The 229,817-nt window shown below is 56.2% G+C and carries 223 protein-coding genes and 3 tRNA genes (1 of these 226 running past the window's edge); 78 read left to right on the forward strand and 148 right to left on the reverse strand.

Translation table 11 applies throughout. From position 1 onward, the window contains the following. Positions 1-429 precede the first annotated feature (429 nt). Positions 430-514: transfer RNA gene (locus MWU61_RS09540), tRNA-Leu, on the reverse strand. 180 nt (positions 515-694) lie between these two features. Here MWU61_RS09540 and MWU61_RS09545 point away from each other — a divergent pair. After that, entirely contained in the window at positions 695-1,159 is a 465-nt protein-coding gene (locus tag MWU61_RS09545; RefSeq protein ID WP_247128136.1) for a Hint domain-containing protein, read from the forward strand. 72 nt (positions 1,160-1,231) lie between these two features. Here MWU61_RS09545 and MWU61_RS09550 read toward each other — a convergent pair whose 3' ends face one another. After that, positions 1,232-3,085, reverse strand: coding sequence for an NAD(P)H-hydrate dehydratase (locus MWU61_RS09550; protein ID WP_247128137.1), 1,854 nt, complete (start codon positions 3,083-3,085; stop codon positions 1,232-1,234). 173 nt (positions 3,086-3,258) lie between these two features. On the opposite strand from MWU61_RS09550, the gene MWU61_RS09555 reads away from it, so the two are divergent. Then, positions 3,259-3,597 carry a P-II family nitrogen regulator gene (locus tag MWU61_RS09555; RefSeq protein ID WP_247128138.1) on the forward strand — a complete coding sequence of 113 codons (339 nt, stop codon included), beginning with the start codon at positions 3,259-3,261 and terminating at the stop codon, positions 3,595-3,597. Positions 3,598-3,669: 72 nt separating this feature from the next. Further along, positions 3,670-5,076 (forward strand): type I glutamate--ammonia ligase, encoded by a 1,407-nt coding sequence (glnA, locus tag MWU61_RS09560; protein ID WP_247128139.1) that lies wholly within the window; start codon positions 3,670-3,672, stop codon positions 5,074-5,076. A gap of 133 nt (positions 5,077-5,209) precedes the next feature. Here the strand turns inward: glnA and MWU61_RS09565 are convergent, their stop codons facing one another. The 3 genes from MWU61_RS09565 to MWU61_RS09575 all read right to left on the reverse strand — a co-directional run bounded on the left by MWU61_RS09565 (position 5,210) and on the right by MWU61_RS09575 (position 7,863). Then, complete coding sequence (locus tag MWU61_RS09565; protein ID WP_247128140.1) at positions 5,210-5,779, reverse strand: hypothetical protein; 570 nt, start codon at positions 5,777-5,779, stop codon at positions 5,210-5,212. A 93-nt stretch (positions 5,780-5,872) separates the two neighbouring features. Beyond that, positions 5,873-7,075 carry a threonine ammonia-lyase gene (locus MWU61_RS09570; RefSeq protein WP_247128141.1) on the reverse strand — a complete coding sequence of 401 codons (1,203 nt, stop codon included), beginning with the start codon at positions 7,073-7,075 and terminating at the stop codon, positions 5,873-5,875. A 62-nt stretch (positions 7,076-7,137) separates the two neighbouring features. Further along, entirely contained in the window at positions 7,138-7,863 is a 726-nt protein-coding gene (locus MWU61_RS09575) for a DUF3445 domain-containing protein (RefSeq protein ID WP_247128142.1), read from the reverse strand. Between the two features lie 147 nt (positions 7,864-8,010). Between MWU61_RS09575 and MWU61_RS09580 the strand changes: the two genes are divergently transcribed. Next, positions 8,011-9,213: a bifunctional alpha/beta hydrolase/OsmC family protein gene (locus MWU61_RS09580; protein ID WP_247128143.1), complete on the forward strand. Its 1,203-nt coding sequence runs from the start codon at positions 8,011-8,013 to the stop codon at positions 9,211-9,213. A gap of 160 nt (positions 9,214-9,373) precedes the next feature. Here MWU61_RS09580 and MWU61_RS09585 read toward each other — a convergent pair whose 3' ends face one another. Both MWU61_RS09585 and MWU61_RS09590 read right to left on the reverse strand, forming a co-directional pair. Continuing rightward, positions 9,374-9,979: a biotin transporter BioY gene (locus MWU61_RS09585; protein WP_247128144.1), complete on the reverse strand. Its 606-nt coding sequence runs from the start codon at positions 9,977-9,979 to the stop codon at positions 9,374-9,376. 81 nt (positions 9,980-10,060) lie between these two features. Next, positions 10,061-10,474, reverse strand: coding sequence for a DUF6314 family protein (locus MWU61_RS09590; protein WP_247128145.1), 414 nt, complete (start codon positions 10,472-10,474; stop codon positions 10,061-10,063). Between the two features lie 105 nt (positions 10,475-10,579). Between MWU61_RS09590 and purB the strand changes: the two genes are divergently transcribed. Beyond that, positions 10,580-11,881 (forward strand): adenylosuccinate lyase, encoded by a 1,302-nt coding sequence (purB, locus tag MWU61_RS09595; protein WP_247128146.1) that lies wholly within the window; start codon positions 10,580-10,582, stop codon positions 11,879-11,881. A gap of 77 nt (positions 11,882-11,958) precedes the next feature. Next, the gene (locus tag MWU61_RS09600) at positions 11,959-12,132 is read left to right on the forward strand and encodes an adenylosuccinate lyase (protein WP_247128147.1); all 174 of its coding nucleotides are present in this window, start codon (positions 11,959-11,961) and stop codon (positions 12,130-12,132) included. Positions 12,133-12,217: 85 nt separating this feature from the next. Here the strand turns inward: MWU61_RS09600 and MWU61_RS09605 are convergent, their stop codons facing one another. Both MWU61_RS09605 and MWU61_RS09610 read right to left on the reverse strand, forming a co-directional pair. Then, entirely contained in the window at positions 12,218-12,871 is a 654-nt protein-coding gene (locus MWU61_RS09605; RefSeq protein WP_247128148.1) for an acyl-homoserine-lactone synthase, read from the reverse strand. A 142-nt stretch (positions 12,872-13,013) separates the two neighbouring features. Beyond that, positions 13,014-13,625 (reverse strand): autoinducer binding domain-containing protein, encoded by a 612-nt coding sequence (locus MWU61_RS09610; protein WP_247128149.1) that lies wholly within the window; start codon positions 13,623-13,625, stop codon positions 13,014-13,016. A 137-nt stretch (positions 13,626-13,762) separates the two neighbouring features. Here MWU61_RS09610 and MWU61_RS09615 point away from each other — a divergent pair, with 137 nt between their 5' ends. Genes MWU61_RS09615 through MWU61_RS09635 form a run of 6 tightly spaced genes read left to right on the forward strand, consistent with a single transcriptional unit; the run spans position 13,763 to position 17,583 of the window. Next, positions 13,763-14,257 (forward strand): autoinducer binding domain-containing protein, encoded by a 495-nt coding sequence (locus tag MWU61_RS09615; RefSeq protein WP_247128150.1) that lies wholly within the window; start codon positions 13,763-13,765, stop codon positions 14,255-14,257. A 43-nt stretch (positions 14,258-14,300) separates the two neighbouring features. Further along, the gene (locus MWU61_RS09620; protein ID WP_247128151.1) at positions 14,301-15,359 is read left to right on the forward strand and encodes a FliG C-terminal domain-containing protein; all 1,059 of its coding nucleotides are present in this window, start codon (positions 14,301-14,303) and stop codon (positions 15,357-15,359) included. Between the two features lie 57 nt (positions 15,360-15,416). Further along, complete coding sequence (locus MWU61_RS19760) at positions 15,417-15,764, forward strand: SH3-like domain-containing protein (RefSeq protein WP_281502068.1); 348 nt, start codon at positions 15,417-15,419, stop codon at positions 15,762-15,764. Beyond that, positions 15,757-16,050 carry an SH3-like domain-containing protein gene (locus MWU61_RS19765; protein WP_348645578.1) on the forward strand — a complete coding sequence of 98 codons (294 nt, stop codon included), beginning with the start codon at positions 15,757-15,759 and terminating at the stop codon, positions 16,048-16,050. The genes MWU61_RS19760 and MWU61_RS19765 overlap by 8 nt, the downstream gene beginning before the upstream one ends. Continuing rightward, on the forward strand, positions 16,040-16,684 hold the full coding sequence (nthA, locus tag MWU61_RS09630) for a nitrile hydratase subunit alpha (RefSeq protein ID WP_247128152.1): 645 nt from the start codon (positions 16,040-16,042) through the stop codon (positions 16,682-16,684). The genes MWU61_RS19765 and nthA overlap by 11 nt, the downstream gene beginning before the upstream one ends. Before the next feature lie 5 nt (positions 16,685-16,689). Further along, positions 16,690-17,583: a lauroyl acyltransferase gene (locus tag MWU61_RS09635; protein ID WP_247128153.1), complete on the forward strand. Its 894-nt coding sequence runs from the start codon at positions 16,690-16,692 to the stop codon at positions 17,581-17,583. Here the strand turns inward: MWU61_RS09635 and MWU61_RS09640 are convergent. After that, entirely contained in the window at positions 17,576-18,280 is a 705-nt protein-coding gene (locus tag MWU61_RS09640; RefSeq protein WP_247128154.1) for a DUF1223 domain-containing protein, read from the reverse strand. The two genes, MWU61_RS09635 and MWU61_RS09640, sit on opposite strands and share 8 nt — an antisense overlap. A gap of 233 nt (positions 18,281-18,513) precedes the next feature. On the opposite strand from MWU61_RS09640, the gene acnA reads away from it, so the two are divergent. Further along, positions 18,514-21,204: an aconitate hydratase AcnA gene (gene acnA / locus MWU61_RS09645; RefSeq protein WP_247128155.1), complete on the forward strand. Its 2,691-nt coding sequence runs from the start codon at positions 18,514-18,516 to the stop codon at positions 21,202-21,204. Positions 21,205-21,395: 191 nt separating this feature from the next. Here the strand turns inward: acnA and MWU61_RS09650 are convergent, their stop codons facing one another. From MWU61_RS09650 to yajC, 8 genes are read right to left on the reverse strand one after another with little or no spacing between them, the layout of a single operon-like run. Beyond that, complete coding sequence (locus tag MWU61_RS09650) at positions 21,396-21,935, reverse strand: DsbE family thiol:disulfide interchange protein (protein ID WP_247128156.1); 540 nt, start codon at positions 21,933-21,935, stop codon at positions 21,396-21,398. After that, positions 21,928-22,074, reverse strand: a complete 147-nt coding sequence (gene ccmD / locus MWU61_RS09655; protein WP_247128157.1) for a heme exporter protein CcmD — start codon at positions 22,072-22,074, stop codon at positions 21,928-21,930. Before ccmD ends, MWU61_RS09650 begins: the two co-directional genes overlap by 8 nt. Then, positions 22,071-22,799, reverse strand: coding sequence for a heme ABC transporter permease (locus tag MWU61_RS09660; protein WP_247128416.1), 729 nt, complete (start codon positions 22,797-22,799; stop codon positions 22,071-22,073). The genes ccmD and MWU61_RS09660 overlap by 4 nt, the downstream gene beginning before the upstream one ends. Before the next feature lie 33 nt (positions 22,800-22,832). Further along, positions 22,833-23,489 carry a heme exporter protein CcmB gene (ccmB, locus tag MWU61_RS09665; protein ID WP_247128158.1) on the reverse strand — a complete coding sequence of 219 codons (657 nt, stop codon included), beginning with the start codon at positions 23,487-23,489 and terminating at the stop codon, positions 22,833-22,835. A gap of 10 nt (positions 23,490-23,499) precedes the next feature. Then, a complete protein-coding gene (ccmA, locus tag MWU61_RS09670; protein WP_247128159.1) occupies positions 23,500-24,117 on the reverse strand; it encodes a heme ABC exporter ATP-binding protein CcmA in 618 nt (205 codons plus the stop codon). Continuing rightward, positions 24,117-24,470, reverse strand: coding sequence for an Mth938-like domain-containing protein (locus MWU61_RS09675; RefSeq protein ID WP_247128160.1), 354 nt, complete (start codon positions 24,468-24,470; stop codon positions 24,117-24,119). The genes ccmA and MWU61_RS09675 overlap by 1 nt, the downstream gene beginning before the upstream one ends. A gap of 12 nt (positions 24,471-24,482) precedes the next feature. Beyond that, complete coding sequence (secD, locus tag MWU61_RS09680; protein WP_247128161.1) at positions 24,483-27,116, reverse strand: protein translocase subunit SecD; 2,634 nt, start codon at positions 27,114-27,116, stop codon at positions 24,483-24,485. A gap of 51 nt (positions 27,117-27,167) precedes the next feature. Continuing rightward, positions 27,168-27,449 carry a preprotein translocase subunit YajC gene (gene yajC, locus MWU61_RS09685; RefSeq protein WP_247128162.1) on the reverse strand — a complete coding sequence of 94 codons (282 nt, stop codon included), beginning with the start codon at positions 27,447-27,449 and terminating at the stop codon, positions 27,168-27,170. Positions 27,450-27,661: 212 nt separating this feature from the next. Here yajC and serS point away from each other — a divergent pair, with 212 nt between their 5' ends. Next, entirely contained in the window at positions 27,662-28,951 is a 1,290-nt protein-coding gene (gene serS / locus MWU61_RS09690) for a serine--tRNA ligase (protein ID WP_247128163.1), read from the forward strand. Here serS and MWU61_RS09695 read toward each other — a convergent pair. After that, entirely contained in the window at positions 28,948-30,138 is a 1,191-nt protein-coding gene (locus tag MWU61_RS09695) for a DUF2235 domain-containing protein (protein ID WP_247128164.1), read from the reverse strand. The two genes, serS and MWU61_RS09695, sit on opposite strands and share 4 nt — an antisense overlap. A 108-nt stretch (positions 30,139-30,246) precedes the next feature. Between MWU61_RS09695 and MWU61_RS09700 the strand changes: the two genes are divergently transcribed. Then, complete coding sequence (locus MWU61_RS09700; RefSeq protein WP_247128165.1) at positions 30,247-30,969, forward strand: tryptophan-rich sensory protein; 723 nt, start codon at positions 30,247-30,249, stop codon at positions 30,967-30,969. Here the strand turns inward: MWU61_RS09700 and der are convergent. The 3 genes from der to MWU61_RS09715 are packed head-to-tail and all read right to left on the reverse strand — an operon-like array spanning position 30,914 to position 34,432. Then, positions 30,914-32,392 carry a ribosome biogenesis GTPase Der gene (gene der / locus MWU61_RS09705; protein ID WP_247128166.1) on the reverse strand — a complete coding sequence of 493 codons (1,479 nt, stop codon included), beginning with the start codon at positions 32,390-32,392 and terminating at the stop codon, positions 30,914-30,916. The two genes, MWU61_RS09700 and der, sit on opposite strands and share 56 nt — an antisense overlap. Positions 32,393-32,428: 36 nt before the next feature. Beyond that, entirely contained in the window at positions 32,429-33,727 is a 1,299-nt protein-coding gene (locus MWU61_RS09710; protein ID WP_247128167.1) for a PQQ-like beta-propeller repeat protein, read from the reverse strand. A 42-nt stretch (positions 33,728-33,769) separates the two neighbouring features. Continuing rightward, positions 33,770-34,432: a hypothetical protein gene (locus MWU61_RS09715; RefSeq protein WP_247128168.1), complete on the reverse strand. Its 663-nt coding sequence runs from the start codon at positions 34,430-34,432 to the stop codon at positions 33,770-33,772. 291 nt (positions 34,433-34,723) lie between these two features. On the opposite strand from MWU61_RS09715, the gene MWU61_RS09720 reads away from it, so the two are divergent. After that, entirely contained in the window at positions 34,724-35,974 is a 1,251-nt protein-coding gene (locus tag MWU61_RS09720; protein WP_247128169.1) for an efflux RND transporter periplasmic adaptor subunit, read from the forward strand. After that, positions 35,971-39,714 (forward strand): efflux RND transporter permease subunit, encoded by a 3,744-nt coding sequence (locus MWU61_RS09725; RefSeq protein WP_247128170.1) that lies wholly within the window; start codon positions 35,971-35,973, stop codon positions 39,712-39,714. The genes MWU61_RS09720 and MWU61_RS09725 overlap by 4 nt, the downstream gene beginning before the upstream one ends. Positions 39,715-39,749: 35 nt before the next feature. Here the strand turns inward: MWU61_RS09725 and MWU61_RS09730 are convergent, their stop codons facing one another. The 3 genes from MWU61_RS09730 to MWU61_RS09740 are packed head-to-tail and all read right to left on the reverse strand — an operon-like array spanning position 39,750 to position 43,511. Beyond that, positions 39,750-40,349: an exopolysaccharide biosynthesis protein gene (locus MWU61_RS09730; RefSeq protein WP_247128171.1), complete on the reverse strand. Its 600-nt coding sequence runs from the start codon at positions 40,347-40,349 to the stop codon at positions 39,750-39,752. 24 nt (positions 40,350-40,373) lie between these two features. Next, positions 40,374-42,197: an ABC transporter ATP-binding protein/permease gene (locus MWU61_RS09735; RefSeq protein ID WP_247128172.1), complete on the reverse strand. Its 1,824-nt coding sequence runs from the start codon at positions 42,195-42,197 to the stop codon at positions 40,374-40,376. A 57-nt stretch (positions 42,198-42,254) separates the two neighbouring features. Continuing rightward, positions 42,255-43,511, reverse strand: coding sequence for a LysM peptidoglycan-binding domain-containing protein (locus MWU61_RS09740; protein WP_247128173.1), 1,257 nt, complete (start codon positions 43,509-43,511; stop codon positions 42,255-42,257). Between the two features lie 111 nt (positions 43,512-43,622). On the opposite strand from MWU61_RS09740, the gene MWU61_RS09745 reads away from it, so the two are divergent. Next, positions 43,623-44,183, forward strand: coding sequence for a TIGR00730 family Rossman fold protein (locus tag MWU61_RS09745; RefSeq protein WP_247128174.1), 561 nt, complete (start codon positions 43,623-43,625; stop codon positions 44,181-44,183). Positions 44,184-44,225: 42 nt separating this feature from the next. Here the strand turns inward: MWU61_RS09745 and MWU61_RS09750 are convergent, their stop codons facing one another. The 6 genes from MWU61_RS09750 to MWU61_RS09775 all read right to left on the reverse strand — a co-directional run bounded on the left by MWU61_RS09750 (position 44,226) and on the right by MWU61_RS09775 (position 50,832). Next, positions 44,226-44,405, reverse strand: coding sequence for a hypothetical protein (locus MWU61_RS09750; RefSeq protein WP_247128175.1), 180 nt, complete (start codon positions 44,403-44,405; stop codon positions 44,226-44,228). Positions 44,406-44,519: 114 nt separating this feature from the next. Further along, a complete protein-coding gene (locus MWU61_RS09755) occupies positions 44,520-45,119 on the reverse strand; it encodes a superoxide dismutase (protein ID WP_247128176.1) in 600 nt (199 codons plus the stop codon). 90 nt (positions 45,120-45,209) lie between these two features. Continuing rightward, on the reverse strand, positions 45,210-45,776 hold the full coding sequence (locus MWU61_RS09760; protein ID WP_247128177.1) for a sarcosine oxidase subunit gamma family protein: 567 nt from the start codon (positions 45,774-45,776) through the stop codon (positions 45,210-45,212). Next, on the reverse strand, positions 45,769-48,774 hold the full coding sequence (locus MWU61_RS09765) for a sarcosine oxidase subunit alpha family protein (protein ID WP_247128178.1): 3,006 nt from the start codon (positions 48,772-48,774) through the stop codon (positions 45,769-45,771). The genes MWU61_RS09760 and MWU61_RS09765 overlap by 8 nt, the downstream gene beginning before the upstream one ends. Then, a complete protein-coding gene (locus tag MWU61_RS09770) occupies positions 48,771-49,100 on the reverse strand; it encodes a sarcosine oxidase subunit delta (RefSeq protein ID WP_247128179.1) in 330 nt (109 codons plus the stop codon). Before MWU61_RS09770 ends, MWU61_RS09765 begins: the two co-directional genes overlap by 4 nt. A gap of 487 nt (positions 49,101-49,587) precedes the next feature. Then, positions 49,588-50,832, reverse strand: coding sequence for a sarcosine oxidase subunit beta family protein (locus MWU61_RS09775; RefSeq protein WP_247128180.1), 1,245 nt, complete (start codon positions 50,830-50,832; stop codon positions 49,588-49,590). A gap of 205 nt (positions 50,833-51,037) precedes the next feature. On the opposite strand from MWU61_RS09775, the gene ccmI reads away from it, so the two are divergent. From ccmI to MWU61_RS09790, 3 genes are read left to right on the forward strand one after another with little or no spacing between them, the layout of a single operon-like run. Next, positions 51,038-52,231 (forward strand): c-type cytochrome biogenesis protein CcmI, encoded by a 1,194-nt coding sequence (gene ccmI, locus MWU61_RS09780; protein WP_247128181.1) that lies wholly within the window; start codon positions 51,038-51,040, stop codon positions 52,229-52,231. Next, a complete protein-coding gene (ruvX, locus tag MWU61_RS09785) occupies positions 52,228-52,704 on the forward strand; it encodes a Holliday junction resolvase RuvX (RefSeq protein ID WP_247128182.1) in 477 nt (158 codons plus the stop codon). Before ccmI ends, ruvX begins: the two co-directional genes overlap by 4 nt. Further along, positions 52,701-52,934 (forward strand): DUF1289 domain-containing protein, encoded by a 234-nt coding sequence (locus tag MWU61_RS09790; RefSeq protein WP_247128183.1) that lies wholly within the window; start codon positions 52,701-52,703, stop codon positions 52,932-52,934. Before ruvX ends, MWU61_RS09790 begins: the two co-directional genes overlap by 4 nt. Here MWU61_RS09790 and MWU61_RS09795 read toward each other — a convergent pair. The 3 genes from MWU61_RS09795 to MWU61_RS09805 form a co-directional block, all read right to left on the reverse strand. Then, complete coding sequence (locus tag MWU61_RS09795) at positions 52,931-54,007, reverse strand: ABC transporter ATP-binding protein (RefSeq protein ID WP_247128184.1); 1,077 nt, start codon at positions 54,005-54,007, stop codon at positions 52,931-52,933. The genes MWU61_RS09790 and MWU61_RS09795 overlap by 4 nt on opposite strands. Positions 54,008-54,074: 67 nt before the next feature. Further along, positions 54,075-55,193, reverse strand: a complete 1,119-nt coding sequence (locus MWU61_RS09800) for a hypothetical protein (RefSeq protein ID WP_247128185.1) — start codon at positions 55,191-55,193, stop codon at positions 54,075-54,077. 1 nt (position 55,194) lies between these two features. Then, entirely contained in the window at positions 55,195-55,974 is a 780-nt protein-coding gene (locus MWU61_RS09805) for an SDR family oxidoreductase (protein WP_247128186.1), read from the reverse strand. 151 nt (positions 55,975-56,125) lie between these two features. On the opposite strand from MWU61_RS09805, the gene MWU61_RS09810 reads away from it, so the two are divergent. Beyond that, complete coding sequence (locus MWU61_RS09810; protein ID WP_247128187.1) at positions 56,126-57,130, forward strand: Hint domain-containing protein; 1,005 nt, start codon at positions 56,126-56,128, stop codon at positions 57,128-57,130. A gap of 3 nt (positions 57,131-57,133) precedes the next feature. Here the strand turns inward: MWU61_RS09810 and MWU61_RS09815 are convergent, their stop codons facing one another. The 3 genes from MWU61_RS09815 to MWU61_RS09825 form a co-directional block, all read right to left on the reverse strand. Further along, positions 57,134-57,670, reverse strand: a complete 537-nt coding sequence (locus tag MWU61_RS09815; RefSeq protein WP_247128188.1) for a hypothetical protein — start codon at positions 57,668-57,670, stop codon at positions 57,134-57,136. A gap of 54 nt (positions 57,671-57,724) precedes the next feature. Next, the gene (locus MWU61_RS09820; protein ID WP_247128189.1) at positions 57,725-58,543 is read right to left on the reverse strand and encodes a hypothetical protein; all 819 of its coding nucleotides are present in this window, start codon (positions 58,541-58,543) and stop codon (positions 57,725-57,727) included. A gap of 292 nt (positions 58,544-58,835) precedes the next feature. Beyond that, entirely contained in the window at positions 58,836-59,357 is a 522-nt protein-coding gene (locus tag MWU61_RS09825) for a hypothetical protein (protein ID WP_247128190.1), read from the reverse strand. Positions 59,358-59,658: 301 nt separating this feature from the next. Between MWU61_RS09825 and MWU61_RS09830 the strand changes: the two genes are divergently transcribed. The 5 genes from MWU61_RS09830 to MWU61_RS09850 all read left to right on the forward strand — a co-directional run bounded on the left by MWU61_RS09830 (position 59,659) and on the right by MWU61_RS09850 (position 64,246). Continuing rightward, complete coding sequence (locus MWU61_RS09830; RefSeq protein WP_247128191.1) at positions 59,659-61,254, forward strand: peptide chain release factor 3; 1,596 nt, start codon at positions 59,659-59,661, stop codon at positions 61,252-61,254. Next, the gene (locus tag MWU61_RS09835) at positions 61,254-61,721 is read left to right on the forward strand and encodes a hypothetical protein (protein WP_247128192.1); all 468 of its coding nucleotides are present in this window, start codon (positions 61,254-61,256) and stop codon (positions 61,719-61,721) included. Before MWU61_RS09830 ends, MWU61_RS09835 begins: the two co-directional genes overlap by 1 nt. Further along, on the forward strand, positions 61,718-62,341 hold the full coding sequence (locus MWU61_RS09840; RefSeq protein WP_247128193.1) for a hypothetical protein: 624 nt from the start codon (positions 61,718-61,720) through the stop codon (positions 62,339-62,341). Before MWU61_RS09835 ends, MWU61_RS09840 begins: the two co-directional genes overlap by 4 nt. A 119-nt stretch (positions 62,342-62,460) precedes the next feature. Then, positions 62,461-63,966 (forward strand): DEAD/DEAH box helicase, encoded by a 1,506-nt coding sequence (locus MWU61_RS09845; RefSeq protein ID WP_247128194.1) that lies wholly within the window; start codon positions 62,461-62,463, stop codon positions 63,964-63,966. A 52-nt stretch (positions 63,967-64,018) separates the two neighbouring features. Then, positions 64,019-64,246, forward strand: a complete 228-nt coding sequence (locus MWU61_RS09850) for a DUF2798 domain-containing protein (protein WP_247128195.1) — start codon at positions 64,019-64,021, stop codon at positions 64,244-64,246. Between the two features lie 98 nt (positions 64,247-64,344). Here MWU61_RS09850 and MWU61_RS09855 read toward each other — a convergent pair whose 3' ends face one another. From MWU61_RS09855 to MWU61_RS10025, 35 genes are all read right to left on the reverse strand, one after another. Beyond that, positions 64,345-66,018 carry a ribonuclease J gene (locus MWU61_RS09855; RefSeq protein WP_247128196.1) on the reverse strand — a complete coding sequence of 558 codons (1,674 nt, stop codon included), beginning with the start codon at positions 66,016-66,018 and terminating at the stop codon, positions 64,345-64,347. Beyond that, positions 66,015-66,788: a type III pantothenate kinase gene (locus tag MWU61_RS09860; RefSeq protein WP_247128197.1), complete on the reverse strand. Its 774-nt coding sequence runs from the start codon at positions 66,786-66,788 to the stop codon at positions 66,015-66,017. Before MWU61_RS09860 ends, MWU61_RS09855 begins: the two co-directional genes overlap by 4 nt. 11 nt (positions 66,789-66,799) lie before the next feature. Beyond that, the gene (locus tag MWU61_RS09865; protein ID WP_247128198.1) at positions 66,800-67,570 is read right to left on the reverse strand and encodes a biotin--[acetyl-CoA-carboxylase] ligase; all 771 of its coding nucleotides are present in this window, start codon (positions 67,568-67,570) and stop codon (positions 66,800-66,802) included. Continuing rightward, the gene (nuoN, locus tag MWU61_RS09870) at positions 67,560-68,999 is read right to left on the reverse strand and encodes an NADH-quinone oxidoreductase subunit NuoN (RefSeq protein WP_247128199.1); all 1,440 of its coding nucleotides are present in this window, start codon (positions 68,997-68,999) and stop codon (positions 67,560-67,562) included. Before nuoN ends, MWU61_RS09865 begins: the two co-directional genes overlap by 11 nt. 11 nt (positions 69,000-69,010) lie before the next feature. Beyond that, the gene (locus tag MWU61_RS09875; protein ID WP_247128200.1) at positions 69,011-70,558 is read right to left on the reverse strand and encodes an NADH-quinone oxidoreductase subunit M; all 1,548 of its coding nucleotides are present in this window, start codon (positions 70,556-70,558) and stop codon (positions 69,011-69,013) included. Beyond that, the gene (nuoL, locus tag MWU61_RS09880) at positions 70,558-72,765 is read right to left on the reverse strand and encodes an NADH-quinone oxidoreductase subunit L (protein ID WP_247128201.1); all 2,208 of its coding nucleotides are present in this window, start codon (positions 72,763-72,765) and stop codon (positions 70,558-70,560) included. The genes MWU61_RS09875 and nuoL overlap by 1 nt, the downstream gene beginning before the upstream one ends. Before the next feature lie 4 nt (positions 72,766-72,769). Then, complete coding sequence (gene nuoK, locus MWU61_RS09885; protein ID WP_247128202.1) at positions 72,770-73,075, reverse strand: NADH-quinone oxidoreductase subunit NuoK; 306 nt, start codon at positions 73,073-73,075, stop codon at positions 72,770-72,772. A 449-nt stretch (positions 73,076-73,524) separates the two neighbouring features. Further along, positions 73,525-73,851 (reverse strand): hypothetical protein, encoded by a 327-nt coding sequence (locus MWU61_RS09890; protein ID WP_247128203.1) that lies wholly within the window; start codon positions 73,849-73,851, stop codon positions 73,525-73,527. Between the two features lie 281 nt (positions 73,852-74,132). Next, positions 74,133-74,738, reverse strand: coding sequence for an NADH-quinone oxidoreductase subunit J (locus tag MWU61_RS09895; RefSeq protein ID WP_247128204.1), 606 nt, complete (start codon positions 74,736-74,738; stop codon positions 74,133-74,135). Next, complete coding sequence (locus MWU61_RS09900; RefSeq protein ID WP_247128205.1) at positions 74,735-75,130, reverse strand: carboxymuconolactone decarboxylase family protein; 396 nt, start codon at positions 75,128-75,130, stop codon at positions 74,735-74,737. The genes MWU61_RS09895 and MWU61_RS09900 overlap by 4 nt, the downstream gene beginning before the upstream one ends. Beyond that, on the reverse strand, positions 75,127-75,513 hold the full coding sequence (locus MWU61_RS09905; RefSeq protein ID WP_247128206.1) for a carboxymuconolactone decarboxylase family protein: 387 nt from the start codon (positions 75,511-75,513) through the stop codon (positions 75,127-75,129). Before MWU61_RS09905 ends, MWU61_RS09900 begins: the two co-directional genes overlap by 4 nt. Continuing rightward, positions 75,510-75,935 carry a DUF4259 domain-containing protein gene (locus tag MWU61_RS09910; protein WP_247128207.1) on the reverse strand — a complete coding sequence of 142 codons (426 nt, stop codon included), beginning with the start codon at positions 75,933-75,935 and terminating at the stop codon, positions 75,510-75,512. The genes MWU61_RS09905 and MWU61_RS09910 overlap by 4 nt, the downstream gene beginning before the upstream one ends. Positions 75,936-75,956: 21 nt before the next feature. Next, positions 75,957-76,451 carry an NADH-quinone oxidoreductase subunit NuoI gene (gene nuoI, locus MWU61_RS09915; RefSeq protein ID WP_247128208.1) on the reverse strand — a complete coding sequence of 165 codons (495 nt, stop codon included), beginning with the start codon at positions 76,449-76,451 and terminating at the stop codon, positions 75,957-75,959. After that, complete coding sequence (locus MWU61_RS09920; RefSeq protein WP_247128209.1) at positions 76,448-76,669, reverse strand: hypothetical protein; 222 nt, start codon at positions 76,667-76,669, stop codon at positions 76,448-76,450. Before MWU61_RS09920 ends, nuoI begins: the two co-directional genes overlap by 4 nt. A 1-nt stretch (position 76,670) precedes the next feature. Next, positions 76,671-77,711 (reverse strand): NADH-quinone oxidoreductase subunit NuoH, encoded by a 1,041-nt coding sequence (gene nuoH / locus MWU61_RS09925; protein WP_247128210.1) that lies wholly within the window; start codon positions 77,709-77,711, stop codon positions 76,671-76,673. A 9-nt stretch (positions 77,712-77,720) separates the two neighbouring features. Further along, the gene (locus tag MWU61_RS09930) at positions 77,721-78,092 is read right to left on the reverse strand and encodes a hypothetical protein (protein ID WP_247128417.1); all 372 of its coding nucleotides are present in this window, start codon (positions 78,090-78,092) and stop codon (positions 77,721-77,723) included. 18 nt (positions 78,093-78,110) lie between these two features. Further along, positions 78,111-80,129, reverse strand: coding sequence for an NADH-quinone oxidoreductase subunit NuoG (nuoG, locus tag MWU61_RS09935; RefSeq protein WP_247128211.1), 2,019 nt, complete (start codon positions 80,127-80,129; stop codon positions 78,111-78,113). 137 nt (positions 80,130-80,266) lie between these two features. After that, positions 80,267-80,674, reverse strand: a complete 408-nt coding sequence (locus MWU61_RS09940) for a DUF5333 domain-containing protein (RefSeq protein WP_247128212.1) — start codon at positions 80,672-80,674, stop codon at positions 80,267-80,269. Between the two features lie 111 nt (positions 80,675-80,785). Continuing rightward, positions 80,786-81,019 carry a hypothetical protein gene (locus MWU61_RS09945; protein WP_247128213.1) on the reverse strand — a complete coding sequence of 78 codons (234 nt, stop codon included), beginning with the start codon at positions 81,017-81,019 and terminating at the stop codon, positions 80,786-80,788. Continuing rightward, complete coding sequence (locus MWU61_RS09950) at positions 81,016-81,483, reverse strand: DUF3291 domain-containing protein (protein WP_247128214.1); 468 nt, start codon at positions 81,481-81,483, stop codon at positions 81,016-81,018. The genes MWU61_RS09945 and MWU61_RS09950 overlap by 4 nt, the downstream gene beginning before the upstream one ends. Further along, complete coding sequence (locus tag MWU61_RS09955; protein ID WP_247128215.1) at positions 81,480-81,800, reverse strand: hypothetical protein; 321 nt, start codon at positions 81,798-81,800, stop codon at positions 81,480-81,482. The genes MWU61_RS09950 and MWU61_RS09955 overlap by 4 nt, the downstream gene beginning before the upstream one ends. A 10-nt stretch (positions 81,801-81,810) precedes the next feature. Next, positions 81,811-82,203: a hypothetical protein gene (locus MWU61_RS09960; protein ID WP_247128216.1), complete on the reverse strand. Its 393-nt coding sequence runs from the start codon at positions 82,201-82,203 to the stop codon at positions 81,811-81,813. A 115-nt stretch (positions 82,204-82,318) separates the two neighbouring features. After that, positions 82,319-82,738, reverse strand: coding sequence for a hypothetical protein (locus MWU61_RS09965; protein WP_247128217.1), 420 nt, complete (start codon positions 82,736-82,738; stop codon positions 82,319-82,321). 58 nt (positions 82,739-82,796) lie between these two features. Next, positions 82,797-83,201: a hypothetical protein gene (locus MWU61_RS09970; RefSeq protein WP_247128218.1), complete on the reverse strand. Its 405-nt coding sequence runs from the start codon at positions 83,199-83,201 to the stop codon at positions 82,797-82,799. After that, the gene (gene nuoF / locus MWU61_RS09975; protein ID WP_247128219.1) at positions 83,201-84,487 is read right to left on the reverse strand and encodes an NADH-quinone oxidoreductase subunit NuoF; all 1,287 of its coding nucleotides are present in this window, start codon (positions 84,485-84,487) and stop codon (positions 83,201-83,203) included. Before nuoF ends, MWU61_RS09970 begins: the two co-directional genes overlap by 1 nt. A gap of 6 nt (positions 84,488-84,493) precedes the next feature. After that, complete coding sequence (locus MWU61_RS09980) at positions 84,494-84,718, reverse strand: DUF5337 domain-containing protein (protein WP_247128220.1); 225 nt, start codon at positions 84,716-84,718, stop codon at positions 84,494-84,496. Between the two features lie 12 nt (positions 84,719-84,730). After that, positions 84,731-85,639 carry a hypothetical protein gene (locus tag MWU61_RS09985; protein ID WP_247128221.1) on the reverse strand — a complete coding sequence of 303 codons (909 nt, stop codon included), beginning with the start codon at positions 85,637-85,639 and terminating at the stop codon, positions 84,731-84,733. A gap of 161 nt (positions 85,640-85,800) precedes the next feature. Continuing rightward, positions 85,801-87,015 carry an NADH-quinone oxidoreductase subunit E gene (locus MWU61_RS09990; RefSeq protein ID WP_247128222.1) on the reverse strand — a complete coding sequence of 405 codons (1,215 nt, stop codon included), beginning with the start codon at positions 87,013-87,015 and terminating at the stop codon, positions 85,801-85,803. 53 nt (positions 87,016-87,068) lie between these two features. Beyond that, positions 87,069-87,365 (reverse strand): hypothetical protein, encoded by a 297-nt coding sequence (locus MWU61_RS09995; RefSeq protein WP_247128223.1) that lies wholly within the window; start codon positions 87,363-87,365, stop codon positions 87,069-87,071. 20 nt (positions 87,366-87,385) lie between these two features. Continuing rightward, positions 87,386-88,624 (reverse strand): NADH-quinone oxidoreductase subunit D, encoded by a 1,239-nt coding sequence (locus MWU61_RS10000; RefSeq protein WP_247128224.1) that lies wholly within the window; start codon positions 88,622-88,624, stop codon positions 87,386-87,388. After that, positions 88,621-89,505, reverse strand: a complete 885-nt coding sequence (locus MWU61_RS10005) for a sulfotransferase (RefSeq protein WP_247128225.1) — start codon at positions 89,503-89,505, stop codon at positions 88,621-88,623. Before MWU61_RS10005 ends, MWU61_RS10000 begins: the two co-directional genes overlap by 4 nt. A gap of 6 nt (positions 89,506-89,511) precedes the next feature. Further along, positions 89,512-90,126: an NADH-quinone oxidoreductase subunit C gene (locus MWU61_RS10010; RefSeq protein WP_247128226.1), complete on the reverse strand. Its 615-nt coding sequence runs from the start codon at positions 90,124-90,126 to the stop codon at positions 89,512-89,514. A 4-nt stretch (positions 90,127-90,130) separates the two neighbouring features. Then, the gene (locus MWU61_RS10015) at positions 90,131-90,664 is read right to left on the reverse strand and encodes an NADH-quinone oxidoreductase subunit B (protein ID WP_247128227.1); all 534 of its coding nucleotides are present in this window, start codon (positions 90,662-90,664) and stop codon (positions 90,131-90,133) included. Between the two features lie 226 nt (positions 90,665-90,890). Continuing rightward, complete coding sequence (locus MWU61_RS10020) at positions 90,891-91,202, reverse strand: hypothetical protein (RefSeq protein ID WP_247128228.1); 312 nt, start codon at positions 91,200-91,202, stop codon at positions 90,891-90,893. A gap of 223 nt (positions 91,203-91,425) precedes the next feature. Further along, positions 91,426-91,791, reverse strand: a complete 366-nt coding sequence (locus tag MWU61_RS10025; RefSeq protein ID WP_247128229.1) for an NADH-quinone oxidoreductase subunit A — start codon at positions 91,789-91,791, stop codon at positions 91,426-91,428. Positions 91,792-91,983: 192 nt separating this feature from the next. Between MWU61_RS10025 and MWU61_RS10030 the strand changes: the two genes are divergently transcribed. Continuing rightward, a complete protein-coding gene (locus MWU61_RS10030; protein ID WP_247128230.1) occupies positions 91,984-92,823 on the forward strand; it encodes an aminoglycoside phosphotransferase family protein in 840 nt (279 codons plus the stop codon). Here MWU61_RS10030 and MWU61_RS10035 read toward each other — a convergent pair. The 11 genes from MWU61_RS10035 to MWU61_RS10085 form a co-directional block, all read right to left on the reverse strand. Continuing rightward, complete coding sequence (locus MWU61_RS10035) at positions 92,820-93,596, reverse strand: crotonase/enoyl-CoA hydratase family protein (RefSeq protein ID WP_247128231.1); 777 nt, start codon at positions 93,594-93,596, stop codon at positions 92,820-92,822. The genes MWU61_RS10030 and MWU61_RS10035 overlap by 4 nt on opposite strands. 3 nt (positions 93,597-93,599) lie before the next feature. After that, on the reverse strand, positions 93,600-94,457 hold the full coding sequence (locus MWU61_RS10040) for a hydroxymethylglutaryl-CoA lyase (protein ID WP_247128232.1): 858 nt from the start codon (positions 94,455-94,457) through the stop codon (positions 93,600-93,602). An 84-nt stretch (positions 94,458-94,541) separates the two neighbouring features. After that, positions 94,542-95,204, reverse strand: a complete 663-nt coding sequence (locus MWU61_RS10045; protein WP_247128233.1) for a glutathione S-transferase family protein — start codon at positions 95,202-95,204, stop codon at positions 94,542-94,544. Further along, entirely contained in the window at positions 95,201-97,147 is a 1,947-nt protein-coding gene (locus tag MWU61_RS10050) for an acetyl/propionyl/methylcrotonyl-CoA carboxylase subunit alpha (protein WP_247128234.1), read from the reverse strand. The genes MWU61_RS10045 and MWU61_RS10050 overlap by 4 nt, the downstream gene beginning before the upstream one ends. Positions 97,148-97,162: 15 nt before the next feature. Continuing rightward, the gene (locus MWU61_RS10055) at positions 97,163-97,825 is read right to left on the reverse strand and encodes a hypothetical protein (protein ID WP_247128235.1); all 663 of its coding nucleotides are present in this window, start codon (positions 97,823-97,825) and stop codon (positions 97,163-97,165) included. A gap of 18 nt (positions 97,826-97,843) precedes the next feature. Further along, complete coding sequence (locus MWU61_RS10060) at positions 97,844-99,403, reverse strand: carboxyl transferase domain-containing protein (RefSeq protein WP_247128236.1); 1,560 nt, start codon at positions 99,401-99,403, stop codon at positions 97,844-97,846. Then, on the reverse strand, positions 99,400-99,876 hold the full coding sequence (locus MWU61_RS10065; protein ID WP_247128237.1) for a lysozyme inhibitor LprI family protein: 477 nt from the start codon (positions 99,874-99,876) through the stop codon (positions 99,400-99,402). Before MWU61_RS10065 ends, MWU61_RS10060 begins: the two co-directional genes overlap by 4 nt. Continuing rightward, the gene (locus tag MWU61_RS10070) at positions 99,876-100,382 is read right to left on the reverse strand and encodes a lysozyme inhibitor LprI family protein (RefSeq protein WP_247128238.1); all 507 of its coding nucleotides are present in this window, start codon (positions 100,380-100,382) and stop codon (positions 99,876-99,878) included. Before MWU61_RS10070 ends, MWU61_RS10065 begins: the two co-directional genes overlap by 1 nt. After that, positions 100,379-100,678 carry a hypothetical protein gene (locus MWU61_RS10075; RefSeq protein WP_247128239.1) on the reverse strand — a complete coding sequence of 100 codons (300 nt, stop codon included), beginning with the start codon at positions 100,676-100,678 and terminating at the stop codon, positions 100,379-100,381. The genes MWU61_RS10070 and MWU61_RS10075 overlap by 4 nt, the downstream gene beginning before the upstream one ends. Positions 100,679-100,680: 2 nt before the next feature. After that, positions 100,681-101,178 (reverse strand): lysozyme inhibitor LprI family protein, encoded by a 498-nt coding sequence (locus tag MWU61_RS10080; RefSeq protein WP_247128240.1) that lies wholly within the window; start codon positions 101,176-101,178, stop codon positions 100,681-100,683. Then, a complete protein-coding gene (locus tag MWU61_RS10085; RefSeq protein WP_247128241.1) occupies positions 101,175-102,338 on the reverse strand; it encodes an isovaleryl-CoA dehydrogenase in 1,164 nt (387 codons plus the stop codon). Before MWU61_RS10085 ends, MWU61_RS10080 begins: the two co-directional genes overlap by 4 nt. Positions 102,339-102,461: 123 nt before the next feature. Here MWU61_RS10085 and MWU61_RS10090 point away from each other — a divergent pair, with 123 nt between their 5' ends. Further along, positions 102,462-102,911, forward strand: coding sequence for a CreA family protein (locus tag MWU61_RS10090; RefSeq protein ID WP_247128242.1), 450 nt, complete (start codon positions 102,462-102,464; stop codon positions 102,909-102,911). On the opposite strand, the gene MWU61_RS10095 is transcribed toward MWU61_RS10090, so the two are convergent. The 3 genes from MWU61_RS10095 to MWU61_RS10105 form a co-directional block, all read right to left on the reverse strand. Next, positions 102,793-104,091 carry a DegT/DnrJ/EryC1/StrS family aminotransferase gene (locus MWU61_RS10095; protein WP_247128243.1) on the reverse strand — a complete coding sequence of 433 codons (1,299 nt, stop codon included), beginning with the start codon at positions 104,089-104,091 and terminating at the stop codon, positions 102,793-102,795. The two genes, MWU61_RS10090 and MWU61_RS10095, sit on opposite strands and share 119 nt — an antisense overlap. A gap of 624 nt (positions 104,092-104,715) precedes the next feature. After that, on the reverse strand, positions 104,716-105,231 hold the full coding sequence (locus tag MWU61_RS10100; protein WP_247128244.1) for a sulfotransferase: 516 nt from the start codon (positions 105,229-105,231) through the stop codon (positions 104,716-104,718). 228 nt (positions 105,232-105,459) lie between these two features. Continuing rightward, on the reverse strand, positions 105,460-106,119 hold the full coding sequence (locus MWU61_RS10105) for an HAD hydrolase-like protein (protein ID WP_247128245.1): 660 nt from the start codon (positions 106,117-106,119) through the stop codon (positions 105,460-105,462). 117 nt (positions 106,120-106,236) lie between these two features. Between MWU61_RS10105 and glmU the strand changes: the two genes are divergently transcribed. Genes glmU through MWU61_RS10120 form a run of 3 tightly spaced genes read left to right on the forward strand, consistent with a single transcriptional unit; the run spans position 106,237 to position 110,099 of the window. After that, on the forward strand, positions 106,237-107,589 hold the full coding sequence (gene glmU, locus MWU61_RS10110) for a bifunctional UDP-N-acetylglucosamine diphosphorylase/glucosamine-1-phosphate N-acetyltransferase GlmU (RefSeq protein ID WP_247128246.1): 1,353 nt from the start codon (positions 106,237-106,239) through the stop codon (positions 107,587-107,589). Between the two features lie 3 nt (positions 107,590-107,592). Further along, positions 107,593-109,416, forward strand: coding sequence for a glutamine--fructose-6-phosphate transaminase (isomerizing) (gene glmS / locus MWU61_RS10115; protein ID WP_247128247.1), 1,824 nt, complete (start codon positions 107,593-107,595; stop codon positions 109,414-109,416). Continuing rightward, positions 109,413-110,099 (forward strand): DNA alkylation repair protein, encoded by a 687-nt coding sequence (locus MWU61_RS10120; RefSeq protein WP_247128248.1) that lies wholly within the window; start codon positions 109,413-109,415, stop codon positions 110,097-110,099. The genes glmS and MWU61_RS10120 overlap by 4 nt, the downstream gene beginning before the upstream one ends. A gap of 14 nt (positions 110,100-110,113) precedes the next feature. On the opposite strand, the gene MWU61_RS10125 is transcribed toward MWU61_RS10120, so the two are convergent. Beyond that, positions 110,114-110,614 carry a D-galactarate dehydratase gene (locus MWU61_RS10125; protein ID WP_247128249.1) on the reverse strand — a complete coding sequence of 167 codons (501 nt, stop codon included), beginning with the start codon at positions 110,612-110,614 and terminating at the stop codon, positions 110,114-110,116. An 85-nt stretch (positions 110,615-110,699) separates the two neighbouring features. On the opposite strand from MWU61_RS10125, the gene moaA reads away from it, so the two are divergent. Then, positions 110,700-111,704 (forward strand): GTP 3',8-cyclase MoaA, encoded by a 1,005-nt coding sequence (gene moaA, locus MWU61_RS10130; RefSeq protein WP_247128250.1) that lies wholly within the window; start codon positions 110,700-110,702, stop codon positions 111,702-111,704. 22 nt (positions 111,705-111,726) lie between these two features. Here the strand turns inward: moaA and MWU61_RS10135 are convergent, their stop codons facing one another. The 5 genes from MWU61_RS10135 to MWU61_RS10155 form a co-directional block, all read right to left on the reverse strand. Next, the gene (locus tag MWU61_RS10135; protein WP_247128251.1) at positions 111,727-112,158 is read right to left on the reverse strand and encodes a hypothetical protein; all 432 of its coding nucleotides are present in this window, start codon (positions 112,156-112,158) and stop codon (positions 111,727-111,729) included. A gap of 113 nt (positions 112,159-112,271) precedes the next feature. Then, positions 112,272-113,435, reverse strand: coding sequence for a M20 aminoacylase family protein (locus tag MWU61_RS10140; RefSeq protein WP_247128252.1), 1,164 nt, complete (start codon positions 113,433-113,435; stop codon positions 112,272-112,274). 102 nt (positions 113,436-113,537) lie between these two features. After that, positions 113,538-114,818 carry a DUF3422 domain-containing protein gene (locus tag MWU61_RS10145; RefSeq protein ID WP_247128253.1) on the reverse strand — a complete coding sequence of 427 codons (1,281 nt, stop codon included), beginning with the start codon at positions 114,816-114,818 and terminating at the stop codon, positions 113,538-113,540. A 126-nt stretch (positions 114,819-114,944) separates the two neighbouring features. Then, complete coding sequence (locus MWU61_RS10150; RefSeq protein WP_247128254.1) at positions 114,945-116,117, reverse strand: type III PLP-dependent enzyme; 1,173 nt, start codon at positions 116,115-116,117, stop codon at positions 114,945-114,947. A 266-nt stretch (positions 116,118-116,383) separates the two neighbouring features. Beyond that, entirely contained in the window at positions 116,384-117,499 is a 1,116-nt protein-coding gene (locus tag MWU61_RS10155) for a TauD/TfdA family dioxygenase (RefSeq protein WP_247128255.1), read from the reverse strand. Between the two features lie 236 nt (positions 117,500-117,735). Between MWU61_RS10155 and MWU61_RS10160 the strand changes: the two genes are divergently transcribed. After that, positions 117,736-118,317: a pseudouridine synthase gene (locus tag MWU61_RS10160; RefSeq protein WP_247128256.1), complete on the forward strand. Its 582-nt coding sequence runs from the start codon at positions 117,736-117,738 to the stop codon at positions 118,315-118,317. A gap of 2 nt (positions 118,318-118,319) precedes the next feature. Here MWU61_RS10160 and MWU61_RS10165 read toward each other — a convergent pair whose 3' ends face one another. From MWU61_RS10165 to MWU61_RS10175, 3 genes are all read right to left on the reverse strand, one after another. Beyond that, complete coding sequence (locus MWU61_RS10165; RefSeq protein ID WP_247128257.1) at positions 118,320-118,970, reverse strand: hypothetical protein; 651 nt, start codon at positions 118,968-118,970, stop codon at positions 118,320-118,322. 167 nt (positions 118,971-119,137) lie between these two features. Next, positions 119,138-119,725: a hypothetical protein gene (locus MWU61_RS10170; protein WP_247128258.1), complete on the reverse strand. Its 588-nt coding sequence runs from the start codon at positions 119,723-119,725 to the stop codon at positions 119,138-119,140. Positions 119,726-120,062: 337 nt separating this feature from the next. After that, a complete protein-coding gene (locus MWU61_RS10175; RefSeq protein ID WP_247128259.1) occupies positions 120,063-120,626 on the reverse strand; it encodes a flavodoxin family protein in 564 nt (187 codons plus the stop codon). On the opposite strand from MWU61_RS10175, the gene MWU61_RS10180 reads away from it, so the two are divergent. Continuing rightward, positions 120,607-121,107: a helix-turn-helix domain-containing protein gene (locus MWU61_RS10180; RefSeq protein ID WP_247128260.1), complete on the forward strand. Its 501-nt coding sequence runs from the start codon at positions 120,607-120,609 to the stop codon at positions 121,105-121,107. The two genes, MWU61_RS10175 and MWU61_RS10180, sit on opposite strands and share 20 nt — an antisense overlap. A gap of 36 nt (positions 121,108-121,143) precedes the next feature. Here the strand turns inward: MWU61_RS10180 and MWU61_RS10185 are convergent, their stop codons facing one another. From MWU61_RS10185 to MWU61_RS10195, 3 genes are all read right to left on the reverse strand, one after another. Beyond that, the gene (locus MWU61_RS10185; RefSeq protein WP_247128261.1) at positions 121,144-122,577 is read right to left on the reverse strand and encodes an NAD(P)(+) transhydrogenase (Re/Si-specific) subunit beta; all 1,434 of its coding nucleotides are present in this window, start codon (positions 122,575-122,577) and stop codon (positions 121,144-121,146) included. A gap of 12 nt (positions 122,578-122,589) precedes the next feature. Further along, positions 122,590-124,164, reverse strand: coding sequence for a Re/Si-specific NAD(P)(+) transhydrogenase subunit alpha (locus MWU61_RS10190; RefSeq protein ID WP_247128262.1), 1,575 nt, complete (start codon positions 124,162-124,164; stop codon positions 122,590-122,592). Positions 124,165-124,263: 99 nt separating this feature from the next. Next, positions 124,264-124,713, reverse strand: coding sequence for an isoprenylcysteine carboxylmethyltransferase family protein (locus MWU61_RS10195; protein WP_247128263.1), 450 nt, complete (start codon positions 124,711-124,713; stop codon positions 124,264-124,266). Positions 124,714-124,775: 62 nt separating this feature from the next. Between MWU61_RS10195 and MWU61_RS10200 the strand changes: the two genes are divergently transcribed. The 3 genes from MWU61_RS10200 to MWU61_RS10210 all read left to right on the forward strand — a co-directional run bounded on the left by MWU61_RS10200 (position 124,776) and on the right by MWU61_RS10210 (position 127,148). Further along, positions 124,776-125,534, forward strand: coding sequence for an SDR family oxidoreductase (locus MWU61_RS10200; RefSeq protein ID WP_247128264.1), 759 nt, complete (start codon positions 124,776-124,778; stop codon positions 125,532-125,534). Between the two features lie 22 nt (positions 125,535-125,556). Continuing rightward, positions 125,557-126,570: an ACR3 family arsenite efflux transporter gene (gene arsB / locus MWU61_RS10205; RefSeq protein WP_247128265.1), complete on the forward strand. Its 1,014-nt coding sequence runs from the start codon at positions 125,557-125,559 to the stop codon at positions 126,568-126,570. Between the two features lie 83 nt (positions 126,571-126,653). Beyond that, complete coding sequence (locus MWU61_RS10210; RefSeq protein ID WP_247128266.1) at positions 126,654-127,148, forward strand: ClbS/DfsB family four-helix bundle protein; 495 nt, start codon at positions 126,654-126,656, stop codon at positions 127,146-127,148. 4 nt (positions 127,149-127,152) lie between these two features. Here MWU61_RS10210 and MWU61_RS10215 read toward each other — a convergent pair whose 3' ends face one another. The 5 genes from MWU61_RS10215 to MWU61_RS10235 form a co-directional block, all read right to left on the reverse strand. Next, positions 127,153-128,322, reverse strand: a complete 1,170-nt coding sequence (locus tag MWU61_RS10215; RefSeq protein ID WP_247128267.1) for an HlyD family efflux transporter periplasmic adaptor subunit — start codon at positions 128,320-128,322, stop codon at positions 127,153-127,155. Positions 128,323-128,325: 3 nt separating this feature from the next. Continuing rightward, positions 128,326-130,662 carry an ATP-binding cassette domain-containing protein gene (locus MWU61_RS10220; RefSeq protein ID WP_247128268.1) on the reverse strand — a complete coding sequence of 779 codons (2,337 nt, stop codon included), beginning with the start codon at positions 130,660-130,662 and terminating at the stop codon, positions 128,326-128,328. Next, the gene (locus tag MWU61_RS10225) at positions 130,659-131,957 is read right to left on the reverse strand and encodes a TolC family protein (protein ID WP_247128269.1); all 1,299 of its coding nucleotides are present in this window, start codon (positions 131,955-131,957) and stop codon (positions 130,659-130,661) included. Before MWU61_RS10225 ends, MWU61_RS10220 begins: the two co-directional genes overlap by 4 nt. 157 nt (positions 131,958-132,114) lie before the next feature. Beyond that, the gene (locus MWU61_RS10230; protein ID WP_247128270.1) at positions 132,115-134,844 is read right to left on the reverse strand and encodes a hypothetical protein; all 2,730 of its coding nucleotides are present in this window, start codon (positions 134,842-134,844) and stop codon (positions 132,115-132,117) included. 161 nt (positions 134,845-135,005) lie between these two features. Beyond that, positions 135,006-135,872, reverse strand: coding sequence for a YihY/virulence factor BrkB family protein (locus MWU61_RS10235; protein WP_247128271.1), 867 nt, complete (start codon positions 135,870-135,872; stop codon positions 135,006-135,008). A 223-nt stretch (positions 135,873-136,095) separates the two neighbouring features. Between MWU61_RS10235 and MWU61_RS10240 the strand changes: the two genes are divergently transcribed. From MWU61_RS10240 to MWU61_RS10260, 5 genes are all read left to right on the forward strand, one after another. Beyond that, a complete protein-coding gene (locus tag MWU61_RS10240) occupies positions 136,096-136,710 on the forward strand; it encodes a sugar transporter (protein ID WP_247128418.1) in 615 nt (204 codons plus the stop codon). Positions 136,711-136,777: 67 nt separating this feature from the next. Next, positions 136,778-137,395: a paraquat-inducible protein A gene (locus MWU61_RS10245; RefSeq protein WP_247128272.1), complete on the forward strand. Its 618-nt coding sequence runs from the start codon at positions 136,778-136,780 to the stop codon at positions 137,393-137,395. Beyond that, positions 137,365-138,000, forward strand: coding sequence for a paraquat-inducible protein A (locus tag MWU61_RS10250; RefSeq protein ID WP_247128273.1), 636 nt, complete (start codon positions 137,365-137,367; stop codon positions 137,998-138,000). The genes MWU61_RS10245 and MWU61_RS10250 overlap by 31 nt, the downstream gene beginning before the upstream one ends. Next, the gene (locus MWU61_RS10255; RefSeq protein WP_247128274.1) at positions 137,997-140,453 is read left to right on the forward strand and encodes an MlaD family protein; all 2,457 of its coding nucleotides are present in this window, start codon (positions 137,997-137,999) and stop codon (positions 140,451-140,453) included. Before MWU61_RS10250 ends, MWU61_RS10255 begins: the two co-directional genes overlap by 4 nt. A 1-nt stretch (position 140,454) precedes the next feature. Beyond that, positions 140,455-141,015 carry an ABC-type transport auxiliary lipoprotein family protein gene (locus tag MWU61_RS10260; protein WP_247128275.1) on the forward strand — a complete coding sequence of 187 codons (561 nt, stop codon included), beginning with the start codon at positions 140,455-140,457 and terminating at the stop codon, positions 141,013-141,015. Between the two features lies 1 nt (position 141,016). On the opposite strand, the gene MWU61_RS10265 is transcribed toward MWU61_RS10260, so the two are convergent. The 3 genes from MWU61_RS10265 to ugpC all read right to left on the reverse strand — a co-directional run bounded on the left by MWU61_RS10265 (position 141,017) and on the right by ugpC (position 144,422). Continuing rightward, on the reverse strand, positions 141,017-142,153 hold the full coding sequence (locus tag MWU61_RS10265; protein WP_247128276.1) for a Gfo/Idh/MocA family oxidoreductase: 1,137 nt from the start codon (positions 142,151-142,153) through the stop codon (positions 141,017-141,019). Between the two features lie 12 nt (positions 142,154-142,165). Beyond that, complete coding sequence (locus MWU61_RS10270; protein WP_247128277.1) at positions 142,166-143,218, reverse strand: sugar phosphate isomerase/epimerase; 1,053 nt, start codon at positions 143,216-143,218, stop codon at positions 142,166-142,168. Between the two features lie 142 nt (positions 143,219-143,360). Continuing rightward, positions 143,361-144,422: a sn-glycerol-3-phosphate ABC transporter ATP-binding protein UgpC gene (gene ugpC, locus MWU61_RS10275; RefSeq protein WP_247128278.1), complete on the reverse strand. Its 1,062-nt coding sequence runs from the start codon at positions 144,420-144,422 to the stop codon at positions 143,361-143,363. 247 nt (positions 144,423-144,669) lie between these two features. On the opposite strand from ugpC, the gene MWU61_RS10280 reads away from it, so the two are divergent. The 4 genes from MWU61_RS10280 to MWU61_RS10295 all read left to right on the forward strand — a co-directional run bounded on the left by MWU61_RS10280 (position 144,670) and on the right by MWU61_RS10295 (position 149,011). Next, a complete protein-coding gene (locus tag MWU61_RS10280; RefSeq protein ID WP_247128279.1) occupies positions 144,670-145,932 on the forward strand; it encodes an ABC transporter substrate-binding protein in 1,263 nt (420 codons plus the stop codon). A gap of 131 nt (positions 145,933-146,063) precedes the next feature. After that, positions 146,064-146,993, forward strand: a complete 930-nt coding sequence (locus MWU61_RS10285) for a sugar ABC transporter permease (RefSeq protein WP_247128280.1) — start codon at positions 146,064-146,066, stop codon at positions 146,991-146,993. Between the two features lies 1 nt (position 146,994). Next, entirely contained in the window at positions 146,995-147,843 is an 849-nt protein-coding gene (locus MWU61_RS10290) for a carbohydrate ABC transporter permease (RefSeq protein ID WP_247128281.1), read from the forward strand. 199 nt (positions 147,844-148,042) lie between these two features. Continuing rightward, entirely contained in the window at positions 148,043-149,011 is a 969-nt protein-coding gene (locus MWU61_RS10295; RefSeq protein WP_247128282.1) for a rhodanese-like domain-containing protein, read from the forward strand. 134 nt (positions 149,012-149,145) lie between these two features. Here MWU61_RS10295 and MWU61_RS10300 read toward each other — a convergent pair whose 3' ends face one another. Both MWU61_RS10300 and MWU61_RS10305 read right to left on the reverse strand, forming a co-directional pair. Continuing rightward, positions 149,146-150,234 (reverse strand): Gfo/Idh/MocA family oxidoreductase, encoded by a 1,089-nt coding sequence (locus tag MWU61_RS10300; RefSeq protein WP_247128419.1) that lies wholly within the window; start codon positions 150,232-150,234, stop codon positions 149,146-149,148. A gap of 11 nt (positions 150,235-150,245) precedes the next feature. Further along, positions 150,246-150,953: a GntR family transcriptional regulator gene (locus MWU61_RS10305; RefSeq protein ID WP_247128283.1), complete on the reverse strand. Its 708-nt coding sequence runs from the start codon at positions 150,951-150,953 to the stop codon at positions 150,246-150,248. A gap of 102 nt (positions 150,954-151,055) precedes the next feature. On the opposite strand from MWU61_RS10305, the gene MWU61_RS10310 reads away from it, so the two are divergent. Genes MWU61_RS10310 through MWU61_RS10320 form a run of 3 tightly spaced genes read left to right on the forward strand, consistent with a single transcriptional unit; the run spans position 151,056 to position 153,606 of the window. After that, complete coding sequence (locus MWU61_RS10310) at positions 151,056-152,213, forward strand: LLM class flavin-dependent oxidoreductase (protein ID WP_247128284.1); 1,158 nt, start codon at positions 151,056-151,058, stop codon at positions 152,211-152,213. Continuing rightward, on the forward strand, positions 152,210-153,100 hold the full coding sequence (locus MWU61_RS10315; RefSeq protein ID WP_247128285.1) for an aldo/keto reductase: 891 nt from the start codon (positions 152,210-152,212) through the stop codon (positions 153,098-153,100). Before MWU61_RS10310 ends, MWU61_RS10315 begins: the two co-directional genes overlap by 4 nt. After that, positions 153,100-153,606 (forward strand): flavin reductase family protein, encoded by a 507-nt coding sequence (locus tag MWU61_RS10320; RefSeq protein WP_247128286.1) that lies wholly within the window; start codon positions 153,100-153,102, stop codon positions 153,604-153,606. Before MWU61_RS10315 ends, MWU61_RS10320 begins: the two co-directional genes overlap by 1 nt. Positions 153,607-153,692: 86 nt before the next feature. Here the strand turns inward: MWU61_RS10320 and MWU61_RS10325 are convergent, their stop codons facing one another. Then, entirely contained in the window at positions 153,693-154,889 is a 1,197-nt protein-coding gene (locus MWU61_RS10325; RefSeq protein WP_247128287.1) for a DUF4147 domain-containing protein, read from the reverse strand. A gap of 135 nt (positions 154,890-155,024) precedes the next feature. Between MWU61_RS10325 and MWU61_RS10330 the strand changes: the two genes are divergently transcribed. The 4 genes from MWU61_RS10330 (at position 155,025) to MWU61_RS10345 (ending at position 164,458) form a co-directional block, all read left to right on the forward strand. Beyond that, positions 155,025-155,696, forward strand: a complete 672-nt coding sequence (locus MWU61_RS10330; protein ID WP_247128288.1) for a hypothetical protein — start codon at positions 155,025-155,027, stop codon at positions 155,694-155,696. Between the two features lie 72 nt (positions 155,697-155,768). Next, positions 155,769-157,640, forward strand: a complete 1,872-nt coding sequence (locus tag MWU61_RS10335) for a DNA polymerase Y family protein (protein ID WP_348645579.1) — start codon at positions 155,769-155,771, stop codon at positions 157,638-157,640. Positions 157,641-157,904: 264 nt separating this feature from the next. Next, the gene (locus MWU61_RS10340) at positions 157,905-161,195 is read left to right on the forward strand and encodes an error-prone DNA polymerase (RefSeq protein ID WP_247128289.1); all 3,291 of its coding nucleotides are present in this window, start codon (positions 157,905-157,907) and stop codon (positions 161,193-161,195) included. A gap of 62 nt (positions 161,196-161,257) precedes the next feature. Beyond that, positions 161,258-164,458 (forward strand): reductive dehalogenase domain-containing protein, encoded by a 3,201-nt coding sequence (locus MWU61_RS10345; protein WP_247128290.1) that lies wholly within the window; start codon positions 161,258-161,260, stop codon positions 164,456-164,458. A 380-nt stretch (positions 164,459-164,838) separates the two neighbouring features. Here MWU61_RS10345 and MWU61_RS10350 read toward each other — a convergent pair whose 3' ends face one another. Both MWU61_RS10350 and MWU61_RS10355 read right to left on the reverse strand, forming a co-directional pair. Further along, the gene (locus tag MWU61_RS10350) at positions 164,839-166,722 is read right to left on the reverse strand and encodes a cation:proton antiporter (protein ID WP_247128291.1); all 1,884 of its coding nucleotides are present in this window, start codon (positions 166,720-166,722) and stop codon (positions 164,839-164,841) included. A 187-nt stretch (positions 166,723-166,909) separates the two neighbouring features. Further along, positions 166,910-168,253: a WecB/TagA/CpsF family glycosyltransferase gene (locus MWU61_RS10355; protein WP_247128292.1), complete on the reverse strand. Its 1,344-nt coding sequence runs from the start codon at positions 168,251-168,253 to the stop codon at positions 166,910-166,912. A 491-nt stretch (positions 168,254-168,744) separates the two neighbouring features. Between MWU61_RS10355 and MWU61_RS10360 the strand changes: the two genes are divergently transcribed. Both MWU61_RS10360 and MWU61_RS10365 read left to right on the forward strand, forming a co-directional pair. Beyond that, complete coding sequence (locus MWU61_RS10360; RefSeq protein WP_247128293.1) at positions 168,745-170,181, forward strand: hypothetical protein; 1,437 nt, start codon at positions 168,745-168,747, stop codon at positions 170,179-170,181. A gap of 4 nt (positions 170,182-170,185) precedes the next feature. After that, positions 170,186-171,481: an O-antigen ligase domain-containing protein gene (locus tag MWU61_RS10365; RefSeq protein WP_247128294.1), complete on the forward strand. Its 1,296-nt coding sequence runs from the start codon at positions 170,186-170,188 to the stop codon at positions 171,479-171,481. A gap of 3 nt (positions 171,482-171,484) precedes the next feature. On the opposite strand, the gene MWU61_RS10370 is transcribed toward MWU61_RS10365, so the two are convergent. The 4 genes from MWU61_RS10370 to MWU61_RS10385 are packed head-to-tail and all read right to left on the reverse strand — an operon-like array spanning position 171,485 to position 175,603. Next, on the reverse strand, positions 171,485-172,480 hold the full coding sequence (locus MWU61_RS10370) for a glycosyltransferase family 4 protein (RefSeq protein ID WP_247128295.1): 996 nt from the start codon (positions 172,478-172,480) through the stop codon (positions 171,485-171,487). Next, positions 172,477-173,445: a glycosyltransferase family 2 protein gene (locus tag MWU61_RS10375; RefSeq protein ID WP_247128296.1), complete on the reverse strand. Its 969-nt coding sequence runs from the start codon at positions 173,443-173,445 to the stop codon at positions 172,477-172,479. Before MWU61_RS10375 ends, MWU61_RS10370 begins: the two co-directional genes overlap by 4 nt. 14 nt (positions 173,446-173,459) lie before the next feature. Beyond that, positions 173,460-174,383, reverse strand: coding sequence for a glycosyltransferase family A protein (locus MWU61_RS10380; RefSeq protein ID WP_247128297.1), 924 nt, complete (start codon positions 174,381-174,383; stop codon positions 173,460-173,462). Positions 174,384-174,385: 2 nt separating this feature from the next. Further along, positions 174,386-175,603 (reverse strand): oligosaccharide flippase family protein, encoded by a 1,218-nt coding sequence (locus tag MWU61_RS10385; RefSeq protein WP_247128298.1) that lies wholly within the window; start codon positions 175,601-175,603, stop codon positions 174,386-174,388. A 192-nt stretch (positions 175,604-175,795) separates the two neighbouring features. Here MWU61_RS10385 and MWU61_RS10390 point away from each other — a divergent pair, with 192 nt between their 5' ends. Beyond that, positions 175,796-177,019, forward strand: a complete 1,224-nt coding sequence (locus MWU61_RS10390) for a polysaccharide biosynthesis/export family protein (protein WP_247128299.1) — start codon at positions 175,796-175,798, stop codon at positions 177,017-177,019. 194 nt (positions 177,020-177,213) lie between these two features. Here the strand turns inward: MWU61_RS10390 and MWU61_RS10395 are convergent. Further along, positions 177,214-177,303, reverse strand: a tRNA-Ser gene (locus MWU61_RS10395). Positions 177,304-177,531: 228 nt separating this feature from the next. Between MWU61_RS10395 and MWU61_RS10400 the strand changes: the two genes are divergently transcribed. The 7 genes from MWU61_RS10400 (at position 177,532) to MWU61_RS10430 (ending at position 183,987) form a co-directional block, all read left to right on the forward strand. After that, positions 177,532-178,407 carry an SPOR domain-containing protein gene (locus MWU61_RS10400; RefSeq protein ID WP_247128300.1) on the forward strand — a complete coding sequence of 292 codons (876 nt, stop codon included), beginning with the start codon at positions 177,532-177,534 and terminating at the stop codon, positions 178,405-178,407. Positions 178,408-178,478: 71 nt separating this feature from the next. Further along, a complete protein-coding gene (locus tag MWU61_RS10405; protein ID WP_247128421.1) occupies positions 178,479-179,630 on the forward strand; it encodes a D-alanyl-D-alanine carboxypeptidase family protein in 1,152 nt (383 codons plus the stop codon). 3 nt (positions 179,631-179,633) lie between these two features. Next, the gene (tmk, locus tag MWU61_RS10410) at positions 179,634-180,254 is read left to right on the forward strand and encodes a dTMP kinase (RefSeq protein ID WP_247128301.1); all 621 of its coding nucleotides are present in this window, start codon (positions 179,634-179,636) and stop codon (positions 180,252-180,254) included. Beyond that, positions 180,251-181,375, forward strand: a complete 1,125-nt coding sequence (locus MWU61_RS10415; RefSeq protein WP_247128302.1) for a DNA polymerase III subunit delta' — start codon at positions 180,251-180,253, stop codon at positions 181,373-181,375. Before tmk ends, MWU61_RS10415 begins: the two co-directional genes overlap by 4 nt. 9 nt (positions 181,376-181,384) lie before the next feature. Then, positions 181,385-182,173: a TatD family hydrolase gene (locus MWU61_RS10420; RefSeq protein WP_247128303.1), complete on the forward strand. Its 789-nt coding sequence runs from the start codon at positions 181,385-181,387 to the stop codon at positions 182,171-182,173. Next, positions 182,170-182,985 carry an MBL fold metallo-hydrolase gene (locus MWU61_RS10425; RefSeq protein ID WP_247128304.1) on the forward strand — a complete coding sequence of 272 codons (816 nt, stop codon included), beginning with the start codon at positions 182,170-182,172 and terminating at the stop codon, positions 182,983-182,985. The genes MWU61_RS10420 and MWU61_RS10425 overlap by 4 nt, the downstream gene beginning before the upstream one ends. Positions 182,986-183,057: 72 nt before the next feature. Next, complete coding sequence (locus tag MWU61_RS10430; RefSeq protein ID WP_247128305.1) at positions 183,058-183,987, forward strand: AEC family transporter; 930 nt, start codon at positions 183,058-183,060, stop codon at positions 183,985-183,987. A gap of 98 nt (positions 183,988-184,085) precedes the next feature. Here the strand turns inward: MWU61_RS10430 and MWU61_RS10435 are convergent, their stop codons facing one another. From MWU61_RS10435 to MWU61_RS10470, 8 genes are all read right to left on the reverse strand, one after another. Beyond that, entirely contained in the window at positions 184,086-184,982 is an 897-nt protein-coding gene (locus MWU61_RS10435) for an ABC transporter permease (RefSeq protein WP_247128306.1), read from the reverse strand. A gap of 6 nt (positions 184,983-184,988) precedes the next feature. Continuing rightward, a complete protein-coding gene (locus tag MWU61_RS10440; protein WP_247128307.1) occupies positions 184,989-186,596 on the reverse strand; it encodes an ABC transporter permease in 1,608 nt (535 codons plus the stop codon). Between the two features lies 1 nt (position 186,597). Beyond that, positions 186,598-186,888, reverse strand: coding sequence for a DUF1330 domain-containing protein (locus MWU61_RS10445; RefSeq protein ID WP_247128308.1), 291 nt, complete (start codon positions 186,886-186,888; stop codon positions 186,598-186,600). 62 nt (positions 186,889-186,950) lie between these two features. Beyond that, positions 186,951-188,057, reverse strand: coding sequence for an extracellular solute-binding protein (locus MWU61_RS10450; RefSeq protein ID WP_247128309.1), 1,107 nt, complete (start codon positions 188,055-188,057; stop codon positions 186,951-186,953). 72 nt (positions 188,058-188,129) lie between these two features. Continuing rightward, positions 188,130-189,230, reverse strand: coding sequence for an ABC transporter ATP-binding protein (locus MWU61_RS10455; RefSeq protein WP_247128310.1), 1,101 nt, complete (start codon positions 189,228-189,230; stop codon positions 188,130-188,132). Positions 189,231-189,410: 180 nt separating this feature from the next. Continuing rightward, on the reverse strand, positions 189,411-191,273 hold the full coding sequence (locus MWU61_RS10460; RefSeq protein ID WP_247128311.1) for a Hint domain-containing protein: 1,863 nt from the start codon (positions 191,271-191,273) through the stop codon (positions 189,411-189,413). A 159-nt stretch (positions 191,274-191,432) separates the two neighbouring features. Beyond that, positions 191,433-191,783, reverse strand: a complete 351-nt coding sequence (locus MWU61_RS10465) for a hypothetical protein (protein WP_247128312.1) — start codon at positions 191,781-191,783, stop codon at positions 191,433-191,435. 29 nt (positions 191,784-191,812) lie between these two features. Then, positions 191,813-192,868 (reverse strand): HD domain-containing phosphohydrolase, encoded by a 1,056-nt coding sequence (locus MWU61_RS10470; protein WP_247128313.1) that lies wholly within the window; start codon positions 192,866-192,868, stop codon positions 191,813-191,815. Positions 192,869-193,155: 287 nt separating this feature from the next. Between MWU61_RS10470 and MWU61_RS10475 the strand changes: the two genes are divergently transcribed. Continuing rightward, positions 193,156-194,337 (forward strand): lytic murein transglycosylase, encoded by a 1,182-nt coding sequence (locus MWU61_RS10475; RefSeq protein ID WP_247128422.1) that lies wholly within the window; start codon positions 193,156-193,158, stop codon positions 194,335-194,337. A 24-nt stretch (positions 194,338-194,361) separates the two neighbouring features. Here the strand turns inward: MWU61_RS10475 and MWU61_RS10480 are convergent. Continuing rightward, positions 194,362-194,448 (reverse strand) — tRNA-Leu (locus MWU61_RS10480). A gap of 66 nt (positions 194,449-194,514) precedes the next feature. Beyond that, a complete protein-coding gene (locus MWU61_RS10485) occupies positions 194,515-195,000 on the reverse strand; it encodes a DUF2306 domain-containing protein (protein WP_247128314.1) in 486 nt (161 codons plus the stop codon). Between the two features lie 122 nt (positions 195,001-195,122). Between MWU61_RS10485 and MWU61_RS19865 the strand changes: the two genes are divergently transcribed. Then, positions 195,123-195,893 carry a LytTR family DNA-binding domain-containing protein gene (locus MWU61_RS19865; protein ID WP_247128315.1) on the forward strand — a complete coding sequence of 257 codons (771 nt, stop codon included), beginning with the start codon at positions 195,123-195,125 and terminating at the stop codon, positions 195,891-195,893. Beyond that, positions 195,886-196,536: a lipoyl(octanoyl) transferase LipB gene (lipB, locus tag MWU61_RS10495; protein ID WP_247128316.1), complete on the forward strand. Its 651-nt coding sequence runs from the start codon at positions 195,886-195,888 to the stop codon at positions 196,534-196,536. The genes MWU61_RS19865 and lipB overlap by 8 nt, the downstream gene beginning before the upstream one ends. Positions 196,537-196,556: 20 nt before the next feature. Here lipB and MWU61_RS10500 read toward each other — a convergent pair whose 3' ends face one another. Together MWU61_RS10500 and ctaD are read right to left on the reverse strand one after the other, a co-directional pair. Continuing rightward, complete coding sequence (locus MWU61_RS10500; protein WP_247128317.1) at positions 196,557-197,150, reverse strand: hypothetical protein; 594 nt, start codon at positions 197,148-197,150, stop codon at positions 196,557-196,559. 142 nt (positions 197,151-197,292) lie between these two features. After that, entirely contained in the window at positions 197,293-198,966 is a 1,674-nt protein-coding gene (ctaD, locus tag MWU61_RS10505; RefSeq protein ID WP_247128318.1) for a cytochrome c oxidase subunit I, read from the reverse strand. Between the two features lie 278 nt (positions 198,967-199,244). Here ctaD and MWU61_RS10510 point away from each other — a divergent pair, with 278 nt between their 5' ends. Beyond that, positions 199,245-201,047, forward strand: coding sequence for a P-loop NTPase fold protein (locus MWU61_RS10510; protein WP_247128319.1), 1,803 nt, complete (start codon positions 199,245-199,247; stop codon positions 201,045-201,047). On the opposite strand, the gene MWU61_RS10515 is transcribed toward MWU61_RS10510, so the two are convergent. The 3 genes from MWU61_RS10515 to MWU61_RS10525 all read right to left on the reverse strand — a co-directional run bounded on the left by MWU61_RS10515 (position 201,044) and on the right by MWU61_RS10525 (position 204,097). Continuing rightward, complete coding sequence (locus MWU61_RS10515; RefSeq protein WP_247128320.1) at positions 201,044-202,264, reverse strand: amino acid permease; 1,221 nt, start codon at positions 202,262-202,264, stop codon at positions 201,044-201,046. The genes MWU61_RS10510 and MWU61_RS10515 overlap by 4 nt on opposite strands. A gap of 113 nt (positions 202,265-202,377) precedes the next feature. Beyond that, on the reverse strand, positions 202,378-203,409 hold the full coding sequence (locus tag MWU61_RS10520) for an NADP-dependent oxidoreductase (protein WP_247128321.1): 1,032 nt from the start codon (positions 203,407-203,409) through the stop codon (positions 202,378-202,380). Between the two features lie 94 nt (positions 203,410-203,503). After that, the gene (locus MWU61_RS10525; RefSeq protein ID WP_247128322.1) at positions 203,504-204,097 is read right to left on the reverse strand and encodes an NAD(P)H-dependent oxidoreductase; all 594 of its coding nucleotides are present in this window, start codon (positions 204,095-204,097) and stop codon (positions 203,504-203,506) included. Between the two features lie 100 nt (positions 204,098-204,197). On the opposite strand from MWU61_RS10525, the gene MWU61_RS10530 reads away from it, so the two are divergent. Together MWU61_RS10530 and MWU61_RS10535 are read left to right on the forward strand one after the other, a co-directional pair. Continuing rightward, positions 204,198-204,779, forward strand: a complete 582-nt coding sequence (locus MWU61_RS10530; RefSeq protein WP_247128323.1) for a TetR/AcrR family transcriptional regulator — start codon at positions 204,198-204,200, stop codon at positions 204,777-204,779. Between the two features lie 70 nt (positions 204,780-204,849). Continuing rightward, on the forward strand, positions 204,850-205,344 hold the full coding sequence (locus MWU61_RS10535; protein ID WP_247128324.1) for a DUF2244 domain-containing protein: 495 nt from the start codon (positions 204,850-204,852) through the stop codon (positions 205,342-205,344). Here the strand turns inward: MWU61_RS10535 and purU are convergent. Then, positions 205,341-206,225, reverse strand: coding sequence for a formyltetrahydrofolate deformylase (purU, locus tag MWU61_RS10540; RefSeq protein WP_247128325.1), 885 nt, complete (start codon positions 206,223-206,225; stop codon positions 205,341-205,343). The two genes, MWU61_RS10535 and purU, sit on opposite strands and share 4 nt — an antisense overlap. Positions 206,226-206,254: 29 nt before the next feature. On the opposite strand from purU, the gene MWU61_RS10545 reads away from it, so the two are divergent. Then, a complete protein-coding gene (locus tag MWU61_RS10545) occupies positions 206,255-206,437 on the forward strand; it encodes a hypothetical protein (protein ID WP_247128326.1) in 183 nt (60 codons plus the stop codon). On the opposite strand, the gene MWU61_RS10550 is transcribed toward MWU61_RS10545, so the two are convergent. Further along, positions 206,434-206,979, reverse strand: a complete 546-nt coding sequence (locus MWU61_RS10550; protein ID WP_247128327.1) for a winged helix-turn-helix transcriptional regulator — start codon at positions 206,977-206,979, stop codon at positions 206,434-206,436. The genes MWU61_RS10545 and MWU61_RS10550 overlap by 4 nt on opposite strands. Positions 206,980-207,018: 39 nt before the next feature. Between MWU61_RS10550 and MWU61_RS10555 the strand changes: the two genes are divergently transcribed. Beyond that, positions 207,019-207,393 (forward strand): VOC family protein, encoded by a 375-nt coding sequence (locus MWU61_RS10555; RefSeq protein WP_247128328.1) that lies wholly within the window; start codon positions 207,019-207,021, stop codon positions 207,391-207,393. Between the two features lie 89 nt (positions 207,394-207,482). On the opposite strand, the gene MWU61_RS10560 is transcribed toward MWU61_RS10555, so the two are convergent. Continuing rightward, positions 207,483-207,944, reverse strand: a complete 462-nt coding sequence (locus tag MWU61_RS10560; protein ID WP_247128329.1) for a GatB/YqeY domain-containing protein — start codon at positions 207,942-207,944, stop codon at positions 207,483-207,485. 196 nt (positions 207,945-208,140) lie between these two features. Here MWU61_RS10560 and carA point away from each other — a divergent pair, with 196 nt between their 5' ends. Both carA and MWU61_RS10570 read left to right on the forward strand, forming a co-directional pair. Then, positions 208,141-209,301 carry a glutamine-hydrolyzing carbamoyl-phosphate synthase small subunit gene (gene carA / locus MWU61_RS10565; protein WP_247128330.1) on the forward strand — a complete coding sequence of 387 codons (1,161 nt, stop codon included), beginning with the start codon at positions 208,141-208,143 and terminating at the stop codon, positions 209,299-209,301. An 81-nt stretch (positions 209,302-209,382) separates the two neighbouring features. Further along, positions 209,383-211,161 carry a glycosyltransferase family 2 protein gene (locus tag MWU61_RS10570; protein WP_247128331.1) on the forward strand — a complete coding sequence of 593 codons (1,779 nt, stop codon included), beginning with the start codon at positions 209,383-209,385 and terminating at the stop codon, positions 211,159-211,161. On the opposite strand, the gene MWU61_RS10575 is transcribed toward MWU61_RS10570, so the two are convergent. Next, a complete protein-coding gene (locus MWU61_RS10575) occupies positions 211,124-211,768 on the reverse strand; it encodes a GntR family transcriptional regulator (protein WP_247128332.1) in 645 nt (214 codons plus the stop codon). The two genes, MWU61_RS10570 and MWU61_RS10575, sit on opposite strands and share 38 nt — an antisense overlap. A 136-nt stretch (positions 211,769-211,904) precedes the next feature. Here MWU61_RS10575 and MWU61_RS10580 point away from each other — a divergent pair, with 136 nt between their 5' ends. Further along, positions 211,905-213,098 (forward strand): UbiH/UbiF family hydroxylase, encoded by a 1,194-nt coding sequence (locus tag MWU61_RS10580; protein WP_247128333.1) that lies wholly within the window; start codon positions 211,905-211,907, stop codon positions 213,096-213,098. 9 nt (positions 213,099-213,107) lie between these two features. Here MWU61_RS10580 and MWU61_RS10585 read toward each other — a convergent pair whose 3' ends face one another. The 3 genes from MWU61_RS10585 to MWU61_RS10595 form a co-directional block, all read right to left on the reverse strand. Beyond that, complete coding sequence (locus tag MWU61_RS10585) at positions 213,108-214,238, reverse strand: aminotransferase class V-fold PLP-dependent enzyme (RefSeq protein ID WP_247128334.1); 1,131 nt, start codon at positions 214,236-214,238, stop codon at positions 213,108-213,110. Positions 214,239-214,359: 121 nt separating this feature from the next. Continuing rightward, positions 214,360-214,812, reverse strand: coding sequence for an Lrp/AsnC family transcriptional regulator (locus MWU61_RS10590; protein WP_247128335.1), 453 nt, complete (start codon positions 214,810-214,812; stop codon positions 214,360-214,362). After that, the gene (locus MWU61_RS10595) at positions 214,809-215,264 is read right to left on the reverse strand and encodes an Lrp/AsnC family transcriptional regulator (protein ID WP_247128336.1); all 456 of its coding nucleotides are present in this window, start codon (positions 215,262-215,264) and stop codon (positions 214,809-214,811) included. The genes MWU61_RS10590 and MWU61_RS10595 overlap by 4 nt, the downstream gene beginning before the upstream one ends. A gap of 131 nt (positions 215,265-215,395) precedes the next feature. On the opposite strand from MWU61_RS10595, the gene ilvC reads away from it, so the two are divergent. Continuing rightward, positions 215,396-216,418 carry a ketol-acid reductoisomerase gene (ilvC, locus tag MWU61_RS10600; protein ID WP_247128337.1) on the forward strand — a complete coding sequence of 341 codons (1,023 nt, stop codon included), beginning with the start codon at positions 215,396-215,398 and terminating at the stop codon, positions 216,416-216,418. Positions 216,419-216,490: 72 nt separating this feature from the next. Here the strand turns inward: ilvC and MWU61_RS10605 are convergent, their stop codons facing one another. Both MWU61_RS10605 and phhA read right to left on the reverse strand, forming a co-directional pair. Next, positions 216,491-216,826, reverse strand: coding sequence for a 4a-hydroxytetrahydrobiopterin dehydratase (locus MWU61_RS10605; protein WP_247128338.1), 336 nt, complete (start codon positions 216,824-216,826; stop codon positions 216,491-216,493). Next, positions 216,819-217,613, reverse strand: coding sequence for a phenylalanine 4-monooxygenase (gene phhA, locus MWU61_RS10610; RefSeq protein ID WP_247128339.1), 795 nt, complete (start codon positions 217,611-217,613; stop codon positions 216,819-216,821). The genes MWU61_RS10605 and phhA overlap by 8 nt, the downstream gene beginning before the upstream one ends. Before the next feature lie 118 nt (positions 217,614-217,731). On the opposite strand from phhA, the gene MWU61_RS10615 reads away from it, so the two are divergent. Continuing rightward, positions 217,732-218,190, forward strand: a complete 459-nt coding sequence (locus tag MWU61_RS10615) for an Lrp/AsnC family transcriptional regulator (protein WP_247128340.1) — start codon at positions 217,732-217,734, stop codon at positions 218,188-218,190. Positions 218,191-218,229: 39 nt separating this feature from the next. On the opposite strand, the gene MWU61_RS10620 is transcribed toward MWU61_RS10615, so the two are convergent. Continuing rightward, a complete protein-coding gene (locus MWU61_RS10620) occupies positions 218,230-219,291 on the reverse strand; it encodes a hypothetical protein (protein WP_247128341.1) in 1,062 nt (353 codons plus the stop codon). Between the two features lie 164 nt (positions 219,292-219,455). Here MWU61_RS10620 and MWU61_RS10625 point away from each other — a divergent pair, with 164 nt between their 5' ends. After that, entirely contained in the window at positions 219,456-220,352 is an 897-nt protein-coding gene (locus MWU61_RS10625; protein ID WP_247128342.1) for a DMT family transporter, read from the forward strand. Positions 220,353-220,410: 58 nt separating this feature from the next. Here the strand turns inward: MWU61_RS10625 and glmM are convergent, their stop codons facing one another. The 7 genes from glmM to MWU61_RS10660 all read right to left on the reverse strand — a co-directional run. After that, positions 220,411-221,757 (reverse strand): phosphoglucosamine mutase, encoded by a 1,347-nt coding sequence (gene glmM, locus MWU61_RS10630; RefSeq protein ID WP_247128343.1) that lies wholly within the window; start codon positions 221,755-221,757, stop codon positions 220,411-220,413. Beyond that, positions 221,750-222,763: a dihydropteroate synthase gene (folP, locus tag MWU61_RS10635; protein WP_247128344.1), complete on the reverse strand. Its 1,014-nt coding sequence runs from the start codon at positions 222,761-222,763 to the stop codon at positions 221,750-221,752. The genes glmM and folP overlap by 8 nt, the downstream gene beginning before the upstream one ends. Continuing rightward, the gene (locus MWU61_RS10640) at positions 222,760-223,674 is read right to left on the reverse strand and encodes a dihydroneopterin aldolase (RefSeq protein ID WP_247128345.1); all 915 of its coding nucleotides are present in this window, start codon (positions 223,672-223,674) and stop codon (positions 222,760-222,762) included. Before MWU61_RS10640 ends, folP begins: the two co-directional genes overlap by 4 nt. Positions 223,675-223,772: 98 nt before the next feature. Continuing rightward, on the reverse strand, positions 223,773-224,447 hold the full coding sequence (locus MWU61_RS10645; RefSeq protein ID WP_247128346.1) for a cell wall hydrolase: 675 nt from the start codon (positions 224,445-224,447) through the stop codon (positions 223,773-223,775). A gap of 176 nt (positions 224,448-224,623) precedes the next feature. Beyond that, positions 224,624-227,164, reverse strand: a complete 2,541-nt coding sequence (locus MWU61_RS10650; protein WP_247128423.1) for a putative PEP-binding protein — start codon at positions 227,162-227,164, stop codon at positions 224,624-224,626. Between the two features lie 88 nt (positions 227,165-227,252). Continuing rightward, the gene (gene glyS, locus MWU61_RS10655; RefSeq protein ID WP_247128347.1) at positions 227,253-229,505 is read right to left on the reverse strand and encodes a glycine--tRNA ligase subunit beta; all 2,253 of its coding nucleotides are present in this window, start codon (positions 229,503-229,505) and stop codon (positions 227,253-227,255) included. After that, positions 229,505-229,817 carry the 3' portion of a DUF6446 family protein gene (locus MWU61_RS10660; protein ID WP_247128348.1) on the reverse strand. 182 nt of this gene lie beyond the right edge of the window, so the window shows 313 of its 495 coding nt (coding positions 183-495); the start codon falls outside the window, past its right edge; the stop codon is at positions 229,505-229,507. The genes glyS and MWU61_RS10660 overlap by 1 nt, the downstream gene beginning before the upstream one ends.

Below are 229,817 nucleotides of genomic sequence, written 5' to 3' on the forward strand. Positions count from 1 at the left end.
CCACCTGCTTACGCGTTAGCCCACTGGTCAATGCAATCCGCACCGCATCTTGGCGAAATTCGTCCGTACGTTTCAGTCCCATAGTTCATCTCCTTTGTTGCAGTAAATGCTATCAAAGGAGCGGCATCAAACCGCGACAGGTCCATCTTTGTTCAGAATCAGGTGTTCTTCGTGCGCAGCCCAATCCAAGGCCGCGCGCTTAGTGTCAAATGTCTGAGATTTCCTGATGCCCTTACGTGCAACGTATGCTTTCCACCGACCAGTTTTAGTCTTTGTTATGCTCGCCAAGTTTACAACCCGATTGCAGTTTCGTTGTAACCAGAGTCGCAAAATACACTACAAATTGCACGCTGCATTTATTTACAACCCTGTAAAGCACTGCTTTTAAAGGAAAACTTTGCACATTTTGAGAGTTCGAAAAAGGGGTGATGGTGCGGGTGAAGGGACTCGAACCCCCACGCCTCGCGGCGCCAGAACCTAAATCTGGTGCGTCTACCAATTCCGCCACACCCGCAATGATCAAACGGGGCAGGTTTTCGGGCCTGCCCCGCTAGGTTGGGCGCTGTCTAGCAAAGGTCGCAGGGGGATGCGAGCAGAAAAATCATCTAAAAATGAACCCTGACTTAACGCAATGTCGCCACATTTGGCCAACAAACCTGATTTCAACAAAACGAACGAACTCGGGGACACGATAATGCACACTGAAATGACTGTTGAGACGGAACGCCAAGACGCTAAAACAGCCGTTCACACCGGTATTTGCGCAGGCACTTCTATCATGACTTTGGACGGCGAAATGCCGGTTGAGCATCTTTCAGTCGGCGATCGTGTTATCACCCGTGACAGCGGCATGAGCGTTGTGAAAAACATCACAATGAAGAAAGCCCAAATGCAGCCGATCCGCATCAAGGCAGGGTCTTTGGGCCATACGCGCCCTGACCGCGACATGATGGTAACGGCCGGCGCCAAGCTTCATATCCGCGACTGGCGTGCAGAGGCCCTGTTCGGGACATCATCTGCAAGCGTCGCCGCAGAGCGTCTGGTTGACGGTGAATTTCTGGCCGCAGCCGGTGCCCGCGAAATGACCGTGTACCACATCGAATTCGACCGCGAACACATCATCTACGCTGATGGCGTTGAGATGATCGCGGGCGCATAACCCCACGACCACAAGACATCGAACAGGTTACTCGAGAGAAAGGCGCGTCCCCCAACGCGTCTTTTTTCGTGTCTAAACGCCCAATTCGCGGAAAACGGTCGGAAGCTGCTCTGGCAAATCCTCTGCAATTAACCCCGGTCCGAATTGCCGCGCGCAGCGGGCATGTAGCCAAGCCCCTATTTGTGCCGCAGCCAATGGCGGAAATCCTCGGGCCATCAATCCGGTGATAAACCCTGCCAAAACATCACCCGACCCCGCTGTCGCCAGCCAAGGGGCCGCATCGTCGTAAACAGATGCAACGACGATGCAGCGTCCATTCGGATCGGCAATGACCGTGTCTGGCCCTTTGAACAAGACGACGCACCCTGCCCGTTTTGCCGCATCACGTGTGGCATCGACCTTGGAATACGCAGGGCCACGGTCTTTTTGCAAAGCCTCCTGAAACGCCATTACCGCAGGTATACGATTCGTTACCGTCGTGGCATCAGGTCGCTTTTCCCGCCAAGTTAGTTTCTCTGCCAAATCCGGGAAAAGCCGCTTAAATTCACCTGCATGTGGGGTCAGCACGCATTGATCGTGAAGCAGCGCAAACAATTCCGGCTCTTGCGCCAAAAGCGTCAACGCATCAGCATCTAACACCACCCGCTTTTTGGCTGAGGGGTTGAGAGCCGCAGCAATCACGGCCACTTCCCCCGCACCTGTACCGAAGCCGGGGCCGACACATAGGCTGTTGATTCGATCATCAGCCAATATCTCTAACAACCCGTCCGCGTCCTTTACCTTGCGGGTCATCACCGCATCCAAGGCAATCTCATTTTCCAGCAGCGCCGCAGGCGGACACCCCAGCGTTACAGCGCCCGCCCCAATGCGCAATGCGCCTCGTGCCGCCAATCGGGCTGCACCGCCGCGGCCAACACCACCTGACAAAACCAGAGCATGACCGAAACTATATTTGTGGGCGTCGCCTTGCCGCGCTTTCGTCAACAACCGCGTATCGAACATCGTGTAATTCAGGCGAAGATCCGGAACGATAGGTTTCAATCGCGTCAATTCCGTACGGATGGGCCGCACAGCGCCCATTGGACCACGGGCGGTTTGAATGAAAGCAGGTTTGTCAGGCAACGTCTTTTGAAAACAGCGCCAGTTTGCCAACCCAATATCCACGACCTTCACCTTGCCGCACAGTGCCGGACCATGGCCGATGAAGTGCCCAACCTTCGGACAATCAAAAGTAACGGTCAAAGCTGCAAACCGTACCATACCGTTGGCATATGCCCCATCGCTGCGCCCCAACAACACGCCGCTGTCCAAACACAGCCCCGAAGGCGCATCAATCGCGACTGTTTTGGGCGCAAAGTCATCGCCATTCCGTCCGGCCATATGGCTTAGAACATCAAAAGCCGCGCCTTCAACAGGGCGTGACGCGCCCGTCCCGAACAAGGCATCAACATAGACGTCCGCATCCGGCACGGCGCGAAATGCGCGTTCAGACAAGGGTTGCACGTCGCCCAACGCAGACCAACGGTCATAATTGACCCGCGCATCTGGCGGCAACCTTTCAGCACCCCCGTAATAAAACACATCAACGTCCCACCCGATCGCATGCAATAACCGGGCGACAACAAACCCATCGCCGCCGTTGTTGCCCGGGCCACATAGCACCACGGCACGTCGCTTTATCTCTTCTTTTGGTCCTAAATATCTCGGGGGTCGCCTTTGTTGCGCCATTGGTCCGAGTGACAATGGCGACGGGGCTGGCCCCCACGCTGTGCCCGCCGCAGGCGCAAGCTGTGGCCATTCAGCAAAAACCGCATCAACAACACCCTGCCCGGCCCGTTCCATCAGCTCCAGCCCAGTGACCTCACCACTGTCGATCGCAGCCTGCTCATTGGCGCGCATTTGGGCTGCAGTTAAGAGTTCGGTCATTTATCTGGCACCTTATGTTTACAAACCGCACATTATGGCGTCTATGTGATTAAAAATTAGGCACACCTAGTTTTTTGGAGGATGGATATGACGCAAACTTGGCGCGTCAATTGTTCCTCCGCAACAGAAATGATCTGAGCGTCACTGAATATATCAAGGGGAGTCGCGGGCCTATGAAAAAGATCGAAGCCATTATTAAGCCATTCAAACTCGACGAAGTGAAAGAAGCTTTGCAAGACGTAGGCGTCCAAGGCCTGAGCGTCGTCGAAGTCAAAGGTTTCGGCCGCCAGAAAGGCCACACCGAATTGTACCGTGGCGCGGAATACGTTGTCGATTTCCTCCCGAAAGTGAAAATCGAGATCGTTTTGGCTGATGATCAAGTCGATGCGGCTGTTGAAGCTATCATCGGTGCTGCGAAGACAGACAAAATCGGCGACGGTAAGATCTTTGTCTCCCCTGTTGAGCAAGCGATCCGTATCCGTACAGGCGAATCCGGCGACGACGCACTTTAAGGCGCGGCACACTTCGCCGCCCTACCGACCAACACACACCTAACACACGACACGAAACAAAAGGACATATCGATGGACAACAAAGCTGTTCTCAAAATGATCAAGGACGAAGGCGTTGAATACGTCGACGTGCGCTTCACAGACCCGCGCGGCAAGCTGCAGCACGTGACTGTGGTCTCTGATCTGGTTGACGAAGACTTCCTCGAAGAAGGCTTCATGTTTGACGGGTCTTCCATCGCGGGTTGGAAATCCATCGATCAGTCCGACATGAAACTGATGCCACAAGCTGAAAGCGTCTACCTTGACCCTTTCTATGCTGAGAAAACACTTTGCATTCACTGTAACGTTGTTGAGCCGGACACTGGCGAAAGCTACACACGTGACCCACGCGGCACTGCTGCAAAAGCAGAAGCTTACCTGATTTCTTCCGGTATCGGCGATCAAGCATTCTTTGGCCCAGAAGCTGAATTCTTCGTCTTTGACGACGTGCGCTTCCAAGTGTCCATGAACAAAGTGTCCTACCAAGTTGATGCGCTTGACGGTGCATGGAACACAGACACAGAATATGAGATGGGCAACACTGGCCACCGTCCGGGCGTTAAGGGTGGTTACTTCCCAGTGAACCCAATCGACGACGCACAAGACATGCGCGGCGAGATGCTTTCTACAATGAAGCGCATGGGTATGAAGGTCGACAAGCACCACCACGAAGTGGCGTCTTGTCAGCACGAACTGGGCCTGATCTTTGGTACGCTGACGCACCAAGCTGACGAAATCCAGAAGTACAAATACGTTGTGCACAACGTCGCCCAAGCCTACGGCAAATCCGCGACATTCATGCCAAAGCCAATCGCTGGCGATAACGGCACAGGTATGCACGTGAACATGTCCATCTGGAAAGATGGCAAGCCATTGTTCGCAGGCGACAAATACGCTGATCTGTCACAGGAAGCCCTGTACTTCATCGGCGGTATCTTGAAGCACGCGAAATCCCTGAACGCGATCACAAACCCATCCACAAACTCTTACAAGCGTTTGATCCCGGGTTTTGAAGCACCTGTTCTGCGCGCCTACTCTGCGTCTAACCGGTCCGGTTGTGTCCGTATTCCTTGGGCCGAATCCCCCAAGGCAAAACGCGTCGAAGCACGTTTCCCTGATCCAGCAGCCAACCCATACCTGTGCTTCGCAGCACTGATGATGGCTGGCCTTGACGGCATCAAAAACAAAATCGACCCAGGTGCGGCATCTGACAAAGATCTCTACGATCTGCCACCAGAAGAACTGGCTGAAATCCCAACTGTTTGTGGATCCCTGCGCGAAGCGCTGGAAGCTCTCGAAGCAGACCACGATTACCTGATCGCTGGTGACGTATTCACCAAAGACCAGCTGGAAGGCTACATGGACCTGAAATGGGAAGAAGTGTACGCATACGAGCACACACCACACCCAATGGAATACAAGCTGTACTACTCCTGCTAATTTGGCAGTGGCTTGAAGTTAAGAAGGGCGTCCCGACTGGGGCGCCCTTTTTTAGTGACTTTTTTGCATTCACTTTCTTTTCGCCTAACGGCTCAAAAGGCCAATCGTAATAAGTCCCCGTCAGGTCCATGCATTAATGGTGCTGCGTCACACAGTCTTCGAAAAATTTGGAGCCGAGAATTGTTTCCGCGCTCAAATGCGGAATGTCTGCATCAATGAAACAATCTAACGCAGCCACATTTTCAAATCCTGAGTTCTCGAAGCTTGATTTCAAGGCAAATGCCAAAGCGTTGACGTGATTGCTTAGTGTCGTCGCCTCATCGGGGGAAAGGCGAGCATACTCTCGTAGGATCGCAAACTTATAGGCAGCTGACCTTACCGTGTCATTTTCCGGCAAAACCGCGAGCGCGCTCATTAGTATCCCGCCTTTGCCCATAACGGAAGGCTCAGAGAGGACACTTGATTTAAACAAGACATAGTAGATGTAGTCGGCTTGTGCCAACGTCCCGATCGAAAACCTAGCCCGGGATGATATCTCATTGTAACGCAAAAAGATCGTCCCAAGTCGGTCGCAAGGCTCTACGTCATTGAGTGCGGACTTTGGGAAGTCCAGCATCTCTTCAGCCGTCTTGCAATCAGCAAGCGCAATCGTTGGAGCGAACAATACTGTAGCAAGTGCAAAAGCAATTCTTCCGAATACCATGGAAAACCCTTCTCGTTATTGTACCAAATAATGCCTAATCTTGAAAGAATAGTACTCGAGAGTTCGAGCACTCCGCCACTGCAAATACTCCACCTAAACAACCCGCACTTGCAGTCCCGCCCCTTCCAACACCCCCAATATCTCATCCACATGGAACTGGTCCCGCGCTTCGATCACCACCTCTAGCTCCGCCTGTTTCAACGACACCGATTGCATCATGCGTTGGTGGATCACTTCGATCACGTTGGCCCCTGCGTCGCCGATGATCTGTGAAATCTTGGACAGTTGCCCCGGCGTGTCTGCGATTTCGAACACCAGTCGTGTGATCCGTCCGTCCCGCATCAGCCCTCGCACGATCAGCGTGGACAGCACGCGGCTGTCGATGTTGCCCCCGCAGATCAGCAGCCCGACCTTCTTGCCCGCGAATTTGTCGAGGTTGTTTTTAATCACCGCAAGGCCCGCGCCCGCCGCCCCTTCGGCGACCAGTTTTTCCACCGACAGCAGGTCAAACACCGCCTGTTCGATCTCGACCTCGGTTGCTGCATCCACGCGGTCCACCAGATCGCGGATCACGGCGAGGTTTGCCTCCGCAGGTGCTTTCACTGCGATCCCTTCGGCCAATGTCGCCCCGCCAAAATGTGTGCTGGATTGATCAAAGTTCGCCTTTGCCGCATCAAACAGATGCGCCTGCGCCCCGATTACTTCAATCTGTGGTTTCAACCCCTTCGCCGCCGTGGCCATACCTGCAATCAACCCGCCGCCACCAATAGGCACGACGATGCAATCCAGATCAGGTTCCTGTGCGAGCATTTCGAGCGCCACGGTGCCCTGCCCCGACACGACCTCTGGATCATCAAATGGATGCACAAAGGTCATCCCTTTTTCCTCTGCCATATCCAGCGTGAACTGCACGGAATCGTCAAAGCCTACGCCGTGGATCACGACCTCGGCTCCCATGTCTTTGGTCCGTTTCACTTTGTTAAACGGTGTCCCTTCGGGCATCACGATCACCGCAGGAATGCCCAGACGGTTGGCGTGATAGGCCAACCCTTGCGCGTGGTTCCCCGCCGAACAGGCAATCACGCCCGCCTTTTTCGCCGCGTCCGACAGCGTCAGCAATTTCGCCAATGCCCCCCGCGCCTTGAACGCGTTCGTGTGCTGGAGGTTTTCAAGCTTGAGGTACAGATCAATGCCCAGATGCTGCGACAGCCGCGTGGCCTTGACCAAAGGCGTTTCAATCGTCGCAGGTTTGATCGCCGCGTGAACGGCTTGGATGTGGGAAAGCGTGACGACCATTTCGGGCTCCTTCAACTGATGGTCCAGGGGTAGAACAGCCGCCGCGCCCCGTCCATCACGTTTCACGCAAGGGCGATGACCGTGTGGATCGCAAAGACCACGGCGCGGGTCTGCGGGAGCCGGAACAACGTCTGACGTTCGCTGCGTTCATAAAGACTTTGTGCTGTGCCGACAGGGCGCGGGTTGCCTTCCGTCCGTGGTTGATACAGCGCCGGATCGTCGTACCGCAGCAGGTTAGCGCGCCAGAGCGGTCGCCCGACCTGGATCCCGTCAAACAGCCGCTGCACACGTTTCGCAAGGGTCGCATCGTATTCTGGTACCGGATCATGGATCGCGGTCAGCGGTTTGCCGATCTTCTGCGCCAGCGTCCAAGACGCGGGAAAACACAGCAGTGCGGCGGTCATTCCGTGCACTTCACCCATGGGCTGATGGATCACCAGATCCTCTTGCAGGACCTGCGACAACACCTGCAAGGGCGCACCGGACGTGTCGACATGCCGCCCGTCCGGACAGATGACTTTTGTTGCCGAGACATCGAATCCTGCGCGGTGTTTCAGCAGCTTCAAAACCTCGACCAGCAGTTCAGCCGCCGCGTCGTCGGCTTCCGGCAATTGGCGCAGGACGTCCATAGACCGTTCCGCGCGTATTGTCTGTTTCAATGCGATCTGTTCCGCATAGGACTGGTCGGTTGTAATCCAATCCGTCCCCGTAACGGTCTGTATCCCCGGCAGGCGCGCAGCCGCCGCTTGGCGTTGGTTTTCAGGGATTTGGCCAAGGATCATCGTCATGGAAACTATCTATCCAAGACAGACACAAACGTCACCATTGCGTGACAAGCCCACGCAAAGATTGCGCCGCCCGCCTCCAAACGCCACCTATGACCCAACGCAGAACGATGACCCGGCAACGGGGCCCAAGAAACGGGAAGGACACATATGACATCCGAAAAATTCACCTTCGCCGGCCACGCAGGCCATATGCTGGCCGCGCGGCTCGATATGCCAAATGGAACGCCACGGGCTGTGGCGCTTTTCGCGCATTGCTTCACCTGCTCCAAAGAAATCGTGGCCGCGCGTCGTTTGGCAAGCGGGCTTGCCGATAACGGCATCGCTGTGCTGCGGTTCGATTTCACAGGGCTCGGCCATTCCGAAGGCGCGTTCGAGACCACGACGTTCAGCTCTAACGTCGCGGACCTGCGTGCCGCCGCCGCCGAACTGGATCGCCGCGGGCTGACGCCAACGCTGCTGATCGGGCATTCATTGGGCGGTGCCGCTGTCCTGCGTGCAGCACCCGACATGCCGTCTATCAAAGGCGTCGTGACCATCGGTGCTCCTGCCGATCCGGGTCATGTCACCCACAACTTCGGGGCCGCCTTGGCAAGCATTGCAGAACACGGCGTGGCCGAAGTGCAGCTTGGCGGGCGTCCACTGAATATCGGACAGGGTTTTGTCGATGATGTGGCTGCCGCAAACCTGCAACCTGCCTTGGCCAAATTAAACGCCGCCCTGCTGGTGCTTCATGCCCCGCGCGACCACGTTGTAGGCATCGAAAACGCAGGCGAGATTTTCCTTGGTGCTAAACACCCCAAAAGCTTCGTGACACTCGACGATGCCGATCACCTGCTCAGCAAACCCGCAGACGCGGCCTACGCGGTTGATGTCATTACGACGTGGTCACGCCGCTACCTGCCCGCTCCGGTCGGAACACAGGCTGCCAAAGCGCCAGAAGGCACTTTACGCGTCACCGAAACCAGCCCCGATAGTTTCGCGCAGACCATCCAAGTCGGCGATCACACGATGATCGCGGACGAACCGGTCAAAGTCGGCGGCACGAACACTGGACCGACGCCCTACGGTCTGGTCTCTGCGGGGCTAGGTGCGTGCACATCGATGACAATACGGATGTATGCGCGACGCAAAGGCTGGCCGGTAGATGGTATCTCAGTCGATGTCGACCACGGCAAATGCCACGCAAGCGACAGCAAAGCGGGCGACAAGATCGACTGTTTCACTCGGACGATCCACCTCACCGGTGATCTGGACGAAGAACAAAAGGCCCGCCTGTTGGAGATCGCAGATAAATGTCCGGTCCACAAAACCTTGGAACGCACCAATGAAGTGGTCACAAAACTGGGTTAATCCGCTTCTTTTGGCCTCAAATATCCCTGCCGGAGGCATGCAGAACCCTACAATGCCCACTGGCCCACGTTATTCCCGTGTCCAGTCGCAACAAGCACCAGAATAAAAATAAGGCGCAGCCACCGGCTGCGCCTTTCAATTGTTTCAAACCAAGGTTTGATTAGGTGCGTGCGTTGCCGATCAGCTTCCACAGCGCTGGCACGATCAATGCCGCCAGTGCCAATTTCAGCGCGTCACCGATCAGGAATGGTGTGATACCCCATGCCAGTGTCTGCTCCCAACCGGATGCGAACTGGTGCAGCCACAGCAGGCCGGGGATGTAAATCAGCGCAGAGCCCACGAGCATCGCCAGACCCATCGTCACAACGTTACGGTCCCAGCCTTTGCGTGCCGCAACACCCAGCGCCAGTGCCGCCAGCATGTACCCAACAAGGTAACCGCCAGTGCCGCCCATCATGTAAACAAGGCCTGCTTTTTCAGCGGAAGAACCGGCAAACACGTCCAGACCCATCGCGCCAAGTGCGAGGTAACCTGCAATCGTCAGCGCGCCCAAACGTGCGCCATAGCCTGCGCCGATTGTCAGAACTGCGAATGTTGTCAGTGTCACAGGCACAGGATTGCCCGGAATGAAGAACTGCATCTTTGCGGTCAGAGCCAGCACAGCCACACCAAGGATCACCATGATCGCTTGTTTGGCGCGGCGCATTGCGCCTTCGTTATTGGCAAATGTGTCGATGAGAACTTTGTCGTTGAGTGCGAATGCCATCAGGCTTTCCCCCGCTTTGTTATACGTTGCGGAACTTATTGCCCGAGCGATGCTGCACTTGCAAGATGTTTGCGTCGAAACCTATCGGCTGTAATGCGACACAGATGTGTAATCTTTGCGCGGTCCGCGCACCGACCACGTCGCTGTCCACGCGGGCCAATCACGGAAATCGTAGGTCACATCGTATAAGTCTGCGCCGCACAGATGTGTCGTCCCCGGCACCGTTCCTTCTGGAATGAAGCTGTGAAAATCAGCGCCATCCGCGAAGCGCACGACCACGCGTGCCTCTTCGAACGTCCAAAGGTAGGCGCGCGTCGCTTCCATCACTGGTCCGCTTTGTAATTTCAGGCGCCCCGTTTCTTCGTATCGTAACGCGTCATCTTGCCCCGCAAGCGTCGCCAGCCCCTGCAAAGTGCCATCCATGCCGCCGTGCCGATCCGTGATCGTGCGGTCTAACTGCCAATCGCCTGCGAAATCAGCCGCTTTTAACATCATCGTCGCTGCCCTTGTTCTTCTGACCTAACGGCACTTGAGCCTTAGGTCGCAGCCCTTTATGACGCGCGGATACGCTGTTGCCCATTCACAAAAGGCCATGATCCCATGATCCCACGTTACTCTCGCCCCGAAATGACTGCCATTTGGGAGCCAGCCACCAAGTTCCGCATCTGGTACGAGATCGAGGCCCACGCCTGTGACGCCCAAGCTGCCATTGGCGTGATCCCGCAGGAAAACGCGGACGCGGTCTGGAAAGCCAAGGATGTAGAGTTCGACGTGGCCGCGATTGACGCGATTGAAGCGGTGACCAAACACGACGTCATCGCGTTTTTGACGCACCTCGCTGATATCGTCGGCAATGACGAAGCCCGCTTTGTGCACCAAGGCATGACATCGTCCGACGTTCTGGACACCACATTCAACGTCCAGTTGGTGCGCGCATCCGACATTCTGATCAAGGACATGGAACGTGTTCTCGCGGCGCTGAAGGACCGTGCGATCGAGCATAAAGAAACCGTTCGCATCGGTCGGTCCCACGGTATCCACGCTGAACCAACCACAATGGGTCTGACATTCGCGCGGTTCTACGCCGAAATGGATCGTGGCCTTGCCCGTCTGAAACTGGCCCGCGAAGAAATCGCGACCGGTGCTGTGTCTGGTGCGGTTGGTACATTCGCGAACATTGATCCAAGCGTCGAAGAGCACGTTTGCGAAAAGATGGGCCTGAAACCTGAGCCGATTTCAACACAGGTGATCCCACGCGACCGTCACGCGATGTTCTTTGCCACGTTGGGTGTGATTGCGTCCTCGATGGAAAACATCGCGACCGAAATCCGCCACATGCAGCGTACCGAAGTGCTCGAGGCCGAAGAGTTCTTCTCTAAGGGTCAAAAAGGGTCTTCCGCGATGCCGCACAAGCGTAACCCTGTGCTGACGGAAAACCTGACTGGTCTCGCGCGTCTGGTGCGAATGTCTGTCACCCCTGCCCTTGAGAACGTCACGCTGTGGCACGAACGCGATATTTCGCATTCCTCAGTGGAACGCGCAATTGGTCCGGACACAACGATCACGCTGAACTTTGCGCTGAACCGTCTGGCAGGCATGATCGAAAAGCTGGTGATCTACCCAGACAACATGCTGGCCAACATGAACAAATTCCGTGGCCTCGTGATGTCGCAGCGGGTTCTGCTGGCACTGACGCAAGCTGGTGTCAGCCGTGAAGATAGCTACAAACTGGTGCAGCGCAACGCGATGAAAGTTTGGGAAGAAGGCAAAGATTTCCAAACAGAATTGCTTGGTGATGCCGACGTTCTTGCGGCCCTGTCAGAAGACGAGATCAAAGAAAAATTCGACCTTGGCTACCATACCAAACACGTAGACACGATCTTCAAACGGGTCTTTGGCTAAGCGGTAGGCGAAACGTCAACGTGACTTTTATGGATTTGCTGCTAAGTTTCCCCTACGGAAACAAATAGGAGTGAACGATGAAGATCAAATTGACTATCGCCGCCCTTTTCATTGCCATCTCGCCTGTGGCGGCCTTCGCTGAAGGGTGCCACGGGTCCCATGCGATGGACCAGCAAGCGGCAATATCATGCGCTGAAGGAATGGTTTTTGACGCGGACGCAAACACCTGCGTCGCTGAAACAACAAGCTAAACAGATAAACGGGAGGCAGCAGATTGCCTCCCGTTTCTTTTTTTATACCGCGCACACGACCGAAAACTCGTTAAACTTAACACCCTTACACCTTAGACGGCGCGTGTAGCGGCTGCGGCTGGGGACGGTGCGTGGCTTTCGGCACAAAGGCGGTCTGACGTGCTGCTGACATGCCCAGAACGGCGTAGCGGCGGCCATCGCCATCGTTGAGATACGTGTCGCCCATACGTTCCGCATCATAGCCAAGCTGACGCAGTGCGCGCATCATCGCCAAGGTGGACAGACACATCAGTTTGGTCGCGCCTTTTTCGTTGGCCAGATCAATCAGCCCATCCACGATCATACGCAAACACGTGCTGCGTTCGGCATGTGTCCGGACGCTATCGCACATCACAAGACGGGTACATTCCCACATGTCCGCGTCGACAATATCGCGCCCCATGATGTTGGCTGGAATATCGATCAATTTCCCCTGGACGGCGTCACGCAGCATGTATGTATGCGTGCCCCATTGTGACGTTGTTGGCATCACCCGCGCCCCACCGATCACCTTGCCATCCTTCAATACAAGCGAATAGCTCGCCTGTGGGTTGTCGTATTGATCCATCTCATGTGATTCGTCATGGGGGATATCCCACCCAAGATTATCGACGAAGAACTTCTTGCGCAGTGCAAGAAATTCAAAAAAAGCAGCACCGTGTTGGTGCATGTCCGCGAGTTTAAAAGTAATATTTTCCATGGTTCCCTCTCCACTTTAGAGAGTCAACGCATAGCATTTTAGGAAAGTTTATAAATAATTTTATAGTTAATAGGCCTTAACAGCCATTACTATTAACCAGTTAGAAACATTCCCAGTTTTCAAAAATCAACTAAATTTGGAACTAAATTAGTCCGAACTGACTGGCCAAAGCTGCGGCCTGAGGCCCCGTTTTGGCATCCAGTTTCAGCTTAGCGTTCTTCAACCTCTGCTTGATGGCACCTTCGCTGACGCCCAATTCATGTGCGATCTGCTTAATCCGTTCGCCGTTTTTAATCATTTGAAGCACTTCAAGTTCGGCGCGGGTCAGGTTTGACGGAGGTGCTGTTTCCTCATGACGTCGTTGGATAAATGCGTTCAGAAGCCGGATTTCGAGGTCCGTAAATTCGCGATCATTTCGTGCAAACGACCCGAAGGATCGTAAACCTTTTTGAACTTTGTCCGTGACCGATACAGTGGCCCCGTATCGCAGCCCAAATGTCTGTGCTTGGGCAAGCACCTTACGCGGGTCTTCTAGTTCAATTTCGCTCCAGCGAATCGCCGCTGCTGAACTGCTGTAGACCCATCTAATAACCGGATCGAACAGCATAAACCGCTGCATTGTGTAGTGTTCGACCCATGGTGGCGGGAAAGCATTTTGTTCTTCGAGCGGAAAAGCAAAACCGATACGCAACGCAATATGGAACCCTGCGGGCGCAAGCTGGTTGAGGTCATCAGAACTAAGGAGCCGTTCCATCAATTATCCTATTGAGCCGAACCCTCAAAAAGCACTAACACAAACACGACATCTCGGGTAACATGCGCCACACAGGTAGGTTTGGGCCTGTATATACTGAAACGTCATACAGGCAACTATAAAGCGAGTGCGATATTATGGCTGGACAGGCTGAAATAAAAGCGAAATTAGCAGAGCTGAAGGTCTTGTCGCCTTCTGGCTACGCTTTGGCCTTGCACATCCGTTATACGACTCCGACTTTCTTGTTCCAGACCTACGAAAAGAAGTGGTTGGATCACTATTCGCAGAACGGTTACGTCATGACCGACCCGGCTGTGCATTGGGGGTTTGAAAACCGTGGGTCCCGCACGTGGGCCGAATTGGCTGACTTGGATGTGGCAGGCGTTTTCAAAGCAGCCGCAGACCACGGCCTGAAATACGGGATCGCATGCGCCGTTGGCGAAGACGCAAGCCCAAGCATCTGCGCGTTTGCCCGTCCCGACCGTGAATTTACGAAGGCCGAGACTGATGAAATCATGGGCCATCTGCACGAAATGCATGCGCTGACAGACAATCTACAGGCGCTTTCGCCTGAAACAGCGGCTGCGCTGAAAGAGATGTCGATTCTTTATACACACCCTGCAAATGACTGATTGTCTTTACACTTTGTTTAGGACGAAGTGAGACAACAAGGCCATGCAACAGCTTGGCCAATTATCCTCCGCATCCCCCACTCCGCCCGCTGGCCTCACGCGTCGGCGCAAGGCTGCATTGATCGTTCAAATGCTTTTCCGCGATGGGAACGGGATTCCCCTGACCCGTATGCCGGAAAAACTGCAAGCGGCTTTGGCGCACGAACTTGGCGCTATTCGGCTTGTCGACAAATCGACGGTCGAACAGGTCGCGGTGGAATTTCTCGAAGAACTGGATTCAATCGGTCTTGTCGCACCCGGCAGCACGCTGCAAGCGCTTGATGCGCTTGGTGACCAGATCAGCCCTGATCTGGCCGAACGGTTGCGCGCAGAAATCATTGCTGCCCAAAATGGTGATCCATGGCCAATGGTGACGGCCCTGTCAGAAGACGATCTTGTCACGTTGATGGAAGCCGAAAGCACGCATATTGGCGCAATTGTTCTATCCAAACTGCCGGTCGCAAAGGCCGCTGAAGTTTTGGGAAAACTGCCTGGTGAACGCGCGCGGCGGATCAGTTTTGGTATGTCCCAAACATCGTCCGTTTCCCCCGATGCCGTTCTGAAGATTGGCAAGGCGTTGATGCGCGATCATTGTGAAAAATCGACGATTGCGTTCAATCGTGGGCCGGATGCACGCCTTGGTGCGATCTTGAACACCAGCCCTGCCGCCACCCGCGAAGACGTGCTGACGTCGTTGAATGGCGATGATCCCAAGTTTGCAGATGATGTCCGCAAGAACATTTTCACATTTGCAGACATCGCGACACGGATCAAAGGAACCGATATCCCTGTCTGTATTCGCGCCGTTGATGCGGACGAACTGAATGTCGCCATTTCGGCAGCACTTGCCGGGTCCGACGACGAAGCCGCGGGGGCCGAATACATTCTGGCGAACATGTCCCAAAGGATGGCCGGATCAATTCGCGAAGCGGTTGACGAAATGGGCCATGTGAAACGCAAAACTGGCGAAGCGGCGATGAATGTCGTCACGACCGCGATCCGTACGTTGGCCGAAGACGGCGGGATTACCTATCAATCTACGGACGATGAAGACGACGAATAGACCCTGACGCGGGATCGGTGATGGACAGTCTGCGCCATCCTCAGGTATCGTCACCAAATGACAAATAAGACACCACAAATCGGCAGACGTTGGCACGACATGGGCGGCGATGCCGCTGGTCCCGTTCCGGATGCGTCGCATGACTTCGCAATCTGGGAAAAGCGCGTTGATGCGTTGATGGTCTTGTGTTCCACCAAGGGGCATTTCACGGTGGACGGCCTGCGCCGAGTCCTTGAAGACATGCCCGCCGAAAGCTTTGATCAGATGACGTATTATGAGCGTTGGATCATGTCGATTAATCAGAACTTGATCGAAGGCGGTGTTTATACGACAGCAGAACTTGCGCAAAAGATGACCGAAGTTGCATCGCGTGGCGCTACCTACGGGGACGCAGCAAGTGAATAGTTTCAGCCACCACGAACACGTGCGGGTGAAGACAGACGTCCCACCTGGTCACGTCCGCACACCCTATTATCTGCGCGGCAAAAGTGGCGTCGTTGAACGCACACTCGGGCCATTTGCAAACCCCGAAGACCTTGCCTACGGGATCGCGGCGCAATCGGGCCAATTGTTGCGCGTGCGTTTTGACATGGCCGAGGTTTGGGGCGACGCTGCCGAAAACCCGACAGACATTCTTGAAGCGGAAATCTACGCACATTGGCTCGAAAGGATCACTGACGATGCCACATGATCATCACGACCATGACCACCTATCGCCTTCAGGCCATCCTTATCGCCCTGATCAGGACACGACGCTGACCTACTGGCAACAGATGGAAATCGCGATCCGTGAGATATTGATCGACAAGGGTGTGACAACACCCGCAGAGATTGCCACACAAATCGAAGCGATGGATGCGCGTAGTCCGGCAGACGGCGCGGCCGTTGTTGCCCGCGCGTGGGTCGACCCCGCCTTTCGTGAAAGGCTGCTTGTGGATGGGTCGAAAGCCGCGAGCGAGATGGGCTTCGATATCGGGCCGATGAAATTGATCGCCGTGGAGAACACGGCTGACGTCCACAATATCGTCGTTTGCACGCTATGTTCGTGCTACCCGCGCAACCTGCTCGGCCTTCCGCCGGATTGGTATAAATCGCGGGCATACCGGTCCCGCACCGTCCGCGAGCCGCGCTCTGTCTTGGCCGAATTCGGCGTGACCTTGCCGGATGATGTGACAGTTCGAGTCCACGATAGCACCGCAGATATGCGCTATGTCGTGATCCCTGCCCGCCCTGCTGGCACAGACGACTTGTCTGAGGCAGCGCTTGCCGCGCTTGTCACACGTGACAGCATGATCGGCACAGGTATCGCGCGGAGCCCGCGTTAATCCCGATGGCAGACCGCGCCCCTTCCCATGCCGATTGGCTGACAGATCGCGTGTTGCGCGGCCTGTTGGGCACGGTCATGCAATTGCCCTATGAAAAGCGCGTCCGCGCTATGGGTCGTATCATGGCGAACGGGATTGGGCCGCTCACCAGCTACCGCACCCGCGCTGAAACGAACCTTGCGAAAATCTACCCTGATCAGTCACCTGCAGACCGTCGGGCGATGGCCACCGCCGTTTGCGACAACTTTGGCCGCACGCTGATTGAAAACTATTCTTGGCGTGAATTCGGGCAGCGGCTGTCGGACACGGTTCCGGTCGGCGAAGGTCTCGAAACACTGGAACAGGCCCGCGCATCCAAAACGCCTGTCATCTTTGTCACGGGCCATATCGGCAACCATGAAGCGCCGCGTCACGTGCTGACACAAACCGGCCTAACCATCGGCGGTCTTTACCGTCCAATGGCAAATCCCTATTTCAACGCCCACTACGCCAAAACCATGTCGTCATGGGGCGGGCCTGTTTTTGCGCAGGGTCGCCAAGGCACAATTGGCTTTGCCAAACATCTGAAATCGGGTGGCATGGCGACGCTATTGTTCGACGTGGCCAACAGCGGCGGCATCAACCTGCCGTTTCTGGGGCATCCTGCGCGCACTGCTACATCTGCCGCTGACCTTGCCTTGCGGCTGGGGGCAATCGTGATTCCCTATTTCGGTATTCGTAAAGACGACGGCCTGAGCTTTGACATTCATGTCGAAGCGCCTATCGCGCCGGACACGCCAGAAGTCATGATGACGGAAATGACCAAACGACTGGAAGCACGGGTTACTGCGACCCCCGCGCAATGGTTCTGGGTTCACCGACGTTGGAAGCAGCCTAAGGGTAAGCCTGCGGCTAGTTAATCAGTTTGGCTGCACCTGCGACCGGACCGTTTGTGCCACGTTGCACGATAACTGCGACTTGATCAGCGTCGGTCACATCGGCTTCGAAACTGATCGGTTCCACGCCGTCCCACTGTCCAAGAACAGTGATCGACTGCACGACGTTGGAATACTGGATTGTTTTCCCAGCGTTTTCACCACGTTGAATGTCAATCGACTGGACCGGCAAAATCTGCGCCAGTTGCACAACATAGCCATCTGGAGCCGGAGCATCGTCCATCTGGGCCGTAATGCTGAGCGTGTCTTCGGTCCACGTCAGATCCACATCAACAGGCTGGTCTTCGATCCGGCGTGCGGCGATTAGATCAGCCACATCCATGCCACGCGCGCCGATAACGATGTCCTGCCCTGCAATCACGAACTGCGGCGTATAGATCGTCGTTTCACCTGCTGCACGGGCATAATCCTGTTGGCGCTGGGTGTATGCAGGATCGGCGAATTCATCGACCCAACCAATGTAATCCCAGTAATCAACATGTAACGCCAATGCGATAACGTCGTCACGTGCGGCCAATTCGGTCAGCATCTCATCTGCTGGCGGACAAGAGGAGCAGCCTTGCGACGTATAAAGTTCAACCACAACAGGCGACATATCGGCCAAAGCCGGTGCTGCAAAGCAGGTCGTCATCAAGGCGGCAGTCCGCAAAAGGTTGCGCATAGGGATTCTCTTCTTTTGGCTACGGACACACATCTAAGGATTAACTGGCACACAGGCCAATCAACCAATCGCGAGCAACATGTCATACTTGCCATTGGCGACCCGAATGCCACGGTTTTTACAACCGTGGCGCGTCATTGTGTGCAACGGTATACAAATTAACCCTTGATCCTCCGCACCCCTTGGTGCAAAAGCCAATCAAGCCAAATCTTCCTCATTTGAAAGGGACAGCCATGACTGTAACCGTTGGCACAGATACAGCCAAAACCCGTAAAACCCTGACCGTTGGTGGCAAGTCCATCGACTATTATTCTATCGAAGCTGCAGAAGCCGCAGGCCTTGGCGATTTTTCCAAGCTGCCAGCCGCGTTGAAAGTGGTCCTTGAAAACCTGCTGCGTTTCGAAGACGGCGGTTTCTCTGTATCAACAGACGATATCAAGGCGTTTTCTGATTGGGCTGTCAAAGGCGGCAAGAACCCGATTGAAATCGCGTACCGCCCTGCCCGCGTTCTGATGCAGGATTTCACCGGCGTTCCAGCTGTTGTTGACCTTGCAGCGATGCGCGACGGCATTGTGGCACTTGGTGGCGACGCCCAGCAGATCAACCCGCTGAACCCTGTTGATCTGGTCATTGACCACTCTGTAATGATCGACGAATTCGGCAACCCACGTGCGTTCCAGATGAACGTGGACCGCGAATATGAACGGAACCTCGAACGCTACACATTCCTGAAATGGGGTCAGAAAGCGTTTAACAACTTCCGCGTTGTTCCTCCGGGCACAGGTATTTGCCACCAGGTGAACCTTGAATACCTCGCGCAAACGGTTTGGACAGACACTGACCAAAACGGCGTTGAAGTGGCTTACCCTGACACGCTCGTCGGGACTGACTCCCACACAACAATGGTCAACGGTTTGGCCGTTCTGGGTTGGGGCGTTGGCGGTATCGAAGCTGAAGCTGCGATGCTTGGTCAGCCCGTTTCTATGCTGATCCCAGAAGTTGTTGGCTTTGAGCTGACAGGCGAAATGGTTGAAGGCACAACAGGCACCGACCTTGTGCTGAAAGTCGTCGAAATGCTCCGCGAAATGGGCGTTGTCGGCAAATTCGTTGAATTCTACGGCGAAGGTCTGGACCGTCTGCCATTGGCAGACCGTGCGACAATCGCAAACATGGCACCAGAATACGGTGCGACATGTGGCTTCTTCCCAATTGATGGCGAAACACTGCGTTACCTGCGGAACACTGGCCGCGACGAAGACCGGATCGCGTTGGTCGAAGCCTACGCAAAAGCCAACGGTTTCTGGCGCGATGCGGACTACGCACCAGTCTACACAGCAACATTGTCGCTTGATATGGGCACAATTGTTCCTGCGATTTCAGGTCCAAAGCGTCCGCAAGATTACGTGGCACTGACTGGCGCGAAATCTGCATTCGCCAAAGAAATGGAAGAGACCTTCAAACGTCCAATGGGCAAAGAAGTGGCTGTTGCTGGCGAAGACTACACAATGGAATCAGGCAAAGTTGTCATCGCTTCCATCACGTCCTGCACCAACACATCCAACCCATACGTCATGATCGGCGCGGGCCTTGTTGCACGCAAAGCGGCGGCACTGGGTCTGGACCGGAAACCTTGGGTCAAGACATCGCTCGCACCTGGTTCGCAGGTTGTGTCCGAATACCTTGAAGCAGCTGGCCTGCAAGAAGATCTCGACAAAATCGGGTTCAACTTGGTTGGCTACGGTTGCACGACATGTATCGGTAACTCTGGCCCGATCCAGAAAGAACTGTCCGACGCCATTGCCGAAGGGGATCTGGTCGCGACATCTGTTCTGTCCGGTAACCGGAACTTCGAAGGCCGGATTTCACCAGACGTACGCGCGAACTATCTCGCGTCCCCGCCTCTGGTCGTCGCATACGCCTTGGCTGGCACCATGGACATCAACCTGTCCACTGATGCCATCGGTCAGGACAAAGACGGCAACGACGTCTTCCTGAAAGACATCTGGCCAACCAACCAAGAGATCAACGATCTGGTTGAACAGACAGTGACCCGCGAAGCGTTTATCAAGAAATACGCTGACGTCTTCAAAGGCGACGAAAAATGGCAGGCCGTTCAGACACCGGATTCTGAAACATACGACTGGCCAGCTGCGTCAACCTACATCCAAAACCCGCCTTACTTCCAAGGCATGTCCAAGGATCCAGGCAAAATCAGCAACCTGTCCGGCGCGAAAGTTATGGCGATCTTGGGTGACATGGTCACAACCGACCACATCTCTCCTGCTGGGTCTTTCAAGGACACAACACCTGCGGGTCAGTACCTGATCGAACGTCAGGTGCCTGTGCGTGAATTCAACTCCTACGGCTCACGTCGCGGGAACCACGAGGTCATGATGCGCGGCACCTTCGCCAACATCCGCATCAAGAACGAAATGCTCGATGGTGTTGAAGGCGGCTACACAAAAGGTCCAGATGGCAACCAAGCAGCGATCTTCGACGCGGCAATGGCGCATCAAGAAGCAGGCACGCCGCTGGTTGTCTTCGCAGGCGAACAATACGGCGCTGGCTCTTCACGTGACTGGGCAGCCAAAGGCACAGCGCTTCTGGGCGTCAAAGCGGTTATCGCTGAAAATTTTGAGCGTATCCACCGGTCCAACCTCGTTGGCATGGGTGTCATTCCGTTCGAATTCACCGGCGGCGACACACGTAAATCACTTGGCCTGACAGGTGACGAAACAGTTGCGATCTCTGGTCTCGACACAATCGAGCCTTTGCAAAACGTACCGGCGACCATCACGATGGGCGACGGCACTGTGAAAGAGATCACAGTCAAATGCCGCATCGATACAGCGGTCGAGATTGAATACATCGAAAACGGCGGTGTGCTGCACTACGTACTACGGAACCTCGCCAAAGCGGCCTAAACCCCGCTCTCTCGAAAAACGAAAAGGCCCGCGTCTGACGCGGGCCTTTTGCTTCTTTGGGGTCTTCTAAATCCCCGCCGGAGGCATCCAACAGATCGTCACACAACACAATCGACTGCGGACCGCACCACTGCGAACCGCGCGTTATAATCATGAAATCCTCAGCCCCGCTGAGGTCATTCAGGTCAAACCTATTCGGCCAGCGCGGCGTCTAGCGCAGGCAAGAACTGCTGTTCAACAACCGACCCGACCAGTGGCCCGACGTGCCGATGCAGGACAGTCCCATCGCCCCCGATGATGAACGTCTCGGGCGGTGCTGTGACGCCCCAGTCAATCGCGGACCGACCACGCGGGTCAAACCCCGTCGCAAAGAACGGGTTACCATCGTCTTCCAAATATTCAGTCGCTTGGTCCTGCAAATCGCGGAAATTTATGCCAGCGACGCGGTAGCCTGCGGCATCGAGTTCCAGCAAATACGGATGTTCAGCACGGCAAGGCGGGCACCAACTGGCCCAGAAATTCACGATTGTAACTTCGCCTGATTGCAGATCGTTTACCGTCAACAATGGCTCGCCGTTGATTGCCTCGGTCGGCAATGCGGGCGCCGGTTGCCCGACAAATTGTGACGGCAATTGACCCGGGTTTTCGCGGAACATCCCGCTGAGAAACAACCCTGCCAGCCCTGCAAAAATCACAGGCGGCAGAACGAGCATCGGTGACACTTTAGCCATTCTTTTCAATCCGTTCCAACGCCGCCTTCACGCGGCGGCCTTGCCATATAGATAGGCCGATCAAGCCCCCTAACAAGCCCAGCGAAATCCCGTAGGACATCAAAATCTCGAACGCATACGCACCCAAATCCGGCATCATGCTCTCCTAGCCCGCGCTTCTAGCGCTTTGATCCGGCGCAACCGCACCTCCATGCGCGTCCGCAGCAAAACCAAGGCCACAAACAGCAACCCGAAGCCGATCATCGTGATCACCAGCGGTTGCCAAAACACGTCCGACACGTTCTCTTCTTTATCCAGCGACAGCGACGCGCCTTGGTGCAAACCTTGGCTCCAGAATTGCGCGGCATAGCGCGACAGGATCGCGAAAATTGACCCGACAAGGCACAGGATCGATGTCAGATCTGCCGCCGTGTCCGAATCCTCGATCGCGGACCACAGTGCCATGTAGCCGAGGTAGAACAGAAACAGGATCAGGAATGACGTTAGTCGCGGATCCCATTCCCAATATGTCCCCCAAATCGGTGATCCCCACAGTGCACCTGTCACCAAGGCGATCAGCGTCATCGTGATCCCGACAGGTGCCGCTGCCTTCGCTGCTAGTGCCGACACGTGATGCCGCCGCACGATCCAGATCAGCGACGCCACCAGCATCATCAACCACGCGTTAATCGCCATCAGCGCTGCGGGGACATGCAAATAGATAATCTTGACCGTCGATCCCTGACGGAAATCATCGGGCGTGAAAAAGAACCCCCAGATCAATCCAACCGCCAGACAGAGCGCTGCCGCCCCTGCCACCCACGGCAGCACAGGTCGCGTCCAATCCATGAACTTCTTTGGATTTGCGTATTCCCACAATGACATCAGTACCATCAACTCCCTAGGCCATGGGCCTGTCTAACGCAGATTAACCCGCAATGCAGCAGCCGTGGCGAAGGGTAGCACTGCAATTGACCCTAATGTGATTACGCCGAGCAACATCAGCGGCGTTGTCGCCGCCATCCCGTCCGCCCCGCGTCTGACCGCATCCGCCCCCATGATCAGCGTCGGGACATAAAGCGGCAAAACCAGCAGTGATAGCAACAGGCCACCGCGTCGCAGTCCCACGGTCAGCGCCGCCCCAAAAGTGCCGATCATCGACAGACCCGGCGTGCCGATCAACAGCGAAATCACGAGGAACCAGTAGGCATCTGTCGGCAGGTGCAACAGAAACCCTAATACGGGCGCTGCAAAGCAAAGTGGCAGTCCGGTGGTGATCCAATGCGCCAGCGCCTTGATCAGGCTGACACCTTCCAAAGGCAGTGGTGATGTGGCGAGCAGCGCTAGCGACCCGTCTTCAAAATCCAGCGCAAAAATTCGGTCGAGCGATAGAAGTGCCGCCAACAGTGCCGCGACCCATAGAATGCCGGGGGCAATTTTGCTCAGCAGCCCCGCCTCTGGTCCGACCCCAAATGGCACGAGCACCACCACGATCAGAAAAAACGCGAGCCCAAGGCCAAAACCACCGCCTGCCCGAATTGCCAGTCGCAGGTCTCGCATCAGAAGCGCGATCACAAGCCCGACCTCATAAGAACGCCTCGTCCGACGCCCCGTCGTTGTCGGTCTCAACGGCTTTGAACGGTGTCAGGTCCAGTTCCGGCAGGTCCAGCCCAAGGTCGATATGGGTTGCAATCACAGCCGCCCCGCCTTTCGCCAAATGCTGTTCAGCCAAGAATTTCGCGAACATCTTGACGGAAAACCCGTCCAGCGACACCGTTGGTTCGTCCAACAGCAAAACGGGTCGCCCGACCACGGCCAAACGCGACAGGCCCAAGCGGCGCTTTTGCCCCGCCGATAATGTCCCCGCGATCCGGTCTTTCAGGTCTGCGATTTCAAAGTGGTCGAAGGCTGCGTCGTCCAACTTTCCGCCATGCACTTCAGCCCAGAACGCGAGGTTTTCGCGGACAGTCAGCGCATCTTTCACGCCGTCGGCGTGGCTTGCGTAGGCCGTTGTTTCGGGTTCCGCGATCACGTCGCCTTTCAGCGCAGGTTGCAGGCCCGCGATCGTCCGCAGTAGCGTTGTCTTCCCGATACCGTTCGGCCCGCGCAGCACCAGTGCCTCGCCCGCCTTCACCGCAAATCCCACGTTTGCAAGCACAGCGACACCGCCGCGCGTACAAGTCAGTTCACGGACCTCCACCATTATACCGGAATAAGGGCCACCGCGATGCGGCGCCCTTCGGACAACAAGACGTTATAGGTCCGGCAGGCGGCCGGTGATGCCATCGCTTCGACACCCAATCCAGCCTCTTCCAATGCGTCGCGGAAGTCGGTCGGCAAATGCGCAATTTCCGACCCTGTCCCGACGAACACCACATCGATGTCGTCCTTGCGGGTCAGGATCGTTTCTACGTCGTCGTATCCGCCCCACGGGGCCACGCCACCAGAGAACGCACAGATTGCTCCTTCAAACATCTGTCCGCCGATCCGAAAGAAACCCGGCCCGTAGCTATCGACCGGTTTGCTATCATCGTACTGGATTTCGTTCAGGCGCATCTGTGATCCCCCTTAAGCGTCGATGTTGGCGTATTGATTGCCGACGGTTGGCGCCTTCTTGGACCAATCCCGCTTAACGCCAAGCATCAACAGGGCTGCGGTCGCCACGAACACGGATGAATACGTCCCGATAAACACGCCCCACATCATCGCAAAGACGAAGCCACGGATTACGTCACCGCCAAGGATGAACAACGCAAGAAGCGCCAGCATCGTGGTGACGGAGGTCATCAAGGTCCGGCTGAGTGTTTCGTTGATCGAGATGTTCAGCACCTCTTTCAGCGGCTTTTGTTTGTACTTGCGCAGGTTTTCCCGCACGCGGTCAAACACGATGACCGTATCGTTGATCGAATAGCCGACAATGGTCAGAAGCGCCGCGATAATGGCCAAATCGAACTTGATCTGCAATTCCGAGAAAATCCCGATGGTCAGCACCACATCGTGGACAAGTGCCAGAACAGCACCCACCGCGAACTGCCATTCGAACCGCAGCCAAATGTAGAGCAGGATCGCGCCCACAGCCATCGCCACGGCGATGAAGGCTGTCTTGATCAATTCGCCAGACACCTTTGGACCAACGGATTCGACCGACGGGAATGTCACAGTGCTATCAATCGCCAGCAACGCACCTTTGACCGCATCAATGGTTGCGACCGCGACACTTTCCTGACCGTCTTGGGCTTGGATGCGGATCATTGCGACGTTCTGATCATCGGCAAAGTTTGGATCGAAGACTTCGGTAATCGACACATCGCCAAGGTCCAGCGGCGCAATCGCTGCACGGTATTCACCGACGTCGATTGTTTGCTCTGATTGGGTCCGGATGGATGTCCCGCCTTGGAAATCAATGCCGTAGTTCAGACCCTGATACATGAAGGAACCAAAGGCCACGACAACCAGAACCGCCGACATCCCCAGCCACAATTTGGCACGGCTGAAGAAGTCAAATGCTGTGTTGTCCTTGACCAACCTCAAGAAGCCCTTGATCGGCAAGACCTTCGGTTTCTTACGGCCATACCAGATCACGATGATCGCGCGGGTCACAAAGATCGCGGTGAAAACGGATGTGATAATACCCAGCCCCAAGGTGATCGCAAAGCCCCGCACAGGACCGGACCCTGCAAGGAAAAGGATCAACGCCGTGATGAAGGTCGTGACGTTCGCATCCAGAATGGAAGACAGCGCCTTTTCATAGCCCAGCTCAATCGCGCGGGCCGATCCTTTGGCGGTTTTCATTTCTTCTTTGATCCGCTCAAAGATGATGACGTTCGCATCCACCGCCATACCGATGGTCAACACGATCCCCGCGATACCCGGCAAGGTCAGCGTGGCACCAATCATCGACAACAGGCCGAAGATCAGGCCGACGTTGATGATCAAAGCGACGTTCGCAAAGATGCCGAACAACCCGTAGGACAGCGCCATGTAGATCAGAATGCCCAAGCCCGCGATGATACAGGCGATTTTACCTGCATCGATACTGTCTTGGCCCAATTCTGGCCCGATGGTCCGTTCTTCAAGGAACGTCAGTTCTGCAGGCAATGCCCCTGCCCGCAAAAGCACAGCAAGATTTGTGGATTCGGCGACGCTAAAGTCACCTGTAATGATGCCGGACCCGCCTGGAATGTGGCTTTGGATCGTTGGGGCGCTGATCACTTCGTTATCCAAAACAATCGCAAAAGGCGCGCCAATGTTTTCTAGCGTATAATCACCGAATTTACGGGCACCCGTTGGGTTGAACCGGAAATTCACGGCAGGACGGCTGTTTTGGTCGAACGCAGGCTGCGCGTCGGTGAGTTCCTCACCGGTCACCACAGGTGTCCGTTCGAGGATGTAATACACACCCGGTTCATCCAAAGACGGCACGATTTCGTTACCGGAACCCGGTGCTTCGCCGGGATCGCTGACACGGCCCACGACAGGCTGGAATGTTAGTTGCGCAGTCGTGCCGATCAGGTCTTTGACTTCTTCAGCGGAGCCGATGCCCGGAACTTGGATCAGGATACGGGATGCCCCCTGACGTTGGATTGTCGGTTCGCGTGTGCCTACTTCGTCAATCCGGCGGCGAATAATCTCAAGCGATTGCAGGATCGTGCGTTCGTCTACGGCCTGTTTTTCGGCCTCGGACAGGGTTACGGTGAAGATATTGCCGTTGGCCACAACTTCGATGTTGCTGGCACCCGCACCTGTCAGGCTGACAATTGGCTGGGCCAACCCGCGGACCAGTTCCAAAGCACGCGCAACACCCGTTTCTTCGGAGATCGAGAACCGCAGCACATCTTCGGGTGCATCCAGATCGCGTTGGACAAAACCAATCGCGTCACGTTCAGCAACCAACGTGTCGCGGACTTCTGGCCACATGCCATCGATCACGGACGCGTAAACCTGTTCCACCTGCACTTCGGCTAGCAGATGGGCACCGCCCCGCAGATCAAGGCCAAGATTAACTAGACCGGACGGCAGGAAATCAGGCCAAAGGCCGTAATCGGCCTCTAGCGTTTCGTTTGTTTGACCACCGTCGATCAAGACCGCCGCATCATTGTGCTTTTCCACGTTCGTGTAAAAGCCGTTGGGCAAAGCCAGCAAAAGGCCAACCGCGCAGGTCAGCCAGATCATGGTTTGCTTGAATGCAGAAATCTGGAGCATGTCAGGTGGCCTCCCCGGCCAAACGTATCGTCGTCGGTCGTATAGTCAGGCTTATTTGGCTGGTTCGGTCTTGTTCACAACAGTCGCGATTGTGGACCGTACAACGCGGACGTTCACGCCTTGTGCGATTTCAACTTCAACTTCGTTGCTGTCGTCTTTGACCTTCGTCACTTTGCCCATCACGCCACCTTGGGTGATCACCTGATCGCCACGGCGCAATGCAGATACCATTGCCTGATGTTCCTTCAGCTTCTTTTGCTGTGGACGGATCAAAAGGAAGTACATGATCCCGAAAATGAGAAGCAATGGAACGAGTGATTCAATACCCTGCATGGAGGTCCCCAGTCTGTTGAGCCGCCGCAGCGGTCGTCTGTTTATCTGTTGTCCGGACACACATTGCCCGAAGTCGCGGCACATTAGGTTGGGGGGCTAGGAATGGCAACGCGGATCGCTTGGTTTTCTTAACGCTTTTCACGGTTCACAGGCCCCTTTGTTTGAGGCATATGGGGGCACGATTTCAAATCTTCCAGACAAGGACAGAACAAATGCATGATATCCGCATGATCCGTGACAATCCCGCCGCTTTTGATGCGGCCCTGTCTCGCCGTGGAGATGCGCCTTTGTCGTCCGAAATTCTGGCGATCGATACAGCACGCCGCGAGAAAATTCAGGCCGCTGAAACGGCGCAAGCTGACGCGAACAAAGCCGCCAAAGAAGTCGGTGCAGCCAAGGGACGCGGCGACGAGGATGAATTCCAGCGTCTACGTGCGCTTGTGTCTGAAAAGAAGGCACAGATCGCCACGCTGAACGACGAAGCCAAAGCCGAAGACCAGCGGTTGACTGACCTTTTGGCGACGATCCCGAACCTGCCGTATGACGATGTGCCCGAAGGCGCAGACGAAGACGACAACGTCGAAGTCAAGAAATGGGGCGAACCGCGCGAGATGAGCTTTGCGAAGGAACACTTTGAAATTCCAGCAGCAATACCGGGTCTTGATTTCGCCACAGCAGGCAAATTGTCCGGTTCTCGCTTTGTAAACATGAAAGGCGCTGTCGCACGTGTTCACCGCGCCTTGGGTCAATTCATGATCGACGTCCATGTCGAAGAAAACGGGTTGGAAGAGATTTCAACGCCGGTTCTGGTCCGTGACGAAGCCATGTATGGCACCGACAAACTGCCGAAATTTGGTGACGATAGCTACCAGACGACAAATGGCTGGTGGTTGATTCCGACGTCCGAAGTGACCCTGACATATTCCGTCGCTGGTGACGTGCTGGAAGCCGCCGACCTGCCCCGCCGCATGACCGCCCACACGTTGTGCTTCCGGTCTGAAGCTGGTTCAGCGGGCCGCGATACGTCCGGAATGTTGCGTCAGCACCAGTTCGAAAAAGTCGAGATGGTGACAGTTTGCCACCCCGACACATCCGACGACGAACAAAAACGGATGCTGCGCTGCGCCGAGGATATCCTTGAACGCCTCGAAGTTCCGTATCGCACGGTTCTGCTGTGCACAGGCGACATGGGCTTTGGCGCGCGTCGCACCTACGACATTGAAGCATGGTTGCCCGGTCAGAACACCTACCGCGAGATATCAAGTGTTTCTACCACAGGTGATTTCCAAGCACGGCGCATGAATGCACGGTTCAAGCCCGAAGGTGGCGGCAAGCCGGAATTTGTCCATACGTTGAACGGCTCTGGCCTTGCAGTTGGGCGTGCGTTGATTGCGGTGCTCGAAAACGGACAGCAGGAAGACGGTTCAATCAAACTGCCAACTGCCCTGCATCCGTACCTGCGTGGCAAAACGGCAATCACAGCCGACGGCACGCTCATTTAATCAGGTGGTAGCAGCGGGTCCTTTCCAAGGGTTCGCTGCACCGCGTCCATGACCTTTGCCAATGTGCTGGGCCGATAATTGGCGTCACAGGCAATCCGCGCCTTCGTCACCTCAGCCACTGTTATCGGGTCTGAAGGTCCTGCCCTGTCTTGGGACAAGAATCCTAGCATACCGCTGAGCATGCCGGCTTTCTTGCTCATCACGGATTCACGCACGTTATAGCCTGCGGCGATTTTTTCGATCACCTCGGTCCGCATATCCAATCCGGCAGTCCGCGCACCTTCCGCGATCCAACCAAAACTGGCGGCCGCCAAACCACCCTTTGCAACGCCGCCGCCAATCGTTCCGTGATCGCCCGGAAACCACTCCTGACGATACGGCCAATCGCCGACGGTTGCGGGATCCAGCGTCACGTGATCCTCGCCAGCCAACGCAAGTTTGTTCAAACGGTCGAGATTATCCCACAGCGATGGCGGGAACGTCCGGCGGCGTTCGTCAATGGCCACCGCATGGCGGGCAGACGCGACGCTGCGCGACAGATCGGTATCGTGGAACTGGTATTTCTTGTTGAACAGCTTTGCCGCCGCCAAAAATCCCGGGACGCCTAACGCGCCCACTGTGTCCCAGACCCCCAAATAGGCAAGGTTCAGTTTCACACAAAGCCCTGCTTTGGTTTGCACGCGCCAGTTAAACTCGGCTTCGCTGGTGGCGGTGTAGGGCGAAAAATCACGGCGGAATAGGAAACTTTCCGGATCATCGGGCTTAGTTTCAGGATCGCGCGACCGGTATCGCGCCAACGCTTCTGGTATCCGTCCGACCGCATCGCGCGGCGGAATGCCACAAGACCGGATCATCCCCGCCAGCGAACGCGCTGTATATGCACCCCGTGAAAAGCCGAAGATGTACACTTCGTCCCCGGGTTCATAGCAGAAGACCAAGGCGCGATAGACCTCTTCGATATTCTCGGTCAGCCCCCAACCAAGCGCCCCGCCACCGAATTTATCCAGCGTTTTTGCGATCTTATTGCCGCCACGCCCCGACCCCACACCGATCTGATAGATTACATGTTGGGTCATTCCATCTTCGGCCGTGAGCCGCACCGCCTGCGCCATACGCACCACGTTCGTGGGATGTGGCGCATCATGCGTGTTCCACGTGCCGTCACAAAAAATCGCAATCCGTTTCATGATACGCTCCCTCTGGTTGCGTCAACGATCTGCGATTACCCTAAGGTCAACAAGTCCGAATTTCCTGACTTTAAGTGAACCAAACAGCGGGCCGAGAGTATCTAGGGTATGATATATGCAATCCTGACAGTCCTATTCACCGCGAGCTTCGTGATCTCGCCTGCTTTCACAACCTTCACAGGGTTTGAATCCAACCAACTGCCGATCCCGCAGATCGACCCACCGATCCAGCCTGCCGGTTATGCATTCAGCATCTGGGGCCTGATTTACGCGTGGTTGGTTGTGTCGGCCGTTTTTGGCGTCTGGAAACGCAGCGATGATCCCGCGTGGGACAAGGCACGCCCCTATCTGATCGCGTCGCTGGTCATCGGGACGCCGTGGTTATTTGTGGCGACGCAGAGCGCGATTTTGGCGACGGTGATGATTATCGCGATGGCGGTCACAGCCATCATGGCCTTGCTGCGTGCCCCCGCGTTTGACCAGTGGTGGTTCCGCGTGCCTGTGGGCCTCTATGCGGGTTGGCTGACAGCGGCGAGCTTTGTGTCCATTGGCAGCACCATGGCCGGTTATGGTGTTGTGTTCGGCAGCCTTGGCTGGGCGTACATCGGCATTATCGGTGCGTTGGTCGTGGGTCTGACAGTTTACAGCCAACGCCCCGCGCCAGAATACCTACTGACCATCGTTTGGGCGCTGGTCGGGATCATCGTTGCCAACCAAGGTGGTGAACAAACTGTGCTGTGGTTGGCCCAAGGCGGGATCGCCGCCTTGGTGATCGTTATGATTTGGAGCGGCCTTTCCGCTCGGTCGTCCCGGGCGTCGCCATATGCTTAGACAGGCGTGACGGCTGGTAGGACTTTTTGTCCTTATACGGGTTCTTGTCGCCCTGATCACGCAGGTACAGCCGGATCGGCGTACCGGGCATGTCGAAATCATTCCGCAGCCCGTTGACCAGATACCGACGATAGCTTTCGGGCACGAGGTCAGGGAACGACGACATGACCACAAATGCAGGCGGACGTGTCTTCACCTGTGTCGCATAACGCATCTTGATGCGGCGACCACCTGGTGCGGGCGGCGGGTGCTGTTCGAGCATACCGGTCAGCCAGCGGTTCAACTGCGCGGTGGTCGCACGGCGGTTCCAGACCTCATGCGCACGCATGATCGCCTGCTGGAGACGATCAAGCCCTTTGCCCGTCTTCGCAGAGACCGTCACCAATGGTGCGCCCTTCAACTGCGGCAGGAGGCGTGCGAATTCTTCTTTCAGCTCTTTGAGCTTCTCTTGCTTGTTCGCTTCGATGTCCCACTTGTTGACAGCGATCACAACGGCGCGGCCTTCGCGTTCAGCCAAATCGGCAATCCGCAAATCCTGTTGTTCAAATGGGATGTCGGCGTCGAGCAAAACCACAACGACCTCGGCAAATTTCACGGCGCGCAGCCCGTCAGAGACAGACAGCTTTTCGATCTTCTCTTGGACTTTCGCCTTTTTGCGCATCCCAGCGGTGTCAAAAATCCGCATCGGGACGCCGTCCCAGTCCTGCTGGACGGAAATCGCGTCGCGCGTGATACCCGCTTCGGGACCAGTCAGCAGACGTTCTTCACCGATGATTTGGTTGATCAGCGTTGATTTACCCGCGTTCGGACGACCGACAACGGCAATTTGTAATGGCTTTTCACGGGTTGGGATGCGGACTTCGTCATCGTCGTCGTCAGACACATCCACGTCAACATCCGGCGCATCAGCAGCGGCCCGTTCGGCGTTCGCATCATGGATCGGACGCAGCACGTCCATCAGTTCGCCCATGCCTTCACCGTGTTCGGCAGACATCCGGATCGGTTCGCCCAGACCTAGCGAATAGGCCTCGAGGATCGTCGCGTCAGCGGCTTTGCCTTCGCCCTTGTTCGCGGCCAGAATAACGTTGGCGTTTTTCTTGCGCAGGATTTCAGCGAAAACCATATCGGCAGGCAAAACCCCTGCCCGTGCGTCGATCATGAAAAGACACACATCGGCCATTTCAACAGCGCGTTCGGTCAGGCGACGCATACGTCCCTGAAGGCTGTCATCGGTCGCATCTTCCAATCCGGCAGAATCAATCACCGTGAATTTGAGGTCGGCAATCCGCCCAGCCCCTTCACGCAAATCACGCGTTACCCCGGGTTGGTCATCGACCAAAGCCAGTTTTTTCCCAACCAAGCGGTTGAAAAGAGTGGATTTCCCGACATTGGGACGGCCCACGATCGCGAGGGTAAAGCTCATTTCATTTCTCCTAGCCGGAGCGGCAACAGATGTCGCTTACCGGAAAGCGTGCAATTGCCCTGTTTTCGAGACGACGTAAAGGGTCTGTCCTGCAACAACTGGGTTTGACGCAGCACCACCTTCAAGCGGGATGGCACCGACAAGCGCGCCAGACACCGGATCAAACTGCCGGATCACGCCGTCAGACGACGCAACGATCAGACGACCGCCCGCCAGAACGGGGCCGTAATGCGCCACAACTTCGTTGGAACTGCCGAAGGTGCCAGCCTCTAGCAATCCGGGCAGTTGGACCTTCCAGACGGGTGTCCCGTCGCTGTCGTTCAAACGGACAAGTTCGTTCAGGTCGTTGACCGCAAAGACCGCATTGCCAACAGGCCAGACAGGGCTGACTGCGCCTTCTTGGGCTGTCCAAATCCGGTCGCCGTTGGACACGTCCAGTTTCACGATCTGACCCGCAAAGTTACCGACGTAAACGTCATTGCCTTTGATCACAGGATCACCCGCAATATCGCTGATCGTTGCCGCAGCACTGCCCGTCCGCGCGCCGCTGACCACAGTTGACCACCGACGCAGACCGCCTTCGGGGAATGTCGCAACAACTTCGCCAGATGGGAACGGGAACACGGCGATGCCGCTATCAACCGCAACGCCTGCGCCGCCACCAAAGACGCCAAGCGCCGGTGTCGCCGAAAGCTGCCAACGGATGCGGCCGCTGTCCACTTCCAACGCCCAGCCAGTCCCGTCGCGTCCTACGATATAGGCCAGATCACCAAAGACGGTCGGTGCAGATACGCCGGGTGCGTCAAGGTCTTGCGTCCAGACTTCGCCACCAGTTGCAGCGTCCAGCATCACAACTTCGCCAAAGCCCGTGGTCACAAACACACGGCCTGCCGCAATCGCTACACCACCGCCAGACGCATCGCGCGCCCCGTCACTGCCCGGTGTCAGGTTCACAGACCAAAGCCGCGTCCCGCTGGTCGCGGTCGCTGTCACATTTGCACGCGCATCAAGCGTGTAGATCACACCGTTAGAGACAACGGGGTCCGCTGTAATACGGGCACGCCGGCTGTCGCCTTCGCCGATGGAAGTCGCGAAGACCTGACGCGGTGTGCCTGACAATGCGGGATGGCTGAGCTGATGCGAAGCGTTACCATTGCGATGTGTCCAAGACGCATTCGCGACTTGGCCCGGCAATGAAATCGGCAAAGCCTGATTGACGATGTTCTGCTGCGGGCGAATGTCGAAACGTTCACCCGGAAGGATCACGTCTGTCTCACCACAGCCTACCAGAACTGCAAAGGCGCACACCGCGCTAAATCGGAAATACCCTGTCACGACGATTGCCCCTTCGCGATCTTATTCTTAATCAACAGCAGCTTATTCAGCGGCGGCTGGTTCTAATTCTTCGCCAAGCGCCACCATCAAGGTTTGCGCACGATCACGCAAGCCCCGAGACACTGCCGCGTCTTCCAAAATCGCACGTAATCCATTGACCGCAGCGTCAGTGTCGCCCGCGGCGACATCCATCATCGCGATTTGCTCCAGCGCGAGCAAACGATACGGCATACCGGGTGTTGCGAGGGATTGCAGCATTTGGCGACGCGCTGCTGGATCTTCGCCTTCGATCGCAATCGTGGCGGATTTAAACGTCGCTACATCGCGGTAAGCCTGTGGGATCACGTCGCTTGCCGCCAATGCATCAAGTGTGGCCTTAGCCGCAACCAGATCGCCCGAACTTTGCTGCGCCGCAGCCGTTAGCAATCCTGTGACGGCTTCTGCTGGTCCATCTGTCGTGACAGCAGCCAATGCTGTTGCCCGTTCAGCGACATCATCATTTGCAAGCGCTGCGATCAGCGCATCACCTGCCGCTTGTGCAGTGGCGCGATCTTGCGCTTTTGTCCATTCAGAATAAGCAGCCCCGCCAACCAAAACGAGGATCAGCGCAATCGCGATCCACCCGTATTTTTTGACGTATCCAAACAACTGGTCGTTACGGACTTCTTCCGAAACTTCGTTGATAAAACTATCGGTATCGCTCACGGTATCCCCCTCAGTGCGCCGCATCTTTGCGCGGGCGCAAACTGCCTTGTGCGGGGTACATATCGCGAAGGCTGGCGGATTGCCAAGGCCCCACAGCCCCATCGGCGAATTTGTGACGACACAAAGGGTTGCGGCGGCGCAGAAAACAACCTTGCGGCAACCTGCCAAACACCCTAAAACTGAACTAATTAGTTTAGTGCTCTTTTATGAAACCAAAACGCCCCTACTTACGTAGAGTTAATTAGATATGGCAATACACACAGTTGCGTCCAAAATTACGAAAGCCCGACCATGAAGATCATTCCATTCATCACCGCAATTCTGGTGGCGGGCATCCTTGGATTGCTCATCCTTGAACGGGACCGTGTCATCGCATTTGCCCAAGGGCCGGCAACTGAAACAACTCAGGTCGTGGAGACCGCGCAGGAAGCGACCGAGGAAGAACCGGTCGCAGATGCGCCCCGCGATCAAATTGTCCGTGTTGTGGCCTTAGCGTCTGAAGCCCAGAACATTGACAGCGCCGTGATTTTGCGTGGCCGGACCGAAGCCGCACGGCAGGTCAACGTGGCTGCCGAAACATCCGGTCTTGTAGTATCCGAACCCCTAAATAAAGGCGGCTACGTCAACATGGGCGACGTTTTGTGCGAACTTGATCCGGGCACACGCAGCGCCAGTCTTGCCGAAGCAGAAGCCCGCCTCGCAGAGGCACGTGGTCGTGTTCCCGAAGCACAAGCATCAATCGCCGAAGCAGAGGCACGCGTGCGCGAGGCCAACCTGAACGTCGAAAATGCACGCCGTTTGAATGAACGCGGAGTCAGTTCAGAAACCCAACTGATCAGCGCCGAAGCCGCAGCAGAAGCCGCGACCGCAGGCCTGCAACGCGCCCAATCCGGTATCGCATCTGCGCAAGCGGGTATCGAAGCGGCCCAAGCGGGTGTCGCGTCCGCAGAGGCCGAAATTGATCGATTGACGATTGTGGCCCCGTTCAGCGGGTTGTTGGAAACCGATACCGCAGAGCTTGGCACATTGATGCAGCCCGGTGCCGCCTGCGCGACTATCGTGCAACTTGATCCGATCAAACTGGTGGGATTTGTCCCCGAAATTGACGTGACCAAAGTCACCGTTGGTGCGCGCGCCGGCGCGAAGATCGCGACAGGCGCTGATGTTGCGGGTGAGGTGACGTTCCTGTCCCGCTCTGCCGATGAAACGACCCGCACGTTCCGCGTCGAGGTCGAAGTGCCCAATACAGACAATGCCATCAGCGCCGGCCAAACCGTCGAAATCGTGGTGGCTTCGGACGGGCGTCAGGCGCATCTTGTGCCGCAGTCATCCTTAACTTTGAACGATGACGGTGCCCTTGGTGTCCGGACCATCGCCGAAGACAACAAGGCGCTGTTTATGCCCGTGACCTTGCTGCGTGATACAGCCGAAGGCGTCTGGGTCACCGACCTGCCTAACACTGTGAACATCATCACCGTCGGTCAAGAATTTGTCATCGACGGCGTGACCGTCGACCCCACTTTTGCGGAGGTTGAAGGATGAACGGATTAGTCGATTGGGCTGCATCCCGCGCCCGCATGGTTCTTGCCTTCATTGCCCTCTCGCTTTTGGCGGGGGGTTTTGCGTATGTGGGCCTGCCCAAAGAAGGTGAACCCGACATTGAGATCCCTGCGATCTTTGTCTCCGTCCCTTTCCCCGGCATTTCGGCAGCAGATTCGGAAACGCTGCTGGTCAAACCGATGGAAACCGAACTGTCCGATCTGGATGGATTGAAATCCATGTCCGGCACTGCCTCTGAAGGCTACGCAGGTGTCGCACTTGAATTTGAATTCGGCTGGGACAAGACCAAGGTCTTGGCAGACATCCGCGACGCGATGAACAAAGCGGAAAGCGCTTTTCCAACTGGTGCTGACAACTATTCAATCAACGAAATCAATTTCTCTGAATTCCCGATTGTCATCGTGAACCTGACAGGCGACGTCCCTGAACGGACTCTGCTGAGGGTCGCAAAGGACTTGCAGGACCGTCTTGAAAGCATGGACGGCGTGTTAGAAGCCGGGCTTGCTGGCCAGCGCGACGAGATGTTGGAAGTCGTGATCGACCCGCTGCGTCTCGAAGCTTACAACGTCACAGCAGGCGAATTAATCAAAGTGGTATCCAACAACAACCTGCTGATCGCGGCGGGTGAAGTTGAAACGGCCCAAGGCACGTTTGCGGTCAAAATCCCGTCGTCGTTTGATGACCCGCAGGATGTTTACAACCTGCCCGTCAAGACGAATGGCGACCGCGTGATTACGCTTGGTGATCTGGCGCTGATCCGTCTGACCTTTGAAGACCGCGCAGGCACCGCCCGCTTTAACGGCGTGAACACAGTTGCCTTGCAGGTTGTAAAACGCAAAGGGTTTAACCTGATCGACACGGCGGCGGAAGTCGCCGTGGTTGTTGAAGAAGAACGCGCAAGCTGGACTCCTGAACTGCAAGCGGCCATCGACGTCGGCACATCAAACGATCAGTCGCGCGCAGTCGCGTCCATGGTCAGCCAGTTGGAAGGGTCGGTTCTGACCGCCATTGCGTTGGTGATGATCGTGGTTCTGGCGGCTTTGGGTACCCGCCCTGCTATGCTTGTTGGCTTCGCGATCCCAACCTCTTTCCTTTTGTGCTTCGCCCTTTTGGCCGTGATGGGGATCACCATTTCCAACATCGTTATGTTCGGTCTGATCTTGGCCGTAGGGATGCTTGTCGATGGGGCGATCGTTGTTGTGGAATACGCAGATAAACGGATGCGTGATGGTGCTGGCCCGATGGACGCCTACACAGAGGCCGCAAAGCGGATGTTCTGGCCCATCGTTTCATCCACTGCGACCACGCTTTGTGCCTTCCTGCCAATGCTGTTCTGGCCGGGTGTGCCGGGACAGTTCATGGGCATGCTGCCCGTCACACTGATCTTCGTTCTGTGTGCGTCCCTTGTCGTGGCGCTGATCTACCTGCCCGTGATGGGCGGCGTTACAGGCCGGATGAGCCGCATGTTCGGCTGGGCGTCTGATTGGATGCGTGCGCATCTATGGTGGGTCGTGCGTGCAGCCCTTGTGCCTGTCGCAATGATGGTCACTTTTACCGGCGCAATGTTGACATTGAACCCCGCGTATTTGTCAGGCGAGGCTGTGCAAACCTCAGGCTTTTTCGCGTCCTTACCGGGCATGTTACTGTTCATCCTTGGCGCGATCCTAACATCCATCACGCTCGGTTCTGCCACGATCACGCGCAAACAACGGATGATTAAGGCTGGCTATCGCCGGTCGCTGTTCGGGCGTTTCATCCATTTCATCGCGGGCAATCCGATCATGCCGATTGTGGCTGTGGGGGCCGTTGGTTTCTTTGTCATGTCCACATTCACGTACTTTGGGGCCAACAATAATGGCGTTGAATTCTTTGTGGAATCCGAACCGGAACAGGCCATCGTCTACGTCCGTGCACGGGGCAACCTGTCGCTCGAGGAAAAAGACCACCTCGTCCAACAAGCGGAAGCCGTTGTTCTTGGCCACCCCGGTGTGCTGAACGCGTTTTCATTTGCGGGCGAAGGCGGACTGAATTCCAACACAGGTGGTGCTGAAGGCCCGCGTGACACGATTGGCCAAATCCAGCTGGAAACGATCCCGTGGGAAGACCGCGCTGACCGCCCTGATCTGGACGGGGATATCGTGCTGGCAGAACTGCAGGAAGAATTGAACCTGATCCCCGGCATCCAAACCGAAATTCTGGCCCAAGCCCGTGGCCCTGCTGCAGGCAAGCCAGTGCACCTGCGGATCAAAGGCGAAAACCTTGACGACCTGAAAACCGCCACGGCCCTTGCCCGTGCGCAGTTTGAAGGAACACCGGGTCTGACCCAGATCGAAGACACACTCCCCCTGCCCGGCATCGACTGGCAGATCGACGTGGATGTCGAAAAAGCAGGCCGTTACGGGGCTGATGTGGCGTCGGTTGGTGCGATGGTGCAGATGGTTACGCGGGGTATCCTGCTTGATACGATGCGCGTGGATAGCTCGGATGAGGAAATCGAAATCCGCGTCCGTCTTCCTGAAAACGACCGCGTTTTGTCCACGCTTGATAGCTTGCGCGTGCGGACTAATGCGGGACTTGTACCGCTGTCAAACTTCATCACACGGACGCCTGTCGCGAAGCTGGCGCAAATCGACCGTGTGGATCAGAAACGGTATTTTGACCTGAAAGCAGGCGTTGCAACTGATCTTGCGCAAATGACAGATACGGACACTGGCGAAAACCTTGCCGTACTCACTGAAACCGAAACGGCGACAGATGGTACGGTGCAGATCAATGCATCAACATATGAAATCGTGTCAGTCGCTGACGGCGTAAACCGCCAAGACGTGATCGCCTATAGCGGTGAAGGAAACGCCACGGCAACGCCTATCACCGCGAACGAACGGATCGCGGGGCTAACCGAATGGCTGGACACCAATCCCCTGCCCGCGGGCGTCGATTGGGAATGGACCGGCGACCAAGAAGACCAAGCCGAATCCGGTGCGTTCCTTATGAACGCTTTCATGGGTGCGCTGGGTCTGATGTTCATCATTCTGCTCGCGCAGTTCAATTCGATCTATAACTCGATCCTCGTGCTATTGGCCGTGGTCATGTCCACTGCTGGCACGTTGATCGGGATGTTGGTCATGGATCAGGCGTTTTCGATCATCATGACTGGTACGGGGATCGTCGCCTTGGCGGGGATCGTCGTGAACAACAACATCATCCTGATCGACACCTATCAGGAATACAGCCAATACATGCCGCGATCAGAGGCGATCACACGCACCGCCGAAGATCGTATTCGTCCGGTTTTGCTGACCACCATCACTACGATGGCAGGGTTGGCACCGATGATGTTTGGGCTCAGCCTCGACTTCATGAACGGCGGCTATTCGGTCGATAGTCCGACGGCGTTGTGGTGGAAACAGCTGGCAACGGCCGTGGTCTTTGGCCTTGGAATTGCAACCATCCTGACGCTGGTCTTCACGCCGTCCATGTTGGCGTTGCGGGTCTGGGCCACGACCTACGCGCTGTGGTTCGCACGCCTATTGGCGCGTCTGTCGATGGGCCGTGGCAGCAGCTACGCACGTGACTGGGCACTGCGCCGCGAGGCAAAGCGCATCAAAGCGCCAGAGGTCATCTGGACCGAAGATGAAGACGTCGTTGCGCCGGAACAAGAACCTGAAATGCCGGACGAAAAGCCGAACGTTGTGTTGGCGCCGGTTCAAGCCGCTGAATGAATAATTCAAATGGGCCGCATCACGCGGCCCTTTTGCTATCCAAAGATGCTGGAATATACGAAGAACGGCATCGACAAAGCCCCGCCAACCAAGGGCAACCCGAACAGCACAAACAGCCCATCGCGGCCGATAACGCCCAGCATTGTCAGGGCGATCCCCGCACCTGCGATGCTTGATGAAAACGGTACGAATTCGAGCACGGGCAGAAAGACACCCGCAACGGCACAGATCCCGAACAAGACGTGCTGCCCCGCCCTGCCTACGACTCCGCGTAGGCGCGCCCGACGGAACTTGTCAAAGAAAGTACCAAACCGGTGCAACGTCGACTGCAGCTTTGCGACGCGATCTGCGGTCACCGTTCTCCTCATTAGAAAATCTGGCAACCAAACGGTCTGGGTCCCAATGGCGGCCTGCCCCGCAATCACAAAAATCAGCATACCGAACACAGTCGATGCAAAAGGCACCCCGCTAAGCGGTGACGCAAGCACAAGCGCCGACATCAGCAGCACAGTCGAAAACGCGGTGCGCCCGAACGTTGATATGACGTCCCCGAAGGTCGCGTCACCATTGTGCGTCACTTCGTCAAGTTGGGACGCGATGTCGTCGATTGGATGTGCGGCGGCGTCATTTGCCATGGAATGCCTCTAATGAAGTCTGCTTTATGCAGGAACTTCTTCATCGGCCTGTCGGTTCCAAAGATGTGCATAACGGCCATCGGTCGCCAGCAATGCATCATGTGTGCCCCGTTCAACAATCACGCCGTTTTCCAGCACGACAATCTGATCCGCATCCGCAATCGTCGACAGGCGGTGGGCAATCGTCACAACCGTGCGCCCGTGCGACATGGCCTTCAGTTCAGCCTGAATTTCCATTTCGGTTTCCGTATCAAGCGCGGACGTGGCTTCATCCAACAAAAGGATCGGCGGGTTCTTAAGCAACGTTCGCGCAATCCCGACACGTTGCTTTTCACCGCCCGACAGCTTCAGTCCCCGTTCGCCGACAGTCGTCTCGTAACCATCGGGCAACGACATGATGAAATCGTGAATCTTCGCAGCCTTCGCAGCCGCAATGATTTCGTCCTCGGATGCGTCTGGCCGCCCGTATGCGATGTTGTAATGCACGGTGTCGTTGAACAGGACGGTATCCTGCGGGACCACGCCAATCTGCGCGTGCAGACTGGTCTGCGTCACATCGCGCACGTCTTGCCCGTCAATTTTGAAGGCGCCTGCGTTGACGTCGTAAAAACGGAACAGCAAACGGCCGATGGTGGACTTGCCTGATCCGGACGACCCGACAATCGCAATCGTCTGGCCCGGCTCGACGTCGAGGCTGACGCTTTTCAGGATCGGGCGTTCAGCGTCGTACCCGAATTCGACCGCATCAAGACTGATCGCCCCACCCGTCACAACCAATGGCTTGGCGTCGGGTTTGTCATTTACCTCGGCTGGCTGTTCGAGCAGGTCAAACATGTCGCCCATGTCGATCAAAGCTTGGCGAATTTCGCGATACACAGTGCCGAGGAAGTTCAGCGGCATCGTAATCTGGATCATGTAGGCGTTCACCAGCACGAAATCACCGACCGTCAGCGTCCCGTTTTCAACCCCGATCGCGGCCATCACCATCACGCCAACAAGGCCGCCGGTGATGATCAACGACTGACCAAAGTTCAAAAACGCGAGCGTGTAGTTCGTTTTCACTGCTGCTTCGGCGTATTTGCGCATCGCGCTGTCATAACGCGCCGCTTCCCACTGTTCCGCGCCAAAATATTTGACGGTTTCAAAGTTCAACAGGCTGTCGATGGCTTTTTGGTTCGCATCCGTGTCCTGGTCATTCATCACCTTGCGAATTTTGACGCGCCATTCGGTGACGGCAAAGGTGAACCAGACGTACAGACCAATCGTGACGACCACGACCACCAGATACCACACATCGAACGTCACAAACAAAACGCCCGCAATCATCAGCAGTTGCAACACCAGCGGCCCGACAGAGAACAGCAGGAAACGCAGCAGGAATTCGACGCCCTTCACACCGCGTTCGATAATCCGGCTCAACCCGCCGGTTTTGCGGGTGATGTGGTACCGCATGGAGAGACGGTGGATATGTGTAAATGTTTCCAGCGCCAATTGACGCAACGCCCGTTGACCGACACGTGTGAAAATCACGTCGCGCAACTGCTGAAAACCAACGCTCAAGAGCCGCGACAGACCGTAAGCCAACGTCAGCCCGACTGCGCCCAATCCCAAATAGGTGGCGACACCGGGGTCTTCAGGGGCCATGACATCCACGGCTTGGCTGAAAAACTGCGGGGTGAGAACGGCAATGATCTGCGAGGCGAACAATGCCACCATCGCAGCCACGACGCGGACCTTCACTTCGGTGTTTCCAGCTGGCCAAAGATACGGGACAACCCGTTTGATAACGTTCCAACCTTGAATCTTGGCGTTATTCAAGTTGGCATCTGTCTTCGTCAATTGGCGCATAAGCTGGTCTCCGAATAGCTACCAAGACTTAACAGGCAGGGCGGGAATGACCAGTGCTTACTCAGCGCTTTCGGGAATGCGGAACACTTGTCCGGGATAAATAAGATCAGGATCGCGGATCAGGTCGCGGTTGGCTTCAAACACCGACACATAAAGGATCCCGTCGCCCCATTGTTCTTCGGCAATCGCCCACAGCGTGGCCCCCGGCTGCACCGTTTTCACCGCAATATCGAAACCGTCGGCTGATGTTTCCTCGGCCAAGATTGCGGCGACCGCTGCCGGTTCTTCTTTCTTGAACGGTGTTTCAATCCGAGACTGCACAACACCGTCGGCGTCCACTTCGTCCACCCGCAATGTGTAGATGCCTGTGTCGACCTCAGGCAAATCCGTCCGCCAATCACCTTCAACCGAAATACGCGACACCGTGACGGGCTGGTTATCCAGATAGATGCGGACAAACCCACCTGCAGACGCACCGCGCCCAGCCAGCAAAACTTCGCCTTCGGGATCATATGTGATCGTGTCGAGGGCGATGTTTTCCGTCAGGTTTGGTTGATCCGGCGCCGCCCCCACATCGGATGGCAGAACCCGCACACCTTCTGCGTCGGCGATCAGTGTTGGCGGTGCTATGATCACACCTCGCGGTTCCTCCGCCCCCGCAGAAATCGCAGGGGCCACCCCAGCGTCCGGTGTCACACCTGCGACAACCGTAGATCCGATTGCGATTTGATCGTTTGTCGAAGACGCAATTTCAGGGGCCGTGTCCGATGTATCATTTTGATCCAACGTGGCGACTTGATCCGCAGCAACAACCGTATTCTCTTCGGACACACCAGCTGCAACCGCGATTTCAGCGGGCGGCACGATGATGCTTTCCGCCGACGGCGTCGCGGCACCGTCTGGATCAGCGACAAGCCGTAGACGGCGGGGTTGATCGGATGCGGCGATCAGCAGCACCGCACCAAATGCGCCGTCAGCGCCTGCTGTCACTGTCTCAACCACGTCGTTGCCAAGCATGATCACGACAACTTGGTTCGGCTCTGCCTGCCCCGCCACGACGGCGGTATCGTCTGGACTGCGGAAGAACGTGTCGATGGTTGGAGCCATCACGATGGCGGGGTCCAATGTGGCAGCCGTTTCCGGCGCGGCGTCAGTCGGCGCGGTCGCGTCCGGTTCGGCGACAATAGCTGCAGCCTGCGGTTCATTTCCGGATGGCCGCACGGGTGGCGCAAACCAGACGGCAGCCGCCCCGATAGCACCTGCGGCAACGACGCCGCCTGCGATTGCAAATGCGTTTGATGATCCAGCAGCCAAGTCTTTGTTCCTTTTCACCCCAAACGCCCCCCATGACGTCTGATTGGTTGAGAGAGCCTAGCAACAGAGTTATGACCGGTCAAAGGCCCTGAGATGACGAAAGCTTGAATTATGACATCGAACTCACATTCCGTCTGCGTTTACTGCGGCTCTCGCGACGGCGCGGACACCGCATATGCAACTGCGGCGGAAGACACGGGCGCAATGCTCGCGGCAAACGATTGGCGGCTGGTTTACGGTGCAGGTGACGTCGGGCTGATGGGGCGCGTGGCCAATGCAACGCAGGCATCCGGTGGACGGACGTTCGGGGTGATCCCGACGCATCTGCTGGATTGGGAAGTCGGCAAGCGCGATCTGGACACGTTCATCATCACTGAAACGATGCACGAACGCAAAAAGGTGATGTTCATGAACTGCGACGCGGTTGTGGTGCTACCGGGCGGTGCGGGATCGCTGGACGAATTTTTTGAAGCGCTGACATGGCGGCAGCTCGGGTTGCACGAAAAACCGATCTACTTGTTGAATATCAACGGGTTCTGGAACCCGCTCAAGGCGTTGTTGGACAATGTCGTGGGTCAGGGGTTTGCGGAAAGCAGTATCCTCGACTTCGTGTCCATCGTTGATGATGTGCCGCGGTTGGAAAACCAACTAAAGACTGCGTTCCTCGGCTAACACAAAAGGCTGGCGCGCAATGGTGCGGCCAGCCTTTCGATCCTATTTGTCTTTATCGACATCTTCGCTCGGATTGATCCGTTCCGGACCACGGCGCGTCGCAGAGACACCTGTCGCACCCGTGTGATCATTGTCTGCGTTGCCATGGGCACCCGCGACATTGCCTTTTTCTTCAGCATCAACATCGGCACGTGTGATTGGCGATTTCTGTGTATCGGACATATCAGGCTCCTTTATTCATTAGCGTTGCATGAACAACGGCCCTGCCCGCATTCCGTTCCACAAAAAAACCCGCCGCATCGCTGCGACGGGTTCTAATTGTCACTGTGGATCAGATCACATGCGGGATGCGACGTTTTCCCAGTTCACGAGGTTATCGAGGAAGTTTGTCAGGTACTTCGGACGCGCATTGCGGAAGTCGATGTAGTAGGAATGTTCCCACACATCACAGCCCAAAAGCGCCGTCTGGTTGAAGCAAAGCGGGTTCACACCGTTTTCTGTCTTTGTGATTTTCAGGCCGCCGTCTGCGTCCTTTACCAACCACGCCCAGCCAGAGCCGAACTGACCAGCACCAGCCGCAGAGAACTGGGATTTGAATTCGTCAACGGACCCGAAGCTGCCTTTGATCGCGGCTTCCAGTTCGGATGGCATCGCGGATTTACCCGGCCCCATCATTTCCCAGAACTGGTTGTGGTTCCAAAGCTGGGAGATGTTGTTGAAGATGCCGTTTTGCGCAACTGCGTTCGCGTCGTATGTGCCTTTGATGATCTCTTCGAGAGATTTGTCAGCCCATTCTGTGCCTTCAATCGCCTTGTTACCGTTGGTGACATAAGCGTTGTGGTGCAGGTCGTGGTGATACTCGAGCGTCTCTTTGGACATGCCAAGGTCAGCCAAAGCGTCGTGAGCGTAAGGAAGATCAGGAAGTTCGAAAGCCATATTGGAGCCTCATTAAGCTAGATTTTCGTTACCCCGTAACAAAGCGCAAAACGGCGCGGCGTCAACCCGTCGCACCGTAATCGGCCAAACTTAGCGTAGATAACCGACGGGTCCCGCCGCTGCGGATGCTGCAAGTAGGTCAAACGCATAATCCGCGACCGATCTGAAACAGATGACGTGGATCGTGGTTTCGTCAGCCTTCCAGAAAGCCGCAGCAACCTGCCCCAGCCGCGAACGACGGAAATCACCAATCGCGAAAGTGTCGGGGTGCATGTCCACCGGTGCGAGTTTTGCAATCACTTCGTCGGCGTAAGTGCCCGACACCACGATCCGCGCGCGTGCGTCGGATACGTTGGAGGCCAGAAAATGCTTTCCGGCCATGGCTGTGTTCAGCGTTTCCAGCCCTTGTTCAACATGCAGATACGGCACCAGCAACAACGCCTCATCCGGTGACATCCAGCCGAAACCGTTGGCACCCTTGACGGCCATCTGACCCATTGCAGGTGCGTCTGATCCTGTCACCGACTTGCAGGCCTTGATCAATGCCTTGTCCGCCAGATCACCACGGATGGAGATCATCCCCTGCAGGCCCGCATCCTTGACCGTCACGGCCCCATCGGCCCTACGGCCATTCAAAGCGCTGATTGCATTAGACATCCTGCTTTTCCCCCGCTTTGTCATAGAAGACCTGATCGACGATTTTAGCTGCGATCGGTTCACCCCCGATATTGGTGAACTTGATGGTCTCACCCATCCGGTCCGGCCCTTTGTACACCAAGCCCATCGCGATACCGCGTTTCAGCGTGGGCGAATAGTAGGTCGATGTGACACGCCCTTCGGTGTTTTGCTGGCCATTTTCATTGGTGCCTTCTGCAATCGCGTAGGCCCCATCCGGCAACACAGACTCGTCGAGCGTTTCCAATCCAACCAGTTTCCACCGGTTCGGATCAGCCATGTGCGACCGCTGCTGCGCGCGCTTCCCAAGGTAGTCGGTTTTCTTTTTCGACAACGCCCATTGCAGGTTCAGATCCTGCGGGATCACCGTCCCGTCGGTTTCATCCCCGATCATGATAAAGCCTTTTTCGGCCCGCATGATGTGCAACGCCTCTGTCCCGTAAGGCATGACATTGAATTCAGCACCGGCATCTAGCAACGCATCCCAGAACGCGCGACCCAGCCCCGCATCGACCGCAATCTCATAGGACAATTCCCCTGAGAAACTAATGCGATAGATGCGAACCTTAAAGTCACCCAGCGTGCCGTCTTTCCATTGCATAAACGGCAGTGCGTCTTTGGACACGTCCATGCCGCCGAGCTTTTCGAGGACCTTCCGCGCGTTTGGACCTACAACAGCGACTTGCGCCAATTGCTCGGTCACGTTGGACACATAGACCTGCCAGTCCCACCATTCGCACTGCAGCCAGTCTTCCATCCACGCGTGAATGCGTTCGGCCCCGCCCGTCGTAGTGTGGCACAGCCATGTCTGTTCATCGATCCGCGCGACCACGCCGTCATCCGACAGGAACCCGTTTTCAGTACACATCAGACCGTAGCGACATTTGCCCACAGGCAGCGACGACATCAGGTTCGTGTACATCATATCAAGGAATTTGCCGGCATCTGGACCACTGACAACCAGCTTTCCAAGCGTGGATGCGTCCAACAGGCCAAGGCTTTCGCGTGTTTGCGTGACTTCGCGGTTCACCGCGTCATGCACAGTTTCGCCGTCCCGCACATAGGCGTAGGGACGTTGCCATTGGCCGACCGGCTCAAAATCCGCGCCATTTTCGGCGTGCCAATCATACATCGGTGTTTTGCGGATTGGTTGGAACAGGTCGTCCCGCGCGACACCTGCGATAGATCCCATCGAAATCGGCGTATATGGCGGGCGGAACGTGGTCGTGCCGACATCGGGGATATCGCTATTCAGCGCTTTAGAAAGCACGGCGAGACCGTTGATATTGCTCAACTTCCCTTGATCCGTCGCCATGCCAAGCGTCGTGTAACGCTTTGCGTGTTCGACGCTTTCGAACCCTTCTTGTGCCGCCAACTGCACATCTGAGACCTTCACATCGTTCTGGAAATCCAACCACGCTTTTGACCGCAATGCATGGCTCGCGCCCTGTGGCATCAACCAAACAGGCAAGATCGGTTCTTGCGCTTCGTCGTAGCCTTCAGGTGCTTGGCCTGCGCGCCCCTCAGCGCCCGCCGCCATCGCAGCAGCGCGTCCTGCGGCAAAGCCATCAGCCAGCACCTCTGCCGTGAACAAATGTCCGTTTGCTACGCCTGCCGGTGTCACAAAACCTGAACCATTTCCATCGGTTGGCGGGCGATCTGCATCTGGACGGAACATCGCGTTGTCCACGTCCCATGTCAGTTTACCGCCGCAGTGTGACCACAGATGCACAACTGGCGACCAACCGCCGGACATCGCCACGCAATCGCAGTCGATCTCTTCCAGCACGGCGCCTTCCCCCGCCTGACCGCAAATCGCGACGCCGGTGACGCGCTTGCCGCCTTTGACCTTTGCAATGCCCTTGCCTGTCTCGACGCGGATGCCTGCGTCGCGTGCCGCACGGGCCAATGGGCCATCAGCGTCGGGTCGCGCGTCGATGATCGCGGGCACATCGAGACCTGCGCCTTTCAGCACGAGCGCTGTCCGATATGCGTCGTCGTTGTTCGTCACAATGACAGTGCGATCCCCGATGGAGACGCCAAAGTTCACGACGTAATCGCGCACTGCCCCCGCAAGAAGAACGCCCGGTAAGTCATTACCTGCAAACGACAAAGGCCGCTCAATCGCGCCGGTCGCCGTGACAACCTGCTTGGCCCGCACCCGCCACAAACGATGCCGCGGTGCATCGGTGCCGCCTTCGTTCAGATGCTCATATCCAAGAATATAGCCGTGATCGTAGACGCCCGCGCCCATACAATTCAGGCGCATCGTGACGTTTGGCATCGCGGACAATTCAGCCACGATCTGGTCAATCCAAGCCGTTGCAGCCATACCTTCGATCTGCGGTTCGTCCACTGCAGCGCGTCCGCCCCAAGCGGCGGTTTGTTCCATCACCAGCACCCGCGCGCCTTTGCGCGCGGCAGCTAAGGCACTGGAAAGGCCAGCAATTCCGCCACCGATAACCATGACGTCTGCATGGGCGTGGACGTGTTCGTAGGTGTCGCCATCCTTGCCAATGGGCGCTTTGCCCAGACCCGCTGATTTGCGGATGATCGGTTCATAAACGTGCTTCCAGAAGGGACGCGGGTAGATGAACATTTTGTAGTAGAAACCAGCTGGTAAGAAGCGCGACAGTTTGGTGTTGATCGCGCCCAGGTCGAATTCCAGAGACGGCCAATGGTTCTGCGATTGTGCCTTCAAACCTTCAAACAACAGCGTCGTTGTGGCGCGTTGGTTGGGTTCAAAATGCGCTCCGTCGCCCATATTCATCAACGCGTTCGGCTCTTCAGCGCCCGATGCCACGATACCGCGTGGACGGTGATACTTGAACGACCGACCTACCAGCATTTGGTCATTGGCCAGCAAGGCAGAGGCGAGCGTGTCTCCTTCGAATCCCTTTAAGTGCTTGCCGTTAAACGTAAAAGACAGCGCCTTGGATGTATCAACAAGGCGGCCAGCAATTGCCAGACGTGTGCTCATGATAAGTCTCCCCATGACCACCCGGGTCGTTTCGCTGTGATCGCGGCGCGGATGTCAGCCGGTGGTTCCGTGGTTTGGGCGGAATAGGTGCCGAACACTTCGAGCGTTGCTGTGCAGCGTGCGGCCAAAAACCATTTGCCGCAGCCGTAGACATGCCGCCAGCGTTCGAAATGCACGCCTTTGGGGTTCTGGCGCACGAACAGGTAGCCTTCGAAATCTTCGTCGGACGATTCTGGTCCGTAGCGTTTCAAATGCGCTTCGCCGCCGCCGTGCAGATCTGTTTCATCGGCATCAACGCTGCAATATGGGCAATGCAAAGTCAGCATGGCGAGACCTCAAGATGTGGGGTGTGATTTGCGTGCACAATGCGTGCACAAGGCGTGCACCGCGTGGTCGCGCGAAAAAGAGCGGATGCGTAATTGCATCCGCCCTTCAGAGGTAAGGTGACGTGAGTGGTCGTAGGGCGAACCCTAGTCTGGGGCTTGTGCGATCTGCGATTGGGGCGCGGAGGCACGGTCACCATGGGGTGGTCGGATCGTGTTTTCGACAAACGCGTAGCCAACCAATCCAACAATAGACAGAGCGATGATGAAAAGGCTGTTGGTACGGCCTTTGCTAGGTCGATTCTTGGGTGTGCTAAAATCAACCATGACGTGCGCTCCTCTATCTGAGAAACACTTTGCGCTGTATTCACTGTCGTAATCAACTGCGTATTCGCAAAACGCGTATTGCGGCACCTTTCAGCCGATCGATTATAAAAACGTGCGCGGCGCGCTGCCGAGATAGCCACATTTCGGTTGGATTGCATGCGCATCAGTGAGCCACCCCTGCTGCGACAGATTCATCAATGAATTTGCCTTCACGGAAACGGTACATGGAAAATTCGTCGGTCAGCGGCGATGCGCCCTTTGCCATCAATTCCGCCATGGCCCAGCCGGACCCCGGAATCGCCTTGAACCCACCAGTCCCCCAGCCGCAGTTCACAAAGATACCGTCAACAGGCGTCGCGGACAGGATCGGCGACCGATCCCCTGTCACGTCTACGATTCCGCCCCACTGCCGCAGCATTTTGAGCCTTGAGATCATCGGGAAGGTTTCGACAAGCGCCCGCACCGTTTCTTCGATGTGATGGAATGATCCGCGCTGGGTGTAGTTGTTGTAGCCGTCCGTGCCGCCACCAATCACCATTTCGCCTTTGTCGGATTGTGACAGGTAGCCGTGCACGGTGTTGGCCATGATCACGACGTCCATACAGGGTTTAATCGGCTCGGATACCAACGCCTGCAGCGCTACCGATTCGATGGGCAGACGGAACCCTGCCTTTTCAGCCAGAACCGATGCGTGGCCAGCCACCACCATGCCAAGTTTGTTGCAGCCAATGTCGCCTTGCGTCGTTTCGACGCCGGTGACTTTGCCGTTTTCACGTTTGACGCCTGTGACTTCGCATTGCTGGATGATGTCCATGCCCATGTCGGAACAGGCCCGTGCGTAGCCCCATGCCACCGCGTCGTGCCGCGCTGTGCCGCCGCGTGCCTGCCATAGCCCACCCAGAACCGGATAACGTGGACCGTCGATATTGATGATCGGGCAAAGTTCTTTGACGCGCTCCGGACCGATCCATTCGGTTGTGACGCCTTGCAGCGAATTGGCGTGGGCTGTGCGCTGGTAGCCGCGAATTTCGTGCTGAGTTTGCGCCAGCATGATCACGCCGCGCGGGCTGAACATGATGTTGTAGTTCAGGTCCTGAGACAGCCCTTCGTAAAGGCTGCGCGCCTTTTCGTAGATCGCGGCTGATGGGTCTTGCAGGTAATTGGACCGGATGATGGTCGTGTTTCGTCCTGTGTTGCCGCCGCCAAGCCAACCTTTTTCGATGATCGCCACATTGGTGATGCCGAAGTTCTTACCAAGGTAATAGGCCGTCGCCAGACCATGCCCGCCGGCGCCCACGATGATCACATCGTAATGCTTTTTCGGCGGACGCTTTGCCCACGCCCGATCCCAGCCAGTGTGTTGGCGCATCGCTTCGCGCGCGATAGCAAAAGCAGAATAGCGTTTCATCGGTGCAGCCTCATTCTGAACAGCGGTCTTTAAAGTGTTAGTGGGACTTTGGCCGAAACAAAAGGATACTCCACGCGGCAATTCGACGTCATTTTACGACATCGCTTTTGTTACTGTGTACATGCTGTTGGAACCGTGATGTCGCAGCCCCTTTTCGTGCCGCCTTTGGGACGTTAGGTAGGGTGAAATTGAAGGGCCGAATATCATGCTGTTTTGGATCATCTGCTTTGTGCTGACATGTGGGGTTGGTGTGATTGTCATCACGCCGCTGGTCCGCCCCCCCAAAGAGACCGTGGAAGACCCGCAGGTCGCGTTGTACAAGGCGCAACTGGAAGAAGTTGACCGCGACGTCGCCCGCGAAGTGATCGCACCTGAAGACGCAGAACGGGCCAAAACCGAAATTGCGCGGCGGTTGATTGCGGCGTCAGGCGAGGATCACACGACCTCGATCAGCCGGTTTGGCAAGCCCGCCGCTATTGGGACAGGTATCGTTCTGCTGGCGCTATCCGGTGGCATCTACTGGCAGTTAGGCGCACCGGGATATCCTGATCTGCCGTTGAAGACCCGCATTGCGAACGGCGATGAATTCCGCGCGAACCGACCAAGTCAGGCCGAAGCAGAGGCGAACGCCCCTGCCCTGGAGACCCCTGATTTCCCTGCTGAATACGTCGAATCGATTGATAAACTGCGCGAATTGGTGCCGCTGCGCCCTGATGAAGTTCAGGGCTGGGAACTGCTTGCCTATCACGAAAGCCAAATGCGGAATTATCCGGCGGCTGCGACAGCGCAAGGTCAGGTGATCGCGCTGAAGGGTGATGCTGCCACTGTTGATGAATTGACCGTCTTGGCCGATTTACTGGCGGCTGCCGCGGATGGATATGTTTCGCCGCAGACCGAAACGATTGCGCGGCGTATCCTGCAGCTTGATCCGAACAATATCGCGGGCCGCTATTATCTTGGTGCGATGTATGACCAAACGGACCGCCCGGATCGCGCGTTGCAGCTGTGGCGTAGCATTCTGGATCGTGGTGCAGCCGAGACCTTCCACCTTGCGCTTGCGCGTCGCTTTGTGGGCGATGCGGCGGTGCGCGCCGGTACGGACTACACCCCGCCGCCCGCGACCGAAGTGGCCCTTGAAGACGTGATTGGCAACGAAGACCTGTCCGAGGACGACCAATCCGAGATGATCGCGGGCATGGTCAGCCGCCTTGCGGACCGATTGGCGACACAGGGCGGTCCTGTCGACCAATGGGCCCGCCTGATCGTGGCTTACGGTGTGTTGGGGCAAATGGACGATGCGCGCGACATCCTCGCAGAAGCCCGCGATGTATTCGGGGCATCCGATGAAGCGATGGGGCTGTTGGATCAAGCCGCGACGCGCGCAGGAGTTGCCGAATGATTTGCGAAACCTCAGAAGATTTCTTGGCCGCTTTGCCCGATTTCGGCGCGGTTGCGGGGCTGGACCTTGGGACTGTCACGATCGGTGTCGCAGTGTCGGACGGCATGCGTCAGGTCGGCACCCCGCTTGAGACGATCCGGCGCAAGAAATTCGGGCTAGACGCTGCGAAATTACTCGAGATTTGCGCCAAGCGGGACATCAAAGGTCTTGTTCTTGGCCTGCCGATGAACATGGACGGATCGGAAGGTCCGCGCTGTCAGGCGACCCGCGCATTCGCCCGCAATCTTGAGAAATTGACTGACCTCCCAATCGCTTACTGGGACGAACGCCTATCGACTGTTGAAGCCGAACGCGTGTTGATCGCCGCAGATACATCACGCAAACGCCGCGCGGACGTTATTGATCATGTGGCCGCCGGATTCATCCTGCAGGGGTTGTTAGACCGCCTGTCCTACATGAAGAGATCAACATGAGCGACGAGATCTGGAAACGCGCCGAAATCGACAGCCCTTGCGTGAAGGTCTGTGTGATTCACCCCGAAACACGGCTGTGCACGGGATGTTTGCGGTCGATTGATGAGATTGGCGCATGGTCTGGCATGACACCTGAGGCGCGTAAGCTTGTGATGGATGCCCTGCCTGATCGTGCTGGTCTGATCACGAAGCGGCGTGGTGGACGTGCAGCAAGGCTTGCCCGCGATTAAGCGTGTGGGAAGACAAAACAGCGGTCGCGGCGGATCATGATCCACAACGGTGTGCCTGCTTTTGGTAGAAACACGGATGGCACGCGCGCCTTGAGCACCGACCCGTCGTAGTCCATCACGAATTCCACCAGACTATCGGCCCCCATAAATCGCGCACGGCGGACGATGCCGCGTGCTGGTGTGCCTTCGGACGGCGTTGGGTTGGGCCCGCGTCCGCCGCGATCAAAGTCGATTTTCAGGTGTTGCGGGCGAATGACGATGTCCACTTTGGTGCCGTCGACAAAGCCCGGTGCCAAGAATTGCCCGAACGGTGTATCCGTCAGCGCCCCTTGAACTTTGCTTGGGATCACGTTGATATCGCTGAAGAAAGCTGCAGCTTCGCGATCTGCGGGTGCGTTGTAGATATTGTAAGGTGCGCCGCGTTGCACGACAACGCCGCCCCGCATCAGGGCGATTTCATCGGCCATGCGCATCGCTTCACCCGGTTCGTGCGTGACCAGTAGAACGGCGGTGCCTTCTTCTTTCAGAACCTCAAGCGTTTCGTCGCGGATGTCATCGCGCAGGCGGTCATCGAGGCCGGAAAACGGTTCGTCCATCAACATGACACGCGGGCTTGGCGCGAGCGCGCGGGCGAGTGCGATACGTTGTTGTTCGCCGCCCGACAGTTCGTGCGGATAGGCATCGGCGTGGCGGGACATCCCGACTTTGGCGAGCAATTGGGTCACGCGATCAGCCACTTCTGCCTTGGGGGCGCGCAATCCAAAAGCGACGTTTTGCGTCACGCTAAGGTGTGGGAAAAGCGCGAAGTCTTGGAACATCAGCCCGATTGACCGCCCTTCTGGCGGGATCGACATGGTGCCATCGCAGACCAGCTGACCATCGACGTAGATGCTGCCGCTATCTTGGGTTTCGACGCCCGCGATCATCCGCAACGTCGTCGATTTACCGCAGCCGGACGGCCCCAGCAAACAGGTGACCTGCCCCGGCATCACGCTGAGCGACACATCGTTCACGACCGCACGTCCTGCAAACGCCTTGCGCAGGTTCCGGATTTCAAGACGCGGGGTGGTCATGTGGGGCTAATCCCTAGTGAAACGATTGGTCTTTGCGTCCCTAACAATAGGCGTTCGCGGGGGCAAGTCAGGTGAGCGCAAAAGGTAGGCTGGCGCGAATGCGACCGTTCACCTGTAAATGGATACGGTGGGCACCGGGATATAAGGAGAATGTCGTCGCGTTATCCTTAAATGTGTGCTTCTTCTTGAGCGTCGCAGGCGCATTTGCTTTGAGGTCTAACACCTTGAACTTGGATACTTTTGGCGCGGTCGTTCCGTTTGATTTCACGAAATCTATCACGTAGTCGACGATGATTGGCGCGTCTGTATTGCTCGACAGTGTTGTCGTAATGTCCAAGGCCTCACCACGTGCCACCGTGTCAGACGAAATTGCGAAATTGATCACGTCAACTTCTGCATCGGGTGCGTAACCCAGATGCGCCATTGCCCCGGGGTGCCCCGCCTTGATCAAGCCACGCAGGGCATGCTTGGCCATCCAGTTCAGTTCTGCCGTGTTTTGTGCGCCGGTATCGCGCCAGTCAGACAATTGATCCAGAACGACATCCGGTTCCTTTTTGGTGATATCATTCAGATGGTTAGCGACCGATCTTGTCACGTATCGTGTGGGGTCGTTGTGCAACTTATCGAGCAGCGGCAACGTCTGGTCCTGCGTTACCCCAATGCTTTGCCCCCAAGGCAGCTTTGGCCGCGTGCCTTCGCTCACAAGTCGGCGCACGTGGTAATTCGGATCAACGGCCCAGTCCTGCATGCGCTCTAACACCGCAGCTTCGTGGGTGTTGAGAAAGGCGCGGATCGAGAATTCCATCGAGAAGCGCTTTGTGATGTCTTCCAGCAGATCCAAAGAGGTTGGAAGATGATCATCAAGCCCATGATTTTCAACATAAACACCCAAGGGTGCGTAGATGAAATGGCCGAAGTCATCGTCGGTTTTGTCTGTGCTTAACGGCGGTGGCATTCCGGCTTGGATCGCGTCAGCCGCCGCCTGATAATCAGAGGGCAGATGATCGGCGAGCACCTCTGCGATCCATGCGATCCGCGCTTTTAATTCCAACGGCGCGAGGCCAGCCATGACCTGATCAACAAACGGCTGCGCTTTGAACACGCCCGCGTCGGCAAAACCGTTCGCCAGACGCGTGACCGTGTCCGTGTTGAACAAGTCGTCCTTTAGGCTGTACCCCGCTGCCATCTTACAGCGTCGCGTTCACGGCGCCGCCATCCAGCAGGATGTTCTGGCCGACCATAAAGCCCGCATGCTGCGAACACATGAACGCGCACGTCGCGCCGAATTCGGCGGATGTGCCGTAACGACGGACCGGAATTGTTGCTTCGCGTTGCGCCTGTGCCGTGGCGAGGTCGATGCCTTGCGCCTTCATCACGCCTTCATCAAGGCTGGCCGCGCGGTCTGTCGCGTGGATACCCGGCAGCAGGTTGTTGATCGTAACACCGTGTTCGGCGACCTGCCGTGATGTGCCAGCTACAAAGCCGGTCAGTCCTGCGCGGGCTGTGTTGGATAAGCCAAGCTGCGGAATCGGCGATTTGACGGAAACCGAGGTGATGTTGACGATCCGTCCCCACCCCTTTGCGATCATGCCCGGCAAGGCCGCCTGCATCAGTGCAATCGGCGTCAGCATGTTCGCGTCGGCCGCTGCGATGAAATCATCGCGGTTCCAATCGGACCACAGGCCCGGAGGTGGACCACCTGCGTTTGTGACCAGAATGTCGATGTCGCCTGCGGCTTCCAAAACGGCTGCGCGGCCTTCTTCGGTTGTGACGTCAGCGGCGACGGTCACAACGTCAACACCATGTTCCGACCGGATCGCGTCAGCCGTTGCTTCCAGTGCGTCAGCCCCACGCGCGTTCACCACAAGGTTCACCCCTGCGGCGGCGAGCGCTTCTGCGCAACCACGCCCCAAGCCCTTTGACGATGCGCATACCAATGCACGTTTCCCAGAAATTCCTAGTTCCATGTGAAGTCTCCCAATCTGCTTGATGAATGGCTAACACCGTCGCACCCGTCCAGCAATGCCGCGAATGTGTTCCGGTCGCGTTGACCTTATCCTGCTGCGCACGTAATCTATCGATTAAAGTTTGAGTAACCCATCTTCCCGAGCATCCTGAATGTCCCAATCGACTAACCCACTGACAAAACAAACGATTATCGTTTATCGGGCGGCTGATCTGTTGGTGACAGAGGGCGTTGCCGAAGGCGACACGCTTTCGTTTGCAGATGAATTGGTTATGGACGACACCTATCAGCTGCACAGGTCAGCGCGGCGCGGTCGTTTGACGATGGCCGTCAACGAAGATGGCCCCGGTTTTTTGCTGATGGAAGACAGCCAATTCGGGACCTCGGGCAACCAAGTCATTCTGGATTCCTGTATCACCGTTATGGCCCCCGACGGCACAACCTTTGAGGGGTTGATCTTCGTCGAAATCGAAGCGGATGGCGTCGAGGATATCTACTTCTTGCCGCTTGCCAACATTCAGACCGATACGGATTACCGTTTGGTTGGTATTGACCGCCAATCAGCCGTGACCCGTTTTGCCGAAGTCGCTTGTGTGTCCTTCACGCGGGGCACGCACATTACGATGGCGTCCGGCAGACAGACCCCGATTGAAGACCTGAAGGCCGGCGACAAGGTTTTAACCCGTGACGATGGCCCGCAAGAGATCCAGTGGATCAGCCAGACCACATTGCGTGCCATTGGCCGCTACGCCCCTGTCGTGATCAAGAAGGGCGTTTTGCACAACGAAAACGATCTGATTGTCAGCCCTGACCATCGGCTGTTTGTGTATCAACGTCAGGATCGTTTGGGCGCTGGTCGGTCAGAGGTGCTGGTGAAGGTCCGTCATTTGATCAACGGCGAAACCGTATACCAAAAAGACGATGGTTTTGTGGACTATTTCCAGCTGTTGTTCGAAAATCACCAGATCATTTACGCCGAAGGGATCGCGGCGGAATCCCTGCTGATTGATCCCAGAACACGGGCTGCTTTACCGGAAGGCGTGAACCCGTCTGGCGCTGGTCACGCGCATCGCCCGCATCTGGATTACGAAGTGCAGGAAGGTTTGCTGTCGCAACCGGATGCCGTTGAATTATTGCGCAAGGCGTCCTCGGATTAACGGTTAAGGCACCCGCCCCGCTTGAAAACTGCCCGACAATGGCGCGTTGCGACCCAGTTGCTGTGCAATGCCGGTGATGCGACCTGCGATGGCGCTTTGGTTGCCTTCTAAAACTTCACCGGTCATTTGCCCCGAAATAAGATAGCTATCGGTTCCGGAGCGTAGTGATCCTGACAACTGGCTGGACATCAGCAGGGCTGTGTCAGTGTCGTTTAGACTGCCCCCGCTCAGGAACAATTGCCCTGTGACCGCCGCCCCCGAAGCCGTTTCAAAACCTGATGCAAAGCCAGTGACCGGCTCTGCCCCCCTATCAAAATCGACGTCGAGCGACATGGTGCCGGTTAAGTTCACGGCAGTAGATAAGACGGGCACAAAGGCCAGCGTCGTTGGGCCCCGATAAGAGGCGGTCCCAGTGGGCGTCGGATCAGGTTCGGGTGCAATGACCTTCGGCAGTTCGTCGATCGGATCAACATCCGAATTGCCACCGCCGCCGCTGCAGGCTGTTAAGAGAAGGACGAGAGGAAGTGTCAGATACCGCATACCTCTTGGTCGGGTATTTTGGTTAACAAATCCTTACGTTGTGACGACGCACCATCAAACCGTCACCGTCGCATGTTCCAAGAACGCCTGCATTGTTCCCAGTTGACGGAAGTGAAGCCGAGTCGCTTCGGCCTCTTGTTCGTCCGAGATGCCAATATGCCCATTTTCAGTGCGTGCCTCAATCGGCCACCCAAGCACGCGGTGCATATCCAGCGCGATATAAGTCATGTCGCCATAGGGCCGTTTCGGATCAACGGTTGGTCCCGCGATGTCCCCCGCTTCGAACGCGCTGAACATATCGTCTTCGTCCGGCCATTCCCATTGAGCCGCCTTGGCAAGCGCGATGTCAGCGTCCGTGACGGTCATCGTCATATCAGGCGTGATCGCAAAAAGCGTGTCGGCATTGTCCAGTCCGCGTTTGGTGCGCGCAAGCCCATCTGCATCCATATTGGACAATGGATATGTCCCCGGTTGCAGCTCTGCCTTGTCCATGAAGATCGACAAGGCCGGTCGCAAAGCCACCATGAAGTGCGCGATCGCGATGTCGTCCGCGTCACCGATCAAGGTCCGGATCAGGTCAGGCGCTTTGCCCCCTGTAAAGCTTTGCGATGGCACGCATTGCGGCGCACCGGATTCCATGCCGTTCCAATCCAGTCGCATCCGGCGGATCATTACGATATGGTCGTCCGTCAATTGAGATGCGAGCGGGTATAAAAGGTCTGAGGACGGTGAAAACAGCGTGTCTTGTGCAGCATCGCATGGCGATGATTTTGGGCCTGCCATGGCCGCGCGGGTGACGGCATCGATTTGGTCGGAATCGCCGCTACGAACAGCTTTGAACGCCTGTAAAAAGAAACGGAGTTTTGTGAACATCTGATACCTCGTTAGATTACTGCCCATCAGCATTTCGGAATCGTACGGCAGTGGCAAGCGTGATCGCATCGCCACGCGTCGTTTCCACGCCTGTTGGGGCTGAAAATGCGATGGAAGGAATGCGACACATTGCGGGCGGGGTAAATACTGGCGCGACAGCAAGTGGATGTGGATTTTTTATTGGAGATGTCAGTTTCGCGGACGAAGCGCTAATTCGTTGCACTTCCGCCAATGTCTGGTTTCGACTCTGCCTTCCAAACCAAGACGCACGAGTGCGCGTCTAAGAAATGCTCTACAGCTTGCCTTTGATCAACGACAGATTGCACTGTGTCGCGTAACCCATTGCGCGCTTTATTCCGGGCAAAAGAGCCGCCCCATTCATCGCATAGCTTATCTCAATCAAACCAGCGTTTCCGTATGCCGTTTGGACTTTAGTGCGTGCTTCTGAGTCATCCACACGGTTCAAGACAACAGCGTCTGCAAGCCGCGCAACAGCCGCGATTTCACTTGGGAACTCAGCATAGTCTTTCGTTAGCAAAGCGCTAATGGTTTTTGCTGGAATGCCAGAAGCCTTTGCCAAGTTTACTTCTGCCTCAACACAAGTCCCGCAGTCAGCCGCAACCGCGCCGCGTATTCGGGCAACGTGAAACGCAAGGGCTGGGACATTTTTGTTGGGATCGAGAAAACCGAAAATTTTCCCATAACGAGACATCAATGCAAAGTCAGTTTGAGCAATCTGATGAGCATAATCGAGGTTTACGCCGATGCGTTTTTCAGCCCTGTTTACAAGATAGCCTGCAATAGATTTCAGCATACTGACCCTCCCCAAATCTCGTAAAAGGATTACTCAACCAAGTGGAAAAGGGAAGGCCTCGGAACACATAGCGGTCATGCGTTTGCGACATACATTGAACCATTTTCCATAGCGGGAAAGCTGGCATTAGTGCGACGTGCAGCATCGGTCCGTTTGGGCTCGAACCGGACATCCACGCTCCCATTACAATATGCTCCCGCCTTCTTAGTGACCGCTAAGTGTAATGGTCCCCCGTCAAGCGCCCCAATGCACCGCCGCTTTGCCAATTGCCCTTTCCGCGCCTGCCGCGTAAACGCTTCCCATGACAAATCGCCCGACCTTACCGCCTGAAATTGCCCGCCGCCGGACCTTTGCGATTATCTCGCATCCGGATGCTGGTAAAACGACGCTGACAGAGAAATTCCTGCTGTATGGTGGCGCGATCCAGATGGCGGGTCAGGTACGTGCGAAAGGCGAAGCACGCCGGACGCGGTCCGACTTTATGCAGATGGAAAAGGACCGCGGAATTTCCGTGTCCGCATCTGCGATGTCGTTTGATTTTGAAAAATACCGCTTCAATCTGGTGGATACGCCCGGTCACTCTGATTTCTCGGAAGATACCTACCGGACGCTGACGGCCGTTGATGCTGCCGTGATGGTGATTGATGGTGCGAAGGGCGTGGAAAGTCAGACCCAGAAGCTGTTCGAAGTGTGCCGTCTGCGCGATCTGCCGATCCTGACCTTCTGTAACAAGATGGACCGCGAAAGCCGCGATACATTTGAGATCATTGACGAAATTCAAGAGAACCTCGCCATCGATGTGACCCCTGCGTCATGGCCGATTGGTGTGGGTCGTGAATTTATCGGGTGTTATGACATCCTGCGCGACAAGCTCGAATTGATGGACCGCGCTGACCGGAACAAGGTTGCGGAAAGCGTGCAAGTGAACGGGTTGGATGACCCGAAGCTGGCCGAGCTCGTCCCTGCTGATTTGCTCGAAAAATTCCTCGAAGAGATCGAGATGGCGAAGGAATTACTGCCGCCGCTTGATCCGCAGGCGCTGCTTGACGGGACGATGACGCCGATCTGGTTCGGCTCTGCGATGAATTCCTTTGGTGTAAAAGAACTCATGGACGGGATCGCGAACTACGGTCCCGAACCGCAAGTGCAGACCGCGACCCCGCGCAACGTGTCGCCGGAGGAAAAGAAGGTTACTGGCTTTGTTTTCAAGGTACAGGCGAACATGGATCCGAAACACCGCGACCGCGTGGCGTTTGTTCGGCTTGCCTCTGGGCATTTCACCCGCGGGATGAAGTTGACGCATGTGCGGTCCAAGAAACAGATGGCGGTGACGAACCCTGTGATGTTCCTTGCGGCTGATCGTGAACTCGCCGAAGAGGCTTATGCGGGCGATATCCTAGGTATTCCGAACCACGGCCAATTGCGCATCGGTGATACGCTGACCGAAGGCGAAGCGATCCGCGTGTCAAATATCCCATCGTTTGCACCGGAATTGCTGCAGACCTGCCGTGCCGGTGATCCGATGAAGGCGAAACACCTTGAAAAAGCCCTGATGCAGTTTGCTGAAGAAGGTGCCGCGAAGGTGTTTAAGCCGACGTTCGGGTCCGGTTTTATCGTGGGTGTTGTTGGGGCGTTGCAGTTCGAAGTGCTCGCCAGCCGCATTGAGATGGAATACGGCCTGCCCGTGCGGTTCGAAGGGTCGCAGTTCACATCAGCTCGTTGGGTATTGGGTGACAAGGATGCCGTTGAGAAGTTCGCGGATGCCAACAAGCAGCATATTGCGACGGACAACGACGGCGACACCGTATTCCTGACGCGCCTGCAATGGGACATTGACCGCGTGGCAAGGGATTATCCGGACGTGGAATTGTCGGCGACGAAGGAAATGATGGTTTAATGCGCGATTGGCTTGCGAGACGACTAGGTCTTTTCGCAAGCAAGCGTGACGCCACTTCACCACCTATCAAGACGAAAAAACATGACAATACAACGCCGGTTGGCAAGGCGCGCGCAACGCGTGTCGCTGTCTACTTGGACCATAAAAAACATGCCGAAGACCCGTCAACGTACTTGATTGATATGCACCGCGACTATTGCGGGCATGGCCTGTTTTTTACAGATGGAAGATACGTGCTGGCAGAGTCGCGTTTAGATGGCTGGCCTACGCATGTGCTGAGATCATGGACAGATCGCGACGCGTTCATTGATTGGTTAGCCGCCAGAACTGATGCCGAGATGTCGGGCGAAATGGGCGGGCTTTTTGGCAGTCCGCCCAGCTTATACATCAACAACCAACGTCTCAGCCGTTCACGCATTGATGCGCTGTTAAAGCGTCACAATACAGCGCAAGGCGGCTCGGCATGACACACCTTCAAAACCGCGTCCTTCCCACTGGCGACATTACGGCGATCCCTGCCCGTGGCACGTTGACCGGCAATCGCGGGATTATTCACCGTGATGACAAGACGCTGGGCACGTCGCGGTGGTCGCATCACGCTTGGATTTGTTGCACGCTGGATTGGCAGGGTCGCCGCCGTCCGGTCATGACCGGCCGGAATTGGACCGAGTTGTTTTTCCTCGACGAAGCGGTGGCATTTGCCGCCGGGCACCGCCCATGTGGGTATTGTCGGCGGGCGGCTTATCAAGATTATGTCGCAGCATGGACGACGGCAACGGGGCATCGGCCAAGCGCCAAAGAGATGGACAAGGTGCTGCATGCTGCACGTGTCCGGCGAGATCGCAGCCAAGTTCGCTATGACGCCATACTTTCCGCGCTGCCGGACGGTGTAATGATCTGGCACGACGCGGGCCCTGCGTTGATCTGGGAACGGGGCCTGCATCCCTATGCACCCGACGGATACGGTCCAGCCATTGATACCGATTCTGAAACAACTGTTTCCGTTTTGACACCAAAACCCACCGTCACTGTGCTGCAAGCGGGTTATATCCCACAAATCCACCCCTCAATCCTAACAAATCACTGATTTCCTTGACCTAGACAGAGGTTGCGCATAGGAAACGCGTGTCCAACGCACTGACAATCCGGTCAGGCGGGCCGCGCTATCTTGCGGTCACTACAGCCGCAACATTTCGAAAGGCGCCTATGACAAAATTCTCTGACCTGAACCTGAGCGATAAGGTTCTCAAAGCCGTTGCAGAGACGGGCTATGATACCCCTACCCCTATTCAAGCAGGCGCGATTGTGCCCGCATTGGAAGGCCGCGACGTTTTGGGCATCGCCCAGACAGGGACAGGCAAAACTGCCGCATTTACACTGCCAATGATCACCCTTTTGGGCCGTGGTCGGGCACGGGCGCGGATGCCGCGTTCGCTTGTTCTGGCCCCCACACGGGAATTGGCCGCACAGGTTGCGGAGAACTTTGACGCATATGCCAAGTACACAAAGCTGTCCAAAGCCCTGCTTATCGGCGGGACGTCTTTTAAAGACCAAGACAAGCTGATCGACAAAGGCGTCGACGTGCTGATCGCGACACCTGGTCGTTTGCTTGACCATTTAGAGCGCGGCAAACTGATTCTGACCGACGTAAAGGTCATGGTAATTGATGAAGCCGACCGGATGCTCGACATGGGCTTCATTCCGGACATCGAAGAAATCTTCAAGCGGACGCCGTTCACCCGTCAGACCTTGTTCTTCTCGGCCACGATGGCCCCTGAGATTGAGCGGATCACCAACACGTTCCTGTCGAACCCGGCCAAAGTCGAAGTCGCCCGTGCGGCCACGACAAACACCAACATCAAGCAAGGTGTTGTGATGTTCAAAGGGTCCGACAAGCGCAAGGAACCTTCCGAGAAGCGTGCTTTGCTGCGCAAGTTAATCGATATGGAAGGCGATGCCTGTACCAACGCGATCATCTTCTGTAACCGCAAGTCTGACGTCGATATCGTTTCTAAGTCACTGAATAAATACGGCTATAACGCCGCCCCTATTCACGGCGATCTGGACCAAAGCCACCGGACGCGGACGCTGGAACAGTTCCGCGACAATGAACTGAAGATCCTTGTCGCTTCTGATGTGGCCGCCCGTGGTCTCGACATCCCAGCTGTGACGCATGTGTTTAATTTTGATGTGCCGTCACACGCCGAAGACTACGTTCACCGGATCGGCAGGACGGGTCGTGCAGGCCGTAAAGGCACCGCGATCATGATCTGCGTCGGGCGTGACGATAAAAACTTTGCCGACGTCGAGGCGCTCGTCAAAGAAGAAATCCCGCGCATTGAAAACCCGATGGCAAAAGCCGCTGCCGACGCCCCTTCCGAGGATGCGCCGAAAGCTGAAAAGCCAAAACGGACACGGACACGTGGCCGTAAATCGGACGACAAACCTGCGGCTACGGATGCAGCTGCTGAAGCGCCGGACCAAAAACCGCAGGCAGCCAAAGACGAAAAGCCGCGCGAAGCCAAACCACGTCAAGACAAACAACGTGATGAAAAGCCGCGGCATGACGACAAACCACGCGACACGAACAATCGCGGACGTGGTGGTCGGGGTGGTCAGAACAACCGTCACAACGACAACAAAGTTGTCGGGCTTGGTGACGACACCCCAGCGTTCATCGCCCTTAGCTTTGCGGATCGCGCAAAAGCCTAAAGTCATCAGGCGGGCACTGCGCCCGCCTTTTTTGTCTCAATAGAGCAGCATCATGTTTCCACCTCGCGCCACACCGATCTTGTTTGGTCTGATCCTCAGCGGCATGATGACCTTCTTCGTCACATTGATCGCGACGTGGCGGGCCATCGGGGTCGCCGAAGGATTTGTGGGGCTCTGGATGGGATCATGGATCGCCAGCTGGATTGTGGCGTTCCCGCTGGTTCTGGTACTTGGCCCTGTCACACGCAAAATCGTGGCAAAGCTGGTCCGCCCTTCATAAGAAAAGGGCGCCCCGGTCATGTGACACGGAACGCCCTATTTCTTTTGGTCAAAAATACCTCCGCCGGAGGCATCCGCACTTTCAGCGCAGCGCGGTCCTCAGCTTAGGCGCGACACGATCACCATAACTTCTGGTTTCTTGCCGATCTCGCCTTGCGCAGTGCGCCGTGCGATGGATTTCAACTCTTTTTCGAGCTTCACATCATCACGCAATGTTTTGGCGTTCGCACGGTTGATGAACTGCGACAGGTCTTGTTCGATCACATCGACCAAAGCTGCACCTGACCCACCAACTTCTGACAGACCATTCAGTTCGACCCAAGGATCGCCGAGCGGTTCGTCGTTTTCGTCAATGATCAGCGTGATAACTACGTGGCCATTCAACGCCATCCGGATCCGGTCGCGTACGATGCCGTCGAACTGGCCGATCTTGGCCGCCCCATCAAGGTAAGTCCGCCCCGTTTCGATGTATTCAGCCACCGTCGGCGCATTGCCGGACAAGTCCAGCATCATCCCGTTCACCGCGACAATGCCCGTGCGCCCATGTTTGTTCGCCAGTTTGACGTGTTCGCGCAGGTGACGGTGTTCGCCGTGCATCGGGATCACCATCTGCGGCTTCACGATGTCATGTAGCGCCAAGATGTCAGGCTTATTCGCGTGACCGGAGACGTGGTATTTGCCGCCCGCGTCGTCGATCACGTCCACGCCCAGTTCGGACAGTTGGTTCATGATGCGGATCACGCCGCGTTCATTGCCGGGGATCGTTTTGGACGAGAACAGGAATGTGTCGCCTTCTTTCAGCTTGATCCCCATATAGTTGCCGTTGGCCAGCTGTGCTGATGCGGCGCGGCGTTCGCCCTGCGATCCTGTAACCAGTAGCATGACGTTTTCACGTGGCATTTGCAGTGCATCTTCGGGGCTAACCACGGGTGGGAAACCGGTCAGGATGCCCACTTCGGTTGCGGCTTCCACCATGCGGCGCATCGCACGGCCCAGTAGAACGACGGACCGATCAGCTTCTACCGCTGCCAGAGCGAGCGTTTTCAAACGTGCAATGTTGGACGCGAATGTCGTCGCTACAACCATGCCGGATGCTTCTTTCATCATCTCGGCAATCGCTGGTCCAATGGTCATTTCAGACCGGCCCGGTGCGTCGGAAAAAACGTTCGTGGAATCGCAGACCAGCGCTTTGACGCCGTCTTTGGACACGTCGGCCCAGAGGTCTGGATCAAACGGATCGCCGACACCCGGTGTCAGGTCGATTTTGAAATCGCCCGAATGCAGGATGCGCCCGTCGGGGCTGTCGATGAGCAGGCCTGCGCTTTCGGGGATCGAGTGCGAAATCGGCAGGTAGGAAACCGATAGTGGGCCACATTGTATGACTTCAGGGTAGACGCCAACGACGTTCACAGCCCCTTCGGGTTGCCCGTTCTCGACCATTTTGCGCTTCGCGATATTGGCCGTGAAGGGCCGCGCGTAGACTGGTGCGCCCAACTGGTCCCAATAGTGCCCGATGGCCCCTACATGGTCTTCGTGTGCGTGGGTGATGAAGATGCCGTCGATCTGTGCGCGGCGTTCTTTCAGCCAAGCGATATCCGGCAGGATCAGGTCCACACCTGGTGTGCCGTCCATGTCTGGGAACGTAACCCCCAGATCAACAACGATCAGCCGTTCTTTGCCTGGTTTGCCGTAGCCGTAGACATATGCGTTCATGCCGATCTCACCGGCCCCACCGAGGGGCAGATAGATCAAGCGGTCAGAGCCTTTGCTCATGTTATTTCCTTATTAAAGCGATGAATCACGATTAGTCCGTGCATCGTCAAATCTTCTTCGAAGGCGTCGAATAGCGCCTCAGCTTGCTGGAACAACGGGGCCAGACCGCCGGTCGCAATGACCCGCATCGGCACGCCGCGTTCGGCCTTGATCCGTGCGCATATCTCACGCACCAGACCGATGTAACCCCAAAAGACGCCGGACTGCATACAGGCCACCGTGTTGGTACCCACAACAGATTGCGGCTTGGAGATATCGACATGAGGTAGGGCTGCGGCGGCGTTGTGCAATGCCTCGAGCGACAGGTTCACACCCGGGGCAATCACCCCGCCCACATATGCACCATCTGACGCCACAACGTCGAAAGTTGTGGCGGTTCCGAAATCGACGACGATCAGGTCGCCACCGAATTTGTCGAACGCCCCCGCAGTGTTGACCAAACGGTCCGGACCGACGGTTGTGCCTTCATCGACGCGCGCCTCTTGCGGCAATGCGCAATCGGATTTGCCCACCACCATGGGGCGGCAATTGAAATAGCGGTCCGATAGAACACGCAGGTTAAACACGACGCGTGGTACTGTTGAGCTGACGATCACTTCGTCGATTTCAACGTCGATCTTTTGAAAGTTCATCAAGGTAGACAGCCAGACGTAATATTGGTCCGCCGTCCGCTGCCATTCGGTCGACGTCCGCCAAGTCGCGATAAAGCTGTCCCCGTCCCAGATCGAGAAGACCGTATTCGTGTTACCGCAGTCGATGGCCAAAAGCATGGGTCGTCTCCCTAGAAAAAGATATCTGCCGCCGCGATTTTGCGCCGTTCTTTTGATGTCTTCAGGATGAGGTAGCCGTTTTCGTCCAAGGTCTCAAACGTGCCGGTGATTTCTTCGTTGGGCAGCCGTGCTGTGATGACTTCGCCCAGTTTTGTTGCCCGCGCGAGCCATGCTTCGCGGATCGGTCCGAACCCCAATTGGATCAGCTGGGTTTCGTAGCGAGCGTAGATCGGTGCAATGATATTAAGAAAATCTTCTGCCCCGACCGCGATCCCGAATTCGCCAACAACGCTGACGGGCCGCAGTGCGCGTGCTTCAACCTTCGAGACATGCGGTGCGCCTGCTAGGTTCACCCCAATACCCACCGCAATCCCAACGATGGCGTTCTTTTGGCTGATGCTTTCGAGCAGGATGCCCGCGACTTTGCCACCGTTCAGTAGCACGTCGTTCGGCCATTTCAGCGCAAAACTATCAGGGCGGCCTGTCACGACGACAAGCGCGTCATAGAGCGCCAACGCCGCCACAAAGGACCGTAGTGCTGACAATGTTGAAGGTGTGGGATCCTGAACCGCAAGCGTTCCGGCAAAGTTACCAGCGGGCATATCCCATGCCCGACCCCGCCTGCCCCGCGCACCTGTTTGGTGATGCGCAAGGAACCATGTTTTTTGGGTCAGCGCTGGAAATTGCCTTTGGGCTTCATCCAACGTGCTATCGACTTCGTTTAAGACGATCCGGCCGTAGGTTTGCGGCCAATCTGGTGTTGTCGTGACCTTAGTTGACAAGCGTTGCTGCCGCAGCCGCTGCGGATGGTTCAATTCCGAACAGATTGAACACACCAAAGATCATCGCAGCAGCAGACGCCATTAAGAAAGTCCACAGGACCGGAGACATTTTGCTGTCGAGCGCGGTTTCATTCTCTTCACCGAAGTACATGAAGTACACGATGCGGATGTAGTAGAACGCACCAATCACGGACGCCACAACACCAGCCACGGCCAACCAGCCAAGGCCCGCGTCATAGGCAGCGCGCAGCACGTAGAACTTACCAAAGAAACCAACCATTGGTGGCACACCCGCGAGCGAGAACATGAGGATCAGCATTGCCAAAGCGCGCAAAGGCTGGCCCTTGGAATACATTTTCAAGCTGTTGATATCCGTCACAACTTGGCCGTCACGTTCCATCGACAGGATGAACGCGAATGTGCCGATGTTCATGGTGACATAGATCGCCATGTAGATCAGCATCGCTTGCACGCCGAATGCCGTACCAGCCGCCAAGCCCATCAGCGCAAAGCCCATGTGCGCGATGGATGAATAGGCCATCAGGCGTTTGATGTTGGTTTGGCCGATGGCCGCGATTGCGCCAAGGAACATGGACACAACGGACAAGAACGCCACAATCTGCTGCCAGTCACCGACGATACCGCCGAATGCGTCATGAACAACACGTGCGAACAATGCCATTGCGGCGACCTTTGGGGCCGTTGCGAAGAACGCGGTCACAGGTGTTGGTGAGCCTTCGTAGACGTCTGGTGTCCACATGTGGAATGGTGCGGCAGATACTTTGAACGCGAAACCCGCGATCAGGAACACGATGCCAAACAGCAGGCCCAAAGATGGATCGTCTGCGGTGGCTTCGATGATGCCAGAGAACAATGTCGTACCCGCGTAGCCGTATGTCAGGGATGCGCCGTAGAGCAGCAAACCGGACGACAGCGCGCCGAGGACGAAATATTTCAGACCAGCTTCTGTCGATTTCACACTATCGCGGCGCAAGGATGCGACCACGTAAAGCGCCAAGGACTGCAGTTCGAGCCCCATGTATAGCGCCATCAGATCGCCTGCGGACACCATGACCATCATGCCGACTACTGCCAAAGCGACCAGAAGCGGATATTCGAATTTCAGCAGGTCACGCTGCTGCATGTAGCCTTCGGACATCAGCAGGATCGCGGCTGCGGACAGCAGGATCACAACCTTGGAGAACCGCGCGAAGCCGTCGTCGATGAACATGCCACCAAACGCTTCTTGCGTCCCTGCCCCGTTGATCATCAACCAAACGGACAGCAGCACGAAAACGCCCGACGTCGTCCACGTCAACAAAGAGGCCATGCCGTCTTTGCTGGTGTAGACCGCGATCAGAAGGGCCGCCATCGCGTAAAGCGCCAGCAGAACTTCGGGGAGGACAATGGAAAGGTCAGCGGAAATCATAATGTCTGTCCTTAATGTGCCGCAGCAGCGGTTTGGTCAGCAGCGCTGAACGCCGCCGTTGCAGTGTCGTATTGATCAACAAGTGCCGCAACACTTGGACCGATGATGTCGAGAACCAGCGCCGGATAGACACCCAGAAGCAGGGTCATCACGATCAGCGGTGCCATGATCCACTTTTCACGGGCGGTCATGTCGGTGATTGTCTTCAGGCTTTCCTTGATCAGGTCGCCCATAACAACGCGGCGGTACAGCCACAGCGCATAGGCCGCAGACAAGATTACACCGGTTGTCGCGAACACTGCGATCCATGTGTTCACTTGGAAGATGCCCATCAGAACGAGGAATTCACCGATGAAGCCCGATGTGCCCGGCAGGCCAACGTTGGCCATTGTGAAGAACATGAAGATCAGTGCATAGGCCGGCATCCGGTTCACCAGACCGCCGTAAGCGTCGATTTCGCGCGTGTGCATCCGGTCGTAGATCACACCAACCGCGAGGAAGAGCGCACCCGAGATAAAGCCGTGGCTGATCATCTGGAAGATCGCGCCGTCGATACCCTGCTGGTTCACCGCGAAGATACCCATCGTCACGTAACCCATGTGGGCGACGGATGAATAAGCGATCAGTTTCTTCATGTCTTCTTGGACCAAAGCCACAAGCGACGTGTAGATGATCGCGATTGCTGACAGCCACAGAACAAGTGGGCCCATGACCTCTGACCCGATTGGGAACATCGGCAGCGAGAAACGCAAGAAACCGTAGCCACCCATTTTCAACAGGATCGCCGCAAGAACCACAGACCCAGCCGTTGGGGCCTGAACGTGTGCGTCTGGCAACCATGTGTGGACTGGCCACATTGGCATTTTCACAGCGAAGGATGCGAAGAACGCGAGCCACATCAGGGTTTGCATGCCACCGACGACGTGGATGCCGAGAACAGAGAACCCTTCGGACCCGAATGTGTGTGTCATCAGCGTCGGGATGTCTGTTGTGCCCGCATCGGTGAACATTGCCACCATTGCGACCAGCATCAAAACAGAGCCGAGGAAGGTGTAGAGGAAGAACTTAAAGGATGCGTAGATCCGGTTCGCCCCGCCCCAGATACCGATGATCAGGAACATCGGTATCAGGCCTGCTTCGAAGAAGAGGTAGAACAACACGAGGTCCAGCGCCATGAACACACCAAGCATCAGTGTTTCAAGGAACAGGAATGCGATCATGTATTCTTTGATACGGTGTTCGACGTTCCAGCAGGACGCGATCACCAGTGGCATCAGGAATGTGGTGAGCATGACGAACAGAACCGAAATCCCGTCGACGCCCATTTTGTATTGCAGACCAAGCAGCCAGTCACGTTCTTCCACCATCTGGAAGTCTGTGTTGGATGGATCGAACTGACCGATGATGAACAAGGATACGATGAAGGTTGCGATCGTCGTCGCCAAAGCCACCCATTTTGCGTTCTTTTGCGCAGCCGCGTCGTTGCCGCGTAGGAAAAGCGCAAGGATCGCCGCCCCGACAAGCGGGATGAATGTTGTGAGTGAAAGAAGGTTGCCCATTAGCCAGCCCCCCCAAACAAAGTCACATATGTGAGAAGCACAGTAATCCCCAGAACCATCGCGAATGCGTAAGTGAACATGTAGCCGGACTGCGCTTTATTCACGAGCCGTGTGAAGAACGGGACGATACCCATGGCCAAGCCGTTGATCCCGCCGTCGATTGTGTTGGTATCACCCTGCTTCCACAGGAAGCGGCCAATGGCGGTTGCCGGACGCACGAACACCACGTCGTAGAGTTCGTCGAAGTACCATTTGTTCAGCAGGAAGTTATACAGCGGCGCCTGTTGCTCTGCCAGTTTGGCAGGCAGGTCCGGACGACGGATGTACATTTGGAACGCCAGCGCGAAACCGGCAAGCATTGCAAAGAACGGTGACAGCTTTACCCAAACCGGAACGCTGTGCGCTTCGTGTAGGACGTGGTTGTCAGGGTGCTTAAAGATCGCGCCCTGCCCCGGTGTTGCTGGCCATGCCGTTCCGTGATCGTCACCATGGGCATCGTGTGCACCAGCCGCATCTTCACCGTGCTCTGCAGCTGCAGTGCCGTCGGCCATGTGCTCTGCATGGGTCTCATCAGTGTGATCAGCGTGATCGTCGGTTTCTTCGCCAGCTGCATAAGCAGGTGCAACAAGGGTGAAACCAAGGGCTGCGTGATCTTCTTCGTACTTCGTTTCAAGCACGCCAAAGAACTGGCCTACGTATTTGTCAGACTTGAAAAAGTCCTTGTAGAAATACATGCCCGAGAAGATCGCGCCGATGGCCAAGACCGCCAGAGGGATCAACATCACGTTCGGGCTCTCATGCGCGTGTTCATGCGTATGCTTGTCACCGCGCGGTGTGCCGTAGAACGTCAGGAACATCAGGCGCCAGCTGTAGAAGCTGGTCATCAACGCAGCCACAACCAACATCCAGAACGCATAGCCGTTACCAGCAGCATAAGCGGATTCGATGATCGCATCTTTGGACACAAAGCCCGCGAAGCCGACAGGGAAACCAATGTAAAGCAATGGGATACCGACACCGGTGATCGCCAATGTCCCGATCATCATCGCCCAGAACGTTTTCGGCAGTTTGTGACGCAGGCCACCGTAGTTCCGCATGTCTTGTTCGTGGTGCATCCCGTGGATCACGGAACCCGCACCCAAGAACAACATCGCTTTAAAGAACGCATGTGTCAGCAGGTGGAACATTGCGACGGAATAGACACCAACGCCAGCCGCTACGAACATGTAGCCCAGCTGGGAACATGTGGAATAGGCGATGACGCGCTTGATGTCGTTCTGGACCAGACCAACAGTGGCCGCGAAGAATGCAGTCGACGCACCAAGGAAGACGATGAAGTTCTTCGCTTCAGGTGCAAATTCGTAAAGTGGAGACATCCGGCAAACGAGGAAGACACCAGCCGTCACCATGGTCGCGGCGTGGATCAATGCGGACACAGGTGTCGGGCCTTCCATCGCGTCTGGCAACCATGTGTGCAGGAACAACTGCGCCGATTTACCCATCGCACCGATGAACAACAGGATCGCCAGCAGGTTCGCTGCGTTCCACTCCAACCCGATGAAACCAAGTGTGGTTTCAGCCAATTGGGGTGTTTGGGCGAAGATGTCGTCGAAGCGGATCGAGTCGGTCATCATATAGAGACCGAAAATACCAAGCGCGAAACCGAAGTCACCGACGCGGTTGACCACAAAGGCCTTCATCGCGGCGATGTTTGCGGATGGTTTTTTGTAGTAGAAGCCGATCAACAGGTAAGACGCGACGCCGACCCCTTCCCAGCCAAAGAACATTTGGACAAGGTTGTCAGAGGTCACGAGCATCAACATAGCGAAAGTAAAGAACGACAGATACGCGAAGAAACGCGCCTTGTAGTTTTCGCCTTCGCCGAAGTTTTCGTCGTGGGCCATGTAGCCAAAGGAATACAGGTGCACCAAGGCGGACACTGTGTTGATCACGATCAACATGATCGCAGTCAAACGGTCCATCCGGATCGCCCAGTCTGTGCTGAGTGTGCCGGATTCGATCCACCGCAGGATCTGGATATGCTCTGTCACGCCATCGAATGTGAAGAAAACGATCCAAGACAGGAACGCGGCCAGCATCAACAGACCTGTCGTCAGATACTGCGCTGCCTTTTCACCGATGATCTTCCAGCCGAAGCCCGCAATCAAGGCACCCACAAGCGGGGCGAAGAGGATGATGGTTTCCATATTATTAACCCTTCATCACGTTGACGTCTTCGACGTCGATAGTGCCGCGGTTGCGGAAGAAACAGACAAGAATGGCGAGACCAATCGCAGCTTCGGCAGCGGCGACCGTCAAAACGAACAGGGTGAAGACCTGACCGGTGAGATCACCAAGGTAGCTGGAAAAGGCGACAAGATTAATGTTCACCGCGAGCAGCATCAATTCGATGCTCATCAACAAAATGATGACGTTCTTACGGTTCAGGAAAAGTCCGAAAATCCCGATCACAAACAGGGCCGCAGCCACCGCGAGATAATGTTCAAGTCCGATCATGCTTTGCATCCCCTTCGGGGTGGCGATCCCCGGTTCGGCACCCGTGCGCGGGCGCGGTATTTTCCAAGACGTCATAGTCAGTTTGGGGGGGTAGGTTCAAGCCCTAGGACCGCGCAAACTGCCATTCAAGGGCCTCTATCGCGGCATTAATTCTCGATGGCGTCAAAAAAAGGGAATATCGCGCCGTAAGTTACTGAAAGGTTTATTTCTGAACCGCGTCGGAATGGATAGGTATCGCTGCAAAACAGCAGCTTTTGTGGGGATTTTCTATCGGGCTTTGCCAAGGGATCCGCCGCGCCTATTTGACCGGTCGAGCAGACGTAGAAAACAAAAAAGGGGCCCGAGGACCCCTTTCTCCTAACCTTAAAGATCGACGTTTGGACAAACCCACGTTGGGGCGCGGCACGACATCTATCGATGCCATCGCAGTCAAACGTTGGTCGCAGCGCTTAGTTTGCGCAGGCGTATGCAGCGATTTTATCTTCGGCGGAGCCGCGGATAATTTCGACCATTTCAGGATCTGAAACAGGGTTTTCGTTCAACGAATCAAGTGTCGGACCTGATGCAACAAGACCGATCCGGTATGGGTCGCAGCTGACCTGATGCTCTGTGTAAGTGTTTGCCCCGTCGGCGTTACGGCGCGTGACGGCGCCCGCTTCACTGGATACTTCCAGCACAGTGTATGTCACACCTGTTTCGCCTTCGACTGTCAGGTCTTGCGCGCCTGCAGCCGTCGCACAGACTGCAATTGTGGCAGCAATAAGTACATTTTTCATCGTTATCGTCCTTGTTCAGGTTCTAGGTCTTACATTTCTTGTCGGCTTGGGAACGTCGACACAAACCCACACCATTCTACTTTACCGTTTAGTATCAACCGTATAGCGCAAACTACGCTTATGATTTAACCAAGCCAGTTGCGCAGAATAGACCCGAAATAATTGTCATAATTAAGGAAAAGCGGGCGTTGATGAAAAATCTGACCCCAAAACGCAAACGGGGCAGCAGCAGCTGCCCCGTCGTATAGTCGAAAGTGTAGTGGCCGAAGACCAGAGGGCGATTAAAGCCCCTGCCCCGGTTTCACATCTTTCAGTTCCATCGCTTTTGCCGGATCGCGGTACATCTGTTCCAGAACATTCTGGCGCTTGATGTCCACACGGTGACGCAGTGTCAGAACAATCGCCCCGATCATCGCAACCAGCAGGATCAAACCAGCCAGTTGGAACAGCATGAAGTATTTGTCGTAGATCAGCAGACCAAGCGCTGCGGTGTTTTCAACGTCGGAGACTGGTGCAGCTGCACGAAGTTCCGCCCCGTCAGAGAAGCCCCAAACGCCAAGTGCGATCATCAGCTGCATGACCAAGACCAAACCGATCAGCAACGCGAGCGGCATGTATTTGGTCATTTCCGCCTTCAATTCAGCAAAATCAACGTCCAGCATCATGACGACGAACAAGAACAACACCGCGACCGCGCCGACGTAGACGATGATCAGCAGCATCGCCACAAATTCGGCGCCCAGCATGACGAAAAGACCCGCCGATGACAGGAAGGCGAGGATCAACCACAGGACCGAATGAACCGGATTGCGGCTAACCACGGTCAACAGCCCACCGACAAGCGCGGAGATGGCAAAGAGATAGAAAGTAAACGCGAAAACTGTCATGCGTCCTGATCCTTGTCTAAAACGTCAGTGGCCAATTCCATGGCCTTTGTCATTGCAGGCACACCACCGAACATGGCGGCTGTGGCAATCGTTTCTGCGATTTCCTGCTTTGTGGCCCCTGCTTCGACAGCGTGGCGCACGGTCAATTTTATCTGCGGTTCTGCGGTTGCCCCAGCGATGGTCAGCCCATGCAAGGTCAGCAGCAGTTTCGTTTTTGCATCCAGCCCGTCAGGCGAGATACCTTTGCCCATGAATGCTTCCATCATGTCTTTTGGCATGGTCGGAAACATATCCTCGAAACCCTTTGGGATAAAGGATTCAAGATCAGGGTTCATGGATTTGGCCATTTCTTGGCCCATCTTCATCATGGCTTCGAACGGGTTATCGGTCATGCCGCATCCTCCGTCTCAAAGACTTCGATGGCCGCGTTCATCGCGTTGATCATTGCCGGAAAGCCGCCGTAAAGCGTCATCTGGTAGATGATTTCGCAGACTTCTTCGCGGGTGGCCCCGACAGCGCGGGCGCTGCGGATGTTGACCTGCAATTGCGGTTTTGTCTGTCCACCAAGCGCGGTCAACGCTGCAATGGTGGCCAACAAACGTGTCTTTTCGTCGACGCCGTCGCGTGCGTAGAACGTGCCATAAGCCACATTCACAACCATCTTGGACAGACCAGGCACAAGCGCATCATAACGCGCCGCAAGTGCGTCTTCCATGCCGGGGTTTACGGCCTCAGAAAGAGCTTTGCCTGCTGCATAGGTGTCTGTTTGGGTCATACGATATCCCCCAAACGCGTCAGCAAATCGGCTGTGTTGCTTTGGAAGGCTTCGGCATCTTCGGGGGATGCATCTTCCCACAGTTCGGCGAGTTCGGATGTTTCCGACGCCAGTACCTTTGGGATCGCAGCCACAGCGTAATCAATCAGGTCGAGGTTTTTGGCGACATCTGCACGATGGACCAGCAGTTCGGATACCACATCTTCGTCCACCGTCGTTGATGGATTGTCGTGGCATGCCGCGACGACTTCGCCAGCGACGATAGCCGCCTGCCCTGCGTCGATTTCGATGTATGTGCCGTCCGCAAGATTTGCGATGTCGCGCAGAACAGTTTCCACAACAGCAGCCGTCCCTTCGCGGTAATCCGCGAGGAAGTCCAACGCCCCATCGTTGTCAAAGCTACCTGTGCCCCAAGCGCCCATCTTATGAAACCGGCCCAAGGATCATCGGTAAGGCGCATCCATTTCGAGGTTGCGTGCGATTTCGGCTTCCCAACGGTCGCCGTTCGCTAGCAGTTTGTCTTTGTCGTAGTACAATTCTTCGCGCGTCTCTGTTGAGAATTCGAAGTTTGGACCTTCGACGATGGCATCCACTGGGCAGGCTTCTTGGCAGAAACCGCAGTAGATGCATTTTGTCATATCGATGTCGTAGCGTGTGGTCCGGCGCGATCCGTCGTCGCGTGGCTCCGCGTCGATGGTGATCGCCTGCGCAGGACAAACCGCTTCGCACAATTTACATGCAATGCAGCGTTCTTCGCCGTTTGGATAGCGACGCAACGCGTGTTCACCACGGAAACGCGGGGACAAAGGCCCCTTTTCGTGCGGATAGTTCAACGTCGCTTTTGGCGAGAAGAAGTATTTGAACCCAAGCTTGAAGCCTTGGAAGAAATCCTGAAGCAAAAAGTACTTCGCGGCGCGGGTATAATCGATTTGGGTCATGGGCGGGTCTCCGAACCAGTCACGTCTAGTTTGCCGATTGCTTCATCAATTTGCACAAGAAACGCAGCTTTTTCGGCCCGCTGCGTTTTTTGGTCGCCGAATTGGGCGATATATTCACCGACGGTCATTTTACCGTCTTCAGCCGTTTGACCAGCCAGAATGTCGCTGCGCATCTGACGCAAGTCTTCGAGCGACATTTTGTTCAGCTGGTTTGCCATATCAGCCGCCTACTGCCCAGCGTGCCCAGAAGCCGCCAAAGACTTCGAACTTTGCCATGAAGGCGATGAACACGACCCATACGAGGGACATTGGCAGGAAGACTTTCCAGCCGATCCGCATCAGTTGGTCGTAGCGGTAGCGCGGTGTGATCGCCTTCACCATGGAGAAGAAGAAGAACACAGTCGCCATTTTCAGGATCATCCAGAACACGCCGTCCGGCAGGAACGGCAGTGGGGACAACCAGCCACCAAAGAACAGCAGCGAGATCAGCGCGCACATCAGTACGACGGCCATCAATTCGCCGATCATGAACAGCAGGAATGGGGTGGACGAATATTCAACTTGGTAGCCAGCCACCAATTCTGATTCCGCTTCGGGAAGGTCGAATGGTGGGCGGTTAGTTTCAGCCAAGGCGCTGATAAAGAACAGGAATACCATAGGGAAGTGCGGCAACCAGTACCAGCCGAGGATGCCGTAGCCTGTGTCTTGCGCTGCAACGATTGACCCGAAGTTCATCGAACCGGTTGAGATAATCACACCGATGATGATCAGGCCCAATGACACTTCGTAAGAAATCATTTGCGCGGCAGACCGGAGCGAGCCGAGGAACGGGTATTTCGAGTTTGACGCCCAACCGCCCATGATCACGCCGTAAACTTCCAGCGATGACACAGCGAAGACAAACAGGATCGCCACGTTGATGTTGGACACGACCCAACCGTCGTTGAATGGGATCACCGACCAAGCGACAACCGCCAGAACGAAGGAAATCATCGGGGCAAGGAAGAAGACACCTTTGTCAGCGCCCGCAGGCACGACGATTTCTTTGACGATGTATTTCAAGAAATCCGCGAAGGACTGCAGCAGGCCGTAGGCACCCACCATGTTCGGCCCTTTGCGCATCTGAACAGCCGCCCAGATTTTACGGTCCGCATACATCAAGAAGGCCAAGGCGACCAACAGCGGGATCAAAACCAGTAGACACTGGCCCAACATCACAAGGACCATGCCTAGGTTTGTATTGGTGAAAAACTCAATCATTGTCGTCCCCTACACCGTTGGAATTCCGGACTGACCGCAATCTGCGACAGTCACTTCGGCGTCAATTGTTCGGCTACCCGCGGGCAGCGCTGGCGAAATCACAAAGACCGCATCGCCGGTCCATGTTGCGCCCTCTTGGGCGGCAGTCGTGCGCACGTGGCGCGTAAATCCATAGCCCCGGATCAGGGTATATTGGGCGGCAGCACAGCGGGCGTATTGATCCACGTCCGCTTGGGTCCGTGCACCTGTCATGCTGACCCGAAAGTTCACCAGATCACCGTCCAGCAAACGCGTTTCAATCCCGTTATAAACAGGCGCAAAGGTATCGCGGGACACGTCGGCCCCTGATCCTGTGCACCCCGCAAGGGCCAGCGCGCTTATGACGGCGACAGCTTTCACTTACTCGGCGGCCATCGGTGCGTTTGCGCGGGCTTTGGCGTTGGCGGACAGTTCCGCCATCAGCTGGGATGCCCGTGCGATTGGGTTGGTCAGGTAGAAATCAGTCACGGCGTTCACGAAGTCCGCTTTGCCCGGTTTCTTAGCCGCGATTGGCTGCCAATCGTTTTCTGCGACGACGTCGATGTCACCCAAATGCGGATGCGCCGCAACGATGGCAGAGCGCAGCTGCGCCATGGAATCGTATGGCAATGTCGCCTCGAGTTCCGCAGACAATGCCCGCAGGATCGCCCAGTTTTCTTTGGCTTGACCTGGTGCATGGGATGCACGCATCGCAAGCTGCGGGCGGCCTTCGGTGTTTACGAACAGACCGTTTTCTTCGGTGTAAGCTGCACCCGGCAGGATCACGTCAGCGCGGTGTGCGCCACGGTCGCCGTGCGAACCCTGATAGATCACGAACGCACCCGGTTTGATTTCAACTTCGTCCGCGCCAAGGTTGTAAACAACCTCTGCCCCGTCCAATGCCGCTTCAAGACCGCCTTCGGTCACGGCACCCACGTCCATCGCGCCGACGCGGCTGGCCGCTGTGTGCAGAACGAGGAATTTGGATTGTGCCGCGTCCGCCGCTTTCATCGCTTGGCTTAGCACCGCTTCACCGTCAGCTTCTGTCAATGCGCCTTGGCCGACGATCATCACACCTTTGGTGCCGTGTTTGTCGGAATGGTCCAAGCCAGCAAGATCAACCAGATCGTCACGACCAGAGCCAATTTGCTTGATGTCGAAAGTCAGATCATCATTTGAGCCGATGCGGGCAACGTTCGCGCCGCGTGACCAAGCCTGACGCAGACGCGCGTTCAGCACAGGAGCTTCCAGACGCGGGTTGGTCCCGATCAGGACCATCATTTCCGCATCGTCGATATCTTCGATCGCAGCAGTCCCCACGTAAGCGGACCGGTTGCCGATTGGCAGCTTCGCCCCGTCGACGCGACATTCGACGTTACCGCCCTGCCCTTCGATCAGTTGTTTCAGCGCAAATGCAGCTTCAACAGGTGCCAGATCGCCAACGAGACCTGCAACCTTTTTGCCTTTCATCGCGGATGCGACGGCGGCAAGCGCTTCGGGCCAGCTTGCTTTGCGCAGCTTACCGTTTTCGCGGATGTAAGGTGTGTCGAGACGCTGACGACGCAAACCGTCCCAAACGAAACGTGTTTTGTCGGAAATCCATTCTTCGTTCACGCCATCATGGTTCCGCGGCAGGAACCGCATCACTTCACGGCCTTTGGTATCCACGCGGATGTTTGACCCAAGCGCGTCCATCACGTCGATGGATTCGGTTTTGGTCAATTCCCACGGGCGGGCGGTGAAGGCGTATGGTTTGGACACAAGCGCGCCGACCGGACACAGGTCAATGATGTTGCCCTGCATGTTCGAATCGAGCGTTTCGCCCAGATACGATGTAATCTCTGCATCTTCACCACGGCCTGTCTGGCCCATTTGATGGATGCCTGCGACTTCAGTCGTGAAGCGCACACAACGGGTGCAGGAAATGCAGCGTGTCATGTGGGTTTCAACGAGCGGGCCGAGATCCAGATCTTCTGTCGCGCGCTTTGGTTCGCGAAAGCGGGAGAAATCGACGCCGTAGGCCATCGCCTGATCCTGCAGATCGCATTCGCCGCCTTGGTCACAGATCGGGCAATCCAGCGGGTGGTTGATCAGGAGGAACTCCATCACGCCTTCGCGGGCCTTTTTAACCATAGGGCTGTTTGTTTTCACAACAGGCGGCTGGCCTTCTGGACCGGGACGCAGATCGCGGACCTGCATCGCACAGGAAGCGGCAGGCTTTGGCGGCCCACCGACAACTTCAACCAGACACATGCGGCAGTTGCCCGCGATGGTCAGACGTTCGTGGTAACAAAACCGCGGGATTTCCACGCCTGCTTCTTCGCAGGCCTGGATCAGGGTCATTGCCCCATCCACCTCAACTTCGGTTCCATCAATGACGACTTTTTTCAGATCAGACATATCGCGCCTTTTCGTTCCGCATGCAGCACCACACATGAAAATGCGTGACGGCTTTGGAAGGCGTTCTAGCGGATGGTCGCACCCGATACCAGACGCTAGGCCATCTTTTTGAAGCTGAAATGTGAGGTTGTTAACCCTTACCCGCGCAACAGGTAACCGATCGTGGATTCTTTTGCGATTTCAGCACGTCCAACCGTGCAATGTGACGCGGCATTTCCGGGTGTGGCCCCCATCGCGGCAAGCCGCTGACGTGCGATTGCTTCAAGACGGTCTTGTTCGCCTTTGTCTTTGCGGAACGCGTCAATCTGCGCGGACGTAAACCCAAGGCCCTTGGCGTGGTTTTGAAGCTGGTTCAGATAACCCAGACCGCGCAGGGTCCGCGCCGAAATACTATCGCAGACTTCGGAAATCTCGTAGGCGATTCCAACTGCGATCAAACCTTCGGTGACATAGCCGACATCACGGAGCGACTGCTGTGCCGTGGCTGCGTTAGTCATCAGTCCAAGGGACAGAACCCCAGCGGTGGCGATTTTTGAAAGCGTCATTGTTCGTTATTCCTTTGTGCGAGGCACATATACTGCGTTGGTGAAGACATTGGGTGACGGGCCTTGATATTCAATATCAAGAGCCGTTTGCCGGCAATCTTCGGCCCAAATTCATGACCTGCGTTTGCGGTCGCGCGTTGGGCTAATCCCGCCTTTTGCTTTGCGTAGAAACGCAATTGTCAGGATCAATCCCATACCGCCTAACACGAATACGAAGCCAAGCGCCCATTTGGGTGCAATGCCCGCTTCTGTTGCTTGATAGGTGTACCAGCTTGGCCCGCCCGTAATGATCGCTGTTGCGATTGCTGCCAAAAAGCTGAGCAATCCGTCCCACATCGTCTTCATAAAGTGTCGTCCTGTTTTGTCATATGGGACCAGCCGAATGCATGATCGGAATCGCCATGCTGTTTCAGGTGGTCCAAGCGTGCCAATGCTTCGTCGATTGTCGGGGTATGGCCCGCAGGAACCCACCACATCACGAAATGCTTGTCGGCCAAGGCTTCAAACCATTCGGCTTTGCGATCCATGAATTTCTTGTGGAGCGTCTGGTACACAAAAGTCTTGAGGCTGTCGTAGTCTTCCCAAACGGTCAGGTTGGCCACAAACAACGGATCACCGTCCAGCTTCACATCCGTGTTCCCCGTCCCCGGTTCGCCCGACCCTTCCATCATCCACACAAACCCCGGCATCCGTTTGCCAAGCCCGTTGATCCGGTCGAGATTATTCATGAAATCGGCGACGCGCAGGTCATCCGTCGGGGCGACAAGGCGTCCAACATTGAGTTCGGCGAGGTGCTTTGTTTGGGTCATGGGGCTGTTATTAGTTGATATCCTTGAACAAGCAATAAGATGAAAAAGCAGCAACAGAGAATTGCAACAAAACGCTCAATCCCGAGAGTGAGTTCGAGTAGCAAACCAATGCAGGCTTGCGCGATTGCGTAGACACCGATCAGCATGACGAACCCGCCAACAAATGACAGCCATGACGCCGTTTCAAATGCATAAATCTGCAAACACATCAGGATGCCGCCAGTCGCAAACATGCCAAATGCAATCGCCAATTCACCCATTGCTTCGGAAATATCTTCGCGTTTTCGGTCCTTGTTCCTCGTGGGCAGTAATTTCATAACGAGATCCCTACCCTGCACGCTTTAGAAATGAGCCAACCAACGTACCGTTGTCCATTTCACGCGTGCCGTCGCTGCAGCTGTCGGATGATGGCGATACTGCGAGCCGCAAAAGAACGCTTCCGCCAAAGTCAGCAAGCATACCGGAATTTAGACCAGTCATCGCTAAAGCCGTCGGGTTGCGTGTTCCAGTTCGGTTCGCGATCCGCGAGTTCGCTTCCACTGGAATTCCCATCCTGTCTGCAAAATCAAGTAGCATCTGCGGATCATCCTGCTCGAGACGCGCCATTTCATTGGTCAGGATATCATTGCGCCGCGCGATGGCGGCCCGATCAAGTTGAAGAGGCAAGCACGCTTGAACGATATCACGCGCGCGTTTGCTGGCGACACTTTGATCCAGCATGAAATCATACATCTGCTGGGCCGACGTGAACCGGATTTCGCTTGCGTCAGTTATCGGAGTATTTGCCGAACACGCCGACAAGAGCCAAACCAGACTTAGCCCACAGACATGCGCCCTAGAACGCTTCGAAAACAAAGAAACCATCCACATCCACTTTGCCGTTGGGACCGTCGTTATAGCCGTAAATCTGGGTTTCGCCCGCGCCTTGAATGCGACCGACAACGATGGCGGCGTAGTTGAAACCGCCTTGGTCGAAGAATTGGTGATGCGTGATTGTGCGGACCCGTTGCCCATTATCAAGCGTGCAGACCAGTTGCGAATTGAAGATGTTGCCGACGACTTTGAAATAGTCGCCGTTCAGGACCACGGATTTGTCGACTGCGATGCCTTCGCCGACTACGTCACATTGGCCACGATTGAATGCCGTCATGTCCATCACAAGGCCAAGCTGGCCATCGGGGACTTGGGGCCGTGCCGGTGCGCAGGCCGTCGTTGCGATCAAGGCTGTTGCAGTGATGGCTTTTCTGAATGACATGGCGGTCCCTTTCGGCATTTTCCATAGCCTAGCAAGGACGTGTCGGATGTCCATGCACCTATGAGGCGATTAAAACCGCGCTCAGCGCAGATTTCCGCGCGATTTCACCGGTTCCAACGGCACAAAGGTTGGTGTCGGTCAGGGGTGTTTCGTAACGCGCTTGCAAAGAACGGGTTGCGACGTCCTCTTCAAGATCAATGGCGCGGGTGTTGGCCGCCGCAGCAAGCCCGCGTCGTCCACCGCCAAAACGGTGGGCAATCAGGGCTTGGTTAAAGCGATCATTGAAGGAAATACTTGGGCAGGCATTGGCGACCTTTTGGGCCAATGCCGTTTGCGCAAAGAACTGCGCGTCGGTCGTCGCCAGAAGTGCGGCGACAGCCGTCGGGTCCCCTTGGATCATTGGGGCAGGACGCGGGGCACAGCCCGCGACCATCACTACCAAAAGGACCGCCAGTTTCTGCATTATTCAGCCGCGATCACGCCGCGCTTGGACTTAATGCGGTCTTCGATTTCGGGACGGAAGTTCTTGATCAAACCCTGGATCGGCCACGCAGCCGCGTCACCCAGCGCACAGATTGTGTGACCTTCGACCTGCTTGGTCACGTCCCAAAGCATGTCGATTTCTTCCGGATCGGCCTCGCCTTTGACCAGACGTTCCATCACGCGCATCATCCAGCCCGTACCTTCACGGCACGGCGTACATTGGCCGCAGCTTTCGTGCTTGTAGAATTTGGCAAGACGCCAGATCGCTTTGATCATGTCGACAGAGTTATCCATGACGATCACGGCAGCTGTCCCAAGGCCGGAGCCCAGTTCACCGCGCAGGTAATCGAAGTCCATGATCGCGTCTTTCATGTGCTCGCCGCGCACACATGGTACGGACGATCCACCGGGGATCACAGCCTGCAGGTTATCCCAACCGCCGCGAATACCGCCGCAGTGTTTTTCGATCAGTTCTTCAAACGTGATCGACATTTCTTCTTCAACCACACACGGGTTATTCACGTGGCCGGAAATCGCAAACAGCTTGGTGCCAGCGTTGTTCGGACGGCCCATGCCCGCGAACCAACTGCCGCCACGGCGCAGAATGGTCGGGACTACAGCGATTGATTCGACGTTGTTCACCGTTGTCGGGCAGCCATAAAGGCCAGCGCCCGCAGGGAATGGCGGCTTCATCCGCGGCATACCCTTTTTCCCTTCGAGGGATTCGAGCAGTGCTGTTTCTTCACCGCAGATGTACGCCCCTGCCCCGTGGGACAGGAAGATGTCGAAATCCCAGCCGGAACCGCAAGCGTTCTTGCCGACAAGACCCGCGTCATATGCTTCGTCGATCGCGTTTTGCAGCGCTTCTTTTTCGCGGATGTATTCGCCGCGAATGTAGATGTGGCAGGTGTTTGCGTTCATCGCGAAGGATGCGATCAGGCACCCTTCGATCAATGTGTGCGGATCATGGCGCATGATCTCGCGGTCTTTACATGTGCCCGGCTCGGATTCATCCGCGTTCACAACAAGGTATGCCGGACGACCATCCGATTCTTTCGGCATGAACGACCATTTCAGGCCAGTTGGGAAGCCCGCACCACCGCGTCCACGCAGACCGGATGCTTTCATTTCGTCGACGATCCAATCGCGGCCCTTTTTAATGATGGCGGCAGTGCCATCCCAATGTCCACGCGCCTGCGCACCTTTCAAAGTGCGGTCATGCATACCGTAGATGTTGGTAAAAATGCGGTCCTGATCTTTGAGCATCGTTTCTCAGCCTTTGTCGGTCTGGCGGGCCCGCCAGAGTTGATAGGTGTTCCATAGCGCAAACCCGAAACCGGCGAGCGCTGCAAGGTCAAAAAGTGCGATAACCCGATTGGGCCACCCGTATTCTTTGCCCAATGCGGTGAACAACACCCACAAAACACCAGTCGCAGCCATAATCAACGCGACGCGTTGCCCTGCCTGTGCTTCTGTTGTCTTTCCTGTGGGTGTCATTCTTACACGGCGTTAGTAAACGCCGCCTTTCTCTACTTTCTTGGAAAATTCGGTATCGCCACCGGCGGCCAGAATTTTCGCTTGATCGACCCAGCCATCACGGCTGACGCGGCCTTTGAAGCCTTTGAGGTTTGCATCGACCCAAGCCACTTCTTGTGCGGACCAGCCAGCGACCTGATCAAAGTGGTATACGCCCATTTCATTGAGCATATTTTCCATCTTTGGACCGACGCCTTTGATTTCCTTGAGGTTATCAGCGCCACCGTCACGGGCGGCTGTCAGCATCTCGGGCTTCGCGCCTTCGTTTTCGCCTTCAATCACGCCGTCGCCGTCGTAGTCTTTGTCGCCAGCATCGCCTGTCATTTCAGCAGAGGCTTCGGCAACCTTCGCAGGTGTGTCCAGCTTTTCGTCGACAACAGGCGCTTTTTCAGCAGCAGCACCGCCGCCTTCGTATTTCCATTCGCCTTTGCGTGCGGCCAGATCGTCCTGCCCTGGTAACGCCGCGGATGAAGTCACCTTGGCCGCAGCCGAAGCACCATCTGTTTTGACCTGCGGATCGGTCATTTCGACCGCTTTCGCTTCTTCATCTTTCATCGCAGCATCTGTCGTGATCTGCGGATCAACAGCAACGGCCGTCGTTTCATCAGCAACATCGCTTGTCGCAGCGGCAGACGCGGCGGTGCTGGCAGTTGGCGCAGTCCCTGCCCCGACACCAGCCGTGCCAGCCTCGACCGGACCGGACGCAGGTTCGCGCCAGCCCAACATCAAGATGATGGCGACGATAATCGCGATTACAATTGCAAGAAAAAGGGCGCCCAGAAAACTCCAGTCGAACACCACAAAGGATAGCGCACCGCCGATAAAGCCGAACAGGCCGGCGACGACGAGGATACCCATACTTATTGGCGCAGTATTATTCATAGCAGTCTAATCTCCATACAAGCGGCGTGTGTTACCACCATCTTAACAGCTAGGGATCGGGCGCAAACTGCACCTTTCATCCCCCCACGGGGCATAGATAGCCCATTTGTGCGGAATCTGATAAGAAAATGTGAATTCATACAGGCCGCCGCCTGTTGCGATTACTCCTCTGCGAAGGCTTTGGCCTGAGAAACCCAGTCATCCCGAATGATCCGGCCTTTGAATTTCAGGCGATTATCAACCCACTGAATTTCGTCGGACGTCCATTTGGCAATCTGATCAAAGTGATAGAAACCGAGGTCGTTCAGCACGCCTTCCAGTTTCGGGCCAACGCCGCTGATCCGTTTCAGATCATCTGCCCCGCCTGCACGTGCAGCGGTCAGAACCTCTGGTTGCTTTTCAGGGCCGTCTGCGGCAGCGACAGGCGCTGGTGCTGCTTTGGCCTTAGCGGCTGCATCGGTCTTACCCTTTGTCGCAGCTGGCTTCGCCGCCGGTTTAGATTTTGGTTTCGCCTTTGAAACTGGAGTATTTTCCGCGTCAGCGATTTCTTCTTTGCGACGTTCTTCGGCCGCGCGCGCTGCTGGCGTTTTCTTCGCATCAGCCGCATTTTCAGCAGCTGTTTTCTTTGGCGCAGCCTTCTTTTTCGCGGTAGGTTTGGTTTTCACTTCACCATCCAACCATGGCGTCAAAATCGGCACTTCGGTTCCGTCGATCCGTTTGACCGTATCGCCGATGTCTGTCGCCAATTGCACAGATGCGTTGTATTTGGTTTTGCCGCTATCGTATTCAGTCAACGATGTCAGACCCTTAAGCGGTTCAGCCGCGTAACGGCCGTTCTGCGGACCCGGTGTCGGAACCTTGCCAGCAGCCAGTTCGTCGATGATTTCGGACAGACGTTCTGCGGTCAGGTCTTCGTAGTAGTCTTTGCCGATCTGAGCCATTGGCGCGTTTGCGCAAGAGCCCAAGCATTCGACTTCTTCCCACGAAAACTTACCGTCAGCGGACAGTGCATGCGCCTTATCCGCGATCTTGTCTTTACACACACCGATCAGATCTTCCGCGCCGCAGATCATGCACGACAGCGTGCCGCAGACCTGAATATGCGCCACAGTCCCAACAGGTTGCAGCTGGAACATGAAGTAGAACGATGCCACTTCGAGCGCACGGATGTAGGCAAGGCCCAGCATTTCCGCGACATATTCAATCGCCGGACGGGTCAACCAGCCTTCCTGTTCCTGCGCACGCCACAGGATAGGAATAATCGCAGATGCCTGCCGCCCTTCTGGGTATTTTGTCGTCTGAGCTTCGGCCCATTTCTGGTTCTCAGGCGTGAAGGCGAAGCTTTCGGGCTGATCAGGGTGTAGTCTACGCAGCATCTTAGGTCTTCCGGTTCAGATCGGGGCAGCAGCCGTTAGCGGGCCGCAGGCCGTTAAATACAGTTGTTTGACGACAGACGGACGGTGTCCGTGCCATCCGGCGCAAGTACGCCATCAGTTTCAAGTGCGACGGTCAGTGTCGCAAGCTGGTCTTGGTTGATCGAGGCTTGGGACATGATCGGACCAATTGTTGCGATGTTGATCACGCAGCCGTTGGCTTCGATCGCCGCGACAAAGCGTTCTTTGTCCGTCAGTTGACGCGTCGGCGCTGACGCTTCTTGCGTGCCGGAACACGCCACCAATGTCAGGGCGGCAATAATAGCAAATCCGGATTTCATCATGATCTTCATCCCCTACTCTTTAAATAAAATCAGCGGTCAATTTCACCGAAAACGACGTCCATCGTCCCGATGATCGCAGCAACATCAGCCAGCTGGTGGCCCGTTGCGACGTGATCCATCGCCTGCAGGTGCAGGAAGCCCGGCGCACGCAATTTCGCGCGGTACGGTTTGTTGGACCCGTCCGCCACGAGGAACACGCCGAATTCACCTTTCGGGGCTTCAACAGCCGCGTAGGTTTCGCCTGCTGGGACGTGGAACCCTTCGGTGTAAAGTTTGAAGTGGTGGATCAACGCCTCCATCGACGTTTTCATCTCGCCGCGCGTTGGCGGTGTCATTTTACCGCGTGCCATCACGTCACCCTTTTCATGGCGCAGCTTTTCGCAGGCCTGACGGATGATGTGGGTCGATTGGCGCATTTCTTCCATGCGGCACAGGTAACGGTCGTAGCAGTCGCCGTTTTTGCCCACAGGCACTTGGAATTCGAATTCATCGTAGCATTCGTAAGGCTGCGCGCGGCGCAAATCCCATGCGAGGCCAGAGCCGCGAACCATGACACCCGAGAAACCCCAGTCTTGGATTTCTTCTTCGGTCACAACGCCGATATCGCAGTTCCGCTGTTTGAAAATCCGGTTTTCGGTCAGCAGCCCGTCGATGTCGTCGATGACTTTTGGAAATTCCACTGCCCATTGATCAATGTCTTCGATCAACTGATCAGGCAGATCCTGATGCACCCCACCCGGACGGAAATACGCGGCGTGCAAACGCGCACCACATGCGCGTTCGTAGAACACCATCAGTTTTTCGCGCTCTTCAAAGCCCCAAAGCGGTGGCGTCAGCGCACCCACGTCCATCGCCTGCGTCGTGACGTTCAGCAGGTGGTTCAGCACACGGCCAATTTCGGAATAGAGCACGCGGATCAGCGACGCACGACGCGGCACTTCGGTGCCTGTCAGCTTTTCAATCGCCAGACACCAAGCGTGTTCTTGGTTCATCGGTGCCACGTAATCGAGACGGTCGAAGTACGGCAAGTTTTGCAGGTATGTCCGGCTTTCCATCAGCTTTTCGGTGCCACGGTGCAGCAGGCCGATGTGCGGATCGCAGCGTTCGACGATTTCGCCATCGAGTTCAAGCACGAGACGCAAAACGCCGTGTGCCGCAGGGTGTTGCGGGCCAAAGTTGATGTTGAAGTTACGGATCTTCTGTTCGCCCGTCACCGCATCGGTTGAGCCGTCATCGTAGGTGTTTACCCGGATATCGCCGTCCATCATGTCAGGACCTCTCTGTTTTGGTGCCAGCGGTCGGGCAGTTCGCCCATCAGCCGTTCAACGTAATCATAATGTGGGATCAGCATCTCGCGCACGAGCTGCGCGCGGGATGGATCAAGTTCAGCGGGTTTTGACGCATGGATCACACGATCAAAGTCCCCAACGCGCGGGGCAAGCCCCAGAAACGCGCAAATTTTGTCAACAGAGGCTTGCGTGAACAGGCCTTCGTAGAATGCAACATGCAGCCGTTCGCGCGGGATTACGTTCAGGATGCGGGTCAGCATCCCTGTGTAATCGGACCGTTTCGCGACGCCGTTTTCGTCACCCTTTAGCAGGCGATCAAACAGGTGGTTGGCCTTGTCGGACAGAGTTTCTCCGTCTTTCACGCGCCAGCCTGCCATCATGCGTAGATTAGACCACAAACGGTCCAACGGGTCACGCAGCAGCATCACAAATCGCGTATCCGGCGCCATGTCGCGCATGCGGACCAGTGTTGGTTCGTCCATCAAACCGTAGGCCGGTGTGATGTCCCCGACAAGTTTCACGTCACTGCCAGCGTCGCGTGTCAGAAAATCTGTGTAGCCGGTGTGATCTGCCCCACCCGACTTCATGACTTTGATCCACGCTTCAACCTCGTCAATCCGGAGGTCAAGACGCGCCGCCTTAGCTTTGTCTGCCATCAGCGATTTCGCGAGCAGATCAGCGCGGACCGTTTCCAGCCGGATGATTTCCTTTTCGCGATGCTTCGGCACGGCGCGGTCAAAATAGTGCAGTTCTTTGATATTCGGCAAAGCGCATTGCGGATGGTCGCACAGGTAACGGTGAAGCCAGGATGTCCCTGCCTTCGTCGCACCTAGACCAAACATCAGCGTTTTGTCGTCCATCAAGGATTAACCTTTTGCCTCAGCGTCTGCTTTGTCATCCCCCGGAAGGATGTATTCGGCCCCTTCCCAAGGTGACATAAAGTCGAACTGGCGGTATTCTTGGACCAGTGACACCGGCTCATAAACAACGCGCTTTTGCACTTCGTCATAGCGGACTTCGGTGTAGCCAGTCGTCGGGAAATCTTTACGCAGCGGATAGCCACGGAAACCGTAGTCGGTCAGGATGCGACGCAGATCAGGGTGGCCTGAGAACAGGATGCCGTACATGTCGAAGATTTCGCGTTCGAACCAGTTCGAAGACGGGTGTACGGAAATAATCGACGGCACCATGTCTTGTTCGCGCACCTGTGTTTTCAGGCGGATACGGTGGTTCTGGTACATCGACAGGAAGTGGTAGATGACGTCGAACCGCTTTGCACGGCTTGGGTAATCAACAGCCGTGATGTCCACGAGGGACGAAAACTGGCAAGAGCCGTCCGTTTTCAGGAATTCCACGAAGGACACGAGGTTGGACGCGGATACGTTCAACGTCAACTCATCGTTCGTGACGTCCCACGACAAAACGCAATCAGGGCGTTTCAGTTCGATGTGCTGGCCAAGTTGTTGGAGTGCTTCGGTCATCACCTTACCTCACGATTGTGCCGGTGCGGCGGATTTTGCGTTGCAACTGAAGGATACCGTACAGCAGCGCCTCGGCTGTTGGCGGGCACCCTGGAACATAGACGTCCACTGGGACGATCCGGTCGCAGCCGCGCACTACGGAATAGCTGTAGTGGTAGTAGCCGCCGCCATTCGCGCATGACCCCATAGAGATCACATAGCGTGGTTCCGGCATCTGGTCGTAAACCTTACGCAGTGCGGGTGCCATTTTGTTGGTCAATGTGCCGGCCACGATCATCAGGTCAGATTGACGCGGGGAGGCTCGTGGCGCTGTCCCGAACCGTTCAAGGTCATAGCGTGGCATCGACGTGTGCATCATTTCGACCGCGCAGCAGGCCAACCCGAAGGTCATCCAGTGCAAAGAGCCGGTCCGCGCCCAGTTGATCATGTCCGCCGTGGATGTGACCAAAAAGCCCTTATCCTGCAATTCTTGGTTCAAAACCTGAGTCGCGTGCTCTTTGTCGGCGCCAGCGTCATTCAATCCCGTAGCGATACCCATAACGATGCCTCTTCTTTGATCGATCATGTGCCACCTGCAGATGCGGCACAGCTTCGCGATTGGGAGTATGCGGCACGCCCGGAAAGGTCAAGCCGACAGTGCCCCGTCGCAGGGGGTGAATTTAACATTATCGAGGCAAATAAAGTATGAATGTCAGGCGGTTATACCCAAGTGAAATACTCAGGTATACCCACCTCGCGTCGTCAAGTCGCAGGTACAACCGCCATCATGCGCTGCGCTTTTTCTGAAGGGCATCGACCGCCTCTTCCGCGAAATCCGTCCGAAGCTGGTATTGGCCAGACGCTATGATAAAATCTGGAGCATCAAAGTTAATGATCGAAAAGGTTTGACGCAGATGTGTGCCTGAGATCGGGATATAATCGGGGTCTTCGCCCGTCATTTTGTTGTATAGGCGGCCACCGAACCAACGGCTTCTTCGCTTTGCCGCAATCGCGACCTGTTTACGATAATGCAGTATCTGAAGCAGGCCGTCGTCGTCGTGCGCAATGACATCTGCCGCTTTGCTTGCTGCGGACATGACTGACCCAAGTCCCGCAGTTGCCGCGTCAGATATACCTGATTGCGTTGGCGAAGGCCCCGCGACTATTTTCATAATTGGTTTGTTCATCCCGCGAACATAGCTGACCAAATGCACACGCTCAACGGGTGTAACTGCGCATTTTCACGCATCACTTACCAAAGAAAAAAGCCGCCCAAAATCTTGAGCGGCTTTCAAATTCACTGGGGTGTCGCGAATGGGGTTATTCCCACTCAAGCGCGCCCTTTTTCCATTCGTAGGCGAAGCCCGCTGTCAGCACGCCCAAGAATACCATCATGGACCAGAAACCGACCATGCTGACGTCTTTGAATGCCACAGCCCAAGGGAACAGGAACGCGACTTCGAGATCGAAGATGATGAACAGGATCGATACGAGGTAGAACCGCACGTCGAATTTCATTCGTGCATCGTCAAAGGCGTTAAACCCACATTCGTATGCGGACACTTTTTCCGGATCAGGATTGCGGACCGCAACAACGGCCGCTGCAAGGATCAAGATCACGCCCAGCGCAATCGCGAGGCCCAAAAAGATCATAATCGGCAAATATTCAGTCAGCATCTCTTGCACGGGTGGTCCTTTCCCTAACAGGCAGGGGGTGACCCCGCCTCTCTTGGCTGGCTGACACTTACCCTTGGCATCCGGAAGGGTCAACGGGTCGGACGCCCGGATGCGTTCAAAATTTTCTGCGATCTTTGTCCGTTTGTTCACCGGATCGAAAGCAATGACGACAATCGCATCCGCGCAAGGCAGAGTTTCGTCATGGATGACCTATTACACCATTTTGCCGTCTCGCTGCCCAGCCATGTGGCCGACACCCCGATTGCGACCATTTGGAAAGTCACGCAAGCGGATGGCACGCCAGCAGCGGTGAAGTTGTATAAGGATGGATCAGCCGGGGAAGAAGCGCCGGGATTCGCGCTGCTGCGCGCATGGGATGGGCGTGGCGCTGCAAGGCTGTTGGGGCGCACGAAAGGCGCTGCCTTGTTAGAATGGCTCGACGGTCCGACATTGGGCGATATGGTGAGGGACGGATCAGGGGAAACAGAGACGATCGAGCTGGGACAAACGGCCCGTCGCCTGCATGCGCAAATTCCGATGCTCACTACCCCCCTGCCATCGCTGGCGGACCGGTTCAACGCGCTGATGACCGCCCGTTATGCAACCACATGCCCGAAGGCGACGCAGGTCACGATTGATGCGGCACGTGGCCTCGCGGCCAATCTGTTGTCCAATCAAAAGGACATCCGCCCGCTTCATGGCGATTTACATCACGACAACATCAAAGGCAGCGCGCGCGGGTTTCTTGCGTTTGACGCGAAGGGGGTCATGGGCGAACGGACCTATGATCTGGCGAACGCGCTGCGCAATCCTGTTGGCGCGGAAGACTACTACCGCCAGCCTGCCGTTATTCTGCATCGCGTGAAGATATGGTCCGCGGCGTTCGACGTATCAGAAACTCGATTGCTGCAATGGGCCGCGGCGCATGCGGCCCTGTCCTTGGCATGGACGAACAACGGGCTATTCGATCAAGAAGAACCGGCCGAAATCGCCCTTATCGATCAATTCCTGACCTTTGCGCAGCAAGCAACACGGGCCTAGGCCCAGCGCGGTTTGCGCTTTTCAAAGAACGCGGCGATTCCTTCTTGCGCTTCATCGCTGGCCCATTGCGCCAACAAGGCCGCGATACTGCGATCCATTGTGGCGGCATCGATCTTGGAGCCATAACTGCGGGCGTAGGCCTTGGCAGCAGCCACCGCACCGGGGGCGCACGCCAAATATGGATCCACTTCGCGTGCGATTGCTGCATCCAGATCGGCGTTCGCTACAACGCGGCTGACGATCCCGAGATCCTTGGCCTCATGCGCATCAAAACGACGGGACGACATGAAGACTTGGCGCGCGCGACCTTCGCCCATGCGGGCCATTACGTACGGCCCGATTGTTGCAGGGATAAGCCCGAGCTTTGTCTCGGTCAGACCAAACGTCGCAGCCTCGCTGGCCACGACCACGTCGCACACGCAGCAAATGCCGACCCCGCCGCCAAATGCATCGGCGTGCACGCGACCGATCAAGGGTTTCGTCATGCTGTTCAGGGCTTGTAACATGCCGGCGATCCGGCGCGCTTCAACCGTACGTGCAGCGTCGTCCGCTTCCATCTGTGCCCGCATCCAACCCAAATCACCACCAGCGCAGAACACCCCACCTTCAGCCGCCAGCACCACAACGCGCACGGCGTCATCCGCGTCAAGCTGGGCTGCCATTTGCGTCAATTCGTCCATCATCTGTGCGGATAGGGCGTTCCGCTTTTCAGATCGCGCCAACGACACCGTCGCCACACCGCGCGCATCAACTGCTAGTTTCACGTGATCCATCTTTTATCCTTTCATGCTACGAGCTAATGCCGCGGCCTGCGCAATGACGTCGCCGTCAACGCCTGTTGTGTATCCAAGCGTTGTGACATGGGCCAAAACCGCTTCCGTTGCGACATTGCCGGGCGCACCGGGTGCGTAAGGACAGCCGCCAAGACCGCCAACTGCGCTATCGAAATGGCGCAGCCCTTTACCCAGTGCGACGCCCACGTTTTCTAACGCCTGCCCGCCCGTATCGTGGAAATGCCCCGCCAATTGATCTGCAGGCGCAATATTCAGAACCGCATCCAGCATCGTCGCAACACGCGCAGGTTCACCACGCCCCAACGTATCACCAAGCGACACCTGCATCGGGGCAACGGCACGCAAATCGGCGACGGCCTTTGCGACGGCCTCTGGCTGGGTAGGCCCATCAAACGGACAGTCGGTGATACAGGACACATAACCGCGGACCGGAACACCTACCGCCTCAGCCGCGCGCACAACGGGTGTCAAGCGTACAATCGATTCAGCCACAGAACAATTCAGGTTGGACTGGCTGAACCCTTCAGAGGCAGAGATGAACACAGCCACCTCAAATGGCCCGCTCGCAAAGGGGGCGAAGCTTTCCCAGCCGCGCATGTTGGGGACCAAAACGCCGTAGGTACAACCGGCCATGCGCGTCATCTTCGTCAAAACATCAGGCGTATTGGCCATCTGCGGAACCCATTTGGGGCTTACGAAAGACCCGACTTCGATATCGGTCAACCCAGCGGTCCCCAGCAGATCAATCAAGGCAACCTTATCCGCAACCGAAATCACGCCCGGTTCATTCTGCAACCCGTCACGCGGGCCAACCTCGTGGATCGTCACATGTTCAGCCATCGTGCAGCCCCATTTCTTTTGGTCTTAAATATCTCGGGGGTATGGGGGCTGGCCCCCATGTCTTCCCCAGCCAAACCCGCCACATCATTTTTCAACCGGCCACGGTGGGTAGAAATCCTTAGCATAAAGCGCGGGCTCATTTTGCGGCGGTAGCGCCTTTTGAAAAGCCTCCCGCGTGGTCAATCGATCGTACCAAGCTGTCACCTTCGGAAAGGCGTCCAGCGGCACAAAGTGGGTCGCCATATAGATGGCCTGCCCCACACTGATGTCCGCTGCGGAAAACCCGCTGTCCAGCAGGTATCCCGACTTGGTAAGCCCCGTCTCGACCGTCCCAATCGTCTTGGCCAAACGGCGGGCTTCGAGGTTCATCACAATTGGGCTGCGCATGTGGTCTTCAAAGAGCGCCACGTGTTGTTGGGTCAATGCCGCGCAGTGCTGACTGATTGTTTCGGCAAAATGGATCCAGTTGAGCCAAGCATATCTTTCCGGATCACCGGCTAGCCGCCCCAAGCCCGCGACCGGCGCATATTCGCAGAGCACTTCGGCGATTGCCCCGCTTTCAAACAGCACCTGCCCGTCGATTTCGAGCGACGGGACGCGTCCGGCAGGGTTCAGCGCCAGATATGCCTCTGATTTGATCGATGCGTCGAAGGGGTAGACCTGCAATTCGAACGGCACACCCAATTCATGCAACAGCCAGAGGCTCCGCATTGATCTTGTTTGGTGGCAATGATGCAGTCGGATCATGATGTGTCCCCATCTGCCGCTTCCAATGTGACCAATTCGGCGCCAGCCACGACTTGGTCGCCCAGCGCCGCGCCGAGTTTTGCGACCACGCCGTCGCGCGGTGCGCGCAGCACGTGTTCCATCTTCATCGCTTCAAGCACCACAAGCCGATCGCCTTCGGACACCGCTTGCCCAACGGTCACGGCAACGTCTTGGATCAGGCCCGGCATCGGGGCCATGACCGCATCACCGCTGCCCGCAGAGCCTTCACGCGCGAGCGGATCAACGATATCGAAACAGGTCGCCGTGCCCCCAAAGACAGTCACCTGTCCAACATGACGAACAGCTTTAGGAAGCGCCTTCGCCGCGCTTCGCCAACCGCCCGTCCCACGTGTCAGGCGGATGGTCCCGAACGGTGTTGTAACATCACAGGTATTGCCATCGACAAAGGCCACCACAGCATCGCAATCATCGTCCCCCAATCCCAAGTGGACGGTTTGCGGAAGCGGCTGCCACAGTGCAAAGCCCGTCATTGGCCCATCGGCATCGGTAAGTCCTGCGGCACAAAACGCAGCAGCCGCGACATCAAGTGCCGTCGGATCGTTTTGCGCTGTCAAGGCGTCGATGTCCCGCGCGATCAGGCCTGTATCCACATCGCCCGCCGCAAAGCCCACGTGCCGTGACAATGCGCCAAGGAAACCGACGTTGGTTGTCGTGCCCGCCACATGGGTCGCGGCTAAGGCATCACTCAACTTGCGCAAGGCCGTCGTCCGGTCTGGCCCATAGGTCGTGACCTTGGCAATCATGGGATCGTACCACGGTGAAATCGTATCGCCTTGGGTGACGCCGCTATCAATGCGGGCGGTTTCAGGGAAAGACAGATGCGACAGCGTGCCAATCGCGGGCAAAAAGCCCGCGGGGACATCTTCGGCATAGAGACGCGCCTCGAACGCATGCCCCGTGATCGACAGATCGTCCTGTTGTATCGGAAGCCCCTGCCCCGATGCGACCAGCAATTGCCACGCGACCAGATCAACGCCGGTGATGGCCTCTGTCACGGGGTGTTCTACCTGTAGGCGCGTGTTCATTTCCATGAACCAGAAGCCGTCAGGATGAAGACCGTTTGATCCGTCCACGATAAATTCGATCGTGCCGGCCCCTGCGTAGCCAATTGCCTTTGCAGCGGTGACCGCCGCATCGCCCATGGCACTGCGCATCGCATCGGTCATGCCGGGCGCTGGGGCTTCTTCGATGACCTTCTGGTGGCGGCGTTGCAGCGAACAGTCGCGCTCGAACAGGTGCACCGCATCTGTGCCGTCGCCAAAGACCTGCACTTCGATATGACGCGGGCTTTGGATGTATTTTTCGATCAAAACGTCAGGATTGCCAAAGGCGGTTTTCCCTTCAGCCTGCGCGGAGTTCAGATTTTCCAGAAAATCTGCGGCCTTCTCAACCAAACGCATGCCTTTGCCGCCGCCACCGGCCACGGCTTTGATCAGCACAGGATAGCCGATTTTGTCGGCCTCTGCCGCGAGCAGGTCTGGGTTCTGATCCGCCCCGTGATAGCCCGGCACAACGGGCACGCCCGCCTTGATCATTAAAGCCTTGGCCGCGTCTTTCAGCCCCATGGCGCGGATCGCGTCGGCGCTTGGTCCGATGAACTTAAGACCCGCCTTCGTGACCGCATCCACGAAATCGGGGTTTTCGGACAAAAAGCCATACCCCGGATGGATCGCTTCCGCGCCCGTGTCCAATGCTGCCTGAATGATCAGGTCACTGCGTAAGTAGCTGTCTGCGACAGGCGCAGGCCCGAGCCGTACTGCTTCATCCGCGGTTCGGACATGCAGCGCATCTGCGTCCGCATCTGAATACACAGCCACCGTTTTCACGCCCATATCGCGGGCCGTCCGGATAATGCGGCAGGCAATTTCGCCACGATTGGCTATGAGGATTTTGTTAAACATTGAATATATCCTGCATCAATTCAGTTCCCGCTTTACAAAATCGGGCAACGGCCAAGCATCCCGATCAACGTCCATGATCCCTTTCACCCCACCGTGGCGAAACGCATGGTTAAGCAAATCGATGTGCAACGAGATGGTCATCGCACTGAGCGCGGCATCGACCTGTGTCTTGGTTTTCGCGATCTCGTCTTCCAGTTTTTGCCCGTCAGGAACCCCCTTAAAGAGCTTTGGCAACGGCAATGATGAAAGCGCCAATTTCCCCGCGTTCAACGCGACCAAAAGCACAACGTTTGCCGCAAAATTTGTCAGGTTATTGCTGAAGACGTCGAAAGCATCCAACCAGCTAAACCACCCGTTACCTTCTGCATTTTGAGCCTTTAAAGCCCCGCGTGCCGCCTCAAATTCTTGTGCAAAGCTTGTGCGAAATTGCCGAGCAAATTGAGACCGCGAAAAATCTTTGCGCCCCGCCCAAACCTGAATACGAGGTCGGACAAACACCCCACGGCGTGAGGATTCAACAAATTCCTCAAAGTCGAAAATGAAGTAATAATCCTCCACTTCAGGTGAATTATGGATGATGTAAACGGGCACATCCACAACGCGCCCAAGTTGAGGCCACGCTAGAGATGGCACCATAGACTTTACGCCTTGAGCGACAGACAGCTTGGGAACCTTCATGTTAAGCCACCCACTTCATCACATCCGAAACACGCCGAACCGCGTGTCCTCTATTTCTTTGTTCATGGCAGCTGCGAGCGATAGCGCCAGCACCTCTCGTGATTTGCGCGGGTCGATGATCCCGTCGTCCCAAAGCCGCGCGGATGCGTAGAGCGGGTGCGATTGTTCGGCGAACATATCGATGGTGGGCTGTTTGAAGGCTGCCTCTTCTTCTGTTGACCAGTCTTGTCCCGCGCGGTCCATCGCGTCGCGCTTGACTGTTGCCAGCACCCCCGCCGCCTGTTCACCGCCCATCACGGAAATCCGCGACGTGGGCCATGTCCACATAAAGTCCGGCGAATAGGCGCGTCCGGCCATGCCGTAGTTGCCTGCCCCGAATGATCCGCCGATGACCATCGTGATCTTGGGGACGTTGGTCGTGGCGACAGCCGTCACCATCTTGGCGCCGTGCCGCGCGATCCCTTCGTTTTCGTATTTCTGGCCGACCATAAAGCCGGTGATGTTTTGCAAAAAGATCAAAGGAATTTTGCGTTGCGAACACAGTTCAACAAAATGCGCGCCCTTTTGTGCAGCTTCCGAGAACAGCACACCGTTGTTCGCGATAATCCCGCAGGGCCAGCCGTCGATGTGGGCGAAGCCTGTGATCAACGTCTCACCAAACCGCGCCTTGAATTCGTCGAACCATGACCCGTCGACGATCCGTTTGATGACCTCTCGGCTGTCGTAGGGCGTGCGTAGATCAGCGGGCACCACGTCGAACAGCGTTTCTGGGTCCAGCGTGGGTAATTCCGGCACCTGCCGCGTCGCTGCGTTCACGGGTGGCAACGCGCAAGACGCCACCGCTTGCCGGACCAGCGCCAGCGCGTGCGTGTCATCTTCGGCCAAATAGTCCGCCACGCCCGATAGGCGCGTGTGCACATCCCCGCCCCCAAGGTCTTCGGCTGTCACAACTTCACCCGTTGCGGCTTTCACCAAAGGTGGACCCGCGAGGAAGATCGTCCCCTGCTCTTTCACGATGATTGACACATCCGCCATCGCGGGCACGTATGCCCCGCCTGCCGTACAGGACCCCATTACGGCTGCAATCTGCGGGATGCCTTTCGCGGACATCTGGGCTTGGTTGTAGAAGATGCGGCCAAAGTGGTCGCGGTCGGGAAACACTTCGTCTTGGTTCGGCAGGTTCGCACCGCCTGAATCCACCAGATAGACGCAAGGAAGATGGCAGCTTTCTGCGATTTCCTGTGCGCGTAGGTGTTTCTTGACGGTCATCGGGTAGTACGTCCCGCCTTTCACCGTCGCGTCGTTGCACACGATCATCACCTGACGGCCTGACACCGTGCCGACGCCCGCGATCACGCCAGCACAGGGGGCCGCCCCATCGTACATGCCATGCGCTGCTGTCGCCCCGATTTCAAGAAACGCCGAGCCGGGGTCGAGCAGGTTGGCGACACGGTCGCGCGGTAGCATTTTGCCGCGCGACACATGCCGTGCGCGGGACTTTTCGCCGCCACCGGCAGCCGCTGTTTGCGCAGCAGTTGCGACCTCGGCCAATGCCGTTTCGTGTATTGTTCTACTCATGGCGTATTCCTTGCTAAGTCGCGCAACGCGAGCGCGCGGCTGGCGGTCATCGTCAGTTGGCAGCTTGCGGATACAACGGACCGGATCGTCCCGCCGATCCAGCGTTGGTATCGCATTGAACAATCCGCATCGCGAAAGGCAATCCACGCGCGTTGGGCGTCGCGCAGGCTGATCGTCAAATCGTCACCACCCACGTCATCGAATAACGTGCGGGCCTTGGCGTATTCTTCGTTTAATATCGCGTCCCACACGGCGGTTTCCGCAGACAGGCAATCGACGATCCCGATTGTTGTGCTGCCACCCGGAAGGGCCTGACAGTCATTTGCGGCATCCGCCACGCATTGCGGCAGCCCTTCCCAAGCAGGCGCGCTATCGGCGCAGGCGCGAATTTGAACTTCGGAGACCGTGAGGGTCTGGCTAGAGACAGGCAGTGGCGCCAATCCCACTGCGATAATGATCCCAAGACGCCGCATTATAGGCCCAAAGCCGTGCTTTGCAGCCGGAATGTCTGTTCAGCCGTCAATTGCGCAAGGCAATCGATGTGAACCAACTGCCCCAAGGTGCCACCATCAAACTGGCGCTGTTCATAGGCGCAAGTGGCGTCGCGGTACGCAATCCACGCCCGTTGCATTTGCACCAAGCGGTCGACCATCGACACGTCGTCAAAGCTGGTTCCGTTGTTTTGGTTGTCCAAGTCCTGTGCGAGGTCATGCACGATGCCGTATTCTGCGTTCAGCATGTCATCGAACAGGTCATATTCGAATTGAAGACAGGCTGTCATGCTGCGTGTGTTGAAGCCACCTACTGACGCATCAGCGCAGGCGTCGGCCGAAAGACCAATACATGCGCGCCTTTCCACAATTGTGCCCGCATCAGCGAGGCAGGACGTTGTAGTGTTCTGGTCATAGGCTGCGTCTTGCGCTGTAACCGTGACGGGAAATGCGACGAGCGCCGCAGTGCAAATCAAGTAGCGTATCATGCTTTTGGATCCTGTGACGTTTCAGACCCGCGCAATTGCCCGCGTTGGCCCGCAAAATATGAATAAATAATCCCGCTCGGATGGGTACATCGCACGACCAACCGAACATCGGTTTGTAAATCTGGCACGGCGAGGCAGTCGGATACATCCGCTCCGTCCCCGTGATCATCGACGTAGGCCTGTGCAAACTGCGTGATAATCTGCGTTTCGGTCACCGGCTGGCCCAGTTGCACCCCCAGATAACCGGCCACGATGGCCAGTGCTGCGATAGGCGCGATGATCCAGCGGCGCGTCATTCCTATTGCCCCCGCGCGTTCAGGAACAGCATCTGCTGCGCGGTAAGTTCCAGCATGCATTGCGCGGCGGCAGGTCCGGCACCCGTGCCGCCGCTCCATTGCAGGCGTTCCCAGTCGCAAGCCAGATCGCGGTACTTGATCCAGGCCCGCTGCATATCGCGCATAACTTCGTCGGGGTTCGGGAACGCGGGGTTAACATCTTGCAAATGGACGCCAAATTCGCGCTGTTGCTGGAGTACGATCGCGTAAACTTCGTTCAGCCGGTCATCCCAGTCCTGCCATTCCGCCGACATGCACATGCCGTAGCCGACATTAGAACTACCAGCCTCACCCTCGATGCAAATCGCGGCCCCGAGACCGATGCAAGTAGACGGGTCGCCCCCGCCCATCTCGTTATTCTCCAAACAAACTTGCAGGATTGACGGATCGTAGGCCTCGAAACTGCCCTGTGCGCTTGCAGGCGAGACAGCGACGGCCAAAACTAAAGCGATCCACTTCACCCCACCGTCCCCATCAATTCGCGACCCACCAACATGCGACGGATTTCGGATGTGCCTGCGCCGATTTCCATCAGCTTGGCGTCGCGGAACAACCGCGCGACAGGCGCGTCGTTCAAGAACCCTGCCCCGCCCAGCGCCTGTACAGCTTGGTGGGCTTGTTTCATCGCTTCTTCGGATGCGTAAAGACAGCAGGCTGCCGCGTCTTGGCGGGTGACGGTACCGCGATCGCAGGCTTTGGCGACTTCGTAGACATATGCACGCGCTGAATTCATCGCCGTATACATATCGGCAATCTTGCCCTGCATCAGTTGGAAATTCCCGATGGGCTGGCCGAATTGTTTGCGGGTGGACAGGTACGGCATCACTTCGTCCAGACAAGCAGCCATAATGCCAAGGCCGATGCCCGCCAGCACCACACGTTCGTAATCAAGACCGGACATCAGGACGCGGACGCCTTTACCTTCTTCGCCAAGCACGTTGTCGAACGGAACCTGCACGTCGTCGAAGATCAGCTCTGCAGTGTTCGACCCGCGCATCCCGAGCTTGTCGAAATGGGGGGATGTGCTGAAACCGGTCATTTCCTTTTCGATCAGAAAGGCGGTGATCCCCTTCGATCCGGCATCTTTGTCGGTTTTGGCATACACCACCAGTGTGTCCGCATCCGGCCCGTTGGTGATCCAGTATTTGTTGCCGTTCAAACGGTAGTGATCGTTCCGCTTTTCCGCGCTCAGCGTCATGGACACAACGTCTGACCCAGCGCCCGCTTCGGACATTGCTAGTGCGCCAACATGTTCGCCCGAGATCAGGCGCGGCAGGTATTTGGCTTTTTGATCTTCGGTACCGTTCAGCTTGATTTGGTTCACGCATAGGTTGGAATGGGCACCGTAGGACAACGACACTGACGCGCTGGCCCGTGCGATTTCTTCAATGGCAACGGTATGCGCAAGATAGGACATGCCCGCGCCGCCGTAAGCTTCATCCACTGTGACGCCTAATAGGCCGAGTTCGCCCATTTCCGTCCACAACGCTGGCGGGAACAGGTTATCCGCGTCAATCTGCGCCGCCATCGGTTTGACGCGCTCTTGCGCCCAGCCATGCACCATATCGCGCAGTGCATTGGTATCTTCGCCCAAATCAAATGTCATTGATCCATGGAACATCGCGCGACTCCCCCCAGAAATTTATTGAACGCTTGTTCAATTGTATGCAGAGCCTGCTTGCCGCGTCAACAAACATTCGTCTTGCAAGTGGGAACCAAGTGCGGACTGACCAGTTGAACCTGCATGAAAAAGCTAATGATCGCCGCCCTCACCCTGTTTCCATTCACTGCATCTGCGGATGAAGTCGGCCGTGTCGGCGTTGATTGGGTGGGCAACGACATTATTATCGAGGCCATCCAAGACCCCGAAGTATCGGGTGTGACCTGCCACATCGCCTATTTCGAACGCTCGTTCTTTGACCGGATTTCCAACGGCAACTGGTTTGAAGATCCGTCAAACGCCAGCATCGATTGCCGCCAGACCGGCCCCATTGTGATCGGGGACATCGACCGCAGTGACGACGGCGAAAACGTGTTTCGCGAACGCCAGTCGATTGTTCTTAAATCGCTGCGGGTCAAACGCATTTTTGATCAGGAAAACAATACGCTGATTTATCTGGCGCATGCGTCCGAGCTGAGCCAAGGGTCCGCGAAGATGTCGATCTCGACGATCCCGTTGTATCAGGCCGATTGATAGACTGCGACACCTCTGACCGGATGATCCGCGCAATCAGCGCGCAATCGTCCGTGCTAAAGGTGAGCGGAAGGCGCATGTCGATGATCCCTTTCAGGATGCGATCGCTTTGCGGCATCGGTTCGGATGGCGCGTATTTCCACGAATCGTAGCGCGACGTGAAACCCGTGGGTTCTGCCCCGCCGAACCATTTCAGCGCGACACCGCGTGCTTCACAGCGTGCGATCACGTCGGCGATGGCCGCGTCGCTCCAGTCCAACAGCAAAAACTGATGGGATGACGCGACAAAGCTTTCTTGTGTCGGACGTGGCACCAGTGTCAGGCCCGGCGTATCGGCGAGGCCTTCGTCGACAACCGCATAAAGCGCGTTCCAGCGGTCACATTGCGTTTGCAAATCCTGCAGTTGCGGTCGCAAGATTGCTGCCCGCAGATTGTCCATCCGGCCAGAAATATTTGGCGTTTCATATTTGATATGCGCGAAGACCTCGGGCGGCGGCGCTGCGCGGTGCTTTTCGTACAGCATATAACTGCCCGACAGCATGATCGCCCGCGCCATACCTTCTGCATCGTCAGAGATCAGCAAGCCGCCTTCGCCGGAATTCACGTGTTTATAGGTCTGGGTGGAATAACAACCAAATTTGCCCCAACGCCCTGACGGCACGCCGTTCCACGCGGCCCCCATCGTATGTGCGCAATCTTCGATCACGACGACGCCCGCCGCATCGCACATCGCCATAAGCGCATCCATGTCGCAGATATGGCCGCGCATGTGTGAGAGTAAAAGCACCTTGGCTTGATCCAGTTTGGCCGCCAGATCGTCCAGATCAATCACGAGGCTTTCGGTCACGCCCACAAAGACAGGCACGCCGCCCACAGCCGCAATCGCGCCGGGGACTGGGGCAAGTGTGAAAGCGTTGGTCAGAACACGGTCGCCATGCTTCACACCGCACGCCCGTAGCGCAGTCGTCATCGCATAGCCGCCAGAGGCCACGGCAAGGCAATAATTGGACCCGACCTGTGCGGCGAATTCTTCTTCCAGCAACGCAGCTTCGGCGATTTCATCGCCATGCGTATTGTAGCGGTGCAGACGCCCGCTTTGCATCACAGCCATAGCGGCCTTGATCCCAGCGTCAGGGATCGGTTCTTGCTGGGTGAAACTACCGTTGAATCGCTCTGTCATGCCCGATTTGTGCAGAGCCTTTGGAACAGGGTCAATCGAAAGTGCGGCGGTGAAGCAGCGGTTTGCATAAGCTGAGCCGATGTTTCAGGGAAACTGATTGCGGGTCGGCAGGTGGAAAGCAGCTTTGCAAAGAAACGCCAAAACGGAAGCGCCCGCAACGGACAGCGGAAATAATCCTATCGCAACACATGCTGAATCATGCACCAAAAGCGGTCATCTTCAGTTCATGAAGTCCAGTGTGCCAGGGACAGGCCAGTGAGATGTTCGATTTGACGGCGTTCGCTTTGGTATCTGCTTGCAAGAGCATGCGCTGTGTCCGCGCATAGCACGGGAACCGGACGCGGAGGTCCTTCGAGGAATTGGCGAAGCTTTGCCCTAAGACGCGGGGGCATCAATCGCTTGAGCCGCTCCTGGATGTTTCAATCGACGTGCCACCCCAGGGCGGCCAGGCACTTCGGCTAAATCTTGGGTCGAGTTGACCCGTTCGTTTCGAACCAAGCTTTTCGGTTCAATGCGCAGATGTTCACAGATCTGATGCCAACAGTGTTCTGGGGTGGATTGTAAATCTTGATATTCCAGAACAAGTATCTGTTCTTTGGGGAATACGGCAAAGTATTTTTCGATCTATGACAGATAGTGACCATAGGTCGCGTAGCCATGGCCCGGGCTCCATCCGTCACGCAGACGCTGCTCTTCTTGCGCGAGCGCCTCTTCGAAAGTTCCACAGGGTTCAAGACTATCGCGCACATGGTGCATGAACTGAGAGAACGCCCGTTCAACCGGATCCCGCAGAAGAATGATAATTCGTGCATCCGGGCACGCCGCTACGATCCGCTCTGCTGCATAGTCATCCAACAGGTAAACCGGCGAGATGTCCCCGGTTAGCCTTGTGCCTGCTGTCTCGTACAACTCGGCATAGCTTTCAAGTTCTACGGTGATTTGCCTGACGTAATCCGGATCATAGGGACCGTTCGTCGGAATTGCAGAATTGCCAGCATAGGCGAAGTAGCTCGGTTCTTTAACAGTAGGTAAGAACACTGCTGGATGCGACCGTAACCAATGATAGGCCGCCGTAGTTCCAGCTTTCGGTGCTCCAACCACGAAGAAATTTGGGGAAAATTGTGCGTCAGATTTTAACATATTTCAGACATCGCACATTGGCCCAACTTTTCAGTTATCGAATAGCATAGGTCAGTCGATCTTATGGGGTAAGCCACTATACTTTCGAATAGCTAATTCTTTAATTTAGGGCTGCCGTATGACTACATCCCATTCTCAGCAGTCATTTGTAGGGCCAAATCCGACGGAAGCTTTGTTTCCAGAGCAGACTTTAGCGCGCGCCGCGCCACTTCGACCTTGCCCTTGCCGCTACCCGATTAAGCGGCGCACCTCTGCGTGCAGCTCGTCGAAGTGCCCGATAAGCCCTTCGGGGTTGAGCTCTCGCACGTCGTCGTCCCCTGGCCCAAAAGTCACGAGGATCGACGGCCGGCCTGCGTTGGCAGATGTTTTGCGGTCTGTCAGCGTATCCCCCACCAGCAGGGATTTGTCGATATGACCACCTGCGCGGCGAACCGTTTCGAACAGGTGTTCCGGATCGGGTTTACGCACGGGCAATGTGTCCGCACCCAGAAGGGCCGCAAATTCATCACGCACACCAAGGCTGTTCATCAGCGTCTCGGCCAGTCCTTCGGGTTTGTTCGTGCATATCGCCACGACATATCCGTCGTCCTTCAATGCCCGCACCGCATCCATCGCGCCGGGGTACAGCACCGTATGGCTGTCGATATCTTGCGCGTAAGCGTCGAGCAGTGGTTGATATTGGCGGTCGACTTCGTCCTCGCCGTAGCCATCAACCCGCGAAAACCCAAGGCGTAGCATTGCACGTCCACCTTTGAGAGCGGTCCCGCTGTCCGCAGACGTCAGTAGATCACCCAGCCCCAGATCGCGAAAACAGGTATTAGCCGCAGCAAGCAGATCGCCGCTGGTATCCGCAAGCGTCCCATCAAGATCGAAAATCACTGTGCGCATGTTCTTCTCCGTTGCCGTTTACCCTTCTGTAACGATGTGTAAGGCGAAGTGAAGCCCCCACCCTTGCGGTAGCCCCCCGCTCAGGTAGAAGGGCGCAAAAGGGTTTAGGGCGGTATTATGAGCACAGCATTGATCATTCTTGGCGCGGGCATGGGAACGCGGATGAATTCCGACCTGCCCAAAGTGCTGCACAAAATTGCGGGTGCACCGATGTTGGTGCACGCAATGAAAGCAGGTGCATCACTAGAGCCTGAGAAGACAGTGATCGTTGCGGGCCACGGCGCGGAAAAGGTGACAGCCGCCGCAGTCGCGTGGGACCCGGACGTTGCGACGGTTTTGCAAACCGAACAATTGGGCACGGCCCATGCCGTCGCTCAGGCCAAAGACGCGCTTGATGGTTTCGACGGTGACGCGCTTGTCTTGTACGGTGACACGCCATTTATCCAACCCGAAACGCTGGAAGCGATGGCTGCAGCGCGTAGCAATCATGACGTCGTTGTTCTGGGCTTTGAAGCCGCTGATCCGGGGCGTTACGGCCGTCTGGTCACAAACGGTGATGCGCTGGAACGGATCGTTGAATTCAAAGATGCGACAGATGAGGAACGCGCTATAACGCTTTGTAATAGCGGCGTGATCATGGCGAAGTCTGACGTGCTGTTCGATCTGATCTCGAAGGTCGGCAATGACAACGCGTCCGAAGAATACTACCTGACCGACATCATCGGCATTGCACGCGATCAGGGCCTGTCCGCCACGGTTGTTAGCTGCGACGAGGCGGAAACGCTCGGCGTTAATTCACGCGCAGAACTGGCTGGTGCAGAAGCACAATTTCAAGCCCGCACTCGCGCTGCCGCGCTTGCCGACGGGATCACCCTTTCCGATCCAGACACCGTCTATTTTGCCCACGACACCGTTATTGGCCGCGACACGATTATTGAGCCAAACGTCGTCTTTGGCCCCCATGTGACCATTGAATCCGACACGACAATCCGCGCGTTCAGCCACCTTGAAGGATGTCATGTGTCGCGCGGGTCGATCATCGGCCCCTATGCGCGCTTGCGCCCCGGCGCAGAGCTGGCCGAGAACACCAAGGTTGGCAATTTCGTCGAAATCAAGAACGCGCAAATCGCGGCGGGCGCGAAGGTGAATCACCTGTCCTACATCGGCGATGCGACCATCGGCGAAAAAGCAAACATAGGCGCGGGCACGATTACCTGCAATTACGACGGCTTTTTCAAACATCAGACGACCATCGGGCGCGAGGCGTTTATCGGGTCCAATACGATGCTCGTAGCCCCCGTCACTGTCGGCAATGGCGCGATGACGGGCAGCGGGTCTGTGATTTCAGACGATGTGCCGGATGGCGCACTTGGTCTTGGCCGTGCGCGTCAGGTGACCAAAGCAGGTTTTGCGACAAAATTATTTGATATGCTGCGGGCACGGAAGGCCAAGCAGTCGAAAGGACATTAAGACATGTGCGGAATTGTTGGCGTACTAAGCAACCACCAAGCGGCCCCTTTGTTGGTCGACAGCCTGAAACGGCTCGAATATCGCGGTTACGACAGCGCGGGTATCGCGACCATCAACGACAACAAGCTGGAGCGCCGTCGTGCGCTTGGCAAATTGGTGAATCTGTCCGACTTGTTGGTCCATGAACCGCTCGCTGGGAAATCCGGTATTGGTCACACGCGTTGGGCGACCCACGGTGTGCCAAGCGTCGGCAACGCCCACCCCCACCGCGCGGGCGGTGTGGCTGTTGTTCATAACGGCATCATCGAGAATTTCCGTGAATTGCGCGAATTCCTTGCAGAAAAGAACATCGCGTATTCGACCGACACGGATACCGAAACCGTGGCCTTGCTGGCCCAATATCACCTCGACGCGGGTCTCGCCCCGCGCGAAGCCGCCGAGAAGACCATCGCGATGTTGGAAGGCGCATATGCGCTGTGCTTCCTGTTTGACGGTGAAGACGACCTGCTTGTCGCCGCCCGGAAAGGGTCCCCGCTTGCGATTGGGCACGGTGACGGCGAAAACTTTGTCGGCTCTGACGCGATTGCGCTGGCCCCGATGACGAACCAGATCACATACCTTGAAGAAGGTGATTGGGCGATCATCACGCGCAATTCTGTCGAAATCCGTGATGAGGCGGGTCAGCAGACAAGCCGCGAGATGAAGATCATCGAAGTCAGCGCCACCAACGTCGACAAAGGTGGCTACAAACACTTCATGGCCAAAGAAATCGCTGAACAACCGACTGTGTTGCAAGGCGCTTTGTCCCATTACATCAACGCAGATGCCAATGCGATCACCCTGCCCGACAACGGGATCGATTTCACCAAGATTGAACGCATGACGCTGGTGGCCTGTGGTACCGCCTATTATGCCTGCATGGTTGCGAAATACTGGTTTGAACAGGTCGCCCGTATGCCAGTTGAAATCGACGTCGCATCCGAGTTCCGCTACCGCGAACCGCCCGTCACCAAGGGCACCGCTGCGTTGTTCGTGTCCCAGTCCGGCGAAACTGCCGACACGTTGGCCGCGCTGCGCTACATGAAGGGTAAGGCGGACAAGATCATCTCCGTCGTGAACGTCGAGACCAGCTCCATTGCGCGCGAAAGCGATCTGGCGCTGCCGATTTTGGCGGGCGCAGAGATTGGCGTGGCATCAACCAAAGCGTTTACCTGTCAGCTTACGACGCTTGCCATCTTGGTCATTGAAGCGGCACGCGCACGTGGCCATTTGACCGACGCGGACGTTGCGAAAATGCTCGCTGATCTGCGCGGTATTCCCGGTGTGATCAACGCAGCACTCGGCATCGAAGGCAAATGCCAGACCGTGGCACGCCAGCTGGCCGAAGCCCGTGACATCCTGTTCTTGGGACGCGGCGCGATGTATCCGCTTGCCCACGAAGGCGCGCTAAAACTGAAAGAAATCAGCTACATCCATGCCGAAGCATATGCATCAGGCGAGCTGAAGCACGGCCCAATCGCGCTTGTCGACGAAAACGTCCCGATAATCGTCATGGCCCCCCGCGACAGCCTGTTCGACAAGACTGTGTCCAACATGCAAGAGGTTATGGCCCGTGGCGGTAAGGTCTTGTTGATCACCGACAAACAGGGTGAAAAAGAAGCTGGTGAGGGGACATGGGACACAATCATTATGCCCGAAATCGACGCATTCCTCGCGCCGATCCTTTATGCCGTCCCTGCCCAGTTGCTGGCCTACCATACGGCCATTGCCAAAGGCACTGATGTTGACCAGCCGCGCAACCTTGCCAAGTCTGTGACCGTCGAATGAACGTTGATGACGCCATCGCGGCATTGGGCCGCGACGACATCAAAGCCATTGGCATGGCGGCCTACCATAAGGTCGACCGCCCCTACCTTGGTGTGCCGAATCCAGACATCGACGTGCATGTGAAAGCATGGCGCGCCGAGCTAAGCTTTGAAGACCGTCTGCAATTGGCCCGCGATCTATGGGCCACGAATATCCACGAAGGCATGGTCGCGGGGGCAAAACTGCTGTCCCAGGCGCGGATCAAGCCGGCCGATTCAGAAGTATGGAAAATCATCACATCGTGGGTGCCGACTTTTGATGCATGGGCCGTGGCTGATCACGCCTGTATCGCAGGTCAAAAGCGTTTGGTTGCTGATCCATCGCGGCTTGATGAAGTCGAGGCATGGACGACATCGGACGACAAATGGACGAAACGCGCGGCATTGGTAATGACCTTGCCTTGGGCAAAGCAAAACCATCCGAAACCGGATGAAGAAGCGGCGCGCGTTCGTATTTTGGGCTGGGCAGCGACCTATGTGGATGACCACGACTGGTTTATTCAGAAATCCGTGGCGTGGTGGTTACGCGACCTGTCGAAACACGATGAACCCCGCACACGTGCGTTTCTGGATGAATTTGGCGACCGAATGAAACCTTTCGCACGCAAAGAGGCGGCCAGCAAACTGCCAGCCGCCCCTGCGTAACCTACGAAATTCAATTAGTTGCGGTAAACCTGCACGTCGATCAACCCTGTCAGCGGGACGTCAAGCAGACGCATCGCAGCAAGGCTCATTTGGCTGCCTGCTGTCGCGGGACCGCCTGACGGACGCAGTTCAAGGTTCACGGATTTACCGGATGCCGGGTTTTCGACCCGCCCCGGTGCCAATTCGCTGACAAGACCGGTTTCCATCCAAATCCCCGGCTGCGCGGGTGGTCCAAGCGAAATGTTGGTGACCCCGAGCGACTGTTCGCCTGCGGGTTCAGCAACCACTGCGACGGCAGCAGCGCGATCTTCGGCAGATGTGGTGTCAAATTCTTCGACCGTGCGCGCCGCAGGTGGTGGCGGTGGCGGTGGGGTCGGGTCAAGTGTCTCAACCGGTTCAGCCGGCACAACAGCAGCCGCATCGACCACAGGGGCGGCATTGGGTGGGGTTAACTGCCACGCAGGGTCGGTACAGGCGGCAAGGCACAAAACGGGTAAGGTATAGATCACTTTCATGTGGTGAGGTTAATCCGGCGAAAATGGTATCGCAAGGACCAATGGCCACCTTGCGCAGGGCTTTGCCGCCCCCTACGGTCACACCATGACACAGCCATTGATCGATCCATTCGCCCGCGCCATTTCTTACCTTCGTGTCTCTGTGACCGACCGGTGTGATTTCCGCTGCGTGTATTGCATGTCCGAGAACATGACGTTCCTGCCGAAAAAGGATTTGCTGTCGCTCGAAGAACTCGATCGGCTCTGTTCATCATTCGTCCGGCTGGGCGTGAAAAAGCTGCGGGTCACAGGGGGCGAGCCGCTGGTGCGCCGCGATATCATGACCTTCTTCCGGTCGATGACACGGCATCTGGATAGCGGTGCATTGGAAGAACTGACCGTGACGACCAATGGCAGTCAGCTGGAAAAATATGCAGCCGATCTGGCGGCGGCTGGTGTGAAACGGATCAACGTTTCGCTGGATACGCTGGACGAGCAGAAATTTGCGGACATCACCCGCTGGGGCCGCCTGCCCCAAGTCATTCGCGGCATTGATGCGGCCCAAAAGGCTGGGTTGCGGGTTAAGATTAACACCGTGGCGCTTGCAGGCTTTAACGAGGATGAGTTGTTCACCCTCACCGATTGGTGCGCGAGCCGCGACATGGACATCACATTTATCGAGGTTATGCCAATGGGTGACATTGGTAACGAAGACCGGATTACACAATATTGGTCGCTGAAAGACTTGCGTGCGCGGCTTGCAGAACGGACCACGCTGACGGATCTGCCGGAAAGCACCGGTGGTCCAGCCCGTTACGTGCGGCTTGACGATACGCAACAAAAGATCGGCTTCATCACCCCGCTGTCACATAACTTCTGCGAAAGCTGCAACCGTGTGCGGGTGACATGCACGGGCGAAATCTACACATGTCTGGGGCAAGAAGGCCATTCTGACCTACGGGGCCCACTGCGGTCGAGCGAATCCGATGCGCATCTTGAAGACGCAATCCGGCACGCAATTTCGCTGAAACCCAAAGGGCACGACTTTGACTATTCGCGTCAAAAGGCCAACGGGCAAGTCAGCCGCCACATGTCACACACTGGCGGCTAACCGGCTGTTCTTTGATGAATGATTAGTCGAGACGGTAACGCCGGCCCTCAGATACAATCGAAAACGATGCCAAATCAGCCGGCGTGCCAGGTGTTTGTGTCACACGGCAAGTCGCGCGTTCGCCTTCGAGGCGTGCGGCATGGGCACGGCTTCCCCGCGATGCAAAGAACGAAATATCGCGCATAAAAGTAGAGCCATTGCGCTTGATTGACATGTCGCGCAGCGCTTTGCGCGTCAACTGGTTGTAAATATTGCCTCCACGATAGGCCGTAGCCCCACAGATGGCGATATTGCCGCCAACGATGACTGCCCGCCAGCGCACGATTGTGCCGCCGTTGCTGCTCCACGTGAATTGCATGTGGCCGAAGTTACGATCGACAAGGGTGGTTTGCGCGACTGCAGGAGATGCAAAAGTAAGAGCGCCGAGCACTGATAGAATACCGAAAAATTTCAACTTAAGTTTCCTCTTGAAGTTACAGCTCACGCAATAGTTGAGCCAAAATCCACTGTCCAGACAAGAGTTTAGCCTTTGACGATATGCCGTTTGGGAGCGCGCCTTATGTCTATCTAAGCCGCTGGCATCCGTTGCTCCACGATCTCTGCCCACCATGAACAGCCCGCGGGGATGGCTTCGTCGCTGAAGTTGTAGGCCGCATTATGCACTGCTGCCGTGTCACCGTTACCGACCAGAATATACGCGCCGGGACGTTCTTCGAGCATGTAGGCGAAATCTTCGCCGCCCATGATCAACGGGGCCTCATCGCAGGCGCCAGCCACGTCGATCGCGACTTTGGCCGCGAATTCGGTCTGGGCTGCGTGGTTTACCATTGGCGGGTAGCCTTTGTAGTAGGTGATCTTGGCCGTCGCCCCGTAGGCCTCGCAGGTTGCATTGACGATCCGATGCAGACGGTCTTCCGCCAAGGCCCGTACTTCAGGCGTCAGCGTGCGGATTGTGCCCTTAAGCTGAACGGACTGGGCGATGACGTTGAACGCCTTTGAACTGCTTTCTACGGACGTGACCGACACAACCGCCTGTTCGACAGGATCAGCATTGCGGCTGACGATGGTTTGCAGGGCCATCACAACTTGGGCCGAAACGACGACAGGATCGATCGTTTCTTGCGGTTTGGCGGCGTGACCGCCCTGCCCTTCAATCGTAATGTCAAACTGATCGGTCGCTGCAAAAAACGGACCCGGACGGATCGCGAACGACCCAAGCGGACGGCCCGGCCAGTTGTGCATCCCGTAAACTTCTTGGATGCCGAACCGGTCCATCATGCCATCTTCGCACATCTCGCGACCACCACCGCCGCCTTCTTCTGCGGGTTGAAAAATCACAACAACAGTGCCGTCGAAATTGCGGGTCTCGGCCAGATATTGCGCCGCACCCAATAGCATCGCCGTGTGGCCATCGTGACCGCAGGCATGCATCGCACCATCGGTTTTGGAGGCATAAGGCAGACCCGTTTCTTCGTGGATCGGCAGCGCATCCATATCGGCACGCAGGCCAATGACCTTACCCGCCGTATCGGTTTTGCCTTTGATCACGCCAACAACGCCAGTGCGGCCAATGCCTGTGACCACTTCCTCACACCCAAAAGCCGAGAGTTTTTCGGCAACGATGCCAGCCGTCCGGTGCGTCTCAAACAGGATTTCCGGATTTTCGTGCAGGTCGCGGCGCCATGCAGTGATATCTGGCAGAAGTTCAGCAAAACGGTTCTTGATTGGCATATCGGGTCCACCTCTTAGTTAGCTGCACTTTGCCCAAAGCCTGCGTTAAGGACAAGCGGTCAAACGCCCGCAGATTGCCCCGATTTTTGCGGAGATTCGGGGTCACTCCATGTGTTTACGGATGCGCTGCACCATCAACCAGACGGCGAGCAGAACCAATGGTGTCGCGATAGCCGCCATCACCGCCTTTGGCACGTCATGCGTCTTTTCCAGCGGCCCCAGCACATAAAGCACCAAGTTCACCGCGTAGTAACTGATCGCGACGACAGACAGTCCTTCGACCGTCTTTTGCAGCCGTAATTGCAGATCAGCACGCTTGTCCATCGACGTGAGCAATTCTTGGTTCTGGGCAGAGCGTTCCACATCGACCCGCGTCCGCAGCAGGTCGCTTGCGCGTTGCGCCCTGTTGGACATGGCCTGCAGACGGCCCTGCGTCGAATTCACGGTCCGCATGGCGGGATCAAATCGGCGCATCATGAATTCACCGAAGGTTTGCCGCCCCATAAACCTGTCTTCGCGCAGCACATCGATGCGTTGGTTCACAATCGTCTCGTAGGCGCCTGTTGCGCCAAACCGGAAAGACGTCTGGGCCACAACATTTTCCAGTTCCGCAGAGACCGTCAGCAAGTCCTGTAAGACCTTTTCCGGCTTTGCCTCCGCCCCGCTCATGTCAGCCAAAAGGGCTGTAAGACGTTGATCGATGCCGCCCATCTTGGGACCCATTTCGCGGGTGAGCGCGAGACCAAGCATTGCCATCGCTTTGTACGTTTCGATCTCGCAGAGGCGTTGCACCACTCGCCCTGTCCGGCGGCGGCCGGTTTCTGGGCGCGCGAACACCGCGAACCGCATGTGTCCGCCCACATCAATGCGGAAATCCCCTGCAACGATCAGCCCATCATCCAACACGCGGCTAATCGCGAGGCTTTCTGGAACGAACCAGTCCGCCACTTTGTCGAGGATACCTTCGTCGCCAACAGCCGTTTCGACGCGGATCAAGGCAGACGTGATCCGCACACCCGGTGCCGTATCGAGCCAATCTTGTGGAAAAACAGCGAAGGTTTCAGCGTCAAACGGGCGTTCGGCGTTGCCGTCACCGAAGATGGTGTAGGTCACGAATTCCGTATGGCTTTCCCATTTCAGCATGTGCTTGCCGATTTGACCGGAATAATGGGTCGCATCAGGTTGCGGATGCTGCGCGCCGAACCGATCCAAGAGGGCGATCAGATGCGCCCTATCGGCTTCGCGGTCCCGCCCCGCTGCATTTGCCGCAGGTTTCAGCGCGAGATACGCAGCGCGGCTTGGCGATGCCACCGACGGAAATGGCCGCGCGTGCAGTTCGTTTGCCATTGTGTAGCGCAGCGGGTGATCTTCGAAAGTCGCCATTGGGTAAACCTATCCTTGATCCACGCAATTTAACGCGAATTGACGATAGGTAAAGAAAAAATCGTTCAAAAATAATATGTTAGCTGCGTACAATTGTATACTGCACGCAGCTTTTGCATATTTTGCTTAGATCACAACCACATCCAGCGGCGGGAAACCGTTGAAGCAGACGCTGGAATAGGTCGACGTATAGGCGCCCGTGTTGCGGATCAGGACGCGGTCGCCGGATTTCAACGTCAGCGGCATCGGCATTGGCCGCTTTTCATACAGCACATCAGCACTGTCGCAGCTTGGCCCCGCAAGGATACACGGACCCATCGGATCCGCGTCGCGCGCGGTTTCGAATTGGTAGCGGATTGCTTCGCCTTCGGTTTCGGCAAGGCCCGAGAACCGACCGATGTCGAGGTACACCCAGCGGTGCATGTCGCGTTCGGATTTGCGGGACACAAGCATCACTTCGGCGACAATCACGCCTGCCTCTGCGACCATGCCGCGGCCCGGTTCTGCCATGATGGTTTGCACATCGCCGAAACGCGCTGTGACTTGTTCCATCACGCGTGATGCGTAGGATGTCGGTGCTTCGATCGCTTCGCCGTAGAAGGCCGGAAAACCGCCACCGATGTTGAGCAACGTCAGCGCGTGCCCCGCATCAACAGCCGCGTGCCAGATCGCCGCCATCGCATCCAAAGACGGTGCCCACATTTCTGCTTTGCGTGTTTGTGATCCGACGTGGAAGGAAAAACCGACAGGGTTCAGGCCAAGGGATTTGGCCACGTCCAGTAAGCGCAGCGCAGTGTCACGGTCGCAGCCGAATTTACGCGACAGCGGCCAGTCCGCTTCTGAGGTTTCGACAATCAAGCGGATGTAGACAGACGCGCCGGGCGCATGTTCGGCAATCTTTTCCAGTTCTTCGTCGGCGTCGGCGGCAAACAGGCGGATACCTTCGCTATGTGCCCACGCGATGTCGGACGCACGTTTGATGGTGTTCCCGAAAGAGATTTCAGACGGTGCCGCCCCCTCTTCCAGACACAGTTTGATTTCAGCTTTGGAGGCCGCATCGAAGTGCGACCCAAGATCGACCAAACGCGCGATGACTTCGCGGGCGGGGTTGGCTTTGACAGCGTAATGAATGTCGGCGCGGCCCAAACCCGCTTTCAACGCGCGGTACTGCCCCGCGACGCGGTCCAGATCGACCACCAATGTCGGGCGATCAAACGTCCGGCGGGCGACAAATGCATCCAGTTTTGAAAGGGAATCGACAGCAGAAGACGCCACAGCGGGCGCAAAGTGATAAGTCATGGGTCATCTCCAGTAGACCCGGCCATAACGGATTTATCCGCCGAAGACCGCTCAGTTCCAAGGGAGACGTTACCGTCGCTACGTAAACACGAGTGCGTTGACTATCACCGGCCAGAGGCGCGTGCGTTGGCGTCTATGGGCGTGCATTTGCGACCAAAAGAGATTCGGCGCAAGAGGGAAAATGCAGGTGGCTACAAAATTTTTGCGAGTGCCATCGTGACGGAAACAGGCGGCCCATATCGGGCCGCCTGCTGGTCTTGAATGATCTATGCGGCTGGGCCATCCAGCATCCGCAGTCGCGACATGAATTCACCCCGATCCACGTAACAGCCATGCAGATGGCGAAACCCTGTTGATGGATCGAACGCGTCGCGCCCGTGCAGTACGCGCCGGTTATCGAACACAACCATCTCGCCACCTTGCAGCTTCAATGTCAGGCGATATTTGGGGTCGCGGGTCTTGGCCATGTAGGCCCGATACGCGCGGTAGTAGGCCGGCATTTGATCCGCTGACATATCAAAAATGCCAGCAAGATGTGCGTTGTAGCGGATTTCGATCACGTTGCCGCGGGCACCGAGCGTGATGACCGGACGATGAACGCGGATGTCTGCGTCGCCGTCGTGAAAGCGGAACGGAATTGCGACGTTGCACAACAAATCAAATGCCTCTGGGTCTTCATTGCGCAGGTCTTCGGCCATCATGAAGCCGTCTGCGAAGATCGACCCGCCGCCCGTTGCTTCATTCGCGAGACAATGCAGGAATTGATAACCCGGTGGCACCTCTTGGTTCGGCAAATCCGTATGCAGCGGCAATGCGACGGAGGTATAGGCAAGGTTGTTTGGATCGGGTTTGTTGATGACTTCGAACGTGGTGCCAAAGTTGGTTCTACGTAGGAAACCGACCCGTTCGGCGACCGATACGCCCGCATCTGTGCTGTCGGCCAATTGATCCACGATTGTCAGACCAAAGCTTGCCAGATCAGACATCCAAGCCTGAAGGGCCTTATCATCTGCCAAGATTGGCGCAGCTACGTGGCGCGGAATATTATCCGCGCCATGATCGGCACGCCAATGCGCCGCCGGGATGTCTGCGGCGTCAGGTGCACGGGCTCCGGGCCGGTGTTGGTCCAATAGTGTCGCAGGCATTTGGCTGATGTGGCCGTCTGCGTAGGTCAGGACCGCAGTGTCATCCGTCAAGTCAGCAGCGGTCAGGACGGGAGATTCTTCGATCTCCAGCAGATCAAGCAGACGTTCGTGTGTTTCGGGATGCAATCCGGACAGGCAATTGTCGCGCAGCCAGAGTGTCGGGAACGTCGTGGTCGTGTCGTCCAGCCATGTCACGACAAGCGCGTCGGGACGGACCGCAAGGGTTTTGAGGTTCATTTTCATACCATTCATGTGATTTTATTGAAGTTTGATCGTCAAAATCACAGGCTGGGTGGTGGCCACCATTCTTGGGTCTTGCCGTAGGGCGATCCCGCAGCGCGGGCGCCAAGCAAGGCGTATGGTGTGGCGTTTCTCATGCCACAGTCATAGGGGCGCTGGCCTGTTTCGACAAGCGATCATCACTGGATCGCGGCCCGCTTGAACAAAGACGGCAGCCCCCCTAAGAACGTTGCATGGCCCGTACCATCCTGCTGAACAAACCTTTCGATGTCTTGTCGCAATTTACCGACGCAAAATCCCCGACAAAGCGGCGGACGCTGTCGGATTTTGTCGATGTACCAAAGGTTTATCCTGCAGGACGCCTTGATCGGGATAGCGAAGGTCTGTTGGTCCTGACGGATGACGGCAAACTGCAAGCGCAGATCGCCAATCCGAAACACAAGTTGCCCAAGTCGTATTACGTACAGGTCGAAGGGACCCCGACGGACGCCGATCTACAGGCGTTAAGGGATGGTGTGACGCTGAAGGACGGGCTGACGCGTCCCGCGAAGGTCGCGTTGATGGAACCACCTGTATTGTGGGACCGTGACCCGCCGGTCCGTTTTCGTAAATCGGTGCCCGATACATGGGTCAAGATCAGTATCACTGAAGGCCGCAACCGTCAGGTTCGCCGTATGACCGCACACATCGGTTTCCCAACTCTTCGGCTGGTACGCTGGTCTGTCGGTATCTGGAGCCTTGATGGCATCGCGCCCGGCACATGGCAGGACGCGGCCGACGTGCCACCCACGCCGCCACTAAGACGCGGTCGTTAGCTCTAGTTTTCCGCGATCAGGTTCAAGCGACCAACTAGCCGCTCTCCACCGCTTTCCACATTGCCGTTGATATCGACTGCGGACAGTGCCCGAATGGTGCTTTGCCCTGCTTCAGGTTCGGTGCGTGTGCCCAGAAAGCGGCCCAACATGTCGCCGGACATAGCATAAGTCTTACCTTCCACAGTGACATCACCGGAATAATCAACGGCAAACTGGTTCGGGGCAAGATTGCCAACGACACCGTTTTCCAGCTGCAACTCGCCAGACACATCAAGAATGCCTTCACCGATCTTACTCGATTGAAACTGATCCATCGTGCCGGTGATATTGTCTTCACCCGGACCAAAATCAACGGTGACATCGGATCGACCTACAAGTGCGAAACCTGCGTCAGGGTTGTCAGCGGATACCGCAGCAACAACCACAGTTCCTAAGAACGTCGCACTGCCGCTGGTTGGGACATCATCCCAGACAGTGCCTCTTAGCCCCTCTCGACCAAGTACCGGATCACCAAGAACGCGGGTTCTGATCCGATTGGCGTCGATTGCCAAATCCGCAAATTGACGTGCGTCTTCGAGTTCTTCCAGCTTACCACAATTCGCGGTTAACATCACAAGGCCAATCAGGCTGGCGGATACATATTTTGAACTCATTGGCGGGGGAGCCTCCGGTTGGTTTGTTAGGTTACATCGCCGGATAGGACCCTGTACGACTGGGTACCTCTTCACATGGAGGCGGCTTAAAAAACAACTGGAGGTATCTTATGACCCTCCCCGCTAACCTTTAGCATAGCGGGAAGGTTCAAAGGGTTAACGGGCCCTTATGGAGCGACGAAATCGTTGTCTGCTGCGACAGTGATATCCGCCGTCAGACCGGACACGCTACCCGCAACGCTGGCATCTGTCACGGACAGATCGACCGCGCGTACAACGGACCGTGCGTCTTCGTTTGTGCGTGTGCCCCGCAGCGTGCCCTGCAATTCACCGGCAAGGCCGTATGTTTCGCCAAACGCAGACAGGCTACCCGCATAATCGGCAAACAAGCTGTTCTGACGAGACGTGTTTGTTTCGCCTTCAACGTTTGCGCGTTTCCCGATTTCGCCACCGCTGAGAAGCAATTCTCCGTCGACAAAAGTCGCGTTACCATCGGCGTCCATTGCGCGCATGTTGCGCAGGTTACCCGTCACGACATCCGCGTCTTCTGTAGCGCCGAAATCAACGTTCACATTTGCGATGCCGACGGCGTCTAGAACCATGTTGTCGCCGTCGCTGATCATGACAGTGCTGACGCCGCGATAAACTGCCGTGCCTTCGGTTGGAATACGTTCAAAGGCTGTACCGGAAATACCGGGGTTGTCTGCAGTGCCGTCGCCGATGACTTTCAAGATTTGAGCGTCTGCGGCAGACATCCGCGTGCTCACCTCATTTGAAGACAAAACACCGCCACCTGAGGACGAACCGCCGGAACTACACGCGGATAAAAAGAGAGCGGCGGCAGACACGCTCATGGCGACTTTTGAAAATTTGATGACAGACACAGAACAAACCCTTCCTCGGGATAACATTGTTTCCAAAACGCGCACAGAAACGCGGTTAAGTAGCTATAATTACGGCATAAATTTGAGGTATTTTCCGGTTTCAGTCAAGTTTTTACTTAATGGTAGGTTAACGTGTGACAGAAGAGTTGCACCCCGCCATTTCCGGCGAGGTGCATATTTCCATGTTCTAAATCAGGCTCAGGGCGTACTAACGCCGTTTGGCGATCTGCCCCAGCCGCGCACCATAGTCCCGCGCCGAGAGCAGATCCCCCGCGCTTGGGCCTTGCTCTGGGCTGGCATCCGCTGGTGAGACGGCAATGGCGCCGCCGCTCCCTCCCGCCCAGTTGCGATCATCGCGTGTTGAGGCCATCAAATTGGCAGGCGGCTGCCCTAGTGGCACCCAAAGCATCCCGTGTTGCCCCGCAAACGTGCGAAAGTAGTTGATGGTGTCGCCCTTGTCCCCAACCGGACTTGCCGAGTTGGTGAAACCACCTGCGTATTTGTCCAACCATGCACCTGTCATCCACCGCTTTGAGCTTTCGTCTGCAAACCGCTTAAATTGCCATGCTGGTGCCCCCATGTACGTCGGAGAACCGAAGACGAGAACATCCGCAGCATCTGCAGCTTCCCAGAATGGGTCCGATATCACGCCGTCATCCGGAATAGACCAAAGACGGGCATCGCCTTCGGTGGCTGCGCCCTGTTGAACGGATTCTGCTTGCTTAAGTGTGTGGCCGTAGCCTGAAAAACTAATGATCTCGATCCGTGCCATGTTGGGCTCCTTGATTGCTATTGCATCAAACAACTGGCAGCATTACTTACATTTTGTAAGTCGTTACCTTTTAGTTACTAGTTACCAAAAGGAAAGTAATATGAACGCGCCAAATGCTTGCCCAATGGATCCGTTGCTTCAGCGGATTACCGGGCGCTGGACCACCTATATCCTTTGGCTTCTGGCCAATGAGGGACCGCTTCGTTTCGGAGCACTTATGGCACTAATGCCCAAAATTTCTGCAAAGGTCCTGACAGACAGACTTCGGACGCTCGAAATGAACGGCATCGTCTTGCGCACACAAAAGCCGACGATCCCACCGGAAGTCAGCTACGAGTTGACACAGCATGGTCATGATCTTGAAGCAGCATTGAAATCTATCCATGCCGTCGCCCTAAAGTGGCAAGACATTGGATGGGAAGCAGATAAAGGGTTCCCCGATATGGGCGTCGCCCGCAAAGGAAAAAGCCCCACCGATTGACCGGCAGGGCTTTATAAATCTGTATTCAACTGAGGATCAGTCGATCTTAGGAAGCAACAGATCTAGCGATGCCTTTGCGTCGCCGTAGAACATGCGTGTGTTCTCTTTGAAGAACAGCGGGTTTTCGATACCGGAGTACCCTGTCCCCTGCCCGCGTTTGGATACAAACACCTGTTTCGCTTTCCAGCATTCCAGAACCGGCATACCCGCAATTGGGCTGTTCGGGTCGTCTTGGGCTGCTGGGTTCACGATGTCATTGGACCCGATCACGATAGCGACGTCCGTTTCAGGGAAATCTTCGTTGATCTCGTCCATTTCCATGACGATGTCATACGGCACTTTGGCTTCCGCCAACAGTACGTTCATGTGACCTGGCAAACGACCCGCAACAGGGTGGATCGCGAAACGCACGTTTTTGCCTTTCGCACGCAGTTTGCGCACCAGTTCAGCAACGCCCGTTTGCGCCTGTGCAACCGCCATGCCGTAGCCCGGAATGATGATGACGCTATCGGCTTCGTTCAATGCTGTGGCAACGCCATCCGCATCAATTGCAATCTGTTCGCCTTCAACGGCCATCTGTTCGCCAGCTGGGCCACCGAAGCCGCCCAAGATCACAGACACAAAGCTGCGGTTCATCGCCTTACACATGATGTAAGACAGGATCGCACCGGAAGAGCCCACAAGCGCACCAACAACGATCAACAAGTCGTTCCCAAGGGAGAAACCAATCGCCGCAGCGGCCCAACCTGAGTAGCTGTTCAGCATGGACACAACGACAGGCATATCCGCGCCGCCAATGCCCATGATCAGGTGGTAGCCGATAAACAGAGCTGCCAGCGTCATCAGGAACAGTGGGAAGAAGCCGCCGGTGTTGAAGTACCAGATCAAGGTGATGACTGACAAAGCAGCCGCACCGATGTTCAACATGTGACCGCCCGGCAGCTTTGTCGCCGCTGAGTCCACCTTGCCCGCCAGTTTGCCGTAAGCGATGACGGACCCCGTGAAGGTCACAGCACCGATGAAGATGCCCAAGAACAGTTCAACCCGCAGGATGTTGATCTCGACCGGTGTTTTCTTGGCCAAGAGTGCCGCGAATGTGCCAAGGTCTTTGGCTTCATCACCGGACATGCCCATCACGCGGTTCAGTTCAAAGTGCGCGACAAAGCCCACAAACACGGCCGCGAGACCGACGAGGCTGTGCATCGCAGCAACCAGTTCCGGCATCTGCGTCATCTGCACTTTGGTCGCCAGTTGGTAGCCAATTGCACCACCACCCGCGATCAAGATCAGGGACAACAGCCAGAATCCGGAACCCGGCCCGACAAGCGTGGCGAAGACCGCCAGCGCCATACCCGCAATCCCGTACCACACGGCACGTTTTGCGCTTTCCTGCCCAGACAGACCGCCAAGGGAAAGAATGAAAAGAACGGCTGCGACCACGTAAGCCGCTGTAGTAAATCCGAAATCCATAATTCTAACCCCTTAAGACTTTTGGAACATGGCGAGCATACGCCGTGTCACAAGGAAGCCGCCGAAAATGTTGATGCCGGTCATGAACACCGCCAAGGCGGCCAAGATAACGACCAATGCAGACCCCGATCCGATCTGGGTCAACGCCCCCAGAATGATGATGGACGAGATTGCGTTTGTGACAGCCATCAGAGGTGTGTGCAGCGAATGTGCAACGCCCCAGATGACTTGGAAGCCGATGAACACGGACAGAACAAACACGATGAAGTGCTGCATAAAGCTGGCCGGTGCCACCAGACCAATTGCCAACAGCAACGCGGCGCCAACGGCGATCAGCGTGACTTGGTTCTTGGTTTGCGCCTTAAACGCGGCGACTTCTTCAGCGCGTTTTTCTTCCGGCGTCAGTTCCTTTGGCGCTTCCTTCTTTGGTTGAGCCGCGATGGCCGCAACTTTCGGAGGCGGCGGCGGGAATGTGATCTCGCCTTGGTGCGTCGCAGTTGCCCCACGGATCACGTCGTCTTCCATGTTGTGATTTGGCACACCGTCTTTTTCGGGTGTCAAATCAGTCATCATGTGACGGATGTTTGTGGAGTACAGCGTCGAAGATTGCGCCGCCATCCGTGATGGGAAGTCGGTGTAGCCGATAATAGTCACGCCATTGTCTGTGACGATTTTCTTGTCCATCACAGTCAGTTTGCAGTTCCCGCCGCGTTCAGCAGCAAGGTCAACGATCACGGAACCCGGTTTCATGCTGTCGACCATGTCTTTGGTCCACAGTTCCGGCGCGTCACGGCCCGGGATCAGGGCTGTGGTGATGACGATGTCGATGTCCGGTGCGATTTCGCGGAATTTGGCAAGCTGTGCAGCGGCAAATTCAGGGGACGACACAGCAGCGTAGCCGCCGGTTGCAGCACCATCTGTCTGCTCTTCTTCGAAATCGAGGAAGACAAATTCAGCGCCCATCGATTCAACCTGCTCGGCCACTTCTGGCCGCACGTCGAATGCGTATGTGATCGCGCCAAGCGATGTCGCTGTCCCGATGGCGGCAAGACCCGCAACACCAGCACCCACAACAAGCACCTTCGCAGGTGGCACTTTACCAGCGGCAGTCACCTGACCGGTAAAGAAACGGCCAAAGTTGTTACCCGCTTCGATCACCGCACGGTAGCCCGCAATGTTCGCCATGGACGACAGCGCATCCATTTTCTGAGCCCGTGAAATGCGTGGGACCATATCCATCGCAATGACGGTTGATCCCTTCTTGTTCGCGGCTTCCATCAGCTCTGCGTTTTGCGCAGGGTAGAAGAAAGAGATCAGCGTCTGGTCTTTGCGCATCCGCTTGGTTTCGTCCAGCGACGGCGGGCGGACCTTTGCGACGATGTCAGCGGCTTTCCACAAAGCTGCAGGCGTTTTCATGATCGTGACGCCAGCTTCTTCATAAGCGGCATCCGAGAAACCAGCAGAATGGCCAGCCCCGGTTTCGATCAAACATTCATATCCAAGTTTCTGCAAATCCTTGGCCGAGGCCGGCGTCATTGCGACCCGATCTTCACCCGGAAAGACTTCGTTTGGCGCACCGATTTTCACAGGCGTTCCCCCCACTTCTGGTTATTGCTGCAACTGCAGTATCGAACGAAATAAAATTGCGCAAGGACAGGCACAAACATTTGAAATGTATGTTAGCGCTCACAGCCAGCGGCGTGTTGACCGACAATAGGTTGCAAATTCTTCCCCAAACGCCTGATTTAGACGGCTTTCTTCGTCCATTATGAAGCGTGTTGTGATCAAAAACATGAAGGCCGGGACCAGCAGTAAAAATAAAATACTAGTATCCCAGATCAACACAAATCCCGCAAGAACAAGCGCATCGCCCAAATAAATCGGGTTGCGACTGATCCCGAATATACCCGTTTTGACCAAGGCTGACGGCTGCAGGTGCGGGATCACCGTTGTACGGTGGCGTGCCATTTGCATCACCGCCAAGATCATCAAGCACAAGCCGAGGGCGACCAATGCCCAGCCGACAAAACCGATCCACGGAACGTTGCGTTCTGCTGCAAATCCGAACTGCGGTGCCCACCAAACAAGCCCCAGAAAAAGGCCCAGCCAGACCGGAGGCAAATCAATCCATTTCATCGTCTTAGCCTGATCCAAATATACGGCCTTGTCACCCCCGTGGTCCGCAGTAAGGTCGCCGCATGGAACATACTGGAAAACACGCACTTGTGACCGGCGGCGGGACTGGCATTGGCCACGACATTGCCGTCGCCCTAGCAAACGCAGGGGCCGAGGTGACAATTACCGGACGGCGCTTGGATGTATTGAACGACGTCGCCGCGACGCATGACCGCCTGCACGCGTTGCAGATGGATGTCACTGATGAAGCATCTGTGCGGGACGGGGTCGCTACAATCAGCGCCCTGCGCGGACCGATCCAGATTTGCGTCGCGAATGCGGGCATCGCGGAAGGCAAAGCTTTTTCCAAGACAACCCTTGCCGACTGGCGCAAGACAATGACCACAAACCTCGACGGGGTTTTCCTGACGTTGCAGGCGGCGCTGGCCACGCTGCCCGCCGACACCCCTGCCCGCATGATCGCGGTCAGTTCAATCGCGGGCGTGCGCGGATTGAAGGGTGCGATTCCCTATACCGCGACCAAGCACGGCGTCATCGGGTTGATCCGTGGCCTAAGCGAAGAATACATGAACACGCCGATTACGTTCAACGCGCTCTGCCCCGGCTATGTGGAAACTGACATCGTGCGGGGTCAGCTTCCGGGGTTGATGCGCCGGTTTGGTGTCGATGAAGACGGGGCGCGGGCGCTGATCGCAAAAGGCAACCGGTCTGGGCAGTTGCTGGAGGTTGACGAAGTCACCGCTGCGGCAATGTGGTTGTGTTCCGACGGTGCACGCAGTGTAAACGGCCAAACAATCGAGATCGCAGGCGGTCAGGTCTGATCCATCAAGATAGAGCAAACACATGAATATCTTCGAAAAATACCTATCTGTCTGGATCGCATTGGCGATGGGGGCCGGCATCTTGCTGGGCAACTTGGCCCCTGCCCTGATCAACGCCATCGCAGCGGCAGAGGTCGCCAGCGTAAACCTTGTGGTGGCTGTTCTGATTTGGGCCATGGTTTACCCGATGATGGTGGGCGTCGATCCACGGTCGCTAAAGGACGTGGCAAAGCAACCGCGTGGGTTGCTGATCACGTTGGTGGTCAACTGGCTGATTAAACCGTTCACGATGGCTGCTTTGGCGGTGCTGTTCATCGAAGTCGTTTTCGCCCCATGGATCGCCCCCGAGGACGCATCGCAATATATCGCGGGCCTGATCCTGCTGGGGGCCGCACCCTGCACGGCGATGGTGTTTGTCTGGTCGCAGCTGACGCGCGGGGATGAAACCTACACGCTGCTGCAAGTGTCGGTGAACGATCTGATCATGGTCATCGCCTTCGCGCCTATCGTGGCGTTCTTGCTGGGTGTGACGGATATCACGGTGCCGTGGTCCACGCTGGTGTTGTCCGTGATCCTGTTCATTGCATTGCCGTTGGTCGCGGGGCTGATCACTCGCGCGAAGCTCGGGTCTGAGGACGCAATCGACGCGTTCCAAGCGCGGGTGAAGCCCTATTCCGTTGTAGGCCTGATCGTCACCGTAATGATCCTGTTCGGCCTGCAGGGCCAGACCATCGTCGCCAAGCCTTTCGTGATCGTATTGATCGCGGTGCCGATCATCCTGCAAAGCTACGGAATCTTCGCGATTGCCTATGCGGCGGCATTTGCGATGAAAGTCCCACATCGGATCGCGGCACCTTGCGCGCTGATCGGTACGTCAAACTTTTTCGAACTGGCGGTGGCCGTGGCGATCAGTCTGTTCGGGCTCAATTCAGGGGCAGCGCTGGCAACGGTTGTAGGTGTACTGGTCGAAGTCCCCGTGATGCTAACGCTTGTGGCGTTCGCAAACCGGACACGGGCGCGGTTTTCTAACAGCTAACCGCTGTCTTGGACTCGGTTTGATCCAGCGCAAAGCACGATCTGTGCGTTCGACTACCCTTTTAACAAAAGGGGGACCTAGCCATGGCCGCAACAAATAAAGCTGAACTGTTGGACATTACGCAGAAAGAGTTTCGCAAACTCGGCAAGGTCATCGGCAGCGTTGATCCTGCGGCGGCAACCCGTAAAGATGAGAATGACACGTCAATCAAAGACGTCATTGCCCATCGTGCCCATTGGATTGATCTTTTTGTCGGTTGGCATGCGGATGGTCAGGCCGGCAAAAAGGTCTATTTTCCCGCGAAGGGGTATAAGTGGAACGACCTGAAACGATACAACGCGGATTTGCAGGCCACGCAGGCCGATTTGGATTGGGACGATGCGGTGAAGTTCTTACAAGCCCGCTACGAAAAGCTGCTAGATTTTATTAATACGCATTCTGACGAACAGCTTTATGCTGAACCGATGAAGGGCGCCAATAACGCATGGCCAACAGGACGTTGGGCCGAAGCGGCCGGCCCAAGTCATTTCAGGTCAGCCGCGAAATATCTAAGGGCGCGGCTGAAGGCGTTGGCCTAAGATCCTATGGCTCGTGAAGCGCTTCACGTGACCGGTACAGCGGTTTAGTCAGGTACTGCAGGACCGACTTTTCTCCTGTGTGCAGTTCCACGGATGCCTGCAAACCCGGACGCATCGCGATCTGGCTTTGGCGTTGGTCAAGGTTGTCGCGATCCACGCGCAGGGTCACTTTGTAGTGCGGATCTGCGTCTGGCTGGCGGTCGTCCTTAAACGTGTCGGCGCTGACAAATTGGACCTCGCCCGACATGGAACCGTAGATCGTGTAATCGTAGGCCGAGAATTTGATCGTGGCGCGCTGCCCCGCCACGACGTTGGCCACGTCTTGTGGTTTTACGCGGGCTTCGACAAACAGCTCATCACCCAGTGGTGTGATCTGCGCAATTTCTTCGCCCGGACGAACGACGCCGCCGATTGTTGTGATCGACAGGTTGTTCACGACGCCGCGCATTGGGGATGTGATCACGGTACGGGACAATTGGTCGTTGGCTTGGCGCAGGCTTTGGCCCAATTGCGCAAGTTCTTGCAATGTCTCGGAATAGCCCGCTGCGCGTTCCAATTCGGCACCTGTGACGATTTCGTTGAACTTGATTTCAGCGTCGGCATGGGCTTTGCGAGCCTTGGTTGCTTCGATCAAGGCCACGATTTCACGCGCCAGCATGTCTTCTATAAGGTCAAGTTCACGCTTGGTTTCCAGCATCACACGACGCGCGCCTTCGACCTTGGATGCGTAATCTGTCTGGCGGGCAGCCAAAAGGGCGCGTTCGGACGCCACGATTTCTGGGCTGCGTTCTGCGATCTCGGTCGGGACCGTAAATTCGTAGGCACCGGCAATTTCAGCTTCGAGCCGCAAACGCCGGACTTCCAAAGCCAAAATCTGGTCTTCCAGATCAGCAACCGACGTCAGGAAGTTTGTTCCGCGCAGTTTCGCAATAACATCACCTTGTTCGACAATCTGACCTTCACCGACCAGCAGTTCTGCCAGAATACCACCTTCAAGGTTTTGGATAATCTGGGGACGTGACGCTGATACGACTTCGCCCTCTGCCCTTACGATTTCATCAAGAAAGGCGAATTTCGCCCATGCGAGGAAAACAAGAACCGTTGCACCGACCAACCAAATGGTCATGCTGGAACCTTGCATTTTACCCGAAAATTCTGCGTCGACTGTGGCCATGGTTTACCCTGCCTTCTTTTCTTTTTGGAGATGCGCGAGCACCTCATCACGTGGCCCATCGACCATCAAACGTCCGTTTTGCAGGATCATAGTACGGTCTGTCAGGGCGAGGATCGGCACACGGTGTGTCGCGATAATCGCTGTGCGACCGTCAAGCCATGCGTGCAGGCGGTCCACCAAAGTGGCTTCAAGCGTCTGATCAAGCGCGGCTGTTGGTTCATCCAGTAGACAGACCTTCGGGTCTTGCAGCCACAGACGTGCCCAACCGATCGACTGACGCTGACCGATCGACAGACCTTCACCACCATCACGGATTTCCAGATCAAGCCCTTTGGGGTGGTTACGCACAAACGGGCCGAGACCAGCAAAATCAAGCGATGCCAGCAGGCGTTCGTCGTCGCGTTCTAGCAAGGTCAGGTTCAGGTTCTCGCGCAATGTGCCCGCGAACAGACGTACTTCCTGTGACAGGTAACCAACACTGCGACGCAGATCACGCGCCATGACTTGCCCCATGTCCACGCCGTCGATCAGAACACGGCCTTTGGATGGGCGGTGCAGACCAGACAGAACTTTCAGCAACGTCGATTTACCGGACCCGTTGGCCCCAAGGATCGCAACGTGCTGGCCCGGTTTGATGGAAAGTGCTGGGATATCAATCGTGTTGGCCGCGTCTTCGTCGTACGTGTAGGACATTTCACGCAGCTCGTAGCCGCCTTTCAATGTTTCCTTACGCAGGTATGTGCGGCCTTCTTCGACGTCTTGTGGGGCTTCTGCGATCCCGTCCAATGCCTCGAGTGCGGCTTTGACGTTCGACCAGCGGGCCAATGTTGCGGCCAACTGCGTCAATGGACCCAATGTCCGCGATGTCAGGATACCCACGGCGATAATTGTCCCGACAGTGAACTGGCCCTGGAACACCATGAACGTGCCGACAACAACGGCGGACACATAGGTCGCCTGCTGTACGCCTTGGCTCCAGAATGTCAGGGTGCTGGACAGTTTGCGCTGCTCGGATGTTGCCAATGACGACAGGGCCGAAAATTCACCCCAAAGACGACGGAAACGTTCTTCGCCGCGTTGGGCTTTGATCGTGTCGGCGTCGTAGATCGCTTCGTGCAACAGACGCGATGCCTTGGTCGACGCGCCCTGTGTGGCCATCGTCAGCTTCATCATCTTCTTTTGCATAAAGAACGACGGCAGCACCATCAGGATGCCACCCGCGAACAGAACCCACACAACGTTGCCGCCGATGGACGCCACAAGCGCAAGAAAGAGCACGATGAATGGCAGGTCAGTCAGTGTACCAATAGTGGACGCTGTAAAGAATTCACGAATCGACGAAAATTCTCGGACCGCCGCGAAGGTGCCAGATGGTGTCTGGCCTTTCAGGCCGGCCTGCATGCCGAGCAGTTTGTCCATCAACAGCGTCTGAATGCGCAGTTCAACCTTGCGCCCTGCCCCGTCCATGAGACGGGCGCGGGCGATCCGCAGGAACGCCTCAAGCAACATCGCACAACCGGCACCAATCGCCAGAACCCACAGGGTCGCGGTGGACTGGTGCGGGATCACGCGGTCGTAAACTTGCAAGGAAAACAGCGCGACTGCGACCGCCAACAGGTTCGCGACAAACGACCCCAAAGCCACTTCGAACATGATGCGGCGCAGCTTTTTGACTTCACCCCAGAACCAATGTTCTTTCTGGCCTTCATTGGCGTGGCGGCGGTTCAATTCGGTCACAGCCACATCAGCGCGGATCACGTTGCCTGTAAAGACAGGCGTGAAATCCAAAACGTCGACTTCGGTCCGGTTATCCGCGGATGCCGCGTCGTAAACAATAATCGTATCAGCGACTTGTTCCAGAACCAGAACCAGTTCGCCGTTGGTCATTTCGGCCAACGCAGGCCAAGAAACACGGTCCACTTGCGCAGGTTTGACCTTTGCGACAAGACCTGCGCCTTCGAGCGCTTTGGCGATTTCAGCACCAGTCAAATCACCACCGCCTGCAGCCGTGATCCGTTCCAGCATGTCAGTCTTCGGCAGATCAACACCCAGCACAGCTGCATAAGCGGACGCAAGATTTGCCCGTTCCGCTGCTGCATCTGTGTACAACGCCGCAGGTGCCGCCAGTTCTTTGGCGGTTTCAACGACGTCCGGCTTTGGCAGGTCCATCTTTTCCGGGGCTGCATGTTCGGCCTTGTCCGGATGTGGTGCCGCAACTTTCGGCGTGACCGGTTGGCCGCCATCAATCGCTTCGTCGGCGGGAACCTGCTTTGGTTTGATCCTTGTCAGCTTGGCCCCACGGGATGCGTTCATGTCGAATGCAAGAATAGGACCGCTCATATTTGTTCTCCGTTCACCAAGGATCCCATCAGGGCTGCGATTTCCAGCTCTGTGCGGGCGATGTCATATTTCAGGGCCACCGCTTCGCGTTCCGTGCGGACCTTGGTTTCAAAAATACCGACAACTTCGGGGACTGACCGATGACCGGACCGCTGTTGTTCGGAAAAGAGTGTAAAGTTGCTGGCCGCTTGAGCGGCAAGCGACTGGGCTTGGGCTTCTTGGCGGCGCAAGGATGCAAGTTCGGTTTGCAGTGACTGCAAAGACCGGTTCGCGTTTTCACGCACCTGACCAACACGCGCAGCAGCAGCGGCTTGCGACGCTTCCAAAGCTTCCAATGACGCGCCTGTGCCGAAGCCAAATCCGTTGTCGGATCCCAAATTCAGGCCGCCATCACTGCCGCCTGAGCCAATTCCAGCGGACGCCGTGAGAGACGGGAGGAATCCCGCACGGGCCGCTGTGGCCTCAGCAACAGCGCGTTGCGCTTCTGCTTTGGCCTTCATGACAGTTAAAGGTTCAGCGCCGGGACCGGGCTGACCAATGCTGGAAATGCCAGACACACCGTCCAATGGTGCTGCTGACATTGCATTCAGTTCCGCAAACGCAGAGGCCGCCGCTTCACGGTCGGACGCCATATCGGCCTGCATCTGGTTCAATTTCTGTTGGACGATCTGGTGATCAACGCGGGAGGACACCCCACCGCGGACCCGTTCAGACATCACATATTCGTAGCGTTCCATCTGCTGCATGGCAGCGGCGTTCACGCCTGCCTTGGCTTTAGCGGCTTCAGCATTCAGGTACAGACCCAGCGCCGTCATGACACGGTCGTTGGTGTCTTGGGCCAATGCCACGGCTGCAACTTCGACGTCGGCTTGGGCGTATTCACGTTCAGCGCGTTTCTTGCCGTTATCAAACAACACCTGCTCGACCACCAATTGGGTCACAACAGTGCCGAGCGATGTCAGCGATACGTTTGGACCAAGGGTCGGCAGCCAGTTTGATGCACGCGCCTCGGACCGCAAAGTCGCGGCGCGCAGATCAGCCTCAGCCGCACGAGAGTTAGCCGCCAAAACAGCATCAGCCACTTGATCATAGGACCCATTGCCTAAGACCGAGCGGCGGTTCAGAAGACCTTCGATGATCGGGGATTGTGTCCCGTCTTGCAGGTTCGCATCAAGTGCTGCCTGCGGTGCGGTTTGAACGGCGCCATCGCCATCTGCCGCGAATGTGTTGGACGCCCTTGTGACACCTGCACTGCCATCCATACACGCGGATAGACTTGCGACACATGTCAGCATCAAAACACTTTTTAGATTACACCAGCCATACACGTGCCTGCCCCACTACCTGCCAAAACTTGCCCTAAACCCTTGACCAACTTTGCGTGATCTTTGAGGGGGTATCCCGGGGCGATCTTTTGTCGCCGCCCTCGGGATTGATCTTGTCGTTGTCGGCTTAGACGACTGGGTTCAGCGCGATTGCGTCGTCAATGACGAGGCTTGTATCGTCACCCAGTTCGTAGACGCTGTATGTCTGACCGTCGATTGTTTCGGTACCAGACGCTGCAACACCGTTGAGTTCAGCCATTGTGACGCTGTCGTTGTCATCACCGTGGATGATCAGGCTATCGCTGTCCGCAGACAGGGCACGCAGCTGATCGGCAGTGATTTCAAGGTTCACACCGTTTGTTGTCTCAAGGTTGATTTCAGCGACATTGAAGTCACCCAAAGCACCGGAAGACAAGTCAAGCGATGCCGTATCCTGCAGAACAACCAATGTGGAGGTAGAGTTACCAGCCGCATCGCTGTTCGTGACCAACAGGTGAGACCCATCAGGAACCGTATCGCCAGCATCAAAGCTGAAGTACTGTGGGCCTGTTGCCGTCAAGTTGATTGCCTGAGCGTCATCAGCACCATTCACAAACTGATCGAAGCTTGTGCTTGCGTCGCCTTCAGTCAGGATTGATGCAATCACACCAGCTTCGGAAGTTGTTACTGCGACAACGTCCGCTGCATCAGGTGCAACCAGATCGACTGTCACTGTTTCAGTGATAGAGTCGACGTTACCCGCCGCGTCTGTCGCTGTGACAACGATGTTTGCTTCAAAGTCATCAGCTTGGCCTGCAGCGATTGTCGCCATTTGTGCGGCTGTAAACTCAACCGTCCAAGCGCCTGCGCTGTTCACTGTCGCTGCCTGAGATACGCTACCGAAAGCAACCATCACGGTTGAACCAGCTTCAACCACACCGTTCAGCGTCACACCGTCAGCTGCTTCGGCATTGTTGATGACGTTGTCACCTTCAATCGCGCCGTCTGCAAAATCAAGTTCGTTCACCCATGTGTCGTAGGCCACAGTTGTGGTCGCTGAGTCAGAGTTACCAGCCGCATCTGTTGCAGTCACAGTGACTTGCGCAGTGCCTTCTGAATCGTCTGGCAGGTTCACACCTGTATAGCTTGCAGTCCAAGACCCGTCAGCGCCGGCTGTCACGATCTGCGTTTGCCCTTCAAAGACAACGGAAACCTGTGCGCCTGCATCTGTTTGACCAGAGAAGGAGAAGCTATCGCTACGCTCATCTCCATTTACAACGCTGTCCGCGCCGCCTGCGTTTTCAGTCACAGTCACGTCGATTTCAGTGTCGATCGTCACTGTACCAGTAGCCGTAGCTGTGTTGCCAGCAAGGTCAGTCGAAACCGCAGTCACGTTCAGTGAAAGTTCACCAGTTGGCACTTCGCTGCTTGTGAAGACAGACGTCCAAGTACCGGATGATGTTGCAGTTACAGTGTGGGATACTGTGCCCAACGTGACCACAACGGATGCGCCCGCTTCGGCCAGACCAGTCAATTCAACACCACTTGGGTGCTCGGCTGCGTTCACAGTGTTATCGGCACCGCCAACCGCTGATGTATCAACAGTCACGTCTGTTACTGTATCAATCGCAACAGTACCGGACGTAGATGCTGTGTTGCCGTAAGCGTCTGTCGCGTTGACGGAAACGTTCAGGTCATATTCGCCCTGCGCTATCACACCAGCGTCAACCGCCAAGGACCATGACGACCCAGATACGACTGCGTCATATGTGTTGCCACCGAAGGACACAGTCACGGTTGAGTTTTCTTCAACAGTCCCTGTCAGCGTAAAGCCGTCGGATTCTTCGACGAAGTTGATTTCGCCGTTGCCTTCAACAGTGCTTGTTTCAATTGTGACGCTTGCGATTGTGTCGACAACCAGAACATCCGTGGATGTTGTTGAGCCACCTTCGTTGGTCAACGTCACAGTCACGTCTTCTTGGTATTCGCCGCCAGCAACTTCGTCCTGCGTGAATTCCGCAGTCCAGTCGCCGTTCTCATCAGTTGTGATGTCTTGCGTCACATCGCCGACTGTAATTGTGCCGGATGTGTTTGGCGTACCAGTGCCACCGATTGTCACGCCATCTGCGTAATCTTCGGCGTTTACGGTGTGGCCAACGCTTTCCGTACCATCAGAGATTGTTACGACTGGCGGATCGATAACCGGATCGACCGGATCAACTGGGTCGGTTGGATCAGTAGGATCGGTTGGGTCCGTCGGATCAGTTGGGTCGGTAGGATCCGTTGGATCTGGATCACCGCCCGTATCGCCGTCACCAGCAACATCACCGTCACCGCCATCGTCGCCGCCACCGGCACCCGCCAGCAAAAGCGAACCACCAAGTGCTGCCGCACCAGCACCAAGTGCTGGGATGCCAGCAATACCGCCAAGCAACGCGCCGCCAAGCTGGCTTGCCGCTGCTTCATCCGCAGGCACGACACCTGCAAGCTGCACGTCTGAGCCGCGCACAAAGTAAAGATCGTCGTCAGGGCTCCACTTACCGAAGCTGTCGGCGTCAACGTATTGCGCGAACAACAAGTTGCCCTCGCCCGCGACCAATTCAGCCTGCGCCAATGTACCGTTCGCTGAGATGAACAGGTCCGCAATGGCTTCACCTTCTGGCGTAAAGAAGCCCTCAACCGTCAATACAGTGCCATCTACAAGCGTAACCTGCAGCGCCTGTCCTTGACGTACGTATGAAAGGATATCCCCACGGCTGAGGTTTAACGAGACGTCTTGGCCCGCACCCGCAACAATGGATGTGCCGTCAGCCCCACCAAGGGACCCACGTTGTGTAACGCCCGCGTCACCGCGGACAACGAAATCAATCGCTGACATAATAACTCTACTCCGCCTCGTGCATGGCCATCTAACGGGACACGCTTATTTTGATTACGGGGACGTTAGCGGGTGAGATTCACCAAATCTAGGGGGAAAATGACATACTTTTGCCCGATTCGGAGAACGTGCGGCATGATTACCACTATTCCGAGAAATTGCTAAAGCAACTGCTCTGACGGCCCATCGCCTTCGTTTGCTGGTGTTTCTATGTAATATAGTTTCGCATTGATGATCGCGCCCCATAAAATCAGGTAGGCACCGATATAGAGCCAAAGCAACATACCGATGACAGCGCCGATTGATCCGTAGACCTCATTGTAGCTCGCGAAGTTGGTTAAGTAGTACGACAGTCCAGCCGACGCGCCGATCCAAACCACCACAACAATCGCCGCCCCCAAGGTGATCCACGGCCTGCGATGCGGCTTCATATTGGGTCCGTACCTGTACAAAATGCTTAGTCCCGAAAACAGAACGGCCAATGCGATCAGCCAACGCACCCCTTCCAGCAACATGGTCGTCGAAACAGGCAACGGGATAAACGCCAAGATCACCGGCAACACGACGACAGACATCAATGCAACCGTCGCCAGCAAAACAAGAGATGCGGTCAATAGTAGTGCGACCAACATTTGCCGCACCCCGCCCCGCTGCGGTGCGGCCTCAATCGCGTTGATCCCGCTCATCAAAGCACCAACAGCGGCGCGCGATGACCAAAGCGCAAGCACAATAGAGACAAGCGTCGTCCACCCCAACGTTTCGGATCGGGCGCTCAGCAGGCTTTTGATCTGCGCTTCGAAAATTCCGTATGCTTCTTGCGGGATGACGTCGCGCATCAATTCCAACTGGTCAGACACGACCACGGGATCAGCAACCAAACCAAAGACCGCAATAACAGCCGCGATCCCCGGAAACACACCAAACATTCCGAAAAATGCCACACCAGCTGCAATCAATCCGATATGACGCGTCCCCGCTTCGGTCCAGACATCATAGGCGGTGCGCCAGATTTTGAGCAGGTTTTGCAAAGCGTTCTCCGGTTTATCACCCTATACCTAGGGCAATGTTCGGCGCTTTTCCACTTGAAGATGCGCTTCCAGCTTAACCACACAAAAACAGTGACTTACGAACCAAAGCTCAATCATCCGCCGATACCCTGATCCGTTTTTCCGCACAATCACGAAAGTAAAGGTTTGCCCGTGAAAGGAGTGGCCTTACACTCAGAGAAAACAGGCGAGTCCATTGAAGAATATATCCCAGCAGGTCAGCATCTTAGCAGACAAAATTCACCAATTGCGCGCGACGCGTGACCGCGTTCTCGTGGCCATGGCAGGCGCACCCGGCAGCGGTAAATCCACGCTCGCGGAAGAAGTCGCACGCGTTCTAAACGCCCAGAAGTGCCGCAGTTTGGTCGTGCCGATGGACGGCTTTCATCTAGATAACGCCATCCTAGAAGACCGTGGGCTTTTGCCTAAAAAAGGCGCACCCGAGACTTTCGATGGCGAAGGTTTTCTGATTATGATCAAAAGATTGCATGCCAAAATGGATGTAATCGCCCCCATCTTTGACCGCAATCGTGATCTGTCGATTGCAGGTGCTGTTCACATTCCAAGCGACGTGCCGGTTATCATCGCTGAAGGCAATTACCTGATGTTTGATGAAGACCCGTGGAACGATATCACCTCACTTTGGGATTTAACCGTCAGGCTGGACGTTCCGATGGACGAATTGCGAGGCCGATTGATCCAGCGCTGGCTAAACCAGAATTTGTCTCGTGCCGCAGCAACAAGACGGGCGGAAAGCAACGACATTCCAAACGCAAAACGGATCATCGAAAAAGCGCTTACCTGCGAAATAACGCTATGAATTGTCATAGTAACCGGCTGTCAGGCACCATATACTAGGTGAAACCGCTGCCAAAGGACTGCCATCCGTGCCGCCGCTCGAAGATCTGATCGCCTGCCCTCATTGCGATACGCTCCATACCAATGCTGCACTGGCTGAAGGTGCGCAGGCGCATTGCGTGCGCTGTGGTGTCGTGCTGAAAACCGAACGCGCGACTGCGATTGTGAGCGTCTTGGCCTTATCGATCACATCGTTCCTGCTGATGGTTGCGGCGATCAGCTTTCCGTTCCTGAATTTGTCGGCCGCAGGTCAGACCAACAGCACATCTGTGCTGGGCGCTGTGATGGCGTTTTCTGATACATTCACCCTACCCTTAGCAGCGGCTGTGGCGGCGTTTATCATCTTTCTGCCACTGATCCGGCTGGGCGCAATCATTATGGCTGTCACACCTCTTGTTGCGGGAACGACGCCTTCTTTACTGGCCCGTCGGTCCTTCGGGCTGTCCGAAACATTACGCCCATGGTCAATGGCGGAAATCTTTATCGTTGGGGTCGCGGTTGCGCTGGTGAAAGTCGCCGGTATTGCGTCTATTACGTTTGGACCTGCGTTCTGGGCATTCACTGTTTTGGTTGTCCTGACATTCTTTCAAGACACGTTGATTTGTAGGTATTCTATATGGCGGGCACTGGACACATCGAAGGCTTGATCACCGCCCGCGAGGCTGGTCTGGTCGCCTGTCGCCGTTGCGGTCAGGTGCAGGAAATACATGCGTTCGAATGCCCCCGTTGCCACGCGACGTTGCACAGCAGGTCGCCGGATAGCCTACAGAAAGTGTGGGCTTGGATGGTGGCGGGGATCATCTTGTTCATTCCCGCTAATATTTATCCGATGTTGATCACGCGCCAGTTGGGCGACGAAACCAGCAGTACGATCTTGGGGGGTGTCATTGATCTGATGCATTACGGGTCTTACGGGATTGCCGCGATTGTTTTTGTCGCGTCCATCGTCATCCCGTTGGGAAAATTCTTTGCCATTGGATACCTCGCCATCAGTGTGCAGAAGAAATCCAACTTGAATATGCACCAACGCCACAAACTGTTCGATGCAGTCGAATTCATTGGCCGTTGGTCCATGATCGACGTCTTCGTGGTCGCAATTCTTTCGGCCCTGGTTCAGCTTGATACTTTGGCCTCAATTAATCCGGGCATTGCCGCTATTAGCTTTGCTTTGTCTGTTGTATTTACCATGCTTTCCGCTCAAAGCTTTGACCCACGTCTCATTTGGGACGCAGATAGGGCTGCCGCCACATGACCACGACACCGTCCCCCGCGCCGCTTGATGTGCGCGAACCAGAGCCACGTAAAACACGGCGCATCAGTTGGATTTGGCTTGTGCCTTTGGTGGCCCTTGCAGTGATCCTAAGCGTGGCGTGGTCCACCTACCAAGATCGGGGCGTCCTGATCGAGATTGCGTTCGAAAACGGATCAGGCATCAGCAAAGAAACCTACCTGAAGTATCGCGATATTGACGTGGGCCTTGTCGAAAAGGTCACCTTTTCGGATGATCTAGAGGTCGTGTTGGTTGACGTGCGTGTGGACAAAGAAATCGCGCCTTATCTTGATGACGATGCAATCTTTTGGGTTGTCCGGCCTGATGTGACGCTGCGCGGTGTGTCCGGGCTCGATACTGTTCTGTCTGGCGCCTATATCGCCGGCAAATGGGACACCGAAGCAGACGTTGCGCAGTCCGAATTCATCGGTCTTGAAAACCCGCCGTTGTTAGCCACGAACGACGCTGGGTCAGAAATTATCTTGCGGGCCCCGAACGGTGCGTCCTTGGCCCAAGGCGCGCCGATCCTGCACAAAGGATTGCAGGTAGGTTTCCTTGATGAACCCGTGCTGGACCCGACGGGCAATGGCGTGATCGTGTCGGCCTTTATTGAAGAAGAATTTGCGCGGCTTGTCACAACCAACACACGGTTCTGGGACACGTCCGGTTTCTCAGTGTCTGTAGGTGCATCCGGTCTGAACCTTGATGTCGATAGCATCGCGTCGCTGATCGAAGGCGGCATTGCATTCGATACGGTTGTGTCTGGCGGACGCCCGCTGGGTGAATCCCGTGGTCCCGACATCTTTGATGTGTTTGACGATGAACAGGCCGCCCGCGAAAGCCTGTTTGAGCGTCCCGACCGTAACACATTGACCGTTGGTATCCTGTTTGACGAAACGGTCAACGGTCTGCGTCAGGGCTCTGCGGTAAAATACCAAGGCGTTAACGTCGGCGAAGTGGCCGCGATCAATGCCATTGTTGTCGATGATAATGGCAATAAACGGGTCCGTTTGCGGACCACGCTCGATTTGTCCCCGTCACGACTTGGGATTTCAGACGAAACATCTGACGATGACGCCATGGTCATCCTTGCCAGCTTCGTGGCCCAAGGGATGCGGGCGCGTTTGGTGACAGGAAACATCCTGACGGGCGCGCTGGACATCGAACTGGTTGACGTCGAAAATGCCGATCTGTTTTTCCTTGATCCGGACCGCGAACCGTTCCCGATCATTCCAACAACCGCGTCTGAAGTTTCAGACGTCGCAGCCACCGCCGAAGGTGTGATGGAACGCATCAACGAATTGCCGATTGAAGAATTGATGCAAGGCGCGGTCGATCTGATGGCCAGCATCGAAGCGCTTGCTACCGACGGCGATTTGAAAGCGGCCCCTGCGGAATTGCGCACCATCTTGGCTGACATCAGCACGGTCATCGCATCAGACGGCATTCAAGGCGCACCAGATACGTTGCAAACATCACTTGATGGTATCCAAGACGTGGTCGCCGAAATTTCGGCCATCGTCGCAAGTGCGACCGAGGCAAACCTCGTCGGATCGTTGTCTGAAACGCTCGCCACTGCCAATGAAACGGTCGCCACCATCGGCACCGCGTCCGAGGCTTTACCGTCAATCATTGCCGAAATCGAAGCATTGGCGACCAAAGCCAACGCGCTGGAAGTCGAAGCATTGCTAGCCCAAGCCAATCAGACGTTGGCCAACATCGACGCAATCCTAGTGGATGAAGCAACCACCGAAATCCCGGCCACAGTCGCAGTCGCAATCGATGAAATTCGCGGCTTGGTGACAGATGTACGCGAAGGCGGTGCCGTTGATAACCTGACCACCGCACTGGCAGACACAAGCAACGCAGCCCGCGCCATTTCTACCAGCGTGGAAAGCCTGCCGGAACTTGCCGAACGGGCGACTAACCTGATTACACAGCTGGAAACCGCAACGGCGAACTTGCCGGCCATCACCGAACAGATCGAACAGCTGACGGTCAAAGCAAACAGCGTGGAAATCGAAGCGCTTGTGACCCAAGCAACCCAGACCTTAAACGCCATTGATACGATCCTGCTGAGCGATGGCGCAAACGAACTACCGGCTGCGTTGACAGGCGCTTTGGACGAAATGAACGTCTTCCTCGCGACCGTCCGCGAAGGTGGGGCGCTTGAAAACGTGAATGCCGCCCTTGCGGCTGCCGCGGACGCCGCGAATTCCATTGATACGGCGGCACGCGGTCTGCCTGCGCTGTCTTCCGAAACGGCGCGTTTGGTCAATACGATCAGCGCGGTGGCAAACGCCTATGGGGAACAATCGCGGTTCTCGAGCGACACAGCCGCCACCTTACGCGATATTCAGGCCGCCGCCGATGCGGTCACGTCCCTTGCACGGGCCATTCAACGCAACCCATCATCACTTCTGACAGGGCGATAATATGTTTAAACCACTTCTTTTGACCGTTGCCCTTACCGCGCTGGCCGCCTGTTCCGGCCCGACCAATCGGGTCGAGATGACACCGTTGAATTCTACGTTGGATCTGCGGGCCAATGTCAGTTCCGCCATTGTGCGGACCGTTTCCCTGCCAAGCTATGCGGCAGCCGAAGAAATCTCCATCGAAAGCCCTGAGGGTTTGATCACCACCGATGGCGCATTTCTTTGGGCTGATGAGCCTGAACGGGCCGCTACGCTGACCATCACGCGTCACCTGAACGACATTCTGACGGCAACAATCGGCCCCGATCCGTGGCCGTTCGCGGGCATCCCTGATGTGGCCATTGAGGTCCGCGTCGAAGAAATGCTGGCGGGCAATGACGGGGTTTTCACCCTGCGCGGTCAGTACTTTATCGGGGGTGACGGGATTGATTACCCGAACCGTGCGCGCAGCTTTGCCTACACAACACCGCTTGTGGGTGAAGGCCTAAACGGCGTCGCGCAGGCGCAGTCCCAAGTGATCTTGGAACTGGCCGAAGATATCGCCCGCGCCTTGTCGCGTTAGATCAGCGATCCAGTTTGACCCACGCGCTGTCGCGCTTTGACGACCGGACACAGGCATCGACGAACTGCATGCCTGCGATCCCTTCTTTGATACCCGGATAGGTCACCGCTGGATCAAGCGGGGTGCCGTCGCGCTGCGCCTCAATTGCATCTGCGGCTTCGCTGTAGATATTGGCGAACCCTTCCAGATACCCTTCAGGATGGCCTGCGGGGATACGCGACATGCGGATGTTTGCGTCCAGCGCGCCTGCCCCGTTCGTGGTCAGCAATTGCTTAGGTTCGCCATGGCGTGTGAACCATAATTGGTTGGGGTTCATCTGCCCCCATTCCAACCCGCCTTTGTCGCCATAAATGCGCAAAGTCAGCCCGTTTTCGTTCCCCGGTGCGACTTGGGAACACCACAACATCCCCTTTGCCCCACCACGAAAACGCATCATGACATGGGCGTTGTCGTCTAGTTCTCGGCCCGGCACGAAGGATGACAAATCAGCGGCAAGGCTTTCGACAGACAGGCCCGTCACGAATTCGGTCAGGTTAAACGCATGTGTCCCGATGTCACCAGTGGACCCACCTGCCCCCGACCGCGCCGGATCAACGCGCCATTCGGCCTGTTTGAATTCTTCTTTGTTCGTCAGCCAGCTTTGCGCATATTCCGCCTGCACGACCCGCAACTCGCCTAGATCGCCGTTTTCGATCATGGCTTTTGCCTGACGCATCAGCGGGTAGCCTGTGTAATTATGGGTCAGCACAAACAGCGCATCGCTGTCTTCGACGACTTTCGCCATCTTCTTGGCATCCGCCATCGTCGATGTCAGCGGCTTGTCGCAAATCACATGAATGCCGCGTTTCAAGAATTCACGCGTTGGCGCGAAATGCATGTGGTTCGGTGTGACGATTGCGACCGCTTCGATCCCGTCTTTCAAACGGGCCTCGCGGATCGCCATAGATTTGAAATCGTCATACACACGGTCAGGTGCTAGCCCCAAAGCCGCGCCAGAGGCCTGTGATTTTTCGGGCGTTGAAGAAAGCGCACCTGCCACGAGTTGAAAACGTCCGTCGATGCGTGACGCGATGCGGTGGACCCCGCCAATGAACGCGTCATTGCCGCCACCGACCATACCTAAACGAATGGGTCTCATGATCATGTCTCCTTACAGGCCAAGCATCTTGCGGTTGGTCGCTTCATCGACCGCACCGCCTGCAAAATCGTCAAAAGCATGTTCGGTCACGCGAATAATGTGATCTTTGACGAACTGCGCACCTTCCCGCGCCCCATCTTCAGGGTGTTTCAACGCACATTCCCATTCGACAACGGCCCAGCCCGCGAAATCATTCGCGGCCATTTTGGCGAAGATCGCCCCGAAATCGACCTGACCGTCGCCCAAGCTGCGGAACCGACCTGCCCGATCAACCCACGATTGGTAGCCGCCATAGACGCCTTGACGGCCCGTTGGATTGAATTCCGCGTCCTTGACGTGGAACATCTTGATCCGGTCTTTGTAGATGTCGATGTTATCGATGTAATCAAGGCACTGCAGAACGTAGTGCGACGGGTCGTAAAGCATGTTGCAGCGGGCATGGCCACCAAGCCGTTCGAGGAACATCTCAAACGTCACGCCGTCATGCAGGTCTTCGCCTGGATGAATTTCATAGCAAACATCAACGCCGCATTCTTCCGCGAGGTCCAGAATTGGACGCCAGCGGTTCGCCAATTCATCAAAGGCCGTTTCAACGAGACCCGCCGGACGTTGTGGCCAAGGATACACGTAGGGCCACGCCAGCGCGCCTGAAAATGTCGCCATTTCCGTCAGGCCAAGATTCTTGGACGCCTTCAGCGCCATTTTGACTTGATCGACAGCCCACGCTTGGCGTGCAGCGGGGTTGCCCTGCACCTCTGGCGCTGCAAAAGCGTCAAATGCGGTGTCATATGCGGGGTTCACGGCGACCAATTGGCCCTGCAGATGGGTCGATAGTTCGGTTACGGTGACGCCATTCGCTGCCGCCTCGCCCGCCCATTCGTCACAATATGTCTTTGATTCGGACGCCTGTTTCAGGTCAAAGAATCGCGCGTCCCAGCTGGGAACCTGCACGCCTTTGTAACCGCAATCAGCCGCCCATTTTGTAATGCCACCCCACGTATTAAATGGCGCCGCATCGCCTGCGAATTGAGCCAAAAACAGCCCCGGTCCCTTAATCGTTTTCATGATGCCTCCCGCATGAATCACTGATGGCGCACCAGCGCCCATCTTTGGCGACAGCAAAAACTATAACGATTTAGAAAGCAAGCCGAGACATGAAAAAAGCCGCGCACCCAGCGGTGCGCGGCCTTCAAACTGCATGCTAAGATTAGCTGCGAATGCGTTGTTCCGTCTTCGCATCGAACAGGTACAGGCGGGATGGATCAACCGTGATCCCGACAGTTTCGCCGGATGAAACACGTTCGTCACCACGTTGTTCGATAACGATTTTTTCGCCTGTGCTACCCTCAAGGTATGCGAATGAAACACCACCAAGGCTTTCGACCATATCAACGTTCAATGCGTTGCCTGCGGTGTCCACCTCAAGGTGCTCAGGACGCAAGCCAACGGTCACGTCGTGGCCTTTGTAAGCGGTGGAAAGATCAGCCGGAATCGTCATGCCTAATGCAGGGACTTCGACGCCGCCGTCGACGACTTTACCGTTCAAGAAGTTCATTGCAGGTGATCCGATAAAGCCCGCAACAAATTTGTTGTCCGGATCACGGTACAGATCCATCGGTGCGCCAACCTGTTCGATCACGCCTTTGCGCAGCACAACGATCTTGTCGGCAAGGGTCATCGCTTCAACCTGATCGTGCGTCACGTAGATCATCGTTGCGCCGATTTCTTTGTGCAGACGTGCGATTTCGACGCGCATTTCAACACGCAATTCGGCGTCGAGGTTGGACAATGGTTCGTCGAATAGGAAGACTTCTGGGCCCCGAACAATCGCACGGCCAATAGATACCCGCTGACGCTGACCACCTGACAAGGCAGCAGGTTTGCGGTCCAGATAGTCTTCGAGCTTTAGAATACGTGTCGCTTCTGCGACTTTTGCTTCGATTTCGGCTTTGGGATGGCCGTTCATCTTCAGGCCAAAGCCCATGTTATCTTTGACCGTCATGTGCGGATACAGCGCGTAGGTTTGGAAAACCATCGCCACACCACGCTGGGACGGGTCCATCCGAGTTACATCGCGATCACCGATGTGCATCTGACCTTCGGTTGTTTCTTCAAGACCCGCGACCATCCGCAACAATGTCGACTTACCGCAGCCGGAGGGGCCAACAAAAACGCAGAACTCACCATCTTTGATTTCTAGATCAATGCCGTGAATGACCTGAACGTCGCCATACCGCTTGATGACCTTGTCTAGTGTAACGCCTGCCATGACTGTCTCGCCTCCCGAATGTGCCGGCCCAAAGCCCGCTAATTTCATGATCTGCTAGCCATGAATGCGCATCCTGTTTGATGTGCAATTCGATCACGTCTAGCCTCGACCTGTTGACAACACTACGCGAGTCGCGTTTTAGTTTCAATATTCAAAACCTAGTTCCAAATATTGAAACCACCGCAAGGCAGGCCGATATCGGAACTTCGGTGGGGAATGGAAGACGGAAGCACCTAGGGAGGACACTATGCGTTCCATCATGAAAACATCCTTTGCAGCACTCGCAGCTGCTAGCATCGCAGCAACTGCTGCTATGGCAGACGGTCATGCACTGTCTGGCGATCTGAAAATCACATCAGACATGTCCAACCCAGCGCCACGCGCTGTGATGGAAGGTATGGTCGCTGATTTTGGCGCCCTGCACCCTGACCTGAACATCGAGCTGACGATCGTTGACCGTGAAGCTTGGAAAACACAAATCCGTAACGCGCTGACAGCCAACTCACCTGACGTTGTGAACTGGTACGCGGCTAACCGTATGAAGCCATACGTAGACGCAGGCCTGTTCGCAGACATCTCTGACCTTTGGGCAGAGCCAGAGTTCGCAGCACTTGCATCCACCAAAGGTGCGATGACGCTGGACGACAAACAGTGGGGCGTGCCGTACACGTACTACCAGTGGGGCGTTTACTACCGCAAAGACATCTTCGCAGATTTGGGTCTTGAAGAGCCAACCACTTGGGAAGAAGAAAAAGCGAACTGTCAGGCAATCCTCGACAGCGGCGTAAAGTGCTACACAATCGGGTCCAAGTTCTTGTGGACTGCTGGCGGTTGGTTCGACTACATCAACTCCCGCACAAACGGCTATGACTTCCATATCGCACTGGCATCCGGTGAAATCGAATGGACAGACGACCGCGTACGTCAGACATTCGCTAACTGGCGCGAACTGATCGACATGGGCGCGTTCATCGACGACCACCAGAACTACAGCTGGCAAGAAGCCATGCCGTTCATGGTCAACGGTGAAGCAGCATCTTACCTGATGGGTAACTTCTCTGTCGCAGCATTCCGCGAAGGTGGCCTGACAGACGATCAACTGGACTTCTACCAGTTCCCAGTGATCAACCCAGACGTTGACTACGCAGAAGACGCGCCAACAGATACATTCCACATCCCAGCTGGTGCTGAGAACATGGAAGCGGCGAAAGAATTCTTGCGCTTTGTGACATCTGCGGAAAACCAGACCAAGATCAACTCTGGTGACGCGCTGGGTCAGCTGCCTGTGAACGCAAACTCTTCCATCGACGCGGACAAGTTCCTCGAAGAAGGTTTCGAGATGCTGTCCAACAACGCTGGTGGCGGCATCATGCAGTTCTTCGACCGTGACTTCGATGCGGAAATGGCATCTGTCGGCATGGAAGGCCTGCAAGAGTTCATGGTGTTCCCAGACAACCTGGATGACATCCTGGCACGCCTGGAAGACACACGTCAGCGTATCTACCAGTAACGCTTAAGATTTCGCGCCCTCCTCAGATTTGAGGGGGGCGCACTTTTCAAACCCATCCGCAAACCTGACAGCATTTCAGGTTTTCGCATGCGTTGACCCCTTAAAATCAGGGTGCGGGAGGACACGACCCCATGGCATTTACAACAGTTGAACCTTCAACGGCCGAACGCGGCTGGTACAAGCGCAACGAGATCGCGATCACACCGTGGTTGTTCTTGTTTCCAGCCGTCTTGTTCTTTGTGGTCTATGTGATCATTCCGATCGGCCAATCGTTCTGGATTTCGTTTCACGAATGGGATGGTCTAGGCGAAAAAACCTACGTTGGCTTGGCCAACTACGAACGGCTTTTGACCGACGATCGCAAATTCAACATTTCGTTCGTAAACAACATCAAATGGCTGCTCCTGTACCTGCTGGCGATCCCGCTGGGATTGATGATTTCATTGTTTTTGAACCAGACAGTCACGGGTATTCGGCTTTATAAGTCTTTGTTTTTCTTCCCGTTTGTGATCAGCCAAGTCGTTGTGGGCCTCGTGTTCTCATGGTTCTACCTGCCGAACTTTGGCCTGTTCAGCGTGATCCTTGATATCTTCGGACTTGAGGTCAAAGGCGGCGTTCTGGGCAACCCGAACACGGCCACCTACGGCATTATCGCGGCAGGCCTTTGGCCACAGACGGCATACTGCATGATCTTGTATCTCACAGGTCTGAACGCGGTTGACCCCGAACAGGTCGAAGCGGCACGTCTTGACGGCGCTAAGGGGCACAAGATGCTCTGGTATGTGATCCTACCCCAGCTGAAGCCCGCGACCTTTATCGCTTTTGTTGTGACCATCATTGGCGCGCTGCGGTCTTTCGATTTGATTTCCGTGATGACGAACGGTGGTCCGTTCGGGTCCACACGGGTTCTGTCGTTCTACATGTTCGAGGAATCACTGTCCGAATTTGGCTTCCGCATGGGATACGGGGCGGCCATCGCAGTGGTCCTGTTCTTCATCATGCTAGGATTTATCGTCTACTTCCTGTGGTCGATGTACCAAGACGAAAAAGGGGCGCACTAAGATGTTTCCAACACCCATCGAAAAGTCATCCCGCACGTGGCAGATCAGCTATCAGATCATCCTGCCGATCGTTTTGGTCATCTGGCTTTTGCCACTGATCGCTGTTGCCATGTTCTCGATTAAGCCTGACGCGGATTTCGTAAACGGGAACTTCTGGGGGCTGCCATCCAGCTTCGAGATGTTCAACAACTACGGCAAGGTGTTCTTTGAATCCAACATGCCGAAATACCTGCTGAACTCTGTGTTCATCACGATCCCAACGGTGATCGGTGCGGTGGCCTTGTCGGCCATGGCAGGTTTCGCACTTGGTATTTATAAGTTCAAAGGCAACCTGCTGATTTTCTTCATGTTCATCGCTGGCAACTTCGTGCCCTTCCAAATCCTGATGGTGCCCGTACGCGATCTGACGATCAGCCTTGGCATGTACGACACAGTGCAAGGTTTGGTCCTGTTCCACATCGCGTTCCAAACTGGGTTCTGCACGCTGTTTATGCGGAACTTCATCAAAGCCCTGCCTTTCCCGCTGATCGAAGCCGCGCGCGTCGAAGGCATCGCGGAATGGCGCATCTTCCTTTACGTCGTGCTGCCACTGATGAAACCAGCGCTCGCAGCGCTTGCCGTGTTAATCTTTACCTTCATCTGGAACGACTACTTCTGGGCGGTTGTGCTGACACAAGGGCCAAACGCGCAGCCAGTGACGGCAGGCATCACAGAGTTCAACTCGCAGTTCCGCGCGGCCTACCATCTGATGTCCGCAGGGTCGATCGTGGCGGCTTTGCCGCCGGTCGCGATGTTCTTCTTGATGCAAAAGCACTTCATCGCAGGTTTGACACTAGGTGCAGTGAAGTAACACCTCTTCCCAGTATCACAAGAAAGGGCGCCCCGCATAAACGGGGCGCCTTTTCTATGTATAAAATTCCGCATTTCAAAGGCCTCGCGCCATGCAAATGTCTAAAAGTTTTGTAGGTTTGTACTAAATATCGACACATTGCCGTGCCATCTGACGCTAGTGAATATGGCACTCAGGGTGCCTAAAAAAGGTAGTCACTATGAAGTTTTTAAAAGGTTTTCTTAAAACGCTCGCAATCAGCACACCGTTGTTCATGGCTCTCCCAAACATCGGATCAGCGCAAAGCGCATCATCCCAGCGATCGATCACACCGTCAGACTGGTCTCGCTACGTCAATGTGAATGAACTCAGCGCCTTGATGGAACAGGTACCGGACATTCAGATCATCGATATCCGTGCCGAAAAATACATGCCTAAGGGGTCAATTCCCGGTGCTATTTGGATGTCCTTCCCCAATTGGCAGGGGCCCGCGGACCGTGCGGGACGTATGCTGACCGAGGCAGAACTTGAAACGATGATCGGCAGCATTGGGATCGACCCTGACCTGCCAGTTGTTATTCACAATCAGTCTGGCCACATCGTGCAAACTGGACGTGCCGCGATTGTCTATTGGGTTCTAAAATCCGCTGGGTTCCAGAATATTGCCATCTTGGAAGACGGTTTCAAAGCCTGGCAAGCCGCTGATTTACCAACAGTTGATGAGCCGACGGTTTTACCTGCAACTCTCGTTGATTTGGAAATCCAGACTGATTGGTGGGCCGACCCGATGGATATTTTTGCCGTCGCGAGCGGCCAAATAGACGGGGCAATTCTTGATGCGCGACTGGACGGACAGGTTCGGAAGTCCATGGAAACGGGCGAACCCTTGGTCAGCATGCCAATGGCGCAATACGTGCCGTCAAGCTGGTTCACCAACGATCTGGATGCCGACAATCTATCAGCACAGGCCGTACAGGAATTTCGCGAAAGGCTTGAAGGCCGCGGGCTGCATCTTGACGACGAAATGCTGATCAGCATTTGTCAGACAGGTGAGCTTAGCGCTGTGTCTTGGTTCTATGCCTCTGAAATCGTGGGTATCGAAAACGTCCGCTACTATCCTGACGCGCTCAAAGGGTGGTCACGTGACGGTGGCATTATGTTTGGCATGGATATGTCTGCAGACCGTTAGTCGAACAAAACGCCGCGCAGATGCTGCGCGACGTAGCTGTTTGCGACGATCTATATGATGCGTCGATCCGCAAGCTGTGGAGGGTTTTCAACGCGTAAACCCAGCGAACGCCTTCCCCGCGGGGAAGGTTTCAATCACAGATCAAGCATCACAGCCTGACCGGTACGGGCGGATTCCTGTGCCGCGAGGCCAATTGCAACGGCTTTCATGCCGTCATCTGCCGTGACTTCCACAACGCCTTCGCCGCGCACAACCGCGTTGAACCGCTGGTGTTGGTAGAAGGTCGATCCGTTGTGATCGCCTGCTTCCAACAGCGTTGGATCAACCGGAATTTCAGACGTGAACGGCCCCTTCGGTGCGCGTGGTGAAATGATCAGCTGCGGCACAGGCGCCTCACCCAGCGCCTTTGGCCAGAACCGGCCCGGTCCGGGAACCAATGCTTCGATTTTCGCTTTGGGGCCTACAGCGCTAATTTCTTCTTGGTAGCGTGATCCTTCGGCGAACATGCACAATTCCAGCATCGCCCGCGCCCCGCCTTTGAAATCAATGATCACATAGCCATGGTCCCAGATGTCCGGTGTTTCGTCGTTGTAGCGTTCTTCAAGGTGGTTAAACCCCTGCCCCGCAGACGCCATAACGCGGATCGGTTCGTCTTTGAGGATCAACCGCATCAGGTCGAAGAAATGGCAGCACTTTTCGACCAATGTTCCGCCTGTTTTTGCGTTGAATCGGTTCCAGTCCCCAATCTTGGGCAAGAACGGAAAGCGGTGTTCGCGCACGGTCAGCATCTTGATACCGCCCGTGGCTTGCTCTGCTTGCTCGATCAGGGCCGCAACTGGCGGCATATAGCGGTATTCCATCGCAACCCAAAACGGTTCCGGATAGTCCGCCGCAAGATCCGCAATCACGCGGGCTTGCGCGGGGTCGGTGTACAACGGCTTTTCGCAAAGAACGGGCAAAGGCCGTGTCTGTGCGATGATCTTCATCTGATCCACGTGCAGATAGTTCGGGCTGACGATCACCAGCGCGTCGATGTTCTCGAACGCCAGCAAATCTTCTAAGCTATCTGCCACGTATGCGTCGCCAGCCAATGTCGCGGCGCTTTCCGCCAGATCACGCACTGGATCAAAGACCGCAGTGACCGTCCCATGGGGAAGAAGCCCGATATTTTGGATATGCTCGCGGGCCATCATGCCGCATCCAATTATCCCGTAGTTGACCATTTCCAACGTCGTTACCCTTTTCCGATGCGCGATATGTAACGCGCCTTGTTATAATCGAACCAAGTCCGGGAAAATTCCGCAGGCGAACCTGCTGCGTCGGAACTGACCCGTTCAATGTATCCAGCCATATCGCCGGTCTGCAGACCAAAGCTGTCATGGCACCAAGCGGGCACAGGTGCCACGCCAATGTCATCAACCGCGGAGCCGATCATCAGCCCCAGATCATGACGATAAAAATGATAGAGCGACTCGCTCAGGTCCTCGGCGGTTACGGTGTCGCGATACGACCCGTCCAGCCAGATTTCCTCAAGCGCGATCACTTCCTTATCCAAGGACCGCAGCCGTCTGATCCGGTGCCCTTCGGCGGACGGACCAAAATCGGGCATGCCCGTTTCTTTTGGCAAGCGCGTCACATCCAGGACACGCGCCGTTGGCAGACCGCCCCCGCCCGTGCGTTCCAAACGGAAGAACGCATAGACCGACGCTACATCGGTTTGATGACGCACGTAGTTGCCGGACCCTTGGACCCGTTCCAGCATCCCTTTGTCCGCCAAATCGCCCAGCGCCTTGCGGAGCGTGCCCACAGAAATACCAAGCTCGACCGCCATATCCCGTTCGGGTGGCAAACGCGCCCCGTCGGCCAAATGCCCCGCTGCAATTTCACGGATCAGCATTTCGCTGACTTGGATATACTTTGGTAACGATGAGGCGTCCGCCATCTCGGTCCCTCCCCGGTCCGATTTGATAATTGATCCACCATTGATGCACACAATCTGCCGTGCTAGGCAAGAGGCAACAACACCCAAGGGGAAGTGGAATCAATGACTGTCGTACCAATTACCAGCCCTGATCTTGATGCAGCAGAGGTTTCGTGGTTCTCCGCTTTGTGTTCGGACGATTACCAGTTCCTTGGGGTGCCTGACCCTGATCTGAAATCGTCGTGGGAACATTGCCGCGACATCGCTTTGACGGCTGAAAAGCAGGGCTTTCGCAACATTCTTGCGCCATCGTCTTATCAGGTCGGTCAAGACACCATGTCCTTTGTGTCCGGCATGGCCCCGCTGACTGAAAAGATCAACTTTCTGGCCGCGATCCGTTGTGGTGAAATGCAGCCGATCATGTTGGCGCGGACCATTGCGACCCTCGATCACATGCTGAAAGGGCGTCTGACGCTCAACGTGATCTCATCCGATTTCCCTGGTGAAGTGGCCCCGAGCCCGTACCGCTACAAACGCTCTCATGAAGTCGTGCAAATCCTGCGTCAGGCGTGGACCCAAGACGAGATTACACACGACGGTGAAGTCTACCAGTTTGACAAAGTCCCAACCGGTCCGGCCAAGCCGTATCAACAGAATGGCGGCCCGCTGCTGTATTTCGGTGGGTATTCCCCAGACGCGTTGGAACTGTGTGGTGCCCAATGTGACGTCTATCTGATGTGGCCTGAAACGCAGGACATGTTGGAACAGCGGATGAAGGACGTGCACGCCCGTGCCGCCGCCAATAACCGGACGCTTGATTACGGTCTGCGGGTCCACATGATCGTCCGCGATACCGAAGCCGAGGCGAAAGAATACGCCGATTACATCGCGTCTAAACTTGACGATGAATACGGCAAACTGATCCGCGACCGCGCGCATGATTCCATTTCCTTAGGCGTGGCGCATCAGGCGAAAGCCCGTGAATTGGCCGATAAATATGGCTACACTGAACCCGGTCTATGGACTGGCGTTGGCCGTGCGCGGTCTGGCTGTGGCGCTGCCCTTGTCGGGTCCACAGATCAGGTTATGTCCAAGATTGAAAATTACCAAAAGATGGGCATCCGGTCCTTCATCTTCTCCGGCTATCCGCATATCGCAGAGGCCGAACATTTCGGCAGCCGCGTGATGCCACACTTGAAAACCTGTTCTTTGCCGCATGCCTACGGGCGTGTGCCATCAGAAACACCAGCAACGCCACTTGGCACAGGACCCCGTACATGAACCGCGTCGACATTACCAAAGACCTTTCCTTTTCCCGCATCGTTTACGGCATGTGGCGGCTGGCAGAGGCGGATGACACATCCCCCGCGCACGTCCAAGAAAAGATCGAAGCCTGTCTGGCCCAAGGCATCACCACGATGGACCAAGCCGACATTTACGGCGGCTATGAGGCCGAAGAAGTGTTAGGTGCAGCCCTGAAAGCCGCCCCTGCCCTGAAAGACAAAATCGAGATCGTGACCAAGTGCGATATCGTAGCACCTGCTGGCCGCTATGCGGACGCATCGTGCAAATTCTACGACACCTCCGCAGCGCACGTGACCGCATCTGTTGATCATTCCTTGCGCCTGATGGACGTGGACAAGATCGACACGCTGCTGATCCACCGCCCTGATCCGTTCATGGATCAACATGAAACAGGTGCAGCACTTGATGCGCTTGTGGCCTCCGGCAAAGTCCGGACTGTTGGCGTGTCCAACTTCAAACTGCACGATTGGACGCTGCTGCAATCCGCGATGAAAACGCAGCTTGTGACGAACCAGATCGAACTTTCCCTGACTGCAAACGAAGGCTTCACAAACGGCGACGTTGCATACCTGCAAGAACGCGGTGTGCCGATTATGGCATGGTCCCCACTGGGTGGCGGCGCTTTGCTGACCTCGAATTCTGCGACCCGCGATCTGATGACCGAAATCGGTTCTTCTTTTGGCGTTGATGCGAGCGCAGTTGCAGTGGCGTGGCTTTTGGCGCACCCTGCGAATATCATGCCGGTGATGGGGACCAATAACCTGAACCGGATCAAAGCGTTGTCTGATGCCCTTAAGGTCGAAATGACCCGCGAGCTTTGGTTCCAGCTTTACACCGCAGCCCTTGGCAATGAGGTTCCATAATGGACGCAGGCACAATCGCAACTTTCGACCCCAGCTCTGACCCCGACAGCTTTCGCGGCGCGTTAGGCACCTTTGTGACTGGCGTCACCGTAGTCACAACCGACAGTCCGGAAGGACCAGTGGCTATTGTGGCGAATAGTTTTGCTAGCGTGTCACTTGATCCACCTTTGGTCCTGTGGTCACCGGCGAAATCGTCCAAGCGGTTCGAACATTTCGCAGGGTCGCGTCGGTTTGCAGTGCATATTCTGGCAGCTGACCAGCGCGATATCTGTGCGGCGATCATCAAGTCGAAAACAGCAATCGCTGATATTCCGATGCATCTCTCACATTGTGGCATGCCAATCATCGAAGGGGCGCTGGCCACCTTTGAATGTAACTTGGAGGCCACGCATGACGCGGGCGATCACGTGATTGTCGTGGGCCACGTTACAAAGGCGCACCACCAAGGCGGCGACCCGCTGGTGTTCCACGGTGGCAAATACGGTCAATTTAAGCAGATTGATTAAATTGAACGGGCCAGTCGCGTCACAGCGCTGGCCCCTTTCTTTTGGCCTTAAATATCCCGGGGGAGCCGCAGGCGGGGGCAGCGCCCCTACCCCTGTCTAATCAGAACGCCCAAATCAGCGACATTCGTCCCCGTGGCCTCGGTGATCAACAAATCACCCGCCAAAGCGAGCGCCGCATAGCTGTCGTTGTTTGCCAACAAGGCGTCCAGTTCACCACCAGCCGCTGCGATCCGGTCCAAGGTTCCGTGATCCACCAAACCGCCCGCCGCATCTGTCGGCCCGTCACGCCCGTCCGATCCACCTTGCAAACAGCACCAGTCGGTCCAGCCGCGCGCACGCGCTTCAAGGGCGATCCGTAGCGCCAGTTCCTGATTACGCCCGCCGCGCCCTGTGCCCTTTAGCTGCACGGTCGTCTCTCCGCCCCAGATCGTGAAACCTGGTCCGGCCGCGTCGCATATCTCACGCGCCGCATCAGCGACATCGCCCTCGACCGGATCAAGCACTTGTGCGTCAGGCCGTTTGGCCGCCATGGCATCAACGCTCAGCGCATTTGATCCGACCAACACATTGTGATGTTTCGGCAATACCGCCGCGGCGACGTCTTTCTCAAGATGCGCCCTGATCGACTGTGGTACATCGTCCCAAATGCCTGCTTTCTCCAAGATCGCCACGGCTTGGCGCGCTGTGCCCAAAGGGGCAGCGGTCGGGCCACTGGCAATGGTCGACAGATCATCGCCGACGACATCCGACAGGATCAGGGCCGTCACCGATTGCGGGGCAGCCGCTGCCAAAAGCCCGCCACCTTTGATCTTGGACACCTGCTGGCGGACAAGGTTCATTTGCGTGATATCAAGGCCTGCCCCAAGCAGCAGCGCATTCAGCGCCGCCTTATCCGCAAGACTGACCCCATCCACGGGTGCGGGCAGCAAGGCCGACCCACCACCGGAAATCAAAGCGAGTACGGGACCTGTGGCGGCGGCAAGATCAGCCAATACGGCATCAGCGGCTGCAGCCCCGTTTGCATCTGGCACAGGATGACCTGCAGCCATGACAACGGCACCTGTCAGATCGACTGCATTTTCATAATTCGTGACGACACGTGTTGGAACATTTGGGAAAACGTCCAATGCGGCGCGGGCCATTTGCACTGCGGCCTTGCCCACAGCAATGATCAACGCGGGTGGTGCTACATCAGATATATGTTTTGAAACAGCGACATATGGGTCGGCAGCCGCAACCCCCGCAGCAAAGACAGCCCTTAGTTCGTCACGTACATGCGTCATCTTGATCCCCTTTTGCACAGCTTACGACAGGATGGATCGGACACAAGGCATCAGATCTTCATGGCACAAACATTTGACGCAAAAGACGACTCGCCATATAAGAACAAAATGTGAACATTAACCATTGGAGCCTTCGTGCAGTGCCCACCCCACCCATCACCGTCATCCACCCACATGCAAAACCGGCATACACAAAAGGATGCGGGCAAACAGGCGACGCTTGGGGAAATCTTTGCCACAGCAGTCGTGGACGGGGCACCAACAGGATTTGCACTGGCGCAAATGCATGGCACCGACAAACCACTGCTGTGGGTGCAGGACCGGTTGTCACGCCGCGAAGCGGGACGTCCCTATCTGGCGGGGCTCTATCCGGTGCGCGACATCATCCACGTGGACGTCAGTCGGGCGATCGACGTGCTATGGGCGATGGAAGAAGGCCTGCGTTGCCGCGATCTATGTGGTGTGATCGGGGAAGTCTGGGGGGATCCGCAAGCGCTCGATTTCACGGCGACCAAACGGCTCGCACTCAGGGCGGAAGCCAACACCGTGCCCGCATGGCTGATCCGCAGGGCAGCCCATCCCAATCTCAGTGCCGCGCGCGAACGCTGGACAGTCAGCAGCTTGCCCAGCATGGCACTGCCCTACGACAATCGGGCACCGGGGCAACCGCTGTGGCAAGCGGACCTGTTTCGGGCACGCTGGCGCGCACCGGGACAATGGGTGGCGCATTATGATGACAGCACAGGATTGGTACTGCAGCACGGTACCGCAGATGACCAAGCACAAGCGTCCGCAATGCAGGCGTAACCGCCCCATCTTTTGGCCCCAAATATCTTCGCCGAAGGCATCAAACCCGCATAACACACGGAAAGATCAAAAATGAAAACCAAGGACAAGCTGCCTGTCCTGCCCTTTTCGCCGCCCAAAGCCAAAGACACCGCCGCCGAAAGCACGACAGGGCACACTCCCTCCCGGACCAATCCGGATATGCTCGCACATGCCATAGAGGCGCTGCGAGCCGCGATGGCCGTTGACCACCACACAAAAGCTGGCCCCGCAAATCAGGACAGTACAGACACCACATGGGTCAGTGATCCCGATAGCTTCACCCCTATCGGTGCGCCAAAATCACCGCCCCCCCAGCGTCTTGCGCAAAAGGTTGGGCGGGTGGGTGTCGCCGCAGGCGCAGTCACACAGCCCAACAACAGCATAACCAAACCAACACTGACACGCAGGATCACCACGATCCACCTGCCCCGCTTTGCCATGGAACGCTGGGCGCGTTGGGCCGCCACCCAAAACGAAGCGCCCCCTGAAGACATCCCCGCGGCCCTCGCCACCGAAGGGCATCACGGATCAATCATCCACGCCACCAATAGGGCTGCCGAAACCGAAGGTGTGCACATCGGGGCGCGCGTCGTTGATATGCGTGCGCTGTGCCCCGACCTGAAGGTGACTTTTGCAGACATCGGCGGCGACCAGAAGGCGTTGGAAAAACTAATGCTCTGGGCGCGGCGCTGGTGTCCGTGGACGGCGATCGACGGCCCCGCAGGACTGGTTCTGGACACCACGGGGGCCGACCACCTTTGGGGCGGCGAGGCCGCAATGCTGCGTGATATGGAAGAACGGTTTGCGCGACTTGGCCTGTCCGCCAATCTCGCGGTGAGCCCCACCCATGGGGCGTCTTGGGCGCTCAGCCGGTTTGGCGGGGTGCGTGAAGTCTGTACAGCAGACGCGTTGTCCACACGCATGTCCAACATGCCCGTGCGCGCCCTGCGGTTGACGGGGGACACCGTGCAATTGCTCAACCGGTTGGGGCTCAAATCGGTGGGCGATCTGATGGCTGTCCCACGTGTGTCACTGGCACGACGGTTTAGTCGGGCCGATCTGATTGCTAACCCGCTCTTGCGGCTTGATCAGATGATGGATCGCCTTGCCGAACCGGTCAGCGCGCACGAAGATCCACCACGCTTTGTGGTGCAGGCTAATCTGGCAGAACCTGTGCAAGACCCAACGCCCCACCTGCCCGCGCTGTGCAAAGATCTTTGCGCCCAGCTTACCCAAGCAGGATTTGGGGCGCGGCGCATCCAAGTGCGGGTATTCCGCACGGATGGTGAAGTCAGCCACATCGACGTAGCCACAGCCCAAGCCAACCGTGACCCCGATCACCTGCTGCGGCTGTTTGATGATCAATTGGAACGGATCAATCCGGGGTTTGGTTTCGATCTGATCACGCTCGGGGCTACGATGGTCGAAGCCATGCAGCACCGCCAACCGGGACTTAGTCAAAAGGGCCAAGATGGGGCGGACCTCCCGCAACTGCTGGACCGGCTGACAGCGCGGCTTGGGGCACATGCGGTCACACGCCCTACCCACAACGCCAGCCACATGCCTGAACGGGCAGAAGTCTGGCAACCCGCACTGCAAAACGCCCAGACGACAAGCACCATGCGGACCAAACGGCCCACACGGCTGCTTGATCCCCCCGAAGAAGTCCGCGTGCTCTACGCAGTCCCCGAAGGGCCTCCGGCCCAATTCGTCTGGCGGCGGGTCACGCGACGTGTCGTCCGGTTTTCAGGCCCCGAAAGGATCGCGCCGGAATGGTGGCAGGATATGCCAGGGACACGGCTGCGCGATTACTACAATGTGGAAGACCAGCTCATGCACAGGCTCTGGCTCTATCGGCACGGGGTACTGGGGGATTATCGAGGTACGACACCACGTTGGTTTGTACATGGAGTCTTTGCGTGATGACGTACCCCGCGATGGGGGGCCAGCCCCCCATACCCCCCGGGATATTTATCGCCAAAAGAAAGGATAGGTTAACCTTAACCGGTTACTCTAACCGCACGGTACAGGCGGGGACGCCGATGACCGTGCCAGAAGAAGGTGTTTCGTCTACTATATTGCGGGCGAAACACTTCCTTTCTTTTGGCGATAAATATCCCGGGGGAGCCGCAGGCGGGGGCAGCGCCCCCTCCCCGCCCGCCGCAGGCGCAAGTCCAGACATAGACGATGCCTGAGAACGATCATGCCATTCCGCGCCGTACCGTTCCTTTGGATGGTATTTACACGCCCAATGACCGCTGCCCCTTTGTTGAATTTTCCCTGACCACCTGCTTTTCATTTCTGCGTGGCGCCTCAGATGCCGTGGATCTGGCCACCACGGCGTGGGAGTTAGGCTATGATGCTCTGGGCTGCGCGGATTGGAACAGTTTTGCAGGTGCCGTTCGCATCTTTTCTGAAGCCACAAGCTGTCAGTTACGTCCGTTCATTGGCACAAGGATCGTGCTGCAAACCGGCGAAGCCTTTCTCGTCTACCCCAAGACCCGCACAGATTACGGTCAGCTGTGTCGCTTGATTTCCAAGGGCCGGATGCACGATGCCGATGGGCAGTGGCAGGCCAAGGGGCTGTGCGATCTCACGCTGGCCGATCTGGCAGCCCACACTGATGGGTGTGTCGTCATTGCCGTTCCCCCCAAGGCCGTGTCCCGCTTTGCCCGCAGCCTGCCCAAGTTCAAACGCGCCCTGCCCGCACTCACACATATTGCCGCCAGTTATCATTATCGCGGCGATGATCGTGCGCGGATTAACCGTCTTGATGCGCTGGCAGATCAGCACAAACTGACCCTTCTGGCCACAAATGACGTCCTGTATCACGCCCCTGAGCGTCGCCCATTGCAGGACGTGATGACCTGTATTCGCGAGAAGACCACCATCGCCAAAGCCGGTTACAAACTGCTGCCCAACGCCGAACGTCACCTCAAATCCCCCGACGAAATGATCCGACTGTTCACCGAGTGGCCCCACGCGATCCGCGCCACCCGCGATCTGGCCGATCAGATCAGCTTCAGCCTCGATGAGTTGCGTTATGAATATCCGTCGGAGGTGATCCCGACGGACATGACTCCGCAGGCCTATCTCGAACAGCTGACGTGGGACGGTGCGAAGACCCGTTATCCGGACGGCATTCCGGAAGAGACCCGCACGACGATCCTCAAAGAACTGGCGATGATCCAGAAAAAGGAGCTCGCTCAGTATTTCCTGACCATCCACGACATCGTCCGCTATGCCCGCGAAGATGCCAGCCCGCCGATCCTGTGTCAGGGCCGCGGATCAGCCGCGAATTCTGCTGTGTGTTATGTTTTGGGCATCACGGCTGTTGATCCTGCCCAGCATCAGCTTTTGTTTGAACGATTCATTTCAGAGGACCGCGACGAGCCGCCCGATATTGACGTCGATTTCGAACACGAGCGGCGCGAGGAAGTCATCCAGCATATCTACGCCAAATATGGCCGTCATCGCGCGGGGCTTTGCGCCACCGTGATCCATTACCGCCCCCGTTCCGCCATTCGCGAGGTGGGCAAGGTGATGGGCCTGTCAGAGGATGTCACCGGCGCGCTGTCAAAAACCATTTGGGGGTCGTGGGGCAAGGATGTCGATGGCAGTCATGTGTCAGAGGCCGGTCTTGATCTGTCTGATCCAATTTTGCGCCGCACGATCATCGTGGCCCAGCAATTGATCGGGATGCCCCGCCATTTGGGCCAGCATGTGGGCGGGTTCATCCTGACCGAAAAGGCGCTGACAGAGACAGTGCCTATCGGCAATGGTGCGATGCCGGACCGGTCTTTTATCGAATGGGACAAGGACGATATCGACCGACTTGGGATACTCAAGGTCGATATTCTGGCGCTTGGGATGCTGACCTGTATTCGTAAGGCGTTCGACATGATTGAAGCCCATTACGATCAAAAATGGACCCTTGCCACCGTCCCCCAAGAAGACCCGCGCGTCTATCATATGCTGTGCAAAGGCGACAGTATCGGGGTGTTTCAAGTGGAAAGCCGCGCCCAGATTAACATGCTGCCGCGCCTGCGCCCCCGCACCTTTTATGATCTGGTGATCGAGGTCGCGATTGTCCGTCCCGGTCCTATTCAGGGCGATATGGTGCATCCCTATTTGCGCCGTCGAAATGGGGAAGAGGTGATCTCGTACCCTGCCCCCGCCGCCCCGCATGATCCGCAGGAATTGAAAAAGATTTTGGGCCGGACCCTCGGCGTTCCCATCTTCCAAGAACAGGCGATGAAGATCGCTATTGATGCCGCCAAGTTTTCGTCCAAGGAAGCCAATGAATTGCGCAAGGCGATGGCCACATTCCGGTCCAAAGGCACAATTGGGTTGCTCGAGGATAAGATGGTCGGGCGGATGGTCGAACGTGGCTATGATCCGGAATTTGCCGCCAATTGTTTTAACCAGATCAAAGGGTTTGGCGAATACGGTTTCCCTGAATCCCATGCCGCCAGCTTTGCCCAGTTGGTTTACGTGTCGTCGTGGCTGAAATGTCATTTTCCGGATGTGTTTTGTGCCGCTCTGCTCAATTCCCAGCCGATGGGTTTTTATGCCCCTGCACAGCTTGTGCGCGACGCGCAGGAACATGGCGTCGAGGTGCGACCTGCTGATGTGAATTTCTCGGATTTCGACACCACGTTGGAACCCAAATCCACGGGTGGTTGGGCTGTACGGCTCGGGTTGCGCCAGATTGGCGGACTGCGTGCGGATGCCGCCGCCAAGATCATGCACGCCCGTGATCGGCCGTTTGAAGACATTCCCGACCTGCAAAAACGCAGCAAGATCACCGCCCCGATTGTCCGCCGCTTGGCTGAGGCGGACGCGATGCGATCCATGTTCATCGACCGCAGGCAGGCACTGTGGGAAGCCAAAGCGCTGCGCGATGCCCCTGATCTGCCGTTGTTCCAAGATACACGCGATGAGGGCGCAGAGGTCACCGTGCCCCTGCCCGTGATGCCAGTGTGCGAACAGGTCGTCGCGGATTACCAGACCATGCGCCTGTCTTTAAAGGCGCACCCGATGGCATTCCTGCGTAAATCCATGCGCAAACAGGGGTTTATGAATACCGTACAGCTGAAAAATGCCCGTCCGTGGCAGAAGGTCAAGATGGCTGGCCTCGTGTTGATCCGCCAGAAACCGGGCACCGCGAAGGGCGTGTGTTTCATCACGATTGAGGATGAAGTCGGTGTGGCGAACCTTGTTGTTTGGCCCAAGATGATGGAGGCCTACCGCAAGACCGTAATGCAATCGCGGCTTTTGATGATCGAAGGTTACGTGCAGCGCGACGTTGATGTGATCCATGTGGTGGCCCAACATCTGGTGGACCGAACCGATGCGCTGATGCGGCTGGCCCCTGAAGGGCGCGACGCGGATGGCGACCAAAAGCAACCTGCACCAGAACCGCGCACCCATCCGCGCGATGTGCGGATCATTCCCAAAAGTCGCGATTTTCATTAAAGGTTTCACCTTGCCAGCGCGGTGCAATTTCTGTCTTCTGCCGCCAACAACAAGGCAGGCTCATGAAGATTTTCTCTGACAAGTCACGCGCCCCGCATTTGGGCGTTTATCCATCCGAACGGCTCGCCCGTGTCGACGCAATGCCGCCGCTGGATATCGCCCCGCTGGCCCCGCTCGATTTTCATCGACCGGAAGACCCCGAAAGCATCGTGAATGCGATGGGTGAATTTCAGGCGATGATGGATGCCATTCGTGGTGGAATCGTGAATAGCACTGTCGCGGATATTCCCACAGACCTGACGGAACGCGCGAACCATCTGAAATCATTTGGATATTTCTCGGATGCGAGCATGGTGGGAATTGGCCCGCTGACCGATGCCTGCCGTCTGGCCACGCCGACCCGCAACCCCGATATTGCCCGATTAGCCGAGGCGTTGAAGACCCGTCAGACCAAGACATTGGCCGCTGGTATCGACATGATTATGGCTGACCTGAAGGAATCGATGCAGGCCGCCCCTGTCCCGATTACGGACCACACAACGACGCTTGTGTTCTTGCAGGAATACCACCGCGATCCCGATCCTTACGAGCCGGGCAGCGATTGGATCAAGGATGCGCAGGCCCATCGTGCCTGTCTACGCGCGACCGAGACCGCGACGGTTCTGGCGAACTATATCCGGCTGCTTGGCTGGGATGCCCGCGCCCATACCGCCACGACATCGGACGTGGATTTGCAACGCTGCGCGGTTGCGGCAGGGCTTGCCACGATCGAAAATGGCACGTTGGTCGCTCCTTGGGTCGGCACTCGCTTTGGTCTTGCTGCAATCACCACGAGCATGCCTTTGGCGCACGACAAACCATTGGCCCCGATGGCGGATCAGCCGTGGTTCAAGACCCAGGGTCCCGCATGGTGGACCGGCTACGGCACGCAGAAATCCGCGTTCAACCGCGATCCATACGCCAACCGTCGGTACGCGGAAGGCGCGCATCCGTTCGAGAAGCTCAAACGTGTCGCGGACCCGACCACCTATATTGACGAACCTAATGTCGCTCGGGTCCCGAAACGCGGCGATCTGTTTGCGCGGGCGCAATTTGGCGACATGGGTAAGAAAACGCAGGACGCAATGAAAGGCGGAATGCATGTGCGCAAAGCCGCCCCTGCCGCCGCGCAACGGCGTGCTTTGGGCGCGTTTACGTTGCTGCAGGACGGGGACACGCGTAATGTCCATCGCCCGACAGACGCGCAACGCAATGCCGCGAATATCAAAGCGGCGTCGTATTTTCTGGGCGCGGATGCCGTCGGTCTGTCGCGCTGTCCCGATTGGGCATGGTATAGCCATGACGCCATCGGTACGCCGATTAATCCCCCACATGATCAAGCGATTAGCATGATTATTGATCAGGGTTTCGAGACGATGGATGGGTCGTCCGGTGACGACTGGATCGCGGTCGCGCAGTCGATGCGGGCCTATCTGCGGTTTTCGCTGATTGGGGGCGTGATCGGGCAGCATATTCGCAACCTCGGCTATAAGGCGAAGGCACATACGGTGATCGACGGTGAAGTTTTGCAGCCGCCACTCTTGTTGCTTGCTGGCTTGGGAGAGGTATCGCGGATTGGTGAGGTGATCCTGAACCCCTACCTCGGGCCGCGTCTGAAATCGGGTGCCGTGACCACAGACATGCCGATGGATCACGATTTGCCGATTGATTTTGGCCTGCAAAAATTCTGCGAAAGTTGCAACAAATGTGCGCGTGAATGTCCATCAGGCGCGATCACGGCTGGCCCCAAATTGATGTTCAACGGCTACGAGATTTGGAAATCCGACAGCCAGAAATGCGCGACCTACCGGATAACAACCGATGGCGGCGCGATGTGCGGGCGCTGCATGAAAACCTGTCCGTGGAACCTTGAGGGGTTATTCGCTGAGGCGCCGTTCCGGTGGGCCGCGAGCAACCTTCCCGCAGCCGCACCTGTGCTGGCAAAGCTTGACGATATGGTCGGCAATGGCGGGCTGAACCCCGTGAAAAAATGGTGGTGGGATATATCGCTGCATGATGACGGTGGATACAAACCCACGCCTGATCCGGTGAATAGCCGCGATTTGCAAGTCGACCTGGATTTGAAGTTCGAGGACCAGACGCTGGCGGTTTACCCTGCCCCGCTGGCCCCGCATCCGTGGCCCTACCCCGATCCGATGAACCGCGAAAAAGGGATTGAAGCCTATCACGCGATGCTGACAGCGGATGCCTATAAGCTGAAGTCGGCGGCGGGCGAAACTGATCACATTCACCGCTATGTTGTGCCAACGGATGCGCCGGTGATTGCCGTGCGCGTGTCCCGCGTCGAGGTCATGACCGACAGCGTGACGATGTATGAATTCGAGGCGCTAGACGGTGGCGATCTGCCAGCATGGCAGGCCGGTGCGCATCTGGATATCGTGGTGGCCCCCGAACTGCTGCGGCAATATTCCATGTCAGGAGACCCGAAAGATCGCAGCAAATATCAAATTGGCGTCCTGCGTGAAGATCAGGGACGCGGCGGGTCCGCCCTGCTGCACCGGATTTTCAACGAAGGTCGGCGGGTTTTCATTTCCAAGCCGATCAACCATTTCCCGCTGAACGAGGACGCGCCGAAAAGCTACCTGATGGGTGGCGGCATTGGTGTGACGCCAATGATCGCCTTTGCGCACAGGCTGCATGATCTGGGGCGCGATTTTGCGCTGCATTATTCCTGCTCTGCGCGCGAGAATGCCGGTTATCTAAATGAACTTGCTGCGATGCCTTGGGCCGATAAGGTTCATCTGCATTTCAGCGCAGATGACACGCGTGCCGATCTCGATGTTATCCTAGGGAATGCCCCGACAGGTGCACATGTCTATACTTGCGGTCCCGAACGTTACATGACGGCCGTCATGGATGCTGCGATCAATTCGGGTTTCCCCGAAGAAAACAGACATCTCGAATATTTCAATGTGCCGGATGTGCCCGACTACGAAAACCATCCCTTTGTCATTCAATTGAAAGACGGCCGCCAATTGAACGTGCCAGCAGATAAATCTGGCACCGATATTTTGCAGAACGCGGGCGTGCCAATTGATGTGAAATGCAGCGATGGATTGTGTGGCGTCTGCCAGTGCGGCTTAATTGCAGGGGACGTCGAACACCGCGATTTTGTACTCTCTGCAAAACAACGCGAGACCCGGGTTATTTTGTGCCAAAGCCGCGCGGCGAACGAAAACGGCGTGATCGAAATCGACCTTTAAGGCCGATAAGGTCGCATTATCAATCTGAGTGATCACGCCTAAATGCCAGAAAAATAAAGCCAATGACGAGCAGCCAGAACGCTGCGGTTAGGAAATAGACACTGATTAGGTTGCGGGTGCCATTTATCCCAAAAAGAGAGAAACTAATCGTAACTAAAAAAGCAAAGACACCCGCTTGCAGAATATGCATACTCGATAACTTTCAACGCTACGCAGAAAAATTGCGCAATTCACGAATATGGCAGTTTAGGATTTTCCGAAATCCCTTTTAGAAAAGCACCCCTACACACACGCTTGAATTGTACAAAAATGTCACAGCGATACGTCGCCGCAACTTTTTTCTAATTTATTCAAAAATTGGGAACCTTTTCAAATTCAATTCAAGTGTCGTCTCGCACTTTTGAAATTTCGGCTTTCAAATCCTTTTCCCAAATAGGCATGTTTTCCCGAACCAGAGTCGCATAGGCCCCATCTGGATTAGTCGGTTCATCGATGTCATATTTGTCGGCCAGCTCCAGCATCATCGTCTGGTCAAAGTGTTGAAAAGCATCCACCAACTGCGTGGCTTTCGCACGTTCATACCCGAGTGCTTCGAAAACAGATCGCGTTGCGCGCACCGAACTGTCGTAGGTCTCGCGAATGATATCGCGGCATCCTACGGCCCACAGATCGTACACATGCCACCTGTCGTATGCACGGGCGACGATGTGAACATGCCGGTGGTGTTCACGTACGTGGCGAACCAGTTCCGTGACCTGTTCTTTTCCATCGATAGCGACCACAAGAACCTTTGCGTCATCGATACCAGCGGCGTGCAACAGGTCAGGCCGTGTCGCGTCGCCGTAGTAAACGCTCAGCCCGAAACCCCGGAGCATTTCAAGCTGTTCATGGCTGTAGTCAACGACAGTGGTGTCATAATCCGCAGCCTGCAATGCCCGATTGACGATGCCGCCAAAACGCCCATGACCGGCAATAATGATCTTTGCATCCGACGTGATTTCGTCAGCGGGTCGTTCTTGTTGGCGGGAATAGCGCGGCGCAATAACCCGATCGTAAATGATGAACAAAGCAGGTGTCAGCAGCATCGACAGCGCAACAATCAGCAACAGCAGATCAGCAACGTCCGAAGGTACGACGCCATTTGCGACTGTGAAGGACACGAGCACAAAACCGAATTCGCCAGCCTGCGCCAATCCCAGTGCGAACAGCCATTTGTCACCGCTTTCGATCTTGAACACGCGCGCCACACCAAGGATGATGCCGCATTTGAGTGCGATCAGCCCGATAGTCAGCCCAACAATCAATGGCAAGTTTGCGGACAGCAGACCAAAGTCGATGCTTGCGCCGACGGTGATGAAGAACACGCCAAGGAAGATACCTTTGAACGGTGCGATGTCGCTTTCCAATTCATGCCGGTATTCGCTGTTCGCCATCACAACACCGGCAAGGAATGTTCCTAATGCAGGTGACAGCCCGACCATGGTCATCAACAGCGCAATGCCCACGACAAGCATCAGGGCGGTGCTGACAAACAATTCGCGCAGCCGCGCTTTGGCCACGTAGCGAAAGATCGGCCCCGTCAGGTAACGCCCCGCCATGATGACAGCAGCAATCGCCACAAGCGTCACAAGCGCAGTCATCCAACCCGACAGGCCTTCGACCATATTCAGGTTCAACGCCGCCTCTGCGTGACCATCGCCGTGTCCTGCGCCTTGATCATCGCCGTGGTCAGCCGCACCAAGCAGTTCCGGCAGGGCAAGCAGCGGGATCAAGGCCAGCATCGGGATCACTGCGATGTCTTGGAATAACAGAACCGAAAAACTGGCCTGCCCTCCATCGCTTCGCATCAGTCCTTTTTCGTTGAGCGTCTGGGTCACTATGGCCGTGGATGACAGGGCAAAAATCAGACCAATCGCCAGCGCGATGCTCCACGCCAATCCAAACACCATCGCTACCGCCATTACAGCAGCCGTTGTCAGCCCGACCTGCAGCCCCCCCATCACAAAGATGCGCGCACGCATGGCCCACAAAACCTGTGGCTGCATTTCCAGACCGATCAGGAACAACATCATCACGACACCAAATTCGGTGAAGTGCTGAAGTGCTACGATATCAACGCCAAAACCTTGCAAAATCGGGCCGATGGCGATTCCCGCAATCAGATACCCAAGAACGGACCCAAGTCCGAACTTCGATGCCAAAGGAACAGCAATCATTCCCGCCAAAAACAAGGTGAAAGTGATCAGCATAAATTCTGCGGTCATGTTTGCGGCCCCCCAATGCCTGCGGTGGGCATTATGTTCCTGCGGAGCCGCAATCACATGTGCCAAGGGTCAGCATGGGCCAGTGGGACGCCCAGCGCAATTCAACTTGCGCCGAAATTTGCACACAAAACGGCCACCCGACAAAGCGGATGGCCGTTTTAGATGAATTCCGTGCTGAACGGGGTTTCTAGTAAGCCCCGCGTCCCGATAGAACAGCGCGGACTGTCAGACCCATCAAGAGCAAATCAAACATGATCGATTTCGATCTGAGGTAGGTCACGTCCATCGCGACCATGCGTGAAAACCCGATGTCGGCACGACCCGACACCTGCCAGATGCCCGTAATCCCCGGTATTGCATTCAGTCGGCGCATCGCGGCCGCAGGATACATCGCGACTTCGCTTGGCAATGCAGGGCGCGGGCCAACAAGCGACATTTCCCCACGCAGGACGTTCAAAATCTGTGGCAATTCATCGATGGAATAGCGACGGATGAAGCGGCCAACGCGTGTGATCCGAGGGTCAGCCCGCATTTTGAAACAGACGCCTTCGCGTTCGCTGTTTTCGACCAATGCTTCACGCCGCGCCTCTGCGTCTTGATACATCGACCGGAATTTGATCATCGAAAACGATGTGCCCCGGTGACCAACACGTTCTTGTTTGAAGAAGACCGGACCGCGGCTGGTCATTTTCACGGCCACTGCGGTCGCAACAAACACTGGCGAAAGCGCCAGCAGCGCGACAGAGGCCACGGAAATATCCAGCGCGCGCTTTGAAACCGTCATGGCTGGGGCAGTGATCCGGCGGGTCCGACCAGCCTGAACCATGGCACGTGCAACAAACGCAGGGTTGCCCAAGACATACCGTTTGAACATGCGGCGTGGCTCGAGGGCCAGACGCCAAGCCCATTCCAGTTTTGCTTTGCGCACGACGGCAGGTGCACGGCTGACACGGCCTGCCTTGAAGTCGAACAATGCGCCGACACCCATGACCAATTTTGCGTTGATGGATTTACGGTGCTGGTACAACCAGACGTCCTGCAAAGGCACACCCATTGCGACCATCACAATGTCCGCACCACTGGCGTTGATCTTTTCGATCATGGCATTTGAATAGGCTCTGTCAAAAAAGCCGTCTTGCGTTCCAGCAATTTGTAGGCCCGGAATTTTCAGGCACAAGTTATCTGCCGCTTCTTGGGCCACACCGGGGGCCGCACCAAGAAGATAGACCGACATGCCACGCGCTGCGGCGCCTCTGCACAGCGGTTCGCACAAATCGGTGCCGTTCAGGTTTTCGCGCAAACGACGACCAATCAGCTTTGCGGCGAGGCTGATCCCTGCCCCGTCCGGTAGGATAACGTCTGCGGCACGCAGGGCACGTTTATAAAGTTTATCTTTAGCGGCCGTATTCACACAGTGCGCATTCAAGAAGGCGGCGGTCGTATGGCCTGGGCGCTCCAAGAGATGCTGAACGGCTGTAGCGCGGTCCGCATTGAGGAGCGACAAACCGAAAAGGGATATAGTTTGTAACATAAAAGTCGTCCTTAAGATTTCGTTAAGAACAATTTGTCTGAAAACAGGTGCTTTAAGCGACGTCGCGAAGGGACACCTTCAGGTCCCGAACGCAGCATCGCACATGCAATCGAGAGGCGGCCGCACCACAAGTATCGGCGGCACTATCCGATCGCGTAGTCGAATTGTGCGAATGCGCTTTTGCCTTCATCCTACGCCATCAATTACGCGCACGAGGCAGCGCAATGGACCGATTCCCGAGCGCATTGGCGCATCTGATTCTCAATCCCGCGCCCGAAACAATACACATGCATAGCCACACATCTATTCTGAGGGACTGGTAGCGATAAACGTCGATGCGACTGCACAAGAACCTGTCGTGAGAGACTCAAATTTGAAAACAGTTTTATACAAAAGGATAGCAAGGTAGCCCGCTGCACAGTCCAACTGACCGTCCGCGATAGCGCACTTTATGATCTCTCTCGCTAAAAGTGTGGCAGGAGTATTTGCCCATGTCCCGTTCTACACGTTTCCGTCCCCTGCGCATTGTTGCGCGCCACCGTCCATCTAGCGCCCGCGTTCTGCGCGGCGGCCGCACCACAGACTTAGGGCGATTGCCCCGCTACGTGATGCTGTTTGGTTTGGCTGCTGCCACGATCTGGACGCCGATTTCGGCCTATGTTCGTTTGACGCCATCCAGCTACACATCCGATGTGTCCCTGATCCTACCCGGATCAGGTGCCCAGTCTTCGGTCAATCTTGCTGAATTAGGTCAGGCGTCTTCATCTGCCGCCTCTGCTTTTTCATCTTCGCGCGTCAGTCCAACAGAGACGTACAAGCGTCTGCTCGCCGCTAACCGCACGTTGGAAAGAGCCGCGGCCGATCTGGACACGCCAATGCAATATTTTGGCGAACCACGCATCCAGTTGGTCGACGAGACATCATTGATCCACTTCTCAATGGTCGGGGCGTCCCCCGAAGAAGCACAGATCCGTGCGACAACGCTGCTAGACGTCTTTATGGACGAAATCGAGATACTTCGTTTGGATGAGCTGAACAGCCGCGAGGAATCCGCGCAGAACGCACTTTCCGGATACGAGGCTGCTGTTGACGATCTGCGCGATCAGATCGCCACGTTGCAAACCGAAAGCGGTTTGGTGTCATTTGCCCATTACGAAGATCTTGTAAAAGAACGCGACACGCTGGTCTTGAAGGTAGAAGATACCATTGCGCGACGTCGCGGTATCGACGCCCAGATGGTGTCGCTGTCCGAAAAACTCGGCGTGTCACCGCAAATGGCTGCGACGAACCTGCGGCTGCATGCCGATCCTGAATTTCAGGAACTTGCGCGAACGCTGTCGGAAAACCGCGCGACGCTCGCTTTGGCCCGTGGCCGGTTTGGCCCGCGTCACCCACAAGTCACTAACGCAGTCCAGAAATTGACTGGCGCAGAAGCGCAAATGAGGTCACGCGGCGCGATTTTGTTGGGTAACGACGCAATGACAGCAAGCAGCGCGTTGGACGTGTCACCTGACCCCGCACGCGGCGCATTGCTTGCCGAACTTGTTGAACTGGCGGGTCTTTGCGAAAGCCTAGCGACCACCGAAGCCACATTGATCGCACAACGCGATGCAGCCGACCTGCGCATGAAAACCTTGGCGCCGCTTGCGTCACGCCTTGATGACTTGTCGCGAGATTATCAAGTTGCTGAAACGGTGTTTAGTTCTGCCTTGGCCCGCGTGGATACAACAAAGTCAGACGTTTACGCGTCTTACCCATTGGTTCAGGTCTTGGCCGATGCATCTTTGCCGATCAACCCGACATCCCCGCAGCCGATGATCGCGATTGCCGCAGGCATCACGGCGACATTGATGATCCTGATGGGTCTGACTCTCGCTTGGCTGCGTCGCCCAATGATCGACAAGCTTTTGGCACGGCCAGCGGTGTAACCCGATGACCCTGCCCGAACGTATCGCGTCCAAGACGCTTGTGTGGACTTGGGGGTTCTACGCATTTGGCAGCCTTTATGTGGTGGGTCCTGTGCTTGCTTGGATCTTAGGGGCACTTGCCGTCCTTGGTCTGTATCTGGGCCCTGCCATGCGCGAAGACCTACGCCCGACCGGTCCTATCCCCGCGATGATCTGGCTTTGGATCGCAGGGATGAGCGTGATGCTTGTCGCGCTCTGGGTCGGTCACCTTGACTGGAACTTGGGTCTGAAAGGGACAATCAAGTCCAGCATCGGCTGGGCGAAAGGTTGGGCTTTGCTGGCGCTTTTCCCGTTGGCAGGTGCCATTCTTCAAATCAATCGTGACGTGTTGATCCGCGCGCATTGTCGATTGGCCTTGATCACGTTGATCATCACGCCAATCCTATTTGTGGCACCGATGATTGGCCTGCCCGAACGTATCTTCACGTCCCCGCTCAAAGCCGTTGGCGGCCCGGGGCCGGAATATTTCACTGTCTATTTCTACACGTTGGACCCGTCCACTTGGACACCACGTTGGCAGTTCTATGCACCTTGGTCGCCATTTGCTGGTCTGCTCGGCGTGATCATGGTCCTGTTCGCCCTAGAGGAAAAACATCGCGGCTGGTTGATCGCCGGATGTCTGGCTGGCGTCGCGATGATACTGCTGTCGAAATCGCGGATGAGCCTTGTTGCCTTGGTCGTGGCCAGTGTCGGCCCACGCATGATGCCATTGCTATTGCGGACTTGGGCGTGGATGATCGGCGCTGCAATCGTAGGGTCAATGGCCGTTTTCTGGACACCGCTGAACAACGCGATCACCCGCTTCTGGTCCGCATTCAAATCATCACGTGCTGACAGCACGCGTGTGCGCGAGACCCTACAAAGGATCGCACACGAACGGTGGGAAGCGGAAGCATTCTGGTTCGGCCACGGCAAAGTCGCCTCCGGCACACATATCGTTGAATACATGCCAATCGGGTCGCATCACACGTGGTGGGGCCTGCTCTTTGTGAAGGGTTTGGTCGGCTTTCTGGCGATGGCTGTGCCGTTCGCCGTCCATCTTTGCATCACGTTGAAGGACGCAGCAGTTCATCCGCAGGGTCGTCTACCGCTTGGGATTATGATCGTGTTTCTGATCTTGTCGATGGGCGAGAATATCGAAATCGAAGCCTATCTGATGTGGCCTGCGCTGATGCTGCTTGGCATCCACCTGCGCGAGATGGCCGAACGGGCCCCACGAATCAGCCCGTCTGCACCTGCCCCCCAATTGCAGCCTGCCTAGAACCTAACAGGCTGGGGCGTGACCTGCATCCGTCAGCAATGCGCCCCATCCTTCGGCAAAACGAGTTTCGGCTTGCGCAACACGGTCTCTGGCTGCCTGCGCACGCGCGTGATCCGGCGTATCGCAGAGCATACGCAGCGCGTCGGCCCAAGCCGCGACCGAAAACGTGTCCACCGCAATAGCACCAGACACCGCGTGATCGCGTAGACCGTCCGCAGTCGATACCAATAGCGGGCGTCCAGCGGCCATCGTTTCCAAGGCCACCAAACCATAAGGTTCACGCCGCGACGGCATCGCCACCGCATCGACGGTGCTTAGCGCCGCAACAGGGTCCGCGACATGGCCATGAAACACGATGTTCGGATCGCCGTCAGCCAACTGATGCAGCTGTTCCCGATCAGGGCCATCGCCAAAGACATCCAGCTGGACACCCTGCAAAGCCGCAGCCTTGAAAGCAGGGATCAACAGATCAAACCCCTTTTGCCCATGCAACCGACCGATTGCACCGATCCGTGTGATCGGGCCAGCTGTCGGTTGCATGGCCAGAAAGTCGTCCAGCGCGACACAGGACGGGATCAGGGTTAACGCCTTGGGTGCGATGCCAATGCCGTTAACAAGCCAATCCTGTTGCGCCTCACTTATCGTAATGACGCGATCAAACACAGCCATTGAAAGGCGTAACATCGCACGGAACCGTTTTGGATGGTTCACCTCGGCTTGCGCGAAGGCGGCACTGTAGTGGTGTTCAACGTGAACAAGCGTAGCCTTCGGATTGCGAGCGCGCAGCGCTACGAAAAACGGCAGGTTCTTCCATGACAAAACGATATGCGACACGATCACGTCCGCATCTGTCTTGGGTGGCATGGTCGGTCCTGCGGGCGTTGTCAGAATGTCATGCGTTCCAAGGGCGGTCATCTGCGCGGACCCTTTGATAAAGTCCAACATGCGCATAACGCCGCCCGGGCTGGTGTCGTCAATCAGATGGCATAACCGGATCATGATGCAGCCTTGCGCAATGCCCGATCAATCAGCCGCTTGCCACCCAGCACCATGACAACGCTTGCCGCCAAAGTGCTGATGGTTTTGCGTGGTTCAAAGAATAACGGATGCAATGATTTCGCATATCCTTGCATTTGCACGCGTAGGGCGGCTTTTCCGTCGCCAAGGCTGACGGCGCGGCGGGCCAGATACCGGCGCTGGTAAGCCTCTGCTGCTGGCAACCATTTTTTGGCAAATTCTGGTGCAATCATGCGTACTTTATCGGCCATCTTGGTCCACGTCGCGAATTGCTTGTCCAGATTGGCGGACAACCCGCCCGACACAATACGGTATCGTGTCAGCGGTTCCGATAACCCGCCAAATCCCCAATCGGTGGTCAACGCGATACGTATCCAGCATTCAATGTCTTCGGATTGGCGCAGGTTCTCGTCGAAGTACCACATCCGCGCTTCGCCCTTGGGTTGGTATCCGATGTCGTGTAGCGTCGCGGCGCGAATGACCGGTGCGGACCCGTTTCCAACCGGATTGCGCAACAGGATATGATGTGCGGCGACGTCAGCTGTGCGCGGCGCTTGGATGATCCCAAGGCTGCGGTTTGCTTCATCAACGAGCAAAGACGCCGAATAGCTGACACCAATTTCAGGATGATCCGCCAAATAGGCCACGTGCTTTTCCAGCTTTTCAGGTTCCCATAGATCGTCACCGTCACAAAAGCCGATCAATTCACCTTCTGCCGCAATGATACCGCCGTTGCGCGCACCAGCGAGACCGCGATTGACTTGGCGAAACAGACGGACCCGCGGATCAGGCTGGGCTTCGACCCACGCGGCAGTGCCATCCGTGGACCCATCATCAACGACGATGATTTCGAAATCTGTGTAAGTTTGTGCAAGCAGCGAAGAGACTGTTTCAGGAAGCGTTTTTAACGTGTTGAACGCGGGAACAACGATACTGACATGGGGCATAACAAAACAACCTTTTACGCAAAGAATGAACGACGCAGCGGCGCCGGAATAAGTGGGGCAAATAGACAAGACACAAGCGTCGCGGGACCACGATGACCGTCGCCCAAAAACGCGAGCGGAGACAGTTTGAAACCAGCCAAAGCCAACTGAAACGCCGACTTGGGCGGGATGTTCAGACGCAATGCGCGACGCGCCAAGTAACGCAGGTGCAGGGCTTCGGCGCGATCACGTTGTGCATCGGCAATCTCATGCCCCGCGCTCGCAACTGCCTCGCGCCAGCCTTCGTGCATCTGCATCAGATTGGCCGACAGTCCATTATTGCTGGCACGGTACCGCACCAAAACGGAGGGCGTCGCAACCAGCGTTTTGCCGGACGCCACGAACCGCACCAAGAATTCAAGATCCTCGCTGTAGCGCATGTCTTCACGAAACCCATTTAGTTCAAGGAAAGCCGTACGGCGCACACACAAGTTCGACAATGTGCACACCGGGTTTTCGCCCAACAAGTCTTCAAGGGATGTCTGGCCTGCTTTGACCGTTGATGTGGTCGTATCCGCAGTGCTGCTGTCTTCGAAAAATGCGATGCGCCCGTAAATGCCGTCTGCCTCGGGCGAAGTCGCCGCAACCTGTGCAATGTGGGACAGTTTTTGCGGCACCCAAATATCATCTGAATCAAGAAATGCGATCCAGTCCGCGTTTGCAGACGCTGCGCCGACGTTGCGCGCAATGCTTGGGCCTTCGTTTGGCTTGCCGATCACGTGAATGCGGGGATCAGACGCCGCAGCGGCCTGCAACATGTCGAGGGTTGCGTCGGTCGATCCGTCATCAACGCAGATCGCTTCCCAATCCTGTTCATCTTGGCTTTGCAAAGACGCGAGCGTTTCCGCTAGCGTTTCGGTCGCATTGTAACAGGCGATAACAACAGAAAAACGCGGCATAGTCAGGCCTCCATTCGGCGAATTGATAGAAACAACGGAACGCTTGCGACGAGCTGAACCAGACAGGAAATGGCGAGATACCCCCAGGCAATCGCTTCAAGGCCCAGCGGAGACAGGAAATATGTCGCGGTCAAAAGCGAAACGGTCAGGCCGGTTGTGACAGCCAGTTCCGTCAGCGCCCGATCTTCGGCCCGCAGCCATTGCGCGGTGCCAGACCAAACCATCGTCGGGATCGCAGCCAGACAAAGGATCGATACGATTGGTGAAATGTAGGCCCAGTCTTCCCCCAGCAAGAACGGCACGTAGTAAGGTGTCGCCAAGGCTTGTAGGATGACAATTGGGGTTGTGAACAAAAGCCCCAACCAAACCGCTTCGCCTGTCGCGCGAGCGCGGTTTGTTGCGGCGGCAATGGTGGGAAACACCACGCGCGAAAAAGCCGTCGAGATCGACGTCGCAAGACTTAGACCTGCGTTGAACGCGAAAAAGTAGATACCAAGGGCTTCGGCACCCAGCGTTGCGCCGATCACCAGCTTGTCCCCCTGCAAACGCAGGGTTTTGATCACTTCGCTCCCTAAAAGGCAGGCGCCAAATCCAACGAAGTGACTGACGGGCGCCGCGTCTGTTACCGGCGCTGGTACGTCAGGGTGCAGACGTCGCATCCCGATCAGCCACACCGGCGCCGTCAGAACGCGCGGTAAGATCAATGCAAGCGGGGAAGGAAACACCATTGCAAGTCCGGCAGTCAGGATGTTCGCTAAGACAACCTGCCCCCCCGCGACACCTGCAGTGCCTGTCAGTTTCCCCGCTCGCATGGCCAGCGCGCAATGCACAATTCCGGCTGGCATCACGAGGTATTCCAATGCCAAAAGAGCGATCATAAGTGGGATCAGGGTTCCGCCTGACCACATCCAAATTCCCGCAGCAAACAGACATTGGACAGTAAACAGCCCAATGCACCATAAACGAAACAAGCGACGTGCTGTGGTTACAACCGCGGGCAATGCTTTGTCAGGTGCGGCGATGATCCGCTGCACGACCCCGGTTTCCGTGAGTGATTTTAGGATGTCGCCTGCGGCAATCGCAGCTGCGGCAAGGCCGATGGCCTCTGCCTCCATGACACGCGCCACGACGATAACGACCGCGATGCGCGAAATCTTTTGGATGATCTCGGATGCACCATTGGTCAGGAGCGATGTCAAAAAGTGGCGATTGTCTGGCATAATATCCTCGTGGTTAATACAGCTAGATTTATCATAAGCATTCGATTCAATCGCATGTCTGTAAGGTTGGTCTTGTGGCGATTCCGCACCGTTTCCTATACAAACGGATAGTTCAGACCTAAGTATGCTGAGTTCACTCGCAGTTTTGATGTCCCTACGTTAGGGTAAGAAAAAAGCGTGCGAGCGGAATACATGCAGACGACCAGATTGATTATGATTGTCGCGATGTCGTGCCTATTGGCGGCCTGTGCATCGCACACGGTTCCAGGCAACCGCGAAGACGTTGATGCTGGTCAAGCCTATCAAGCCCGCTATCGCGGCCCCGACACAGGTGGTGCCGAGGTCACAAGGTCGTCGTATCTTGATATGCTCAAATGTACGGACGGCGCGGTCCTATCCGACAACGACAGTTATGATGGAAAAGGAACGGCTGGCATCGGGTCCATTACAGGTGGCAGTCCCGAGGTGCTTTCTGTTGGCGATCTGTTGCAAGTTTTCATCGAAGAAGACGAAACGCTTTCGGACACATATGTGATCAATGAAGATGGGAATGTGCGTATCCCCTTCTTGCGCTCGGTTCCTGCAGCGGGCCGCAGTCCACGTTCCGTCGAAACAGCCATTGCCAACGCATTGATCGCTGACGAACTTTACACCATCGAACCACGTGTTTCGGTGATCCTGAAGGATTATGCGGAAGCCACTGTTTTTGTGGCTGGTGCCGTTTTTGAACCACGTCAGGTGATTGTCGGCGGGGCCAACGCCCAAACCCGCGACGTTGAACGTCAGCAGGCACTGGGTGCCGCTACTGCGTCGCGTCGCCTGTCGACAGCGCTTCGTAACGCTGGTGGTATTCGTCCGGATGCCGACCTTTCCAAAGTTGTTGTCATTCGCGGCGGGGACCGCACCGTCTATGATATCCGGGAAGCCCCGCGCGGCGGCGCCTTTCCAGATCCAATTCTGATTGCCGGTGACCGCGTCGAAGTGCCGTCTCGGCAGTGTTTCCAAGATGAACTGGTCGTTCCAAGTTCAATCACCCCACCCGGCGTCAAAGTCTTTTTGTCGAACCTTGCCGAAACAGCGCTCGCCAATAACCCCGCAGCGGTCCCAGATGCGCGGGATATGCGGTACGGGACGCGGTTCTTGCAGGCCGTCTTCGGGTTGAACTGCGTTGGTGGATCCAAACTGACCAATGCCAACCGGCGCGCTGTTCTGTTTTCCCGCAATCCAATCACCGGCGAATCTGTGGTGATTGATCGGTCCATTGAAGACCTGCTGCGCGATGCGGAACGAGACGAATTCAATCCCTACATCATGCCGGAAGATTCGATTTCCTGCTATGACAGCGCGACCGTCAGCTTCCGCAACCTTGCCGCCGCATTCGGCGTCGTTTCAGCGGCTGTTTACGTCATCAACTAAAAGCGGCGGATCGGGAACTGGCGATCCGTTTCCCGGATTTCAGGCATCGGAATAATGGACTTTGCAGGGCCCAGCTCGACGCATCATCGACAAACGCGGTTACGGTAAAGGCCTTGCGCAATGCCCCCGTCACTCATGACAAAACGAAAAAAACCGCTCAATGCGGCTCTGTCCATTCACAACAAAAGTGATTGTGGCGGAGGCTCAGGGATTCGAACCCTGGGAGGACTTTCACCCTCGTCGGTTTTCAAGACCGGTGCATTCGACCACTCTGCCAAGCCTCCGCTGGGGGGCTTCTTAGGGCCATTGATTTGGAAGGTAAAGACCCATGTTGATGAAAAATGTTCACGTGGAAATCCGCCCATGATTTTGTCTCAAGACTTCCCAAATGTGCACTCCCCCGCTAATGTGCGCATTATATAGGGTTCAGCGTTACTTTTCTTCGCTGGTCGAACAACAATGATAGGTGTCGGGGCAACCGAAACCACCGGGCAAATTTGGGGCGATTAGCAATGGCAAATGCATTGATTTCAACACCTTGGCTAAAAGGCGGCCTTGTGGCGTCGCTCATGTTAACGGTTGCAGCGTGTGAGCAACTGGAAAACATCGGCGCCGGAGCAGAAGCAACACCAGACGCCGAAGGCCCCGCATTGCCCCTTCTCGGCGGCGCAACGGAAGAGCGCGACGTCGAAGCCCCTGAAATTTTCCAGAAGACGGAAACCGGACTTTGGGACGGACGCCCGTCACTTGGCGGTGTTTGGGTGGCGCATCCGGATGTGACAGACCCCGAACGTGTGATTATTCGCAACGAGACCAACGGGAAGTTCGTGATCGGCGCCTTGTTCCGTCGCGAACGCGATAACCCCGGTCCGGCACTGCAAGTATCGTCCGATGCTGCCGAAGAACTTGGTATGCTCGCCGGATCGCCCGCGACGTTGGATGTTGTCGCACTGCGTCGCGAAGCTGCGCCAGTTGCACCGCCAGCCACCACCGATTTTGACGCACCCGTTGAAATCGCAGCGACACCGCTGGAAACAGACCCAATTGCTGGTGCTGCCGCCGCTATTGCTGCGGCAGAAGCCGTCACACCTGCACCAGTTGCCACGCCCGCACCTGCCCCCGTGCCGACGCCAGCTGCGGCGCCTGCGTCATCGCTGGCGAAACCGTTTATCCAAATCGGTATTTTCAGTGTCGAAGAAAACGCGAACAACACCGCGACGTCGTTGCGCCAAGATGGCATGTCTGCCACCGTGCTGGCCCAAAACAGCCAAGGCAAACCGTTCTGGCGTGTGATCGTGGGCCCTGCCCCGACTGCTGCGGATCGGGCTGCGATCTTGGATAAGGTCAAGGCGCTCGGCTTTGCTGACGCCTACTTCGTAAGCAACTAAACCCACTTCAATCGGAGCTGTCACCGATGCCTATTCCTTTTGTCCGTACTGGCCTTGCCCTGATCGTCAGCATGGTCTGGAGCGTCGCGGCGCTTGCTCAAACCTTTGATACACGCGCCACGGCTGCCTATGTGATCGACCAGACAACAGGCACTGTCCTGTTGGACAAGAATGCAGACGAACCACTACCGCCTGCGTCCATGTCCAAACTGATGACGATCTACATGGCGTTCGAAGCCGTGGCCGACGGCATCTTGCGCATTGATGAACGCCTGCCCGTGTCCACACATGCCGCATCCTATGGCGGGTCATCCATGTTTTTGGACACCACCGACCGTGTAACCGTCGAAGACCTGCTGCGGGGCGTGATCGTTTTGTCCGGCAATGACGCAAGCGCTGTGTTAGCCGAGGCCCTGTCGCTTGACGGGACAGAAGCAGGATTCGCCCGTCAGATGACCGAACGCGGCCGTCGCATGGGCATGACGAATTCGTCTTTTGCCAATTCAAACGGCTGGCCTGCTGCCGGGCATCGCATGTCGATGCGTGATTTGGGCATCCTCGCGAACCGTCTGATCACCGACTACCCCACCTATTACCCGCTATTTTCCGAACGCGAATTTGCCTTCGACAACCGCGTCCCGTCCAACACCCGCAACCGCAACCCGATCCTGAGCCTTGGGATCGGTGCAGATGGCCTGAAAACAGGTCACACGCAGGAAGCCGGTTACGGGCTGGTTGGCTCTGCGAAACAAGGTGATCGCCGGATTATTTTTGTGATTACAGGTCTCGACAGTTCGCAGGCCCGTGCAGAAGAAGCTGAGAAAATCGTTAACTGGGCTTTCCGCCAATTTGCCCAAAAGGACGTGGCCCAAGGTGGTACACGGATCGCAGAAGCAGAGGTCTGGATGGGCGAACAACCCTCCGTTGGCTTGACCGTTGCAGATGACGTTTCACTGTTGGTCCCTGTTGTGAACCAAGACGGTCTGGACGCCGAAGTCATCTACACAGGCCCGTTCGAGGCTCCGATCACAGCCGGTCAAGAACTGGGCGAATTGGTGATTTCGCTGGACGGCCTTCCCGAACACCGTGTCCCATTGGTCGCAGAACATGACGTGCCACTGGGCGGTTTCAACACGCGGCTGCGCGTGGCAGGCGAAGTGCTTTGGGGTAAGTTCGGCCCAACGGCAGAAGCTCCCGAAGCCGCGACAGAGGCTGAGTCCTAATTGATGACCATGGGCCGTTTCATTACGTTCGAGGGCATCGACGGCTCTGGCAAATCTACCCAATCGCGGACGTTGAAAGCATCGCTTGAGGCCGCAGGGCATGACGTTATCCTCACGCGCGAACCGGGCGGATCACCCGGTGCCGAGGAAATCCGCAACCTTGTCTTGACTGGCGAACCTGACCGTTGGTCTGCGGAGACAGAAATCCTGCTGTTCACTGCATCCCGCCGCGACCATCTGGAAAAGACAATCGAACCTGCGTTGGCTGCTGGCCAAACCGTTATTTCGGATCGTTTCGCCGACAGCACCCGCGTCTATCAAGGTGCCACCCGTGGTGATCTGCGCGGCATGGTGGATCAATTGCACAGCCTGATGATTGGGCGCGAACCTGATCTGACCTTCATCATAGATATGGATCCAGAAGTCGCGTTGACCCGCGGTCTTGCCCGCAATTCAGGCGAGGACAGGTTCGAAGATTTCGGCCTGCCGTTCCAAGAGACCCTGCGCCACGGCTTTTTGTCGCTCGCGAAATCCTTCCCCGCGCGTTGCATTCTGATCGATGGCAATCGTGAACCAGACGCGATCGCAGCCGATATCGCCACCCAATACGCCGCCCGCACATGAGCGACGATATCCCCGAACCCGACCGGATCGAAGGCGCACCGCACCCCCGTGAAACGCCCGTTCTATTTGGACAATCGGCGGCAGAGGCGTCGTTCCTCGAGGCTTTCAATGCCGGCCGCCTGCATTCCGGATGGTTGATCACTGGTCCGCGCGGCGTGGGCAAGGCGACGCTGGCATGGAAGATCGCCACATTTTTGTTGTCACAAGAGCCGGATCAAGGTGACAGGCTGTTTGGCGCGCCGCCCCCGCCGGAAACCTTGCATGTTGACGAAGACCATCCCGATGCGCGGCTTGTTCAATCGGGCGCGCATCCGCGTCTGTTTATCGTACGCCGTCCCTACGACGAGAAAACGAAGAAGCTGAAAGCAGACATCACCGTCGATGCCGTGCGCGGCGTGAAGGGCTTCTTTCACATGTCCGCCACTGACGGCGGTCGGCGCGTTGTCATTGTCGATGCAGCGGACGAATTGAACCGCAACGCGGCCAACGCGATCCTCAAAGAACTCGAAGAACCACCCGCTGACACAACGATCCTACTGATCGCGCACCAACCATCACGCCTTTTGCCAACGATCCGGTCCCGCTGCCGCGAATTGCGTTGTGGGCCGTTGGGCGCAGACGACCTAAGCCAAGCGCTGACCCAAGCGGGCCATACCGCAGACGCCACCGAAGCACTGACCGTTTTGGCGGGCGGATCAGCCGGCGATGCCATCGCGATGCTGAACCACGACGGATTGCCGCGTTATGCCGAAATCATCAAAGTGATGGACAACCTGCCCAACGCAGATCGCCCCGCCGCGCTTTCGCTCGCGAATTCCTGCGCAGGTGTTGCGAACGTGATCCGTTACGGTCTGACGCTTGATCTGATCGACCATTTTCTCGCGCGGTGTGCACGTGCCGGCTTGCTTGGCCCACCCGCCACACAAGGCGCACCCGGCGAGGCCCGATTACTGGCACGTCTGTCGCCTGATGATCGCGCTGCCCGCGCTTGGGCACAGTTACAGCAAGACCTGACTGCAAGGATCAGACATGGGCGGGCGGTGAACCTTGACCCTGCTGCTTTGGTCCTAGATATCGTATTTAAGATCGAAGAAACCGCACGGGCCGTTGCTGCCCGCTAAAGGCAGATTATGACCCTTCCCATTCTTGTCGACAGCCACTGCCACCTTGATTTTCCGGACTTTGATGCCGAACGTCCTGACGTGATTCAGCGGGCGTTGGACGCGGGCGTGACCCGCATGGTGACGATCTGCACACGCCTGCGCAATGAACCAAGCGTGCGGGCCATTGCCGAAGCGCATGATCCGGTTTTCTACGCCTGCGGCACCCATCCGATGTCAGCGGCAGAAGAACCATTGGCCAGTGTCGATGAACTGATCAAGATCGCGCAGCACCCGAAAATGGTCGGGATCGGCGAGACGGGTCTGGATTATCATTACACATCCGAAAGCGCTGATATCCAAAAGGAAAGTCTGCGAATTCACATCACAGCAGCGCGTGAAACGGGCCTGCCTCTGATCATCCACGCACGCGGCGCTGATGATGACATGGCCCGCATTCTGGCGGAAGAACATGCAAACGGGGCGTATTCCTGCGTGATGCATTGCTTCTCAAGCTCGCCTGAATTGGGCCGTGCAGCACTCGATCTAGGGTTCTACCTGTCGATGTCCGGGATCGCGACATTCCCGAAAAGCCAAGAGGTGCGCGACATCTTTGCGGCGGGCCCGTTGGACCGAATCTTGGTTGAAACAGATAGTCCATACCTTGCACCGCCGCCGCATCGCGGCAAACGCAATGAACCAGCGTATACTGCATACACAGCAGCCAAAGGGGCCGAGGTTTTCGGCATCTCGCTCGACGATTTCGCGAAAGCCACAACCGCCAATTTTGACCGCTTGTTCACGAAAGCCGCAGGATGAGCGACACGATCACCTTTCGTATTCTCGGCTGCGGGTCATCCGGTGGCGTGCCGCGCCTGTCGGATACGCGCGGCGGTAACTGGGGCGCTTGTGATCCGACGAATCCCAAGAACCGGCGCAGCCGCTGCGCCCTGCTTGTGACACGCAAAGGACCAAACGGCATCACGCGCGTGCTTGTCGACACCACTCCAGACATGCGGCAGCAACTGCTGGACGCCGGCATCGGATCGCTGGACGCCGTGGTCTATACACATGCGCACGCCGACCATTTGCACGGGATCGACGACCTGCGCATGGTCGTCTTCAACATGCGCCAACGATTACAGGTCTATGCGGATCAAGATACAACAGATGCGCTGATGGATCGTTTCGGTTATGCGTTCATCCAGCCCAAAGGCTCATCTTACCCACCGATCTGTGAATTGAACCTCATCGAACAGCCCTTTGAAATTACAGGCGCGGGCGGTCCCATTTCGTTCACTCCGATCCCTGTCGAACACGGCGCGATGGTCACCTATGGCTTCCGGATTAATGACTGTGCCTATGTGCCTGACGTGGCTGACATCCCGGACACAAGCTGGCCGCTTTTGGAAAACCTCGATCTGTGGATCATCGACGCATTACGCCGCGACCCGCACCCGACCCATGCGCACTTGGAAAAGACGCTTGGCTGGATTGACCAGATCAAACCCAAGCAAGCTGTGCTGACCAATATGCACAACGATCTCGACTACGCGACGCTTGCAGCAGAAACTGCAGACCATATTCAACCCGCCTATGACGGGCTGACCCTGACGCTACCAATCACATAACCGGATCGCCCCCGACTTCTTTTGGTCAAAAATACCTCTGCCGGAGGCGCCAACATATCGAAAGTCCCTGCCATGGGCGTTCTTTTAAATGTCATCCTTCCCGTCTTCCTCGTGATCGGCTTTGGCTATGTCGCGGTTTGGCGCAAGTATTTCAGCGACGAAGGCGTCGATGGACTGATGAAGTTTACACAGAACTTTGCGATCCCGTGCCTGCTATACCGAGCGATTTCGACCCTCGACCTAAGCCAGAACTTCGACTTTGCGCTCTTAGGAAGCTTCTATACAGGCGCCATTGCAGGGTTCGCGATTGGCATGATCGGGGCGAAAGTCATCTTCAAACGGGATTGGGAAGACGCGGTTGCCATTGGTTTTATCGGCCTGTTTTCCAACTCCCTGCTGCTTGGTCTACCAATCACTGAACGGGCCTACGGCGCAGGTGCGCTGGAAGCCAACTACACGATCATCGCGGTCCATTCGCCGATCTGCTATTTCGTCGGCATCACAGCGATGGAAATCGCCCGCAATCGCGGTGGATCGTTCACATCCCTGCCCGGCAAAGTGCTAAAGGCGATGTTCCGCAATGCACTGATCTTGGGGATCAGCCTTGGGTTCATCGTGAATCTTGGCGGTATTCCCGTGCCCGGCGTCATCACCGACGCAATTGATTTGATGGTCCGCGCGGCGTTGCCTGCAGCGCTTTTCGGTTTGGGCGGCGTGTTGTATCGTTACAGACCCGAAGGCGACATCAAAACGATCCTGTTTATCGTCTGCGTGTCGCTTGTCGTGCACCCGACGACTGTCTGGCTCTTGGGGAAATGGAACGGGCTGAGCACGGACGCGTTCCGCTCGGCGATCCTGACATCTGCGATGGCACCGGGGATCAACACCTACGTCTTTGCCAACATGTACCGCAAAGCCAAACGCGTAGCGGCGTCCGCGGTGCTGTTCGGCACAGCGTTGTCCATCCTGTCGGTTTGGCTATGGCTCGCTATCTTGCCCTAGAACCTTTTCTTTTGGTCCTAAATATCTCGGGGGGTCTGGGAGGCTGGCCCCCCAGTGTCGCGACGCCAAAGGCGACGCAATACCTGCTTGAGAACGACCTAGCTCGGTGACATGCCTCGCAAACGCTCTGACCTGCGGCGAAGCAATTCGACCACGAACAACAGAACAATCGAGATCGCGATCAAGATCGTCGCGACCGCCAAAATCGTCGGGCTGATCTGCTCGCGCAGGCCTGTAAACATCTGCCAAGGCAGCGTTTTCTGACCGGCAGAGCCGACGAAAAGAACCACGACAACTTCATCGAACGATGTGATGAACGCGAACAGTCCGCCTGACACAACGCCCGGCAAAATCAGCGGCATTTGCACGCGAAAGAAAGTCGTCACCGGCCCTGCCCCCATGTTGGCCGCCGCACGCGTCAGGGATTTATCAAACCCCACCAGCGTCGCCGTCACCGTGATGATCACGAAAGGAATGCCCAACGCCGCGTGTGCCAGCACAACACCGATATAAGTGCCTGTCAGCGTGAAAGGCAGTTCGAGCTTGCCGTAGAACGGGATCGGTATGTACGGGTTGGAATAGAAGAAATACATACCAGTCGCCGAAATAATCAGCGGCACGATCATCGGCGAGATCAGGATCGCCATGATGGCGCGCCGGAAAGGCACGTGGGATTGCGACAGACCAATCGCGGCCAACGTCCCCAAGGACACCGACAAGATCGTCGCCACAGGTGCGATCCTGAGCGAGTTCTTCAACGCCAACTGCCAATCGGAACTGGTGAAGAAGTCTTCATAGTGTTTCGTCGAATAGCCTTCCGGATCGAAAGCCAGCATTTCCGGCGTGAACGTAAAGAAATCCTGCGCGTTAAACGACAGCGGAATGATCACGACAATCGGCGCGATCAGGAAGAAAAAGATCAACCCGCAGATAATCCGGAAACTGTAATACCACACCGTTTGGCCGGGGGTCGCATATGTTGGCAAACCTGACATGTTTTCTTACCCTAGCTTTACGTTGTCGATGCCGACGATCCGGTCGTAGGCCCAGTAGAAGATCAGCACGATGGCCAGCAAAATCGCACCCAATGCGGCCGCCAAGCCCCAGTTAAGGGAGCTGGAAATGTGATACGCGATCCGGTTCGAGATAAAGACACCCTTGGTCCCGCCCACGATTTCCGGCGTGATGTAGTAGCCAATCGACAGAATAAACACGAGGATCGACCCCGCCCCGATGCCCGGAATGGACTGCGGGAAATAGACGCGCCAGAAGGCGGTCCAGTTCGTGGCCCCCAGTGACTTTGCCGCCCGCAGGTAGCTTGACGGGATCGTTTGCATCACCGAATAAAGCGGCAGGATCATGAATGGCAGCAAGATATGCGTCATCGCGATGATCGTACCCGTTTGGTTATTGATCAGTTGTAAGCGGCTGTCATCGGCCACGAAGCCAATCCAGACCAGCACATCGTTGATCACCCCCTGCTGTTGCAGCAGCACTTTCCACGCAGACGTTCGCACCAGCAGCGATGTCCAGAACGGCAGTAGCACGAGGATCATCAGAAGGTTCGCTTTGCGTGCTGGCAGGTTCGCGAGCAACCAAGCGATTGGATAGCCCAACAGGATACAGCTGACGGTGATCGTAAAGGACATGATCATCGTACGGATAAACAGCGTGATGTAGATCCGTTCGTTTTCTGGGCGCAGTTCTGCGCCTTCGGCCCCCTTCAGGCGGTCGACAGAGTTCAGGAAATACCCGTCCGTGTAAGCAGGACTGTAAGTCTGAATGGTACGCCAAACATCGGTGCTGCCCCAGTCTTCGTCGATATCGACGAACAGCGCTTTAGGATCATCCAACGTCAAACCCGCTACCGTGGTTTGCACATCGGCAAGCAAATCTGCCTGCGCGTCTGACAATCCGTCAGTCGGGGCAGTCGTCACTTCTTGCGCAAGAACATGGAAGAAGATCGGTAATTGCTTTTCGGCCAACGGGTTATCGCCCGCCTCCATCGCGATTTCGGTAAAGGACCGGTACAGGCTGGTGGTATCCGGCAAAGCAGCCTGCAATTCCGGACGTGCCTCGAATGCTGGTCCTGCGCCTGTCTCGTCCCACGCATCCACTGCGTCGGTCCAATCATCGGTGCCCAGTAATCCGCCAAAGACAGACCGTTCTTTCCAAATCGGTGCGGCGTCTTCCAGCGCGTCTTGGACGGTTTCGCCAATCTCATCAACACTGCGGCCGGTTTTGCGGAACAGCGATGACACGCCGGTCAATTCATAGTTCAGGCGGCTGCCTAGTCGCGTGTGGCTTTTCTCTTCGACAGCAATCGCCAGATCGCGGGCCAAAGCCTCGAACACTGCAGCGTCTGGTTCAGCTTCGCCTGCGGCATCCCAATCAGCCAGCTCAACCACAGTCCGTGGGAGCGTTTCGCCAACGATTTGGTTCTCGACCGACCGGAACAACATATCCGCAATCGGCATCACAAAGGACACGAGGATGAACAACAAAAGCGGCGCGATCAGCATCAAGGCCCGCATCTTTTGGCGGCGCAATGCGCGGTTCAGCGATGCTTTCAGCGGGCGACCGTCTGCTGCGAGAACTTGTTCAGCCATGTTATTCGGCCCCTTCAACGAGCACGATCATGCTGTCCGCGTTTGCTGTGCGTATCTTCATGATCTCTTGGTATTCTTCGGAATAATATGCAGCTTTCGCTGTCTCATAATCGGGGTATTCAAAGCACACATGACGTGTGAATTCTGGGCCTTCTGGGGTCTCGGATTGACCACCGCGTACAAGCGGTTTGCCACCAAACGACGCAAGAACCGGCGAATTGCGTGTTACGTATTCTTTATACGCTTCCGCATCCTTCACGGTCACATGACCAATAATGTAGCCTTTTGGCATATCGTCCCCACACCCGATTTAGAAAGGGGGCGCGACCCGCAGGCCGCACCCCCAAAGATCACTTACTGTGACAACCATGCCTGGAATTTCGCATCCAGATCGTCACGGTAGTCAGCCCACCATTCGTAGTTGTACAGGAAAGTGTTTGTCGCGTTCGCTGGATCGGTTGGCATGTGTGGCGCCATGTCGATACCCAAAGTCGCGTGCTGACCTACGAGAGGCGCAGAAGATGCACGTGCTGGACCGTAAGAGATGTACTTCGCTTGGTCGGCCAGACGCTGTGTGTCTGTCGCGAACTTCACGTAGTCCAATGCGCGTGCTTCACGCTCTGGTGTCAGGCCAGTTGGGATGATCCAACCGTCAAGGTCAAACACCTGCGCGTCCCAAAGCATCGCAACCGGCTGATCTTGCTCTTCGATCAAGCTGAACAGACGGCCGTTGTATGTGGACCCCATGATGACTTCGCCGTCAGCCAAAAGCTGCGGCGTGTCAGCACCAGCGGACCACCAAACAACGCTGTCCTTGATGGTGTCGAGCTTGGCAAACGCCTGCGCCTGACCTTCTTCTGTTTCCAGAACGTCATACACGTCTTCGTTTGCAACGCCGTCACAGATCAAAGCCCATTCGAGGTTGTTGATCGGACGCTTTTCGAGCGAACGCATACCTGGGTATGTGTCTGTGTCGAACAATGCGCAGATTTCTGTTGGCGCAGTGTCACCAACAAGGTCTGTGCGGTAGCCAACAGTTGTCGAATAAACGATCTGTGGGATGAAGCAGTCGGATACCAGCAGATCGCCGAAATCGTCAGATGCTTTGGACCCGTCGTCGCCATCAGCAAGCTGTGTGTCCGCGTCGATTTCAAGTGCAAGACCTTCGTCGCACAGGCGGATCGCGTCAGACGCAACAACGTCAACAACGTCCCATGTCACGTTACCCGCTTCGTTCATCGCGCGCAGTTTCGCAACCGCTTCGGCAGAGGATTCATCGTTGATGATCGTCACGCCTGTGTTCTCAGCATATGGGTCGTGATACGCTGCCTGTTGTGACGCAGAGTACGCGCCGCCCCAGCTTACGATTGTCATTTCATCGGCCATGTGACCGTCAGCGCCAGCTGCCAATGGTGCAATCACCAGTGCAGATGAGGCCATAAGTTTGGTAGTCAGTTTCATTGTATTCTCCCGTTAGAAGTGCCCGGATTGGTATTGAAGATCAGCAGTCCAGGCCGCCACTGATCCTTGTCTTTATGCGTCGAGCGCGCGGCAATCTTCGGCCATCCAGCCGATTTCGATTGTCTCACCCGGTTTCAGGCGTACCTGATCAGGCGCGTTACGGGTTTTCACCACAAATTCGTCGCTGCCAGCCACACGCAGGCGGGTCCGGAAAATGTCACCCATGTAGATGAATTCCAGCACTTCAGCCTTCAGCGTATGTGCATCGGCATGCAAACGTGCGCGGTCAAATTCGACCCGTTCTGGACGGATTGAAACCTTCGTGCGGTCGCCGACGCTATTCACGTTTACAGGCACCGCGTCGATGATGTCGCCGCTGTCCAGCTTGACGATACAGGTGTTGCCTTTGATTTCCTGAACAACGCCTTCAAGGGTATTATTCTCACCGATGAACTGGGCAACAAAGCTGTTCTCGGGCTTTTCATACAATTCATCCGGTGGTGCCAGCTGTTGAATACGCCCATCATCAAACACAGCAACACGGTCTGACATTGTCAGCGCCTCTGTCTGGTCGTGGGTCACGTAAACGGTTGTAATACCAAGCGAATGGGCAAGGTTCGTAATTTCGAACTGCAACGTTTCGCGCAGTTGCTTATCAAGCGCGCCAAGCGGTTCGTCCATCAATACCAATTCCGGTTCAAACACCAGCGCACGCGCCAGAGCGATCCGCTGCTGTTGGCCACCAGACAATTGTGCCGGACGTCGCCCTGCGAAATCGCCCATCTGAACCATATCCAAAGCGCGCTTCACTTTCGCCTCGCGATCGGATTTGCCCATCTTGCGGACTTCCAGCGGGAAGGACAGGTTTTCGGCGACCGTCATGTGCGGGAAAAGCGCGTAGTTTTGGAACACCATCCCGATGCCACGCTTGTGTGGCGGGATGTTGTTAATCGACACGCCATCCAGCAAAATATCGCCGTGGGTGGCTGTTTCAAACCCTGCTAACATCATGAGGCAAGTCGTTTTGCCGGACCCTGACGGCCCAAGCATCGTCAAAAACTCGCCCTTGGGCATTGAAAGATTCAGATCTTTTACAACAAGGTTTTCCCCGTCGTAGCTTTTCTGGACCCGCTCAAAAGCGACAAACGCGCCATCACCAGTCGTAGCAGTCAAAAGTCTCTCCCCAGAGTGTGGCGGAATCTTTGTCCGTCCGGCGATCACCTTAGATCAGTGCTAGTATTCTGCAACCTTTGATCTGAACAACGAACGCGTAAAGACGAAACGATCATGAACTGACTGATTTTACGGCATTCTACAGCGTTGTTGCAGCATCTGCAGTCTAAACGACTTTTGCTACATCCTGACCATCTGCGCTTCGTGCTTGCGTAAACACCGTCTGGCCGTTTGTCCGTACTGCGATAAATCGGCCCGCAGTTCGGGGAAAATCTCGAATAGTTCCGCCCGCGCGGCATCGTCAACTGACGCGACACCTTCTTCGCCGGGATGGAAACTTTCGGTGGCAGCACCATTCGCGTAGACCACTTCATGCGTGTCGAACAATATATGGATATAGGTCACGACCCCGCCTTCCTGACGGGTGACATCGCGGCCATCGACCAGATGTTTCGCCGCCAAAAGAACCTCGGATTCCCCGAACAAGAGCTCCGCGCGGTAGCCCGTGAACAACATCCTGTGCTGTGGCGACACCAAAAGCGGCTGTTCAAGCCCAGTCACGACGCCAGGCCGGATCAGGATCGGGGCCAGTTTGCCTTGGGCACGCACCGCACGCCGTCCGATCCAGCGGATCGGCTGCAAACCGTGGTCACGGGTCATGACGCGATCCCCGACCTGTAGCGTTTCGATAGGACGTTCCCCATGCGGGGTCGCAATCATCGCGCCGGGTGTAAAACAAGGAATACCAGCGGCATACAGCTGCGCGTTTGTCGACATTTGTGCAGGCGTCACGCCCTGCAAAACAACTGTTTCGCCTTCCGGGAACGTGAGCTTCGCGTTCCCTGCTCCATCGTCAGACACCGACACATCGCCGACCCGAATTGGGCTGCCATCCGGATTTTGCAGCCCGCTGACGTCAAACTGGTCGTTGTAGAACCCGTTGCCATCTGTGTCCGACACGTCAAAGTCAGTGACAACGTCGTCGTTCCCGCCCTGTTCAAACCGCAGGGTGTCTTCGCCGGTGCCCGTCGTGATCGTATCGTTGCCCGTGCCGCTATCGAACCAATCGCTACCGTCACCGCCAAACAACGTGTCATTGCCCGACCCACCGTCGACGAAGTCGTTTCCTGCGCCCCCATAGACTACGTCATGGCCGAGCCCCCCCAAAACGCTGTCGTCCCCGTCGCCGCCGAATAGGGTGTCGTCACCGTTATTACCTTCAATCGAATCCGCCCCAGTGCCACCATAGAGTGCGTCATGGCCGTAGCCGCCGAAGATATCGTCGGTGCCGGCGCTCGACGTCACGGTGAGATCGCTGAACATAGCTGACGCATCGATGGTGTCGTTCCCACCGCTGGTCTCGATTTCCTCGATCCCAACGATAATACCGGTGCTACTGCCAGCGTTCTGGGTGTACGCCGCCTGTTGCGAGTCCATGTCGTAACTAATGCTAACGTCGCTATCACTAAGAAAACTTATCGTGTCTTGGCCAGTGCCGCCAAAAACAGTGTCGTTCCCCGCCACGTCAAGCAGTTCGAAAGTGTCGTCTCCGTCTTGGCCATATAAAGTGTCGTCGCCGTCTTCGCCCCGTATCTGATCATTTCCAGCGCCCGCATAAATTAGGTCGTCACCGAGCCCTCCCGACAAAAAGTCATCGCCATCCTTGCCGTGAAGCGTGTCGTTCCCGCTTTCCCCGTAGACAACATCGTCACCATTGCCTGCGTAAACAGTGTCGTGCCCGTCACCCGCGGCCACCCCGTTTCCACCAGCTTCAGAGGTGTGGATCTGGTCATCGCCTGCTCCGCCATAAAGAATATCGCTGGTTAGATCGTCACCGCCGTACAGGGTGTCATTCCCGTCACCGCCATAAAGGGTGTCATGATCATCGCCGGCCGCCAGCGTGTCATTTCCGGCGCCACCATACAGCGTATCGCTACCTGCATCGGTCCAGATCTGATCGTTGCCTGCTTCGCCTGAAATCGTGTCAGATCCGGTCGTGCCGGACACCGTGTCGTTGCCGCTTGTTCCGTATGTCGTTGCCATAATCGAACCCACCATTCATTCCAAAGTTGGGATCGGTATAGGATTAGGCTGACTAACAGGATGTGAAGAATTCAGACCTGATTAACAAAGGTTTTCATAAACTAAACACTGCTTTTCTGTAAAATTTTCAACCATTTAATCCAAATGATCTGTCATGTGCTAGCCGGACGCGACGCGCCTTGCGGCAGCCACGCTTTGGTGCAAAATATCTATCAGTCCCGCCACATCAGTCCGCGTCGCATCGGGCTTATCTCGTAAGGTTTGCGCATTCGCCCCGACGCCTCCCAAACCTAAAGTCGCGGCTGCCCCTTTTAACGCGCGAAGCTCTGCATCAAGATTGCGCAGTGTCGGCCCGCCCTGCTGGTCCCCCGCATTTTGCAGTAGCGCCTGTCCATCGTCGCTCAATTGGCCAAGCAGCTGCACATACAGGTCTTCGCCCAATTCGGCCAAGACGGACAACAATTGGTCCATGTCGATAAGATCAATGTCATCATCACGAAATTTGGTCACGACTTTCACTACCTTATCGCGACGTGTCATTATGCCGACAAAGCTGACATAGACTTGTCCACATCAACTTGATAAATCTGCCGGATTTCATCTTTTCCGGCCGAAAATGCGGCCACGCATACAGGATCAAAGTGTTTCCCGGATTGGTTAATGATTTCCACACAGGCCTTTTCAAACGGCCAAGCGGGTTTACACGTCCTTTCAGAACAGAGCGCATCGAACACATCAGCGACCGCAGTAATTCGACCGGACAACGGGATTGCATCGCCCGCTAGGCCTGCGCCATAGCCCGTCCCGTCCCATTTCTCGTGATGATAAAGCGCGATTTCATGCGCCATCCGGATTAATTCACTTTCGCCACCCTGCAGGATTTCGGACCCAATTGCCGTATGCGTTTCGATCACTTGGCGTTCTTCACAGGTCAGCGCACCAGGCTTGTTCAGAACAGCATCACTGATGCCGATCTTGCCAGTGTCGTGAAGTGGTGTCGCAAGATACAATGTGCGGCAGTATTGTTTGCTGAGGCCCATATGCTTGGCAATGACCTTTGCGACAGATTCGACACGCGACACATGTTCACCCGTCGATCCATCGCGCGTTTCAATCGCACGCGACAGTCGCCAAATCAGTTCTTCATCGCGTTCAACAAGTTTTTGCGTGGCTTTTTGAACTTCGAAATCAAGGTGCATTGCACGATCCAACAAGGCCAATTGCGCCTCGCGCAAAGACAACAAATTGCGGGCCCGAACGCGCAATTCTTCCGGATCAAATGGCTTGTTCAGAAAATCCGTGGCCCCAGATCGTACTGCCGACAACCGCAATTCGCGATCGTCATCCGCCGTCAGCATGATAATCGGGACGAATTGATAGTCGGGCATCGCGCGCAGTGCTTTCACACAGGCGATCCCGTTCATTTCGCCCATCCGGTAATCGACCAAAACGAGATCAAAAATCACCTGCGCACAACGTTCAAGCGCGACCTCTGGATCCGTGAAGCATTCAACATCGTGCGCGGCCATACGCGACAACACAGCACGAATGACGTTCAGACTGATGCTTTCGTCATCAATGATACAAATACGCATGAAACACCTCAAAATACACAAAACGGAATCGGTTTGCCCGATCCCGGCACGTTCTAAATCGGTTCGCTTCGATCACTAAGCCCCTTAGAAATTTCCATTTTATGAAAATAAACCATTTTTCATGGCTCTTTGAGCGATAGATCGCCACCTCGGACACGCTATTGGTCTCGCCCCAACTGTTCGGTGCTAAGTGTAGGGAAACCCTCGCCTTACCAAGGAATTCCCCTGTGATCGCAGTTAACCGTTTGCTTATTCTTATATTCGTCATCCTGTTTCCGATTTCCGCGATGGCGCAAAATCGAAATGCTGTTGCGGCAGATTTTCAGGTTTGGTTGGGGTCAACTGTTTGGCCCAAAGCCCAGCGTGCCGGCGTCAGTCGGTCAACCTTTGAAACGGCGCTTTCTGGCGTCACACCCAAATGGGACCTGCCCGATTTGGTCATTCCGGGCGAACGGGCCGACACCACACAACGGCAGGCCGAATTCCGTCCGCCTGCGGGTTATTTTGCGGCTGGCAGCCTGAACACGAATGCCAATACAGGCCGCCAGTTGATGCAACGCCACGCGCAAACACTTGCACGGATCGAACGCCAAACAGGCGTTCCCGCGCAGATTATCGTCGCGATTTGGGGCCGCGAAAGCAGCTTTGGTAACGCGCGCATTCCGCATAATGCTTTTCAAATTCTCAGCACAAAAGGGTTTCTCAGCACGCGAGCATCTTATTTTACCAACGAACTGATCGCCGCGCTGCAAATGGTCGAACGCGGCTACGCCAGCCCCGCCGCCATGAAAAGCAGTTGGGCAGGCGCACTTGGCCAGCCGCAGTTCATGCCGTCAAATTACCTTAAATACGCAGCAGACGGGAACGGCGACGGGCGCGCCGACATATGGGGGTCCGCCGATGATACGCTCGCTTCTATCGGCGCTTACTTGCGCGATCACGGATGGTCAGCAGGCCGCGACTGGGGATTCGAGGTGAACGTCCCCAATACCGTCTCTTGCGCGATGGAAGGGCCACATCAGGCACGCCGCATTTCCGATTGGGCAGCAATGGGTATCACGCGCGTGAACGGTCGCTCCTTTCCCGCTGCCGAGGCGCGTGAAAACGGTTTTCTACTGATGCCTGCTGGTCGGTACGGACCCGCCTTTGTCGTCACATCAAATTTCACGGTGCTGAAGGCCTACAACGAAAGCGACGTCTATGCGCTATTTGTCGGACACGTAGGTGATCGCATGCGTTACGGCGTCGGCGGATTCAACAGCGGTTGGAGCGCACTAGATAGCTTTGCACGATCAGATGTCCGCGCAATGCAGCAAAAACTGGAAGCGCAAGGATACGACGTCGGCGGCGCAGACGGCTTGATCGGCAACAAAACACGCGGCGCAATCGGCGCATGGCAAACACGCAATGGCATGGCCGCGACCTGCTACCCAAATCGCGCAATGCTAGCGGCGATTGCCCAGCAATAATCTATGTTCATTTTTTCGGGGATATGGTGCGGTCGGAGGGACTCGAACCCTCACTCCTGTTACAGAACAGCGACCTCAACGCTGCGCGTCTACCAATTCCGCCACGACCGCAAATCATGTCAGGTAGTGGCGCGGATATAGACGAGGGTTTGCGCGATGCCAAGAGGCAAAACGCGACTAAATTTCACGCGTTCTCGTCTGCACCAAATATACCGCCAGCCCCCCGCCAATAAGCAGCGCCATCACGATAAATCCTAACGTCGCATTTTCGCCAAACACAGCTAAATTCATCCGTCGTCGCGGCAGGAAGGTGAACAATCCAGCGACGCCCATGGCCCAGAAATAAAGGGTTTTCATACCGGCCTGATGGGCCTCAAATTTTCCCGCGCGGATAGCAGACAACGCCTGCCATAGGCCGAACAGCGTCAAAATGGATAACGCGTGGATTGGACCGAATGGACCAATCATGGGCGTTTCCGAGATCCAGAAAGATGTCACCGCAGTCGATGCCATCGCGCAAACCCACAGGTAACCAAGGTAACGGTGCCATATATCGCGCGATTTACGCAACAGGACGATTGGCCCCAGACAAACGGCGGTCACAGCGCAAACAACATGCAACTGGATCGCGATGGTCGCGGAAAGAAGAGGATCGATAGACATAAGGTGACCTTATCAATACGTAATGCGGACAAGACGGACTTGCGTCACGCAAGCCTGTAGGTGCATTGTCGCACGCGGGTGAAACCACCCAAGACCGGATACGCAAATGGAAGCGATGGATCGTGGATCGCCAGCTTTTCTCATCCGCGCTACGTGAAGTGCGGGCTGATCTTTCGAAACGGAACACCGTGATCGCGCTATTGGGTGTTGGGATCGTGCTTGGGCTATCTGGCCCATTTGAAACCATCGCATTGATGAAGCTCGTGCCCCGCCTGCTCTATTGGATCGTTGTTGCGTCAACGACTTTTGCTTTGGGCAGTTTGATCTCGGCAGTTTGTGCGCGCGTATTTGCCGGAAAACCGTTTTGGCTCCGTATGATATGCAGCGCCCTGCTGATCGGGACCTGCGTGACCGTTTTCTTGGCTGCGCTGAACGTGCTCGTTTTCAACGTCGGTGCCGCTGACGCAACTGACGTGATGCCCCAATGGGGCCTTATCGTTCTGATCTCGGCGGTTGTAGATATCGGCGTGAATTTAGCAGCGCCCAATTCGCCAGACCCGCTGCCGCCTATTCTGGATCGTATTTCTTTGGCAAAACGCGGCGATCTGATCGCATTGAGCGCGGAAGATCACTATGTAAAGGTCACAACAGTCAACGGGACGGACATGATCCTCATGCGCCTATCAGATGCCATCAAAGAGGTCGGAAGCACCGCAGGTCTGCGAATTCACCGATCGCATTGGGTCGCACTGAACCAGATCCAAAACGCCACCCGCGCCAGTGATCGGGGGACCGTGACATTGTCGAACGATGAAACCCGCCCGATTAGCCGAAGCTACATCGCTGTCGCCAAGACTGCAGGGTTGTTTCCCAAAGGACGCGCAGATGGTTGAATGGATCACGTCAAAAGGTCTGACCCCCTACCCTGACGCTTTGCGGATCATGGAAGATCGCGCCAACGCGATTGCCGCGGGCGAAGCCAATGAAGCGATCTGGTTGGTCGAACATCCCCCACTATACACCGCAGGTACATCGGCCAAATCTGCCGACCTGATTGATCCTGACCGCTTTCCTGTATTCGAGGCACGACGGGGTGGCGAATACACCTATCACGGTCCCGGCCAAAGGGTCGCCTATGTCATGCTCGACGTCGGCAAACGTGGCCACGACGTACGTCGTTTCGTGAAGCAGCTTGAAGGGTGGGTGATCGCCGCGCTGAAAGAATTCAACGTCGAAGGCGAAATCCGTGACGGTCGCGTTGGCGTTTGGGTGCCTCGTCCTGATAAGCCGCTGATGCCGGATGGGTCCATTGCTGAAGACAAGATCGCGGCGCTCGGGATTAGATTGCGCAAGTGGGTCAGTTTTCACGGGTTATCGATTAACGTCGAACCTGATCTGGACCATTTCGGCGGCATCGTCCCCTGTGGCATTTCGGACCACGGCGTTACGTCGCTCGTTGATCTCGGGTTGCCTGTGACGATGGATGACGTGGACGTGGCACTGCGTAGAACGTTCGACGCGGGGTTCAACGATTAGCGCATCTTTCAAGCGACGCTTCAGTCAACTGGCAGCCCTTCATCAATACAGTTTTGGTAAAAACGCGACGCCAAAATTTCTTCAGCAGAAACATAGGGTACATCTGACTGCACCAAGCATTGCATATGTCGGATGCTTGGAAGACCCGATTCAGCAAGGCTCCTCTCAATTTCGTCGGCCAAAGAAACTTCAGAAGCGTTTATGCTCTCATGGTTTTCTTTGAAGTATTCGATTAGCAGAAAGGCTTGATAACTCTCGCGCTTTGCCTGTTCAATTCCAGACGTAGCGGCCAATGTCGTTAAAAAAACAGAGCCACGCGTCAACGGACCTCTTCTCTCAAACTCACTGTCAGAAATTGGGCTTAGGATGGCGCGGAGATTAACATAATATTCATCACCATCATCAACGAAACCGCCTAGTGGCGTAACATCGTTACGGGAAATGTCGTTAAATCGCAGAAAGAACTCCGATACCCAGTTGCATGGTTGCGCCTCGCCCAACTCTGCCGGTGTGAAATCCAACATTTCCTGCGCATCCATACACTCCGAGCGTGCGATACTTGGTGCGGCCAAACTCAATACAAAGACCAACTGGGCCAATTTTCTAGATATCATTAAGTCACTTTCTCGCTTCTGATGCGCATTCCTACACCGTCAGCCAATACAGCAAAAGGTCAGGTCTTCCGTACTCGCAAACGAGAAACGCAAAAGGCCCCACCAAATTGGCGGGGCCTTTTCTATTTTACATCAGCGGCGCTTAGTGTGCGTGCTGTTTGTCCCAGTCAGACTGCTTTGGCAGCTGCTCGAATGTGTGCTCTGGTGGAGGGCACGGCAGTGTCCATTCCAGTGTATCTGCGTATTCGTTCCATGGGTTGTTCTCGGTCACGCGGCGACCAGCGAACAATGTGTAGAACAACACGCCGATGAAGAACACGAAGGATGCGAAGGACAGGAATGCGCCCCAGCTGGATACGTAGTTCCACAGTGCGAAGGCATCTGGGTAGTCGATGTAGCGACGTGGCATCCCGTTACGACCCAAGAAGTGCTGTGGGAAGAACGTGATGTTTGCACCGATAAACATCATCCAGAAGTGCAGCTTACCAGCCCATTCAGGATACATGCGGCCCGACATTTTTGGCAGGTAGAAATAGATACCCGCAAAGATCGAGAACACAGCACCCAAGGACATCACGTAGTGGAAGTGTGCCACAACGTAATATGTGTCGTGGTATGCACGGTCTACACCAGCCTGTGACAACACGATACCAGTCACACCACCAACGGTGAACAGGAACAAGAAGCCCAGCGCCCACAGCATTGGTGTTTTGAACTCAACAGAGCCGCCCCACATTGTCGCGATCCATGAGAAGATTTTCACCCCTGTCGGAACCGCGATGACCATTGTGGCCAACATGAAGTAAGACTGCTGTGTCAGCGACATACCGACTGTGTACATGTGGTGCGCCCACACAACAAAGCCCAGCGCGCCAATTGCGACCATCGCATAAACCATCGGCAGGTAGCCGAAGATTGGCTTCTTAGAGAACGTCGCGATTACGTGTGACACGATGCCGAAGCCTGGAACGATGATGATGTACACTTCCGGGTGTCCGAAGAACCACAGGATGTGCTGATACAAGATCGGGTCGCCGCCGCCTTCTGGTTGGAAGAAGGTTGTGTCGAAGTTCCGGTCCGTCAGCAGCATTGTAATAGCACCTGCAAGCACTGGAAGTGCGAGAAGGATCAACCATGCTGTGACGAAGATGGACCAAGCAAACAACGGCACTTTGTGCAGTGTCATGCCTGGTGCACGCATGTTCAGGAAGGTTGTGATCATGTTGATCGCGCCCAAGATCGAAGATGCACCGGACAGGTGAACACCAAAGATCGCGAGATCCATCGACATGCCAGCCTCGGATGTGGACAGCGGCGGATACAGAACCCAGCCAACACCGGACCCGAGTTGACCGTTACCACCTGGTGCCAAAAGCGACGCCACACCAAGGGACGCACCAGCAACAAACATCCAGAAAGACAGGTTGTTCATCCGTGGGAACGCCATATCCGGCGCACCGATCTGGAGCGGCATGAAGTAGTTACCAAAGCCACCAAACAGGGCTGGAATAACCACGAAGAACATCATCAAGACACCGTGGTAGGTGATCATCACGTTCCAAAGGTGGCCGTTTGGCGTACAAGTCGCCGCAGAATCTGCAATGAAACGCGCCCCTTCGAGGCACATATATTGCACGCCCGGGTTCATGAGCTCGAGGCGCATGTAAACGGTGAAGGCAACGGACACAAAGCCCAAAGCACCTGCAACAAACAGGTACAAGATACCGATATCTTTATGGTTTGTAGACATGAACCACCGGGTAAAGAAACTCCGGTTGTCTTCGTGTTCATGGCCGTGGATGGCGGCGTCTGCCATGTGGCTCTCCTCGATTTTCTATCACTGACCGATTCCGCGAGTCGCACCACGGGCCCGGATTTGAGGTTGTTCTAGAGTGTTGAGCGTTAAGGGGCAATAAAGGAAGCCCCCAAAAGACTGGGATAAATTGGCGCAGGTGCCCAGCCCGATTCACGGGTGTGACTCGCGTGCACAAGGCGTGCACAACCCGTGCACCGCGATTTCAAATTGGGTTTGCAGCCGGAACATGCCAGTTTGATGGTAACACTGTTCCCTTTCGCGTCGCCGGAGACCTGCCTATGTCCATCAATACCCCAGTCGCGGAAGCGATTAACGCCTATCTTGCCCGAAAAGCCCCCGGTTTTGCGCTGTTGATGGACGCACCATGGGGCGCTGGTAAAACCCATTTCATCAGGTCCGTGACCAAGTGCGACACAAACCATAGGGTTCACTACGTCACGCTGAATGGGGTCGATGCCCCTACCGCATTTCGTCGTGCGTTATTGGCGTCAATGCCTGCGTCAAAACTGGCCAAGTCAACCGGCACTCTTGGAAAAGCCCTTTCAGACCTCGCTGGGATTGGTGATCTGGGCGGCTTTGCACAAAACGCCATCGAGGACCACGCGATTGCTACTCTACCCAATGCAATCATTTTCGACGACTTAGAGCGTTGCACGATGGAAGTGCCTGTACTGCTGGGGCTGCTGAACGAGTTTGTCGAGCATCAGGACAAGAACATCATCCTGATCGCCAATATCGATGAGTACCCTGACAAAGACCTTTTCTTATCGCGTCAGGAAAAGGTCGTCGGGCGGACTGTGCGGTTAAAGGCTGAAGCGGGCAGCGTTCTTGGCGTATTTGTAAACGCCTTGCCCGACGGAGCTGGCAAAGACTGGATGACGGAAAACAAGGACGTCGTGTTGCAGGTTTTTCACGATTCGAAGTCAAATAATCTGCGGATTTTGCGGCAAGTCGTGCATGACTGCGCGGCGGTTTTAGACCAAATTGACGATGACCTGATGGCGGCAAAACATGCAGTGGAGCGGTTTATTGTGACCTATATGGCCTTGGCGATTGCCCTAATCGGGCATGAGATTTCGGCGGAGGATATTCAGGAGCGAGGGGATTTTACCACGTTTCGATCTGGTAAGGGTGATGAACCAACGAAGATGTGGGTAGTCAGTGAAAGACATCGTCATTCTGAACTTTTTGCCGGGAATTCGGCTAATATCTTGCCCGTGGGGCTAGGCGAAATGCTATTAGTTCATGGCTATGCCACAGCAGTAGATCTTAACTTTCAGCTTCGCCTCACGGGGCAGTTCAAAGCAGAGGATACAAACCCGCTATGGCAACGCGCAGTACTTTGGCGCGATTGTGGACATCAGGAATTAACTGACCTCATTCAAGATATGCGCGTTTATCTTCTGAAAACTGATGAAGTTGTTCCCGCCCATTATTTGCACATCGCCGATAATTTTTTACAGCTTACGGACGCAGGCGCGACCCAATTTACAGCCGACATGGCGCTGGAGAATATTACAGGCCGGATTTCGGAAATAGCAGACGCAGGCGGTTTCGTAGCACCTAAGAGTCGCGGCGACTACGGATGGTCAAGCGAAAGAGGTTTTAGCTACGGCGGATATCTCAGTTCCCCAACCCCGGCGTTCGCGACTGTTATGGAAACCGTGAAAGCGGCACAAGATAAGGCCTTTGAGGCGAGCCTGCCAACGCATGCTGCACATTTACAGCAAATCTTTGAAGAAGATCACGAGAGGTTCCGTCTGCATTTCGCGTACAACGGTCAGGGCGCAAATTTTTATGACACCTCGGTTTTGCATTTGATGGATGCCGACGCTTTTGCCACCGCGATATTTGCATTGATACGCAATGGACGTTCCGAAGCCTTAGGTGAGACGGTTGAGGTTGTGGTCAAACGTTATGGCCCAGACACGGATTGGTCCGAAGAATTGCTGTGGGCCGCAGCCGTCGAAGAAAGACTGCTTGCGCTTGCCGAAGCGGAAGACGGGGTGGCTGTCGCCTTGGTCGGACTTTTCATCACCCGCTATTGGAAGTTTCCAAGCGTCGAAGGCACAGCTACTTAGACCGCCGTTGCCACGAACAACCCTACGCTTGTTAGAACTCCGAGGATCGGCACGATCATGGGCACTACGAACGCATCGTCCCCCGCCTGCCCCCGCCATTTGAGCGCGATGAGCGCGAGGTTGACGCAGACGAAGACGCCTAAGACGATCTGTGACGTCCATGCTGCGAGTTCGTCGATGGGTAGAAACAGGCTTAGTCCCAGAATGATCAGCGTCACGCAGGCCGTTGCGACGCCGGGGGTTTGAGTCCGTCGCGAGACTTGTTTGAACACCGCAGGTAGACGTCCCCGATCGGCCATACCGTAGAGCACCCTTGAGGACATGATCATCTGGATCAGGACGCCGTTCATCGTCGCCACAACAGCGACGGCTGCAAAGGTGACTTTCACGATGTCAGGTCCACCCGCAAAAACGAGCGATAGTGGTGCCTCTGCCCCCGCAAGACTGTCGATGGGCACCGCCATCAGAACCGCGATGCATGTCGCGACATATAGGATCGTCGCAATCACAAGCGTGATAACGATGGCCAGCGGCATGTTGCGGCGCGGGTTTTCGACCTCTTCTGCGACGTTGACCATGTCCTCAAATCCGATGAACGCAAAGAATGCTAGCAGCGATGCCGCAATGATTCCCGCCCAATGGTCGCCCTGCAATGGCGGGATTAAAGCATCGACAGTTACTCCGCCCTGATCTGCGACGGCCAAACCCCACAAGATGACGAAGAGCAAACCGAGGATTTCGACGACCGTCACAATGGCCGCCGCCGTCACGGATTCCGATATCCCCCACCATGCCAAAAACCCCATCGCGATAACGATGCCTATTGTTGTGGGAAACGCTGCAGTTCCGGTCAGCGCACCCAAATATCCAGCCGCCCCGACCGCGATTGCGGACGCCGAGACCATGCCGGACAACGCCACGAAGAGACCCACGATCATTGCGAAGCGCGGCGTGCCGAAGCCTGCTTCGACGTAAGCTGCCTCGCCTGCGCTGACAGGATAGCGCGTCGTGAGTTCCGCGTAGGAAAATGCTGTAAAGCCGACCACAAATGCGGCTAGTAGGAAAGCCACCCAAGCGTAGGCCCCCGCATCCGCGACGGTGGCCCCGATTAAGACGTAGATGCCCGCCCCGACAGTCACGCCGAGACCATAGAGCGTCAGAAGCGGCAATGTGATTGCGCGCCGTAGTGTCGGGGTATTGGTGGTGTCAGATGTCATCGCAGGATTTCCAGTATGTTCTAACTCTACATACCTTATGGCTGCGTCCTGACTTTGCGCCACATCAAAGTGGCGCAAAGTTTTCGTTTCAGTCCAGTCGAACGGTCTGGCCTTTAGTCGACTTTGACCACGACCTTGCCAAAACTTTTGCCCAGCAGCACGTCGTTCAATGCCTCTGGCGCGTTTTCGAGCCCGTCGACGACTTGTTCTTTGTACTGCACTTTCCCTTGGTTTAGCCATTCGGTCATATCGCGGCGGAAATCGTTGTAGGTGCTCATCGGGAAGCTGTCGAAAATGATGAACCCTTCGACTTTTACCTTCATGCGCAGGATCGTCCCAAGGATGACAGGCCCCATGTCGGGCCCTTCTGGCAAGGACGGCAGGTTGTACCAGGATACCGCGCCACACACCGGCATCCGCGCGAACGGGTTCAGCAATGGCAGGACGCCGTACAACACTTTGCCACCGACGTTTTCAAAGTAGACGTCGATACCTTCTGGGCAGGCCGCTTTCAACTGTTCAGCAAAATCATCCGCTTTGTGGTCGATACAGGCGTCGAAACCCAGATTATCAACCACATGCGCACATTTTTCGGCACCGCCAGCGACGCCGACAACACGGCACCCTTTGATCTTGGCGATCTGGCCTACCGTTGCCCCAACAGGACCCGACGCTGCGGCCACCACAACCGTTTCGCCCGGTTTTGGATCGCCGATCAGCAGTAAGCCAGCGTAGGCTGTGTAGCCCGGCATCCCGAGAATACCCAAGGCCCAAGACGGGTTTGCGGGGTCTTTCCCCAGATTGATAACCTGTTCCCCATTCGAGATCGCGTAGTCCTGCCAGCCTGATCCCGCGAGCACCAGATCACCCGTTGCGTAGCCATCAAGATTGGACGTGACGACTTCGGCGACGACTTGTGCGGTCATCACGCCGTCAATTGCCACAGGTTCTGCGTAGGACTTCGCGTCGTTCATGCGGCCGCGCATATAAGGATCGAGCGACAAGTATTTGGTGCGTAACAACATTTCGCCAGCCGCGGGCGTTGGAATGTCCGATGTTTCAAGCCGCAACGTATCCTGATCCGGTAGCCCCTGCGGACGTTTTGCCAGAACGATGCGACGGTTTTCAGTAGATGATTGTGCCATACTATATCCCCAAGTTTGCGTGCTAATCGATGTAGTTCCACAGAAATTCGGCAATGAACAGACATACGCAGCGGCCACCGGATCACATGCGTGGTTATGCGCCTTGACGGCCCAATGACGCGGCGGTTTCGATCCATTTGGTCGCGGTGGCGGAGTCTGCTTTGCTTGCCCCCGCGAAGTGGGTGACCTTCATCGGTTTGATACCGACAAAGTGGAAGATTTGCGATTTGATCTGACGGATGAGCGCGTTGCGATAAAGCAGCCAAAAGAAAAAGCCAGGCGTGTCCGACGTCATGATTGTCCGTCCCGTGCGCCCACCCAACATCGGTGCCGGCAACCCTGATTTGGCACGGTTGCGCGGATCAAAGGCCCAACCGGGTAGGAATGCGCGATCAAAGAGGCCTTTCAGCTTTGCAGGCAGCCCGCCCCACCACATCGGGGTCACCAGAACAATGTGTTCGGCCCAAGTGACGTCTTCTTGAAACGTCTTCAACACAGGTTCGAGCGGTTTGATCTGAGTATACCCCGCACCGCCGAAGTCTGCGTCAAATTCCATGTCGTGCAAATGCGTCGTTCGTACGTCGTGCCCTGCGGCCTTTGCGGCTGCGGAGTACGCTTCCGCCAAGGACATGCTCAGCGACGTTTCGGCTGGGTGGCCATTTAAAATCAAAATGCGTTTGGTGGTCATCGTCAGTTCCTTCAAGTAATTGACCACGGTCATATTTATATAATTGACCACGGTCAATTATTATTTTTGACCACAGTCAAAATCCCTGCGATAATGCGTTATGACCAAGCCCCCCCAAAAACGAACCCAGCAGACACGTGGCAAATTGATTGACGCGGCACAGGCAATTATTGCGACAAAGGGCTACGCGGCGATGCGTGTCGAAGACGTTGTTCAGGCGGCTGGCGTTGCAAAGGGGACGTTCTTTGCGCATTTCCGCGACAAGGACGCTTTGATGGATCTGATCATCGGACAGGAAATCAACCGGCTTCTTGACGCGCTATCGGAAAACGCAGTCCCGCAGTCGGTTCCCGAGCTGGTGAACGACCTGTTGCCATTGATGCGTTACATGACCGTTGAAAGGTATGTCTTCGACGTCATTCTGCGTCATTCCGGTGCAGCCGCAAAAGAGGAAATCGGTCATATTGCCCTGACATTCGAACGCCAGATCAGGGTCTTGGATCAATGGCTGGGCTCTGGCCATTACCGCAACGATGTCCCACCTGTTTTGTTGGCGGAAGGTTTGCAGGCGTTCATGGTGCAAACAATGGCTTTGCATTTCTGCGCGGTCAACAATGCGGACCCGATGCCAGACCGGTTGCGCGCGTATCTGGACGCTTGGCTGATGCCGAAACGTCAATAATTGCACCCCATGTGTGAACTGCGGCAACCCGTCGGTTTGACGCTTGGCGCGAACGAGCTAATTTCGCGCTATGCCCTACGAATGGACCCCGCCCCCACCGCAGACAAAATCGGACTGGAGCCTGTCGCTTTGGCCGTACAGGTCGCTGCTGCGCCGTGACTTTGTGATTTTTGTTGGTGCGACGATGGCCATGTTGGCCTTGCCGTTGCTGGCTGTGCTTGGGTCGCCCGTTCTATGGGGATTGCTGCCGTTTTTTGCCATCGCCTTGTGGGGCATCTGGTTTGCGCTGAACGTCAGCTACAAGCGCGGCGAAGTTGTTGAAGAACTGAGCGTCACAGGCGAAACCGCCCGCCTGATGCGCCAGAACCCCGATAGAACCCAGCAAACATGGGAAGCGAACCGGTATTGGGTCAGCGTTCACCTGCATCCAAAAGGCGGACCTGTGCCTAATTATATCACCTTGCGCGGTGGCCCGCGCGAGGTGGAGATTGGCAGCTTTCTGGACGCAGGCGAACGGCTTGCGCTTTATGATGATCTTAAGCGCGCGTTGAATGCTGGCGCTTAACCCATCCGTTCAGACGCGAAAGACCCCGGAGACGCAGGGAACACGACCGTTTTGTTGCCATTGAGGAAGACGCGGCGATGGATGTGGGCGTGGATTGCACGTGCGAGCACTTGGCTTTCCACATCGCGCCCCAGAGACACGTAATCATTTGGGGATTGCGCGTGCGTCACCCGCACGATGTCCTGTTCGATGATCGGGCCTTCATCCAGATCAGCGGTCACGTAGTGCGACGTTGCACCGATCAGTTTCACACCGCGTTGGAACGCCTGTTTGTAAGGGTTCGCGCCCTTAAAGCTTGGTAGGAACGAATGGTGGATGTTGATGATCTTGCCAGACATCTTCTGGCACATCTGATCAGACAGAATCTGCATGTAGCGCGCCAGAACGATCAGATCGGCGCCCGCGTCTTCGACCACAGACATGATCTTGGCCTCGGCTTCGGGTTTGTTTTCTTTGGTCACTTTGATGCAGTGGAACGGAATGTCGTTGTTCACGACAACCTTTTGGTAATCCATGTGATTTGAGATTACGGCCACAATATCAATTGGCAAGGCCCCAATGCGCCAGCGATAAAGCAGATCGTTCAGACAATGTCCAAAGCGGGACACCATGATCACGACTTTCATCTTTTCGGATTCGTCGTGAAATTCGTAGTTCATGCCAAAGGGGGCCGCTGTATCGGCAAATCCTTTGGTCATTTCTGCCAGTTCAACCCCATCGCCTGTTTCGAAGCTGATGCGCATAAAGAAGTTGCCAGTCTCTTGGTCGTCAAACTGAGAGCTGTCCGTGATGTTGCAGCCCTGATCGGCCAGATAATTGGCGATGGCGGCCACGATGCCACGGGTCGATGGGCAGGTCACGGTGAGGGCGTAGTTACTCATGGGAGGGTTCCTGTCAGAGAGATGTCCGCTTGGTTCCAAGCGGTGGTGCTGTCGATTTGTGCGAAAGCGTTCCCGCCCCGTCAATATCGCGGGCGCTACGCTATTGGCGTTTTGCGACAGCTGCGGGCGGTGTTTTGGCGAATTGGTTTCCGATCATGCGCAAAGCGTTGCGATACGGGATGTTGTGGCTGATCGCGGCACGGCGGATTTAGCCAGTGAAGTGAATGTCAGACGCCGTCACCTGACTGATCAATCCACCCGTATTCACAGCACGATACAATGATCGTGGCGGGCGGGCGGCATCGTCGACGTGGCGTTGCACCCAGTCACGTTGCTCCATTGATTTGAGCGATTGCGACAAGGCCCTATCGGTTATCGTGTGCAGATTGCGTTTAATGTCGTTGAAGTGGCGCGGCCTGTGCAATGACGTCAGCACGGGCAATGTCCACGATTTACGCAGCAAGGCCTGATCTTCGGCTGAGGACAGGTTTTGGATTTTATGCGCAAGGGCAGCCGCAGATATGCCCCGCTGTGTCAGACGGAATTCAGGCCTGAGCGGATGACCATAGCCAGGATTGCGTTCCACCAAGCCGATTTCGATCAGGTGATCCATACTTTGCGCGAATGCCGTACGGCTCGCCCCAGTTGCTGCCAAAAGCGGCGCCTGTCGCCCCGCAATGCCCGCATGCAGGTTCGATAAGATCGGGACAGCCCAGGCCCGCGAAGTCATGTTGACAAAATGCTTTATGTCCATAAAATATAGTTAGTATACTTTAATGATAAAGGAAAGATGATGTCGCTTATTTCATTGGACGAAACCATCACGATTTCATTTTCGGTTTCTGATCGGCACGCCACTGCCCAGTGGTTTTCGGACATGTTGGGGTTTGAAACGCTTTACCACGCGGATGAAGCGGGCTGGTCAGAACTCCAGACCAACACGGCAGGTGTGACGATCGGGATTGGCGAACATACAAAACCCGCCCCCGGCAATTGCGTTCCGGTTTTCGGGATCGCAGATCTGGACGCCGCACGGCAGAAACTAGAGCAGGCGCAGGTAAAGTTTGACGGAGAGACGGATGTCGTCGAGGGCATGGTCAAAACGGCTACGTTTTATGATCCAGATGGGAACGCGATGATGCTCGCCCAAGATTTGACGGGTGGATAACCGCCAAATGGCGTGATGCGCCCAAACAGCAAAATGCCCAGCGGATCAGGTGATCGCTGGGCATTCAATCTGATTATGTCGTGGCAGTGTTAGCCAAGCCGGTCTTTGACCAACGGCCCTACTTTACCGAAATCCATCCGACCGGTGTATTTGCCTTTGAGGATGCCCATGACCTTCCCCATGTCGCGAATGCTTTCCGCGCCCACTTCGGCGATGGCGGCGTCGACGGCTGCCGCAGATTCGTCTTCGGTCAGCTGTTTGGGTAGGAAATCTTCGATAACCTTGATTTCCGAAAGCTCTTTTTCAGCCAATTCGAGCCGCCCGCCTTCTTCGTAGGCACGTGCGCTTTCGTGGCGTTGTTTGACCATGCGGCCTAGAATCGAAAGCACTTCGGTGTCCCCGCACCCCTTTGCTTCTTCTTCGGTCCCGCGCAATGCAATGTCACGGTCTTTGATGGCAGCGTTGATCAAACGCAATGTGGACAGACGCTCTGCGTCTTTGGCCTTCATTGCTTCTTTCAAGGCCGCCCCGACCTTTGTTCGCATGTCCATGATAACTCCCGTTCATGTCCCAACTGACAAGCGCGCAGGTTACGCTTTATTCACCATCAAGACAAGCGCCGTGCCGCGACGTGATCCCCTTGTTTGCAAGGCGCAGTTCTGGTCTTGACCCCATGGGCGTCAGACCGTAGGACCAGCACAATTTGCCGCCACTCAGGGGTGCTGCCCCCCGAAAAAGGATCTGATCATGTCCGACCACCTTACGCAAAAGCCAACAGCCTGCCTCGCCCTTGCCGATGGGACATTGTTTTACGGCCACGGATTTGGGGCAACTGGCCAAACCACCGCAGAGCTTTGCTTTAACACCGCGATGACCGGCTATCAGGAAATTATGACCGACCCGTCCTACGCGGGCCAAGTCGTGACATTCACCTTCCCTCACATCGGGAACACGGGCGTGACACCCGAAGATGACGAAACAGCCGATCCTGTCGCAGCAGGCATGATCGTGAAATGGGACCCGACGGATGCGTCCAACTGGCGGTCAACCGAAGAACTGACCACATGGCTGGAACGCCGTGGTCGTATTGGCATGGGCGGTGTTGATACCCGCCGCCTGACCCGCGCGATCCGCCAGCAAGGTGCGCCGCATGTTGCTTTGGCGCATGATCCGGATGGCAATTTTGATATCGAAGCGCTTGTTGCTGCCGCCCGTGGTTTTTCCGGTCTCGAAGGTCTGGATCTGGCCAAAGACGTGACCTGCGCGCAATCTTACCACTGGAATGAAATGCGGTGGGCGTGGCCGGAAGGCTATACACAGCAAAAGGACGCCAAGCATAAGGTCGTCGCGATTGATTTTGGCGCGAAACGTAACATTCTGCGGTGCCTTGCGTCTGCGGGTTGCGATGTGACTGTATTGCCTGCCTCCGCGACTGCCGAGGACGTTTTGGCGTTGAACCCTGACGGTGTGTTCCTATCCAACGGCCCAGGCGATCCCGCGGCGACCGGATCATATGCTGTGCCGATGATCCAAGGCGTGTTGGCAAAAGACCTACCTGTGTTCGGGATTTGCTTGGGTCACCAGATGCTGGCGCTGGCGTTGGGTGCGAAGACGATCAAGATGAACCACGGCCACCACGGCGCGAACCATCCGGTCAAAGACAACGAAACCGGTAAGGTCGAAATCACGTCAATGAACCACGGGTTTGCGGTTGATGCGCAAAGCCTGCCGGAAAGCGTTTCCGAAACGCATGTGTCGCTGTTCGACGGGTCCAACTGTGGCCTGCGCGTTAAGGATAAGCCAGTGTTTTCCGTGCAGTACCACCCAGAAGCCAGCCCCGGCCCGCAAGACAGCTATTACCTGTTCGAACGGTTTGCAGCGGCAATGGATGACCGCGCAACAGCTTAAAAATTCTCTAACGCCCGGTTAACCTTAACCGGGCGTTAATCGTTCAGACGCTATGGTTCTGTCACCTAGACAGAGGCACAGATGTTCACCCAGCAGGCGCAATTTGACGACGGATCGCATGTCGGCTTGCACGACGCGACAGCCTTGACGATCGCACAGTCCCAAGCCGTCCTGCACCGCTGCGCTATTATCAACCCGTGTGATCGTCCCGCTGATCCGGCCTTGGTCGATATCTGGGGCGCGCATCGTTGTTTACGTGACCATATTCTGCCGTGGCGGCGCATCGGTGGCGCGGTTGTGATCCTGACCCATAAACCCGAGATTTTCCAGCAACAGGCCCCCGCCCTGACCCTGCGCTACGGTCCTATTCGCATGGCGATTACCACTGAACAGCATTTGTTTCGCGCCATCAGCGAAAGTCATGTCGCAGCCCTGACCGAACGCGCCGAAAATCGTGTGCCTGATGCGATCAGTAGCCGGACGTGGAATGCGCGTTTGATGTTAATCATGTCCGTTCTGGTGGTACTTGGCACGCTGGTTTTGTTTGCGATGTCGCCTTTGACCGGATTTGTGGTGCTCAGTTTCTGGGCGGTGATCACGCTGGCTACGAACACGTTATTAAAGGCGGCGGCCGCCATTGTCGGCGTGTTCAGCCGCCCCACCGATGCTGATCATCTGCCGATTGCGGCGGAAAACCTGCCGGTCTTCACCATCCTGATCCCGCTTTATAAAGAAAAGGAAATTGCGGCCCACCTGTTGGAGCGGGTCAAGCTGATCGATTATCCTCGCGACCGATTGGACGTTTGTCTGGTGATGGAGGCGGACGATGAAACGACCCGCGCATCGCTGGGATTGACGAACCTGCCGTCGTGGATTCGCCCCATCGCCGTGCCAAAGGGGACGTTGAAAACCAAGCCACGGGCGTTGAATTACGCACTCGATTTCGCGCGCGGGACCTTGGTTGGCGTTTACGATGCTGAAGATGCCCCTGCCCCAGATCAGTTGCGCAAAGTGGCGCGGCATTTCGCGAACCGTGGCGAGAAAGTTGCGTGTTTGCAGGGGGTTCTGGATTACTACAATGCGCCTGTCAATTGGCTGACGCGCTGCTTTACGCTTGAATATGCGGGCTGGTTTCGGGTGGTTTTGCCGGGGTTGGAACGGTTGGGGCTTGTTGTTCCATTGGGCGGCACGACCCTGTTTTTCAGGCGACACGTGCTGGAAAAACTGGGCGCGTGGGACGCGCATAACGTGACTGAGGACGCTGATTTGGGCGTCCGTTTGGCGCGACGGGGATACCGCACCGAACTGATCGCTACTACGACGCAAGAAGAAGCCAATGGCCGTTTTTGGCCGTGGGTGAAGCAGCGTTCGCGGTGGCTGAAGGGGTATGCGATCACCTACGGCGTCCATATGCGCGATCCGGCGAAGTTATACCGAGATTTGGGCGCGCGCCGGTTCTGGGGATTTCAGATTTTGTTCGCGGGAACGCTTTCGCAATTCGTGCTCGCGCCTGTGCTGTGGTCGTTCTGGGTGATGCCGTTCGGGTTCAGTCATCCGATGGGGCATTACCTGCAGGGGTGGGTTTTGATCAGCGTTGTCGCCATGTTCATCTTTTCAGAACTGACCAATATGTTCGTGCTGGCCCTTGGGGTCACGAAGGCCGAAAAGATGTGGTTGATCAAATGGATACCGACGATGCACTTTTATTTCCCAATGGCGGCACTGGCGGCTTACAAAGGGTTCTACGAACTGACGTTCAAGCCGTTTTATTGGGATAAGACGACGCACGGTGTACTGCTGCCCAATAAAGGCGCGGGAAAAGCTACTGGGTCGCCTGCGCGTCAAGCTTCAGACGGGTGATGTAGGCTTTTGAGATATGGTCGCGCAGGGCCGCGTCTGCTGCGTCACCATCGCCATTTTCGATCGCCGTGACGATGGCGTTGTGTTCGGCCAGCGTATCTTCGGGCCGTCCTTCGACAGCGATGGATGTCGTCGCCAGAAGCGCCATGGAGCGGTGGACCAGATCAAGCTGCTGCACAAGAAAGCGGTTATGCGATGCGAGGTGAATTTGTTTGTGAAACCGGCGGTTTGCGCGGCTAAGCGCGTCGGGATCATTCAGGAACGCCTGATCATCGGATAACATACCACGTAGCACGCCGACCTCTTCCGGGGTCGCGTGACGGGCCGCAAGCCGTGCGGCTAATCCTTCGAGTTCGCCGCGCACCACGTAAAGTTCTGCCATTTGCGTGTGATCCAAGGACGCAACCATCAAGGACCGCCCGTCGCGGGTTAACAGACCTTGGGTTTCAAGCCGTTGTAACGCTTCGCGAATGGGCGTGCGCGACACGCCAAACCGTTCGGCCAGTTCGCTTTCCACCAGACGGTCGCCGGGCACGTAGGAATGGCTATCAATCGCCTCTAGGATCAGCGCATAGGCGTCCTTTTGTCCGGCTTTGGTGTCGTACATCGCGAGGCTTTCCTTTTGTTGTTCAAGACCCTAGCGGCGATTACCCTTTAGCGCAACGTGCCCAAAACCACGCAATTTCCGGCCCTGCGGCCATATGGGCCTTTGCCCGCACGCGCGCACCGCCTATGTCTAGGGTATGAAACGGATAACATCAGATATTGTCATCTCGGGTGGCGGCGTCGCAGGTTTGACCGCCGCCGCGGCCTTTGGTGCTGCTGGATTTAGCGTCGTGATCGTTGATCCGGCGTTACCAGTCACAAATGCTGCGTTTGAAGGTGCTGATCTACGTACCACAGCCTTCTTGCAGCCCGCCCAATCCTTTTTGGACGACATCGGATTGTGGGGGCGTTTGGCCGAATACGCGACGCCGTTGCAAGTCATGCGGATCGCGGACGTCAGCGGTGAGGGCCGCGGCGCACGCGTGACCGCGGATTTTGACGCTGCCGACATTTCGGACAAGCCGTTCGGGTGGAACCTGCCCAATTGGCTGCTGCGCCGCGAAATGCTGGCGCGGTTGAAAGAGCTGCCGAATGTGGAATTCCACGCGGGCACCGGATTTGTATCACTGTTGCCCCGTGAAACCGAAGCTTTGGTGATGCTGACGGGCGGATTACAGGTCCGCGCGAAACTGGTGATTGGCGCGGATGGCCGTCATTCAGCGGTGCGTGAAGCTGCGGAAATCGACGTCAAAACCCATCGGTACGGGCAAAAAGCGATCAGCTTTGCTGTGACCCATCCGTCACCGCACGACAATGTATCGACAGAAATCCACCGCTCTGGTGGTCCGTTCACGTTTGTCCCCCTGCCCGATCACGAAGGGGAGCCCTGTTCGGCTGTCGTTTGGATGGAAAAAGGTGCGGAAGTGAACCGCTTGATGGCATTGTCCGACGAAGAATTTGAATCAGAGGCATTGACCCGATCCGCCGCCCTTTACGGATCGCTGACCTTGGCGACGCGCCGCATGGTCTGGCCGATCATTTCACAGGTCGCGAGCGCATTATCCGCGCCACGCACAGCGCTGGTCGCGGAGGCCGCGCATGTGGTTCCCCCGATTGGGGCGCAGGGATTGAACATGTCGCTGAACGACATAGCGACCCTATTGGACTTGGCCCGTGAACATGACTTGGGCAGTCGCAAGATGCTCGACGCTTATCAAAAGGCGCGGCACGGAGATATCAAGCTGCGGGTTAACGGAATTGATGCGTTGAACCGTGCATCAATGTCGAATGCGCCATTCTTGCAGGACCTGCGGGTCGCAGGGATCAAAGCGCTGCATGACGCCGCGCCTGTGCGGCGCGGCCTTATGAAGCTTGGGCTTGGTGCCAGCTAGTTCTGCGCGTTAAAGCACGGTGTCCAGAACCGGCGTGAGACGTGCCATTGTGGCGTCCACATCGTAAAGTTTGTCGAGACCAAACAGGCCCAGACGGAAGGTCCGGAAATCGTCAGGTTCGTCGCATTGCAACGGTACACCTGCCGCGATTTGCATGCCTTCTGCGCCGAATTTCGACCCGTTCTGGATTGCCGGATCGTCCGTGTAGCTGACCACGACACCCGGTGCGCCGAACCCGTCGGCCGCAACTGATTTGATCCCCTTGCCCGCCAAATAGCCCCGCACCGCATCGCCCAGCGCCCATTGCGCGGTTTTCAATTTGTCGAAGCCATAGTCGCGGGTTTCAATCATCGTGTCGCGGAATGCACGCAGCCCGTCCGTCGGCATGGTCGCGTGGTACGCGTGACCGCCGTTTTCGTAGGCCTGCATGATGCTGTGCCATTTCTTGAGGTCAGCGGCGAAGGAATTGGATGTTGTGTCGGCCATACGAGTTACGGCGCGTTCGGACATCATCACGAGACCTGCGCAAGGCGTGGCGGACCAGCCTTTTTGTGGGGCAGAGATCAGCACATCAACGCCTGTTGCTTTCATATCGACCCACGCGCAGCCTGACGCGATGCAGTCCAGCACCATCAATGCGCCCACCTCATGCGCGGCGGCAGCCATGGCCGTGATGTAATCGTCCGGCAGGATGATCCCCGCAGAGGTTTCGACATGCGGCGCGAACACGACGTCTGGTTTGGCGTCGCGAATGGCAGCTGTGACGTCTTCGATGGGCGCAGGTGCAAAAGGCGCGCGGGTGTCGTTGCCGTTTTGGCGGGCCTTTAGGACGGTTGTTTTGGCCGTGAAGTCGCCCGCGTCGAAAATCTGGGTCCAGCGGTAGGAAAACCAGCCGTTGCGCACGATAAAGGCGTTGGCATTTGCGCCGAATTGGCGGGCCACTGCTTCCATCCCGAAGGTGCCGCCGCCGGGGACAATCGCCACGGCATCTGCATTATAGACGTCTTTCAACATGCCAGAGATGTCGTTCATGACGCCTTGGAACGCTTTGGACATGGAATTGAGCGACCGGTCGGTGAAGACGACGGAGAACTCCATCAAGCCGTTCGGGTCAACTTGGGATGTGAATGTATCGGTCATGATGGTCCTCGTGCATTAAGTTGCATCTGAGGTAAGCGGCGATAGGGGGAAAAGCAAAGTCAGAAATGTCGGTTTTCGCGCTGATCGGCCTGCGCAGTCCGTGCAAAGTTTCCGATCCACGTCACAATGGTCCCGCAAGGCGTTCTTCGCTGAGCAGTACGTTCGCTTCGACGTCCCCCACCCCCGGCATGGTCATGATACGCCGCCGTAGCACCCGTTCGAAATCCGCCAGATCGCGGGCCACCACCCTTAGGCGGTAATCATAAAGGCCCAACACGTGTTCCACGCTTTGCACTTCGGCAATGGCGGATACGGCGCGTTCGAAATCTTCAAGGCTGACGCGGCCTTTGGTGGCGAGTTTGACCCCCAGAAAGACAGTGACCCCGAAGCCCAGTTTTTCTGCGTCCAACCGCAAACGACGCCCTGCAATTACGCCTGCATCTTGGAGGCGTTTGATCCTGCGCCATGTGGCCGGTTGGGACAGGCCCAGCTTTTCGCCCAGACGCCCTGTTGGTTGCGTCGCGTCTTTTTGCATCAGGCGTAGCAGCGCGCGGTCTGTGTCGTCTAGGATCATAGCGGCAACGCTTCTTCACGTTTGACGTTGGCCACTGTCATCAATGCTTCGATGTCGGCGATGTGGGGTAACGTCAGGACCTGATCACGGTAGATCCGTTGGTAATCCGGCAAGTCGCGGGCGATCAGCAACAGACGCACGTCGACGCGCCCAAGGAACGTCTGGATTTCCAGCACTTCGGGCACCAGTCGGGCGGCGGCCATGAAGTCGTCAAAGGCGCGAGACACGGTTTTATCCAAGGTAATCCGCAGCGCCACGTGCACGGTGTAGCCCAAGGCCGTCCAGTCGATCACGACCTCTTGACCCCGAATGATCCCGTCTTCGTGCAATTTATCCAGCCGCCGCGTCACACGGGCGGGCGTCATGCGGACAAGGTCAGCCAGTTCCGGCACCGTGAGGGCAGGATTGGCTTGGTATTGGCGCAGGATCGCGCGGCTTTCGTCATCAAGCATAAAAAACACACAATTTGGGTGAATGACGCATAACAACTTTCACTTGATCACAACAGATCAAAAATCAAACCTCACAATCCACGCAAACGCCCGTTATACGTCAGCGCAGATACAAACATGGAGTGCTTGATATGCGCGTTTATTACGATCGCGATTGCGATGTGAACCTGATCAAAGACAAAAAAGTAGCCATCCTTGGTTACGGCTCACAAGGCCACGCCCACGCGCTGAACCTGCGCGATTCCGGTGCGAAAAACCTTGTTGTTGCTCTGCGCGAAGGGTCCCCTTCCCAAGCCAAAGCTGAGGGCGAAGGCCTGAAAGTTATGGGCATCGCGGAAGCCGCTGCTTGGTGTGATGTGATCATGTTCACAATGCCCGATGAGCTGCAGGCAGAAACATACAAAAAATACGTCCACGACAACATCAAGCCAGGTGCAGCAATTGCATTCGCACACGGCCTGAACGTGCACTTCGGCTTGATCGAGCCAAAAGAAGGCGTTGACGTGATCATGATGGCGCCAAAAGGCCCAGGTCACACAGTACGCGGCGAATACACAAAAGGCGGCGGCGTGCCTTGCCTGATCGCGGTTGACACAGACGCGTCCGGCAAAGCCCAAGAAATCGGCCTGTCCTACTGTTCAGCTATCGGTGGCGGTCGTTCCGGCATCATCGAGACAAACTTCCGTCAGGAATGCGAAACTGACCTGTTTGGTGAGCAAGCTGTTCTGTGTGGTGGTATCGTTGAACTGATCCGCATGGGTTTCGAGACACTTGTCGAAGCTGGTTACGAGCCTGAAATGGCTTACTTCGAATGTCTGCATGAAACAAAGCTGATCGTAGACCTGATCTATGAAGGCGGCATCGCGAACATGGATTACTCCATCTCCAACACAGCTGAGTACGGTCAGTATGTGACTGGCCCGCGCATCCTGCCATATGAGCAGACGAAAAAGGCGATGAAAGAAGCGCTTGCTGACATTCAGTCCGGTAAATTCGTGCGTGACTTCATGCTGGAAAACGCCGTTGGTCAGCCAACAATCAAAGCGTCCCGTCGTGCAAACGACGAGCACCAGATCGAACAGGTTGGTTCCAAACTGCGCGCTATGATGCCTTGGATTTCTGCTGGCAAAATGGTCGACAAAGCGAAGAACTAAGTTCTGCTAGAATTGAAGAAAGGGCCGTTCCTTTGGAGCGGCCCTTTTTTGTTGCGGTTGTTCTATCGGCCGCTAAGCCACCACCGCGTCGAGCTTTGCCGCACAGATGAAATCGTTCTCGGACAACCGCCCCAGTTCGTGCGACGTGTAGGTGACCTGACAATATCCCCAGCCGAAGGATATGTCGGCGTGATGGCCCTCCTTATCGCTGACGAAGGCGGCAAGATTGGCGGTGTAGGTTGCTTTGGCAAACCCTTTGAATGTGAACCGACGCGACAGGCTTTGACCATCCAAGTCGATTTCCCATGCCGGATCGAGTTGCGATTTGAGCTGCGTAATCTCTACTTCGGTCAACACAGGCACCCAACCGTCGCATGCCGCACAGGTCTTTTTTTGCAGATCACCCATCGCCTTTGACCTCGTACGTTGGCGCAAAAAGACCCAGTGATTTTGCCTCATGGATATCGCGGACAAGATCGCGCTTCGCCGCTTCAATCAGTTGATCAACACTATCGAGCACGAAATAGATCGGTTGATTGATGTCGATACGGTAAGGCGTTCGTAGGATTTCAAGGACGTCAAAGTCTTTGCGAACAACGCTTTGTTCTTCGACCGAATGACGCAGTTCACCCGGTGATGACGCCAGGCCGGACCCAAGCGCTTTGACCGTGTCGCCTTCGCGGATGAGCCCAAATTCGATTGTGAACCAATACAGCCTGATCAGCCATGCGTAGTCTGATTTGTCACACGCCAACCCTGTTTCCCCGATCTTTTGCGAGAAATCAGCAAGCCGTTTGTCGACGAGCAGCGGCATATGGCCGTAAATTTCGTGGAAGATGTCGGGCTCTTCGATGTAATCGAAATCGTCCCTGCTTCGGATAAAAGACGCTGCCGGAAAGGTTCTATTCGCCAGCATCTGAAAGAACCGCGAAAACCCGATGAGGGCGGGAACCGGTTCAACGGACCACCCCGTCGTGCCCATCAGTTTTTCAGAGATTTCAGCGCATTGCGGCACACGGTCAATTGGGAGTTGAAGCGCGGCCTGACCATCGAGGAACGGTTTTGCCGCATAGCGTTCAATATTTCGCTGCTGCTGGGCCACCAGATCGCGCCAAACCGCGTCTTCGTCGGGCGTGTAATGAATAAGACCTGCGTCGTCAGGGTGTTTGGCGATGTATTTCGTATCTTTGGGCATTGAGCTCCTCCTGAGGTCAATGATTGTCCATTATCGGTGGCAATTTCTGCCTCTTCGCTCGCGTATTGTTGAAAGTTAGGTAAAATATTTCCGCATATGCTGATTCCGAGGAAAATTTATGCTGGATAAATTTGAGAAGCTGATCCTTAAATTCCTACAAGTGGATGGCCGCGCCAGCACACAGGAATTATCGGACGCGGTCGGCCTGTCAGCGTCGCCGTGCTGGCGCCGCGTCAAACGGTTGGAAGAAGACGGCTACATCAAACGTTACACTGCCATTCTGGACAGCAAAAAGCTGGGCCTCAGCGCGTTTGGATATGTGCAGGTTTCGTTAGTGGATCACACCGAAGGGTCGATCAAACTGTTTAACGATTTCATTCGGACCAACGAACAGGTGCTCGAATGTGCGTCGATTACAGGTGATTTCGACTTTCTGTTGAAAGTGGTCGCCGCTGATCCGGAAGCCTTGGAGGAATTCATCATGAAACACATCCTTAGGCTTGGCGTTGTGCGCACAACGACGACCAATTTTGTTCTACGTCAGATCAAAACATCTGGCGCTTTGCCGATTGACTGACAACTTGCGCCGGATCAATCAGCGTTGGCGCGGATACGCTTAGAGGCTTTTGAGATACTCGATCTCTTTCTTCTCGTCGCTCGCGGTCCAGCCTTCGTCCATGCATTTGATCAGCAAGGTGATGAAGGATTTATCAGCGTTCGCCAGCGATTTCATAGTTGCCGCATGTTTTGTCCGCATGAGTTTGGAATAGATCACAGCCACATCATCCGCGTCGGAATTATGGTGCTTGTCCAGCCATTCAAAGATTTTCTTCAAACGGCGCGGGTTGTTCCCCATCTTGGTCAAATAGGTCGCAAGGCCCTTTTCATCCATGCTGGCCGTCATCCTGAACGATCCCCAGCGGAACCGGTTCACAACGAATTCGGCATCTTGGTTCATGTAGATGTCGAAACCGTGCGAAATCAGACCCGGCGTGAACCCGACTTTGACGCTGGAAAACCCGATGTTGTAGTCCAGCCAAGACACCGGATCGAAAGTGAACGCGTTGTTCGTGCGGTCCAGACCCGGTGGCCAATAGCGGCACGGCGACCCGAAACTGTTCACTTCCATGTTTTTGATCGCATCCTCGCCAAGCGCCAATGCCACGGCGGTCAGCGCGTTAGACGTGATCAAGTTACCTTGGGAATGGCAGAAGATTTTCAGCTTGCTGCGTTCCTGCACCGACATTTCAGCGATGTAGCGATAAAGCGATGCGGTCGCTTTGTTGCTGGCCACAAGACCTTCCATAAAGTCGATTTTGCTCAGCCCTGACTTGAGCTGAGCCGCCGCCGCATAAGCTGCATTAAACGCAGCGCTCCACGCGCTGAAACTACCCGCCTGCGCGCCAACAAGAACGCCTTTGTCCAGCAGACATTGGCCAAGGTCGGACCAGAAACCGTCCTTCTTGTTATACACCCCGATGACCGGACAGCCCTGCAGCAACGACAGCGCCAGCGCGCTATCCATATGGTTTTCCCCTGAGTTCGCCATACCGTTGACGAAGACAACTTCGCGGCGATGATCAAACCATGCCATCCCAGAAGCCTCTTCGTTCACATAGCGATTAATTTCGCCATCTTCGGTCGGCTTATTGTTCTTTTTCATAGAGCTCAGGGCCATTTGGGTACTTTCAATTACTGATACTGGCGGCACGTTGGCAATTTTACGCGCATGAAACAACCTTCGATTTAGTTCTACAGGAACTTCTTCGCGCGCTGGATTTGCCACTGGTCAAGTTGGGCCTGTTATGAAATCAAACGGCGATCCCATCAAAGGCACCCATTGTGACCACCCAACCGACCCCCGCCAATTGGTTTTCCGTCGCCGCCCTTGGCTTGATTTGGGGTGGGACGTTTATGGTCGTGGCCATCGCGTTGGAAGGCTACGGGCCGTTGACGGTTGCGGCGGCGCGGACTGCACTTGGCTCGCTGGCATTGATCGGGATCATGGGGGTCATGCGCAGCCCGCTGCCGCAGTTTTCGGGCCAGCTGATCAAATATTTGCTCGTTATTGGTGTAATGAACACCGCCCTGCCCTTTGCCATGCTCAGTTGGGGACAACAGTACGTTCCATCTGCGTTTGCGGGCATTTCGATGACTGCGATCCCACTATTTGTCCTGCCGCTGGCGCATCTGTTTTCCGATGAAGTCATGACCCGACGCAATGCTGTAGGCGTGACGCTTGGGTTCATTGGTGCAGTCGTTTTGATCGGGCCGTCTGTCTTGCGGATTGGTACGGGCTGGGAACCATTGGGCCAGTTGGCCTGCGTGGCCGCCGCCCTGTCTTATGCGATTTCAAGCGTGATGACGCGGCGCTGCCCGCCGATCGATTCAATCACGATGGCAACCATTCTGATGATCATTGGGGCCGTGACACTAATCCCCGCAATGTTGATCGTCGAAGGCGTACCGCAGATGGCCGATACGCGCAGTACGCTTGCGATTGTTTTTCTTGGGTTCGTGCCGACAGCGCTCGCGGCGTTGCTGCGCGTCTTTACAATCCGCACCGCCGGCGCCGTTTTCATGACACTTGTGAACTACCAAGTCCCCGTCTGGTCGATGGTTTTTGGTGCCGTCATCCTAAGTGAGACGCTGCCACTGCGCTTTTTCGCGGCCCTTGCGTTGATCCTGACAGGGCTTGCCATCAGCCAATACGCCAGCCTCAAACGGCTTTGGCGCTAATTCTTTTGGCTTCAAATATCTCGGGGGTATGGGGGCTGGCCCCCAAGCTGTACGCGATTTAGGACGCCGCCGCTTCGACCTCTGCCACGATCCCGTCGACAACTTCGGTCAATAGATCAGGGTCTTCGCATTCTGCCATGACCCGCACCAAAGGTTCCGTGCCGGATTTGCGGATTAGCAATCGCCCTTTGCCCACCAATCTGGTTTCCGCGTCCGCGATTGCACCTGTCACGTTAGCCGCTTCGAGCGGGTTTTGCCCTGCTGCGTAACGCACGTTTTTCAGCAATTGCGGCACAGTTTCAAAGGTTTCAGTCAGTTCGCTGGCCTTTTTGCCGCTGTCGATCATCGCGGCAAGGAACTGGATACCAGCCAGCAAGCCATCACCCGTGGTCGCGTAATCTGTCATCACGATGTGACCGGATTGTTCGCCGCCAAGGTTAAAGCCCTTTTCGCGCATCGCTTCGACCACATAGCGGTCGCCAACAGCAGTCCGTTCCAGATGCAGACCTTTGCCCGTCAGATACCGTTCGAGGCCAAGGTTGGACATCACGGTCGCGACAAGCGTATCGCCTTGCAAACGCCCCTCTGCGGCCCAGCGCGACGCCATCAGCGCCATCAACTGATCGCCGTCTGCGACTTTGCCGGTCTCGTCCAAGATCATCACGCGATCCGCGTCACCATCGAGACAAATCCCCACGTCCGCGCCGTGCGACACGATGGTTTCCGCCGCTAATGTTGGATGCGTGGACCCGCAGCCATCGTTGATGTTATATCCGTTCGGGCTGACGCCCACAGGGATCACGGTTGCCCCCATTTCCCACAGGACTTCGGGTGCCACACGGTGTGCTGCACCATTTGCGCAATCGATCACGACTTTCAGACCATCAAGCCGCATGCCGGATGGGAACGTGCTTTTGACCCGTTCCGCATAGCGGAACCGCCCATCGTCGATCCGTTTGGCCCGCCCGATGTTCATAGCTTGCGCCGGTTCAATGTCGCTCGCGATAAGCCGTTCAATTTCGGTTTGCGCTTCGTCGGACAGCTTGAACCCGTCCGGTCCAAAGAATTTGATGCCGTTGTCGTGGTGCGGGTTGTGGCTGGCTGAAATCATGATGCCGACGTCGGCGCGCATGGATGTGGTCAGCATGCCGACCGCAGGCGTTGGCACCGGGCCCAGCAACAGCACGTTCATGCCGGTTGACGTCAGGCCCGCCGTCAGCGCGTTTTCAAACATGTAGCCGGACAGACGTGTGTCTTTGCCAATGACGACCCGGTGGCCGTTTGATCCGTCATTCCGGAAATAGCGTCCTGCCGCCGCCCCGATTTTCAACGCCATTTCTGCCGTCATCGGGTGAATGTTTGCCGTTCCACGAACGCCGTCGGTTCCGAAAAGTTTCTCAGCCATAATCACTTGCCCCACTTAATGCCATTTGCAGGTTCAGCGCCTGCTTTGTTTCTTTGACGTCATGGACCCTTAAAATCTGCACACCCTGTGCTGATCCATGCAGTGCCAACGCAATCGACCCACCGAGCCGCTGCATCGCGTCACTTTCGCCGGAAACCTCACCAATCAACCGTTTCCGCGACGCACCTAACAGTATCGGCAAACCAAGGTCGTGGTAAATGGCAAGATCCCGCAACAAGCTCAAGTTATGTTGCAAAGTCTTACCAAAACCAATGCCAGGATCGGTGATTATATTCGGAAGGCGAATGCCCGCCGCTTCGGCGACCGCGATCCGATCTGCGAGATGGTCGAAGACGTCGAAAGTGACCGCGTCGTAATCGGGATTGTCCTGCATGTCTTCGGGCAGGCCTTGCGAATGCATCAGGCAGATCGGGCAGTCTGCCGCTGCCGCAACCCCTGCCATGTCAGGGTCAAAACGCATCGCGGAGACATCGTTGATGATGTTCGCACCTGCTTCGAGTGCGGCTTGCGCCACTGCCGCTTTGCGCGTGTCGATGGAAATTGGTGTGGTGATCCCTGCCTCACGCATTGCGCGGATGACGGGCGCGGTCCGGTTGATTTCGTCTTGGATCGCAACCTCTGCGGCCCCCGGTCGCGTGCTTTCGCCGCCAATGTCGAGGATATCGGCGTCCTGCGCCATGACCTTCGCACGTGCGACTGCGGCGTCCACACTTGCGAGTGTTCCGCCGTCCGAAAAGCTATCAGGCGTCACGTTCAAGATGCCCATGATACGCGGCACATCTAATGTCAGGCCACAGATCGCAGGACGATGTGTACTGATCCGCGTCTGCGCGTCGGGTGCGAGATCATCGAACATGACCTCTTCGTCCCCGCCGTCACGGTCCCGCAGGAGCGCTGTTTCGGTAAAGACCCAAGCGCTGCCACCCAAACGCCGCGCGTCGTCGTAGGCTGTCTGTTGCGGGATTGGCTGGATGTATTGTGTCAAAGTGAAGTCTCAATCGTTAGGCTGCGCACGGGCACCGTTGCATCTGGTGCGATGTCGCCGATCACAACCAGTTCTGCCGCGTCGATTTCAGTGGCGAACCAACTGACAAGCGCTAGAGCATCCCGCGCGGATGCCGATGGGCCGTCCACCGCGTCGAGGACGATTTTCGACGGTGCCCAGATGCTGATTTGGCCGTTCTTCATCGCCCAATCGAGTTCGGTCCGAGTTTCGACAACCTTGCAACGGTGATCTTTGGCCGCCAAGGTCCACGCGTTTTGCTCAATGGCAAGCAGATCAATCCGACGTTGTGTCATGGCGTGATCAGTTGTTGGAACGGGTAAAGCACCCGCCCCCACGCAAAGAACGAGTGGCGCGTCTTGGCCCGCAAAGTGATCAATCCACCCTTTCAGGTTATCTGACCCGATGGCGTCATTTGACAGGTACACGACGCAAGGGTGCGGCGCTTCTTGGTGGACTTGCGCGTCAGGGGTCGCGCCGTCACGCGCGCGGACGATTTCAACACCGAGCGAAAATGGACCACGATCCAGTTTTTCGATCCGCACGAAAACGCGTTCAGCTTGGGGTTCCAGCAGGATACGTTCGGCCACACGGGCTGCCAATGTTTCCAGCAGATTGATCCGTTCGGCCTGCAGTTCGACACCGATGGCTTCGGTAACGCGGTCATAAGATAGAATGCGGTCTACATCGTCATCGATTGGACCGGTCAGCGGCAGGACTTCAACAACGACGTTAAAGCGGACGCGCTGTAGCGTGCCCCGTTCCAGTTGGAACGCCCCGATTTCCACTTCGACCGTGTAGTCCCGCAACGAAATGCGGTCATAGGGCACATCGGCACTGGCCGCGGCCCGTTCTGATGGATGCGCGAACGCAAGATGGATGTCGTTGGTCATTGGCGTGCCTTTCCGCGCGTGTTGCTTGGCGGAATACGCGCAGATTGCCACCCTCGCAAGGTTGTCAAAGGCGACAGTCTGATCAGGCGTTGCGACGTTTAGTTCGACGCTGTGCGTGTTGGCTGGCGATAGAACAGGTGAACGCCGTATTTCGCGGTACGCGGGAAAACGCGCGCCCAAGACGGGTTCACAGCTGTCGTGTGATAATGCGTGGCACCATCGGTCAGGTTCCGGTCTGCCCCGTCAATCAAAAGACGGGCAACTTTACCAACACGACGCCAAGCAGCGGGTTCAGAGATCACCTCTGGACGTCCGTCACATGTGTAGGTGAATTGGCAGGCGTATTTGCGGCCCGTGCCCTGATTGATCACACCGCACAGTGAATTTGGATAGGCGTTGCTGTCGACGCGGTTCATGATGACCTCTGCCACAGCGAAAAGCCCTTTGGCCGTTTCGCCGCGGGCTTCGAAATACAAAGCCTCGGACAGGCATTGCCACTGTGGGCCACCGGTCGCTGTTGGCAGACTGGCGAGATACGCATTGTTGTAATCAACGGCTTGCTGCGCGGTTGGGATATTCCGTTCGGATGCTGGCGGCAGCGTTGTCAAAGCGGTCAATCGCGCATCAGGGATCACAGCCAAAGCCTGGCGTTCCTGCCCCAAGAGTGCGCTTAAGCGGCTGGCCAATACATCTTGTGCCGATGCAGCCCCGCCCGTGAATACCGCACATGCCAAGCCCAATGCCGGCGCGATGCGTCCAAAACCCAATTTCATCGCGACCCCATCGCGTTGCACGTGGTCAAGCCCCACGCAAGCGCTGCCCCTCTAAGGGATCGGGTTCAATGAGTCTACCCCTGCGGTCCGAAGCGGAAATTCGACTGTTGCATGTTTCCACACAGGCAACAATTAAATGGCAGATCATGCGGTTACAGCATGCACTGCATCTAAATCTACGAATTCAACTTATCGCTGAGCGTCAGCTGCGCGGCGGAAAGTCGCGCAACTGGGACGCGGAATGGCGAACAGGATACATAGTCAAAACCCTGCTTACGACAGAAATCAATCGCGGCACGTGTTCCGCCATGTTCGCCGCACAACGACAGGGTGATATTGCCACGCCCCTTGCGGCCGCGTTCTGCGCCAATGGAAAGCAGTTCGCCAACACCGTCGATGTCCAGACTGTGGAACGGATCTTCTTCGTAGACGCCCTGCTGCACATAAGCGGACATAAAGCGCCCCGCGTCATCGCGGGACAGACCGTAAGTCATCTGTGTCAGGTCGTTGGTGCCGAATGACAGGAATTCGGCGTGCTGCGCGATATCTTCTGCCCGCAACGCCGCACGTGGTGTTTCGACCATGACGCCAAGTTTGTAAGCGAAATCGTTTTGCCGATTGGTCCGCACAGAGGCCGCAACCGCGTCGATCCGTGATTTGACCAGTTCGACTTCGCGCATGGCGCTGACGACGGGGATCATGATTTCGGGCGCGACCCCTGCCCCGTTTTCATTGGCGTCGACTGTTGCTTCAAAAATGGCACGCGCCTGCATTTCGTAGATTTCAGGAATCGCGATCCCAAGACGGACGCCGCGCATCCCAAGCATCGGGTTATATTCAGCCAAGGCCGCGACCCGTTCCGTCACTTTCGCAAGTGGAAGCGCCAGCTGTTCGGACAGATCGCGCAAACCCGCTTTGTCGGACGGTAGGAATTCATGCAATGGCGGATCAAACAACCGGATACACACGGGCAAGCCAGCCATGATTTCAAACAACGCCGCAAAATCAGCACGTTGCATAGGCATCAAACGGTCCAGCACGGCCCGACGATCATCCGCATTATCGGCAAAGATCATTTCGCGCATCACGCCCAAACGGTCGCCGGAAAAGAACATGTGTTCGGTCCGGCATAGTCCGATGCCTTCGGCTGCGAAATTGCGCGCTGTCTGCGCATCATCAGGCGTGTCGGCGTTTGCACGCACACCAATATCACGTACATCGTCGGCCCATTGCAGTAGCGTCTGAAATGCATCATCTAGCGCGGCCTCGACCATGGCTGGCGCACCTGCCAGAACATCACCTGTCGTGCCATCAACGGTTACGATGTCACCTTCGCCAAATTTGCGGCCATCCGGCGCGATAATCTGTGCACGTTTGCGATCAATTGTCAGTGCGGACGCGCCCACAACACAAGGCAGCCCCAAGCCGCGCCCGATCACCGCCGCATGGCTGGTGATCCCGCCGCGCATTGTCAGAACTGCGTGCGCCGCATGCATCCCACGAATATCTTCTGGCGTGGTTTCGCGGCGCACCAAGATACAGGCTTCACCGCGCGCCGCACTGGCTTGCGCATCGTTCGACGTAAAGACGATCCGGCCAGTCGCCGCACCCGGGCTGGCCGCGATCCCTTTGACGATAAAATCACGCGCGGCACTAGGATCGACCTGCCGATGCAGCAATTCTGACAACGCGGCCGGTTGGATCCGCATGACCGCTTCTTCGCGCGGGATGATTTTGTCGGTCGCCAGTGCGACAGCGATCCGCACTGCAGCTTGGGATGCACGCGCTACCCGCACGGCGTCCAAAATCCATAAAGTGCCAGATTCAATCGTAAATTCGACGATCATTTCTTCGCGGAGCTTGCGACGGCAGACATCACCGATAGCGATCAGTTCCGCAAATACGCTAGGTGCGCGGTCTTCCAATGAGGGGCCGCGATCATCGCGGGTCAGGTAGATCGCGTTATCTGCTTCGATCAAGGCCTCACGCCGTTGGCTTTGCGCAATGTAGCGGCCGGTCACTTGTGGCAAACCAGTACTGCTGTTGACGTATTGGATCAGGCCCGCGCCACATTCGCCTTCCCCCAGTCCCATCGCCATTGCCTGCACGACAAGACCAAGCCCTGCATCAATCGGGGCCCCTTTGGCTTCGCGCAGCAAACGGGCCGATGTGCCATCCCAAGCGCGCGCCATGGAGCGCAACGCGTCACCGAGCTGGACTGCCGGATCATCCGGGAAAGTTTCGTCAGTTTCGTATTCGTAGGCTTCGAGGGCACGTTTCAACGCCTCAGCATCCGAGCAATCCGGATATTCAAACGCCTCTGGATCAAGACGGTGAACGTGTACCGCATAGGACTGAACAAACCGTAAAAAGATGCGCGTTGCCGCAGCTTCACCAATTGTTTCGCAAAGGCAGGCGTGCTGCGCCGCATTCATACCGATGTTCAGGATCGCACCCGGCCCACCCCAATCGGGGTCTTGGCTAGATGGACGGATCGACAGCAGCGGCGCGTCACCAAAAGGCGCAAGGATGCTGGCCATATCCGGCATATGCCCCTTCGCGATTTGGTTCACCGCATCGAAGCTGAGCGCGATCGTTTTGGGCACAGGCATATCGAGCCGCACAAGACGTTGAAGGCATTTTGCCCGCCCGCCATGCACGTCAGCGGCCATCGCCGCCGTCGGCGTGATGAGCGTTATAGACTGGAAACGTGACATTTGCTGCACTGCGGCGATCCTTATATTCAACCGCAGCATAAGACCCTTAACGCTTGCGCGTAAAGGTTTGTTCCCAGAAACGTGGCGTTTAACCCTCGATAAGGGTCAGATCAGCCACGCTGAGACAGATCGTTCTGATTCGGCTGAGCAGGTTCAGACGGTTGCGGCGGACGATAGTTGCGTCCGCGTTTACCTGAACATCTGTAAAGAATGCGTCAATCGGACCACGCAATTCTGCCATGGCGGTCATCGCGGTGCTGAAATCTTCGGCCTGCATCGCGGGTGCGATTTTGGCGTCAGCAGCGTCGAGTGCGGCAAACAACGCCTTTTCGCTATCGTGCTCAGCGTACTTTAGGTCCGCCCCGTAAGAGTATTCGACACCGTCTTTTTCTTCGGCCTGGGTCAGGATGTTGTTCGCGCGCTTGAAGCCTTGGATCAGGTTTTCACCGTCGTCGGTTTTCAGCGTTTCAGCAAGCGCCTGCGCCCGCTTCACCAACAGCGTCAGATCGTCGTTCCCCGGCATCGCGATGCAGGCGTCGATGATGTCATGACGGATTCCTTGGTCCTTGAGGAAGACCTTGAGACGGTCGTGGAAGAACGAAAGAAGGTTCAAGCTTGTGTCTGGCACCCGCTTTGCCACGCCGTCAATCCACGATCCTTCGCTAAAGTCGGGCTTGACCTCTGCCCCGTCGAAACGCTTTTGAACGGTCAGGAACGCTGACTTGAAGATACCATGCTCCGAGATTTCTCGCAGCGTTTCTTCCATCGTGTGCAAATCAGGTTCACTGACATCGCTATTCACAGACCGGATTTCATGCCGTAAGAATTCAGCGTCGAAGGCCTTATCCAAAGACATCCGCACATTGTTGGTGAGGATCAACCGAATGACGCCCAAGGCAGAGCGCCGGAGCGCAAACGGATCCTTCGATCCGGTCGGTTTTTCGTCAATCGCCCAGAAGCCGGTCAATGTATCAAGCTTGTCCGCCAAAGCGACAGTCACAGAGACGGGCGCTGTTGGCACGTCGTCCGATGGACCGAGCGGCGAGTAATGTTCTTGGGCAGCCGCGGCCACAGCGTCAGATGCACCCGCTGATTTAGCGTAATAACGCCCCATAAGTCCTTGAAGTTCAGGGAATTCATAGATCATTTCGGACCGCAGATCGGCCTTTGCGATCCGCGCGGCCTCTGCCGCATCATCAGCGTCCGCGCCCACTACAGGTGCAATTTCGCGCGCCAGTGCGACGATACGTTCGACACGATCAAACTGTGACCCTAGCTTGTTGTGGAACGTCACGGCTTTCAGGCCTTCGGTCCATTCCGCCATGCCCGCTTTGGCCACGCGCAGGTCGTTTTCCCAGAAGAATTTTGCGTCAAAAAGCCTTGCAAACAATACCTTTTGGTTGCCTGCGAGGATGGTCGCGCCGTCATCTTTGGTCTCGATATTCGCGACGGTGACAAAGCGTTCGATGCGGTTCGTTTTCGGGTTCCGGACCGAGAAGAATTTCTGGTGGTCCTTCATCGAGGTTTGCAGCACCTCTGGCGGCATTTCGAGGAAGTCGTCAGCGATGGTGCCCATCAGCGTGACTGGCCATTCAACGAGGTTCGCAACCTCTGCCAGTAGACCGCGATCTTCGACGATCTCGAGGCCCTGCGCGAACGCTTGGTTTGTGGCGTCGTGCCAGATCAATTCGGCTCGCTCTTCCGCGCGCAGAACAACCTTCGCACGCTTGAGCTTTGCCTCGTAATCCTCGAAAGACACGACAGAAAACGCGTCCGGCGCCATAAAGCGATGCCCGCGTGTCTGGTTTCCCGCTTTGATGCCGTCGATGTCCAGCGGTACGATCTCGGCCCCTGCTTCATCGCTGAGGATACAGATGATGGAATGCAACGGGCGGACCCATTTCAGCGCACCTTCACCCCAGCGCATGGATTTTGGCCACGGGAAATTCCGGATCGTTTTTTCTAGCACTTCGGCGATGATATCCGCAGCCATCCGGCCCGGTTTTTCAACGACTGCAAAGTAGACTTGGCCTTTTTTGACGTCGCGGATTTCAAGCTGATCTTTGGTTAACCCTGTGGACCGCAGAAAGCCTTCCAATGCTTTATCCGGCGCTGTTGTTGCTGGCCCTTTGCGTTCTTCGCGGACCGCTTTGCTTTCCGATGTCAGCCCTTCCAAGGACAGCGCCAAACGGCGTGGCGTTGCGAATGCAGCCGCACCCGCATAGGTCAAACCAGCCTCGACAAGACCGTCAGTGACCAGTTTTTGCAGGTCTTTTGCGGCTTTGGCCTGCATACGCGCAGGGATTTCTTCGGAGAAGAGTTCAATCAGAAGATCGGCCATTATTGCAGTCTTTCCGGTGCTGGTGGGCAATGTTCGGGTGCCCGGTTGCCGTCAAAGACAACTTCGCCACATTCGTTAATTTGGTGCCACGCGAATGCGCGACCGTCGGGGTAAACTGCGATCACGCGGTCGATCCCGTATTGGATGTTTTCGATGCCCATGAAGGCCACGGCAACGCCAGATGACAGGTCGTTCCCCAATTCACCGGCTTGGAAACAGTCGAACCAGCCCGGTGCATTTAGCGGTTCTGCGGCGTCATAGATTTCGTAGGTCTCGGTCAAGAACCCGAAGCTGAGCGAGGTATCAAAGCAA

The organism is Loktanella sp. F6476L, assembly GCF_023015725.1.
In the GTDB taxonomy this organism is placed as follows: Bacteria; Pseudomonadota; Alphaproteobacteria; order Rhodobacterales; family Rhodobacteraceae; genus Yoonia.

Bases quoted from the DNA above. Each gene is read 5' to 3' on its own strand.
- MWU61_RS09545 (WP_247128136.1), top strand. From the start codon at position 695: ATGCACACTGAAATGACTGTTGAGACGGAACGCCAAGACGCTAAAACA.
- MWU61_RS09550 (WP_247128137.1), bottom strand. From the start codon at position 3,085: ATGACCGAACTCTTAACTGCAGCCCAAATGCGCGCCAATGAGCAGGCT.
- MWU61_RS09555 (WP_247128138.1), top strand. From the start codon at position 3,259: ATGAAAAAGATCGAAGCCATTATTAAGCCATTCAAACTCGACGAAGTG.
- glnA (WP_247128139.1), top strand. From the start codon at position 3,670: ATGGACAACAAAGCTGTTCTCAAAATGATCAAGGACGAAGGCGTTGAA.
- MWU61_RS09565 (WP_247128140.1), bottom strand. From the start codon at position 5,779: ATGGTATTCGGAAGAATTGCTTTTGCACTTGCTACAGTATTGTTCGCT.
- MWU61_RS09570 (WP_247128141.1), bottom strand. From the start codon at position 7,075: ATGGTCGTCACGCTTTCCCACATCCAAGCCGTTCACGCGGCGATCAAA.
- MWU61_RS09575 (WP_247128142.1), bottom strand. From the start codon at position 7,863: ATGACGATGATCCTTGGCCAAATCCCTGAAAACCAACGCCAAGCGGCG.
- MWU61_RS09580 (WP_247128143.1), top strand. From the start codon at position 8,011: ATGACATCCGAAAAATTCACCTTCGCCGGCCACGCAGGCCATATGCTG.
- MWU61_RS09585 (WP_247128144.1), bottom strand. From the start codon at position 9,979: ATGGCATTCGCACTCAACGACAAAGTTCTCATCGACACATTTGCCAAT.
- MWU61_RS09590 (WP_247128145.1), bottom strand. From the start codon at position 10,474: ATGATGTTAAAAGCGGCTGATTTCGCAGGCGATTGGCAGTTAGACCGC.
- purB (WP_247128146.1), top strand. From the start codon at position 10,580: ATGATCCCACGTTACTCTCGCCCCGAAATGACTGCCATTTGGGAGCCA.
- MWU61_RS09600 (WP_247128147.1), top strand. From the start codon at position 11,959: ATGAAGATCAAATTGACTATCGCCGCCCTTTTCATTGCCATCTCGCCT.
- MWU61_RS09605 (WP_247128148.1), bottom strand. From the start codon at position 12,871: ATGGAAAATATTACTTTTAAACTCGCGGACATGCACCAACACGGTGCT.
- MWU61_RS09610 (WP_247128149.1), bottom strand. From the start codon at position 13,625: ATGGAACGGCTCCTTAGTTCTGATGACCTCAACCAGCTTGCGCCCGCA.
- MWU61_RS09615 (WP_247128150.1), top strand. From the start codon at position 13,763: ATGGCTGGACAGGCTGAAATAAAAGCGAAATTAGCAGAGCTGAAGGTC.
- MWU61_RS09620 (WP_247128151.1), top strand. From the start codon at position 14,301: ATGCAACAGCTTGGCCAATTATCCTCCGCATCCCCCACTCCGCCCGCT.
- MWU61_RS19760 (WP_281502068.1), top strand. From the start codon at position 15,417: ATGACAAATAAGACACCACAAATCGGCAGACGTTGGCACGACATGGGC.
- nthA (WP_247128152.1), top strand. From the start codon at position 16,040: ATGCCACATGATCATCACGACCATGACCACCTATCGCCTTCAGGCCAT.
- MWU61_RS09635 (WP_247128153.1), top strand. From the start codon at position 16,690: ATGGCAGACCGCGCCCCTTCCCATGCCGATTGGCTGACAGATCGCGTG.
- MWU61_RS09640 (WP_247128154.1), bottom strand. From the start codon at position 18,280: ATGCGCAACCTTTTGCGGACTGCCGCCTTGATGACGACCTGCTTTGCA.
- acnA (WP_247128155.1), top strand. From the start codon at position 18,514: ATGACTGTAACCGTTGGCACAGATACAGCCAAAACCCGTAAAACCCTG.
- MWU61_RS09650 (WP_247128156.1), bottom strand. From the start codon at position 21,935: ATGGCTAAAGTGTCACCGATGCTCGTTCTGCCGCCTGTGATTTTTGCA.
- ccmD (WP_247128157.1), bottom strand. From the start codon at position 22,074: ATGATGCCGGATTTGGGTGCGTATGCGTTCGAGATTTTGATGTCCTAC.
- MWU61_RS09660 (WP_247128416.1), bottom strand. From the start codon at position 22,799: ATGTCATTGTGGGAATACGCAAATCCAAAGAAGTTCATGGATTGGACG.
- ccmA (WP_247128159.1), bottom strand. From the start codon at position 24,117: ATGGTGGAGGTCCGTGAACTGACTTGTACGCGCGGCGGTGTCGCTGTG.
- MWU61_RS09675 (WP_247128160.1), bottom strand. From the start codon at position 24,470: ATGCGCCTGAACGAAATCCAGTACGATGATAGCAAACCGGTCGATAGC.
- secD (WP_247128161.1), bottom strand. From the start codon at position 27,116: ATGCTCCAGATTTCTGCATTCAAGCAAACCATGATCTGGCTGACCTGC.
- yajC (WP_247128162.1), bottom strand. From the start codon at position 27,449: ATGCAGGGTATTGAATCACTCGTTCCATTGCTTCTCATTTTCGGGATC.
- serS (WP_247128163.1), top strand. From the start codon at position 27,662: ATGCATGATATCCGCATGATCCGTGACAATCCCGCCGCTTTTGATGCG.
- MWU61_RS09695 (WP_247128164.1), bottom strand. From the start codon at position 30,138: ATGAAACGGATTGCGATTTTTTGTGACGGCACGTGGAACACGCATGAT.
- MWU61_RS09700 (WP_247128165.1), top strand. From the start codon at position 30,247: ATGATATATGCAATCCTGACAGTCCTATTCACCGCGAGCTTCGTGATC.
- der (WP_247128166.1), bottom strand. From the start codon at position 32,392: ATGAGCTTTACCCTCGCGATCGTGGGCCGTCCCAATGTCGGGAAATCC.
- MWU61_RS09720 (WP_247128169.1), top strand. From the start codon at position 34,724: ATGAAGATCATTCCATTCATCACCGCAATTCTGGTGGCGGGCATCCTT.
- MWU61_RS09725 (WP_247128170.1), top strand. From the start codon at position 35,971: ATGAACGGATTAGTCGATTGGGCTGCATCCCGCGCCCGCATGGTTCTT.
- MWU61_RS09730 (WP_247128171.1), bottom strand. From the start codon at position 40,349: ATGGCAAATGACGCCGCCGCACATCCAATCGACGACATCGCGTCCCAA.
- MWU61_RS09735 (WP_247128172.1), bottom strand. From the start codon at position 42,197: ATGCGCCAATTGACGAAGACAGATGCCAACTTGAATAACGCCAAGATT.
- MWU61_RS09745 (WP_247128174.1), top strand. From the start codon at position 43,623: ATGACATCGAACTCACATTCCGTCTGCGTTTACTGCGGCTCTCGCGAC.
- MWU61_RS09750 (WP_247128175.1), bottom strand. From the start codon at position 44,405: ATGTCCGATACACAGAAATCGCCAATCACACGTGCCGATGTTGATGCT.
- MWU61_RS09755 (WP_247128176.1), bottom strand. From the start codon at position 45,119: ATGGCTTTCGAACTTCCTGATCTTCCTTACGCTCACGACGCTTTGGCT.
- MWU61_RS09760 (WP_247128177.1), bottom strand. From the start codon at position 45,776: ATGTCTAATGCAATCAGCGCTTTGAATGGCCGTAGGGCCGATGGGGCC.
- MWU61_RS09765 (WP_247128178.1), bottom strand. From the start codon at position 48,774: ATGAGCACACGTCTGGCAATTGCTGGCCGCCTTGTTGATACATCCAAG.
- MWU61_RS09770 (WP_247128179.1), bottom strand. From the start codon at position 49,100: ATGCTGACTTTGCATTGCCCATATTGCAGCGTTGATGCCGATGAAACA.
- MWU61_RS09775 (WP_247128180.1), bottom strand. From the start codon at position 50,832: ATGAAACGCTATTCTGCTTTTGCTATCGCGCGCGAAGCGATGCGCCAA.
- ccmI (WP_247128181.1), top strand. From the start codon at position 51,038: ATGCTGTTTTGGATCATCTGCTTTGTGCTGACATGTGGGGTTGGTGTG.
- ruvX (WP_247128182.1), top strand. From the start codon at position 52,228: ATGATTTGCGAAACCTCAGAAGATTTCTTGGCCGCTTTGCCCGATTTC.
- MWU61_RS09790 (WP_247128183.1), top strand. From the start codon at position 52,701: ATGAGCGACGAGATCTGGAAACGCGCCGAAATCGACAGCCCTTGCGTG.
- MWU61_RS09795 (WP_247128184.1), bottom strand. From the start codon at position 54,007: ATGACCACCCCGCGTCTTGAAATCCGGAACCTGCGCAAGGCGTTTGCA.
- MWU61_RS09800 (WP_247128185.1), bottom strand. From the start codon at position 55,193: ATGGCAGCGGGGTACAGCCTAAAGGACGACTTGTTCAACACGGACACG.
- MWU61_RS09805 (WP_247128186.1), bottom strand. From the start codon at position 55,974: ATGGAACTAGGAATTTCTGGGAAACGTGCATTGGTATGCGCATCGTCA.
- MWU61_RS09810 (WP_247128187.1), top strand. From the start codon at position 56,126: ATGTCCCAATCGACTAACCCACTGACAAAACAAACGATTATCGTTTAT.
- MWU61_RS09815 (WP_247128188.1), bottom strand. From the start codon at position 57,670: ATGCGGTATCTGACACTTCCTCTCGTCCTTCTCTTAACAGCCTGCAGC.
- MWU61_RS09820 (WP_247128189.1), bottom strand. From the start codon at position 58,543: ATGTTCACAAAACTCCGTTTCTTTTTACAGGCGTTCAAAGCTGTTCGT.
- MWU61_RS09825 (WP_247128190.1), bottom strand. From the start codon at position 59,357: ATGCTGAAATCTATTGCAGGCTATCTTGTAAACAGGGCTGAAAAACGC.
- MWU61_RS09830 (WP_247128191.1), top strand. From the start codon at position 59,659: ATGACAAATCGCCCGACCTTACCGCCTGAAATTGCCCGCCGCCGGACC.
- MWU61_RS09835 (WP_247128192.1), top strand. From the start codon at position 61,254: ATGCGCGATTGGCTTGCGAGACGACTAGGTCTTTTCGCAAGCAAGCGT.
- MWU61_RS09840 (WP_247128193.1), top strand. From the start codon at position 61,718: ATGACACACCTTCAAAACCGCGTCCTTCCCACTGGCGACATTACGGCG.
- MWU61_RS09845 (WP_247128194.1), top strand. From the start codon at position 62,461: ATGACAAAATTCTCTGACCTGAACCTGAGCGATAAGGTTCTCAAAGCC.
- MWU61_RS09850 (WP_247128195.1), top strand. From the start codon at position 64,019: ATGTTTCCACCTCGCGCCACACCGATCTTGTTTGGTCTGATCCTCAGC.
- MWU61_RS09855 (WP_247128196.1), bottom strand. From the start codon at position 66,018: ATGAGCAAAGGCTCTGACCGCTTGATCTATCTGCCCCTCGGTGGGGCC.
- MWU61_RS09860 (WP_247128197.1), bottom strand. From the start codon at position 66,788: ATGCTTTTGGCCATCGACTGCGGTAACACGAATACGGTCTTCTCGATC.
- nuoN (WP_247128199.1), bottom strand. From the start codon at position 68,999: ATGATTTCCGCTGACCTTTCCATTGTCCTCCCCGAAGTTCTGCTGGCG.
- MWU61_RS09875 (WP_247128200.1), bottom strand. From the start codon at position 70,558: ATGGGCAACCTTCTTTCACTCACAACATTCATCCCGCTTGTCGGGGCG.
- nuoL (WP_247128201.1), bottom strand. From the start codon at position 72,765: ATGGAAACCATCATCCTCTTCGCCCCGCTTGTGGGTGCCTTGATTGCG.
- nuoK (WP_247128202.1), bottom strand. From the start codon at position 73,075: ATGATCGGACTTGAACATTATCTCGCGGTGGCTGCGGCCCTGTTTGTG.
- MWU61_RS09890 (WP_247128203.1), bottom strand. From the start codon at position 73,851: ATGAAAAATGTACTTATTGCTGCCACAATTGCAGTCTGTGCGACGGCT.
- MWU61_RS09895 (WP_247128204.1), bottom strand. From the start codon at position 74,738: ATGACAGTTTTCGCGTTTACTTTCTATCTCTTTGCCATCTCCGCGCTT.
- MWU61_RS09900 (WP_247128205.1), bottom strand. From the start codon at position 75,130: ATGACCGATAACCCGTTCGAAGCCATGATGAAGATGGGCCAAGAAATG.
- MWU61_RS09905 (WP_247128206.1), bottom strand. From the start codon at position 75,513: ATGACCCAAACAGACACCTATGCAGCAGGCAAAGCTCTTTCTGAGGCC.
- MWU61_RS09910 (WP_247128207.1), bottom strand. From the start codon at position 75,935: ATGGGCGCTTGGGGCACAGGTAGCTTTGACAACGATGGGGCGTTGGAC.
- nuoI (WP_247128208.1), bottom strand. From the start codon at position 76,451: ATGACCCAAATCGATTATACCCGCGCCGCGAAGTACTTTTTGCTTCAG.
- MWU61_RS09920 (WP_247128209.1), bottom strand. From the start codon at position 76,669: ATGGCAAACCAGCTGAACAAAATGTCGCTCGAAGACTTGCGTCAGATG.
- nuoH (WP_247128210.1), bottom strand. From the start codon at position 77,711: ATGATTGAGTTTTTCACCAATACAAACCTAGGCATGGTCCTTGTGATG.
- nuoG (WP_247128211.1), bottom strand. From the start codon at position 80,129: ATGTCTGATCTGAAAAAAGTCGTCATTGATGGAACCGAAGTTGAGGTG.
- MWU61_RS09940 (WP_247128212.1), bottom strand. From the start codon at position 80,674: ATGACGCTTTCAAAAATCGCCACCGCTGGGGTTCTGTCCCTTGGACTG.
- MWU61_RS09945 (WP_247128213.1), bottom strand. From the start codon at position 81,019: ATGAAGACGATGTGGGACGGATTGCTCAGCTTTTTGGCAGCAATCGCA.
- MWU61_RS09950 (WP_247128214.1), bottom strand. From the start codon at position 81,483: ATGACCCAAACAAAGCACCTCGCCGAACTCAATGTTGGACGCCTTGTC.
- MWU61_RS09955 (WP_247128215.1), bottom strand. From the start codon at position 81,800: ATGAAATTACTGCCCACGAGGAACAAGGACCGAAAACGCGAAGATATT.
- MWU61_RS09960 (WP_247128216.1), bottom strand. From the start codon at position 82,203: ATGCTGGATCAAAGTGTCGCCAGCAAACGCGCGCGTGATATCGTTCAA.
- MWU61_RS09965 (WP_247128217.1), bottom strand. From the start codon at position 82,738: ATGTCATTCAGAAAAGCCATCACTGCAACAGCCTTGATCGCAACGACG.
- MWU61_RS09970 (WP_247128218.1), bottom strand. From the start codon at position 83,201: ATGCAGAAACTGGCGGTCCTTTTGGTAGTGATGGTCGCGGGCTGTGCC.
- nuoF (WP_247128219.1), bottom strand. From the start codon at position 84,487: ATGCTCAAAGATCAGGACCGCATTTTTACCAACATCTACGGTATGCAT.
- MWU61_RS09980 (WP_247128220.1), bottom strand. From the start codon at position 84,718: ATGACACCCACAGGAAAGACAACAGAAGCACAGGCAGGGCAACGCGTC.
- MWU61_RS09985 (WP_247128221.1), bottom strand. From the start codon at position 85,639: ATGAATAATACTGCGCCAATAAGTATGGGTATCCTCGTCGTCGCCGGC.
- MWU61_RS09990 (WP_247128222.1), bottom strand. From the start codon at position 87,015: ATGCTGCGTAGACTACACCCTGATCAGCCCGAAAGCTTCGCCTTCACG.
- MWU61_RS09995 (WP_247128223.1), bottom strand. From the start codon at position 87,365: ATGAAGATCATGATGAAATCCGGATTTGCTATTATTGCCGCCCTGACA.
- MWU61_RS10000 (WP_247128224.1), bottom strand. From the start codon at position 88,624: ATGATGGACGGCGATATCCGGGTAAACACCTACGATGACGGCTCAACC.
- MWU61_RS10005 (WP_247128225.1), bottom strand. From the start codon at position 89,505: ATGGACGACAAAACGCTGATGTTTGGTCTAGGTGCGACGAAGGCAGGG.
- MWU61_RS10010 (WP_247128226.1), bottom strand. From the start codon at position 90,126: ATGACCGAAGCACTCCAACAACTTGGCCAGCACATCGAACTGAAACGC.
- MWU61_RS10015 (WP_247128227.1), bottom strand. From the start codon at position 90,664: ATGGGTATCGCTACGGGATTGAATGACGCTGGCGCCGACAAAGAGCAC.
- MWU61_RS10020 (WP_247128228.1), bottom strand. From the start codon at position 91,202: ATGTCCGCAGCAAGCAAAGCGGCAGATGTCATTGCGCACGACGACGAC.
- MWU61_RS10030 (WP_247128230.1), top strand. From the start codon at position 91,984: ATGGATGACCTATTACACCATTTTGCCGTCTCGCTGCCCAGCCATGTG.
- MWU61_RS10035 (WP_247128231.1), bottom strand. From the start codon at position 93,596: ATGGATCACGTGAAACTAGCAGTTGATGCGCGCGGTGTGGCGACGGTG.
- MWU61_RS10040 (WP_247128232.1), bottom strand. From the start codon at position 94,457: ATGGCTGAACATGTGACGATCCACGAGGTTGGCCCGCGTGACGGGTTG.
- MWU61_RS10045 (WP_247128233.1), bottom strand. From the start codon at position 95,204: ATGATCCGACTGCATCATTGCCACCAAACAAGATCAATGCGGAGCCTC.
- MWU61_RS10050 (WP_247128234.1), bottom strand. From the start codon at position 97,147: ATGTTTAACAAAATCCTCATAGCCAATCGTGGCGAAATTGCCTGCCGC.
- MWU61_RS10055 (WP_247128235.1), bottom strand. From the start codon at position 97,825: ATGAAGGTTCCCAAGCTGTCTGTCGCTCAAGGCGTAAAGTCTATGGTG.
- MWU61_RS10060 (WP_247128236.1), bottom strand. From the start codon at position 99,403: ATGAGTAGAACAATACACGAAACGGCATTGGCCGAGGTCGCAACTGCT.
- MWU61_RS10065 (WP_247128237.1), bottom strand. From the start codon at position 99,876: ATGCGGCGTCTTGGGATCATTATCGCAGTGGGATTGGCGCCACTGCCT.
- MWU61_RS10070 (WP_247128238.1), bottom strand. From the start codon at position 100,382: ATGATACGCTACTTGATTTGCACTGCGGCGCTCGTCGCATTTCCCGTC.
- MWU61_RS10075 (WP_247128239.1), bottom strand. From the start codon at position 100,678: ATGACGCGCCGCTGGATCATCGCGCCTATCGCAGCACTGGCCATCGTG.
- MWU61_RS10085 (WP_247128241.1), bottom strand. From the start codon at position 102,338: ATGTTCCATGGATCAATGACATTTGATTTGGGCGAAGATACCAATGCA.
- MWU61_RS10090 (WP_247128242.1), top strand. From the start codon at position 102,462: ATGAAAAAGCTAATGATCGCCGCCCTCACCCTGTTTCCATTCACTGCA.
- MWU61_RS10095 (WP_247128243.1), bottom strand. From the start codon at position 104,091: ATGACAGAGCGATTCAACGGTAGTTTCACCCAGCAAGAACCGATCCCT.
- MWU61_RS10100 (WP_247128244.1), bottom strand. From the start codon at position 105,231: ATGTTAAAATCTGACGCACAATTTTCCCCAAATTTCTTCGTGGTTGGA.
- MWU61_RS10105 (WP_247128245.1), bottom strand. From the start codon at position 106,119: ATGCGCACAGTGATTTTCGATCTTGATGGGACGCTTGCGGATACCAGC.
- glmU (WP_247128246.1), top strand. From the start codon at position 106,237: ATGAGCACAGCATTGATCATTCTTGGCGCGGGCATGGGAACGCGGATG.
- glmS (WP_247128247.1), top strand. From the start codon at position 107,593: ATGTGCGGAATTGTTGGCGTACTAAGCAACCACCAAGCGGCCCCTTTG.
- MWU61_RS10120 (WP_247128248.1), top strand. From the start codon at position 109,413: ATGAACGTTGATGACGCCATCGCGGCATTGGGCCGCGACGACATCAAA.
- MWU61_RS10125 (WP_247128249.1), bottom strand. From the start codon at position 110,614: ATGAAAGTGATCTATACCTTACCCGTTTTGTGCCTTGCCGCCTGTACC.
- moaA (WP_247128250.1), top strand. From the start codon at position 110,700: ATGACACAGCCATTGATCGATCCATTCGCCCGCGCCATTTCTTACCTT.
- MWU61_RS10140 (WP_247128252.1), bottom strand. From the start codon at position 113,435: ATGCCAATCAAGAACCGTTTTGCTGAACTTCTGCCAGATATCACTGCA.
- MWU61_RS10145 (WP_247128253.1), bottom strand. From the start codon at position 114,818: ATGGCGACTTTCGAAGATCACCCGCTGCGCTACACAATGGCAAACGAA.
- MWU61_RS10150 (WP_247128254.1), bottom strand. From the start codon at position 116,117: ATGACTTATCACTTTGCGCCCGCTGTGGCGTCTTCTGCTGTCGATTCC.
- MWU61_RS10155 (WP_247128255.1), bottom strand. From the start codon at position 117,499: ATGAACCTCAAAACCCTTGCGGTCCGTCCCGACGCGCTTGTCGTGACA.
- MWU61_RS10160 (WP_247128256.1), top strand. From the start codon at position 117,736: ATGGCCCGTACCATCCTGCTGAACAAACCTTTCGATGTCTTGTCGCAA.
- MWU61_RS10165 (WP_247128257.1), bottom strand. From the start codon at position 118,970: ATGAGTTCAAAATATGTATCCGCCAGCCTGATTGGCCTTGTGATGTTA.
- MWU61_RS10170 (WP_247128258.1), bottom strand. From the start codon at position 119,725: ATGTCTGCCGCAGACGCTCAAATCTTGAAAGTCATCGGCGACGGCACT.
- MWU61_RS10180 (WP_247128260.1), top strand. From the start codon at position 120,607: ATGATCTCGATCCGTGCCATGTTGGGCTCCTTGATTGCTATTGCATCA.
- MWU61_RS10175 (WP_247128259.1), bottom strand. From the start codon at position 120,626: ATGGCACGGATCGAGATCATTAGTTTTTCAGGCTACGGCCACACACTT.
- MWU61_RS10185 (WP_247128261.1), bottom strand. From the start codon at position 122,577: ATGGATTTCGGATTTACTACAGCGGCTTACGTGGTCGCAGCCGTTCTT.
- MWU61_RS10195 (WP_247128263.1), bottom strand. From the start codon at position 124,713: ATGAAATGGATTGATTTGCCTCCGGTCTGGCTGGGCCTTTTTCTGGGG.
- MWU61_RS10200 (WP_247128264.1), top strand. From the start codon at position 124,776: ATGGAACATACTGGAAAACACGCACTTGTGACCGGCGGCGGGACTGGC.
- arsB (WP_247128265.1), top strand. From the start codon at position 125,557: ATGAATATCTTCGAAAAATACCTATCTGTCTGGATCGCATTGGCGATG.
- MWU61_RS10210 (WP_247128266.1), top strand. From the start codon at position 126,654: ATGGCCGCAACAAATAAAGCTGAACTGTTGGACATTACGCAGAAAGAG.
- MWU61_RS10215 (WP_247128267.1), bottom strand. From the start codon at position 128,322: ATGGCCACAGTCGACGCAGAATTTTCGGGTAAAATGCAAGGTTCCAGC.
- MWU61_RS10220 (WP_247128268.1), bottom strand. From the start codon at position 130,662: ATGAGCGGTCCTATTCTTGCATTCGACATGAACGCATCCCGTGGGGCC.
- MWU61_RS10225 (WP_247128269.1), bottom strand. From the start codon at position 131,957: ATGCTGACATGTGTCGCAAGTCTATCCGCGTGTATGGATGGCAGTGCA.
- MWU61_RS10230 (WP_247128270.1), bottom strand. From the start codon at position 134,844: ATGTCAGCGATTGATTTCGTTGTCCGCGGTGACGCGGGCGTTACACAA.
- MWU61_RS10250 (WP_247128273.1), top strand. From the start codon at position 137,365: ATGGCGGGCACTGGACACATCGAAGGCTTGATCACCGCCCGCGAGGCT.
- MWU61_RS10255 (WP_247128274.1), top strand. From the start codon at position 137,997: ATGACCACGACACCGTCCCCCGCGCCGCTTGATGTGCGCGAACCAGAG.
- MWU61_RS10260 (WP_247128275.1), top strand. From the start codon at position 140,455: ATGTTTAAACCACTTCTTTTGACCGTTGCCCTTACCGCGCTGGCCGCC.
- MWU61_RS10265 (WP_247128276.1), bottom strand. From the start codon at position 142,153: ATGAGACCCATTCGTTTAGGTATGGTCGGTGGCGGCAATGACGCGTTC.
- MWU61_RS10270 (WP_247128277.1), bottom strand. From the start codon at position 143,218: ATGAAAACGATTAAGGGACCGGGGCTGTTTTTGGCTCAATTCGCAGGC.
- ugpC (WP_247128278.1), bottom strand. From the start codon at position 144,422: ATGGCAGGCGTTACACTAGACAAGGTCATCAAGCGGTATGGCGACGTT.
- MWU61_RS10280 (WP_247128279.1), top strand. From the start codon at position 144,670: ATGCGTTCCATCATGAAAACATCCTTTGCAGCACTCGCAGCTGCTAGC.
- MWU61_RS10285 (WP_247128280.1), top strand. From the start codon at position 146,064: ATGGCATTTACAACAGTTGAACCTTCAACGGCCGAACGCGGCTGGTAC.
- MWU61_RS10290 (WP_247128281.1), top strand. From the start codon at position 146,995: ATGTTTCCAACACCCATCGAAAAGTCATCCCGCACGTGGCAGATCAGC.
- MWU61_RS10295 (WP_247128282.1), top strand. From the start codon at position 148,043: ATGAAGTTTTTAAAAGGTTTTCTTAAAACGCTCGCAATCAGCACACCG.
- MWU61_RS10300 (WP_247128419.1), bottom strand. From the start codon at position 150,234: ATGGTCAACTACGGGATAATTGGATGCGGCATGATGGCCCGCGAGCAT.
- MWU61_RS10305 (WP_247128283.1), bottom strand. From the start codon at position 150,953: ATGGCGGACGCCTCATCGTTACCAAAGTATATCCAAGTCAGCGAAATG.
- MWU61_RS10310 (WP_247128284.1), top strand. From the start codon at position 151,056: ATGACTGTCGTACCAATTACCAGCCCTGATCTTGATGCAGCAGAGGTT.
- MWU61_RS10315 (WP_247128285.1), top strand. From the start codon at position 152,210: ATGAACCGCGTCGACATTACCAAAGACCTTTCCTTTTCCCGCATCGTT.
- MWU61_RS10320 (WP_247128286.1), top strand. From the start codon at position 153,100: ATGGACGCAGGCACAATCGCAACTTTCGACCCCAGCTCTGACCCCGAC.
- MWU61_RS10325 (WP_247128287.1), bottom strand. From the start codon at position 154,889: ATGACGCATGTACGTGACGAACTAAGGGCTGTCTTTGCTGCGGGGGTT.
- MWU61_RS10335 (WP_348645579.1), top strand. From the start codon at position 155,769: ATGAAAACCAAGGACAAGCTGCCTGTCCTGCCCTTTTCGCCGCCCAAA.
- MWU61_RS10340 (WP_247128289.1), top strand. From the start codon at position 157,905: ATGCCTGAGAACGATCATGCCATTCCGCGCCGTACCGTTCCTTTGGAT.
- MWU61_RS10345 (WP_247128290.1), top strand. From the start codon at position 161,258: ATGAAGATTTTCTCTGACAAGTCACGCGCCCCGCATTTGGGCGTTTAT.
- MWU61_RS10350 (WP_247128291.1), bottom strand. From the start codon at position 166,722: ATGACCGCAGAATTTATGCTGATCACTTTCACCTTGTTTTTGGCGGGA.
- MWU61_RS10355 (WP_247128292.1), bottom strand. From the start codon at position 168,253: ATGTTACAAACTATATCCCTTTTCGGTTTGTCGCTCCTCAATGCGGAC.
- MWU61_RS10360 (WP_247128293.1), top strand. From the start codon at position 168,745: ATGTCCCGTTCTACACGTTTCCGTCCCCTGCGCATTGTTGCGCGCCAC.
- MWU61_RS10365 (WP_247128294.1), top strand. From the start codon at position 170,186: ATGACCCTGCCCGAACGTATCGCGTCCAAGACGCTTGTGTGGACTTGG.
- MWU61_RS10370 (WP_247128295.1), bottom strand. From the start codon at position 172,480: ATGATCCGGTTATGCCATCTGATTGACGACACCAGCCCGGGCGGCGTT.
- MWU61_RS10375 (WP_247128296.1), bottom strand. From the start codon at position 173,445: ATGCCCCATGTCAGTATCGTTGTTCCCGCGTTCAACACGTTAAAAACG.
- MWU61_RS10380 (WP_247128297.1), bottom strand. From the start codon at position 174,383: ATGCCGCGTTTTTCTGTTGTTATCGCCTGTTACAATGCGACCGAAACG.
- MWU61_RS10385 (WP_247128298.1), bottom strand. From the start codon at position 175,603: ATGCCAGACAATCGCCACTTTTTGACATCGCTCCTGACCAATGGTGCA.
- MWU61_RS10390 (WP_247128299.1), top strand. From the start codon at position 175,796: ATGCAGACGACCAGATTGATTATGATTGTCGCGATGTCGTGCCTATTG.
- MWU61_RS10400 (WP_247128300.1), top strand. From the start codon at position 177,532: ATGGCAAATGCATTGATTTCAACACCTTGGCTAAAAGGCGGCCTTGTG.
- MWU61_RS10405 (WP_247128421.1), top strand. From the start codon at position 178,479: ATGGTCTGGAGCGTCGCGGCGCTTGCTCAAACCTTTGATACACGCGCC.
- tmk (WP_247128301.1), top strand. From the start codon at position 179,634: ATGACCATGGGCCGTTTCATTACGTTCGAGGGCATCGACGGCTCTGGC.
- MWU61_RS10415 (WP_247128302.1), top strand. From the start codon at position 180,251: ATGAGCGACGATATCCCCGAACCCGACCGGATCGAAGGCGCACCGCAC.
- MWU61_RS10420 (WP_247128303.1), top strand. From the start codon at position 181,385: ATGACCCTTCCCATTCTTGTCGACAGCCACTGCCACCTTGATTTTCCG.
- MWU61_RS10425 (WP_247128304.1), top strand. From the start codon at position 182,170: ATGAGCGACACGATCACCTTTCGTATTCTCGGCTGCGGGTCATCCGGT.
- MWU61_RS10430 (WP_247128305.1), top strand. From the start codon at position 183,058: ATGGGCGTTCTTTTAAATGTCATCCTTCCCGTCTTCCTCGTGATCGGC.
- MWU61_RS10435 (WP_247128306.1), bottom strand. From the start codon at position 184,982: ATGTCAGGTTTGCCAACATATGCGACCCCCGGCCAAACGGTGTGGTAT.
- MWU61_RS10440 (WP_247128307.1), bottom strand. From the start codon at position 186,596: ATGGCTGAACAAGTTCTCGCAGCAGACGGTCGCCCGCTGAAAGCATCG.
- MWU61_RS10445 (WP_247128308.1), bottom strand. From the start codon at position 186,888: ATGCCAAAAGGCTACATTATTGGTCATGTGACCGTGAAGGATGCGGAA.
- MWU61_RS10450 (WP_247128309.1), bottom strand. From the start codon at position 188,057: ATGAAACTGACTACCAAACTTATGGCCTCATCTGCACTGGTGATTGCA.
- MWU61_RS10460 (WP_247128311.1), bottom strand. From the start codon at position 191,273: ATGGCAACGACATACGGAACAAGCGGCAACGACACGGTGTCCGGCACG.
- MWU61_RS10470 (WP_247128313.1), bottom strand. From the start codon at position 192,868: ATGCGTATTTGTATCATTGATGACGAAAGCATCAGTCTGAACGTCATT.
- MWU61_RS10475 (WP_247128422.1), top strand. From the start codon at position 193,156: ATGGCGCAAAATCGAAATGCTGTTGCGGCAGATTTTCAGGTTTGGTTG.
- MWU61_RS10485 (WP_247128314.1), bottom strand. From the start codon at position 195,000: ATGTCTATCGATCCTCTTCTTTCCGCGACCATCGCGATCCAGTTGCAT.
- lipB (WP_247128316.1), top strand. From the start codon at position 195,886: ATGGTTGAATGGATCACGTCAAAAGGTCTGACCCCCTACCCTGACGCT.
- MWU61_RS10500 (WP_247128317.1), bottom strand. From the start codon at position 197,150: ATGATATCTAGAAAATTGGCCCAGTTGGTCTTTGTATTGAGTTTGGCC.
- ctaD (WP_247128318.1), bottom strand. From the start codon at position 198,966: ATGGCAGACGCCGCCATCCACGGCCATGAACACGAAGACAACCGGAGT.
- MWU61_RS10510 (WP_247128319.1), top strand. From the start codon at position 199,245: ATGTCCATCAATACCCCAGTCGCGGAAGCGATTAACGCCTATCTTGCC.
- MWU61_RS10515 (WP_247128320.1), bottom strand. From the start codon at position 202,264: ATGACATCTGACACCACCAATACCCCGACACTACGGCGCGCAATCACA.
- MWU61_RS10520 (WP_247128321.1), bottom strand. From the start codon at position 203,409: ATGGCACAATCATCTACTGAAAACCGTCGCATCGTTCTGGCAAAACGT.
- MWU61_RS10525 (WP_247128322.1), bottom strand. From the start codon at position 204,097: ATGACCACCAAACGCATTTTGATTTTAAATGGCCACCCAGCCGAAACG.
- MWU61_RS10530 (WP_247128323.1), top strand. From the start codon at position 204,198: ATGACCAAGCCCCCCCAAAAACGAACCCAGCAGACACGTGGCAAATTG.
- MWU61_RS10535 (WP_247128324.1), top strand. From the start codon at position 204,850: ATGCCCTACGAATGGACCCCGCCCCCACCGCAGACAAAATCGGACTGG.
- purU (WP_247128325.1), bottom strand. From the start codon at position 206,225: ATGAGTAACTACGCCCTCACCGTGACCTGCCCATCGACCCGTGGCATC.
- MWU61_RS10550 (WP_247128327.1), bottom strand. From the start codon at position 206,979: ATGGACATAAAGCATTTTGTCAACATGACTTCGCGGGCCTGGGCTGTC.
- MWU61_RS10555 (WP_247128328.1), top strand. From the start codon at position 207,019: ATGTCGCTTATTTCATTGGACGAAACCATCACGATTTCATTTTCGGTT.
- MWU61_RS10560 (WP_247128329.1), bottom strand. From the start codon at position 207,944: ATGGACATGCGAACAAAGGTCGGGGCGGCCTTGAAAGAAGCAATGAAG.
- carA (WP_247128330.1), top strand. From the start codon at position 208,141: ATGTCCGACCACCTTACGCAAAAGCCAACAGCCTGCCTCGCCCTTGCC.
- MWU61_RS10570 (WP_247128331.1), top strand. From the start codon at position 209,383: ATGTTCACCCAGCAGGCGCAATTTGACGACGGATCGCATGTCGGCTTG.
- MWU61_RS10575 (WP_247128332.1), bottom strand. From the start codon at position 211,768: ATGTACGACACCAAAGCCGGACAAAAGGACGCCTATGCGCTGATCCTA.
- MWU61_RS10580 (WP_247128333.1), top strand. From the start codon at position 211,905: ATGAAACGGATAACATCAGATATTGTCATCTCGGGTGGCGGCGTCGCA.
- MWU61_RS10585 (WP_247128334.1), bottom strand. From the start codon at position 214,238: ATGACCGATACATTCACATCCCAAGTTGACCCGAACGGCTTGATGGAG.
- MWU61_RS10590 (WP_247128335.1), bottom strand. From the start codon at position 214,812: ATGATCCTAGACGACACAGACCGCGCGCTGCTACGCCTGATGCAAAAA.
- MWU61_RS10595 (WP_247128336.1), bottom strand. From the start codon at position 215,264: ATGCTTGATGACGAAAGCCGCGCGATCCTGCGCCAATACCAAGCCAAT.
- ilvC (WP_247128337.1), top strand. From the start codon at position 215,396: ATGCGCGTTTATTACGATCGCGATTGCGATGTGAACCTGATCAAAGAC.
- MWU61_RS10605 (WP_247128338.1), bottom strand. From the start codon at position 216,826: ATGGGTGATCTGCAAAAAAAGACCTGTGCGGCATGCGACGGTTGGGTG.
- phhA (WP_247128339.1), bottom strand. From the start codon at position 217,613: ATGCCCAAAGATACGAAATACATCGCCAAACACCCTGACGACGCAGGT.
- MWU61_RS10615 (WP_247128340.1), top strand. From the start codon at position 217,732: ATGCTGGATAAATTTGAGAAGCTGATCCTTAAATTCCTACAAGTGGAT.
- MWU61_RS10620 (WP_247128341.1), bottom strand. From the start codon at position 219,291: ATGGCCCTGAGCTCTATGAAAAAGAACAATAAGCCGACCGAAGATGGC.
- glmM (WP_247128343.1), bottom strand. From the start codon at position 221,757: ATGGCTGAGAAACTTTTCGGAACCGACGGCGTTCGTGGAACGGCAAAC.
- MWU61_RS10640 (WP_247128345.1), bottom strand. From the start codon at position 223,674: ATGACCAACGACATCCATCTTGCGTTCGCGCATCCATCAGAACGGGCC.
- MWU61_RS10645 (WP_247128346.1), bottom strand. From the start codon at position 224,447: ATGAAATTGGGTTTTGGACGCATCGCGCCGGCATTGGGCTTGGCATGT.
- MWU61_RS10650 (WP_247128423.1), bottom strand. From the start codon at position 227,164: ATGTCACGTTTCCAGTCTATAACGCTCATCACGCCGACGGCGGCGATG.
- glyS (WP_247128347.1), bottom strand. From the start codon at position 229,505: ATGGCCGATCTTCTGATTGAACTCTTCTCCGAAGAAATCCCTGCGCGT.